Consider the following 203380-nt stretch of genomic DNA (forward strand, 5'->3'; position numbering starts at 1 on the left):
TGCCGTGACCTTCCCCTGCTTAACTCGAACCATCAAAACCTCCTTCAATCCCGAATTTTAGGTCAATGGCTCTCCACTTTTCCAGGGCAAGTCCAGCTCTGAACCAGCTGCAGGAACGGTTGAAAGCGCCGGATAATCAAGCCACCCCGCTTGCCCCGCCACCGTGATCCCCCCAGGCCCAGGCGGCGGGGCCGCTGGCCCTCACCCCAAAATCCCCGGCAAATCCAGCCCCTTGGTCCGCGCGCATTCCCGCGCGATGTCGTAACCGGCATCGGCATGGCGCATCACGCCGGTGGCCGGGTCGTTCCACAGCACCCGTTCCAGGCGCTTGGCGGCCTCGGGCGTGCCGTCGGCCACAATCACCATGCCGCTATGCTGGGAAAAGCCCATGCCCACACCGCCGCCATGGTGCAGCGATACCCAGGTCGCCCCCGATGCCGTGTTCAGCAGCGCGTTCAGCAGCGGCCAGTCGGACACGGCATCCGAACCATCCTGCATCGCCTCTGTCTCCCGGTTGGGCGACGCGACGGAGCCGCTGTCCAGGTGATCGCGACCGATCACCACCGGGGCCTTCAGTTCCCCCCTGGCCACCATCTCATTAAAGGCCAGCCCCAGCCGGTGGCGGTCGCCCAGGCCGACCCAGCAGATGCGGGCGGGCAGGCCCTGGAACTTGATCTTTTCCCGCGCCATGTCCAGCCAGTGATGCAGGTGGGCATTATCGGGCAGCAGTTCCTTCACCTTCTGGTCGGTCTTGTAGATGTCTTCCGGGTCGCCGGACAAGGCCGCCCAGCGGAAGGGGCCGATGCCCCGGCAGAAGAGCGGGCGGATATAGGCCGGCACGAAACCGGGGAAGGCGAAGGCATCCGCCACCCCCTCCTCCAGCGCCATCTGGCGGATGTTATTGCCGTAATCGAGCGTCGGTACGCCGGCTTTCCAGAAATCCAGCATGGCGCGTACCTGGTCGGCCATGCTGGCCCGCGCGGCGCGTTCCACCGACTTCGGGTCGCTTTCGCGGCCCTTGGCCCATTGGTCCAGCGTCCAGCCGCGCGGCAGATAGCCGTTGATGGGGTCGTGGGCGGATGTCTGGTCCGTCACCGCATCGGGCCGCACGCCCCGGCGCACCAGTTCCGGGAAGATATCCGCCGCATTGCCCAGCAGGCCGACGGAGAGGGGCTTTTTGTCGGTGCAGGATTGGGCGATGAGGGACAGCGCCTCATCCGGACTGTCGGTGGCGCGGTCCAGATAGCCCGTGCGCAGCCGCATATCAATGCGCGACGGCTGGCATTCCACTGCCAGACAAGAGGCCCCCGCCATCACGGCGGCCAGCGGCTGCGCCCCGCCCATGCCGCCCAAGCCGCCGGTGAGAATCCAGCGCCCGGCAAGGCTGCCGCCATAATGCCGCCGCCCCACCTCCACAAACGTCTCATAGGTGCCCTGGACGATGCCCTGGGTGCCGATATAGATCCAGCTTCCCGCCGTCATCTGGCCATACATCATCAGGCCCTTGGCATCCAGTTCGTGGAACTTGTCCCAGTTGGCCCAATGGGGGACGAGGTTGGAATTGGCGATCAGCACGCGCGGCGCATCGGCATGGGTGCGGAACACGCCCACCGGCTTGCCGGATTGCACCAGCAGGGTCTGATCATCCTCCAGCTTTGTCAGCGCCGCGACAATGCGGTCGAAGCTCTGCCAGTCGCGCGCCGCCCGGCCGATCCCGCCATAGACAACCAGTTCCTCGGGCCGTTCGGCCACGTCCGGGTCCAGGTTGTTCATCAACATGCGCAGGGCGGCTTCGGTCTGCCAGCTTTTGGCGCTGCGGGTGCTGCCATGGGCGGCCTTGATGCGGCGGGAATTGTCGATACGGTTCATGTCCTGTCCCCTTCAAGCGCCCAGTCGCGGCAGATGGTGAGAATATGGGTCAAGGCCGACACCATCGGTGCGGCATAGGTGGGATCAAAGGCGGGTGGCCAGTTGGTTACATCCAGCGGCCATGCTGGTTCCGCCAAGTAGCCCCGGCAGGCCAGTTCCATCTGCACCCCATGCACGCCATTGGCAGGCTGGCCGTAATGCCGGGTGATGTAGCCACCCTTGAAACGGCCATTGCTGATGCGGCTGAACTGTGTGACGTCGCACGCCCGCTCCACCGCCGCCTGCAGGGCGGGGGCGCAGGATGCGCCGCTGTTGGTGCCGATATTGAAATGCGGCAGGTCGCCGTCGAACAGGCGCGGCACGCGGGAGCGGATGGAATGGCAATCATACAGCACCACGCGGGCGTGGTGTGTGCGCAGGCGGGCGATCTCGGTAGCCAGTGCGGCGTGATAACGCGTGTGGTAGAGGGTGCGGCGGCGGGTCACCTCCGCCGCATCCGGTTCCTGTCCGGGGCGGTATAGCGGTTCCCCGTCAAAGCTGGTCAGCGGGCAAAGGTCCGTCGTCGCCTGTCCGGGATAGAGCGAGGCGCCATCGGGCGGGCGGTTCATGTCGATCACTGTCCGCGAAATGCGGGTGCGGATGATGGTGGCACCCAGATCGACGGCGAAGGCGTAAAGCGCACCCACATGCCAATCCGCATCCTTGCGCGCCAGCCAGGGATCGGCCAGGGCGGGCGCGATATCATCGGGAATGTCGGTGCCAGCATGGGGGATGGACAGGATCAGCGGGGCCGCGCCACGGGTGATGTCCAGCCAGGGATGGGTGTGGGGCATGGGGAGGTTCCTTGGGAGCTGGTTGGCTCTTTCTTTACCGTCACCCCGTCGAAGGCCGGGGTCCAGGGCCACAAGCGCATCGCTCTACGAAACTGGGCCCCGGCTGCAGCATGGGTGACGGTTGGAGGGAATGGAGAGGGTTTCAGAGGGGAAAAGCCCCCTCACCCCACCGAAGGCAACCCTTCGGCCGTCGCCACCAGCGCCCCACCGCGTACCAACCCCAAGGCCGCCTGAATGTCCGCGTGGAAATAGCGATCTTCCGCCAGCGTCGGCACATCCGCCCGCAGCCGGGCACGGGCGGCTTCCAGCACGGCACTGCTGGTCAAGGGCGCGTGGAAATCACAACCCTGCGCCGCCGCCAGCCACTCAATCGCAATCACGGCAAAGCCATTCTTCACCATCGCCATCAACCGCCGCGCCCCGTGGGCCGCCATGGAGACATGGTCTTCCTGGTTGGCGGAGGTGGGGATACTGTCCACGCTGGCCGGATAGGCGCGCTGCTTGTTCTCCGACACGAGCGCCGCCGCCGTCACCTGCGGGATCATGAAGCCGGAATTCAGGCCCGGCTTCGGCGTCAGGAAGGCCGGCAGGCTGGACAAAGCCGGGTCCACCAGCATGGCGACGCGCCGTTCGGACAGGCTGCCAATCTCACAGATCGCCATGGCCACCATGTCGGCGGCAAAGGCCACCGGTTCGGCATGGAAATTCCCGCCCGACAGCACGCTGTCATCCTCGGCAAAGACCAGCGGATTGTCGGAAACGGCATTGGCCTCAATCAACAAGGTGCGCGCCGCCTGCCGCAGCAGGTCGAGCGCTGCCCCCATCACCTGCGGCTGGCAGCGCAGGCAATAGGGGTCTTGCACCCGCACATCATTGTCGCGGTGGCTGTCGCGGATGGCGGAGTTTGCCATCAGACGACGCAGCGTGTCCGCCACGTCAATCTGCCCCTGATGGCCGCGCAGGGCGTGGATGCGCGGGTCAAACGGCGTGTCGGACCCCTTGGCCGCCTCAGTCGACAGGGCACCGGTCACCAAAGCACTTTGCAGCAGCTTTTCCGCCTCAAACAGCCCGGCGAGCGCATAGGCGGTGGAAAATTGTGTGCCGTTCAGCAGTGCCAGGCCTTCCTTCGGGCCCAGAACCAAGGGTGACAGACCCGCGTCGGCCAAGGCGTCGGCAGCCGGTTGGCGCAGGCCCTTCACCATCACCTCGCCATGGCCGATCATGGCGGCGGCCATATGTGACAAGGGGGCCAGATCGCCCGACGCCCCCACGGAACCCTGGGCCGGCACCACCGGCAAAATCCCCCTGGCCAGCATGGATTCCAGCAGGGTCAGCACCGCCACCCGCACGCCCGATGCACCGACGCCCAGGCTGGCCAGTTTCAGCGCCATCATCAGCCGCAGCACATTTTCCGGCATCGGCTCCCCCACGCCGGCGGCGTGGCTCAACACGATATTGCGCTGCAATTCCGCCAGATCAGCGTCGGCAATGCGCACAGAGGCCAGCTTGCCGAAGCCGGTATTCACACCATAGACGGGTTCCCCCTTGGCGATGATGCGGGTGATGGTGTCGGCCCCGCGCTGCACCTGGGCATGGCAGGCCGGGTCCAGCATCGGGACCGCCCCTTGATAAATCGCCCGCCACTGATCCAGGCTGACGGCACCGGGGGTGAGGGTCAGTGTGGTAGGCATCATTGTCCCCTGAAAATGCGGCTGTGCAGCGGGTTGAAACCCATGCGGTAGACCAGCTCCGCCGGTCGTTCGACATCCCAGATGGCAAGGTCGCATTCCTTGCCGGCTTCCAGCGTGCCCACGCTGTCCAAGCGGCCCAGGGCGCGGGCGGCATGGCGGGTGACGCCCAGCAGGCATTCCTCCACCGACAGGCGGAACAGGGTCGCCCCCATATTCATCGCCAGCAGCAGGGAGGTCAGCGGCGCGGTGCCGGGGTTGCAGTCGGTCGCCAGCGCCATCACCACACCATGGCGGCGGAACAGGTCGATGGGCGGCAGCTTGGTGTCACGGGTGAAATAGAAGGCACCGGGCAGCATCACCGCCACCGTGCCGGCCGTGGCCATAGCGCGCACCGCCCCTTCATCCACATGTTCCAGATGGTCGGCGGACAAGGCCCCGAGCGAGGCCGCCAGGGCCGCCCCTTGCAGGTTGGACAATTGTTCAGCGTGTAGCTTGATCGCCAGCCCCTGGCTTTTCGCGGCGTGGAAGACGCGGCGCACCTGCGCCAGCGAAAAGCCAATCCCCTCACAGAACCCATCCACCGCATCAGCCAAGCCTTGCGCAGCCACGGCGGGGATCATCTTGCGGCAGACCAGATCAATATAGGCGTCATGGTCATCAGCAAATTCCGGCGGCACGGCGTGGGCGCCTAAGAAGGTGGTGGTGATGCTGACGGGCCGGGCATCGGCCAGGGCGCGGGCGGCGCGCAGCATTTTCAGCTCATCCCCCAGCGACAGGCCATAGCCGGATTTCACCTCAACCGTCGTCACCCCTTCGGCCAGCAGCGCATCCAGGCGCGGCAGGGTCTGGCGGATCAGTTCAACCTCATCCGCCGCGCGGGTGGCGCGCATGGTGGAGACGATGCCGCCGCCGGCGCGGGCGATTTCCTCATAGGTCGCGCCCTTCAGGCGCAGTTCAAATTCATGTGCACGGTCGCCGGCATGGACCAGATGGGTATGGCAATCAATCAGGCCGGGGGTGATCCAGCGGCCCTGGCAATCCGTCACAGCAACGGGGTTGAAGGCGGGGGCATCGCTGGCCGGGCCGGCATAGAGGATGCGGCCATCGCGGGCGGCGATGATGCCATCCTCCACGATCCCCAACCCACCCAGATCGCCGCGCATAGTAGCCAGACGGGCGCTCTTCCACAGATGATCAGCCGGTGTCATGCGCGCTGGTTGCTCCCTGGTGTTTTACGGGGGGGCAACATCACCCATGTATAGCTGGTCAAAAGACACCAGATCAGGGCGGGCGTGTCCGGCGGCGCGTTGGGTTCCGCCATCTCAAGCGGACGCGGCAACAGCCCCGGCCCTGCCACCGCTGCAATCGTCCCGGAAGACCAACTGGCGACAAGCCGTTCCACTGTCACCTCATGATGGGCCAGAAACCGACCAAACCGAAGCTCGTGTGCATGGCCCCCGCCCATAATCGAGGCAGGCAGACTATACCCAGCGATGTTATTCGGGATAGAAGCAGATCCCCCCTTTTGCAAGGCAGGAATCAATATTCTGACCGAGCACCAGCACGATATATCGCGCGCCGCTTATGCGCCGGCGCCAACATGCCAACGGCTTCAACCGTCCGCGGAATGCAGACCGAAAGGATTCTGGATCATCAGCGTCACCGAACGCCGCGCTGATGATCCAGAAAACCCCATTTTGTAAAAACTGGCCTTCGTGCCCCTTCTAGCCAGCACGAAGCAATCAGCCGGTTACAACCCCGTCGGCAGTGCCTGGCCGCCATTGCGCTCCAGCTCGGCCATTGCGGCCCCGTCTTCGGGACCGACCACCTGGGCGAAGACTTCCAGCATGTGACCATCGGGATCATAGAAATAGATGCCGGTCGATACGCCATGGTCCAGCACCTCGGCGATCTTCACATCATTTTCCAGGAAGAAGGCATGGATGCGGCGCAGCGTCTCCAGATCGCCACCGCAATCCAGCTCCAGGCCGATATGCTCAAACTCCTGCCCCTTGGTCGTACCCGGCTGGGCCGGAAACAGGGCGATATCATGGTCATGGGTGCCGAAGCTGAGGAAATAGCCCCCGGCATAGGGGCCTTCCTTCACCTGCGTCACGATCTTCATGCCCAGGATGCGGCTGTACCATTGGGCCGATGCCGTGGGATCCCGGACATACAGGACGACATGGCCGATCCGTTTGATCTTAGTGTCCATGATTGCTGCTCCCTCCGCCCGCCGGCACGGCGGGAATCCAGGTAGTATCGGTGATTTCGCTGAACTCGCGCCACTCTTTCGCCCAGCTCCGCCCGGCATCATCGCTGCGATAGAGTTCACCATATTTGGTGCCGGCCAGGATCAGGGAAGAATCAGCCGGATTGGCACCAAAGGCCCAGATGCAGGAATTCGGCACCACCGGCAGCGGCATGGTTTCCCAGCTGGCACCAGCATCGGTGGAACGCAGGCAGCGCGAGGTGGTGCCCGGCGTGCCATCGGCAATACCCAGCAGGATTTCCCGGTCGCTGCCCGGCCGCAGCAGGGCGACGCGGGAATAGGGGATGCCCCAGGCTTCCTTGGTCACCGTCTGCTGCCAGGTTTCCCCGCCATCGGTGGAGCGATAGATGCCGCCCACAACAACAACGACAACAACCTTCGGGCTGCCGGGGCAAACGACAATGGAATGCACATCGGAATTGCCGCGCAGTTCCGGCCAGACCGGATCGATGCGGGTCCAGTTGCTGCCGCCATCGCGGGAGCGGAACAGGCCGCCTTCTTCCACCCCAACCCAGACATCGGCCGGATCATCGGGATCGATGCACATGGCCAGCATACGCGGCCGGCTGACGCCCTCGCACTTGGGCGGCATTTCCAGCGAGGTCTTCTCCCAGGTCCGCCCGCCATCGGTGGAACGGAAAAAGGCGGAGCGGGTGGGCGAGCCGGTGCCCGCATACATGATATCGGGGTTCTTGGCGGCCACCGCCATTTTCCAGATCGAATAGCCGTTCAGCGCGCAATCAATCCGGTTCCAGGTGGTGCCGCAATCGGTGCTGTGGAACAGACCGGATTCAGCACCGGCGAAGACGGCATTGGGCTGACGCGGATCGGCCAGCAGGCAGCGCACGCAATCGTCGAATTCCAGATCCTGATCCGGGGTGATGCGGCGCCAGGTCTTGCCATCATCATGGGTGCGCAGAACCGCCTGACCGTCCGTGGCCACAAGGAATGTCTTGCCCGTTGTCATCGAAACAACTCCCGTCGTTATAAAGTGGGTGAAATCATGGGGGCCGCCCGCGCGGGGGCCATGCCGCCGCCGCTTCAGCTCAGATTGACCCAGACGCTTTTGACTTCGCTGTACAGCTCCATCGCCTGCCGGCCATGCTCCCGGCCCCAGCCGGATTGCTTGAAGCCGCCGAACGGGGTGGAGGGGTCGATCATGTTGAAGCAGTTGATCCAGACGGTGCCGGCCTTGATGGCCGCCGCCGTGCGGTGGGCGCGGCGGATATCGTTGGTCCAGATGCCGGCGGACAGGCCGAATTCGGAATCATTGGCCTGACGGACCAGATCTTCTTCCTCGTTCCAGGGCAGCACGCTGAGCACGGGGCCGAAAATCTCCTCCCGCACGATGCGCATGGAGCCGTCTGCATCGGCAAAGATGGTGGGCTCAAAGAAATAGCCCTTGTCATGACCGGCCGGCCGGCCACCACCGGTGACCAGACGCGCCCCCTCCTCCCGGCCGATGCCGATATAGGAATTGACGCGCTGCCATTGTTCATCGCTGACCAGCGGGCCGAAATCGGTGGCCGGGTCCAGCCCGTCGCCAATGCGCAGCCGCTTGGCATGGTCGCTGACCAGCCCCAGCAGCTCATCATAGCGGCTGCGATGCACATAGACGCGGGAACCGGCCGTGCAGGTCTGGCCCTGGTTGAAGAAGATGCCCTGGGCGATGGACTGGGCAGCCGGCCCCAGATCGGCATCGGGGAAGACGATCTGCGGCGACTTGCCGCCCAGTTCCAGCGACACTTTCTTCAGATTGCCGGCAGCCGACGCGACGATGCGCTTGCCCACCTCGGTGGAGCCGGTGAAGGCCACCTTGTCGACACCGGGATGCGCCACCAGGGCCGCCCCGGCGTCACCAAAACCGGTGATGATGTTGAACACGCCATCGGGGAAGCCGGCTTCCTGCGCCAAGGCGGCCAGCCGCAGGGCGGTCAGCGGCGTCTGTTCCGCCGGCTTCAGCACCACGGTACAGCCGGCCGCCAGGGCCGGCGCCACCTTCCAAGCCGCCATCGACAGCGGATAGTTCCACGGGATGATCAGCCCGCAGACCCCCACCGGTTCGCGCGTTGTATAGTTCAGGATGCGCGCACCGCTGCGCGGCGATACCGGCAGCGTCTCCCCGCCAAACTTCGTCGGCCAGCCGGCGAAATAGCGGAAGGTCTTGATGGAGCCATCCACTTCCACCGCGCGGGTCAGCTTGGCCGGCTTGCCATTATCCAGGCATTCCAGCACGGCCAGTTCATCGGCATCGCGTTCAATCAGGTCGGCCAGACGCAGCAGCAGATTGCCCCGGTCCTGCGCCGACATCAGGCGCCAAGCCGGCTGTTCCAGCGCCTGACGGGCCGCCTTCACTGCCAGATCAACATCTGCGGCCTCACCATGCGCAACATGGCCAAGCACCGCACCGGTCGCCGGATTGATGGTTTCAAACGTGCGGCCGGACTGTGCCGCCACCCATTTGCCACCGATCAGAAGCTTGCCCGGCGTGGCGGCCAGTGCCGCCGTCAGGCGGGCGGCGCGTTCCTGCGTGCTGATTTCCTGCATATCCGTCCCCTTGCCGGGCAGCGTTCCCGGCCTTCTCAGTTACCTGATTTTCGGATTATCACAGTTCCATAAAAAAGACAATCTTGCTAAAACAACATTGTTTGTTGTAAGAACGAGACAATCAAAACAGGGAGCAGGGCTGTGGATCAGGGGGCAGCAAGCGGGATTACGGACCGGCTGATAGAGGCGCGGCGGCAGGGCAACGCCGCGGGCGCGGTGGCGCTGGAATGCGCACCGGCGACGGTTGACGATGCGTATCAGGTGCAGGAAATCACCGCCCAACGGCTGGGCGGGCTGGTGGCCGGTTACAAGATCGGCCTGACCGCACCGGGGCCGCGCCAGGCGATGGGAGCCACGGCGCCCATCGCCGGTTTCCTGCCCGCCGACGCCATATTGTCATCCCCCGCGTCGGCGCGGGTGACCGCACGGCATATGCGGGTGGCGGAGGCAGAGCTGGTGGTTGAACTGGCGCGCGACCTGCTGCCCGGTGATGGGCCGGTGACGGTGGCGGATGTGGCGGGCGCCGTGGCCGCACTTTATGCCGGGATCGAGATTTGCGATTGCCGTTTCATCAGCGATGATGTCCCCCTGCCGGCCCTGATCGCCGATAATGGCTTTGCCGACCGGCTGGTCATCGGGGACAGGCTGGACCTGCCGGTTGATCAATTGGACACGATCCCCGTCCGGCTGGACCGCAGCCAGGGCAGCAGCGTGGAAGGTTCCACCGCCCGGATCGATGGCGGGCCGCTGGCTGCCATCGCCTGGCTGGCCAATCATCTGGCCGCACGCGGCCAATTTTTGCGGGCGGGGCAGAAGGTGGCGACCGGCAGTTGCACCGGAATTACCACCCTGGAGGCCGATGAAACTGTCATCGTGGTCTTCCCCGGTCCCGCCACCGCATCATTCACCTTTCAACAGGTTTCCGCAGAGGAGGAGCGTTAATGTCATTTGATCTGCAAGTGGCCGGTCGCGTGGCCATCATCACCGGCGGCAGCGTCGGCATCGGCAAGGCCACGGCGCTGCGTCTGGCCCAGGAAGGGGCCACCGTCGTAATCGCCGCCCGCAGCGCGGACGCGCTGGAAGCCGCCGCGGCGGAAATCCGCAGCAAGACCGGCGGCACCGTGGTCGGCATCACCGCCGACACCTCCCGCAAGGATTCCGTCAACGCCCTGGTGGCGGAAACGGTGCAGCGCTTTGGCGCTGTACATATCCTGGTCAACTGCGCCGCCGCCCCGGGTGGTCTGGTGCGCAACAATATCGAAGAGGCGGAAGAGGAAGCGCTCGCCGCCGACCTGAACACCAAGCTGATCGGCTATTTCCGCACCTGCAAGGCCTGCGTGCCGCATATGCGGGCCGCCGGCTGGGGCCGCATCATCAATGTCGGCGGGCTGACCGCGCGGTCGACCGAGGCGTTGAGCGGCCTGCGCAACACCGCCCTGGTGCATCTGACCAAGACACTGTCCGACCAGTTGGGTCCGTTCGGCATCACGGTGAATATCGTGCATCCCGGCGTCACCTGGACCGAGCATGTGGAATCCTGGTTCCAGGAATTGGCCGACCGCGAAGGCATCAGCCTGGAAGCCTTCACCAAGCGGGAGGCTTCTGATCCCGCCGCCATCCGCCGCCCGCTGCGCACGGAAGAGGTGGCCGACCCCATCGTCTTCCTGGCCTCCGGTCTGGCCAGCGGCATCACGGGCGAGTCCATCGCGGTGGATGGCGGCCTGTCGCGCGCCGTGTTCCTGTAAGGGGGATGGGGCGAGGGGCTCCGGCACGGTGAAGGTTGTTGCCTGCCTCGCAAACTTGTTGAGGCTGCACCGGCGCCCCCTCGTTCCCCATCCACAACAGCAAGCCCTCTTGTGGCCTAATTGTTGTTATTTCGGAACTGTAACTCTTTAAATCAGCGAATTGTTGTGTTATCGATCCAATGGTGATCGTCACAACAGTGACGCACAGCGGTGAGGAGGAAAGACCATGGTATCCCGCCCAGCCAATTTTAACGGGCTTCATATCCGTAAATGGTACAGCTTCGAGGAAGAGACGCTGGCCCTGGAATCCGGCCGTCTGGCCGATGGCGATCCGGTGGTGAAGATCGTCGTCGCCGCTGCGATCCATAACCCCCATGCCGGCACCTGGACGGACTCGTTTGAGACCGTCATCAAGGAATCCGCTGCCCTGGGTGTGGAATTCGGCCGCCGGCTGGTCACCGCCCTGAATGGCCGCAAGGCCGAAAGCTATGGCAAGTCCTGCATTGTCGGCGTCAATGGCGAGTACGAGCACGGCAACGCCTTCCTGACCACGGATTTTGCCAACCCGATCCGCGATGCCCTGGGCGGCGCGCTGGCCTGGGTGCCGTCGACCGGCAAGCGTGGCGGGCCGGGGACGGAGATTGACATTCCGCTGGCGCACAAGGATGCGCTCTATGTCCGCTCCCACTATGACACCATGTCGGTGATCTTCCCGGATGCGCCGGGGCCGGATGAAGTGCTGATCGCCATGGTGGTGGCGACCCGTGGCCGCCTGCACGCCCGCCTGGGCGGCATCAAGGTGGCGGAGATCGAGGGCAAGGACGGGTTGCGCTGAGCCATGACACAGGATCGTGCAGAAGCACCGCCGCCCCTGCCCGCGCGGCTGCCCGGAGAGCGGGAGAGCTTCGCCCTGATCAATGGCCTGCGTCTGCGGGTGCGTGAATGGGGTGATGTGGGTCTGCCGGCGGTCGTGCTTCTGCACGGTCTGCGCGGCTTTTCCGGAACCTGGCGGTATCTGGCGCGGCGGCTTGCCGGCCAATACCGGCTGATCGCCCTGGACCAGCGGGGCCGGGGCGACAGCGACTGGGACCCCGGCCACAATTACTATACCGACGCCTATCTGGCCGATCTGGAAGCGCTGGTGGACCAGTTGAAACTGGACCGCTTCACCCTGCTCGGCCATTCGATGGGCGGTACGACATCCTATGTTTATGCCAGCCGTCATCCGGAACGGCTGCGTGCGCTCGTCATTGAAGATATCGCGCCGGGATCATCGATCCAGGGGGCCGGGGCGGAGCGCATCGTCAATGAAATGGCGAAGCTGCCCGCCAGTTTCACCTCCTGGACCGAAGCGCGGGCCTATTGGCGCGCCGCGCGCCCTTCCCTCAGTGACGCAGCGATTGATGAACGGGTGGCGGAAAGCCTGAAGGCCACACCAACCGGCACCATCACCTGGCGTTATGATGCCGAGGGCATCCGCCAGACCCGCATGAATCCCGACCCGGCCCGGATCGTCGATCTGTGGCCGGTGGTGGACAGCCTGCGCATTCCCACCCTGATTGTGCGCGGGGGGCGGTCGGATTTCTGCCCCCTGGCGACGGTGGAGGCCATGCTGTCCCGCAACCCCCATATCCGTCAGGTGACGGTGCCGGATGCCGGCCACTATGTCCATGACGATGCCCCCGACACATTCGGTGCCCTGATTAACGGGTTCCTTGACGAGACTTTGCAGATAGCCACTCAGGCAGGAGGTTCTCATGGCGATTGATATCCAGCGGGCCGGCGAGATCGACAAGTCGTCGCTGTTCCACGCCTTCACCTGGGTCTCTGACCTGAAGCGCGAAGGCCCGACCATCATGTCGGAAGCCCAGGGGGTGCGCATCCGCGACATCCATGGCAATGAATATATCGACGGCATGGCCGGTCTCTGGTGCGTCAATCTGGGCTATGGCCGGCCGGACATCGTGCAGGCCATTGCCGAACAGAGCGCGCGCCTGTCCTTCTTCCACACCTTCAACGGCATGTCGACCGATGTGGCCGCTGAATGTGCGCAGGCCCTGCTGGCCCGCGCCCCGGTGCCGATGGCGCGCGTCTTCTTTGGTGCGTCGGGCAGCGATGCCAATGAAACCCAGATCAAGCTGATCTGGTATTATAACAACCTGCTGGGCCGCCCGAAGAAGAAGAAGATCATCGCCCGCTGGAACAGCTATCACGGTTCCGGTGTCGTCACCGGCGGCCTGACCGGCCTGCCCAACATGCATGGTCTGTTCGACCTGCCGCTGGGGCCGATCCTGCATGTCTCCAGCCCCAACTATTACCGCTATGCGCCTGAGGGGATGAGCGAGCGTGACTTCTCCCGCCAGCTCGCCGCCGAACTGGAAGCGACGATCCTGAAGGAGGGGCCGGAGACGGTGGCCGCCTTCTTCGCCGAACCGGTGATCGGTGCCGGCGGCCTGATCCCGCCGCCCGAAGGCTATTTCGAAGAGATCGTACCGATCCTGGAAAAGTACGATGTGCTGTTGGTGCTGGACGAGGTCGTCTCCGGCTTTGGCCGCCTGGGCAGCTATTGGGGCAGCCAGATTTACAATCTGAAGCCGGACCTGATCACGGCGGCCAAGGGTGTCACCAGCGGTTACTTCCCCATGTCCGCCTCCTTCGTGTCGGAACGGATCTGGAGCGTGATTGAAAGCGAGGCCGACCGCGCCGGCCTGTTCGCCCATGGCTACACCTATTCCGCCCATCCGGTCGGGGCCGCCGCTGCCCTGGCAACGCTGCGCGCCATCGACGAGGAGCATATCGTCGAGAATGCGGCGGCACGCGGGGCGGAACTGCAGGCCAAGATGCGGGCAGCACTGGGCGACCATCGGCTGGTCGGCAATATCCGTGGCGTCGGCATGATGATCGGTGTGGAACTGGTGCAGGATCGCGCCACCAAGGCCCCCCTGCCCCCGGCCAACCGCACCGGCCGTCAGGTGCTGCAGGCGGCGGCGTCGAAGGGCCTGATCACCCGCGCCCTGGGCGACACGCTGGTCCTGTCCCCGCCGCTGGTGGCGACCGCCGCCGATATCGACGAAATCGTCGGTCGCTTTGCCAGCGCCGTAGAGCAGGTGGCGGAGGGCATTCGATGACAACAGAGACGGATGGCGCCGCCTTCCTGGTGCGCTATGCCCATGCGGCCGGGATTGATATCTGCTTTGCCAATCCCGGCACCACGGAACTGGATCTGGTCGGCGCGCTTCGGGTGGAACCCGGCATACGCGCCGTGCTGGGCCTGTTCGAAGGGGTGTGCACGGGGGCGGCCGATGGCTATGCCCGCGTCAGTGGCCGCCCGGCCCTGACCCTGCTGCATCTGGGCCCCGGCCTCGCCAATGGGTTGGCCAATCTGCACAATGCGCGTCGGGCCGGCTCGCCCATGGTCAATATCATTGGCGACCATGCCACTTGGCACCTGCGTTTCGATGCGCCGCTGACCTCGGACATCGACACGCTGGCCCGGCCCATGTCGGGGGCGGTGGTGCGGCTGGACAGCAAAGCGACCTATGCGGTGGATGTGGAACGCGCCTTCAAGGCCGCCGCCGACCGCAAGATCGTCACCCTGGTGGCCCCCACCGACCTGATGGTGGCCCCGTTCCCCGCACCGGACCTGCAACAGGCTGCGGCCCTGGCGTCGCCGTCGCGTTCCCCGGTGGAGGCGGCACGGGTGGCCGCCAGCCGGGCGCGGCTGGACCGGGGCGGGGATATCGTCCTGCTGCTGGGCGGCAATGCTCTGACAGAACGCGGCGTGCGGGCCGCCGGCCGGGTGGCAGCGGCCACGGGTGCCCGGCTGCTGATGGAAACCTATCCGGCCATCGCCAGCCTGGGCGGCGACCTGCCCCGGCTGGAACGGCTGGCCTATTTCCCCGAAGATATCGTGCGCCAAATCGCCGGCGCCGAGGTTGTTCTGGCCGGCGCCCGCCCGCCCGTCAGCTATTTCGGCTATGAAGGCCGGCCCAGCGAGCCGGTGCCGGCGGAAAGCCAGACCCTGCTGGCCACGCCCGACGAGGATGCGGTGGACGCGCTGGAACGGCTGGCTGAAGCGGTGCAGGGCCTGCCCCATTCCCGCCCTGCGGCCAGCCCGCCGCCCGTGCCCGCTGCCAGCGCCAACCTGTCGCCCGACGGGATTGTGGAAGAGGTGCTGGCCCGGATGCCGGAAGATGCCATCGTTTCCATCGAAGGCTCCACCCTGGGCGGCCCCTATCTGCGCCAAGCCCACCGGGCGCCGCGCCATCGGGTGATGACCAATACCGGTGGCGCCATCGGCCAGGGCCTGCCCTGCGCGTTGGGTGCCGCCCTGGCTGCACCAGGCACGCGGGTGATCGCCCTGCAATCGGACGGCAGCGCCCAATATACGCTGCAGGCTTTGTGGACCATGGCGCGGGAAAAGGTGCCCGTCACCATCGTCATCGCCGCCAATCATCGCTACGCCATCCTGCAAACGGAATTGAAGCGGTCGGGTATCCCGCTTGATGCCGAGGTGGTGGCGGGGCTGACCCGGCTGGACCAGCCGGCCGTCGATTGGGTGGCCCTGGCGACCGGTTACGGCGTGCCGGCGGTCAAGGCGGTGACACCGGAAGAATTCGCCGCCGGGCTGCAAAAAGGTCTGGCAACCGATGGTCCCTTTCTGATCCAGGCTGAACTGGACTGACAGCGACCCCCTTCAAAAAGAACGCTTCGGGAGGCGGCTATGGGAGCAGGGTCAAAAAGTCAGGCACGGGTTATTGTTGCGGCCACCGCCATCGGCATCCAGGGAGCGTTGATCAATTGGATGGTCCCCGGCTTCATGGCGTTGTTCGGCCAGCAGGGGGCACTGGACAACCAGGAGGTCGGCTATGTCGCCGCCTGGGAAATCAATGCCATGGCACTGACCATCGGCCTCAGCACCTTTCTGATCCCGCGCATTAACTGGCGGGTGCTGGTGGGGCTGGGTCTGGGGCTGATGGCGGTGGGGAATATCGGTACCGGGTTCAGCCACACGTTCGACAGTATCCTGATTGCGCGTGTGGTGACCGGGGCCGGTGAAGGGATTGCCATCGGCCTTTCCTTCGCCACGCTGGGGCGGACGGCGCTGCCCGACCGTGCCTTTGCCATCTATCTGTTTATTGGCGCGCTGATCAGCGCGTTTTTATTGCTGGTGCTGCCCTGGTTGCAGCAATCGGCAGGATCGTCGCCGCTGTTCATCGCCAATGGCCTGATCAGCGCCCTGGTCGGGGCCTTCCTGGTCTGGCTGCCCGATGGGCATCAGGGGGGATCGGATCATCCGCAAAGGGCCAGCGCGCCCATCCATTGGCGGCTGGCACTGGGGGGGCTGGCGGGCTCCTTCCTCTACTTCCTGGCCCAGGGTGCCACCTTCAGCTATCTGGAGAAGATCGGCGATGCCAGCACCATCACGGCCGAACAGATCGGTCTGGCGCTGGCCATGGCCAATCTCAGCGGTGCCGGCGGTGCCGGTGTCGCCGGGCTGTTGCCGCCGCGCTGGGGACGGGGCTGGCCGCTGATCATCAGCGGCGCGCTCTCCGTTATCAGCTTCCTGGCCCTGCGCGGTCAGGTTTCGCTGGGGCTTTTCATTGCGGCGGCCGTGGGCATGACCTTCGCCTGGAACCTGTCGCAGCCCCTGCTGTCCGGCCTGTGCAGCGATGCCGATGCCGATGGACGCATTGTCTGCGCCATGGGGTCGATCCAGACAGTGGGCTTCGGTTTTGGCCCGGCGATTGCAGCCTTGTTGCTGACCGGGAATGATTTTTCACCCGTGCTGTGGACCAGCACCCTGACCCTGATTGCAAGCGTTGTCGTGATGCTGGCCGGCATGACACCGGCAGGCCGCAGCCGCTATCCCGCCACCGGAGAGTTGAAGCCATGAGCAACCCCGCCGTCATCATCACCGGCGGCACGGCCGGCATCGGGCTGGCCGTTGCCCAGGTGCTGTCGCGGGAGGGCTGGCGCGTGGCGCTGGCCAGCCGGCAGCTGGAGGGACATGACGCCGCGCGCGACTGGATCGCCGCCGATCCCACCAACCGCGCCTATGTCGCCACCGACACCCGCGATCAGGCCCGCGTCGATCAGATGGTTGCCGCGGTGCTGGAACGGTTCGGCCGGATTGACGGGCTGGTCAATGGTGCGGCCAACCCCAGCCCCATCGCTGGCCCGATTGAGGAGTTGGACCTGTCGCCGCTGCTGGGTGACCTGGATACCAAGGTTGTCGGCTATCTGCGCTGCGCCAAGGCCGTGGTACCGGTGATGAAGCGGCAGGGGGCGGGCAGCATCGTCAATATTGGCGGCCTGACCGGCCGTTCCTCCAACACGCTCAGCGGGTTGCGCAACGCCGCCGTCAGCCATTTCACCAAAACGCTGGCGGACGAGCTGGGGCCGTTCGGCATCCGGGTCAATGCCGTGCATCCCGGTATTGTCGAGACACCGCATCTGCGGGAACTGTTCCAGTCTGAAGCCGAAGCCAGGCACTGTACCCCAGCGCAGGTAGAAGCGGACTTCGTGGCGCAAATCCCCTTGCGCCGCGTTATCCATCCCGAAGAACTGGGCCGCGTCATCGGCTTTCTGCTTTCCCCCACGCCGGTGCCCATCACGGGGGAGTCGATCGCGGTTGATGCCGGCTATTCGCGCGGGATTTACTTGTGAACGGCTTTCCTGTACGGCGCCGTGCAGGATGAATAAGGAAGGCAAGACAGCATCATGCAAACCATAACTGCCAGCGAACGCCCGCGATATCATCTCAGCCTGCGCATCATCCATTGGTGCCGGGCGGCGGTCATCCTGGGGATGATCGCTCTCGGCTGGTGGATGGTGTCGCTTGATGATGTGGATGCGGTGAAATTCGACTGGGGCTATCCCTATCACAAATCATTCGGCATCCTGGCCTTCCTGCTGGCGCTGATCCAGCTGACCCTGCGCGGCCGGCTCGGCACGCCGGCCCCCTCCCCCCGCATGGGCCGGCTGGAAACCAAGGCGGCCCATGTGGCCCATGTGGCGCTTTATGTGTTGATGATCGCCGTGCCGCTGCTGGGCTATGCCCGGTCCAGCACCTTTCCGGAAAGCGACGGCATCTATTTCTTCGGCCTCTATCTGCCGGAACTGCTGGGCAAAAATAACGCCCTGTCGGATATTTTCAGCCAGATCCACGCCGTGGCCGCCTATAGCCTGCTGGGCCTGATCGCCCTGCATGTGGCCGGCGCCATCAAGCACCGGCTGTTCGATAAAGACCCGCAGGATTCCCTGTCACGGATGCTGTAAGGGCATCATTTTAACCGTGCCGGGGGTTTCATCCCCCCCGGCCCTGGTCAGAATTCGTCACAAAATTCTGAGACCGCCTCGCCTTCATTGAGTGATTGCGACATGAAGTCGACAAAGGCCTTTACCTTGGCCAGCACATAATTGCCCTTGGCATAGACCAGATAGAGCGGCAATTTCGTCGTGACATGGCCGTTCAAGACGGCCTCCAGCCGGCCTGCCGCCAAATCCTGCTCAATCAGGAAACGCGGCAGAAAGGCAATGCCCATGCCGGCCAGCAAGGCTTCGCGCGTCACGCGCACGCTGTTGGACACCAGCCGCACACCCTGCAACTGGATCACATGTTCCTGCGACAAGGCCCATTCCCCCGGACGGGAAAGATGGGTTTCCATGATGCAGGCATGGTCCTTGATTTCCGCCGGGGTGCGGGGCACGCCAGCCTTGGCGAAATATTCCCGCGCACCGGCCACCACCATGTCATATTCCCACAGCTTCACCGAATCGAGTGACGAATCGTAAGTATCACCGGTCCAGAAGGCGAGATCAAAATCGCCTTTGATCAGGTCGATCTTGCTGTCCGTCAAATCCAGGTGAAACTTGATCTGCGGGTACATTTCCAGAAATTTCGGGATCATTTCGGTGATCCGGAACAGGGACGCGACAACCGGTGCGCGCACCCGCAAATCACCACGCGGCGTCGCCTGGATGCCGGCCAGCAGGTCGTTGGCTTCCTTCACCTCATCCAGAATGCGAGAACAGCGGCTGTAAATTTCCCGCCCAGCGGGCGTCAGCGCGATGCTGCGCGTCGTGCGTTCCAGCAGGCGCAGGCCGATGCGCGCTTCCAGCTGGGAGATCTGGCGGCTGACCGCCGCCTTGGAATAGCCCAGCGCATCGGCTGCCGCCGAGAAGCTGCCCGTGCTGACCACCGCGGCGAACGACATCATGGAGACGGCGTTGGCAATTTCCAGGCGTTCGTCCATCGGCGCTGCTCTCCCCCAATTGTTGGTAAATCGGCCCAATTGCGCACGTATTGTTGCATTTACGCATCTATGCCGGATGCGGCCGGGCGCTGTCAACCAATCCGGTGCCGAGATGGGCGCCCGAACCACTGTTGCATAAATCTTCCAATCATTCTGCTTCGATATGGATTGTAGCATAAACGAGATTATGATAGCTCTGTGTAAATAAAAAATCAGGGAGAGTTCACTTCAAGTTCTGGGAGAAGGACGGGAGACATGCGTAAGATTTCATCCAAGCCGCCGCAATTGCGCGTGCGGTTGCTGGCAAGTGCTGCCTTGTTGAGCACATTGGCAATTCCGCAGGCACATGCCCAACAGCAGGGCCAGAGCATCGATCTGGAAGAGATTGTGGTCACCGCAGAGAAGCGGAGCTCCACAATTCAACAAACCCCCATCAGCATTACCGCCGTCACCGGCGATCAGTTGCTGAAACAGGGGATCGCCGACGTGGCCCGGCTGGCGACACAGACACCGGGTATTTCCATCGCCTCCTCGGGTCCGGGCCGGACCCAGTTCAATATAAGGGGCCTGTCCGGCAATGGCGGTTCATCGCCAACGGTGGGCTTTTATCTGGATGATGTGCCGGTGACGCCGCCCGCCTCGCAAATCGCGGCGGCCGGCAAGGTGCAGATTGACCCCACACTCTATGATCTGGCGCGTGTGGAGGTGCTGCGCGGGCCGCAGGGCACGCTTTATGGTGCCAGTTCGATGGGCGGCACCATCCGGCTGATCACCAATGGGCCGGTGATGAATAATTTCCATGCCAAGGCCCAGGGGGAACTGTCATCCACCAAAGGCGGCGGCACCAATTATTCCGGTAATGTCATGCTGAACATCCCCCTGGTGGATGACAAGCTGGCTGTCCGGCTGGTTGGCACCGAACGTCATAATGATGGGTTCATCGACCGCGTCATCCTGAACAATTTCCCCCTGCCCCAGGGCAATGACCGGGGCAATGTGCTGGCCGCCCCCGTGGCCAGGGTGATCGAGAATGATAATAGCGACCGGCTGCGCGCTTTCCGGGGCACGCTGCTGTTCACGCCCACGGAAAATCTGACCATCGAGCCGGCGATTTTCCACCAGAAGCTCACCACCAGCGGCCTGTCGGCCATCGACATGCCGCCGGGCCGGATGGCGCATTACCAGCCGACCGACGTGAATGAACTCTCATCGCAGCGCTTCGATGCCTATAGCTTGCGGGTGAAGTACGATATTGGCGGGGTATCGCTGCAATCCATCACCTCGGTGCTGCGGCTGGGTTCCTTCATCAAGGAGGATGATGCCGAAAGCCAGTTCTTCGCCTTCGGCCCCCTGGGCAAGACCGGGCTGGCGGCCGACAATTACACGACGGAACGCCATTCATCGCGGCAGATTAATGAGGAGTTCCGCGTTTCCTCCAACTATGACTCGCCTTTGCAATGGCTGGCGGGGGCCTATTACAGTAAATATCGGGATGATCTTTACATCCGTAATACGGTGGATGATCTGATCCCGGTCTTCGGCACCAACAATGCCTTCACTGATGAAGAGCGCGATACGCTGAAACAGAAGGCCCTGTTCGGGGAAGCCAATTACCAGTTCCTGCCGGAATGGAAACTGACGCTGGGCCTGCGTTACTTCACCTATCGCTTCTCCTACAAGCAGAATGCCACAGGTCTGGCGGCCCAGACCGGGTTGTTCTCCGGCACCGCCCGCGACAGCGGGCTGACGCCCAAGGCCACCCTGACCTATACGCCCGACCGTGACCTGCTGGTCTATGCGACGGCATCGGAGGGCTTCCGGCCAGGCGGCCCCAACCTGCCCATTCCCACCAGCGGGGCCATCGATTGTACCAATTCCTTCAAGGAACTGGGTCTGAAAGGACAGCCCCCCACCTTCGGCCCCGACCGGGTGTGGAATTATGAGCTGGGGCAGAAGGCCAAGCTGTTCGATGGTAAGGTGACCTTCAACAGCGCGCTGTATTACATTGACTGGACCGACATCCAGCAACAGACGACCCTGTCCTGCGGCTATAATTTCACCGCCAATTCCGGCCGCGCCTATTCCAAGGGGGCAGAGGCCGAAATGTCCGCCCGGTTGGGCTGGGGTTTCACCCTGCAACAATCGGTGGGCTACACCCGCTCCGCCCTGACAAGGATCAGCCTGCCGGGCAATTCACCCCTGGACCAGCAATTGCCCGACGTGCCGCGCTGGACCGCCACCACCGCATTGGAATATGCGGATGATATCAGTGATGATTTGTCGCTGAGCGCCCGCATCTCCAACCGCTATATCGGCGGCCAGTATAATTACAGCGCGGTGCCGGCCAGCCTGACCCGCAAACCGTCCTATGACATTCTGGATGCCCGCATTTCCGTGTCGGGCGACAGTTGGACGGCCTCGCTTTTTGTCGACAACATCACCAATCGGCGCGCCATTGTCGGGATCAACCGCTCCCAGGCGCAGAATAATCCCTATTTCGCCCGCGCCTTCATCAACCGGCCGCGAACCTTCGGCCTGTCGATCGAAACTGAGTTTTAAAAAGAAAACCAATCCGGCCCTGCTTCGGGTGGCAGGGCCGGACCTGTGCGAACAGAAAAATATCTGGGAGATGCATCATGTCGGTTTCACAGATGGCCCGTCGGGATCACCCGACGGCAGAAGAGCTGGTGGCGCACGCCGCCGCCATGATCCCCGTCCTGCGCAGCCGGGAGGCGGCGACGCTGAAGGCCGGTCAGGTATCGGCGGAAACAATCCACGAATTGCAGGAGGCGGGCTTTTTCCGCGTGCTGCAGCCCAAACGCTATGGCGGCTATGAAATGTCGCCGCTCACCTATGGTCGCATCGCCCGCACCCTGGCGGAAGGCTGCATGAGCACGGCCTGGGTCTATGCCGTGGTGGCCGTGCATAATTGGGAACTGGCCCTGTTCGATGACCGGGCAGCACAGGAGGTTTGGGGCAGCGACGATAATGTGCGCATCTGTTCCTCCTATATGCCGGTCGGGCGGGTGACGCGGGTAGAAGGCGGCTATCGGCTCAGCGGTCGCTGGGGCTTTTCCAGCGGTTCGGGCCATTGCGACTGGGTGATCCTGGGCGCCAATATCCCGTCCGAAACACCGGGCGCCCCGCCGGAGCCGCGCAATTTCCTGCTGCCACGCGCCGATTATCAGGTGCTGGATAATTGGGATGTGATGGGGCTGCAGGGTACCGGCAGCAATGACATTCTGGTGGAGAACGCCTTCGTGCCGGAATATCGCACGGTGCGGGACCAGGATCTGTTTGACATGCGCTGCCCCGGCCATGCGGTCAATACGGCACCGCTGTACAAAATCCCCTTCGCGCAGATTTTCAACCGCACCGTTTCCAGCACCTCCCTGGGTACGCTGAAACATGCGTTGGAAGCCTTTATCGAGGCCACCCGGTCACGACGGACCACCTATACCGGTGAAAGGCTGGCCCGCGACACCTCTGTACAGTTCACCATTTCCGAGGTGGAGCGCATCCTGGATGAACAGGTGCTGGTGATCGAACGCGATCTGACCGAGCTGCTGGACCGGGCAGTGGCCAATGACTGGCCGCTGGAACGCCGCGCCGCCCTGGCCGCTGCCACCACGGCGACGGTCAGCCGCTGCGTGCGCGGCATTGATCTGCTGATGGAATTCAGCGGGGCCAAGGCGCTGTTCCGGGGCAACCCGATCCGCCAGGCTTTCCTGGATATCCACAGCGCCCGTGCGCATGTCGCCAATAATCCCTACCCCTATGGGCGCAATCGCGGGGCGATGCTGCTGGGCATCGAAAATGACAATCAGGATATCTGAAAGCCAGGGGAGCATCGGCGCATGAGTGAAATCGCCACCCCATCCGCCAGCGCCGGCGCAATGCCAGCGCTGGCGGATGAATTCCGCCTGGCCATGCGGCGGCTGGCCGGCGGGGTCTGCATCATCACCGGGCTGGCCGACGGGGCAAGGCTGGGCATTACCGCCACGGCCGTCTGTTCCCTGTCGGCCGATCCGCCGTCCCTGCTGGTCTGCATCAACCAGCGTTCATCCTTATGCGCGGCCCTGGCGCCCGGCCGGACCTTCTGCATCAATGTGCTGAATGGGGATCAGGCGGACATCGCCAGTACCTTTGGCAGCAGCCGCGTCCAGGCCGAACGTTTCCTGGGTGGTAACTGGCAGTGTTTTGATGATGGCATCCCCTATCTGCCGGATGCGCTCTGCAGCATCCGTTGCAATGTCGATGGCATGATCGATTACGGATCGCACCGGATTTTCATCGGCAAGGCGGGCGCGATCCACCTCACCGATCCGTTCCGCCCGCTGGTTTATGGCAATGGGGCCTATCACCATCTGCACCCGGTGGCGTGATCAGGGGGGACGATGTTTTGCTGTTGAATGTCAGCGCCACGTCGTCCCGCCCCTTTCAAATCTCATCACTATCTCCCTTGATCGTGACCGATCCTGGGAGGTTTTGTGTTCCCTCAGTCGCCGGGCGGGCGCATCCGCGCCCTTGGCTTACGCGGGCATGGGCCCGCGGGCCGGCGGTCGCCAGCCTCCAATCCGCCAAGGGTCAAACCCTCGGCGGATTGGCATCACTTCGCCGCCTTTGGCAAGGTGGCCGGGATCGAATACCAGAAGCTGATATGGCAGGCCTCGCACGCCTCATCCAGGTGCCCACCGGCAACCACCAGACCCTGCACATCCTGCTTGTCGATGGCGGCCAGCGCCTGCAGCGTCGTCTGCCGCACCCCTTCGGTGAAGCCGATGAAGGCCGGCCGGTTTTCCTTGATCATGGCTTCAATCTGCGCCGGCGGATGTTCACCAAAATGCGCTTCGGCCCCCGGCGCTGCCACCCGCCGACCTTCGATCAACAGCAGGTTCATCGCTTCCAACAGCATCATGGCGTGGGCGCGTACCGCCTGCCATTCCTCTGGCGTGCGCGGCTGGCGCTTCTCCACCCCTGCCTCGTTGCTGATGACGGCCACGGCGTCCCACACCCCATCGGCGGCGGGATCAACCATATGTTCCATCAATTCATGGATGGTGGCATGGGCTTGAAAGGCCGGGGCGTCGGCTTTGGGGGCGGCGGCATCCGCTGACTGCCATCGGTCAACCCCGTACAGCACACCACAGCCCATGACCAGCGCCAGTACCGCCCAGAGCGGCCGCTGGCGAAAGCGGCGGGCTGGTGACAGACGGTTCGTGCGGGTTCTCCCCCTGCTTCGCAAGCCGAATTTCATGAGCGCGCACCCCCTCCGGTTAGAAGGCCATCATCAATGCGCCGCACCAGCCGTGCGGCACCCTCTGCTGCTGTCATGTCGGGTTTCTCCACAAGGTCGGCCCGACCTTGCCGATCAATGGCGGGGGCCGACCACGCCATTCTATCCGCTTATCAGGGGCTTCATGGCCGGATAACGGTCATGAAACCGTTGCACAGCCCCGTAACAGAATAAAAAAAGGGGGAAGGCCGCACCCACGCGGCCTCCCCCCTGGTAGCAGCATCAGAACTCCACCTTATACTGCACACCGATCTGCAACGGACGGCTGACAGCGCCCACCGGCAGGTAACGGAAGCCGCCACCCGACAGCATCTCCCGCCGCAGGAACGCGGACGGGTAGAGGTTGCCGAAATTCAGCCGTTTATCCAGCAGGTTCTTGCCATAGAGGGAGAGGGTCGCATTGTCGAAGCGCAGGCCGATACTGGCATTGACCAGATTGAAGGCCGGGCGGTTCAGAAAACCGTTCCCGTCCAGGTTCGGCACCGGCACCGTGCCGGTGTAGCTATAGTCGGCCGACACGAACAGGTCGGTCTCTGTGCTGACCGGCGTTTCGTAATAGCCGGAGACGGTGCCCGTCCAGCGCGGCACCTGCGCCAGCCGGGAATCCGGTGCCAAGGGCACCAGCCCCGGATCCTGCAGCACCGCATCTGTGTACCCAAGCCCCACCTGCAAGGTGAACGGGATACCGGTGAAGGGACGCCCCGACACCTCCAGTTCACCACCCCGGATGCGGGCCTTGCCGGCATTGGTGGTGAAACTGAGGGAGCAGCCCGGCAGCGGCACCGCCTGCTGCACGTCGGTCCAGTCAATCTGGAAGGCAGCAGCCGAGACATTCAGCCGCCCGCCGGCCACCCGATCCTTGGCCCCGACCTCATAGCTCCACACCGTATCGGGGCTGTAGCGCTGGGACTGGGATTGGCTGACGCCGATGGCAGCCAGATCATTGGCGCAGAAGGTGGGCAGCGGCGCCTGCGCCCCGCCAACGCGGAAGCCCTTGGAGGCCGAAGCGTAGACCGTGCCCTCGTCCGTCATCTTGTAGGAGATGACCGCCTTGGGCACGAAGCCGGCCTGGAAATTCTTCAGTTCCGGCACAAAGGCCCCTTCGGGCGGATTGACCATGCCGGTGCTGAGATTTTCTTCCACCCGCTGGGTGATCCAGTAATGCCGCAGCCCCAAGGTCAGCGTCAGTTTTGGTACAATATCGTAGTACAACTCACCAAAGACAGCGACATTGTCTTCATGCTTGGGAATGGTGACTTCGTTCTGATAATCCTGCGGAAAGCCCGCCTTGAGCAGTTCCGGCACCCGGATGGCCGGCTGGCGGAAGGTCTGATCCTTGCGCTGATAGAAAAAGCCGGCCACGCCCGACAGGTTGGGCAACAGTGTGCCATCGTCAAAGGAAATGCGGCTTTCGTGGGTATAGCGCTCTTCCTTGTTGATGCTGATGACGTAAAGGGCGGGGTTGCCCAGATCAGCACCCAGTTCACGCTTGAAATACTGGTTGGTGCCCTCCGTCCCATCCTCCAGCTCCTGCACCTTGCGGGCAAAAATGCTGGTGGAGGAGGTGACGGCAAAGCCCTCCCCCTCATAATTCAACACCACGGAACCAATGCCCCAGCGGTTGCGGGAATATTCCTGCACATCATGGTCACGGTTGAGCGTGTAGGATACCGGTTTGAAGCCCGGCAGCGGCAGATAGGCGGCCGGGAAGCCGTGCAGCTTGGAAAGCTCCCCCATGCCGGTGACGGTGGCTTCCAGCTTCTCCGTCAAGGCGGCGCGCAGGGTGACCGTGCCCGACAGGCTGTCATTGCGCCCCTGCCCGTCCTTGACGAACGGCTGGCCATTGGCGCCGGGGAACGCGCGCTTGATGAAGCCGGATTCCCGCTGGGCGTTCAGCGCGACATTCAGCGCCAGCTTATCGGGCGTCAGCACCACATTGGTCAGCGCATTGATGCCGGCATCGGGCCCGCCGCCATTGGTGCCGCCAACCTGGACCTGGGCGGAAGAATGCTGGTCAGACAAGGACGGCTTCTTGGTGATGAAGCGCACATTGCCGCCCATGGAACTGGCACCGAACAGGGTGCCCTGCGGCCCCTTCAACACCTCAATCCGGTCCAGGCCCAGCGCCTGCGGGCTGACTGTCGAGGGGACGGGCGTGTCATTCATATAGTAGGCGGTGGTCTCAGCGCCGACCACGCCACGGATCGTTGTCTGACGCCCGCCGCTGAAACCGACCGAAGAGACATCCGACCCCTGACCATATTGGAAGGTCAGATTGGGGATCTTCGTCGCATAGTCGGTGAAACTCTGGATATTCTGCTTCTCCAGAAAGTCAGACGAAAAGGCGGTGATGGAAACCGGCACATCCGTCAGTTTTTCATCCCGCCGGCGGGCAGAGACGACGATTTCCTCCAGCATCCCGCCCGTTTCTGCAGATGCCGTGGCGGTGGACGCTTTCTGCTGGGCAGAAGCGGGGTTGCTGCCCAGCCCCGCCAGGGCCAGCCCCACCGCCAGCGCGTAACGGGAGACCTGTTTTCCAGCCATCAGATGATACCCGTTATTGTTCAAGAGCCTGACCATAGCCCCTCCTTATGTGACGTCCCTGTCCGTGGATATTGCGGGCACCTGGCAATACGCAGCGGATACCGCCCCCACCTGCCGCCTGGCAGGATGGTGACGGCCCGGAAGAAGCCGCGATGTCAGTGTGCGCCTGTTCAAACCCGATGCGCCGTGGCGGCGCTGTTGTTTCCACCAACATACTTGCATCTGACGCTGAGGCAAGATATTTTATGCCTATAACAATTTTTCGTGGGAAGGTTTTCCGCCCCGGCTCTGTTGCCGCCCTTTGACGGGCGCCCTGGCCGGGACTGGCCCCCTTCTTTCCGTCGTTCGCCAGGACGGGCATCCCCTTGTGCGGGCTGCCACCACCCCTGAATCCAGGACTGCACCATCGCCATGAGCAATCCCGTTTCCGGTACTGAACCCCCCAACCGGCTGTTGGCCGGAATGCTGGGAACGAACGACATTATTTTCATGATCCTGGCCTGTGCCGCACCGATGGGCGTGCTGGCGGGGATCATTCCGCTGGCCTTCGCCTTCGGCAACGGCGCCGGGATGCCGGGGACGCAGTTGGGCATCTGCGCCGTGATGCTGCTGTTCGCCGTGGGTTATGTGCGGATGATGCCGCATGTGAAAAATGCCGGTGCCTTTTATGCCTATATCGCCGTCAGCCTGAACAAGGAGACGGGGATTGCCGCCGCCTATACGGCGGTGGTGGCCTATATCTGCGCCGGCACCTCCACCCTGGGCGCCATGGCCTTTTTTGCCTCGGACTTTCTGCACAGCATGTTCGGCATCAGCAGCCGCTGGGAAATCTGGGCCGCCATTGCCATGGTGGCCATCGCCTGGCTCGGCTATCGCAAGATCACCATGGCCGCCAAGGTGCTGACGGTGGCGCTGTTGCTGGAAGTGGGGCTGATCCTGCTGATCGACGTGCTGATCCTTTATGACCGGGGCTTTGCCGGGCTGGATTTCAGCAGCTTCACGCCTTCCACCATCTTCGCCCCCGGCCTGGGCATCGGGGTGATCTACGCCATCAACGGCTGTATCGGGTTTGAAGCGACGGCGATCTATCAGGAAGAGGCCAAGAACCGCAAGGTCACCATTCCCCGCGCCACCTATGGCGCGGTGCTGGTGCTGGGCAGCTTCTATGTGCTGTCCTCCTGGTGTCTGGTGCTGGCGGTCACGCCAGAGAAGATACAGGCGGTGGCGGCGGCCGATCCCGGCCGCCTCGTCTCCGGTATCGCGGCCCAGCATCTGGGGGAATTCGGGCGTAATGCGCTGAACCTGCTGACCGTCACCAGCCTGTTCGCCGCTGCCTTGGGCTTTTTCAACAATATCACCCGCTACATGTACGCCCTGTCACGCGACGGGCTGTTGCCGGCCCCGCTGGGCCGGGCGCATCCGGTGCATGGTTCGCCCTATATGGCCTGCATCCTGTTGACCGTGATCTTTTCCGCCATCGTCGGGATGTTTGCCCTGGCAGGGCTGGACCCGCTGCTGAACCTCGCCACCAGCCTTTCTTCCATGGGGGCGGTCGGGCTGGAGATTTTGCTGACGGTGACTTCACTGTCCATCCCGGTCTATTTCGCCCGTCGCCATGAATATTCGCTGGGCAAGACCTTGTCGCCCCTGATCGGCGGCCTGCTGATTGCGGTGGCAACCTATCTGTCGCTGGAAAACTATTCCGCACTGACCGGCACCGATCTGGCGACCGTCAACCGGTTGCCGTTCCTGTTCGTGGCGGTGGCCATCATCGGCCTGGCCCACGGCACCTATTTGCGCAAATTCCGCCCGGCCACCTATCGCCGGGTCGGCTCAACCCAGGTCGAGGAAGGCCGCAGCGCCGACACGGCGGTGGGCGATACGGCCAAGACAGCAACAGCCTGATGCCCACCCCGCCGGCAGGGCCAAAGGGCCAGGGCGGGTGCGGCCAATGAACATTGTGGAGTGAGAGATGACCCAATCCGCCCAAAACCGCGCGCCCGATGACCCTGCGACACCCCATCCCCTGCCGCGGCTGCCCCGTGGCCTGCCGCTGATCGACGGGCAACTGGTGGAACCGCTGCGGCCGGACCGCATGGTCGATACGATCGACCCGTCCACCGGCCGGGTGATCACCCAGCTTCACGCCTGCACCATTGACGATGTCGACCGCGCGGTACAGGCGGCACATCGGTGTTTTGAAAGCCGGGAATGGCGCACCATGCGGCCGCTGGATCGCGGCCGCCTGCTGGAACGGCTGGCCCTGCTGGTGGAGGAACACCGGGAGGAACTGGCCCGGCTGGAGGCGCTGGACAGCGGCAAGCTGCTCAACGTCACCCGCGCCATCGACCTGCAATTCACCATTGACGGGCTGCGTTATTACGCCGGCTGGGCCTCCAAAATCGCCGGGGAATATGTCAGCCATTCGCCGCTGGTGCCGGAGGATGCGGTTTACCGTGCCTATACCCAGCGCCGGCCGGTCGGCGTTGTCGCCGGTATCACGCCCTGGAACTTCCCCATTGGCCAGGCGATCCAGAAAATCGCACCGGCCATCGCCTTTGGCTGCACCGTGGTGCTGAAACCGGCGCTGGAAACCTCGCTGACGGCGCTGCGCCTGGGGGAATTGATCCTGGAAGCCGGGTTCCCCGCCGGTGCCGTGAATATCATCACCGGCCACGGGCCGGAAATTGGCACGGCCCTGGTCAACCACCCGCTGGTGCGCAAGATCGCCTTCACCGGCTCCACCGTCACCGGCCAGAACATCCTGGCCTCGGCCGCCCAGACCATGAAGCGGGTCACGCTGGAACTGGGCGGCAAGTCGCCGGCCATCATTCTGGCCGATGCCGATCTGGACCGGGCCATTCCGGGGGCAGCGGCGGCCATCTTCGCCAATTCCGGGCAGATTTGCACCGCCGGTTCCCGCCTGCTGATCGAAGCCCCGATCTATGACAAGGTGATGGAAGGGGTGTGCGACATCGCCCGCAACCTGAAACTGGGCTCCGCCTTCGATCCCGCCACCCAGATGGGGCCGCTGATTTCCGCCCGCCACCGCAGCCGGGTGGCCGCCATGGTGGAAGCCGGGTTGGCCGAAGGGGCTAGTGCCGTGGCAGGCGGCTGCCCAGGGGAGGGGGATGGCTGGTTCTACAAGCCCACCGTGCTGGCCGGTGTCTCATCCCAGATGTCGGTGATGCAGGAGGAGATTTTTGGACCTGTGGTCTGCGCCGTGCGGGTGGATGATGCGGCCGATATCGTGCGCATGGCCAATGACACGCCCTTTGGGCTGGCCGCCAGCATCTGGACGCGCGACCTGGACCGCGCGCATCTGCTGGCTGAGCGGATCGATGCCGGCACGGTTTGGCTGAACACTCATAATGTGCTGGATCTGGCCATGCCCTTCGGCGGGCACAAGCTGTCGGGCCTGGGGCATGAATTCGGCAACGAGGCGATGAAATCCTTCACCGAGCCGAAGGCCGTCTGTATGCGGCTGGAAGCGCGCGGGCTGGTCTGAAGCATAGATGTTAAGTTAGTTACTTGCCCCTTCCGTGCCTCCCCCGCGAAAGCGGGGGTCCAGGGGCCAAGAGCGCCCACCATTGTTCTTGTGGCCCCTGGGTCCCCGCTTTCGCGGGGAAGGCACGGGAGAAACTCAGCGCATAGGGGCACAGGCGGCGTTGGCAATCGGGGCAGCAGACAGGCCGCCCCTTCCCTGTCAGAACCGGTCCAGCCGATAGTGCGTCGGGTCCAGCGCGGGCGGCGCACCCGTCACCAGATCGGCCGCCAATTGCCCAGCGGCCGGGCCGATGCCGAACCCGTGACCGGAAAAGCCCGATGCCAGCACCAGCCCCGGTATCTTTGCCACCGGGCTGATCACCGGCAGGGAATCCGGCGTCACATCGATCATCCCACCCCAGGCCTGGGCCACCTCCGCCTGCTTGAAGGTTGGCCATGCGGCCACCAGATTGCGCATCGCCTCGTCATTCAGGCCCTGATTAACGGGCGGGTCCATGGTGCGGACCCGTTCAAACGGGGACAGGTCAGAGGCCCCCCAACGCCGGGGCAGTGCCAGATCGTCCCGGAATTCCCGGCCCAGCGCCACCCGCAGATTGCGCCACTGCGCCAGCAGCGTGGACAGATAGCGCGGGCCGATCAGCAGATGATCCAACGTCAGCGGTGCGAACAGGGCGCCCCGCTGGGTGATGGTGTAGCCCCCATCATGGCGCTTGCGGAAGGAGAAATCCGGCGCGCCAACGGCGATGTCGCACGGCCCCTCCATCGGTGCCGTGCGCAGGACGGAGGCCACCAGCGGCAGGGTCAGCAGGCTGACACCGAGATTGCCCAGGAAGCGCCGCGACCAGACGCCGCCGGCCAGAATGACCTGCCCGCAGCGGATTTCCCCCCGCTCCGTCACCACACCGCTGACGGCACCCGCACTCAGCGACAGGGTGCGCACGGCGCAATTTTCAACGATCACCGCCCCTTTCGCCAGGGCCGCCTTGGCAATGGCGCTGGCGGCCAGGGTTGGCTCCGCCCGTCCGTCGGACGGGGTATGGATGCCGCCAACCCAGCTCCCCACCCCGCCCGGCACCAGGGAGGCGATCTGGCGCGGGCTCAACAGGCGGCTGTCCAGCCCGGCCCCCGCAACAGAGGCCAGCCAGGCCTCATGCTTGGTCATTTCGGCATCGGTGCGGGCGATATAAAGGATGCCGGCCTGCCGGAAGCCGCAATCATGGCCGATCCGCGCGGGCATTTCCGCCCATAGCCGATCGGCCATCTGGGCCATTGGCAAATCCGGCACAGAGCGCAGCATCTTGCGGACCCAGCCGAGATTGCGGGACGATTGCTCCCCCGCAATGCGGCCTTTTTCCAGTACCACCACCGGGATGCCGCGCTCCGCCAGGGTCAGGGCGGCGGACAGCCCGATAATGCCGCCCCCGATGATGACGACGCTGGTGGCCGCTGGAAAGCCGGGGGAGGTTTCAACAGGCGTGATGTCAGGTGCCGCCATTTCGGGTGCCATTCTTGTGTTTCTTGAAACCGGAAAACGCCCCCCTTTTCGTGAAAAGGGGGGCGTGCGCCTTACAGGGAAATCAGCAGTTCCTTGACCGCGGCTTTTGAGGCACCGCGCCAGGCGGTGACCTCGATCTCCACCTTGTAATATTGGGCGCCCAACGGCGGGCAGGTCATGGTCAAGGTGGGGTTGATGCCGCGCATCCGCTCGCCATAGGCGGTCATCACCGTTTCAACATCGTCCGGAAACTGCACGAAGACGCGGGCCGCCACCACATCGGCCAGCACCGCCCCCACGGAGGCTAATGCCCCCTCAATATTGTTGAGCGCCTGATGCAATTGCTCCACCGGGTCCGCCGACATTTCCTTGGTTCGGGGATTGCGGCCGGCCGTGTTGGAGACGAAAATCAGATCATTGACGGCGACAAGGCGGGAGTAGCTGCCATGTTCCTCAAACTTGTTGCCGGTCTTTACCTTGATGATATCGGTCATTTTTCTCTCTCAGACGGGTATTGAATATTGGGGAACGACAGCCTCAGCGCAGGGCGGGCACGTCCCACAGGTTCAGCTTCACGCCGATATTGTTGGCCAGGGCGTTGCGATAGACCTGCGTGCCCCAGGCAACGTCTTCCACCGCCATGCCGCCGACCGACAGGATGATGATTTCATCATCATTGCGGCGGCCCGGTGCATCGCCGGCCGCGATGCGGCCCAGATCTTCCAACTGGTTGCGGTCGATCCGGCCTTCATCGACCAGATCGAAGAAGCGCACACCCACGGCCGGAATGATCTTGTGCACCGGCTTGGGATGTTCGGCCTGATAGGTTTCGTAAATGCCCGTGAAATCCAACACCTTGCGGATTTCCGGCGCTTCCATGCCCGCATCGATGTTGCAAGGGGCCGGCATGGCCAGAAAGGTGCCAGGCCGCACCCATTCCCGCTTCACCGTCGGATAGATCGACGGGTCACCGGTGGCGACGGAAGCGCAGAACGTGACGATATCGCAATCGCGCACCACCTGTTCATCCGTCTCCACCACCTGCACGTTGGTGATTTGCGGATAAGTCTGGGCCATCCAGTCGCGGAAGGCATCGACATTCTGCTGTCCCCGCCCCTTCAGCTTCACCGTGTCGATGCCAGGGCAGACGGCCATGAAGGCAGCGAGTGAGGTCCGGGCCATCACGCCCGGCCCCAGAATGCCGACAACCCGGCTGTCCTTGCGCGCCAGATGCCGCGCCCCCACCCCCGGTACTGCGCCGGTGCGATAGGCCGACAGCAGGTTGGCCGACATCAGCGCCAGCGGCGCCCCCGTATCCGCGTCATTCAGGATGAACATCAAGATGGACCGCGGCAGGCCCTTGGTACGGTTTTCAATGTTGGAGCCGTACCATTTCATGCCCGCCGTGTGGAAATTCCCGCCCAGATAGGCCGGCATGGCCATGAAACGCCGGTCGGCCGTCTGCTTGGGCATGTTGGGAAAGGGTGATTCTTCCGGGAAGATCACGATGGCGCCGTGGGAATTGCTGTCCGGCCCCGCCATGCGGTAATCACCGGCGTGCAGCAGGCGGAACATCTCCTCCATCGTGTCGACGCAGGCCGCCATATCGGTCACGCCGGCCCGGATCATGTCCGGCTCGGAAAGGTAGATGAAATCGATCTTGGGCAGGGTGCTCATGGGTCCAACCTGATAGGGAACATGGGTGCAGCGGCGGCCCGGCGCGCGCCGACGGCGCGCAGGCACGGGGGGCAACAATCCTGTGCGGACGAACAGCAGTTTCGTCCGCGCATGGTTGTGTGTAAATTGCAGGTCGGGACCACTGCTTTGCAGAATCGGTCAGGAAAGGTCTTGCGTCGAATGCCGAAAAGCCGAGCGCCATCGGATCAGGAAAGCAGCGCCACCAGCAACCCGCCAACCATCAGGGCACTGTTTCTCACTGCCCTGCTGAATGTGCTGTCCGATATGGATGGGCGGATTGATCCGCTGTTGCGCGAACATGGGTTTTTCCTGTCCCAACTTGATACGCCCTATGAGCGGGTGCCGCTGCACCGCTATGTGGCGCTGCTGGAACATGCGGCCGCCAAGCTGGATCGGCCTGATCTGGGGCTGGAAATGGGCCTGTCCTTCGGGCTGGCCGATCTGGGGCCGTTTTATGCGCTGTTGCGGGCATCGGGGACGGTGCGGGGCGCACTGGATTATCTGGCTACCTTCCAGTCGCGCCTGCAAAGCCGCACCCTGTTCGACAGCCATATCGGCCCCGATTGCACCACCTACAGCTATCGGATTGAGGATGCCGATATCTGGCCCCGGCGCCAGGATGCCGAATTTGCCATTTCCGGCTATGCGCATCTGGTCCGCCAGCTCAGTTCCGCCCGCTGGGCGCCGGTATCGGTGCAGTTCGAACATGCCATCACCGGACGGGAGGAGACGTTGGCCCGCTTCTTCCGTGCCCCGGTGAGCGGCAGCCAGGTGGCCAACGGGCTGACCATCCGCAATGAGGATCTCGACCGGCCCTTCGCCAGCGCCATTCCATCGGAAGACCAGAAGCTGAAGAGCATCCTGGAATGGCATCTGCTGGACCTGATGGGGCCGGACAGCAAACCGGCGGAAGGGCTGGCCGCCTTGACCAAGGATATCATCAGCCGCCGGCTGGGCCGTACCCATGTCGATTGCGCCGCCGCGGCGGCGGAGCTGAAACTCTCCGAACGGTCCCTGCGCCGGCGCCTGATGGAGGAAGGAACCTCCTTCCGGCTGCTGTTGCAGGAGGCGCGGCAGGAGCGGGCCCGGCTGATCCTGGGCAGCCCCGACCTGCCGCTGTCAGTGGCGGCCGAACAGTTGGGTTATTCCGACACCGCCACCTTTTCCCGCGCCTTCAAGGATTGGACCGGGATGCCGCCCGGCCGCTATTCCCGCAATTCACGATAAGCGGATGCCCCGGACGGGCAGCAGAATTTTTCGACCATTCGTTACGTATGCCAAACATTTTCTGAACAAATACAACCCTTCCTGCTAGGTTGGGAGACAAGGGTATTCGGCCCGCCGCCTCTGCTTTTTCAGAGGGCAGCCGCAGCGTCAAAAACCTGCTGCGGACAGCACAGCCCCTTGGGGCGGCCGGACAAAAAAAAGCCGAATGAAGAATAGACGGAGCAGGAAGGCATGAATCCCCCGCAGTCAGACGAGGTGTCCGCGTCGGCGGACAGCTTCGCGGAAGAGGTGATCAAGGTCCGGGCCGAGTTGACAAACGCACGCTCGGCCACGTTGTTGCAACTTTTCAACTTTCTGGTGGAGCGATCCCAGGACGAACGCGCCCCGAAGGAAATTGAAATCGCGCTGGCCGTGTTCGGCCGCGACGGGGCGGGTGATACGGCCGCGTCGCTGGATTCCGGGGTGCGGGTCTATGTGCACCGGCTGCGCAAGCGGTTGGGCGATTTCTATGCCGGGAAGACCGGCGCGAAACTGGAAATCCCCAAGGGCGAATACCGGATCATCCTGGTGACACCGGCCGAGGCGGTGCCGTTTGAACAGCCCACCGAAGAACCGGCACCACCCCCGGTCCCGCAGAGGGCCGCGACCCTTTCCTTTGCCAGCCTGCTCGCCATCCTGCTGGTGCTGATATCCGGCAGCTTCGGGCTCTGGCTGCTCTGGTCCAGCGTGCGGGTGGAACCGCTGGGCCATAAATTGCGGGCCACCGCCTTCTGGCAGCCCTTGGGCACCGGCCCGGCCCATGTGGTTGTCGGCGACACATTTCTGATCGGCGAAACGGAGGATCAGCGCGATATCCAGCGCATGGTGCTGGAACCGGGCATCCGGTCGCGGGAAAATCTGGGCAGCTATCTGCAAACCCATCCAGAGGCATTCTACCGGCTGTATGATCTGGACCTGAATTTTGCACCGGTCGGCACGACGGTGGCCGCCTGGGATGTGCAAAACGCCATTGGGCGTTTCCGCGCCAACAGCAGCGGCCATGTGCCGCTGATCCCCGCCTCCAAACTGGGGGCAGAGATGCTGGACAATGCGAACATCATCTATGTCGGGCGTTTCGCCAACCTGGGCCGTGTGGCCCCGCTGCTGGCGCAGATATCCGGTATCCAGCCGGGGGAGGCCTATAATGTCCTGACGGACCTTCCGTCCGGCAAGCGGTTCGTCGCCACGATTGACCCCGGCCAGCCCGGCGGGCAGGTCGATTATGGCTATATTGCCAGCCTGGTGACGCCGCTGGGCCAGCGCATCTTCATCGTTGCCGGCATTGGCGACACGGCGGTGCGCAACATGGCGGCCCTGGTCGGCAATCCCGAACAATTGCGCAGCCTGGAAGCCGAAGCCGGCATCCATGGCAATTATGAAGCGCTGTTTGAGATCAAGGCCACCGGCGATCTGGCGCTGAGCCGGAACAGCCTGCTGGTCCGGTCGATCCGCTGACGAGAAAAAGCATCGTCGAAAGGGGCTTTTTTGGCGTCGCTGCCGGGTTGACCGGCAGCAAGCCGCTTGGCTATTTTGCCAATTTGCTTTAAACATAAACTATCCACCGGGGAGAGGCCGGACGGATCAACCTGTCTGGTTCCTGGCGCTTGGGCTGGCACCGGATGCTGGTCCATGCCGAACCTTCCCCACGCCACCAGTAACCAACAAGAATACGCATGACAGCCGAAACCGAGATGTTTGATGAACGCCCGCCGGTAGGTGCAGGTTCGATGGAGCTGCGGATGTGGATCCGCCTGCTCACCTGCGCCAAGGTGGGGGAAAAGCGGCTGCGTCGCAATTTTGAGGAGCAGTTTGACACCACCCTGCCCCGCTTCGATGTGATGGCCGCACTCTACCGTGCGCCGGAGGGGCTGAGCATGAGCGCGCTGTCGCGCGCGCTGCTGGTCTCCAACGGCAATGTCACTTCCATCGTGCGGCAGCTTCAGGCCCAGGGCCTGCTGCAATCGGTGACCGACCCGCGGGATGCCCGGTCGGCCATCGTCTCCCTGACCAAGGCCGGCCGGGCCCATTTCGTAACCTTGGCCGAAGCCCACCATCAATGGATTGCGGAGACATTCCGCGATTTTCCCCCTGAACGGATGGAAGTCCTGCTGGAGCTTTTGACGGAGCTTCGGGCGCTGCTGTCCAAAGGAACATGACATGCCCTTTGAAACCACCACCCAGGTCCGCTTCTCCCAGGTGGACCCGGCCGGGATTGTCTTCTACCCGCGCTATTTTGAAATGCTGAATGCCGCCGTGGAGGATTGGTGCGCCCAGGCGCTGGGCCATGATTTCAAAAGCCTGCATATTGACCGCCATATCGGCGTGCCCACGGTAAAGCTGGAAACGGAATTCCTCTCCCCCAGCGAGCTGGGCGATCTGCTGACCATCGCCATTTCGACGCGCGATATCGGCCGCACCAGTTGCCATCTGCATATTGTGTTCAGCGGCGATGACCGGGTGAGATTGCGCGCCAATGTCGTCCTGGTCTGCATGGACCTGCAAACCCGCCGCGCCATCCCCTGGCCGGTGGAAATGCGCGCCCGTATGAATGCCGGGCTGTTGCCGGCGGCGTGATTGCCAACGATAAGGCCCTGGTGATCGGTTTTGATCACCAGGGCCTTTATTGCATGAAAAGACCAGGAGAAGTAATTACGCAGAGTTTCTCTGGGAAATTTACTGTGTTTTCCGAAACCTTGCCACCTCTCCACCGTCATTCCCGCGCAGGCGGGAATCCAAAATCCGCGCTGTCGTATGGATTCCCGCCTGCGCGGGAATGACGGTTAATTGGCTGGAAAACATGAGAGCTTCATGAGCTGACTCTCAGAAGAACGTCTCCAGCGTGAAGCCGATCCAGCGGCCGAGATAGATTACGGTCAGCCACAAGGTGATGGACAGCACGCCGGCGGTGCGGGCGGCGTTGGGTGGCGGGATCGTCACATCCCAATCGGCGATGCGGCGATAAATCGTGGCATGGAAGATCATCATATTGATGCCCGCCGCCGCGATCACCACCATCTTCCACAGGAATTGGGCATTGTTCATATAGGCCGGGGCATTGGCCACGAACATCAGCAGCCCGGTCACCACAGCCAGCGCAAAGGCACCCCAGGTGAAGGGCAGCAATTCGGTGATCAGCTTGTCGATGCTGCGCCGATGCGCGGTAAAGCCGATCAAGCGCAGATCAACAATCAGGATGGTGCCGAACACCAGCGCGATGGCAATCACATGGAAGGATTCAAGGGTTGGGAAAACCGGCGGATTCTGGCGAATCCACAGGGAAAAATCAGATTCATAAAGTGCCAGCAGCATGTTCTGCAAGGACATGTCAGCCCCCCGCTCTTTCTGGATTATGTTGAAAAGTCTTGGTGCGGCGGATCGTCAGGTATAGGCGATGAAGCGTCCGCAGAAGATCACCGCGCCCCAGACAACCAGGGACAGCCAGGCGGCTGGCTTCGCCAGGGCCACGGGTGCGGCCCCCACCGGCTGCAGTGCCAATACCGGCTTCTGAAAGCCCCGCGTCAGGGCAAAGCCGGACAGAACCAGCACCATCTTGACCCAGAATACCGTGTTGCCCAGTGTGCGCCCCGGCTCGGCAATCACCAGCAGGGTGCCGGTTGACAGCAGCACGATCAGGGCCGGCCCCATCCAGGGCAGATAGCGGCGCACCACCGCCGCCGGCGTCTCGTCGGTGGCGATGATACCCGCCAGCCGCAGGTTGGAAACCAGGGCCGCCCCGACCAGAATGGCGATGGCCAGGATATGAATGGTCTGCACCGTCGGGATAAACCAGACCATCTCCCGGAACGCCACAGCAAGTGGCGTGGCATAGAGCCATTGGCTGAATGTTTGAATGGACATCTGTGAAGCTCTCCCCTTATGGGTCGTCGGCCAGCAGCGCCGGATCGCGGGGGCTGGCAGCTGCCCCTCCACTGGCGCACGCTGCCCGACGACGTTTTATGGATACCGGACGTCTGACCCCGCCCGACAGGTTGAAACGGTTTGCTACGGGGTACAGCGGGCGGCTTCCAAGGGGCCTATCGGGGGAGAAAGAAGCGCTCACCGCCGCCGTAACGGTACTGTAACCCCCGTCCTATGCGCATTTCAGTGGCCAGCCACCAGCGCCATCACCCGCAGCGGGCTGCCCGATCCGCCCCTTATTTTCAACGGCATGGCCACGATCACCGACCCGAAGGCCGGCAACTGGTCCAGGTTGGTCAGGCATTGCAGGCCGAACCGGCCATTCCCGTGCAGGATGGAATGGGCCGGCAGCGGTTCGTTGAAATGGGCGGCCTGTCCGGCATCGGTGCCCACCGTTTCCACCCCCAGCCCCACGCAGTCGCGCTCCAGAACCAGGAAGCGCATGGCGCCGGCATCCGGCCCCGGCGAATGGGCGCCATCATCCTTCAGGTTCAGGTAAGACAGTGTGCCCACCCGCTTTGACCAGTCGCTGCGCAGCAAGATCCAATGGCGCGGCGGGATCGGGCCGTGGCTCGCCTCCCACGCCTCCAGAAAGGCGCGGGTGACGATGAAATCCTCGTCCGCTGCGGCCTCATTGCTGATATCGATGACGACGGCCGGATGGATGAAATCCGCCGGGCTGACCGCATCCACGGTGCCGTTGGGCACGTCGCGGCCGGTGATCCAATGGGCCGGCGCGTCGAAATGCGTCCCGGTATGTTCATTCATGGAGATATTGTTCCAGTACCAGGCCGGGCCGTTGCCGTCATAGCGGGACACGGTCTCCATCCGGAACGGCTCGCACTGGCCGAATTCCGCCGGCAGTACGATGACCGGGAAATCCGGCGACAGGATATTGGTCAGGTCCACGGTGCGGATGCGCTGCGTGGCGATGCCGGCAATCAGGCCGGCCAGGGTGGGGTCCAGGGCGGTCACAGGTTCTTCTCCCGTACAAAAAGGGCCGGATCGGCCAGCCAGCGTTCCATCGCGTCACTGGCGACCTCGCCGACGCAGGTTGTTTCCCGTCCCATGTGCAGCGCCTCGACAACCTCGCGCGCCAGCCGGGATGGCGCCACCTTGGGCGGCGGAACAGATTGATGATCCTCGTCATCGCTGGGGCCGCTGAAGATGGACAGCACGCGCACCCCCTGGGCCCGCATGTCATGCCGGAAGCTGTGCAGCAGCGACAGGCGGGCGGCTTCGGCAGCGGCATAGCCGGCAAAACCGGCTTCCCCCGCCAGGGCCTGGATGGAGACAAGATCGACAAAGGCCCCGGCGGGCCGCCCGGCCAGCAGCGGCGCACAGGCCGCCGACAGGCGCATAAAGCCCAAAACGGCGATATCCATCATCCGCTTCTGGTCCACCAGATTGCGGCCGCCGCGCACGAAACGCGCGGTGTTGATGACGATATCCAGCGGCCCGGCAATTTTGCTGATGCCCTCTGCCACCAGCGAACTGTCGGTGATGTCGAACGGCAGCGTCTGCACCCGGTCCAGGCCCGACAGTTCGTCCGTCAGGTCGGCCGCACGGGATGGCGGGGCCATGCCGGCGAAGATCAGGCCGGCACCCGCCGAATGCAGCGCCTTCACCACGGCCCGGCCAATGGCGCTGCGCGCGTCACTGACCAGAACGATCCGGTCCTTCACCGGCACGGTGAATTCACGCCATTGATGGTCATCCATATCGGGCCTCCCCCCGGCCGGCAGGGCGAACAGGGCCGCGTTCCCGCCCTTGTCCAGCATCAGATGCATGTCCGCCCGGTCACCCGGCTTCAGGTCGGCGTGCAGATGGGCCAGCGCCGTGGGGCCGGCATCCAGCGCCAGCTTGCCCATACGCCAGGGCAGATGATCGCGGAAATAAAGGTCGGTGGTGGCGCGGATCGTGGTCTCACACAGCACCAGCGCGCCGCGCGCCTGATCCTGCCAGAGCAGTTCGCCCCAGCACCGGGGGCAGGCATCGCGCGGCGGGTAGGTCACAGCACCACAATCCTGGCAGGCCTGCAGCACAAAGCACCCGGCCGCCGCGCGGGCGGACATGGCGTGCATCGCGGAACTGCGCAGGCCCGGCGGAACGTGGCGATCCTTGCGCCGGGCCAGGGGATCACGCTTGTCGCGGGGGGGATGCTGGCTCATCGGCAGGCCTCGATCACGGCGGCGGCGGTGCAGACGCCACGGTCATAATTCACCAGCCCAAAGCCGGACAGCGCAGCGGTTCTGGCATCCGGCACCTGGGCGCCCAAAGGTTGGTGCAGCACCTGCCGCAACCCCTCGGTCACATTCTGAAAGCCGCCGGCGGCCCCGGCCTGACCGGCCGATAGTTGGCCGCCATTGGTGTTCAGCGGCAGGTCGCCGTCGATTTCAAACCCGGTGCGGGCGATGAAATCGGCCGCCTGCCCCTTGGGGCAGAAGCCCAGATCCTCCAACTGCATGGCGACGATCACCGGATAATCATCATAGGCCTGCAGCATATGCACCTGTTCCGGGCCGATCCCGGCCATGGACCAGAGATCATCCACATCCATAGCCCAGCCACCGCGCAACTGCACCGGATCGTCGGGAAAGGCATTGTGCCGTTCGATGGTGGCCAGGATGCGCGCGGTCTTCAGTCCGCGCGCCGCCGCGATTTCCGGCGTGGTGACGATGAAGGCCTCTGCCCCGGCGCAGGGCATCACGCAGTCGAACAGATGCACCGGATCGGAAATCGGCCGCGCGCGGAGATAATCGTCCAGCGTCAGTTCCGTGCGCATCAGGGCCAGCGGGTTGAACAGGGCATTGCGCCGCTGGGCAACGCACAGCTTGCCAAAATGCTCCCGCCCGATGCCATAGGTGCGCATATAGGCATCGGTGATCAGGGCGAAGGTGGCATTCGGCCCGCCAAAACCATAGGGATAGACGGCATCCTGCGAAAAGCGGGAGAAGCCGGCCAAGGTCTGGCGGAAACTGTCCAGATGGTTGGTATCGGCGGCAACGCAGGCGACAATATCGGCATCGCCACATTGCACCGCCCTGGCGGCCCGCCGCAGCGCCATCACACCGCTGGCCCCGCCGGTGGGCAGATGGTCCAGCCAGCGCGGCGACAGGCCCAGATGCTGCACCATACCGACGGCCGTGTCGGGCGCGGCGGAAAAGCTGGCAAAGCAGAAACCGTCAATGTCACCAGGGCCGAACCCCGTCGCCCCGGTCAGCGCCCGCAAGGCCCGACCTGCCCACCAATGGGCCGTCTGGCTGGAATAGCGTTCATAGGGCACCGTCACCGGTGCGCAGAGAACCACCCCGTCATAGGAAATGCGGGTGCGTGTCATGCCTGTCGCTTCTTCAAGGCGCGGGTATCCAGGAACTGCCCCGCCGCCATCTTTTCAGCGACCAGGGTTTTCAGGGCGGCGCGCAGTATTTTTTCCGTCGGCGTCTTGGGCAGGTCGCGGACAAAGGCGATCCAGCCCGGCACCTTGTAATAGGCCATCTGGCCCAGGCCCCAGCGGGCGATTTCTTCCGCCACAGTCTGATCACCCTCCCCCGCGCCCTGCAGCACGATCAGCGCCGCCACCTCGTCCCCGCGCAGGGCGTCGGGCGTGGCGGCGACGGCGGCCTGCTTGATCAGCGGATGGCGGGCCAGGATGGATTCCACCTCCACCGCTGCGATATTCTCGCCGGAGCGGCGGATGACATTCTTCTTGCGATCAACGAAGTGAAGGTCACCATCCGCATCGCGGGACACAATGTCCCCGGTATGGAACCAGCCGCCGGCCCAGGCCTCCGCCGTGGCCTCCGGGTTCTTCAGATATTCCTTGAAGAAGCCATAGCGCGGGTTGGCCCCGGCGCGGCGCACCAGCAATTCACCCGGCACATCCGTGCCAACCTCGTTGTCCTGATCATCGACAAGGCGGATTTCCACCGCCTCTGTCGGGCGGCCAAAGCAATGGCTGCCGATCTTGCGCGGCTCCCGGCTGGCGCAGATGACGCCGCCGCTGCCCGTCTCCGTCATGGCCCAGGCTTCGATCAGCGGGAAGCCAAAGCGCTCCTCAAACGGGCCATGCAGTTCACGCGGCACCCCAGCCCCAAACCCAAACCGAACGCTATGGGCGCGGTCGGCATCCGCTGGCGGGGCCTTCATCAGGATGGAGGGCATGACCCCCAGATAATGCAGGCAGGTGGCCCGGCTCTGCCGCACCGCATCCCACCATGTGCCGGGATGGAAGCGATCCAGAACGGTCAGACAGCCGCCCAGGGTGACCATGGCCAGCACCGACACCGCCATGGCGTTCATATGGAAGACCGGCAGTGGCGTCAGCATCCGCTCCTGCCCCGGCTGCAAGGAAATCAGCCCGCCGACATCGCGGTACCAATCGCCGGAATGCAGGAAATATTCATTGGTCAGCACACAGCCCTTCGGCGCGCCCGTGGTGCCGGAGGTATAGAGCAGTGCTGCTTCCGTATCGCGGTCGGGCGGTGTTGCCTCCCCCTTGCCGCCAGCCAGTGCCGGTAGCCTGTCCTGTGGCGTCACCGCCATCAGGGCGCTGCCGGCACTGCGCGCGGCGGCCGCCACCTCTTCCAGCCGGTGGGGCAGGATGAAGGCGGCCGCCATTTCCGAATGGCCGATCAGATATTCCAGCTCGCTGCGACGCAGATCGGGATTGATCGGCACAACAGAGGCGCCCAGACCATTGGCAGCAAACCAGATTTCAATAAAATCAGGCCGGTTTTCCAGCAGCAGACCGATGCGCGTGCCCGTGCCGACACCGGCGGCACGCAAGGCCGCCTGCCGCGCCTGCACCCGGTCCAGCATCTGGGCATAGGTGATTTCCCCCGCAGCGATGCCATAGAGCACCGCCGTTTCGGGCAGAACATTCAGGAACGGGTGCCCTGGATAGGCACTGGCCGTTGAGACAAACCGGGAAAAGACTGTTTCGCTGCTCACCACATCCTCGCGCAGATCGTCACAGCGGCCGGCAAGGCGGCCACCGATGCAGAATTGGGGCATTCATTCCTGAGATAGGATATTTTATGCTTAAAATAAATCCAAGATCAATCGCGCTCACGGTCGCTCTCCCGCCTGGAAATCGGCAGGGCTGGCGACCGGCTGCAGCCGTGCTGTATCCTCGGGCAGCAAAAAGCCCTGGCGGACGGCCGCTTCTGTCGCAGCCTGAAACCGGCGTTTATAGCTGGCGAAGTCGCCATAAAGCGCCTTCAGCTTGTCCCGCGCATAGGGGCGCTTGGTGTCGAACACCAGGCCGCAGCCGGTTTCTTGATCGGTCAGATAGGCGGCGGCCGGCACAGTGACCCAGGGCGGCCGCACGCCGCCCACCATGTTCCCGGTGCGCGCATCGCGGGCAATGCCAGCCCCGGCCCGCGTCAGGCGCGGCGCCTTCGGCATGGGCTGGCCCGTGCGCACCCAATGATCCATGGCGTCGAACAGGGCCGATACCACCATCTCCGCCGGTTCATCGTAGAAATGCCGGCAGTTCGGGTCATTTTCCTTGCCCACATCCGCCGGCATATCCTCCACCTCCTGCGTACCCAGATCAGCCAGACGCAGGTGGGACATGCCCGTCACCTCGTAATAGCGTAGCCGGGGCGTATCGCTGTCGGGCGGCAGGGCGATGCCTTCCAGCGCGTCATGCATCGCCTCCGACTGGCTATAGATGGTGACAAACGGGGCCGTGTCCGGCATCTGCCGGGGGATACGGATGGCATCGCCCCCCACCTCGCCAAAGGACATGCGGCCGGTCATATAGGCGTCGATCAGGGGGCCGCCATCGGGCAGGCGCCATTGCTGGTGCCGGCCCTGGTCCAGATAATCCATCCAGACCTGCGCCGTGACGGCCCAACTGTTCACGTAAACCCGCTGCACCTTCAACCCGGTCAGGGGGCCGTCAGTCAGGTTGGATTTCAGCGCCAGGGCCAGTTGCGCCCCGATCCCCTGCGATTGCGGTACAAACGGATCGGCATGATCGCCCCGCCGGAACCGCGCCGGGTCATAATAGCTGCCCAGCGGGGCATAGCGCGCATAATCGAACCGGCGCATGAAATCGAAATTCAGGTTCTGCGGCTCCGGATCGGGCGTCCAGGCCGGGTCGGTCGTTGTCTTGGGATCGGCAGCCGGCTTGTTGATGTTCAGCGTATAGCCAACCCAGGCATAGCCCCGCCGCACCAGATAATCCCGCGTCAATATCCAGCCGGCCCCCCGTTCCCCGATCCAGGTGAAGGGTTCCATGACAACGGTGCCGTTGAACTTTGCCGGGTCGGTGGGCCGGCGCACCAGGATACGGGTGATATAGGGGGCCTGGAACAACACCGCCCCCTGTGCCGTGATGGCGGGGGCGGTGCCGGAGAGATAATATTCAGCCTCCGTATAGCCAACACTTGCAAGGTCCAGATACTCCGTCCCTGGATTGGTTTCCCGCAGCGCCGAAGACAGCGGCGGCTGGTCGCTGGGCGGAACTGGCAGGATCGTCGGCAGCGGCGGTACCTCCGCCAGTGCCGCAGCGGCCCCGCCGACCAGCAAAAACAGGATGGCCAGCCCCGCCCGACGCCAGTTTTGTGTGACCGCACCCATCTTCACCTGCCAGTTCGAGGGGTTTGCCCGGTGGCGAGAGCAGCGCATCTCGGCTCAATCCAACGTGTGCAAGGTGCGGATCAGGCCGTCCAGATCGCCGCCCTCCCCATCCTTGATCGCGGTTTCCCGCAGACGCCGTGCCCAGACCGCCGCATCAAAGCGGGGCGCGATACGGCGGATTTCGGCCAGTACCTTGTCGAATTTCGACAGGCCGCGCGCATGGGTATCGGAATAGCCCTTGATCAGCCGGCGGCATTTCAGCACCTCCACCCCCAGCTCATAATTGCTGCCGACCAGATCATAGGCACAGCGCAACCATTCCTCCCGGTGGGCCACTTCCTCCGCATGGCGCAGCGATCCCCGCCGCAGCCACTGCATCCCCCCCAGCACATAAAGAACCAGGAACCAGCCAGGCGAATAGGTGCGCACCCGCCGCCCCTTATTGACCTTGCGGTCCAGCCAGCCATAAAGCCCCTGCCGGCTTTTCAGCCAGCGGGCGAAGCCCGCCGGCAACATGCCGGCAATTTCCTCCATGCGGGGATGCATGAATTCGGTGGTGCCCAGGATATGCTGCGGCCCGGCGCCAACCTCCCGCGCGATGCGGGCCCGACGGGTGGCCCGCGTCTTCAGGTCGGCCACGCGGATCACGTCATCATAGGTCATGGCATTCGCCAGATATTTGGCGGCATTCTCGGTGAAGGCATAGTGATGCGCCTCCCCGCCGGCCAGCCGGTCAATCGACTGGACATGGCCCAGAATCTCCAGATATTCCCGGCCGTAACGTTCATCCTGGTAATCCACCACCTTGCGCAGGCCTGCTTCCGCCATTGCCCAGGCCGGTTCCGGCAGCGTCTCGCGCAGGCTGGTCAGCAGCCCAGCGAAGCGGGGATCGGCGGCAGCCGGGGCCGCCTGTTTGGCCGGCGCATTCTCCAGCACCACCGGCGGCGGGGGCGGGTTGACCACCCGGTCAAAGGCGGCATCAAAGGTCTTCAGGCTGGCGGTCACGCCCTTGCCATCGCGCTTGATGACGGCGTGATAATCCTCCCGGCTGAAGGGCAAGGCGCCCGATCCGCTCAAGGCACCGAACAGGGCGGACGAAATTACGCTGCCATTGCGGACCGCCAGTTCATCCATATTGAAGATGATCTGCTGGCGGGCCGTTACGCCAATGGCTTCCACCACGGCACCGCTGTCGGCAATGCCTTCACCCGGCGCGCTTTTCTCCGATATCGCCAGCGACCGATGGTTGGAGGCGATTAGCGTCGTGCGGTCGGGCGTGACGATGCCGCGCAGGATCGACCGCCCGGCTTCCATGAATTCCGACGCCAGCACGATATCCACGTCACCCGGCGTGGGCATCTGGGCCAGGATCGGGCGCTGGCCATTGGCCGGCGGCATCATCTCCACATAATAGATCGTCGCCCCGGTGCGCTGGGCCACACCGGGAACGGAGGTTGACTGGGCAACCCAGCCGGCATCTTCCGCCAATTGCACAATCCAGCCGGACAGCACGCCGCCGCCCTGCCCGCCCATGGCCACGATGGCGATGGTGATCGGCCGCTCCGTCGCTGCACCGGCAGCGGCAAGGGGCAACCTGAGTGTCTCGTTGCGCATCAGGCTGCCTCCGCCACAATACGGCGGCGGTCGCGCCGCTGTTGCAGAAAGCCGATCAGCGCCATCGACAGCTTGGCTTTGAACCGGTCCCAGCCGGTCGGGTTATGAACAACCTCAGCCCGGTAGAAGGAGGGGCAGAGGGCCGCCGCCTCCGACACTTCCCCGCAATTGCCGCAGGCGACACAGGAATTGTCGATGGCGGCCACCGGATCGTCGCGCAGCGGATCGTCCAGTTGCTTCACCGACAAGGACGGGCAGCCGGACAACCGGATACAGGCATGGTCACCGGTGCAGACATCCTCATCCACGCCGAACCGTTCCTTGACCACCCGCTGGCCGCCCTTGATCGCCTTGGCGACCAGGGGCTTTTCCCGCCGCTGGCGGTTCAACATGCATTCGGAAGAGGCGATGATGATCTTTGGCCCTTCCTCCTTCGTCGTCAGCGCCTCTTTCAACACCGCCCGCATCCGGCCCACATCATAGGTCCGGTCCACCTCCCGCACCCAGGTGGCGCCGACACCGGCCACCGCCTTGGAAATGGGATTGTTGGTCTTGCGGTTCTTGTTGGGCGCGCGGGATGACAGGATGTCCTGCCCGCCGGTCGCCGAGGAATAGAAATTATCGACGATCAGGAAGACGCCATCATGCTTGTTGAACACGGCATTGCCGATGCCGCTGGTCAACCCATTATGCCAGAAGCCGCCATCCCCCATCACGGCGATGGAGCGTTTGCCCCCGCTCTGGCTGAAGGCGGCGGAAGAGGCAGCGCCCAGGCCAAAGCCCATGGTGGTGGTGCCGATATTGAAGGGCGGCAGGATGGAGAACAGGTGACAGCCAATATCGGCCGACACGTGATGCTCCCCCAATTCCTGCTGCACCAGCTTCATGGCGGCGAAGATCGGGCGTTCCGGGCAGCCGGTGCACAGGCCCGGCGGCCGGGGCGGCACCACCGATTTCAAATGCACCACCTTGGGATCGGCCAGAACCGGCCTGGCATCGGGCACCGGCGGCCGGTTGCCCAGCAGTTGCGGCGCGCGCTTATCCAGGAAGGCCTGCACCCCGTTCATGATGGCCTGGATCGTGTAATCGCCCGCCATGGGCAGCACGTCCTTGCCATGCAGCGGGGTCTGGATGTCGCGCCGCCGCAGCACGGTATTCAGCGCCTGTTCCAGATAATCGGGCTGGCCTTCCTCCACGATCAGCACGGCATCCTTGCCCTGGACGAATTCCGCCACCTCGCTGTCGATCAGTGGATAGGTGACGTTCATCACGTAAAGCGGCACCTGCGTATTGCCATAGGCATCCGACAGGCCAAGATATTGCAGCGCGCGGATGACATTATTGTACATGCCGCCCTGCAGGATGATGCCGACGCAGCCGTCTGCCGGCCCGAACCATTCATTCAGCTTGTTACGGCGGACGAAATCGATGGCGGCCGGCAGCCGCCGGGCGATCTTTTCCTGTTCATGTTCATAGGCGGCGGGCGGCAGCACAATACGGCCCAGATCGCGCTTGGGCGTGTTCAGCGCATCATCCAGGCTGAAGGCCGGGCGGACATTATCCTTGGCGACGAAATGCCCATGCATGTGGCAGGTGCGCACCCGCACCTCCAGCATCACCGGCGTGTTCGATGCCTCCGACAGCTCAAAGCCCTTGGCAATCAGATCGACGATACAGGTATGGTCCGGGCGCGGGTCCAGCAGCCACATCTGCGACTTCATCGCAAAGGCATGGGTGCGTTCCTGCATGATGGAGGAACCTTCGCCATAATCCTCCCCGATGATGACCAGCGTGCCGCCGGTCACCCCGCCGGAGGCCAGATTGGCCAGCGCGTCGGAGGCAACATTGGTGCCCACCGTGGATTTCCAGGCCACCGCCCCGCGCAGCGGATACATGACGCTGGCCGACAGCATCGCCGCCGCCGTCGCCTCATTGGCGGAACTTTGGAAATTCACCCCCAACTCACCCAGAATGTCCTTGGCATCGGCCAGCACATCCATCAGGTGCGAAATGGGCGAGCCCTGATAGCCGCCCACATAGGAAACGCCGGCCTGCAACAGGCCCTTGGTGATCGCCAGGATCGCCTCGCCCCGAAAGACCTCCCCGTCCCCCAGGCGCAGATGTTCCACTTCCTTGGCAAAGGAACGTTCAGCCATGTCCGCCATCCGTGGATATTGTGTGCAAATAGATATTTTAAGCTTAAAGCAAATTACAATCCCTGTCACCAGGGTGATGCGAAACAGATCAGCCTGTGACCAGATCGACGCGCTGGGCGTTGAAGGCAAAACGCGGCGTGTAACGGCGCAGGAAATCCGCCTCAATCCGGGTACGGGACAAGGGATCGGTTACCTTCTCCAGCGCCGCCGCCAGTTGCGCCTGATCGGTGGCAAAGGCGCGGATGCCGTCCAGATCCGACCAGACCAGCCAGAAGGATTTGCCATCCGCCGCCACCCAGCCCGGCGCGATGCGGGGGCCATAGGCCCGGGCCGCCGCATCGCCAGCCGGCTTCCACGCCGTCTCTTCATGGATTTGCCGCCAGGGGCCCCAGGGCGTGTCCGCCACCCACAGGCCCAGATAGCTGGGCTTGCCGAACTCCGTCCCGTCAGGGGCCACGCCGATGCCGGCGGCGGCCATCATGTAAAGGCCCAGCGCCTCATTATAGACAACGCTGGGCAGCCAGGATTCCAGCACCAGATCGCCGGGGAACAGGTTGGTGTAATTGACCCAGCCGCGCGGGAAGACATGCACGGGCACCCGCGCGGCGATATCCCGGCGCCAATTGGCCCCACCATCGGCCCGGTGACCGGCAAAGAATTCATAGGCGTCGCGGTCCAGCAGCCGCGCGATGGGCACGCGGAACATCACCAGTTCATTCATCGTCCCATCGGTATTGCCGTTGGGGCTGTAGACATAGATATAGCCATCGCGGTTGGCCGCATAATCCCGGCCCATCTGCAAGATGGACAACAGGGAGAAGCACCCGTCCGGTTCCTGGAAAAAGCTGAAGCGGCCGCGCGTCTGCTCCGCCCAATCCTCCCAGATCACGGGGGTGGAACCGTCGCGGTTGCGCCAAGTCCGGCCGCCATCGTCGGAGAAGACCAACTTCGCCCCCGTCCAGTGGCGCGGCCGATCCTCTGCCCTATCCAGTGTGCTGATGAACTGATAGAGGCGCCCGCCCGCGGCCAGCAGGCCGGACCCATAATAGACGGTCGCCCCCTCCGGTCGGGTCGACCGGTTGATGACGGGATAGGTTGCCACCTCCGCAAAGCGCGCCTTATCCGGCGCACCGCTGATGGTCCACAGGCGTGTATTATAAAAGGCGGTGGGCGGATCGGCCCAGCCGGAACCGTCATTGACGCCCACCACCTGCGGTCCCTGCCGGGTCCAGGTCATATGGTAACCGTCGCCCAGGCTGGGGGAGCGCAGGATCGTCTCCTCCCGCCGCGTAGCCGAGAGAATGTCAACGCGTCGCGGGGCGGCCAGAACAGCGGGAGGGCCAAGCGCCGGCACGGCCGCGGCCGCCAGCACCTGTTTCAGGAAAGTGCGTCTGTGCGGCATGATGCCTCTGTTCATCTGGGCGATGGCGGGCCGCCAAGCCGGGCGGCCCGCACCCGGTCACTTGATTTCGTCCAGCGACTTCATTTCCACCTTGCCGTCAGGGGTGACCTTGAACAGCGGGTCTTCACGCTCACAATAATATTCCATGATGCGGTAATTGTGATCGCGCTTATAGCCGTAGGTGAAGCGGTACGGCTCCTCCAGCATCTTGGGATCTTCGATGGTGATCTGATTTTCGATCAGGTCCGGCCCGGTCAGGCGGATGCGTTCCGTAATCACCATCTCATTGCTGTGCGGAATTTCGAAAAACTGCACATCTTCCTTCACCCCGCGGGTGGTAATGATCAGCGTGTCCTTTTCCCAATGGCCGACCGACATACCGTAATAGGAGGGGATCAGCTTGTTGGCCGGCGGCATCGGCTCGTTCAGATAGACGCGCCGGACCTGGGCCAGATATTCCCCCAGCACCGTCAGGCGGCCCTTGGTCTGCAAGAATTCCAGCGGGAAGATCGCACCCATCAGCATGGGCATCCCTTCGGGCATACATAGGGTGCTGGGATCAACCAGCGGGGTGCCCGCCTTCAGCATGGCATCGCGCTTGGCGCGCTGCGCCTTCCACTGGCTGGCATAGGGTTCCTTCAGCTTTGGCCCCCCACCCGGCACCGGCAGTTCCAGGAAGGTGTTTTCCTCCCCCGCAAACGGGTCGGGATAGATCTGCCAGACACCGGTGATATCCGGTTCCGCCGCCGGCTTCGCCGCGCGCACGTCGGCACCCACGCCCATCGCCACCAGGGCGACGGCGAGCATCATCGATTTCACTGCCCGCATTACAGGCCTCCCAGCCTTTTGTGCTTATTATCGGTGCCCCAGTGCGGGGGCGCTCCTCACCAGCCGCTCAGTGTACGGCCATCGGGAACCTTGATGGTTTTCAGCATCCCGCCGGGGCGGCCATCGCGCAGGGGATAATAATCAATATCCACCGTGTCACCGGCCTTGATGGTCGTTGCCTCCCAGCCGCCGGCCACCATCATATTCACGCTGCTGCATTCCAGGGCATATTTGGTCTTGCCCGTGGGGCCATCGACGCTGACCACGACAAAGGAATGCGGGTTGGCGAAGCGGAATTCACTGACGGTGGCCTTTTGCAGCTGATCCACCTTCGTCTGATCGAACATTGCGAACGAATGGTGAGCCAAGGCCGGTGCCACAACCAGGCCGGCGACAAGGCTCACGCCGACGATCGCCGATACCGATTTCTTGCTCAGTCTCATCAATCAACTCCTTGTTCATGTTGCCCATCCGCCCCCGCCTTGCGCGCCGGACATCCGGCCGGATGATCTGCTGCCGGCCCGATTTACCCGCGGGCCGGGCGGTATCGCATCCCGTCAGGGACACCCCACCCCCTGCCGGCCGCCGCCGGTCATCAGGGGCGGCCGGCTTGTCGCCAGATACCACCAGAGTATGCAGAATGGTTGACTTAGCGTAACATTTGCCCCGTTCCGGGGGAGTTAATTACAGTTCCGAAACCGTTACAGACCCCGTTCACCGGGACGTTTCGGCAATTGGGGCTGGATTTCCAGGCCCTGTGACAGCGACAGTCGGGCGGGCGATGCTTCACAATGGTGTTGTCACCGCACGATCGGCTACAGTCATTCCTATTGGTCGCGCGATGCTGAAGGTTCACCGCATGAAGCCATGGTCCCCCCCGAACATCCCACCGGCCCAAGCGGCCGCCAGCAGGGCCGAGAGCGAGGGGGATGGGGACGCTTCACGGGAGGAGCTGTTGCGCCAGGCCGCCCAGACCCTGCGGGAGGAGCTGGGCGGCAAACGGTCAGACAAGCTGCTGCGCCTGTTTGATTTCCTGCTGGAACGGACGCTTGAATCGCGCCCGCCGACGGAACTGGAAATCGCCAACGCGGTCTTTGCCAGCGGGGAGCCGCTGGACGCACCCAAGGATTCCACCGTCCGGGTCTATGTCCACCGCCTGCGCAAGATGCTGGAAGAAACCTATCGGGATCAGCCCGGCCCCCGGCTGATGATCCCGGTGGGCGAGTACAGCATCAGCCTGATCGGTGTCGCGGCAGCAACCCCCGCCCCGGCAGCAATGGCGGAACCGGCAGCGGCCGAACCAGCCCCCGCCGCCGCCCCGCCCCGGTATCCGCCGCAGGCCGGTCGGCTGGCGCTGGCCGCCATCGGCCTGCTGGGTCTTTGCGCTTTGCTGTTCTTCATGCTGACCAGCCAGGGGCCCCTGGCGGCCGACACCCCGGCTGCCAGCCTCTGGCAGCCGCTGGCCAGCAGCGACCGGCCGATCACCATCGTGATGGGTGACTATTTCCTGTTCGGGCAGAACGGGGCGGAGAAGCCACCCGCCGGTGCGCCCCCGCGCCTTGTCTGGGAACGTTCCGTGCTGGTGCGGGAGGATCTGGACATCTATCTGATGCATAATCCCACCGCTGGCGAACGTATCACCGGTGCGCGTGAACAATATATCTCCTCCGGCACCCTGCAGGCGCTCGAGAAGATCAACAATACCCTGCGCAATCTGGAAGGCGGGCGGGCGCGATCGGTCCGGCTGATCGCCGCTTCCCAACTGACACCCGACATCTTCAAATCCTCCGACGTGGTCTATGTCGGGCTGCTGAGCGGGTTGAATGTTCTGCTGCGCGACCCGCTGTTCCAGGTTTCCGGCTTTGCGCTGGATGATGGCTTGACCGACCTGATGGACAAGGCCACAGGGACACATTACCAGTCCGACGGGGTGGTGCTGACGGAAGAACGCATCCCGCGCATGGATTATGGCTATATTGCCAGCCTGCCCGGCCCTGCCGATAACCGCATCATGGTGATTGCCGGCATCCGCGATCCCGGCCTGCTGGAAATGGCGGAACTGGCCAGCGACCCGGCGCGGCTGGCCACGGCCAGCGCCTTGCAGGCCGACCAGCCATCACATGGTTTTGAAGCCCTTTATAAGGTGCGCACCATGGGAACGGCCAATCTGGGGGCCACGCTGGTGCTGCGCCGCGACCTGCAAATCCAGGGCATCTGGGACAGGTCGAAGGCGCTGACCGGCCCTGGTGCCGTACCCGCCCCGCCGGAACGGCCAGTTTCGCCAAAGGATTGACCGGTTCGGCAATTGTGCCGAACGGGGGATGGCTGCCAGAAATGGCCCTTATGAAAAAGCTCAGACATCTCCTGGCCGCCCTCCTGCTGACCGGGCTGGCGGCTTCCATAGCGGCAGCGGAACCGGTGGACGATTATATCGCCGCCGCCCTGGCCCGCGATGCCAATCCCGGCCTTGGCCTGACCATTGTGCGCGACGGGCAGTTGCTGCGCGCCCAGGGCTATGGGCTGGCCAATCTGGAACATCAGGTGCCGGTGCATCCGGACACGCTGTTCAAGACCGGCGCTGTCGGGATGCAGCTGACGGCGGTGGCCGTCATGCTGCTGGTGGAAGATGGCAAGCTGCGGCTGGATGATTCTATCCGCCACCATCTGCCAGAGGTGCCCAAAAGCTGGCAGCCCATCACCATCCGCCAGTTGCTGAACCATAGTTCCGGCCTGCCCGCCACGCCCAATGGTGATTTCCGCGCCGATTATACGGAGGCGGAGCTGCTGGGCATCATCGCCAAGCAGGATTTGAATTTTGCGGCCGGCAGCCGCTGGCGCTTCTCCTATGCCGATTATATCGTGCTGGGCTTTCTGGTGAAGCGGGTCAGCGGGCTCTATTACGCGGATTTCCTGCGCCAGCGCGTCTTCACCCCGCTGGGGATGCGCACGGCCAGGGCCATCAGCGACCTGGACGTGATCCCCCACCGTGCCGCAGGGTATGAGACGCGCGAGGGCCAGTTGCACAATGCGGAATGGATCTCGGCCACGGCCAATTCCACCGCTGACGGCTCGCTTTATCTCTCCCCGCTGGATTATGCGGCCTGGGCCATGGGCATGGACGGGCGCCGGGTGCTGACGGCGGAATCCTGGGCGCAGATCGCCGCCCCCGCCCGGCTGGCCAATGGCTGTACCCATCCCTATGGGTTCGGTTGGTATCAGCGCGGGGAGGGTGAAAAGCAGGCCTGGTGGCATTCCGGCAGTTGGCAGGGCTTCCAGACCCATGTGGTGCGCTATCCGGAACGCAAGCTGACCGTTGCCATCTTCGCCAACAGCGACAGGGCTGATGCGGCCACCTTGGCGCGGCATGTCGCCGGGCTGGTGGAGCCCGGCTTGGCCGACACGCCCGTCACCCCGATATCCGACGCCGATCCCAAGGTGACGGCGCGGGTGCGGCAATTGCTGGCGGATATCGCGGCGGGCAAGGTGGCCTATGCGGCCTTTACCGATTATGCCAAGCTGGATTTCAGCGAACTGATGGCGGAATACGGCAAGACGCTTTCCCCCCTCGGCCCCCTGCAGGAGCTGGCCCTGTTCGACCGGCAGGACCAGTGCGGCGAGCTGCGCTATCGCTACCGCGCCCGCTATGAGGGGGGTGTGGTGGAACTGTCCGTCACACTGACCGCCAATGGCCGCATCGGTAATCTGGTACTGACCCCGCTGCCGGCCTGGGACGCGGCGGGTTAAGGGGCTTTAAGGCGGGCCGTTGGACATCGCTTCTGTGCCCAACGTCCCGCCCCTCCAACGTCACACCCCGCGATCCACCCACTCCGCGTAACTGGGCCGGGAGAGCTGGAACAGGTCGGTGCAGCGCGTGTACCAGCCGGCCCCATGCATCCGCGCCACCAGCGCCATGGCCAGCGTATCGACATGCAGGCGCTGGGCATCGACCAGTTCATCGCGGATATGGAAATGCAGCACCTGCCCCAGCACCACGGTGGACAGCCCGGCATCGACCGACTGAAACAGCCGGCATTCCATGGCCACCGGGGCCGAGGCGATGCGCGGCGGCGTGATGGCGGTGGATTGGGTGACGGCGATACCGGCCTGCGCCAGCTCGTCAAAATCCGGCGGGGCGTCGATGCAGGTGAAATTCATCGCCGCCGCGTCCGCCTCCCCGACCAGATTGACCACAAACTCCCCCGTATCCAGGATGTTCCGGGCGCTGTCCTTGTAGCTGCCATCCGGGCGACGCATCAGCCCGATGGCCACCAGCGGCGGCTCCGACCCCATCATGTTGAAAAAGCTGTAAGGGGCGGCATTGCGGATGCCGTCGCTGGAACAGGTGGTCAGCCAGGCAATTGGGCGCGGCGTGATGGCCGCACTCATCAGCTTGTACCGGTCGGCTGCCACCATTTCTGCAAAATCGAAATCCATGATCCTACCTGGCTCCCTGGCGCTTCACAGCCTGCTGGGGCGCCACATTGACATTCAGGGTGAAGATGTCCGGCCGTGCGTAATGGCCGACGACATCAAAATCATATTTGCCGCGCACCCCCTCATCCGGGTCGATATCGGCATAAAGGATGGTTTCCCCGTCAAAGAAGGGACCGGCCAGCACAGCCCCCAGCGGGGCCACGATCATTGATCCACCGCGCAGCAGCACGGTTGCCGGATCATCCCCCAGCGCGCAGTCATAATCGGCCGGATAGGCCCCGCGCGTGATGTATTGGCAGGCGGACAGCACGAAGCAGCGCCCCTCCAGCGCGATATGCCGCATGGTGCTGGCCCAGCTATCACGATCATCGGCCGTGGGGGCGCAATAAAGCGTGATACCCTGGTCATACATCGCCATGCGCAGCATGGGCATGTAGTTTTCCCAGCAGATCACCGCCCCGATACGGCCCAGCGCCGTTTCGATCACCGGCAACGTCGATCCATCGCCAAAGCCCCAGATCAGCCGTTCCGCCCCGGTCGGCATCAGCTTGCGATGTTTGGCAACCAGCCCCTTGGCCCCGTCAAAGAACAAAGCTGTGCAATAGACGGTGCCGCCATCCCGCTCAATAACGCCGATGACGACAAAGGCATCGGTTTCCCGCACCGCCTCGGCCAGCAGTTCCACCTCCGGCCCGTCCAGGGCGATGGCCGCCGCGTGATAGCGGCGGTAATCCTCCCGCCCCTGCGGCTTGCGCATCCCGACCGGGGTACCAAACGACGCCCCCTTGGGATAACCGCCCAGAAAGGCTTCGGGGAAGACGATCAGCCGGGCACCATTGGCCGCCGCCTCGCGCACCAGGGCGGCCGCCTTGCGGGCCGAGGCCAATGCGTCCTGAGGCAAAGCCGCCGCCTGCACGACGGCGGCCCGAAATTGTGGAGCCATCCTTGAAACCTCTCAAACCCGGGGCGCCAAACCGGCGCCAATTATCTGCGCCCAAGATACTTGCATCATCATCCGAGGCAAGATATTTTATGCCTATAATAATTTCCGCGGGAGGGTTTCATGGCGCAGGCCAGCTACGACCAGTATCGCGAGGATGTCATCGGCCGCGCCAATGTCGCCGACACACCCGAACTGGTGGCCTATTACCGGCGGCTATCCGCCTTGGGCACAGGCGCGCTCTGGACCGTCGCCAACAAGATCGAGCCCTGGCAGCCGCATTCATCCTCGGTGCCGATGCTGTGGCGATACCGCGATCTGCGCGAGGATGTGCTGAAGGCGCTGGATCTGGTGACGCCGGAACAGGCGGGCCGGCGCGTGATCTATCTGGAAAACAAGGGCCGGTCCGATGTGGTTGCCGCCGTGGGCTGGCTTTATTCCGGCCTGCAGGTGATGAAGCCGGGCGAATGCGCCTCCAGCCACCGGCACAGCGCATCCGCCCTGCGCTTCATCATGGAAGGCAGCGGGGCCTTCACCAATGTCGATGGTCACAAGATGACCCTGGGCGCCAATGATTTCGTGCTGACGCCCAACGGGACGTGGCACGAACATGGCGTGTCGGCGGACGGGTCGATCTGCATCTGGCAGGACGGCCTGGACATTCCGCTGATGAACGCGCTGGACGCCAATTTCTATGAGGTGCATCCGGACCTGCAGCAGGCCATCGCCTATCCGGTCAATGACAGCCTGGCCATGTGGGCGGGGTCCGGCCTGCGTCCGGCGGGCCAGCACTGGACCAAGCCCTATTCGCCGCTGCTGAAATATGAATGGGCACCGACATACGAGGCGCTGCAGCGCTATGCCCGGGTCACCGATGGCTCGCCCTTTGACGGGATCATCATGGATTATGTGAACCCGAACACGGGTGGGCCGGTGATGCAGACCATCGGCGCCACCATGCAGATGCTGCGTCCGGGGGAGCACACCAAGGCCCACCGCCAGACCGGCAGTTTCGTTTATCAGTGCGCCAAGGGGCGGGGCTGGTCGGTGATCAATGGCCAGCGTTTTGACTGGCAGGAACGCGACATCTTCGTCGTGCCGGCCTGGATGTATCACGAACATGCCAACGCCTCGGCCACAGAGGATGCCTGCCTGTTCAGCTTCCACGACCTGCCGGTGATGCGCGCCCTCGGCCTCTATCGTGAAGAAGCCCTGGCCGACAATGGCGGCCATCAACCTGTAAACAACCCACTTCTCGGATAAAGCCAGATCAGTCGGTCATAGCGTCATCCCTGCGACACGCACAAAGGGGCTCCGACCATGGTTTGGCCTCCATGGTGCCTTCCCCGCGAAAGCGGGGATCCAGGGGCCACAAGAACCATCGCCTGGGTGCAATCGGCCCCTGGACCCCCGCTTTCGCGGGGGAGACAGGGGATAGAAGCAGACTGAAGCGGCGTCACGCCCATCTCCCAACCCCTAAAGAAACCCCAAAGGAAGTTCGATGCGTCTCGTAACCTACCGCGCTGATGTGGAATCGGCGGCGCGCCTGGGCGCCCTGGCCGGCGATCTGGTGATCGATCTGGCCCGTTTCGGCAGCGCCAAGGGTGTGCCGTTCCCCGCCACCATGCTGGAATTCATCGATCTGGGGCCGCAGGCCGTGGCCATTGCCAGCCGGCTGATTGCCGAATGCGGGGAGATTTTCCCGCTGGGCACGGCCGTGCCGCTGGCCAATGTCACGCTGCTCGCCCCCATCCCGCGCCCGCGCAAGAACATCTTCGGCATCGGCTTGAACTATACCGAGCATGTGGCTGAAAGCGCCAAGTCGCTGGACACTTCCCCCGACCTGCCGCGCCAGCCGGTGATCTTCTCCAAGCCGCCGACCAGCGTGATCGGGCCGGGGGAGCCGATCACGCATGACAAGGCCATCACCCAGCAGTTGGACTGGGAGGTCGAACTGGCGGCCATCATCGGCACCCGCGCCAAGGGCGTTTCCCGCGCCGACGCGCTGCGCCATGTCTTCGGCTATACGGTCTGTATCGATATGAGCGCGCGCGATTGCCGCCGCGCCGGCCAGTGGATCTATTCCAAGGGCCAGGACAGCTATTGCCCCATGGGCCCGGTGGTTGTCACCGCCGATGAAATTCCCGATCCGCAGAATCTGGACCTGTGGCTGACCGTCAATGGCGTGGAAAAGCAACGCAGCAACACCGCCTTCATGCTGTTCAAGGTGGATGAGCTGGTGGCCGATATCAGCAAGGGCATCACCCTGGAACCGGGTGACATCATCGCCACCGGCACGCCGGCGGGCGTGGGGGCCGGCCGCTCCCCGCAGGAATGGCTGTGGCCGGGCGATATTGTTGTCGCCACGGTGGAAGGCATCGGCACCCTGCGCCATCCGATCGTAGCGCGGTAAGCGGCCCCAATCCCGGACACATTACCTTTCAGGCTTTGGGGTCTCCCGCCCTGTTTCTCCCGGCTTGAAAGGATTGGCGGGCGGCGATCCAGATGACGCCGCCCGTTTTTTCTATCTGCGTTACGAGGCCGAACGTGAGGCGTCGTCAATGACGTAGCGCCAGCCGCCGTCGCGCTGTTTCTGCATGACCTCGATCCCGCCGCCGGTCAGTTCCACCAGCGTTCCATCCGCCTTTGGCATCCGCAGGGTCCAATGGTTGGTCGTAAGCGCAATATCCTTGTAGAGCAGGTGCTTGCGGACATTCAGGTCAATCTTCGGCTTAAGGGCCAGCAACCCTTTGAAATCGTCCCGCACGCGGGATTGGCCGACCATTTCCGTACCATCGGGATTGACGTAGGTGACATCGGCCACATAAAGATCGACCAGTGCATCCAGATCAGCGGCGTTGAACCGCTCCTGCCAGGCATCATACAGCTTGTCGATATCCGTGACAGGCGCAATGCGGGATACGGAGGTTGCAGCGGCCTCCCCCATCGGGCCGGCGATACCAGCGGAGACCAGGCCCGCGGTCACACCCTTGAGGAAGGTCGAGCGTGTCAGCCCGGCGTCGCCGTCGGCGATACCGGGAACCTTTTCGGCGCTGATTTGCAAGGCCTTGCGGATAGATAGGATCACTCTTTCCTCCTCGAATAGTCACAAATGGCGGGTTGCGATGAACTCTGGGGATGCCAACGCCGCCCGTCCATTTCATCTTCGGTCGTTCTTGCTGCTATTTCGGCCAAAGTGGCTCCGAATTTGTGGCCGATGGCTATGATGGCAATCGCGCCGACGGAGCATCCGGTCACCCCCGTGCAGATCCCTGCGCTACCGCAAAGGCACCGGAGCCAATTTTCCCCCTATGCTGTTGACGGAAAATCATCGCCCCGGAACTCGTCAGGAAAAAGGGATCGGGAAGACAATGACGCAACGGGGGGAACTGGCACGGTGGGTGGGGGCGCAGATTCTGCCCCATGAACGGGACGTGCGCCTGTGGCTGCAACGGCGGCTTGTCGCCGAAGGCGATGTGGAGGACATCGTGCAGGAATGCTATTGCCAGTTCGCCCAGCTCTCCGAATTCAGCCATATTGCCGAACCACGGGCTTATTTCTTCACCACGGCCCGGCACCTGGCCTTCCGCCAATTGCGCCGCGCCGCCGTGGTGCGGATGGAGGCGATTTCCGACACGATCCGCGACGAATTGCAGAATGACCAGCCCTCGCCGGAACAGGCGGCGGTGGCGCGGGAGGAACTGGGCCGGGTGGAAGAAGCCCTGAAAACCCTGTCGGCGCGGGCACGGCGCATTTTCATCATGCGACGCGTCGATGGGTTGAGCCAGAAGGAGATTGCCCGCCAGCTGGGTGTCAGCGAAATGGTGGTGGAGAATGAGGCCAGCCGCAGCCTGCGCGCCGTCCTGAAGCTTTTGACCGATCCGGCAAAGCCGACCATGGCCAGCCCGACCAAGGGGGTATCCCGTGTCGGAAAGCGTTGACGAGAACGCCGCCGCCTGGGCGCTGCGCCACCCGCTGGATGCGGCGGGGCACGCGGAGCTGGAGGCTTGGCTGGCGGTCGATCCCCGGCGCGAAGGCGCCTTGCTGCGCGCCATGGCGGCATTGAGCGTCATTGAGGACGCCGTTGAAGGGGCGCCGCAGACGCAAGCGGGCGAAGAGAATCCCCACGCTCCTGTATCCCCCTCCCCCGGCAGCGATCCGTTTTCCCGTCCGACCCGGCGGCGGATGCTGATTGGGGCGGGCAGCGGCATTGCCGCATCAGCGGCGGGCCTTGTCGTCTGGTCGCAACTGGTCGGGGAGCGGGTGACCACTGCCCAGGGGGAAATCCGGCGTCTGCCCCTGGCCGACGGGTCGGTTGCCACCATCAATACCGACAGCGCACTTCGCGTCGTCTTCGCCAAAAACAGCCGCCAGGTTGCGCTGGATAAGGGCCAAGCCTGGTTCCAGGTGGTAAAGGATATCAAGCGCCCCTTCATCGTTGATGCCGGCATCGCCCAGGTGCGGGCGGTCGGCACCGCCTTTTCCGTGCATCGCGGTGAGGAGGGCGTGCAGGTATCGGTCACCGAGGGCATTGTCGCCGTCTGGCCCAGCCGGGCCACCGGCGCCATGAGCATTCTGGAAGCCGGGCAGTTCGCCCATTTCCGCGCCGACGCCCAACAGCCGGAAACGGGCACGGCCCCGGCGGAAATTGAACGGGCGCTGGCCTGGCGATCTGGGCAGATCGCCCTGGAGAACGAAACACTGGGTTACGCGGTGGCACAGTTCAACCGCTATAACCACCGCAAGCTGGTTGTCAGCGATGCCGATCTGGAGGCCGAACGCCTGATCGGCCTGTTCAATATCGACCGGCCGGAGGATTTTGCCGCAACCCTGGAAGCCTCATTGAATGTTGATGTGAAGGTCTCGCCCTCGGAAATTCGTCTGTCACGAAGAAAATCACGCTCCCATTGACGGAAATCTCCCTGACAAGGGCTCATAGAAGAATGAGCGTACCGGAAAAGTCAGGGCGCCGAAAACAAATGATAAAATAATGGGAGGATTGAATGCTGTTTACACGCGCCCGACTTCTGGCGACCAGTGCGGCCATTGTCTGTGGCTTGGGGGCCACAACAGCCACGGCACAGACCCGTGATTTCAATGTACTCACACAGATGGCCCAGACCGGCATTCCACAATTTGCCCAGCAGGCCGGCGTCCAGATTCTGGTACCGGGCCCGCTGGCAGCCCATGTCCGGGTCAACAGCGTTCAGGGCGCAATGGATGTGGCGGACGGCCTGCAGATGCTGCTGGCGGGCACCAATCTGGTGCCGGTAAAGGTGGCTGGTGCAATTGTTCTGAAGGAACGGACACCGGGCCTTCACCCAGCGGCGCTGCAGGCCGCACCGGACCAGGGGGAAGCTCTGCCGCCCACCCCCGCCATGACGGCACCAACGGGAAGCGAGCTGGAGGAGATTGTTGTTACCGGCATCCGTGCCTCGCTGCAGGAATCCATCAATGTGAAGCGGGCCGCCGGCACGATTGTCGATGTCATCACCGCCCAGGACATCGGCAAGCTGCCCGACCAGAATGTCGCGGAATCGATGAGCCGGATCACCGGCGTGCAGATTTCACGGCGAGAGGGCGACGGGTCCAGCTTCACCGTGCGCGGCATCTCGCAGAACCGGCTGGAAATCAATGGCCGCACCTTCCTGGGTCCGGCGGCGGGCGGCGGGGCGTCGCTGGAATCCATCAGCCCGGAGATTATTTCCAGCATCGTGGTGGCGAAATCGCCCTCTGCCGACATGCCGGAAGGCTCCCTGGGGGCCACGGTAAACCTGAAGACCAAGCGACCGCTTGAATTGGGCGATCTGGTGCTCAGCGGTCGCTTCCAGGGGGCCTATGCCGATCAGGCAGACCATCTGGGCCATCGCGGCTCCGCCCTGATATCCCGCAATTTCAGCGACATGTTCGGCGTGCTGGTCAGTGCCGCCTATTCCAACACCCAGACGCGTGGCCATTCCTTCGATACAGGCGGCTGGACTCGGACCAGTGCCATTGATAGCAATGGCGATGGCGTGAATGATCCCAATCTCTACCGCCCCAACCGTTTCATGGCCCGCATCTTCGACCGGGAGGAGGAACGGCTGACATTGAACAGTTCCGTCCAGTACCGCCCGGCGGAAAATTGGGAATTCATCCTGGATGGCACCTATTCACGTCTGAAGCGGGAGCGGCAGAGCGCCAATTTCCAGGTTCTGTTCAATGATCAGGACATTACGGCGAAGGCTGACGAAAATGGCACAGTGTTGAGCGGCACCTTCAACAATGTCACCATCCGCCCGCTGATCTATGATGAACCGACCGAGTTCAAATCCACCAATCTGGGTCTGTCCGGCAAATATGAAGGGGATATTGTCACCCTGAAACTGGATGGTTCCTACAGCAAGGGGCTGGGCACCGATGGCGGCCCCGGCGCCTCCTTCACCTATGTGGTGGTGCCGCGGGCCGGCAACAGCGCCAGTGCCAGCTATGATTTCTCCAAGGGCGGGGTGGTGCCCGACCTGTCGATCAACAGCAATTTCAATGTCAACGACCCGTCCGCCTATCAACTGGCCTCGATCTTCGAGAATGATTTCCGCACCGACAATGTGGGCTATGACGGGCGTGCCGATCTGGAGTTCCAGACCGATCTCGGCCCGCTCAGTACCGTTGAATTTGGCGGGCGGTATGAACGGATCGAGTTCTATTCCGAGGCGCCGCAGAATATCCCGTCAGCGGCCGGCCTGCTGGCCGCCGGCGACAGGAACGGTGACGGTATCCTGACCGTCGATGAGTTGCCCAGCCTGGATTACAACAGCAGGCAGGGCAGTTTCTTTCCCGGCGTTTCGGGAAATTTTCCCCGCGACATCCTGGGCGGCACGGTGGATAAGGAGGCGGCACGCGACACCTTCCACCTGCCGGTGCCCCGCGCGGAGAATATCCCGCTGGGCCGCATCTCCATCAAGAATGTCGATCAGGACACGTTCGGCTTTTACACCAAGGGTAATTTTGACAGCCAGATCAGTGACATGCCGCTGACCGGCAATGCCGGGCTGCGCTATGTCACCTTCAAGCGCACCTCCTCCGGCTTTCTGTCGGATACACAGCCGACCGCCTCTTCCTCCCGCTTCAATTATTGGCTGCCCAGCGGCAATGCCGCGCTGGCGATCCGGGACGATCTCACCTTCCGGCTGGCAGCGGCCAAGGTGATCGCCCGCCCCAGCCTCAGCGATGTCGGCGTCAGTTTCGTGCCGCTGCTGGTGTCGCGCACCGGATCGCGCGGCAACCCCAATCTGCGGCCCTTTGAGGCGACGCAGGTGGATGGCACGCTGGAATGGTATTTCGCCCCCTCCAGCGCGCTGACCTTCGCCGCCTTCTATAAGGATGTCCAATCGTTCACCATCAACACGACGCGGGAGGAGATTGTCCCCGGTCTGGAGGATATGGGGCCGTTCCAGATCACCCAGCCGATCAATGGCGAGGCCGGCAGCATCAAAGGGTTCGAGGCCGCCTATCAACAGACGCTGCGCTTTCTGCCAGCCCCGTTCGATAATCTGGGGGTGCAGGCCAATTACACCTATGTCGACAGCAAGACGCCGCTGGTGGACGAGGCGACACAGGCCGCCCTGCCCCTGCCCGGCCTGTCCAGGCACAGCTACAACCTGATCGGCTTTTACGAGGATGAAACCTTCTCACTCCGGGTCGCCTATATCTATCGCAGCTCCTACCTGCTGGGGCAGGGATCGGCGGCCAGCGGCGGCAGTTCCTATGCCGAAGGAAGGGGCCAGCTTGACCTGTCCGGCCAGATCAACCTGACCGAAAATATCCGGCTGACGGCGGAAGCCATCAACCTGACCCGCAAGATCGACCGTCAATATCTGCAGACCCCGCTGCGGCTGCTCAACGCCTCGCGTGAGGATCGGCGCTTCTTCTTCGGCGTGGCCGCGACCTATTGAGGGATCAGAGATGACTTACCGGAAGATGCTGGCACGCGGCGCCGGGGTGGCGCTGGCGCTTGCCCTGCCCCTGGCCGCACAGGCCACCCCGGCAGCAGACAAACAGATTTCCGCCGATATCGTGATCTATGGCTGCACGGCCGGGGGCGTGGTGTCGGCGATTGAGGTGCGGCGGCTGAAACGCAGCGTCACACTGGTCTGCCGGGATGATTACATTGGCGGCATGACCACCAATGGTCTTGGCTGGTCGGATACCGGCAATCACCGCGCCATCGGCGGCCTGTCGCGGGAATTTTACCGTAAGGTGAAGCGCCATTACGATGATCCCGCCGCCTGGACCCTGGCCAAACGACCGGAGAAGGCGGAAAATTTCGTCGATGATGATGCCATGTGGCAGTTCGAACCCAAGGTCGCCGAGCGCATTCTGGAAGAATGGGCGGCAAAGGCGGGCGTAATCATCGCCCGCAACCAGCCCATCGACCGCGGCCCGGGCGGGGTGGAAAAGCGGGATGGCCGCGTCATCGCGTTCCGCTCCAGAACGGGGCAGCGCTTTGCCGGCAAGGTTTTCATCGACGCCAGCTATGAAGGGGACCTGATGGCTGGGGCCGGTGTCAGCTTCACCGTAGGCCGCGAAGCCAACGCCACCTATGGCGAAACGCTGAATGGGGTGCAACTTGCCAACAGCATCAAGCACCAGTTCACCCTGGATATTGACCCTTACCGGGTGAAGGGTGACCCGAAAAGCGGGCTGCTGCCCCGCATCAGCCCGGTTCCCCCCGCAGCGGACGGCACAGCGGATGATAAAATCCAGGCCTATACGTTCCGCCTGTGCCTGACCGACATACCCGCCAACCGCACCCCGCTGTCCAGGCCCGCCGGCTATGATGCCGGCCAATATGCCCTGCTGCTGCGCTATATGGAGGCGGGATACCGCAATTTCTTCCAGAAGTTCGACCGTATCCCCAACGGGAAGGCCGACGTCAATAATTTCGGCGGCTTCTCCTTCGACAATATCGGGATGAATTACCGCTATTCCGAAGGCAGCGATGCGGAGCGCGCGGTCATTGTGGCCGAACACACAACCTATCAGCAAGGGCTGCTGTGGTTCATGGCCAATGATCCGCGCGTGCCGGCGGAAACCCGCGCCGAAATGTCCAGATGGGGCCTGTGCAAGGATGAGTTCACCGGTAATGGCAATTGGCCGCGCGAAGTTTATGTGCGGGAAGCGCGGCGCATGATGTCGGATTTCGTGATGACGGAACAGCATCTGCGCGGCACCAAGCCGACCCCCCGCCCCATCGGCATGGGATCGTACAATATGGATTCGCACAATACCCAGCGCATCGTGGATGGGCGCGGTTTCGTCCGCAACGAAGGCAATATCGAGATCAGCCCCGGTCGGGCCTACCCGATCAGCTATGACGCCATCGTTCCCCGGAAGGCGGAAGCGGGCAATCTGCTGGTGCCTGTGGCTTTGTCGGCCTCCCATATCGCCTATGGTTCCATCCGCATGGAGCCGGTCTTCATGATTCTGGGTCAATCCGCCGCCGCTGCCGCCGATCTGGCGATCGCCAAAGGCGTTGCCGTGCAGGATGTGCCCTATGCGGATTTACGCAAACGCCTGCTGGCGGAAGACCAGATCATCACCCTGGAAGAGGCGGGGCCCTGACAAGGCGGTGGTGCATCAACGGGGCCGGGGAGCGGATCAGTATCGACCGGGCCGCCAAGGGCATGGCGTTGGCGAAAGGGTTTGATTGCAAAAAGAATAGAATTCTCCCGTATAAAACTTGACACTTGTACCCGCTCTCCCAAGCGTGACCCACAATGACAAAAACCGTTGATCTCCACGAGAGATCAACGGTTTTTTTTGGCGCCGGAGAGGGGACGGACGATGAAGTGTGGCCCCGGACCGAAGCCGTCAACCAACGGATGCCATCAAAACTGACCCCGGAATGTAACCGTTAACGCTTGACATGCCGCCGCCTTCGGGTAGTTTCAAGAAAAGGTTTACATTCCATGTTCTGAAGGGGTTTCAGCATGGAATCCCCGTCCCTTTCCAATTCCAAGGCTCCCATGTCGCCTCTCGATTTTGGTATCGATCTCATCACTTTTTTTCATCCCGGTTTCTGGAATTTGGAGAGCGAAAGTGATGTGATTGCTTATGGCATGGCCAATCCGCGCCCCTTCTGGGACCGGATGCTGGATACGCTGGATGGGACGGGGATTACCGGTATCGAACTGACCTTTGCTCCCTTCGGCTGGACAGAGATGGTCAGGGCCTATGGATCAGCGGCTGGCGTCCAAGCCGCCCTTGATGGACGTGGCTTGAAAATCGCCTCCGGCTTTTTCGCCGATGTCGCCATTGAAGGCCGGCTGGATGATGCTGAACAACAGGCATCGCTGATCGACCGTGCGGAGAAGTACGCGGCGTTTCTGGCTGAAATGGGCGCTGAATTGCTGGTGATGGGGCTGCCGATGCGCAGCAGTTGGAACCAGAAGCCGCCGGTTTTCGTCGATCTGCCGATGGCGGCGGCTGTGGCCGATTTCTGCAATCGGCTGGGGGCGGCCACCCTGCGGCATGGCGTCCGCCTGGCGCTTCATACCGAAGCCCATTCGATCTTCTCGCTGCCCCGCGATGTCGACCTGATCATGACGCTGACTGACCCGGTCTATGTCGGCTTCTGCCCCGATACCGCCCATCTGCTGTTGGGCGGGGCCGACCCGGTGGCGGTGGTGGAACGGCATATCGACCGTGTCATTCTGGCCCATTGGAAGGACGCAACCGGGTCGATGCCCCTGTACATCTCCATCGACGAGACCATTCATCAGGCGCATCGCCCCTATTTCTGCGCCCTGGGCTCTGGTCGGGTTGATTGGCAACGTTGGGCCCGCCTGATGCGTGACCGTGATGTCAGAGGCTGGGCTGTTCTGGAGATCGATGCCGTGGCCGATCCCGGCCGAGAGATTCGGCGGTCGCTGGATTATGTGAATACCTGTCTGCGACCGATCTTCGGCTGAAAGCCGTTCTGTAAACGGAGTGCCATCCATGTCCACTCGATTGTCCTGGCGGGAAAAGCTGAGTTACGGGATTGGCAATTTCGGCATCAATCTCAGCTTCGGCATGACCGGGGCTTACCTGATGTATTTCTACACCGATATTTATGGTGTGGACCCCGGCACCGTGGCCAGCCTGTTCCTTATCGCCCGTGCGATTGACGGTCTATTTGATCCGTTCATGGGGCTGCTGATTGATCGGACGGATACAAGATGGGGCAAGCATCGCCCCTATCTGCTGGGGCTGGCCCTGCCTTTCGCCCTTTGCGGTGTGGCCGTGTTCTGGACCCCGCCCTTGGGCGATGTTGGCAAAATCGTTTACATTTTCACCAGCTATACCTTGCTGGGAATGCTGTATTCGGGCGTCTCACTCCCCCTCAATTCCATGTTGCCGACGCTGACCCGTGACGCGCGGGAGCGCACGGCAACCAATGCCATCCGTGAAACCCTGGGGTCGGGGGCCACGGTCGGTATCGGTTATGCCGCCCTGCCGCTGGTCCATGCGCTGGGTGGCGACAGCGAGGCCCATGGCTTCCTGCTGGTCGCCGCCCTGCTGGCGCTTGTCACCATCGCCGCCCTGGTTCTGACCTTTGCCAACACGCGGGAACGTGAGGCCCCGACGGAGAGCCCGCAGGTTCTGACAACCCGCCAGTCGGTCCAGGCGACAAAGGGGAATTGGCCCTGGATTGCCACCATGCTGGTGAATTTCTGCTTTTGGATCGGCTTCACGGCGCATCTGCAATCCTTCATCTATTATGCGCGCGACGTGCTGCGGCAGCCTGAATTGGTCTCGTCCCTGATGCTCACCATGCTGGCGGTGCTGGTCGGTACGGCGCTGTCGGCACCCATCGCCAACCGCATCGGCAAACGGGCCACCGGCATTATCGGCGGCGGGTTGGCCATGGCGGCAACGGCGGCCATTGCGCTGTCGGATGCGCCGGCCTGGCTGGTGGCGACCAACATTGCCGCCTATCTGGGCCAGGGGCTGATCGGCGGGCTGCTGTTCGCCCTGATGGCCGATGCCGTGGATTTTGGCGAATGGAAAAGCGGCTTCCGGGCCCAAGGCTTTCTGTTCGCCGCCTCCAGCTTCGGGGTGAAGCTGGGGATGAGCATCGGCGGCGCTGCCGGGGCCTGGATGTTGAGCCGGGCCGGCTATGTTGCCGGGATGGAGGCCACGCCGGCCGTCCAGGCGGCGATCACCGCCGGGCATGTCTGGTTCCCGGCCATCAGCTTTGCTGCCATGGCCGCCAGCCTGAAACTTTTCACCTTCCCGACCGCCTATGCCCAAGGGGCGCGGACCAGCGGAGCTTGATGCCATGCGTTTCGATTACATCATCGTCGGGGCCGGGTCGGCCGGCTGTGTGCTTGCCGACCGGCTGTCGCGTGATGGGCGCAGCAAGGTGCTGCTGCTGGAAGCCGGGTCGGATAACCGTTCCCTGATGGTTTCCATGCCGCGCGGCATGGCCAAGATTTGGGGCAATCTGCGCTATTACTGGCCTTTCCCCGCCGAACCGCAGCCATTTCGCCCACCGGGGGAGACGTGGTTTTACGGCAAGGGTCTGGGCGGCTCCAGCGCTGTCAATGGCACCTGGTATTATCGCGGCCAGCCCAAGGATTATGACGCCTGGGAGGCGATGGGCAATCCGGGCTGGAACTGGCGGGAAATTGAACGCTGTTACAAGGCGATCGAGGATTACCAGGAGCCGGGGGCCGACCCCTGCCGCGGGCGCGGGGGGCCGATGGAAGTGACGGCCATGCGCGATGACGGGCCGGTGACCCGCGCCGTGCTGGCGGCGGGGCGCGAAATGGGCCTGCCTGTGCTGGATGATGTCAACCGCCCCGGCAGCCATGGGCTGGGGCGTTCCCAGATGACGGTGGATCGCGGGGGCCGCCGGGTTTCTGCCTATACCGCCTTCCTGCGCGATGCCAAGCGGCGGTCGAACCTGACCGTGCAGACCCATGTCACCGTGCGGCGGGTATTGTTTGAGGGCAACCGGGCGACCGGCGTCCTGTGCGAGATTGCGGGTCGGGAGGTCAGCTTCCTGGCCGGTGAGGTCATTCTTTCTGCCGGCGTGCTGCAATCGCCCAAGCTGCTGCAATTGTCCGGCATTGGTCCGGCTGCCTTGCTGGAACGCCATGGTATCCCGCTGGTCTATGGCAATGATGCCGTCGGGCGGAACATGGCCGAACATATGATGGTGTCGCTGTCGTTCCGGCTGCGCGGTGCCTTTGGCTTGAACCGGGAATTCCGGGGCTGGCGGCTGTGGCGCAATGCCCTGCAATATATCCTCACGCGCACCGGCTTCATGGCCTCCATTGTGCCGGAGGTCAGCGCCATGATCTCAACCCAGGGCCAGCCGGACTGGCCCGATCTTCAGGTCGGCGTTTCCGCCTTCTCCATGACCGATGCGAACGGCGAAAAATCAGAGGCTGGGCGCGGCAAGACCGACGATCTGCCCGGCATCACGGCGGTCGGCTTCTATCTGCGTCCGCATAGCCGCGGCACGGTGGAAATCCGCTCCCCCCGACCGGAAGATGCACCGATCCTGCATGCCAACTGGCTGGACGATCCGGCGGATCGCGATCATCTGATCACCGCCATCAAGACCATCCGCCAGTTGATGCGCCAGCCGGCGCTTTCCGCCTATGTGGGGGATGAAATCACGCCCGGCCCGCAAGTGGCCAGCGATGAAGAAATATTGAAAGCCGGGCAGTGGATGTTGAGCACCGGCCTGCACGGCACCGGCACCTGCCGCATGGGGCCGGAGGGCAATGCCGTGGTGGATGCACGGCTGCGTGTGCATGGCACCCAGGGGCTGCGCGTCGTGGATTGCTCCGTAATGCCGACGGGCATTTCCGGCAATACCAACGGCCCCGCCATGGCCGTGGCCTGGCGGGCCGCCGAACTGATTCTGGAAGATCGGTCGGTTTGATGGCTTTACCCCTTGGGCGGGCCGTCTGGCCCGCCCAAGGGGGTTAGGTTAGCCTAAGCCCAATATGCTGCGATTGCGCGCGACATCCGTTGAGGCACCGGCAAAATCATCAAAGGCGCGGGCCGTTGTCGGGATGATGTGGCGCTTCACGAATTCCGCCCCTTCACGGGCACCCACCGCCGCGTCTTTCAACGCGCATTCCCATTCCACCACGGCCCAGCCGGGGAAATCATATTGGGCGAGCTTGGCGAAGATGACACTGAAGTCGATCTGACCATCGCCCAGGGAACGGAAACGGCCCGGCCGGTCGACCCAGCCCTGATACCCGCCATAGACCCCGCTGCGCCCATCGGGCCGGAATTCGGCATCCTTCACATGCATCATGCGGATGCGGCTGTGATACAGGTCGATGAAGGCGGCGTAATCCATCTGCTGTAACAGCAAATGGCTGGGATCATAGAGGATATTGGCGCGGGCATGGCCGCCCACCGCATCCAGGAACCGTTCAAAACTGGCCCCGTCATGCAGATCCTCGCCCGGATGGATCTCGTAACAAAGATCAACCCCGGCTTCGTCATAGATATTCAGGATCGGTTCCCAACGCCGGGCCAGTTCGGCAAACCCTTCCTCCACCAGCCCCGCCGGACGTTGCGGCCAGGGATAGACCGTGTGCCACAGCAGGGCACCGGAGAAGGTGACAGAGGCCGTCAGGCCCAGGCGCTGGCTGGCGCGGGCCGCCAGCTTTAACTGGTCAACCGCCCATTCCTGGCGGGCGGCGGGTGGGGCCGTGCGCAGGGCCGCCGGCAGAAACCCTTCAAACAGGGTTTGATATGCCGGATGCACGGCGACCAGCTGGCCCTGGATATGGGTGGAAAGTTCGGTGATTTCCAACCCATGCTGGGCCAGCATGCCCTGCAGATCCTGGCAATAGGCGTCGCTTTCCGCCGCCAGTTTCAGGTCGATGCAGCGGGGATCGTTGGTTGGCAGTTGCACCCCATGATAACCGCAGGCGGCCACCCAGGGGGCAAGCGTTTTCAGATCGTTAAAGGGCGGCTGATCGCCCATGAACTGGGCCAGGAATAGGGCGGGGCCCTTGATGGTCCGCATTTTCAATCCTCCACATCGATCCAGCCGCGGGCGGCACTGCTCGCCACCACGGCCTGGGTGAAAGCAAGGCTGCGCAGCCCCATGAAAGCCGATGGCAACGGCATGGCGGTGCCGTCATCCCGGTTGCGGATGCGATCGACCAAGCCCCGATAGATATTGGCCAGCGCTTCCAGATAGCCCTCCGGGTGGCCACCGGGCAGGCGCAGCAGCCCCTTTGCCACGGGGCAGATCAGCATCGACGGATTGGCCGTGATCAACGTCACCCGCCCGTCGGCATCGGTCTGCCATAGCTCAAAGGGCCGTTCCTGCGCCCATTGCAGGCTGCCGGTTTCCCCGTACAGGGTGATATCCAGACCGTTCTGGCGACCGGTACAGACCTGACTGGCAGTCAGCACGCCGGCCGCACCGCTTTCCAGCCGGAACAGCACCGCACCATCATCATCCAGCGCCCGCCCGGCAACACAGGTGCGGATATCCGCCATCACGCGGGCAATTGGCTGGCCGGTGGTGAATTCCACCAGGCTTTGCGCGTGTACGCCGATATCCCCGAAACAGCCGCTGATGCCGGCGCAGGCCGGATCGGTGCGCCATGCGGCACCGGCCTGTTCCTTTTCCACCGGCTGTGCCAGCCAGCCCTGGATATAGTTGGCGGCAACGCGGCGCACCGGCCCGATGGCACCCGCCGCCACGCGAGCCTTGATCTCATGCACCATCGCGTAGCCCAGATAGGTATAGGCAACGGCGAAGGGCTTTGTCTGGGCCTGCACGGCGGCGGCCACGCGCCGTGCCGCCGCCAGATCATGGGCCAGCGGCTTCTCGCACAGCACGGCGAAGCCTGCCTCCACCGCGGCCAGGGCAATGTCGGCATGGGAGTCGTTTGGGGTCAGGATGGCCACCAGTTCCGCGCGTTCCGTGGCCGGCAACGCTGCCTCTGCGGCAATCAGGGCCATGGCATCGGGATAAACCCGCTCTCCATCCTGACCGGCGGCATGGTTACGGGCCGGATCACGGCTGAAGGCACCCGCCACCACCCGCAAGCCACCATCCAGCGCCGACGCCCGGCGATGAACCGGCCCCATGAAGGAGCCGGGGCCGCCACCGATCATCGCCATTCTTACTGGGTTCACCGGGTTCACTCCTTACAGTAGGTAAAGCACGGCATGTAAAGCTTTACATTCATATGCGAAAGACCGGCGCTGAAAAAGGCCCCTTGCCCCATTCAGCGATTGCAGCAAACCGTCCGTGCCGGTATTTCTTCAACCATGGCTAATATCAAAGACATTGCTGAACTCGCCCAGGTCTCCATCGCCACGGTGTCGCGGGCGCTCAGCACGCCGGGGGCGGTGCGCCCGCCCACGCTGCAGAAGATTGAAGCCGCGATTGCGCAGCTTAATTACCGGCCGAACATGCTGGCCGTCGGCCTGCGGCGGCGGCGCAGCGATAATGTCATCGTCGCCGTGCCCTCCATTTTCAATCCTTTCACCTCGGCCTTCGTGCAGGGGATTGAAAATGTCGCGCGGGAGGCGGGCATCCGGGTGCTGCTGGGCATCACCGATTCCGATCAGGCGCTGCTGGACAGCTATGTCGGCATGATTGCCAGCAAGCAGGCCGATGGCATGATCCTGCTGGATAAGATCCTGCCGACGGCTGTCTTGCAGACACCGCCGGAAAACCCAGCACCGCCCATCGTGCTTGCCTGTGAATATCCGCCGGGGCTTTCCCTGCCGCGGGTGCGCATTGATAATGTTGAAGCCGCTGCCATGCTGGTGAACCATCTGGTGCGCCAGGGCCATACGCGGATCGCCGTTATTACCGGCCCGATCGATCAGAACATGTCCAGGGACCGGCTTTCCGGTTTCCTGCTGGGGCTGAAACGGGCGGGTCTGGCCAGTGACAAGGCACCGATCGTTCATGGGGATTTCACCCTTCAGTCCGGCTATGATGCCGTAAGGCAGCTTTTGGCAGCAAAGGCCGGGTTCACCGGACTTTGCTGTGCCAACGATGAAATGGCCTTAGGCGCCATGGCGGCCCTGCGTGAAGCCGGCATCGCCATTCCCGATGGCGTCTCGGTCGTCGGCTTCGACAATCTGCGTTTCGGCGCCTTCGCCAGCCCCCCCTTGACCACCATGGAGGTCCCGACGGTGGAGACGGGGGAAGCCGCCATGCGGCTGATGCTGGATATGTTGCGCGATCCGTTGGACGCCAACCGGGAAATCATTCTTCCCTACCGGCTGGTTGTCCGCCAATCCAGCGGCCCGGCACCCACTGCCGTCAAGCCCGGCAAGGCCAAAAAGCCCCGCGGCCAGACGTCCTAAGCCACGGATGGGCAGGGGCCTGTAACCGCCCCCTGCCCCGCCCTTATCAGAAATTGTACGATACCCGCACGCCCCAGGTGCGCGGATCGGCGAATTGCACCAGATAGCCGCCGGCATAGGCCGCCTCTTCCGACGTGGTCAGAATGGTGCTGTCTTCGATATTACGCACATAAGCAGAAATGACGACGTTCGACTGATCCGGCTTATAGGTCAGGCTGATGTCGGTTTTGCTGTAGGATTTCTGCTGTTCCGCAGCACTGTTGCGGAAGGAGAAGAAGGATTTCGTCTGATAGCGCGACTGAATGCGCGCGGTCAGTTGTCCCCCTTCAAGCGTCATTTCATGCTGATATCCGCCCGACAGCGACCATGTCGGCGCCTGGGGCAAGGTATTGTCGGCATACTGAACCCCGTTATTCAGGAAATCCTTGTAACGGGCATGAAGATAGGCCACCGAAAAATCGACCCGATCGTCGGGCGTCACCAACCAGTTCCCCTCAACCTCGCTGCCGTAAATCTCAGCCTCACCTGCATTAAAAATCCGCGAGATGGCTGTGACCGGGTCATTCTGCTGCACCTGCAGATCAGAATAATTATAGAGGAAGATATTGGCATTCAGTTCCAGCTTGTTATCAAACAGCCGGTTCTTTGTGCCCGCCTCCCATGCTTTGATCGTCTCGGGTCCGAAGGAATAACCATTCTGGAAGCCGCCGGATTTGAAGCCGGTATCGAACTTGGCATAGACCAGATTGCGCGGCGTCACCTGCCAATCCAGGCCGGCGTGATAGGTGTCCTTGTGTCCGTTATAATGCGCATCAACCGCCGTAAAGGTTCCAGCGATAATGTTATAGCCAAGCTGGCTCTTGTCTTCCTTGGTGTAACGGGCGCCGGCGGACAGTTTCACGGAATCGATGGGCTTGTAATATACCTGCCCGAAAGCCGCTTGTGACTTTGCCTTGGTGTCATAGTCGAAGGTGTAGAAATTGCTGCGGGTACCGCCGCTCAGCACCTGGAAATAGGTCAGCGCGTCCAACTGTTCTTGGAAAGCATAAAGGCCGCCCTGCCAGCCAAACGGACCATCATCATTCGAGGTGATGCGTAATTCATGGTTCTGCGTATCGGTTTGCCCATCCGTCGGGAAAGCATAGCTGTACGCCGTCCCGCCATCCTGGTCATTATCGCGTCGCTGATGCTGATCGCGATAGCCGCCATAATAGGATATGGTCGCGAAATCCAGGTCGTAATTTAACTCCGTGCGGATCGTTTTCACGTCCAGGTCAAATGACGCCTGGTTGTTCAGCGCCCAGCGATCCGTGTCGCCCAGTTTCAGCGTGCCATCGGAACGAATATCGGCATAGGGAATGCCCTTGATCACCGAACCAACGCCACCAACGTGACTGACTTCCCCTGTCACCAGCGCGCTGAAGCGCCCCGGTTGCCACAGCACATGCAAACGGCCGGACTGGCTGACATCATCATTGCCATCCTTGGTGACCGTACCGCCGCTGGTTTGCAGGGAACCATTATCCACATACCCTTTCCGCTGATGCACGGAGAAGGCGCCGCGCACGATCAGCGTATCGGATAGGGGCGCATTGACCATCCCTTCCGTGATCAAGGCATTTTTATAGCCATATTCCGCGGCAATATTGCCCTCCAGCCGGTCGGTGGGGCGGGCCGTGCGGATATTGATCGCGCCGGCCGTCGCGTTACGACCATATAGCGTTCCCTGTGGACCGCGGAGAACTTCAACCCGCTCCAGATCAAACATTCCCGCATTCAAGGAAACGGCGTTCTGGAGATAAAAATTATCAATACTGACCGCGACAGCCGGGTCACCCGTTTCGGTATAGTCACGACTGGACACACCCCGAATGGTGATGATGCTACTCTGATTATTTTGCGCGATGTTGAGCGTCGGCGCGATATTGGCCAACGCATTGACATTGCCGACACCATTTTCAGTCAAGGACTGACCGTCAAAGACAGACATGGCGATTGGCGTTCGCTGCGCCGTGCTCACCACCTTCTGCGCGGTGACGATGATCTCGGTGAGCCCACCGTCATCAACGGCATCGGACTGCTGTGCCATCACCGGCACGACGCCCATCAAGGCGACCAGTGCCGAACCGCCCATACGGGCCATGAGAATGTTCATATATCTCCCTTCCAAGCTGACCGCGAAGCGGCTCCCGCATTTTTTTGGTATCGTTTACATTCTCAGGCTATCATGACCCGATAGCAGGTCAAGGGCCAATTTTGTCGTCTGATCGAGGGGATCAGGCTGGTCAACCTCGATCGAAATCAATAATTTTCATTATTATCAGATGGTTAAATAAATTTCCTATCGGCAATGACGATGGATACGTTGGGGATGAGACGGACAGGACCCATAGGCAGCGGGGCGGAATAGACCGCGCGAACGCGTGAATTACTGGAATGCTTTACATTTACGTTGAGGATGCACCTGCTGACCGGACAGGTCTTGCGCAGAGCGCGTGTTTCCGTCGCCAAGGCTATCCACAGAGGGGATCCTCTCAACCCGCCGAAAGCTTGACCCTTCGGCCGGTTGGAGGGCCACGAATGGGGGAACCTGAAATCTCCCGTGAGGTCTTCCGTTTCGGCCGGCCTCTCCATTTTCCAAAACAAAAGCCGCTGATTCTCTTTGAGAATCAGCGGCTTTTGTCTGAAATCGGCAGCGCGCCCAGTAAAGTGGCTGTCCGCCACCAGCGGGGCCCGATGATCGCATTGCCGATCACCGGGACAGGGCCTCACACTTTGCCGTAACGGGCGCCGAAATCCTTAACCCTGGCATTCAGGTCAGCCGCACATTCCGCGTCTTTCAGGATATCCGCCAGGGCCTGGAGAAGACCGGCTTCGTCCAGGGTGTCATCGCAGAGATGGCGCAGCACGAAGGGCAAAAATTTCAGCTGCATTGGCGTTATCGGGCAATGAGTACTTGCCTCCAACGCGGCAAGATGCGCCCATTCATCCTCCGATACTTCGATTTTCGGCAGGTCGCGGCGCGGCGTGGCGCGGGTGAGCACCCCTTCGAAGGTTGGGGCGTGGTAGACCCGCTCCCCCATGTCCCATTTATCCTTGGGAATCCCTTTCCATTTCAGGATGGTGGCGATCAGGGATGTATGATCATACGGCACATCGGTAGTGGACCGGAACACCGTCGCCTCATCAATCCAGGGCGAAATCAGCAAGGTCGGAACCCGAACCCCGAAGCGGTCAAAGCCAAAATCCTGCTCACATTTATGGGGTGCCGGGCCGGTGCCCCAAGGCGGGATTGCTCCCCAGGGCGGGGGGAAATGGTCATAGGTGCCGCCATGTTCGTCAAAGGTGATGATCAGCAGCGTCTTCTGCCACAGTTTGGTGTTGCGGGTCAGGGCGTCATACAGCTCCTTCAGGAACAGTTCGCCCGGCAGCACATTCGATGGCGGGTGATAGGAATTGCCGTTCTGGTAAGGTGGCAACACGTTGTACCAGTTCGGTTCCAGATATGAAAAAGACGGCAATTCATCCCGTTCAACGGCCCGGAAGAACTCGTCAATATGGGTAACATGCTTGTCCGCATCGGGAATCTTGAATGCATTTCTGGTAAGGCAGAAGCCATTCATTTCCTTCGTCTGATAATAAATCATCCAATCTTTAGTGTCTTTGTGCCCATGTTCATGCAATGTCTCCCAGATCGATTTCGCATGATATTTTCCCGGCACCACGCCAAACAGCAGACCATGATTGTCCACCAACTCCACCAACTCGCCGTTCAGTCTTGCCAGCGACGATCCGCAGATGGAATAGGCCCGGTTCGCCATGGTCTGGGTCGGCACTGAGCTGAACCATTGGTCGGAAACGGCATAGGCCTTGGCCAGCCCATTGATCACCGGTAATTGCTGCGGCGTAAACGCATCCATAATCTCCAATGACAGCTCTGGCGTCATCTTTTTGCTCAAGGCCCTGGCCAAGCTGCCGACCGGGTCGGGCTCGTCACAGGCGGGGGCCAGATGGCCGATATGGGAATAATAATAATCGTTCAGGAACCCGCCCATGGTCGCAGGTTCCCCATGCTTGGGTTGCCCCTGGTAATCATGCGGCAGGTCGAACAATTGAACGGTGACGTGCTGGTGGGGTTCATGGGGATCGGTGCTGGGTGAGTTGTAATGGCTCGCCCCGTACCGGACATAATGCAGGGAAGGAGGATCACCGGGACGCAGATTGAAATATTTATTATGTTCCAGCCCATGAAACGGCTCGTCCTTTTGCTTGGGCGAGGCGATGATGTGCTTGGGACGATCCTCCCCTTCATACAGCCAGCCCAGCAGGTTGTCGAAGGAACGGTTTTCCAGCATCAGAAAAACAACATGTTCGATTTGCGGCAAGACGCGGCTCATTGATGCAAAACTCCTTTGCTGAGTGTTTTGACACGCCTTCGCTGATCCGACCCCAGAAAGGCACCTTTAAATTGATTTTTCCAAATTTATATACACGCTTATGTAGAGTCAAATCATATTACTGTGCGCTGGATCCTCTGATGGCCGTCTCTGCGCATCTGGTTGGCGTCTCAGGCGGATTTCATCTGCCTTGACCGGCGGTGCGGTGGCTGTCGGGGATAGCCCGGCGGGGTCAAAGCATTTCTGTCGGCGGTCGCGCCCCCGCCTATGCACTGTCAGACAACAAGCAGTGACGTGGCACGCAAACTTCCCCTTATACCCAGCCTATGATCGTGAATGTGGCCGCCCGGTGAGCCTTGGCCGCTTTTGCGCCCCGGCTCCGGCAAATGCCGTCGGAATTCATGAAGGAGCTCACATGAGCATTGGCACCCTTTCCCGGCCCGTTGAGGGCGGCCCCCGCGATGGGGCTGACGGCTATCTGCTGCAAAGCGAGGCCGATCTTGCCAAGGCCGTGACCTACGCGGTGGAGCGCAGCACAGCGCTGGGGGCCGGGGGGGCCATTGCGCGTGTCAATGAAGGGGGCGGGATCAGCATCAGCGTCGCCAATGGCGAAGTTGAAAATGCTGTTCGGGATGGCAATCAAAGCCTTCAGATCACCGTGTTTCTGGAGGGGCGCACCGGCATGGCCTCGACAGAGTCGCTGAGCCGCAATGCCATTGACCGCGTGGTTGAACAGGCCATCAGCATGGCCCGCCAGCTTGAACCCGATGAAGAGGCGGGGCTGGCGGATCGTGAGACCCTGGCCTGGGACAGCCCCTCGGTGCCGCTGTTCGCCCCGTCCTGCCATAATGCCGTTGAGCTGACCGAAGCCGCCATGGCCATTGAAGCGGCGGTGAAAGCAACCGCCACTGCCGACATTGTGCGTGTGTCGGAAGCGGGGGCGGCCAGCCAGGACGCCCGCTTTGCCCTGGCCACCAGCCAGGGCTTCTGCCGGACCGGCAGCAGTTCCATGCAGCACCGCTGGTGCCAGACCATCGCCCAGCGCGGCGATGAGATGAAGCAGGGCCACTGGGGATCCAGTGTGCGCCGGATTGAGGAGCTGGAGAGTGGCGAGCTGGTCGGTAAACTCGCCGCCAAGCGGGCCCTGGACATGCTGGGGGCGGAGGGTCTGACGACGCGCCGCGCCCCCGTCCTCATCGATGCCACCGTCGCCGCCAGCCTAGTGCGGGAAATGTGCGGGCAGTTGAGCGGTGGCGCGCAGTATCAGCGCATGACCTTCCTGCCCGACGCGATGGAGCAGGTGCTGACGGCCGCACATCTCAGCGTTACGGAAGACCCGTTCGAGCCGTTCGGTCTGGCCAGTGCCGCCTTTGACAGTGAGGGGGTGGCCGGCACGCGCCGCGATATCATCCGCGACGGCGTGGTGAAGGGGCTGTTTCTCGACACCCGCATGGGGCGCAAACTGGGCCGGGCCTCCACCGGCAATGCCGGCGGGATGCGCAACCTTGCGCTGATCAGCAGCCTGACGGCCCCCACCGACGATCTGACCGCCATGCTGCGCAAGATGGGCACCGGCCTGTGGCTGACCCGCTTCATGGGCGGCGGTTCCAACCCTGCCACCGGGGTCTATTCCCGCGCCGCCGCCGGCTTCTGGGTGGAAAATGGCCAGGTGGTGCAGGCTGTCCAGGGCTTCACCGTCGCCGGCAATCTGCAGGACATGTTCAAGGCGATTGTCGCGGTTGGTGCCGATATTTACCGCGAGGGTGCCATCCGGGCCGGTTCGATCCTGCTTCCCGACATGCAGATCGCCGGCCGGTGATCGTGCGGTCAAGACGAAGGAATTGATGCAAATGTCTCTCACCGCTGCCGATCGTCTGGCGCGCGCGCAAACGCAGCTTCTTGCGGCCAACGATCTTGACATCAACAAGCTGCAAAATGGCCTCGCCAACCTTTGGGGGCGCGGCGCCGATTATGGCGACCTGTATTTTGAGATGACGACGCGCGATACCTGGTCGCTGGAACGCGGCAAGGTGGCCCGTGCCGCGTTTGGCATCTCGCAGGGTATCGGTGCCCGCACCGTCACCGGTGAAAATACCGCATTCGCCTATTCCAGTGACATCAGCGGCAAGGCCATCGATGCCGTGACCGCCGCCGCCCGCGCCATGCAGTCCCATGGTCAGGACGCTGGCGAGACCGGCCGGGGCGTGGAGATCAAGGGCATCCGTCAGGATTCCCAAGCCTATTCGACGCTGGAAGCCGCTGGCGGCATTGATACGATCCAGAAGGTCGCGCTGCTGCGCAAACTGGATGATCTGGCGCGTGCGGTTGACCCGCGTATCACCGAGGTCAATGCCCAACTGGCCGTCGAGGATGCAACGATCCTGGTCGGCGCGACGGATGGCACCCTGGCCGGCGATATCCGCCCGCAGGTGCGCGTTAACATCTCCGTCGTGGCGGAAGGGAATACCCGCCGCGCCTCCGGCTCGGCCGGGGATGGCGGCCGTTTCACCCTGGGCGAATTCAATGAGGCCCGGCTGGAGAAGATGGTCCGCAAGGCCACATCAATCGCGCTGACGAACCTGGAAGCCATTCCCTCGCCCGCCGGTGAAATGACGGTGGTGCTGGGCAATGGCTTCCCCGGCGTACTGCTGCATGAGGCGGTCGGCCACGGGCTGGAAGGCGATTTCCACCGTAAGCGGGAATCCGTGTTTAACGGCATGATGGGGCAGCGCATCGCCGCCCCCGGCGTCAATGTCTATGACGATGCGACCGTGCCGGATGCGCGCGGTTCGCTGAATGTCGATGATGAGGGTGTCGCCGGTCAGCGCACGCTGCTGATCGAGGATGGCCGTCTGGTCGGCCTGATGCAGGACAAGACCAGCGCCCGGATCATGAAGGACAAGATGACGGGCAATGGCCGCCGGCAATCCTATGCCGATCTGCCCATGACCCGCATGACCAACACGTTTCTGGAACGCGGCCCCTACGATCCGGAAGAGATCATCGCCTCGGTCAAGAACGGCATCTATGCCGTGGAATTCAGCGGCGGCACCGTCGATATCACCTCGGGACAGTTCAACTTCTCTGCCGAGAAGGCCTTCCTGATTGAGGATGGCAAGGTGACCGCGCCGATTGAGGGTGCGACGCTGATCGGCGTCGGCAATGAAGCGCTGAAACATATTGCCATGATCGGCAATGACCTGGAGCTGGGGATCGGCTTCTGCGGCAAGGCCGGCCAGACCGTGCCGGTCTGCGTGGGCCAGCCGACGATCCGCATGGACAAGGTTGTTGTCGGTGGTGCGGGAGCCTGATGATGCGTGCCACACAGAACAAGACGGCCCCCCGGCACAGCAAGCTGCTGATCATCGGATCGGGCCCGGCGGGTTACACGGCGGCGATCTATGCCTCCCGCAGCGCCCTGAACCCCGTGCTGATCGAAGGGCCGCAGCCCGGCGGTCAGCTGACCATCACCACCGAGGTCGAGAATTGGCCGGGTGATGCCAGCGTGCAGGGGCCGGAACTGATGTTGCGCATGGGCAACCATGCAAGGCATGTCGGGGCGGAGATCATCGCCGACTATATCGTCGATGTTGATCTGACGCAGCGGCCCTTTGTGGCCACCGGCGATATGGGCGACCGCTATACGGCCGACAGCCTGATCATCGCCACCGGGGCCAATGCGCGCTGGCTGGGCCTGGAAAGCGAAACCCGCTATCGCGGGCAAGGCGTGTCGGCCTGCGCCACCTGCGACGGCTTTTTCTTCCGGGGACGCGTCTGCGCGGTGGTCGGCGGCGGCAACACGGCGGTGGAGGATGCGCTGCATCTGGCCAATTTCGCCAGTGCCGTCTACCTGATCCATCGCCGCGACAGTTTGCGCGCCGACAAGACCAACCAGGCTCGGCTGTTCGCCCACCCCAAGATCAAGGTGATCTGGAATGCCGAGGTGGCGGAGGTGCTGGGCAATGGCAGCAAGGTCACAGGCGTGCAGCTCAACCACCCGCTGACCGGCGAACAATCCACCTTGACCATTGACGGGCTGTTCGTCGCCATCGGTCATGATCCGGCAACCAGCCTGTTCAAGGACCAGCTCGCCATGGACGAGGATGGCTACATCCTGGTCACGCCGGGGTCGACCGCGACCAGCGTGCCCGGCGTCTTCGCCGCCGGCGACGTGCAGGACAAGCATTTCCGCCAAGCCGTGGTCTCGGCCGGCATGGGCTGCATGGCGGCCCTGGAAGCCGAACGCTATCTGATCGATCAGGCCGCCAAGACGGTTCTGGTTGAGACCGTTTCCGCCTGACGGATATCCACAATATCGGCACCGGCCAAACCGGCGCCGCCACAATGGAACGCCCCCATGTCCAAGCTCAAGGATGTCACGACCGAAGCCTTCGCGGCGGAAGTCTTGCAATCGCCCATTCCGGTTCTGGTCGATTTCCACGCCGTCTGGTGTGGCCCCTGCAAGGCGTCGGCCCCGGCGCTGGAAGATGCGGCCCGCGAATTTGACGGGGAGATCGCCTTCGTCAAGGTGGATGTCGATCAGGAGCCGGCTTTGGCCCAGAAATATGACGTCCAAGGCGTGCCGACCTTCATCATCATCAAGGATGGCCAGCCGGTGGAACGTTTTCAGGGCATGGTCTCCCGCGGCAAGCTGGCCACCGTGCTGGAACCCTTTGCGGGGGCCGGGGAATGAGCATCTATCGGGCCTTTGGTGACGCGGCCAAGCGCACCGCCCTGATCGCCGATATTCGCGGCAAAGGGCCTATCTATCAGGCGTGGCTGACCCGCGCATCGGTGGAAGGTGATATCTCCGCCCTGTCCGATGAATATGGCCTGCACCCGGCCATGGCGCGACTGTTGCCCGCACTGGGCGCCTTCGGGGAAGCAGAGGATGCCGCCGGCTTTTATGAAAGCCTGCTCAACGCCATCCCTGTCGGGGCGGAAACCGGGGCGTTGGCGCGGCAGAGCCTGCTGTTGGCCTGGAACGATCCGGTTTATGGCCGTGCCAACATCATCAAGCCGGGGCCGCTGCGGGCCGCGTGCGAAGGGGTCATCGCCCTGGTGACCCGGTCGATTGACCAGCCTGTCGACAAGAAGGCCTGGCGCGCGGCACGCACCGCCCTGGTGACGGCACGCAGTGAAGATACGAGTGCTGACCGGGCGGTCGATCTGGTGATGTCGCTCGCCTGGGATCTGGAACAGGCCCCCGGTGCGGCCCATGATGTGATCACGGCCTGGTCGGCGGCGGTCAATATCGAAGCCGACGCCTCTGACGAGGATTGCTTCTCCGACGCGGAGAATGAAACCTTTCAGACAGAGATGAACAAGATCAACGAAGAGGCGATGGAAGCCCTGTCTGAAAAGCAGTCGCTCGACAGCATCGGCGTTGAGGAATTCCTGGCCGAGGTTGAACGTCTTTGGGCGGCAGACCCGGCGCGCCACGCGCTCAAGCAGCGGTCGATGGCGCGGCGCACCCGTTCAAATGCCAAGATGGCCGCATGGCGCGCCGCCATTCAGCAACAGGTTCTCGACCTCGCCACCGCTGCTTTCCGGTCCCCCAATGCGTCCCTGTCCGGGGTGCAGCCGGTGCACTCTCTCACCTGACAAAGGGTCTGATGGCAACGATCCGCGCACAGATTGCTTCCGTCTTCGCCGCCAATCCGATCCTCGGATTGCGCGGCGGAACGGCTTGGCACGTTGACAGCGTGCAGCGCGACATCGCGACCATCCACCATCTGACCAGCGATGCCTTCGCCTTTTCCCTGGAAGGGGCGACGGCATTCGATGGGCCCGGCTTCTGCGCGCATATCATCTTCCTGCGTGCCGGCCAGCTCAGCGTCGTTCAAACCGGCCACAGCCGCACGCTGACGCCCGGCGATATCTTCACCGTCTGCGCCTGGCGGCCGATGACGCTGGAAGGGACAGACGATCTGGATGCCATGATCGTCACCATGCCCGCCTGGTGGGCCATGCGGCGTTTCCTCGACGGGTTGCTGGTCCTGCCCGATCTCCATATCGGCAAGGACTATTTCGCCACGCCGGTCATGGCGAAACTGGCCCAGGCCCTCTTCGACCTGCCCAACGAGGATACGGCGGCCGCCGCCCAAGGGCTGACGATGACCGCCGACCTGATGCGCACCGCCCTGGCCGCCTGCGTCGATACCCATAAATCACTGCCGCGCTGGCAGGGGCGCATTGGCGGCATCCTTGAATTCATCATCCGCAACCTCGATACGCCCGGCCTATCGGCGCATGACGCGGCCGCCAACCTTAAATGCTCCGTCCGCACGATCTACAAGACCTGTGCCGCCCATGGCACCAGCTTCAACGCCTTTCTGAACGAGATCAGGCTGGTCACGGCGCAATACCAGCTCATGCACACCAATGATCGCGTCTCGGAAATCGCCTATGGCGTTGGTTTTGCGAGCCTGTCCCATTTCGCGCACCTGTTCCGCGCCCGCTTTGGCGTCTCTGCCAAGGCGATGCGGCAGGGGCGCCGTACCTATCTCCCGCATTGAGAGGCGCTGTGACACACGAAACGCGCCGACAATCGAAACAGACGGATGGAATGGCACGGAACCAGGCATTCCCAGCAGCCTGGGCGCGCAAGGCACCTGCTGCCGACCTTTTTCACAATGGCCAACCCAACCGGCTCCCCAGCCGACCGGGGCCATTGTCTACGCTGGGTGATTGAGAGATGGCACGCGTCGGAAACGAACGGGCATTGTGGCTGGCGCAGCATATCCTGCCGCATGAACCCTGTCTGCGGGCCTGGCTGGCCCGTCGTCGTGTCGCAGAACTGGAGATCGACGATATCGTGCAGGAAGCCTATGCGCGGCTTGCCTCCATGGATAGCGTGGAAGGCGTGCGCAACCCGCGCGCCTATTTTCTGCAGACAGCCCATTCCATCATCTGCACGCATCTGCGCCGCGCGCAGGTCGTCTCTATCCGGGCGGTGGACGATACCGAACTTTCGCGCTTCGAATGTGAAGATGCCTCACCGGAGAGCACCGTTTGCGACCGTGACGAACTCCGGCGGATCGGTGACATTGTCGCCGGCTTTCCCAAGCAGGTTGCCGCCGTTTTCATCCTTCGGCGCATTGAGGGGCTGAGCCAGCGCGACACGGCACAACGGCTCAACATTTCTGAAAGCTCGGTGGAAAAAAACATGGCCAAGGGTATCCGCCTGTTTATGGACACAATCGCGCTTTCCGGAATATCGTCACCCTGTGCGTCTAATAGAGGTGATGAAAAAAACATTGGCGCAGATGGAAGACCGCGAAAGCAGTGCCCGGATTGACGATATAGCCGCCCTGTGGGTTGCCCGCATGGAGGCGCGCCCGCTTTCCGCTGAGGAAGACAGCGAGCTGGACGCGTGGCTGGCGGCGGATATTCGCCGCCAAGGGGCCTTTGCCAGGGCCTGGGCCGTATCGCTGCAAATGGCAAAGGCACAGGCGCTCGGCCGGGATTTCTTCACCGATCCGGATCAGGAATAGGCCGTTTATTTGACGGTTCCCGTAATGGTGTGCACCGGGATGGGCGGGTGCTGCCATCGCCCCTTTCCGTATATCCAGCCTATGACAATCGCTGTTGTTTCAGGTGGGCCTGCTTTGGTTCCCCTGAAAACCACGGAATTGGATGGGGAAAGTGCTGCGGCCGCGCGTCTCCCCTCTTAGGGCCTTCGCACCATCGGTTGGAAGGCAATCTGTGTATCCGGTTTCGGGGGGAATGGCTGTTCGCGCGACGCCCCCCGGTGATTTGCGAAGGAGAGGCCGCAGTGTCCCTTAGAGCGTTTCTTGGTGATCCAGCCCTGAAGGCTGAGACGCTGAACCGTGTCCGTCAGGCTTGGGACACGCGGCAGATCATCCCCTTGATCTATCTGAAATGGTCAAACGGTGCCGGGGTCGCTTCGCTGGCCGGCACCATTGCTCAGACGCAAGATCCCGCCCTGTTCGTGGCCCGCACCGGCCTGCCGCTGGAACTGGCCTTGCTGTGTGAGATGCTGGTCAATACCGGCATCACCTTTCAGGATGATGAGACGGCACCGCGCGGCTTCATCATGACCGCCGATGAGCGGATATGGTCATTCGGGTTGGAATGGCTGGAAGCGATTGCCGTCGATGCAGATGTGGGCGATGTCGTCGCCCGCTTTCTGCCCGTTTTTCTGACGCAGATTCTGTCGGATGAATTTCCCCTGGCGGCCAACATCGATCCCGCCGTGAAGTCGGTTGCCCGCGACATCCTCCAGCTTTGGGAATGCGAGCGCCGGGGCGAACCGGTGCCGTCCAGGGCATGGCGCACCATTCGTGCCAATGCCTTGCTTGTGTCGGAAGGGAGCCGCGATCCCGCAGGCTATGCGGCGGCGGACCTTGTTGAATCTCTGGCATGGCCCTGTGCCGGCATTGCGGTGGAAGGGCCTGTCATTTCTCAGAAATTCCTGCAGTCCTGCCTGCAGGTGCTGGCGGCCCCGTTCCTGTCCCCGCAGGATCAGATTGACTGGGCCAAAGGTCTGGCTGCACAGCGGGAACTGCGCCGCATCCGCAGTGAAGCACCCTCTGCTGATCTGTCGGATGAGGCACTGCTGGATCGTCACCCGGAAATCAAACAGGCGATGCTGGCCCCCCAGCAGCCAGCGGCGGCGGCCCGGATGGATGCGGCCAAGCAGAAGGCCCGCTCAGCCCTGTTGCCCTTCTTGCTGCAACAGATGGATGGGCTGCTGAACCTGCTGCGCCAGACGTCCGACAGACCTGTCTCGCCATGATGCGCGCCAGTCACCATAAAGCATTCAAACTCACGCTGAGACGGTACGCCAGATGACCGATAGCTATGTGACCGATCCATCCGCGCAAGATGCCGTGATAACGGAAAAGCCGCCCGAGGTGCCCCCCGGTACGGTCTGGCTGCATGTAAAATACGGCGCCGCCATGATCTGGCGGTACATCAAGGCGGACCCGCTGCTGGGCATCCCGTTGATTGCCTATCAGTTCTTTCAAAGCACCGCCACGGTGACAGTGCTGTTGAAAATGCAGCTGGGATTTTCGGCCATCGTCAATGCGCTGGCTGCCAAGAACGGGGCTGTCATTTCCGGGATTGTCCTGGAAATTCTTCTCTATGGCTTCGGGCTGGCGCTGCTCAACGTCATCGGCGCCTGGACGCGTCTGGCGCTGCGGATGCGGATGCGCAAGGTGCTGACGACCCGCCTGCTGGATGGCTGGATGGCGGGCAATCGCTTTTTCCATCTGGAGCGCCGCACCGAAATCGATTACCCGGAACAGCGTATCCAGGAAGATGTCTACACCTTTGTCGAGAAGGTGACGATCATCGGCGTGTCGGTCGTTGCCTCCATCTTCGGCGTCTTTCTCTATACGTCGGAGCTTTGGCGACTGTCCCCGCCCCTGGTTTTCGACCAGGTGGGTTTGACCGAGCCCATTCCCGGTCTGCTTGTTTACGTGGCCTTTGCCCTGGCCATCGGGATGACGTTTCTTGTCCACTGGGTGGGGCGCTTGCTGACGCGGGCGGAAGTCGTCCGCCAGCGGCTTGAAGCCCAGTTCCGCCTGGAAATGCAGTCGATCCGGGGCAATGGGGAATCCATTGCCTTCGCGCGCGCCGGCGGAATTGAACGCAAGCGTCTGGCCAACACGTTCCAGCTCATCATCCTCAATTGGCGTTCCTACACGCTCGCCAATATGCGGATCACGCTGGTAACCGGGTTGCCCGAGACCTTCATGTTCCTGTTTCCCTATCTGATCTGCATTCCCTTCGTGCTCGAAGATAAGATGCAGATCGGCGATATTCAGATCGTGATGGCGTCGTTCACTGCCGTCTATATGGGCATCAGCGCCATCGTGACGCAGTATAGCGAACTGGCCATTCTGCGGTCTGCAGTCGCCCGTCTGCATCTGTTCGATCAATTGCTGACAATGCCGCTGGATAGCGGCATCCATGTTGAGGAGATCGCCGATGAACGGGTTGGCGTTCAGGGGCTGAAGGTTGCCTATCCCAATGGCGAACCGATGGTTTCCCTGGACAGGCTGGAGATTGCGCCGGGGCAGCGCTTGCTGGTTCAGGGCAAATCCGGGGCGGGGAAGAGCACCTTGCTGCGCAGTATTGCCGGCCTTTGGCCGTATGGTGCCGGCGATGTGCAGGTGCCGACCAAGGCGAAGATCGCCTTCCTGCCGCAGCGCAACTACATGCCCGATGGCACGCTGGCCAGCCTGATGTCCTATCCTGACGCACCGGAGGCGCATGGCGATGACGATTATGTCGCTTTGCTTGGGGAATTCGGGTTGGGACGGCTGGCGCCACAGCTGCACTCTTATCAGCCGTGGAGCCGTATCCTCTCGCCGGGTGAGCAGCAGCGCGTGGCGGCAGCGCGGGCCATCCTGGCCCGGCCAGATTTTCTTTTTGTCGACGAAGCGACCAGCGCGCTCGACGCCCAGTTGGAGGAGAAGCTTTACAAGGTGCTGGTCGAACGGCTGCCGGGGGCGGCGATCATCTCCGTCGCTCACCGGCAAAGTGTGGCCGTTTATCATGACCGCAGCCTGATCATTGAAAATGGCGTGGCGATGGTGAAGCCGCTCCACCACGGTACGGCCTGAACAGGATGCGGGGGCCGCCCCTGGTGGCGGCCCCCGCATCCTGGCGGAAAACATGAAACAAACCGCAATCAGCACCCCGGATGAAGTTTTGTGACATTTCCGATGAGGGAATGGCAGCGATCATGCGTCTACCTTCCATCAGGGAGCGCATTGTCTTGCAGAAAACGGGGAGCTCTATGGGTATCAAGAATGGGTACTGGCGTATGAAACCTTGGTTTGGCGTGAGCGCTTTCGCACTGGGAATGGCCTTTGCGGCACAAACAGCGCACGCTGACGCCAAAGCCGGCAAAGCGTCGGAGGAACAGTTCGAAGGGCTGGCCGAAATTCTGGTGACCGCGCGCCGGACCTTGAACACGGATATCCGCCGCAGTGAAGACGACATTCAGCCCTATGTCGTTTTCGGCTCGGAAGAGTTGGCCCAGAGTGGCGCGCAGAATGTCGAGGATTTTCTGCAATCGCGGCTGCCGATGAATACCGCGCAATCCACCCAGTCGCAGGCGGGTCCGCCTACCTCTGCCGCTGGTCGCCTGGATTTGCGCGGTTTGGGGGCGGATGAAACGCTGGTGCTGGTGGATGGCCGCAGGCTTCCCAGCATCCCGACCGGGGACAGCTTCGGCCAGCCGAACATCAATGGTATCCCGATTTCCCAGATTGAGCGGATCGAGGTGCTGCCCACCACGGCAAGCGGAATTTATGGCGGCGGTGCCACGGGCGGCGTGATCAATGTCATCCTGAAGCGCAATTATTCCGGGCTGGACATCGAAGCCCGTTATAATAACGCGCTGGATTTTGCCGCCGGCCAGAGCTATTTCGCCGTCAATGGCGGCACGACGCTGGAAGATGGCCGCACCCGGATCATGGGCGCGGTTTCCCACTCTCAATCCAGGACTTTGACAGCCAGCGACCGGAGCTTCTTCCGTCGCGGTGCCGAATTGCAGTTTCGCAATGATCCTGTGAATTCCACCGCCCTGGTCGGCGGGCCGAATATCTGCGCCACGCTTGACGGCTTTGACTGCGCGACAGACGCACTGGCGCTGAAAAGCGGTGCCACGCTCAATTCCGCCGTGACCAGCATTCCCGATGGCTATGCCGGCAACCCGGCCGCCCTGGCGGCGCAGGCAGGCAAGCTGATCTATAATCGCGCGGATTTGCCGATCTGGACCGGGCCCGATATCACCACCTACAATCTCAATGTCCGGCGCGAATTCAGCGACAGCGTGGAGATTTTTACCGATTTCTCCCGTGATGAATCCAGCAGCAAGAACATCACGCCGATCCAATATTCGCTGTATATCCCTGAAAGTGCGGCGGTCAATCCCTTCCAGCAGGATGTGCTGGCCTCACTGAATTTCCCCAATGCCCTGACGCAGAGCCAGAAGACAGAGAACACACGCGTCAATGTTGGCGGGATCATCCGCCTGCCCTATCGCTGGAGTGCGGCGGTCGAATATGGCTGGCTGCGGAACACGGGTCGCAGCCTGAGCAATGTGGTGCTGGGGCCCGCGTCGGATGCCGCGGAAGAGCGGCTGCAGGCGGCGGTGTTCAGTGATCTTCGGGCCAATCCGATTGCGGATCCGGCTTCACTCTTCAATATTTTCAGCTCCTCCGGGCGTGACGCAGCAACGCTGCACACCGCTTCGCTGCGTCTGGGCGGCCCCATCATCCGGCTGCCGGGTGGCGATCTGACGGCGACCACCTTGCTGGAACAACGCTGGGAGTCCACCGACGACAAGATCAATTCTTCATCCGTCGGTGGGGCGCCCCGCTATAATTGGTCGCCCGAAGCGCGGCAGAATGTCAAATCGGGCTATCTGGAACTGAATGCGCCGATCGTCAGCCCCTCCAGCGAGGTGCCGTTCGTGCGCGACCTCCAGCTGATGGGCTCGGTGCGTCACGATAATTATCAGACGCGCTATGCCGGCTATTCCATCCCCATCGCCAGCCCGACAGGACCGTTCCCGGACCAGCCGGGGGTCAAGACCGATCTGTCCTCCACCAACTATACGGTAGGCGCCAAATATGCGCCGATCGCCGATATTGCGGTGCGCGCCAGCTGGGGTAACGGTTTCCTGGCGCCAAAGCTGGGCAATATCCGTGCAGAGGCGCCGTCGGTGTTGAGCGGCCCGTTGATTTCTTTCCTCAACCTGCGCGACCCGGCCCGTGGCAATGCGCTTCTTCCGGGACCGTTGACGGTGCTGGGTGGTGGAAACCCGAACCTTCAACCGGAAGAGTCTGAAAGCTTCTCGGCAGGCGTCGTGCTGACGCCGCGTTTTCTATCCGGCTTCCGGGCCTCGGTTGACCTGACCTCCATCCGCAAAACCAACGAGGTGCAGAACCTTCCGATCTCCTTCTTCCTGGCCAATGAGGCGGTGGTGCCGGGGCGGATCATTCGCGGTGCCAATCTGCCGGGTGATGCCCCAGGCACGCCCGGCCCGATCACCGCGGTGGATACATCGGCGATCAACCTCGCCAGCTCCCGCATGAAGGCCATCGATATCAAGGCCGATTACAATTTCAAGGATTCCGACCTGGGTTCCTTCCGCGTTTATGCCGCCGCCACCCACACGTTCGAACTCAGCTCCAGGGCGGCGCCGGGGCAGGCTTCCGTCGACCGGGCCGGCTTCTTTGAAGGGCCGCTGAAATGGCGCGCCAACCTTGGTGTCGATTGGCAGAACGGCCCCTGGGGTGCCGGCTGGAACACGCAGATCTATGGCAGCTATCGCGTCTGCATGTCGGTCCAGACCGCCTTCACCTGTGCGCAGTCGGAAGCCTGGCAGGGTGCCGCCAAGGTGCGCAGCCAGAATTACAGCGATATCTATGTGAACTACGGGTTCGAGGAAGGCTTGCTGGCGGATTCCGAAATCAAGCTGGGCATCCAGAATATCTTCAATCAGCGGCCGCCGACGGTGGCCTCCGGCGTGGACCAGACCGGATATTCCAGCTTCGGCGATCCGCGTATGCAGCGCTTCACGCTAACCCTGCGCAAGCATTTTTAAACCGCAGATGGCGCCCGGTTACCAGCGACCGGGCGTCCGTATCAGCATTGTTCAACATCGCCTCTTTCGGGATGGGAAGCATATGAGCGAGATCATCAAGGCTGTGGACGAGGCCAATTTCCAGGCAGAGGTCGTCGAGAGCACGCTGCCCGTGCTCATCGATTTCTGGGCCCCCTGGTGCGGTCCCTGCCGGGCGCTTCTGCCGGCGCTTGAGGCCTTGGCACCGCTCTATGCGGATAGTTTGAAGGTGGTGAAGATCGATATCGATGAGAACCCGGCCCTGAAGGCCCGGTACGATATCCAGTCGATCCCGCAGCTTTACCTGACAAATGCCGGCAATCCGCTCGCCCGCCTCGCCGGGCGTACCCGCACGCATCTGGCAGCCGAACTTGAGGAGCTTCTTCCATGAGCGGTGCTGACAGAATGCAAGCCTTTGGCGGCGATCCGGCGGTGAAGGCCCGACTGCTGGAACGCGTGCGTGCCCCCTGGGCCGCGCGCACCCTGGTGCCGGATGCCAGCCTGAACTGGCGGCGCGATGGAACCCCGGATTCGTTGAGCGGCACGCTGGGGGAGACCCAGGATCGCGCGGTGTTCACGGAGCGAACCGGCATTCCCGTCGATCTGGCCCTGCTATGCGAGACGCTCCTGGCCCCTGTTTTCAAGACAGTGGCCCCAGAGGATTCTGTCGGCGGGACAGCGCCGGTGCTGTCCTTCGGGATCGAATGGCTGGAGGCCATCCAGCCCGGTGCAGACCTGGGCATGGTGGTGCCCCGATTTGCCCTCCACTGCCTGGAAATGTTACTGCAGCCCGATTTTGCTTTGGCACCCTATATCAGCGCGGAATTCCGCGCGGTGGGATGTCAGATCGCGGCATTGTGGGATCGTGAACTGGCCGGTGAAACGATAGCACCGGCCGAGTGGCGCCGTGTCCGCAAGGCGGCCTTGGCCGCCAACGCCAACGAGGCCCCCGTTTGGGGCTATCGTGTGGCAACCTTATTGGAAGTCGTGGCCTGGCCCCTGCGGTCCATTGCCGGTGAGTTTGTCGCCGTCTTCGCCGCTTTTCTGTTCAACTGGCTGATGTTCCTTGAAACGGCACACATGACCGAGCAGGAGTGCCGTGACCGTGAGCATATGCTCATCGGCTGGCGCGCCCTGGCCATCGCGCCCCGTGATGAGGCGGGGAATATCGACGGTGACCCGCTGGAGCGTCTGCCCGAAGCGCAGCGCGTGATGTCCATGGAACACATCACCAGTACAATGGAACGGATGATGGCGGTGAGAGAGGCCGCCCGCCCTGCGAAAGAACGGGTTGTCCTTGGCCTGACGGACACCCTCCTCGGCCTCATCCAACAGGCGTAACCCGCCCCCCAGCGCCCAAGGGACGCCAGTATGCAAGCCGGCCACCGCACAGAACATCGGTTGGATCACGGCCATTCTCTTTAAAAAAAATGAAGGAATAATCACCATGAGCGCAGAAGTCATTTCAGTATCGGATAATACCTACACGGTGGAGATTGCGCAGAGCGAGCAGCCCGTTCTGATCGATTTCTGGGCGCCATGGTGTGGGCCATGCATGGCCCTGCTTCCCACCATCGAAGCCCTGGCGGCGGTTTATGATGGCGAAATCAAAGTGGTGAAGGTCAATGCGGATGAATGCCCGCAACTGGCCGACAAATTTGGGGTTCAAGGCATTCCCCACCTTGTGCTGGTGAAGGACGATAAAGCCATCACCCTGCGTGAACGCACCCGCACGCGGCTGGTCAGCGAGATCGATGGCGCGCTCGCCCGGATCATGCATCCAGGGGCGTGATTGTACCGGCGGGGTGGCGTTGTTATACCAAGCCGCCTAAAGGTTGACCTTTAGGCGGCTTGGAGGCCGGCGACCGCCGGCCCGCCGCTTGGTAGCGGCGTGAGCCAAGGGCGCGGATGCGCCCGCCCGGCGACTGAGGGAACAAAAAATCTCCCTGGATCGGTCACGATCAAGGGAGATTGGTATTACATCAGCGGCACGAGTGGCCGGCTTAATAAAGTGCAGGGACATTTGCATCAAGGCGCTCCGTCAATACGGGGCTTGTCTTGCTGGTCTTGTGCTCTCCCAAGCCGCCCACGATAATGGATCAGGCGCCCAAGCCACGGGAGATCGATGGGTATATCGAAGGTGAAGTCCCCATCCTTCTGCCCTTCAGCCACCCGACAGCGCGGCGCCAGCCAGGCGGGCATCGACATGCCCAGGAAACAACAGCCCACCACCGTCAGGTACAGGGCATCGGCAGTGGCCTCGATCCGGAAGATATTGGTGATCATGCCCATCTGTTCGATCAACAGACCGGTGTCAGCCCCCGTGCCTGCTGTCAGACGGCTGGCATAATGGCGCTTGCCGAAACGGCGGTGCCAATGTTCGGCGGTGGGTGTGCGATCGAAAATCACCGTAACCGGTACGTTGCGCCCCGCCTTGGGCAACCCCATCAGGGCGCAGATCAACCGGGGCAGCAGGCCCGGCATCACATCGACCTGGGCCAGGCCTGACAGTTCCAGGCGGCCTTCCCCATCATGAACATGGCGCACCGCGTCGGGCAGCCGGTCCATCGCGGGGCCCAGCAGGCGGCGGAAGACGGGCATATGTTGTGTGGTCATGGCTCAGAACTCCGGCTTGGCGACCATCAGATAGAAGATGGCGAGCACGCCGATAAAGGCGGGCCATCCCAGGGCAAACCAAAGGGCGGCATAGCGGTGATAGAGCGGCGGCAGGCCGGTGCCAGCGGCCAGCGCCGCCTCCGCCATGTGCCGCATCCGGATTTGCAGCCAGACCACAGGCAGCCAGCAGCCCCCCACCAGCAGATAGAGCAGGATGGCCATCAGCAGCCAACCGCTATCCATCCTGTATCCTGCGAGAAGAGCCAGCCAGACGCCCGTTATCGGCTGCACGATGACGGCCGGTGTGGTGAACAGCCAGTCGGCCCAGACGACATTGCGGTTCACGACGGCAGCGGCTGACAGGTTGCCGGATCGGTTGGCCATCCAGCCATGGAAAGCGGTGCCCAGGCCGGTGCCGAACAATAAGGTGGAACTAAGGATATGGACATATTTCAACAAGACATAGTCATCCATTGTCCGCCTCCATCGCCATCATGACCAGCGTGGCGCCGGCGACGACCAGATTTTTTGTGACCGCCCCGAACGGGTGTAACCACAAGTCGGGCAGGTAAAGGCTGATCAGGACGGTATAGCCGACCATCAGCACCAGCTGGGCGGCCCCCACCGCCACGGGCCACCAGCGGCAGAGCAGTGCCAGCCCCAGCGTCAGGTCCAGCAAGGCGCCCGTATAGAGAGCCACGCCGGCCGACAGGCCCGTCAACCCCAGCGGGGCCAGCAGCGCCTCGCTGTCAGATACCGGGTAGAGCCCCAGCGAGACGATGCCCGTCCAAATCCAAAGTGCCGCCAGCAACAGGCGCAGCGGCAGGGCCAGCGGCAGCAGCCGTGCCCGCCAGCGGTCCGCAATCATTGCCGGATGCTGGCCCAGCGCCGCCGGCAAGGCGCGTGCCGGGCGGCCCAGCAAATCACGCATCGGCCTGTCATCGCCGACATTGCCGGCCTTCAGCATGATCAGACTGTCCCGCGATGCCGGCCCCAACCCGAAACGGTCGCCCAGCGCCGCACCCAGCATCAGCAAGGCGTGGGGCAGCGGCAGAAAGGGGGCCGGGCGAAGGTCCAGCCAGCTGCGCAGGGCCAGGGTAACCCCGTCCGTCGTCATCACCACCGGCCCGGCAAGGTCCAGCCGGCGGGCAAAGGGCTCCACGCGGTGCAACAGGTGGATGATGACGTCGATGACATCATCGACATGGATCGGTTGCAGCTTCCAGGTACCGGGCCCTAACCGCAGGGGCAGTGGAGCAGCCGCAAGGGCGGCGAACATCTCCGTGCTGGCCCCGCCGCGCCCGATGATCAGTGACGGGCGCAGGATGGCCCAATTCATGCGCTGACCGGTGGGATCCAGGCTGGCCAGATGATCATCGGCCGCCTGTTTGCTGCGGTGATAGCGGCTGATCCCGGTTTCGTCGGCCCCCAGGGCTGAAAGCTGGATGACATGACGGACACCGGCGGCCAGACAGGCATCGAACAGGGCTTTGGCGCCCTGGTCATGCACGGCAGCAAAGCTGCCGGCCCCATCGCGGATAACGCCCGCCAGATTGATCACGGCGTCGATGCCGTTTAACCGGGCCTGCCAATCGGCCGCCTTGTCGCGGGCCAGGTCGCATGACATCGTGGCTGTTTCAGGAAAAAGGCGTTGCAGCCGGGCGGGATTGCGGCCGGCGACGATGACCATATCCTCCCCCTCCATCAGCCGGGCCAGCAGATGCCGGCCGACAAAGCCGCCGGCCCCAATGATCAGAATGCGCATCACACCACCTCCCGCCGCAGCGGCAGGTCGTTGCCGCGCGGCGTGCGCGTCCAGATGGCATAGCCCATTCCCAGCAGTGCCAACATGATGCCGCCCAGGGCATAGAAGACCACATGGCGCAGGACACGCACCGCATCGCCGGTAAGATCGACGGCCGAGACTGCCAGCAGCGGCACCAGAATCACCATTGTCACCGACCAGATGGTCCAGAAGCGCGACCGTTGTTCAGTGCCGCAGAGATCACTCAGCAGCACCAGCAGCGGTCGCCACAAGGCCGCTGCGGCAATCGAGGACAGGGTCAGCGTGATGAACCAGCCCATCAGGGTCAGGGAAAGCGAGCCCATGGCAAATCTCCGTTCCGTCCGTATCGGCACCCCCGAAAGGGGCGCCCCGGCGCTTCTTTGCGATTGGCATGCCATGTGCTGTATCGGCGGTGTGAATGCCGGATTCTGGCGCTTTCAGCCCCGGTCGCGCTGGTGGCACTGTTAACGGTGTGAACAGTTCCTGGTAGGATGCTGTCAATGATGTTTACAGAAACCATGCTCCCCACCCTGTTCTATGTCGGTGCCCTGCTGCTGTCGGCGCTGGCCGGTATCGGGCTGGCTTTGCTGTTGCTGCTGAAGGCAGCCCCGGTGCCGGGGGCGCGTCTGCTTGCCCTGTTCCTGGTTGGTGTGGCGGCCTGGAGCGGCGGGCAGGCCTTGCCGCCCCTGTTCGGGCCGGTCAGCGATGGGGTGGTCGGTCTGCTGTTGGCGCTGGCGCCGCTGCCGTCCGCGGTGTTTGTGCATCTGGTGCTGGCCTTCGTGCGCTGCGGGGCCACGGGGCCGCTGGTGCGCGCCGCCTATGGGCTGGCGGCGGCGGCGACGGTTCTGGGCCTGCTCGCCGATCCGGGTCAGGTGGTGGCATGGCGCGATTTTCGCGGTGTCTTCATCCCCAGCACCGCCGGCTGGGGGGTGATCGGCATCTGCGGGTTATTGTCGGTGGCCGGGCATCTGCGGCTGTTCAAGGGCTGGCTGGACCTGACGGGCCTGCGGCGGCGGCAGGCGGCAGCCATCTGCTGTTCCAGCCTGATCGGGCTGATCAGCCTGATCGGTTTCGCCTTCCCGCCCCTGGGCATCGATGCCTATCCCTGGCCCGTGCTCGGCCTGCCGCTTTATTCGGTGGCGCTGGTCTATGGCATTCTGCGCTATCAGCTGATGGATGTGAACCTGTGGGCGCGCCGGATGCTGGTCTGGCTGCTGCTGATGGGGTTGATGGCGGCGGCTGCCACGCTGGTAATGGCGCTTCCGCTGGCGGCAGACACGCCGTTTGCCGGTGTGGAGACCTGGCTGCTGATGATGGCAATGAGCTTCATCACGCTCGCCATCTGGCGGCCTTTGCGTTTCATCGCCGATCGTCTGGTCTTTCCCGGCGGAGAGGTTTCGGGGGTTGACCTGGAACGGTGGCGGGAGGATTTGGCAGCGCCCGCCGACTGGCCGGCGCTGCTGGATCGGGCCTCGGCGCGGATCGGTGGGCGTCTGGGGCTGCCGGTCGCTGTGCGCCTGAAGGAAGCAGAGGGGCCGGTTCCCGCCCTTATCCTGTCGCGGGATGTGCGGGGCTGGCGTTGCGATCTGGTCGGCTGGCAGGATGCACCGCCCGGCCCCCGCCACGCGGCCGGCCTGTTCGCCGGCTGCCTGGCGGAGGCGGCGGGACGGCTGGACCGGGCGGAAGCGCTGGCCAGGGCGGAGCGGGAACGCCAACGGGAAGCGCGATTGGTCGAGCTTGGTCAATTGGCCGCCACGGTGGCACACGATTTGCGCAATCCGCTGAACATCATCACCATGGCCGCCACCGGCGCCCCGCCGGAGATACGGGCCGACATCGCCGAACAGGTGGGCCGCATGGAAATGCTGGTGCGCGACGTCATGGATTATGCCGGGACCGCCCGGCTGGATCGCCGCACCCTGTCGGTGGCGGATGCCGTGGCGCTGGCCTTGTCGGGGCTGCCGGGGCTGCGGGTGGAAACCAGCATCGACCCGGCATTGTCCGTTCAGGCTGACCCGCGCCGGCTGCGCCAGATGCTGGTCAACCTGCTGGAAAACGCCGCCGCCCATGGTCAGCGTCTGGCTGTGATAGCGGAGCGGGTGGGGAGTGCCGTGCGCATCCATGTGTGCGATGACGGCCCGGGCGTTCCCGCCGACATCCGTGACCGGCTGTTCCAGCCCTTCGTATCGCGCCGGCCCGGCGGCACGGGCCTGGGCCTGGCCATCGTCGCCCGCATCATGGAGGCCCATGGCGGAACGGTGGCGCTGGGCGACCGGTCGGGCTGGTCCACCTGCCTGACCCTGACCTTTCCTGATGACAGGGAGAACCGGATATGAACCCGTCGCGCATCCTGCTGGTTGATGACGAGCCGGCATTCCAGCGCCTGGGCGCCGCCTGGCTGCGCGCTGCCGGCCATGCGGTGGAGGTGGCGGGCGACGGGGCGGCGGCGCAAACTGCCTTCCGTCGGCAGCCGGCCGATCTGGTCCTGCTGGACCTGTCGATGCCGCCGCACCATGACCCCGTGGCGGGACTGGAGCTGATATCCGGTTTCGCGCCGGCCCCCGTGGTGGTGATCACCGGCCATGCCGACCATGCACTGGCGCTGAAGGCGGTGGAGCGCGGCGCCTGGGATTTCCTGGGCAAGCCGCTGGACCCCGACCTGCTGCGCGTTGTGGTCGACCGGGGGTTGGAGCGTGGGCGGCTGGTTGCCGAACTGCGACGCCTGCGTGAAATGGCCGGGGCGGCCGACGATCTGGGGATTGTCGGGACCAGCCCCGCCCTGGCCCGCCTGCGTGATCTGGTGCGCCGCATTGCGCCGACGCAGCTTTCCGTTCTGGTGCTGGGCCCCAGCGGGACCGGCAAGGAGCTGGTGGCCCGCGCCCTGCATGATGGCGGCCCCCGGCGCGATCAGCCCTTCGTCACCGTCCATTGCGGCGCCATTCCCGCCGAATTGCTGGAAAGTGAGCTGTTCGGTCACCTGAAGGGCAGTTTCACCGGTGCCCATGCCGACCGGCCGGGTCTGGTGGAAACCGCCCATCGCGGCACGCTGTTCCTGGATGAGGTGGGGGAGATGCCACCGCCTATGCAGGTGAAGCTGCTGCGCTTTTTACAGGAAGGCACCTATCAGCCGGTCGGTGGACGGGAGCCGCGCCAGGCCGATGTCCGCATCGTTGCCGCCACCCATCGTGATCTGGAAGCGATGGTGAGCGAGGGCACTTTCCGTGAAGATCTCTATTATCGGCTGAAGGGCATGGTGCTGCGCACCCCGTCTCTGTCGGAACGGCCGGAGGATGTGCCCGTGCTGGCCACCCTGTTCCTGCGCCGCGTGTCGGGCGGGGGCGCACGCTTCACCCCCGACGCGCTCGACTGGCTGGGGGCCCGCGACTGGCGGGGCAATGTGCGTGAATTGCGGGCCCTGGTGGAATGCGCCGTTGCCCTGGCGGGGCCGGGAGAGGCCGAGGAGCGCTTGCTTGATGCGGCTGATCTGGCTTTTGCCGCTGGGGAGGAAGCCCGAATGCCGACCGCTGCCGCCACCTCCAACCGCCTTACACTGGATCAGCAGGTGGCGGCGCTGGAACACCGGCTGATCACCCAGGCACTGGAAGAGGTCGGGCATAACCATACCCATGCGGCCCGGCTTCTGGGCCTGTCGCGCGTGGGTCTGTTGAAGAAGATGGACCGGATGGGGTTGCGATGAGCGATACAAACCATGACATGCCCGACCCCGCCATTCTGCCGCGGCTGTTGGCCGGGCCGACCTGCCTGTTCGATGGGGTGTGCAACCTGTGCAACGGATCGGTCCGTTTCATCCTGGCGACGGAAGCTGACCACGAAATCCTTTTCGTGGCCATACAATCGCCGGTGGGCAGGGCGGTGCTGGAAGCTGTTGGTATGCCGCATCTGACCAACAGCTTCGTCTATATTGATGAAAGCGTGGTTTCCTTGCGGTCGATGGCGGCCTTTCATCTGGCCCGACGGTTGCGGGCGCCCTGGTCATGGCTGAGGCTGTTCCGGCTGTTGCCGACAAGGCTCACGGATTGGCTCTATGATCGGCTTGCCGACAATCGCTACCGCCTGTTCGGCAAGCGCGACCTGTGCCTGATACCATCGCCCAGCCAGTCGGAGCGCTTTCTCCATTGAGATCGGGGCGATCCGCTTTAATCACGGGACCGTGCGGCCTTCCGAAGTATGGGCATTTTGCCCTCACCTTGGAAGGCCAGCGACGGGATCGTCACAGACCGAAAAACACCGACTGCGCCAAATGATGTGCATGAGCGATAAGATGAATCTCACCAATCATCACCGCCAGTACCAACAACAACTGTTGGATCAAAAATGTAAACGCGCGTAAATAGCTCTTGAGTTTCAAGATTTTTTTGCTGAACAGACAAATATCCCGACAATTGCCAAACCGCGTCACCATCTACAACATCAAATACTTTCGGATACATAGAAATTGTTGCGACCGCATTATCTTTTTCTTGATTTTCTTTAGATGGCATAATTTTTACATTCGGCTCATCCATAGGCTGCCAGTCGTTTGTAATAATTCCAGCACTTTCCACTTTAAAAAGCGATAACGCGCTCTGCCTTATATTTCCCGCCGGCACGGAAACAAAAACAAGATCTGTTACTGTAAACCCAGGATTAATAACGATGCCTTGGTTTTCTTCAAAATTATTTCGTATAAACTCCCATGAATATGTCGCCTGAATGTTGACATGCATTTTTGAATTTTTTTCTAAGTGATATGTTCCCGCGAATTTGCCAGTTTTCTGAAGTACGGATTCCCTACAATGGGAAATATCATGGCAAGCAGGATCATAAATTGTAATATCATAGCGCAAACATGTACTTTTTTGTTGCAAATCAAATTCAAGATGGAGCACATATTCCTTGATTTGTTCCGTTTCTGACATGATTCTATCCTTGTATCAGGGATTGTTGATATTTCCGGTCCAGGCGTAACTTTGCCAGTTCTGGTTCACTGTTGATTTCATCCTGCGCGTATCCGGCCTTCCGTGCCTGGGCAAGCAGGGTCAGGGCAGCCTCACGCTGCCCCAGGATTTCGTTTGTCACCGCTGCATCGAACAGGATTGCCGCCGTCGGGGCAGCCAGGGCCGTTTCCAGGGCTGCAAGGGCCGGCTTCTGCTCCCCCAATTTCGCGTAATAGAGGGCTGCCTTAATGTTGTAGATGGGGTCCTTTGGGCGGGCCTTCAGCTTTGGTTCCAGATAGCGTAGAGCCAGACGGTAGGCATTGCGCGCCTCCTCCTCCTTGCCGGCGGTCCAGCGGTAGGCATCGCCCAGATTGCCCCACACCAAATATCGCTGGCCATTACCTTCAAGCCGGAGAAGGCTTTCAAACGCTTCAGCAGCCTGGGGGTATTGGCCCAGGAAATAGAGGTAGCTACCCAGGTTGTTGTAGAGCATGGCATCAGGGCGAACGCGCAGGCCCTGTTGGATCGTGCCAATAGCATCACTTGTCCGGCCCTGCATGTGCTGGGCGGCGCTGAGATTGGCGTAGCCGATAGCGCTATCGGGGGCCACGGCAATACTGCGCCGGAACTCTGCCTCCGCCTTGGCATAGTCGGCACGGTCGAAGTAAATCCGACCAATCTCGTCATGGAAGAGGCGGTAATTGGGGTCTATCTCGATGCCCCGGAGGCTGGTTGCAATGGCATCATCCAGCCGCCCGTCGGTCCGGTAGAGCCGCGCCAGACCTTCCAGCCCCAACAGGTTCCCCTTGTCAAGGGACTGGGCTATCTCGAAATGCCGATAGGCGGCGGCAGCGTTGTGGGCGTAACTTTCAGCCCAGGCGACGGCGATATGGGCCAAGGCCAGCTGGCTGTCCAGAGAAAGGGCCAGCCGTGCCGCTGCATCCGCCTGCTTCAGGACGGCAGGGTCAGGCTGCTGCGCCGTATAACGGCGGAAAAGGGCCAAGCTTAATCCGGCCGTGGCGGCTGCATTTTGTGGGTCCCGGGCCAGCACCATTTGAAAGTTGCTGACGGCCGCATCGATGGCCCCCCGATCCTCGAAGCGATAAAGATGCCCCATCGCCTGGGTAACCATGGACTGGATGCTGCGGGGCGGCATTTCCGGCAGCAGGTCCTTATCAGCAGCCAGCCATAAGGCCAGCAACAGCACTCCCCCTGCCCCCGCCGCCGCCGCGGACCGGCGCCACCGCCACGCCCCGGTAAAACGCAGGTGGCCAACCCGTTGCCACCAGGGCGGGGACACAATGACGGCCTCCTTGCCCAGCAGGGCATCAAGCCTGGCGCGCACATCCCCCATGGAGGAAATCCGCCTGGCAGGGTCCGGCTCCATCATGCGGGCAACCAGATCGCAGAGCGCTGAGGGCAAATCCGGACACAGGGTCTGCAGCGGGTCCGGCCGCCCATTGAGAATACGCTGCATCACAGCGGCGGCATTGCTGGCCGCAAAGGCGCGCTGGCCGCTCAACATCTCGAACAGCACGGCACCGAAAGCAAAAATGTCGGAACGGATGTCAGGCTGGGCCCCCATGAACAGTTCAGGAGCCATATAGCTGGTCGTACCCCTGCCGACACTGTCGCCCGGGTCGGCACCAGTGCCCAGCGTACCCTGGGTATCGGCCAGCAGGGACAAGCGCGCCAGACCGAAATCAACCAGCAACGGCCGGAACTGTCGATCCAGGATGATGTTCCCGGGTTTGATATCGGCATGGATCACCCCGGCCCGATGTGCCGCCGCCAGCGCATCCGCCAATTGTCGCGCCATTGCCAGCGCCGTCGGCAATGGCAGCCGCCCATCACGCAGCCTGCTGGCCAAGGCTTCCCCGTCAATATGCTCCATCACCAGGAATGTGTGTTCGCCATCCTGGCCGAGATCAAAAATGGTCACGATATTGGGATGGCTGAGCCGTGCCAGCGCCCGCGCTTCCTGCAGGTGGGTGTTCATATCGGCCACGGCCGCATCGCTTGCACGCAAAAGCTTCAAGGCAACCGTCCGGTTCAGCACACGGTCCCACGCCTCCAGCACGGTGCCGTAGGTGCCGGAACCGATGGTGCGCTCAATCCGGTACTTGCCTATCGTCTGTGCGAGCATAGGTATCTCAAGCAAAAGGATTTTCACCTAGGGCCGCGTCGCCAAGGGCGAACCCAGGACTTTAGATTTCCAATTGGAACCTTTGATCCAGACTAATAAAGTTATATAACTTTGTCTATATATCTGTTACCACATAAAGAGACATTCTCGGCAATGCGGCAAGCAAGCCATCCTCTCTTCACCCCATATATGATTTTATGAAGAAAATTATATTTTATTTTCAACCATATACGTTAGAATGCAAAGTCGCACCGGCCCTGAAGAACCGATGGGGATACAATGTCAGATACATTCCCAAACGATGCGACCGAAATGCCGATGTCCAAGACAAGCACGCATCCCGGTTGGCGTGATGCATCTGTCATGTGTGTGGCCATCGTCTGGCATCCAGAACCTGATCGGATAGGGATGCTTGCGCCGCTGACCGCGGGCAAGGGCGAGGTTTATCGCATCAGTCGCCATGAACCTTCATTTCGAACCGGGAACAATCAGGCACAAACCCCGCTGGCGGATCGGCATGTATCGCGGCAACCGCTGACGATCAGGCGGGTTGCCGCCCGGACCGTGGAAGTCACACGGCCGGACAGCCCGATGGCTGTATCGGTCAATGGCCGGCTGATTGAGCGTGCGACGACCGTCAGCCTTGATGAATTGGGAGAGGACATCATCATTTGCCTCTCCGACCGGATCATCTTGTCCATCTTCGAGACCGTTTTGCCGCTGCAAACCGATGCAGCCCGGCATGGGCTGATCGGCATCAGCAAGGGACTGCAACGGGCATGGGCCACGGTACGGCAGGGGGCGCCCACCCATCTGCCCATGCTATTGACCGGTGCCACCGGCACGGGGAAGGAACTGGTCGCATCCGCGATTCACGCCCTCAGCACCCGATCTGCGCAGAAGTTACATACGGTCAATATGGCGGCGTTATCCCCATCCCTGGCCCATGCAGAGCTGTTCGGGGCAACAGCCGGTGCCTATACCGGTGCCACGGTGGCGCGGATCGGGCTGTTCGCACAGGCCCATGGCGGCACCTTGTTTATGGACGAGATCGGCGACGCTCCGAAAGAGGTGCAGCCGATGCTGCTGCGCGCGCTGGAAAATGGCGAATATCGCCGCCTGGGGGACACCAAGGCGCAGGTTGCCGACGTCCGCATCATTTCGGCAACGGACAGATCTCTGGAGGCGGGTGATTTCAACCAGCCACTGCGGCACCGGCTGCAAGGTGTGGTGGTGCATCTTCCGCCCTTGCGCGATCGTCGTGTCGATATCGGCCTGCTGCTGCGGCACTTCCTGACCCGTCCGGAGACCAACCTTGGGAGCCGTGACCCAGCCACTGTCCCGGCCGGAGAGGTGCTGCCCTTGTTGCTGCATCCATGGCCAGGCAATATCCGTGAACTGGCCGGTGCGGCACGGCAGATGCGGATGGGGATGCCCGTGACCCTGAAACCTGTTGCGGCGCGTGCCGTCAATGAAATGTCGCAAGAGCCTGTCGCGGTGGCACCGTCCCCAACAGCGCGGCGCCACCGGGATCCGGCAACCGTAGACGATGCCGAAATGGTGGGGGCGCTGACAGCCACGGAATGGAACATCAAGGCGGCTGCAATGCTTCTGAATGTTTCCCGCACAAGTCTTTACCGCTTGATGGAAAGATCCCCCAGCCTGAAGGAACCGGGCCTGTTGTCAGCCGACAAGGTAAAAGATGACATGCATCGTCGGACGAATGACGGGCACTCCGCCTGGGCTAGTAAGCTGAAACCGTCGGGAGACAGCCTGCGACGACATCTTCGCCGCAGTGACATGCAATAGATTTTACCCGCAATGTCCGCGCTGCGCCCTTCATGCCCCATGCCCTTTGGTATCAGTTCAGGTGGTGTAGTTTCAGGGGCTGCGTCAGTGTGACCTTCTCCGCACCCAACACCGCCATCCGCGCATCAGCGGATGGCGGCACGATAGGGACCAGCCATCTTTTGCTCCCAAAAAACGAAATCATCTCACCGTGAAGGTCCAGGTGCCGCCGCCAACGATGTGTCGGGCGACACCCTTGGTACCCGACAGCAGACGCGCCCCCTCTGTGGCCACCAACCGCTTGCCATCAGGAACCGGTAGAATGATTTCCGCCTCCGTATTGGCTGGCACGCTTGCTTCCAGCGTCAGGGCACCGCGCGGGTCAAAACGCCATTGTACGCTGATCCGCCCGCGTATGCTGTCATAGTCGACCGAGGCGGACGGGACGCGGGGATCGAACAGCGGCGCGATGCGGAACCGTGCGAACCCCGGCTCCATCTCTTCGATCCCGGCAATACGACGATAAAGGAACCCCACCACAGCCCCCAAGGCATAGTGGTTGAAACTGTTCATGGCGACGTCGCCCGTGTCGCCGTTCCAGCGCTCCCAGATTGTGGTCGCGCCGCGCGCCACCATATAGCCCCAGGACGGGAAATCCGTCCGAAGCAGAAGATCATAGACCAGGGCCCCCTCCCCGACATCCGCCAATGCATCCAGACTGAGGGGAGTGCCCAGAAAACCCGTGGACAGCAAGGTCCCGCGCCGCCGGATATCGGCAGCCAGCAACCGGCCCGCCACTGCCTTTTGCAGATCGGTCAGCAATCCCAGGCGAATGGCCAGAATGTAGGATGTATGGCTGCCATTGCCGACCGTCCCGTCCGCCGCCACGAATTCCCGCCGGAATGCCGCAGCAACATCGGTGGAAAGGCGGCGGAAGCGAGCGGCTTCCTCATTCTTGCCAATCGCTTCCCCCAGATCGGCAATCTGGTCGAGCGAACGTTTCAGCATCGCCGTCGCCACAAGAGCCTTTGGCGTCGTCTCATCCATCGGGTTTTTTGCGTCCAGCGCCAGCCAATCCCCGAAATTAGCCCCCATCACGACGCGCCAGATCAGATCAGGGTTGTCGGCCAGAATACCGTCGATCTGCCGGACCATGCTGTCCCAATGCTCCACCACCAGAGCGGTATCGCCATATCGGCGCCAGCAAATCCAAGGCAACATGATGCCGGCATCCGACCAGCCCGGCGAGGCGCCGGGCGGGGAGTCCACGGTGGGGGCGAAGATGGGATAGGCGCCCTTGAAGGTCTGTGCATCCCGCAGATCGCGCAGCCAGCGCCGGGTAAAGGCCCCAACATCCATGTTGAAGGCCGCCGCATCCCAGAAGACCTGGGCATCGCCCGTCCAGCCCAACCGTTCATCACGCTGGGGACAATCGGTGGGAATGGCCAGGAAATTGGATCGCTGGCTCCACAGCGTGTTCAGCCATAATTGCTGCACCGTCGGGCTGTCGATGCGCAACATCCCGGTTTCCGGCAGGTCGGTGCCGATGACATGGCCCTCCACCGACCATTCAGGACCGGGCAGCCCGGTAATCTCCAGATATCGGAAACCATGAAAGGTGAAGAAAGGCAGATAGGTTTCCCCTGCCGGGTCACCCCGCAGGATATAGGTATCCGTCGCCCGTGCGGCGCGAAGATTGCTTTGGTCCACCATGCCGTCGCTATTCAATATTTCGGCGAAGCGCATGGTCACCGTCGCCCCGCGGGGGCCTTTGACAAACAGCTTGGCTAGGCCGGCAAAGTTCTGACCAAAATCCACCACGGCGCAGCCCGGCCGGGGGGTAGCGATGCTTTTCGGCTTCAGCGTGCGGGTGACCCGGATGGGGGGGCTTACCTGCGACACCAGTTGCCCCAATGGCTTTTCAGCCAGCCAGCATGGCGTCCAGCTTGCGTCATCATAGCCGGGCGCGTCCCAGCCCGGCTGTTCCAGCCGTGCGTCATAAGTCTCGCCATTATAAAGCTCGGACCGCACAATGGGGGACGGTGTCATCCGCCAGCCTGGGCCCGTGGTGACAACCCGAATGGCGCCGTCTGGTTCCTCGATCTCCAACTGTGCCAGCAGGCGGCGGGGTGCCGGGCCAAACGGGTACCGCCCCACTGGCGCCATATAGCTGGCATACCAGCCGTCACCGACCAGCCCGGCAAGCACGTTCGGGCCGGCGCGCAACAGGCCGGTCACATCATAGGTGCGGTAGAGGATGGTCTTGCGGAAATCGGTGCTTTCCGATTGCAGCCTTTCATCGCTGACCGGCCTTCCATTCAGCCGCATATCATGCGCGCCCAGAGCCGCGATATAAAGGCGGGCGCGCCTGGGTGCTGCCGTCAGGTCAAAGCTGTGTCGCAGGGCATGGGCCGCACTGGCCGGCCAGGGGGCATGGGGCTGCGGCTTCTGCAACGCCGGGGCCTCCCATCCCTTGAGCGTCGCCCCGGGCATACGCCAGCCCGGCGTCTCCGCCAGGCTGGTCTGCCACCCCTCAACGATGCGCTTCACGCCACCGCCCGGTTGCGGCAGCCGGAGTTGGGCCGCCACGGAAACCTCCGTGGCGGGGATGAAACTGCGTGGCGGCGTCACACCTGCCGCCAGCACATGCCGCCCTTTGGTAATGGGCAGAATGAAGCGTTCCGCAGGCGGGCCACCGAACGACAGATAGGGATGATCGGAGAGAGTGATCGGCCTGCCATCCAGCGTCACATCATGCAGAAAGCCAGAGCTGAACAATGTCAGCACCATATCGCCATCGGCCGCCGCCTCGAAGGCAAGACGGAAATAACGCTGTTTCCCCTCTGCCGGAACCGGTGCCACAAAGGTGGGCATACCCGCCTCCCGGTCCGCCCGATCCACCGCCGTTTCCACGGCCAGCCAGTCCGCCCGCCAGTCGGCAGGCGCCAGCAGCCCCATCTCCCACCAGGCCGCCTCGCTGGCCGTTGCCTCATTGCCCTGGTCATCCCAGATCGTCACCGTCCACCAGACACGCTGGCGTGAGGACAAGCGGGTCCCGCCGTAGGGGATGCCCGTCGATCGATCAGACGGGACACGGCCGCTGTCCCAACAATCAGCCTGTCCGGCCCGCAACCCCGCCTCTGTGGAGGCGACGCGGATACGATACGCCACCTGGCGGATATTCCGCCGGCTGCCCGATATCTGCCAGGACAAGGCGGGCGTCAGCTCCGCCAAGCCCAAAGGATTGGATAATTGCGCCGCCCGCAGGCCGACGACGGAGAGCCCGCCATGGCGACCGTCGCCGCGGCTGTAACCGCAGCCTGATAGGGTGCCTGCGGTCAGGCCGGCGGCGGATGTGCCCAGGAACAGGCGACGATTGATCAACGGCATCAGCGGCAACTCCGGATCGCGGGGATGGAAATGAAACCGGTCAGCAGCCGGCAGCGGCGGGGGAGAGGGAATTGGCAATGTCCGGCGGCAAGGTAATCAGCATGATCACCCCCGGTTCAGCTGCCGAAGCGGTAACGAAGGGTCAAACCAAGCTCCCGCCCCTTCAGGACACTGCCGACATGGAAGCCCGTGTCCCGACCCACGCTGAACGCCTGCCCGCCTTCTGTATCCTGCTGCTCGTTATCGAACAGGTTCTTGGCATAGGCGGTCAGTTCCCAGCTCTCAGAGGGGGCACGGAAGCCAAGATACAGATCCGCCAATGTCTGGGTCCGCTGCGTCCAGGCCGTCTGGGGGAAGTAGGCTTTGCTTTGGTAGCTGACGAGGCCACGGGCGAAGCCTGTATAGCTGCCCAGCGGGAACTCATAATTACTGCCCAGTGTGGCGGAGAATTTCGGCAACTGGCCTAAGGAGCTGTTGCTCACGCATTGGCTTACATACCGTCCCTGCTGGACGCGTGGCACACCCTCTGCGTCCGGTGTGCCATCGCCATTATAATCGTTACAAGGGAGGGTCGCCTTGTCATAACGGGCGTCGGCATAGGCCAGGGTCAGGTTGACCGACCAGCCATCGGTGATCAGCGCGCGCGCTTCCAGTTCGGCACCCGTGCTGAGCGCATCGCCGTTGAAGGCAGACGACTGGATTGTACAGGCAGCACCCCCCAATGTCCCCTCGTTGGTGGCATAGGCAAGGCCATTGGCGTTGGGGGCGCCCGTACAGGCAGCCAGGAAGAACTGGCCGATATAACCATCAAACTTCTGGTGGAAGACATTGGCATTCAGTTCCAGGCGCCCGTCCAGCCAGTTGCTTTTCAGCCCCAGTTCCGCCGATTGCGATTTCTCGTCATCATAAACGAAATAGTGCGCGGGAACCGGGGCGCCCGTCACATTGTCCGTATAGCCGCCGGGCCGGTAACTGGTGCCATAGCTGGCATAGACCATCAGGTCTGGGCTGAAACGGTGCGTATAGCTGACATTCCCGGTCACGGCGTCATAGCCACGCTGCATGGCACTGGCCTTGATGTCGATATCCGTATAGCGCAGCCCCAGTTCCAGCTTGTCCGCGTCGGAGAGGGCGAAGCGCTGGGTGGTGAACAGGCCGCGGGTCGTGCTGTCGCCAAAGGAAGGCGCGTCAGTGAAGAAGGGCTTCACACTGGTCAGCGTGTCCCGCTGGGAACGCTCATAATAGGCACCGACCATATAGTTCCAGAAGGGGTTGTCCAGGCTTTCAAACCGGACTTCCTGGGTCAGCAGGTCGCTGTCATTCTTGCCGCCGGTGGCGTAGGGGATGGCGACCGGCGCATTGCCCAGATTGATGTTCAGGGCATTGTCGAAACGGCTGTCCTGATAGCCGCCAATGTAGCTGATGGCATGTGAACCCAGATCGTAACGCGCGTTAAGCACCGTCACGGCAAATTCATTTCGCGTACGGTTAGGATTGGGGTCAATGGCCACCCGATCCTTCAGGCGGTAGGTCTGGCCGCCATTCAGGCTGAAGGCACCTGTCCCTTCGGCGGAGCGGTAGAAGCGTTGGTTGCTCTCCAGCCGCTGATGGATCAAGGAAAGTTCCAGCTCCTCCACGGGCCGCCATTCTGCCGTCAGGCGGGCGCTTTTGGTTTCCTGATGCGACCCCTCATCCAGGGTGATGTTTTTCACGCGGTTGCCATCATTCTCATCGTAAACGCCGGCTACCCGCAGCGCGAAAGTCTCCGACACGGGACCGCCCACACCGCCCTGGATATTGGCGACGCCCCCCGTGCCCACGGTTGCCTGAAGGTCGCCTTCCCAGACATCGAAGCCAGGACGGCGCGTGGTGACCAGCACGGAGCCCGATGGCGACGTCCGCCCCCGCAGCGTGCCCTGCGGGCCGCGCAGCACCTCAATCTGTCCCACATCGTAAAGGGAACTGAAGGAGGAGAAAACCGATTGCGGAACCTCATTGAAATAGACATCGACCGTGTTGGTCGCGTTGGAACTGTTGCCATTGGGCATCTTGACGCCGCGCAGGGAAACGGATTGCTCGTCCCCACTGTTACGGCTGAGATTGAGGCCAGGCGTCAGTTGCTTGATATCCTGGAAGGTCAGGATGCTCAGTTCCTGGAGTTGTTCGCCGCCAACCACATTGATCGATTGCGGGACGTCCTGCATACGTTCCTGACGTTTAGTCGCCGTGACAACGATCTCATCCAGCATGGCCGCCTCCTGTGCGACGGCTGTTCCGGCCAGTACCACGCTGCCGGCAACACCAGCCAGCAGACTGCGCTGCAAGAAATTTTTCTTGGACATGTCTCTCTCCCTGTGGCGCTGCCTTTTCCAGGCACGCATTCAGCCTTGACGCAAACCTTGATCGGTCGCGCCGGCTTTGTTCTGGATGTAATATCAAGGGTCATAATTTATGACCCTTGATACGGCGGCGACCGCCGCCGCGCCGCTTGGTAGCGGCGTAGCCAAGCCAGCGGATGCTGGCGCCGGCGATTGAGGGGCACGAAAGCGTGACCATCGGTCAGGATTTCGTGCCGCTGGTACAAGGAACCGATGCGGCTGCGGCTTCACCCCCGCCCGCTCAAAGTCCCTGGTATGTTGGATGTCGAGCCGGTATCAGGAACCGGCGCTTCCTCGTGCCCCGTTGGCCATTCTGTTCTCCCTAAAGGTGCGTCTTACATGTTTATTGCCGGATTTCATTTTCCGGGATACGCATCCACATTTTGGTTTTCCCACAAAATCCGATCCATGGTCAACCCAGAAATGTCCGACGTTGTCATTTATAATTCCTGTTCACGCGACCCGCCCTGTAGGATGGGTCTGACCCCGCCGAAATCCTGGATATAGAGCCCCGAAAAGCAGAATCGCCCGATGAGCAATCCTACCATCCACGATGTTGCGGCCCTGGCGGACGTTTCCATCAAGACAGTGTCCCGCGTCCTGAACGGAGAGGACAAGGTCAAGCCGGCGACCCGCGAGCGGGTGATGGCAGCGGTCCGGCAACTGGGCTATTCGCTGAACCTATCCGCGCGAAGCCTGTCGGGTGCCCGCAACTATATCCTTGGATTGGTTTTCCATGCCGGTGCCGATGAAACGGCCATCGCTCTTCAGCATGAATATGTCAGCGCCATCCAGATCGGTGCCATCAATGCCTGCCGGGCCAACGGCTATCACCTGATGATGGAGCCGCTGGACCTGACCGCGCCGGATTTCGAAACCCGTGCATCGACGCTGCTGAACATGCCGGTCATGGACGGTTTCATCATCATGCCCCCGCTCTGTGACCACCCCGTCATCATCGACATGCTGATCAAGCGTAGCGCCAATTGCGTGCGGATCAGTCCATCGCAGGCGCTGGCGGATCTTCCGCTGCATGTCGGCATTGACGATTACCAGGCCGCATACGACATGACCCGCCATCTACTGGACATGGGGCACCGGCGGATCGGCTTCATTGGCGGGCCTGTGGATCATGCGTCGGCCGCCGACCGCTTTCGTGGATTCAAGAATGTACTGGAGGGGGCGGGCTGCTTTGCAGCGTCCATGGTGCGATATGGCGATTATGGCTGGGATTCCGGCCTTGCGGCCGGCCTGGACCTGCTGACCCTTCCCGAACGCCCGACAGCGATTTTCGCGCTGAACGACATGATGGCCCTGGGTGTCTATAGTGCGGCCCATCGGCTCAATCTCCACATCCCCAACGATGTGTCTGTCGCGGGCATTGACGACACCCCCTCCTCCCGGATCGCCACCCCGCCCCTGACAACGGTTCGACAGCCGATCATGGCCATGGGTTTCGCGGCGACGGAGGCACTGATCAAGGCAAGTGCCGGCGAAACATCATCGATGAAGGTCCTGTTTGCGCATGAACTGATCGAACGGGCTTCCATAGGGAGATGGGTATCATCCTGATATCCGGGATCGACAGTTCCCCTGCCCCTGTATCCGTCAGCGCCTTTGGCTTTACCGCCGGAATTTGTCCGACAGCACCAGGGATGACATGGTGCGCTCCACCCCCGTCACCAGGCCCAGCTGGTCCAGCACCCGGTCGATATCCTGCACCGTGGGGGCGGCCACCACAGCCATCATGTCGTAACTGCCGGAAATGGCGCTGAGCGATTCCACCTCCGCAATGCGCTTCACATCGCCGACGATTCGGGCGATCATTTTCGGGTTGGTGGACAGCAGCACATAGGCGCGGATCAGCCGGGCGGTGGCATAATCGCTGCGCAGCGTATAGCCCTGGATAATGCCCAGCCGTTCCAGCCGGGCAATACGCGCCTGCACGCTGGACCGCGCCAGCCCCAGCTTGCGCGCCAGCGATGCCGTGGGTTCCCGCGCATTGGCGCGCAGCAATTGCAGCAGCGCCAGATCGGTGCTGTCCTGCTCCCCCGTATCGCTCACCAGCGCACCCGCCCCAGCAGCCCGTCGCCATCCAGATGGTTCTGCAGCAACCGGGCCAGCGCCTGCTGGGCCGGGTCGGCATGGATCTGGTGATGGGCCAGATTGACCGGGCCAACCCCATGTTCCCCGCTATAGCTGCCCTCATAGCGGCCCACCAGCAGGTCATAGATGCCGCGCCGCACGCCATCCACCCGGTCGGGTGGATAGTCGGCATCCACCTCTTTGGGGATGACCAAATTGAAATGGTCGCCGCCATCGCCGCGATGGCCGAAACCGCAGATCAGCAGGCCCGGATGGTTGGCCCGCACCCATTCCGTCGCCTCTGCCCGGAATGCGCTCATCTTGCCGCGCGCGAGCGAGATATCCAGCCCGATCACCCGACCAAGGCCGCGCAACCCCTCTGAAATGGCGTGGCGCAGCGCCCATAGCTCCGCCGGCGGGCCGGGAATGGCATCGGCGATCAGGCCGCTTTCATAGCCCTGTTCCAGCACGGCCAGCAGCAGCGCCTCCAGATCCAACTGATCGGCCCCGGTGGTGGACATCAGTTCCACCAGCAAGGTTTCCTCCGGCGGGGGGCCGCCGAACGGGTTGCGCAACTGGGGTCGGTGGTGCAGGGCGGCCTTCAGCGCCGGCCCGCTCATGCTTTCAAAGGCGGAGAGAAACTCCCCCGCCTGCCCATCCAGCAGGGCCTGGATGGGACCGATGGCGTCCAGGTCGCGCGGCACCACCAGGGCCGTCACCGTCTGTTTGGGCAGCGGCTGCAAATCCAGTACGGCGGCGGTGACGATGCCGAAACTGCCGCCCGTGCCGATGAAAAGCTGTTTGAAATCCAGCCCCGTGCTGTTCTTGCGCAGGCCCTTCAGGTCGCCGGCGATGCTGCCATCGGGCAGCACCACCTGCAGCGACAGCACATTGCGCCGTGCATCGCCATAGCGCAGCACCCGCGACCCGCCGGCATTGGTGGAAATCATGCCGCCCACGCTGGGGCTGGCGGAAATATCGATGGGGAACCACAGGCCGTGCGGGGCCAACTTCTCATTCAGCCGGTCCAGATCCCACCCGGCCCCCACGGTGACGGCGCGGTTGGCCACATCCAGATCAAACAGCCCGGTCAGCCGCGACAGTGACAGCACCAATTGTTCGCCCGACCCATCGGGCACCGACGCCCCGACCAGCCCGGTATTGGCCCCCTGCGGCACCAGCCGCACCTTGTGCAGGTGGCACAGGCGCAGGATGGCGGCCACCTGTTCGGCGCTGTCCGGCCGCACCACCGCCAGCGCCCGCCCGCCGCCATAGCGGGCGGCGGTCTGATAGGGGGCCAGATCGCCCGCCTCGCTCAACACATGGCGCGGGCCGACAATGGCGGCCAGGTCGGTGATAAAGGAACCCAGATCCATAAGGCTCAACACTCCGCAGCGGGTCCGGCTTTCTGTGCTGCCGTCATCTTGAAGATGCCCTGCGCGTTGGAACTGTCAAACCGCAAATCCAGGCCGCTGGTACGCGGCCCCGGCGGGGCCACCACGTCGCGGGAAATGAATTCATAGAAGGAACCGGGCACCGTGCGGGTGATGATGGAGCCATCGGCGGCCCGGAAGGGCCGTTCCACCTGGGCCGCCCGGATGGCCGTCTGCCGCACGCTGCCCTGGGCGGAGATTTCCACCTTCTCCTTCATCGGAAACTGGCGCAGCTTCAGCGCTTCGGCATGGGCCAGCACATCGGGCACCCGGTCGGTGGCATGGTTGAACCGGTTGCCCTCCGTGGCGATCCAGCCCATTTCCGCCGAGGCGGCCAGGACGGTTTCATAATCCGCCAGCGCCGGCACCGGATGCTGGCGGTCAAAACAGCCGGCCAGGATGGGCAGCAATTCCACCGCCTCGGCCAGGGCCAGGTTGCGGCGGCTGGCCAGCCGGTCCAGCGCTTGGCGGGCCCAGGGCGTCAGCGGGTCACGGGAATTGCCGAAGATGCGGGATGCCGCCTGTTGCACCGGTTCGGGGAACCGGTCGGGGTGGATTTCACTGACGAAATATTGCGCAATATCTTCGGGGAAATCGCGGTGGGCATAGGCCCGGCCCGTCATGCGCAATTTATCCAGCGGGTAGATGCCGGCGACGGCATAACCCAGCGGTTCCATTATCCGACCGAAGGCGGCGGTGCCGCCGGGCAGGTCGCCCGTTGCCATATCCACCGTGCGCAGCGCGCCATGGTCGAACACCAGCTTGGCGCTTTGTGATTGTTCGGCGACATAACGCGCCCCTTCCGGCACCTCCTCCAGCAGGCGCTGGAACAGCACCATGGATAGGGCCATCGCCAGCACGGCACGCGGTACGTCTGCTCCGTCGCTGGCCAGCAGTTCCGGGCGGATGTCCAACAGCCCCAACAACCGCCCACTGACGGCTTCACCCAGGGCAACGCTGGTCAGGGTGGAAAGGTGGCTCATGGTTGGGGACCTTTCTGGTGGGGGGCTCAGGTGATCAGTTCAGTACTATCTCTACCGTCACCCCGGCGCAGGCCGGGGTCCAGTTTCGTAGATCACAGCGCTTGCGGCCCCTGGACCCCGGCGCAGGCCGGGGTGACGGTAGAGAAAGCAAGAGAGGGAGAGACACCCCCTCACCCAATCTCCGGAAACTCAATCCCCTGTGCCAGGGGCAGCGAGGTGCCGTAATTGATGGCGGAGGTCTGGCGGCGCATATACTGCTTCCAGGCGTCGGAGCCGCTTTCGCGCCCGCCGCCGGTTTCCTTCTCCCCGCCGAAGGCCCCGCCAATTTCCGCCCCGCTGGGCCCCATATTGACATTGGCGATGCCACAGTCAGAGCCATCGGGGGCCAGGAAGCGCTCAGCCTCCAGCAAATCACGGGTGATGATGGAGGAAGACAGGCCCTGCGGCACGTCATTCTGCAACGCCACCGCTTCATCAAAATCGCTGTAGCGCAGAATATAGAGGATGGGGCCGAACGTCTCCTGCTTCACGATCGCCGTCTGGCCCGGCATTTCCACCAATGCCGGATAGGCGTAATATGCATCGGGGAACCTGTCGGCCAGTGCCCGCCCGCCGCCATGCACCACGCCGCCCTGTGCCTTGGCCTGGGCGAGCGCCGCTTCGACCGCGTCAAAGGCGGGTTTGTCGATCAGCGGCCCCATCAGGGTGCCAGCGTCGCGCGGGTCGCCCGGCTGGATGGCGGCAAAGGCGGTTTTCACCGCCGCCACCACCTTGTCATAGCAGTCCGTATGCACGATCAGCCGGCGCAGGCTGGTGCAGCGCTGGCCCGCCGTGCCGACAGCGGCAAACAGGATGGCCCGCACCGCCAGCTTCAGATCAGCCGAGGGGGTGACGATCATGGCATTGTTGCCGCCCAATTCCAGAATCGAGCGACCAAAGCGCCCCGCCACAACGGGAGCGACTTCGCGCCCCATGCGGGTGGAGCCGGTGGCGCTGACCAGCGGGATGCGCGGATCGGCGGCCAATCTTTCCCCCACATCCTTAAAGCCGAACAGCAGTTCCGACAGGCCCGCCGGCGCATCGCCGAAGCGGGCCACGACCTTCTCGAACAATTTCTGGGTGGCCAGGGCGGTCAGCGGCGTCTTTTCCGACGGTTTCCAGATCACCGGATCGCCAGCGACCAGCGCCAGCGCCGCGTTCCAGGCCCAGACGGCGACGGGGAAATTGAACGCCGTGATGATGGCGACCGGCCCCAGCGGCTGCCACGTCTCCACCATCCGGTGACGCGGCCGTTCAGAGGCGATGGTCAGCCCGTGCAGCTGGCGCGACAGGCCGACGGCGAAGTCGCAGATGTCGATCATCTCCTGCACTTCGCCCAGCCCTTCCTGGACGATCTTGCCGGCCTCCAGCGTCACCAGCGCCCCCAGGTCGGGCTTATGTTCCCGCAGCACCTCGCCGAACAGGCGCACCAGCTCACCACGCCTTGGGGCGGGAACGGTGCGCCATGTCTTGAAGGCAGCAGCGGAACGGGCAATGGCGGCTTCCACCTGCTGCGGGCTGTGGGCTTTCACCGCCCCGATGATGGCGCCATCAATAGGGGAGCGGGAGAGGATGTCGCCATCGGTGACAAGGCCGGTAAGGCCAAGCCGGCTCAGCAGGGCGGAAAGGTCGGACATGGGGCAGGCCTCCGGTATGTATATGGATTGTTTTTGGGTGCGTTTTACAAGAATGGGCGTGGTGCGTCAGCGTAAGGCTATGTGCGTATCCAGTATCTCAACAGTGCTTTCCCCGCGAAAGCGGGGGTCCAGGGTCACAGGAACAACGCTTCAGTGCCCTTGGCCCCTGGACCCCCGCTTCCGCGGGGGAGGCAGGGGGTCTGCTACAGCGGACGATTGGATCAAGACTGAACGCAAAGCCTCCCCCCCCCTCACGCATAAACCTTGCCGAACCGGTTAGCCAGGAACCGGTCCAGCTTCATCTCCTCCTGCCGGACGAAGCCCTTGGCCGGCAGGTGGCCTTGGGCCTGCAGGTCCAGCATGGCGCAGATGCCGGCCGCCGTGCTCATCTGGATGGCGGAGAGGAAATGGCCGTCCACCTCCTCGCCATGAATATGGCGCACGATGCTTTCCTGTTCCAGCCGGCCATGGCGCTTGCCGGAAACGGTGCAGAAGACCAGCACCACATCCTGCATGGTGATGGGCAGTGCCTCTTCCAGCACTTCCTTCAACAGGTCGCGCCGGCGGGCCAGCCGCAAATCCTCCACCAGCAGCTTGATCAGGGCGCAATGGCCCGGATAGCGGATGGATTTATAGGTCAGGTTCTCCACCCGCCCCGCCAGGGTTTCCACCAGCGATCCCAGCCCGCCCGAGGTATTGAACGCCTCATAGGTCACCCCTTCCAGGGCGAATTCTTCCAAATCTTCCAGCGGCGGCAGTTCCACCTTATGGCCGTCCTGCACCGCCTCGCACGGGTTCAGATATTCGTTGATCAACCCGTCGGTGGACCAGGTGAGGTTATATTTCAAGGCATTGGTGGGATAGCGCGGCAAGGCGCCGACGCGCAGCTGCACGTCGCGCAAACTGTCAAACCCTTCGGCCAGCCCATGGGCGGCGATGGAGACAAAGCCCGGTGCCAGCCCGCATTGCGGCACAAAGGCGCTGTTGGCCTTGGCCGCCACTTCCTTCACCACGCGGGTGGAGGCGACATCTTCCGTCAGGTCGAAATAATGGATGCCGGCGTCAAAGGCGCCATAGGCAATGGTGGAGGTGGCATGGAACGGCAGGGCATTCAGCACCGCATAGCGGCCCGCCATGGCGCGGCGCAAGGCCGGGCCGTCATGAATGTCCAGTTCCAACGTCTCCACCCCCAGATCGATGAAGCGCTTCAGGGCGGCGGCACTATGGTCGGCCACCGTCACCTTGTAATCGCCGCTGCGGCGTAGCAGCAATGTGATGGCAAGGCCGATCTTACCCGCACCCAGCAACAGGATGTTCTTCATAACGCCCTCACCTATCTGGATTATTTTCATCCATGGTCAGGGCTGGAGCGACCGGCGGGAAGCCGGCGAAGTGACGGAAAGACGGATAAGTATCGGCGGATTGACGGTTTGGCCGGCGAATTGCCAAACCGTCAATCCAACAGATTCCCCATCAGGCGGGCAGGCTGGGGAAACCGGGCTTCGGGGTGAAGCGGCGTTCCAGCCGGCCGCGATGGCCAGTGCGGTAGACCAGCAGATTGCCGGCCTGCGGCTGGCCGGCCAATGCCTCCTCTGACAGATCGACGGAAGCCGTCGTCACCAGCAGCAGGTCCAGATCCTGGCCGCCAAAGGCAACACAGGTGGGCTGAGAGGCCGGCACCGGCAGGATCAGGTCAATTTCCCCATCCGGGCGGAAGCGGACAATGCGGGAAGCACCCCATTGCGCACTCCAGAGATAACCGTCGGCATCCACTGTCGCCCCATCGGGCGAGGCCCCATCAGGCGTGCGGGCAAAGGGGCGACGGTTGGCCGGCAGCCCCGTCGTGGCATCCACATCATAGGCATACATTTCGCCGGGAATGCTGTCGGCGAAATACATGGTGGCGCCATCCGGGCTCCAGCAGGTGCCATTGGAAATGTGGAAGCCGCCTTCATGCCGGGTCACCGTGCCATCACCGGCCAGGGTGAACTGGCTGCCCAAGTTGGCAGCACCGGCCTTGGCCGCATCTTCCACCATGGTACCGGCCCAGAACAGGCCGTTGGGGCCGACGCGCCCGTCATTGAAGCGGATGCCGCAGCCCTGTTCCAGCAACTGGTCGATCCAGTGCAGCCGGCCGCTGGGCGGATCGAACAGGGCAAACCCCTGCTCAAAGGCGCAGACCAGCGCATCCATCCCCTCCACCAGCCCGAAGGAGCCGAGGCGCTGCGGCGTGGGGAAGGTTTCCAGCGCGCCGCCGGGCGTCCAGCGATGCATCCGGCGACCGACAATATCGGTCCACCAGACAACACCCTTACGGTCATCCCACAGCACCCCCTCGCCCAGCGCGTCCCGCGTGGCGACGATGTCAATCGGTTCGGTCGTCATGGTTTCCCCCTGATTCAGAATTTGCTTGAGAGCGGCGCCGGGATGGATGTGGGCGCTCAGTTAACCTCTTGCAACGGCGTGCTTTCCCCGCGGAAGCGGGGATCCAGGGGCCACCTGTACCCACGCTTCAGCGCCCTTGGCCCCTGGACCCCCGCTTACGCGGGGGAGGCAGGGAAGGTGCGAGGCCCTATCCTAGCGCCCTTGCGGGAAAGCCGGGATGACGGAAAGACACAGGACCAGCCCACCGCTCACCCCTTGGCGCAAGCCGCCACCAGGGCGGCGGCGCGGCGGTCGATTTCGGCCAGATCGCGGCCGGGCTGGTAAATCTCCGACCCGATGCCGAAGCCGACGGCACCGGCATTGCGCCAGGACTCCATCTCCGCCGCCCCCACGCCACCGACGGCATAGACACCGACATCGCGCGGCAGCACGGCCTTGATGGCCTTCAGATGGCCCGTCCCCACCGTGGCAGCGGGGAACAGTTTGATATGGCGGGCACCAGCACCGATGGCAGCAAAGGCCTCCGTCGGGGTCATGAAGCCGGGGAAAGGCACCAGCCCCCGTTCCACTGCGCGGCGGATCACCGACACATCGCTGTTGGGGGTAACGATCAGCCGGCCGCTGGCATCGGCCACCCGGTCCACATCCGCCGGGGTCAGCACCGTGCCGGCGCCATGCAGGCACTGGTCGCCCAGCGCTTCGCCCAGGCGGCGGATGCTTTCAAACGGCTCGGGGGAGTTCAGCGGCACCTCAATCACGCGGATGCCATGGCCGATCAGCACGCGGGAAACGTCCAGCACCTCATCCGGCTTCACCCCGCGCAGGATGGCCACCAGCGGCACGGCAGACAGATAATCGTTCAGCAGGTCGGCAGCTTTCTTTTCCATCATCCTCACCATTGGGTCCGTTCCATCACGGCGGCCAGTCCCGCCAACACGCAATCCCCGCCATCCAGCCGCCGGCTGGGCACAGCCAGCAGCGACAGCGCCTCGGCATAGAGCCCCGTCAGGGCCGGTTCACCCACCAGCACGACGGTGGCGGCCCGCTGGCCGCCATAGGCCGGGAACAGGCTGATCGCCTGGGCCACATCGGCGCCGATGATCAGGCCGGACAGGAAGCTGCCGGCCAGGGCCGGATCCAACTGGCCGCGCATCTGGCGGGCGCGGGTTTCAAACAGCCGGTGCAGGATCGCCCCGCCGGAGGCCACACCGCGTTCCGCCCCCTGGCGGAAGGTGGCGGCATCGGTGGGGGCCTTGCGGTGCGGCGGCGGCACCAGCACCGACCCGCCATTCAGCAGGGCGAACAGCTCCCCGGACAGGGCGGTCTGAAAGGTTTCCACCACCCCATCCTTCACCAAAGCCCATTTGGCATGGGTGCCGGGCAGGCAGATCAGGTGCCGGCCCTGGCGCAGTTCCGGGTGAAGCGCCAGCAGGCCGATCAGTTGGGTTTCCTCCCCCCGCATCACATCGGGCGCGCCGGCGGGGTTGACACAGGCCAGCCCTGGCACGATGCGCACGCCGGGCCGCACCTCCAGCAGGGCCGATCCCAGCGCCTCCGCCCCCGCCGGGCATTCCAGATAGGGGGTCTGCACCCAGCCGATGGAGGAACCAACCATGCCGGCCAGCAGCACCGGCAGGCTGCCATGCTGGGTCACCCAGGGGCGGGTCAGCTCATCCAGCAATTCCCCCGCCTTGCCGCCCGCCGTGGCGATACCGGGCCCATCCACCCGCGCCTGCACACCCGCAGGGCCATTCAAGTAAAGGCGCAGGTTGCTGGTACCCCAGTCACCGGCGATGTAAAGCCTTGTCATCTCGCCATTCCCATCCCAGCGCATCCGCCCTTGGCCGGGCGACGCATTATCTCTCATTTATATGATAATTTTCCCCCTGCCAAGGGTGGGGTGGTGTGAGGTTCACAACGTCGCCACCCCATACAAAAGCATAGACCCTATCAAGTTGATATTATTGGAGGCTGCAATTCGCCGCCCCGTCGGCTAGGATGATGAAAACAAGCAAAAGCGGAGGGTCCGCGATGCGGGCGGCCTTTAACCGGCTTCTGGCAGGGGTCTGGCTGATGGCGCTGCTGGCAGGGGTGGCCAGCGCACAGGCACCGGTGGAATACCGGATCGAATATAATGGCTCTGCCGCCGGGCAGAATGTCCGCTCCTATTACCGCGACCTGATCGAACTGGTGCTGGCGCGCACCCAGGCCCGCTTTGGACCGGCGCGCCTTGTGGATGTGCCGGGATCCAGCCCGCAGGGGCGGCTGCTGGCCATGCTGGAACATGGCAAGCTGGATGTGCTGTGGACCGCCACCAGCCGGCAGCGCGAAAGCCAGGCCCTGCCCATCCGCATTCCGCTGGACATGGGCCTGACCGGCCAGCGGGCGCTGGTGATCCGCAAGCAGGATGTCGCCCGCTTTGATGTCATCCGCGATTTAAATGATTTGCGGCGGTTCAAGGCCTGCCAGGGCGCCTATTGGCCGGATAATGACATTCTGCGCGCCGGCGGCCTGCGCGTGGCCGAATACGACTGGATCGATCTGGCCTATCCGGCCATGCGCACGCACGAGTGCGACTATCTGCCCCGCGCGGTGAATGAGATTGATGGGGAGGTGGCGACACTCGGCGGTGATGATTTGGTGGTTTATGACCGGCTGGTCATCGCCTATCCCATGCCGATGTATCTGTTTGTGTCCAGCCGTAACACGGCGCTGGCCGCGCGGCTGCAGGCCGGGCTGGAAGGGCTGGTGGCGGATGGCGGATTGCGCCGCTTCATGGCGGGCCATCCGGCCACAGCCCCGGTTTTCCGGCCCAATCGCTTTCAGGGGGTGCGGGTGCTGCGGCTGGATAACCCGGACCTGCCGGCCGACACACCCCTGGCGGATCACCGGCTCTGGCTGGACCTGACGGCCCTGTCCCCGCCGGCCTGATCAGCCTTGCAGCAGCCGATCCGCCAGCCGGCCCAGCACCGGGGCGGGCGCGGCCCCCGCCGGCTGGCGGGGCAGGTTGAAACAGGGAATGGCGGGGAAATGCCGGGCCACGGCCTGTTCCACCGCACCGAGGGTCACCGTGGCCCCCGGCGTTTCGCTGGCCACCAGCCCCGCCACCCTTTGCCCCCGGTCGGCCAGCACGGTCAGCGCCGTCAGCGTATGGCTGATGCTGCCCAGATAGGAGCCGGCGACCAGCAGCACCGGCAATTCCAGGGCACGCAGCCAGTCCAGCACGGTGCGATCATCATCGACCGGCGCCATCAGGCCGCCCACCCCTTCCACCAGCAGGGGCGCTGTCGGGCTGGCGGCGGCGATGCGGGTGCGGCAGGCGGTGAGCAGCTCGGCATAATCCACCGCCTTGCCCTCCAAAGCTGCCGCCATATTGGGGGCCAGCGGCGCGCGGAATCGCCAGGGGGAAATGGCATCCAGCGTCGCCGGGGTGACATCCTGCCCCATGGCCGCCAGCAGGGCGGCCGGGTCGCTGCCGGCGGGATCCGCATCATCAATGCCGCTGACCAGCGGCTTGAATGCCTGTGCCATCAACCCTTTGGCCCGCCAATGGCGGATCAGCCCGGCGGAAACGAAGGTTTTGCCGATATCGGTGCCGGTGGCGGTAACGAAAAAGGCGGGCATGACCCCATACTCCCGAAGGCATTCTTTGCTTGACCGGATATGCACTTGTCGCCAGTCATGTGGCAATGATTTGACATTCGCCAATGAGGAACAGCAATGCCGGATAATGTCGTGATGGAGGGAACCCTGGCCCAGGCCGCCACAGCCCCCGCCGCCATCCGCAATGACTGGACACGGGAACAGGTGGCCGACCTGTTCGCCATGCCCTTCATGGACCTGCTGTTCAAGGCGCAGAGCCTGCACCGGCAATATTTCGATGCCAATGAGGTGCAGATCTCCACCCTGCTGTCGATCAAGACCGGCGGCTGCCCGGAAGATTGCGGCTATTGCCCGCAGAGCGCCAGCTTCGATACCGGCCTGAAGGCGTCCAAGCTGATGGAAGTGGAGAAGGTGCTGGAAGAAGCCCGCGCCGCCAAGGAGCGTGGGGCCAGCCGTTTCTGCATGGGGGCCGCCTGGCGCTCGCCCAAGGATCGCGACCTGGATACGGTTTGCGCCATGATTGAGGGCGTGAAGTCGCTGGGCATGGAAAGCTGCGTCACCCTGGGCATGTTGCGCCCGGAACAGGCATCGCGGCTGAAGGATGCGGGGTTGGATTATTATAATCACAACCTCGACACCTCGCCGGAGCATTACAACAACATCATCACCACAAGGACATATCAGGAGCGGCTGGATACGCTGGAAAATGTCCGCAATGCCGGCATCAATGTCTGCTGCGGCGGCATTCTGGGCCTGGGCGAGGACCGGGAAGACCGGGTGGGCCTGATCCAGACCCTGGCCAGCCTGCCCAAGCACCCGGAAAGCGTGCCGATCAACCTGCTGGTCAAGGTCAAGGGCACCTCCCTGGACAAGGCCGAGGAAGTCGACCCGATTGAATTCGTGCGCACCATTGCGGTTGCCCGCATCACCATGCCGTCCAGCGCCGTCCGCCTGTCGGCCGGGCGGGAGGATATGAGCGATGAGATGCAGGCGCTCTGCTTCCTGGCCGGTGCCAATTCCATCTTCTATGGCGAGCGGCTGCTGACCACAGTGAACCCGGCGCAGGAACGCGACATGAAGCTGTTCGACCGGCTGGGTCTGCGCCCGATGCAGGTGGAAGTGCGCGAATGAGCGATGCGCCCGGCTGGCTGACGGAAGGGTTGGGGCATATCTGGTTGCCCTATACCCAGATGCGCACAGCCGGCCCACCCCTGCCCGTCACCGCCACCCATGGCACGCGCCTGCGGCTGGCGGACGGGCGGGAACTGGTGGATGGCATTGCCTCCTGGTGGACGGCCTGCCACGGCTATAACCACCCGCATCTGCTGGCGGCGCTTCAGGCCCAGGCCGAGGCCATGCCGCATGTCATGTTCGGCGGGTTGGGGCATGAGCCTGCTTACCGGCTGGCCACACGGCTGGCGGGGCTGCTGCCGGGTGATCTGACGCGGGTGTTCCTGGCGGAATCCGGTTCGGTATCGGTGGAAGTCGCCATGAAAATGGCGGTGCAGTACTGGCTGAACAAGGGGGAGCGGGGGCGCCACAAGATCCTGGCCTTCACCGGCGGCTATCACGGCGACACCATCGCCACCATGGCCGTCTGCGACCCGGAAGAAGGGATGCACGCCAAGTTCCGCGGCCTGCTGCCCGAACATCCCGTACTGCCCCTGCCCCGCGACGCGGAAAGCCTGGAGACGCTGGACCAGTTCCTGGCCCAGCAGGGCCACCGTATCGCCGCCATGCTGGTGGAACCGCTGGTGCAGGGGGCCGGCGGGATGCTGTTCCATGATTCGGCCGTGCTGCGGCGGCTGCGGGAACTGGCCGACCGGCACGGCATCCTGCTGATTTTCGATGAGATTTTTACGGGGTTTGGCCGCACGGGAACGATGTTCGCGTGCGAGGCGGCCGGCGTGGTGCCGGATATTGTCACCCTGTCCAAGGCGCTGACCGGCGGTGTTCTGCCCCTGTCCGCCGCCATTGCCAGCGCGCGGGTGTTCGATGCCTTCTGGTCGGAAGAGCCCAGCGCCGCCCTGATGCATGGCCCCACCTATATGGGCCATGCGCTGGCCTGCGCGGTGGCCAATGCCTCGCTGGACCTGTTCGAGACGGAACCGCGCCTGCAACAGGTGGAAGCCATTTCCACCGCCTTGCGCCGGGGGCTGGAACCCTGCCGTGACATGCCGGCGGTGGCCGATGTGCGCGTGCTGGGCGCCATCGGCGTGGTGGAACTGAAACAGGCCCCGGCGGACCTGCGCGGGTTGAAGGAAAAGCTGGTGGAACAGGGGGTGTGGATAAGGCCTTTTGGCCGCATCCTCTACCTGACGCCTGCCTTCACCATCGGGGAGGATGATCTGGAACGGCTGATGGCCGCCATCCGCACCGTCACGGCAGGTTTGCCGGGATGAAGGGCCTGTTGGATGAACGGGCCGCCAGCGCCCTGGCCGGCCTGTCCGCCGCCAGCCGCCGCCGTACTTTGCGGCCGCTGGTGCGGGACGGGGTGCGGCTGCAATTGCCGAATGGGCGCTGGCTGATTGACGCGGCATCGAATGATTATCTGGGGCTGGCGCACGATCCCCGCGTGGCCGCCCGCACCGCCGATTATGCCGCCCGCTATGGGGCGGGGTCGGCAGCGTCCCGGCTGGTGGCCGGCACGCTGGCCATCCACCGCGATGTGGAGGAAAAGCTGGCGGCTTTTCTGGGCGTGGAGGCGGTGCTGCTGCTGGGCACCGGCTTTCAGGCCAATGCCACGCTGCTGCCGGCGCTGGCGGAACTGCTGGGGCCGGGGACGGAGCTGCTGGTGGACCGGCTGGCCCATGCCAGCCTGATCCAGGGTAGTTTCGCTGCCGGATTGAAAGCCAAGCGTTTCCGCCATAATGACCTGTCGCATCTGGAAAGTTTGTTGCGGGAACGAAACGGGGCAGCCCCGCCGTTGGTGGTGACGGAATCCGTCTTCTCCATGGATGGTGACCGCTGCGACCTGCCGGCCCTGCTGGATTTGTGCGACCGGTTCGGCGCCCCGCTTTACCTGGACGAGGCCCATGCCGTGGGCGTGCTGGGGCCAGGTGGGCGCGGGCTGTCGGCGGGCTTACCGGGCCGGGTCGCCATCACCATGGGCACGTTCGGCAAGGCGTTCGGCGGGTTCGGCGCCTATGTCGCCGGCTCGCGCCACTTGATTGATTACCTGATCAACCGCTGTGGCGGTTTCATCTATACCACCGCTCTGCCGCCCGCCGTGCTGGGGGCACTGGATGCGGCCCTGGACCTGATGCCAACGCTGGAGGGCGCGCGGGTTCGGCTGGCCCGGATGGGCGAACAGGTGCGCGCCGCAGTCCGCGCCGCCGGCTATGATGTGCTGGACAGCAGCACCCAGATCATTCCCCTGGTGGCCGGCGACGATGCGGCGGCACTGGAATTGGCGACAAAGCTGGAACAGGCGGGATATCTGGTGGTGGCCATCCGCCCGCCCACCGTGCCACCCTGCACCGCCCGCCTGCGTATCAGCCTGTCCAGCGCCCTGTCGGATGCCGACATTGCCGGCCTGCTGGCCGCCATCGCCGCCCTGCCCAGGGGACCGCTGGGATGAATAATGGCAAGGGGATGGGGCATGTGGGGCGCAAAGGCTTCCACCTCTCTACCGTCACCCCGGCGCAGGCCGGGGTCCAGATTCGTAGAGCGAGGCGCCTGTGGCCCCTGGACCCCGGCCTGCGCCGGGGTGACGGTCAAGGTGGGGGAGCCCGATGGAAAATGGCAGTGGAGCCGTACCGGTGAGCAACCCCCTTTTCCTGCTGGCCCATGGCTGGGCTGGGGCCCCCGGCATCTGGACGGCTTTGGTGGGCCATCTGCAGGATGCCGGCATTCCGGCAGAGGATATCCGGCACTGGGATCAGGGCTATTTCGGCGCGGCCGATGAACCCGTGCTGCCCCCCGGCCGGCCCGTCATCGGCATCGGTCATTCGCTGGGGGTGGCCCTGTTGCTGGGGCGGGGTGGGTTGGCGGGGTTGCTGGCAATCAATGGCTTCAGCCGCTTCACGGCCCAGGCGGATTTCCCCGCCGGCACCCCGCCCCGCCTGCTGGCGCAGATGCGCCGCCGCTTTGCCGCCGATCCCGCCGCCGTGCTGGCGGATTTCACCGCCCGCGCCGGCCTGCCCCTGCCCAGCGGGGCGGCGGACAACGACCGGCTGGGCCAGGGGCTGCAATGGCTGGCGGAGATCGACCACCGCGCAGCCCCCCTGCCCCCGCTTTTCCATGCGCTGGCCGGGCTGGATGACCCAATTGTCACACAAGCGCATAGCGAAGCTTGCTTCCCCAACCGGGTGGAATGGCTGCCGGGCGGGCACGCCCTGCCCCTGACGGCGGCACGGGCCTGTGCTGCCGCTGCCCTGAATTTCGCCGCTTCATGCTGAGCCCGGCCGACAAGCGCGCCGTGGCGCGGCAGTTTGGCCGCGCCGCCGCCTCCTATGACGCCAATGCCCGTATCCAGGCCCAGGTGGCGGGAGAGCTGGCGGCGCTGTTGCCCGGCCTGGACCTGCCCGCCGGGGCGCGGGTGCTGGAAATTGGCTGCGGTACCGGGCTGCTGACGCGCCGGGCCTTGCCACTGTTGCCCGATATCGGCCAATGGCTGGCCAGCGACCTTTCCCCCGCCATGGCCACCCGTTGCCGCATCGCCTGCGGCGATGATCTGCGCCTGCGCTTCGCCGCCATGGATGGGGAGGCCCCGGCCGTGGCCCCCGGCAGCGTCGATCTGGTCTGTTCCAGCCTGGCTCTGCAATGGTTCGCCGATCCGGCGGCTTCCTTGGCGACCTGGCGCCGGCTGCTGCGCCCCGGCGGGCGGCTGCTGGTGGCCACGCTAGCCGATGGCACCTTCCGGGAATGGCAGGCCGCCCTGACGGCGGCGGGGGCCGGGCCGGTGGGGCTTTCCTATCCGTCATTGTCCGCCATGCGCGGTTGGCTGCCCGGCCTTACCGTCAGCAGCCGGGCGCTGGTGGAAACCCATCCCGATTCGCGGCATTTCCTGCTGGGCTTGCGCGATATCGGCGCCGGTTTTGCTGCCCGCCGGCTGGATGCGGTCCGGTTACGCCGGGCCATGCGGGCGCTGGAAGCGGCGGGACCGGTGCAGATCACCTACCAGCTGGCCATTCTGCGGGCAGCGACGGAATGCCACCCATGAGCGGGGCAGACTAAACAGCCGCTTCGTGTCATGATACTAAGAGTAATTATTAGTGACTCTTGGTTTGGGGGCGGAATAATGGCGGATCAGACGATGGCGGGGTTCTATTTCCCCGACAGTTCGCCAACGCATGGATCGGGGGCTGCCCGGCTGTCGGCCGGGCCGCTTTCCTCGCGGATGTTTTCCGTCGCCTGTGTGGTGGCCCTGCATCTAGCGGTGGGCAGCCTGATCGTCATGCAGCACCGGGAAGTGCCGTTCCTGCCGGAAGAGCCCCTGCATGTCTCCCTGGTGGAGGAGGTGGTTGAGCCGCCCCCCCCCCCCCCCCCGCCGCCACCGCCCACCCTGCAGATGACGCCGCCACCGGCCCCGCAACTGGCCATGCCCGTGATTCCGGTCCCGGTGGTGGTGCCCCCCAATGCCCGCCCCATGGCCGCCACCCCGCAGCCGCCGGTGGAAACGGTACAGGGGCCGCCGGTGCCGCCGCCCCCGCCCGTGAAGACCGTCGCCGGCCCGCCGCCGGATTATGCCGCCACCCTGGTGATGACCTTGCAGCGGGCCAAGCAATATCCGCTGGCCGCCCGCAAGCAGCGTCAGGAAGGGGTGGCCTTTGTCCGTTTCGTGATGAACCGGGCCGGCAATATCCTGAGCGTCAAGCTGGAACGCTCCAGCGGCTTCCCGCTGCTGGATGAGGAGGCGGTGGCCTTGTTCGGCCGCGTCAGTGCCCTGCCGCCCCTGCCGGCGGAATTGCCCGACCCGATGGAAATGGTCATTCCCATCGATTTCAGCATCTCCCAGGGTGGCCGGCACCGCCACTGACCGTCATCAGGGGCGCTGCTGCGCCCGCCACGCCCCCGGCGCCAGCCCGGTCCATTTGCGAAAGGCCCGCTGGAAGGCGCTGGGTTCGGCAAAGCCCAGCATGGCAGCAACCTCGGCGATGGACTGGGCGGGGTCAGCCAGGGCGGCCATGGCCAATTCCTGGCGCAGCTTATCTTTCATATCCTGGAAAGGCCGCCCCTCCTGCCGCAGGCCCCGCCGCAAAGTGGCGGGGGAGCAGCGCAGCTGCTGCGCCACCCTCTCAAAATCCGGCCAGTCCGTCGGCGGGCACTGGCGAAGCAGGCTGCGCACCCGTTGGCTGTAGCTGTCCGGGTTTTTATATTTCACCAGAAAACTGTCCGGCGCCTGGTTGAGGAAGCTGCGGGCCGAGCGTTCATCCTGCTGCACCGGCAGGGAGAGCAGTTTGGCATCAAAGCGCAGCCGGGTCGCTGGCTGGTTGAAGCGCAGGGTGGAGCTGTAGAGCAGGAAATATTCATCCACCTGCGGCGGCTCACCATAGGCGAAATCCGCCGCCAGGATGGGGATACGCTGGCGCACCAGCCAGCAGGCCACGCCATGGATATAAACCAGCAGGGTTTCATAGGCGAAGATCGGCAGCGGCCGCGCCGGGTCCAGCGGCCGCACCTCCAGCCAGGCCGTGCCATCGCCATGGCATAGCGCCACATGCACATCATCGAATAAGGCGCGATAGCCATGGGTCAGCCGCTGCAAGGCGCGGCCCAGATTGCGGGCCCCCACCGCCAGCAAGCAGAGCATACTGAAACTGCCCAGCTTCATCCGGCGGCGATCCATGCCGAAAAACTCATCATCCAGCAGTTGCGCCACCTCCCGCAGCAGGATGCCATAGGCCGATACCGGCACCCGCACGGCTGGATCGGCCAGCCATGCGGGATCAATCCCAGCCTTGCGCAGCAACGGTGCCACCGCCAGCCCCTTGGCGGTGGCACAATCGGCAATGCCCCGCACGAAATGGATGGAGACGCTATCCTTATCCATGGCGGTGGGCTTCCTGCGTGGATGACAAAAACGATCACATTGAATGATCGTTTCGGCTCTACCCGAGCGGTTCGATCATGTCTAGACTTGCCGCCAAAGGGGTGCCGCCTGAACGCGCCCCACATCCGGTAGAGGAAACGCCCCCCATGGCCACCGATCCCATTGTCATTGCCGCCGCCGCCCGTACCGCCATGGGCGGCATGATGGGCGACCTGTCCGCTCTGACCGCCGCCCAGCTGGGGGCGGCCGCCATCAGCGCCGCCCTGGCACGCTCCGGCCTGTCCGGCGATGCGGTGGGAGAGGTGGTCATGGGCAACGTCTTGCAGGCCGGCCAGGGCCAGGCACCGGGCCGCCAAGCCGCCTTGGGTGCCGGCCTGCCGCAATCCGTCCCCTGCACCACACTGAACAAGATGTGCGGCAGCGGCATGAAGGCCACCATGGCCATCCATGATGGCATCCTGGCCGGCAGCATCGATATTGGCATCGCGGCGGGGATGGAGAGCATGTCCAATGCCCCCTATCTGCTGGACCGGGCACGCGGCGGTTATCGTTACGGCCACGCAACCATGTACGATCATATGGCGCTGGACGGGCTGGAAGATGCCTATGACCGGGGCCGCGCCATGGGCACCTTTGCCGAGGATACGGCCAGCCATTACCAGTTCACCCGCCAGATGCAGGATGATTACGCGCTGGAAAGCCTGCGCCGCGCCAAGGCGGCGGTGGATGAGGGCAAGTTCGCTGGCGAAATCACCGGGGTCACGGTGAAAACTCGTTCCGGCGAGGTGCTGGTGGACAAGGATGAACAGCCCGGCAAGGGCCGCCCGGACAAGATCCCCACCCTGAAGCCGGCCTTTCGCAAGGATGGCACGGTGACGGCAGCCCATAGCAGTTCCATCAGCGATGGGGCCGCCGCCCTGGTACTGATGCGGGCGTCGGAGGCGGAAAAGCGCGGCATCACCCCGCTGGCCCGCATTGTCGGCCATGCCAGCCATGCCCAGGCCCCGGCCTGGTTCACCACCGCCCCGGTGGGGGCGATGCAGAAGCTGTTCGCCAAGACCGGCTGGCAGGCCGGCGATGTTGACCTGTTTGAGATCAACGAGGCGTTCGCCGTCGTCGCCATGGCGGCGATGCGCGACCTGGACCTGCCCCATGACAAGGTGAATGTGCATGGCGGGGCCTGCGCCCTGGGGCACCCGATTGGCGCATCGGGTGCCCGCATCCTGGTGACGCTGCTGGCCGCCCTGCAGCGCTACGACCTGCGGCGCGGTGTGGCCTCGCTCTGTATCGGCGGTGGCGAAGCCACGGCCATGGCCGTGGAACGGATGGGCTGATCCGATGATCCTGACGGAAGAACAGGCGATGGTGCGCGAGATGGCGCGCCAGTTCGCCCGCGAACGGCTGGCCCCTGGGGCGGCGGAACGCGACCGTACCGGTGCCTTCCCCGCCGCCGAACTGGCGGAGATGGGGGAACTGGGCCTGCTGGGCATGGTGGTGCCGGAGGAATGGGGCGGGGCCGGGGCGGATGCCATCGCCTATGCCCTGGCGATTGAGGAAATCGCCGCCGGCGATGGCGCCATCTCCACCATCATGAGCGTGCATAATTCAGTCGGCTGTGCGCCGATCCTGAAATTCGGCACCATGGCGCAGAAGGAACGCTTCCTGCGCCCGATGGCGGCGGGTCGGATGCTGGGGGCCTTCTGCCTGACCGAACCGCAGGCGGGCTCCGATGCATCGGCCCTGAAAACCCGCGCGGTGCGCGATGGCGACCATTATGTGCTGAACGGGGCCAAGCAATTCATCACCAATGGCCAGCATGCCGGCGTGGCGCTGGTGTTTGCAGTCACTGACCCGGCGGCGGGCAAGAAGGGGATTTCCGCCTTCCTGGTGCCGACCGATACACCGGGCTATCAGGTGGCGCGGCTGGAGGATAAGCTGGGCCAGCGCTGTTCCGACACGGCGCAGATCGTGCTGGAGGATGTGCGGGTGCCGGCAGACCTGATGCTGGGTGAACCGGGCCAGGGGTACCGCATCGCGCTGGCCAATCTGGAAGGCGGGCGCATCGGCATCGCCGCGCAATCGGTCGGCATGGCCCAGGCCGCGTTTGAGGCGGCGCGCGATTACGCCCGCGACCGGGTTTCCATGGGCGTGCCCATCATCGAACATCAGGCGGTTGCCTTCCGGCTGGCCGACATGGCCACCCGGATTGAGGCGGCGCGCCAACTGGTGCTGCACGCCGCCAGCCTGCGCGGGGCCGGTCAGCCCTGCCTGAAAGAGGCGTCGATGGCCAAGCTGTTCGCCTCTGAAATGGCGGAGCGCGTCTGTTCCGACGCCATCCAGACCTTTGGCGGCTATGGCTATGTCAATGATTTCCCGGTGGAACGCATCTATCGCGATGTCCGCGTCTGCCAGATTTACGAGGGCACCAGCGATATTCAGCGCCTGGTGATTGCCCGCAATCTTTGATGAAAGCCTGAGAGACATCCCCATGAAACTCCTGGTCGCCGTAAAGCGCGTTGTTGATTACAACGTGAAGGTCCGCGTGAAGCCCGACGAGAGCGGTGTCGAGCTTGCGAATGTGAAGATGTCGATGAACCCGTTTGACGAGATCGCGGTTGAAGAGGCGGTTCGTCTGAAGGAAGCTGGCAAGGCGACGGAGATCGTGGTTGTCTCCATCGGCCCGGCGGGCGCGCAGGAGACGATCCGCACCGGTCTGGCCATGGGCGGTGATCGCGGCATCCTGGTACAGACCGACGCAGAGGTGCAGCCGCTGGCCGTCGCCAAGCTGCTGAAGGCCGTGGTGGCCAAGGAAGCGCCCGATCTGGTGATCCTGGGCAAGCAGGCCATCGACGATGACGCCAACCAGACCGGTCAGGCGCTGGCAGCGCTGCTGGGCTGGGGCCAGGGCACGTTTGCCTCCAAGGTCGCCCCGGCGGATGGCAAGGTGGCGGTCACGCGTGAGATTGATGGCGGGCTGGAGACGGTGGAACTGAAGCTGCCGGCGGTGGTGACCACCGACCTGCGCCTGAACGAGCCGCGCTATGCCTCCCTGCCCAACATCATGAAGGCGAAGAAGAAGCCGATCGAGGTGCTGGCGCCGGACGCGCTGGGCGTGGATATCACCCCGCGCCTGACCACGCTGAAAGTGACCGAACCGCCCAAGCGCAAGGGCGGCATCAAGGTCGCCAGCGTGGACGAGCTGGTTGCCAAACTGCGCGACGAAGCGCGCGTGATCTGAGCCTGCTGTAACGCCTGACGGCTTTGTGGGCGGTTGTTTTCTGGCTGGCTACAAGGTTTGCCACCACGTTTGCCAAAATCTCTCCCGTCACCCCGGCGCAGGCCGGGGTCCAGGTTCGTAGAGCACAGCGCCTGTGGCCCCTGGACCCCGGCCTGCGCCGGGGTGACGGTTGAGAGAGATGAAAGCGTGGTGACAGACCTCAGCCGTTGCTGTCAGCCCCCCGCAAAGCCGCTCCCCCGATTGAGGAGACACCCATCATGAGCATTCTGGTAATCGCCGAACCCACGAGCGGCGCTGTGAAGAAGCCGACGCTGACCAGCCTGGGGGCGGCGGCGAAGATTGGCGGGGAAACCCATGTGCTGGTGGCCGGCCAGGGCGTGGCCGATGCCGGTGCGGCCGCCGCCCAGGCCGCCGGTGTGGCCAAGGCGCTGGTCGCCGACAGTGCCGAATATGCCCAGCCGCTGGCCGAGAATTTCGCCCCGCTGGTGGTGGCGGCCGTGAAGGCCGGTGGTTACGGCCATGTGCTGTTCCCGGCCACCACCTTTGGCAAGAATCTGGCCCCGCGCGTGGCGGCCCTGCTGGATGTGCAGCAGATCAGCGAGATCAGCGGCGTGGTGTCGCCCGACACGTTCGAACGCCCGATCTATGCCGGCAATGCCATTGCCACGGTGAAGTCGGCCGACGCCATCAAGGTGATCACCGTGCGCGGCACGGCGTTTGAGGCAGCCGCCGAAACGGGCGGTGCCGGTGCGGTGGAGGCCCTGGCCGCCACGGGCGATGCCGGCCTGTCCAGCTTTGTCGGGGCCGAACTGACCAAGTCGGAACGGCCGGAACTGACGGCAGCGCGGGTGATTGTCTCGGGCGGTCGTGGGATGCAGTCGGGCGAGAATTTCCCGCTGCTGGACGCGCTGGCCGACAAGCTGGGGGCGGCCGTGGGGGCCAGCCGTGCGGCGGTGGATGCCGGTTTCGTGCCCAACGATTATCAGGTCGGCCAGACCGGCAAGATCGTGGCGCCGGAACTGTATATCGCCGTCGGTATCTCCGGCGCCATCCAGCATCTGGCCGGCATGAAGGACAGCAAGGTCATCGTTGCCATCAACAAGGATGAAGAAGCGCCGATGTTCCAGGTGGCCGATTACGGTCTGGTCGGCGATCTGTTCAAGATCGTTCCGGAACTGACCGCTGCTCTGGCAAAGTAATACCAATCTCCCTTGATCGTGACCGATCCAGGGAGATTTCGTGTTCCCTCAGACGCCGGGCGGGCGCATAAGGCACCCTTGGCTTACGCCGCACGTGCGGCGGGCCGGCGGTCGCCGGCCTCCAACCCGCCTAAAGGTTGACCTTTAGGCGGGTTTGTATGAATCAGACTTTCATCCACAGGGCGGCCATCACCCCCCGCTCATTGCCATCATTATGGCCGGCCACGGCCTGATTGACGCCGACCTGCAGCGAGAGGTCGTCCGTTAACTGGTAAACGGCGGAAACCTGCAGCTTATGCCGACGGAACTCCCCATAGCCGGGGCCGGCATCGCCGGTGCTCACTGTATTGAAGGATTGCAGCAGCACCTGCAGATCGCTATCGGCGCGCAGGCCCAGGGTCAGGTCCAAACTGACCTCATTGGCCGGCGGGCCGGTTCGTTCCCGCCAGGCCACCTGCCCATCGAAAAAGGCCGGCAGCCCCGCCACCGTCAGGTTGGTGCCATAGAGGGCGCGGATTTCCAGATCCAGGTGGCCGGAGCCCAGCGCCGGGTTCCGGTCCGGGTTATAGAAGAAGGGCAGCCGCGCCATCGGCTGCAGGGAAATGATGCTGTCCTTTCCACGCCAGACGGCAAAGGTGCCGCCTACCTCGGTATCGGTCACGCCAAAGGTGTGATCGGCACCGCCGCCGCTGCGATCCGCCGACAGGCGCTGCAAGGTGGGTTTGACAAACAGGCTGGCATCCCTCACCACGCCCCAGCTGGCCAGCGAGGAAAACTCCCATTTGCTGAACTCCAGGCTGCGGCCATTATTGCGGCCGTCGAAGCCGGTATCGGACGTGGAGGTGGCCAGGCTGGTGATGATCTGGCCGGTCCCTTCCGCCTGGGGCCAGGCCCCCGCCAGCCCCTGCTGCGGAAACAGGACAAGGCCCAGCAGCAGCACGGACAAAAGGACAAGACGCTTCATCACACCGGTCACCCGCATATCCTCACATCATCCCGGCGGACGGAACATCATCCGCCACGGCGCGGTTCCCGCCATCCAGCTTTGCTTGTTCCCGCGCCGCCTGGGCGCGCGCCTCCAGCCCATCCCCACGGGCACAGCCGATGCTGAGCGTGATGCAGGGCCAGCCGGAAGAGCGCGGGTGCGGGATCGTCGCATCATAGATGGCGCGGCACAGCGTATCGGCCAGCAGCAGCGCTTCCTTCGCCGTCGGCCGGCGAGCCAGCAGGGCAAAGGCCCCGTCGGGCAGCACCAGCATCTGGTCACCCACCCGGCCGGGCACCGCGCCCAGCAGGGTCAACACCTGGCGTTTGACCAGGGCCGCCCCCGTCTCCCCCGCCGCCACCGACAGGTTGGTCCAGCCATCAATCTCCCCGCTGAACAGCCAGAGATCGGCGGCCAGCCGCCCGGAGAGCAGGGCCGGCAGGGCGGACAGGTCGGGCAGGCCGGTGCCGGGATCGATCCCGGTCAGGCTTGGCTTGTCCCGGCGCAGGGCGGCATTGGCCTCCGCCAGTGCCGCCTCCCGCTCCCGCCGGCGTTCTGATTCCAGGGCCAGCCGCAGCGCCCCGCGCACCCGGGTCAGCAATTGTACCTGGGTCACCGGCTTGGTGACATAATCAATGGCCCCGGCCATGAAGGCATTGACCAGACAGGCCTCATCCTCACGCCCCGAGACAACGATGACGGGGATTTCGGCCAGACGCGGGTTGGATTTGATCCGGCAGACCGCTTCAATCCCATCCTGACCCGGCAATTCCACATCCATCAGGATGGCGCTTACCAGGGGGGGAGGACCGTTACGGCGTTCCACATCCAGGATGCGGTAGGCTTCTTCGGCCGAGGCCGCCTCCAGCACCGACAGATTGCCGGCGCGCAGCATATGGCCCAGCAGCATCCGCACTTCGGGCACATCGTCGATGATCAAAATCATGGCACCTGCCCCCGCCCGCTCTCACCGTTTCTGCCGGCTTGTGATTGATCCGGCATCCGCCACAGACGCCAATTCCCCTGCGTGATCACCAGGGTACCGCCAGCCGGCCCATCCCGCCACAAGGTGGGAAAGGCCCGGCTGATCCGATCCCGCATCCCACGTGGGCTGGCAGGATCCTGCAGCGCCACATAGGCTGTTGAAATATATCCGGCAATCATGTCGGCTTTAAGCCGGTCTGTGCTGGTCAGCACCAGACCATCCGCCCCACCCCGCGCCGGCACCAGCATACCCGAAACATCTGCATCAAGCGCGATATCATGGGTATCCCGCAGCAGGCGGCCAAAGGCGGCATCATCCATCGTCTGCGCTTCTGCCACCGGCTGCCCCGCCAGGGCCAGCCGCCAGGCGGTGGCGACCGGTGCCGGCTGATAGCCCTGCACCAGCCAGCCACCGGCCAGGCTGATCAGCGCCAGCAGCAACGCCACCGGCGCTGACAGCCGGGCCGGCCGCGCGGCCACCAGCGCCATGACACCAAGCGGCACCAGATAGGCCAGCAGGCGGGACGGATGGTCCAGATAGCGGGTCAGGGAGCCGATAGCGATCGCCGCCAGCACCGCCAGCGCCAGCATCAGCAAGGTGAAGCGGGCCTGCCGGTCCACCACCCGGCCCAGCGCCGCCGGCAGCAGCGGCAAGCCCAGCAGCGCCATCAAGGCGCCTACCAGCAGGGAGCCCGGCAGCGTATGCCCCCCGCCCAGCAGCCAGGGATGTGCCCCCATATTGGCCGCCGCCCCCCGGATCACCGCATCCACCCCGGCGGCGAAGGCCAGGGCCGAGCCGCCAAATATCCAATTGACATAGAGATAGCCGAGCAGGGTGAAACAGCCCGGAAACAGCAGCACCAGCAGCACCCCGACCGGCGACCGGGAAATCAGACCCGGCGGGGCCAGCACCACCATGAAGGGCAATAAGGCCAGCACCAGATACGCCCCGGAGGCCGAGGAGAACAGCATCAGCGCCAGCGCCACGCCCACCAGGGCCATGGCGTTGACATCCCCGCTATGGCGCATCCGGATGGCCGCCGGCACCAGCAGGCTGAAAGCCAACACCCCCAGCGGCCCCCCGCTGCCCCCGGCAATGGCCTGCTGCAAGGACGGCTGGGCCAGCAGGATGAGCGCGAGCAGGCCGGCAGGAAACCGGCCGTAACCCGCCCCCTGCAGCAGCCCGGCCCACAGTGCCGCCATGGCCGCCCCCACCAGCACATTGACCAGCAAGGGCAAGGGCACCCCCGCCGTTCCCGGCAGCAGGCCAGCCAGCAGATCGGTGGACAGGGCCAGCGGCGGAAAGCTGATGGCAAACAGCTCCCGGAAGGCGCTGGCATCAGAGGCGGCCACCAGGGCGGTGCGCCAGCGGTCAATGCCGATATCCGCCAGATAGCCATTATCCAGCACGCGCATCGTCAGCAGGCCGCAGAGCAGCAGCCCGGCCACAAACCAGAGGAGATAGAAGGACAGGGTGGAGGCCGGGTGGCGGACCGCTGCCGCCTCTCCCCCCACGCGCCGCGGGCGCGCTTGCGCATCCATGGCCGTCACTGGTTCATGCTGGCCATCGCCTTGGCCACCTCCTGCTTGGTCACAGCGGAGAGGCCGTGCTGGGTCTTTTCCCAATAGAAGGGGTTGCGCACCAGCTGCCACAGCGCCTTATAGGCCGCCACCGACATCAGCGCCCAATAGCCCGCCACCGTCAGCCCCCAGGGCGCCAGATTCATCCAGCCCCGCTTCACCGGGGCGATGATCGACAGATAGGTGAACAGACCATTGCCGGCCAGCAGGTTGAACAGCGACAGGTATAACAGCGCCGTCGGGAACAGCTGATCCAGGAAGGCGCCGCCAAACAGCAGCCAGAACAGGTAGAAGCCCCAGAAGATCGGGTTGAGGATGCCCGACAGCATGGTGCCGCCGACAAAGAACTGAAAGCCCCAGAACCCCCCCGCCCCCACCGAGCGGTAGAGGCGCCAGGGATGGCGCATATGCACCAGATAGGTCTGCATATAGCCCTTGATCCAGCGCGAACGCTGCCGGATCCAGTTGGGGATGGAGACGTTGGCTTCCTCAAACGTGGTGGAGTTGCAGACGGCCACCCGATAGCCCTTCTGCGTCAGCCGCACGCCCAGATCGGCATCCTCCGTCACATTGAACGGATCCCAGGAATGGAGCTTGCGCAGCACATCCATCCGGAAATGGTTCGACGTACCGCCCAGCGGAATGGGAATACGCAGCCGTTCCAGCCCCGGCAGCATGTAATCAAACCAGAGCGAGTAATCGAGCGTGAACATCCGGGTCAGCCAGTTCTCCTCCGCATTGAAATAATTCAGGCGGCACTGGATGCAGGCAACCTGCGGCCCGGCCTTTTCAAAGGCGATGACCACTTTCTTCAGCTGATCCGGTTCCGGCTGATCTTCGGCATCGAAGATCACCAGATAATCGCCCCGGGCAAAATTGATGGCATAGTTGCAGGCCTTGGGCTTGGTCTGCGGCTTGGAGGCCGGGACGCGGATAATCTCGAAGGAGCCTTCCAGACCCAGGGCCTTGGCCGCATCAATGGTTTCGCGGTCTCCCGCCTCCAGCACCAGCTTGATATCCAGCTTGGCCATCGGATAATCCAGCCGCCGCAGCGCGGCGGCAAGGATGGGCAGTACCTCCGGTTCCTTATACATCGGCACCAGCACGGTGAAGACCGGCAGGTCATCATCCTTCAGCGCCTTTACCTCCGCGTCGGTCACCTTGCGGTCCACGACGCGGGCATTGGCCCCAAAGGCCACCAGCACCGATTTCAGCACGAAATTGCCCAGATAGAAGACCGCCATCACCAGATTGAAGGCGATCAGCGTGCCCACCGGGGCAAAGGCAAAGCCGGCCAGCAGCACGGTAAGGCAGAGATATAAAAACAGTCCCTGCTGCGGCGTCACCACCTGCTTGGCGGAGCTTTCCGGGTCCATGTCGGCCAGCCCGAACACGGCCTTGTGGCTATATTCCTTTTCAAAGGTGCGCTGCAGGGTCCAGAGGATGTCGAACTTGGAGGTGACGACCATCCAGACATCCGGCCCAAAATGCCGGCGCGCGAACAGCAGCGCCTCCGGCCCCGGATCAGCGGTGGCGACAATCACCTGCCCACCCTGCCGCCGCCAGGGCAGCAGCAGCAGGCGGGCATAATCATCCATATGTTCTGCCCGCGCCAGAGTCGGGTCAGGCCGCGCCTCCATCAGATCCATGAAGGCCAGCCCGAACCGGTCGGCCAGGGTGCGGTAAAAATCGCGTGGCTTCACCATGCCCTGGGAAATGACGATATCGCCGAAGCGCACGTTCCATTGCCGCTGCAGTTCCAGCGCACGCTCCAGCTGATCCAGCCGGAGCAGGCCGTTGGCAATCAGCAATTCACCGATGGGTGGGGAGGAGAAGCTGTTCATCCCATCAACCCCGCTCAGGCCTTGGGCTTGGAACGGCTGCGATACCAGCGGGCGGCGATGCCGGCCACGGCGGCGGTCAGCGCCACCCAGACGCCAGCCACCAGCAGGATGCGGAAACGGTCCACCCAGTCGGCCCAGGCCGATGCCTCGCCCACCTCCACCCGCACCGCGCGTTCGCGCAGCGTATCCAGGCTCATCAGCAGGCCGCTGGCATCGGCGAAGGCGACATTGCCCTTATCCAGCGCCAGGGCGGCCGGCACCGGGATCGGCCCGCTGCCACCCGATTGCAGCACCAGGCCCGGCTGCCCGCCGGCCGTGGCCAGCTGGGCCACCAGCAGGCCGGGCGTGCCGGAGACATCCAGCAACAGGCGCTTCTGCCGGTCCACCACCTTGACGAACCCTTCCTCCATCGCCACCGGCAGATCAATGCCGGCGGGCAGTTTGCTGCCGGGCAGCAGCAGGAAGGGCCGCGTCGGCGCCTTGCCCTCATCCAGGACCACCTGCAGACCCTGGCTGCTGGGGGACAGGCCGTTCAGCGCCTTCACCGCCAGGGCCAGGGAATTGGCGGGGTCGGCCAGGGCCGCCTGTGGTACCACCACCATCAGCCCCTCGGCAAAGGCGGAACCCAGGGCGTAGAAATCAGCCGGGTCTGCCTTGTCGGCCACCAGTTCCACGGCACTGCCCGGCAGCAGCTGCGCCGGGGAGGCCAGGGGCGCATCCTTGCAATTGCCGGCGACCGGCTGGCGCTGCAGCACCACACGGATGGCATTGCTGCGGCCCAGCAGCCCGTCGGGCAGCGGCACCGTCAGGGCGCGGGCCTGGGCGCCGCCATCCAGCGTCACCGAGCGCAGCAGCAGGTCATTGACGAAAATATGGGCCAGCTGCGGCTGGCTGGTCATGGCAGCACCGGGCGCCAGCTCAACCCGCAGGGCGGCCGGGCGCTTGCCCTTGGGCACCATGGCATAATCCAGCCGCAGCTGCCATTCGCCCCGGTCGACCACCTCCTGCACGCCCTGGCCCAGCCCCAGCCGGGTAAAGGCGATGGCGTCGGGATCGGGTTTCACCGCCGGCTGGCTGGCACGCGGTGTGACCTGCGCGCCCCCCGCCAAAGCCCGCCAGTCGGACGCCAGATACAGCGCCGTCTGCGCATTGGCCCCGTCGGTCAGTACCACCAGGGGGAAGCGGCCATTGCGCAGCAGGCGGGCCGTCCCGCTGCCGTCCCCCTTCAGCGCCGCCAGTTCGGCGGCGGGCGCGATGATGATTTCTGCCGGGGCCTGTTCCGGTTCCGCCGGCAGGCTGGCGGGCAGCCGCAGGAAGCTGACCTTGTGGCCCTGACGGCCCAGTTCTGCGGCCAGCACCAGGGCCGCTTCGTAATGGTCCCGGCTCAGCGGTGCCGCCGACAGGGCGATGCGGACATGGCGGGGCAACACCGCCATGGCGGCGCGCAGGCTGGTGATGGAAGCCGGATCGTAGCTGTAATGCAGCGCCGTTTCCGGCGCCAGGGTGACATAGCCGCCGGGCAGACGCTGATCGGCGCAACGATCATCGGTCCAGGCCGCACCATAGGTGAAGCCGACCCGGACATAATCCTGACCCTGCCCCGTCCGCGCCACGTCCAGCGCCAGCGGCACAGCGGCGGTGCCCAGCACCCCGCTCCAGCGCGGGCGGCCATCAATGGCGATCTGGGCCGCCGCGCGGATCGGGCCGGGAATGGCGCTGTCCAGCACCCCTTCCAGCCGCAGCCCGCTGACCGGTACACCGTCCGGCACGGGGAAGAACAGGTCGCGCTGACCGGAAAAGCCGTTGAAGCTCAGCCCCTCGGTAAAGCCCAGTTCCGCCAGCGTCACCTGCCGGTCCAGCAGGCGCGGTGCCTTGGCCAAAGCCGCAGGGGCGGGGGTAGGCGGCGCCACGGGTGCGGCCGGGGCCGCCTCCGTCTTGGGCTTTGCCACCGCTGCCGGTTTCTTAGCCGCCGCATCGGCAGCCAGGGGGAAGGCCATGGCGACAGTGGCCAGAAGGACAGTCTGCAACATGGTCTTCATGGAAAAGTTCCTGTAAAGGGCGGGGACAGTCGGCATGATTGAGGAAAAGGAGAAGGGTTGATGATCGTGCGGCGGCATTTCCTGGCCCTGCCCCTGATGCTGGCCCTGCCGGGCTGCTGGCCGGCGGGTGCTGCCCGGCAGGCGGGGCCCTGGCGCGGCGTCAACCTGACGCGCACACCGGAAGCGCCCTTGGGCAGTGCCGCCTGTGGCCAGTCGCTGGCGATGCTGAAGGCGCTGGGGGCCGATGCCGTGGCGCTGGTCTGTTTCTTCTGGCAGGCCAAGCCAGAAAGCGCCGACATTGCGCTGGGCAGCGACATCCCGCTGGAAGAGCTGCGCGCCGGCATCCGCCAGGCGCGCGGGCTGGGGTTGAAAGTGCTGCTGAAACCCCATGTCTGGGTGCCGCAGACCTGGGCCGGCGCCGTCAATCCCACCGGTGAGGGCGCCTGGGAGCGCTGGTTCAGCGGCTATGGCAGCGGGCTGGAGACCCTGGCGCAGCTGGCCGCCGCCGAGGGGGCGGAGGGCTTCGCCATCGGCACCGAACTGCGCGGCACCAGCCACCGGCCGGAATGGCGGGAGATGATCGCCCGCGTCCGCCGGCATTATCAGGGGCTGCTGACCTATGTCGCCCATTGGGATGGGGAGGTGCTGCGCGTCCCCTTCTGGGATCTGCTGGATGTGGCCGCCGTCAGCCTGTACGCCCCCCTGGGGGAAAACCCGGCCAATATCAGCGAAGCCGTGACCGGTAACGCCGATGAACTGGTCAAATGGCGTGACCGGATCGGCAAACCGCTGTGGATTGCTGAGCTGGGCCTGCGTTCTGCCACCGGTGCCCAGGCCAAACCCTGGGAGAGTGCGGAGGAGCGGGAGGCCCAGCCGGATGAGCAGGTGCAGGCCGAGGCGCTGGCGCACTGGCTGGCCGCCCTGGATCAGCGCGGCTTTCGCGACGTGTTGATCTGGCGCTGGTTCAGCACCCCCGATATCGGTGGCCCGACGGACACCGATTTCACTATCCAGGGCAAGCGTGCGGCGACGGTTCTGCATGATTGGCTCAGCAGCTCCGGCACAACACGATAGAGGGTTGGCGCTCACTCGCGGCCATAATCATCCTCCAGCCGGACGATATCGTCTTCACCCAGATAGGAGCCGGCGGCGACCTCAATCAGGTTCAGCGGGATGCAGCCGGGGTTTTCCAGCCGATGGACCGACCCTATGGGCAGATAGACGGATTCATTCTCCCGCACCATGAACTGTTCCCCGTCCCGCGTGACCAGGGCGGTGCCATTGACGACGATCCAATGTTCGGAGCGGTGGAAATGGCGTTGCAGCGAGAGCTTCTCCCCCGGCTTCACCATCAACCGCTTCACCTGAAACCGGTGGCCGGATTGCAGCGGCTGAAAGTACCCCCAGGGGCGGTACTGGCGCGGCCGGCTTTCCGCCTCCGACCGCCCCGCCTTCTTCAGCCGCTGCACGATGGTCTTGACATTCTGCACCTCTGCCTTGTCCGCCACCAGGATGGCGTCAGAGGTGGCCACCACCACCAGATCGCGGGCCCCCAGCACCGCCGTCAACACGCCGTCGGTGCGCACATAGCAGCCTTCCGACCGCTCGATCACCGCATCGCCGAGCGCGACATTGCCATGCTCGTCCCGCTCCACAATGTCATGCAGCGCTGCCCAGGAGCCGATATCGTTCCAGCCAATGGAACAGGGCATCACCCCGGCCAGCTTTGTACGGGCAAAGACGGCATCATCAATGGAAATGGACCGCGCCGCGCCAAAGGGCTCCGCCGCCAGTCGCACAAAATCGGTATCCTTGCGGCGCCCGGCCACGGCGGCCCGGACATGGGCCACCAGATCGGGTTCAAACCGCTCCATCTCCGCCACCAGCTGGGAGGGCTTGAACAGGAACATGCCGCTATTCCAGACATGGCGGCCCCCCGCCAGCATGGCCTCAGCCACAGCGCGTTCCGGCTTTTCCACGAATTCGGCAATGTGGAAAGCGCCCGGCAGATCGTCCAGCGGCTGCCCTTCGGCGATCCAGCCGAAGCCCGTTTCGGCCCGTTCCGGGCGGATACCGAAGGTCATCAGCAAGCCAGCGGCAGCGGCCGGCGCCGCCGCCCGCACCGCCTCGGCCCAGGCATCGCCATCGGTAATGACATGGTCAGCCGGCAGCACCAGCATCAACCGGTCAGGATCGGTTTCCGCCAGCAGCAGGGCCGCAGCACAGATGGCCGGCCCCGTATTGCGGGCCACCGGCTCCAGCAGCAGGGCCTGGGGTTCCACGCCCTGTTCCAACAGCTGTTCCGCAACGACAAAGCGATGCCCCTCGCTGGCCACCAGCATCGGGGCGGCGAAACCAGCCTCCTGGCAACGCACGACCGTTTCCTGCAGCAAGGAGCGATCAGACATCAGGCGCAGGAATTGCTTGGGATAATTCTCCCGCGAGAGCGGCCATAACCGGGTGCCCGAGCCGCCGGACAAGATCACCGGGACCAGCCGCGCCCCCCAGCCTTCTACCATTGCCTTCACCTGATGATCCCCATTGCAATGACAAGGGGAAAACATAAGTACATCTTATGTCTTCCCCAGCTTGCCTTATTGGGCATCAAACACGGTTCAGGTCAATGGATACAGTGCTGGAAACCTATACCGGGGGATAGGGGCTGTGCATCAATATTATCAACAAGTTAACGGGACAATAACAGAAATGGCCATCCATTCTCTTGCGTCATGGCAGAAATTTCGATTTTCATCTTAAAATTGATCCATTTGAAAGAACATTTGTTTCCCAAGAAGAGAATATCAATAACCTATTAACCAATTTTACTGCCGGCGCTGATCGCCAGCGATTGGGCGGCACGAAAGCTTGACCATCGGTCATGAATTCGCGCGCTGGTATAAAAAAAGCGCCGCACCCGCCAGGGTACGGCGCTGACAAAATGACCGGTCAGGCCGGATCAAGCTGCGTTCTGACTGTGCCCAAGACGGCGGAAGCGAGTAGCATCCAGGACAACCTCCAACGCCAGGGACAGCCGGTCGCTGGAGCGGCCCTCCACCAGGAATTCGACATGAACCGGGCGCGTTGCATGTTGGTGGACAGCGTGAACAAGAAGGCGCCGACGCGGCACCTTCAATTCCTCCAGCCATTCTCCCGCCTTCGGGGGCTCGGCGACCCGCCTGGACAATACCATCGCACTCTCCTACCAAACCGCCCTGACCATAGGGGGAACATACCGCGCACAAACGGGGGTACCGCCGTGCAACCGGACTTCCCCACTGTTCTGAACCCCATGATAGCCGAAAATTCCCCTAAAGGAATAGAGCATCAAAGGGACAGCATCATCGTCCGCGACAAACGTCGCATAATTCGACTCCCCCCTCCTCGGCCATGCCATCGCCCGGCCGGTTGCGGCGTTTACCCATGACAGGCGGAATTGCCTGGGTTACAGCACGGCACCTGCGCGTATCAGAAAGCGCGGGCAATCGAAAAAACAGAATGGCAGCAGGATCATGTTCGAACAATTGTTGGGTCTGGTGGAGCAGATGGGATATTGGGGCCTGCTGGCCCTGATGTTTTTGGAAAATCTTTTTCCCCCCATCCCGTCAGAACTGATCATGCCGCTGGGCGGTTTTCTGGCTGCACAGGGCAAGATGGACCCGGTGCTGGCCGTGCTGTTCGGTACCGCTGGATCGGTTCTGGGGGCGCTGCCCTGGTATTGGCTGGGCCGCGCCTTCGGGCGCGAGCGCCTGTTCCGCATGGCCGACCGATTCGGTTTCATCATGACAATGGACCCGCCCGATGTGCTGAAGGCCTTTAACTGGTTCGACCGTCATGGGCGCAAGGCCGTGCTCTATGGCCGGCTTATCCCGGCCATCCGCACGCTGATTTCCGTGCCGGCCGGGCTGGCCGCCATGTCACTGCCGGGTTTCCTGGCGCTGACCACCCTGGGTTCTCTGGTATGGACCAGTGTGCTGACAGCAGCAGGGTATCTGCTGCAAAGCCAGTATGAGCAGGTGCAGGATTATGTCGATCCGATTTCCAAGATCGTGGTCTTCGGCGTGATCGCTATCTATCTGTGGCGGCTGGGACGGCGGCTTCTCACCGGCCGCCGCAACTGACCACCCAGTACTTCCGGCAAAGCATACATCAAGGGGCGTCGAAAGGGCGCCCCGTCAACGCAGGCGGCGGAAACGGTTGGCGTCTGACAGGGCGAAGATCGACAGGCTCAACCGGTCCACCACATTGCCGGCAATCGCCAGTTCCACATTGGCTGCCTTGATGCCCGGACGGGCATGGATGGCCATAACCTGCAGGCGCCGGCGCGGGGGCTGCAGCTCCTCAACCCATTCACCGGGGGCGAAATCAGTGAAGTCACGAGCCATGATGAGAGCGCACCGGAAAAGCTTGTTGTTGATCGGCCGCCAGGCCAGTTATCCGCACATTATGCCAGCTTGGCTGCTGATTGCACCAATGATTGCAGGCGGGTGAAAGAAAATCATGCGCTTGGATCATCCAGCGCCGCATCATGGAGCAGGTTCCCGGCGGCGAATCATCCCGACGGAGATAGTGGTCATCACCACCTCATCCTTCTGGTTCAGCACCTCTGTGCGTTGACGCACGGTACCCATTTCCGGCCGGGAGCGGGATACCCGTGTCTCCAGCACTTCCAGCCGGACCCGCAGACGGTCGCCCGGCCGCACCGGGCGCAGCCAGCGCAATTCGTCCAGGCCGGGGGAACCCAGCGAGGTTTCCGGACAGAGATAATGATCCACCATCAACCGCATCATGATCCCGCAAGTCTGCCAGCCGCTGGCCACCAGCCCGCCAAAATGCGTCTGCCGGCCCGCCGCCTCATCCAGATGGAACGGCTGGGGATCATAATCACGGGCAAAGGCCACAATCTCCTCCGCCGTGATCAGGCGGTCACCGAATTCCAGCACCAGACCGGGGGCCAGATCCTCAAAATATCGCAGCTGACGCGCCATTCCCGCTTTCTCTCCCCTATATCGCCAGCAGCATCGGCATCGGCGTTCCAGGTAGAGTAACCCGGAACGTCGAGAACGACAATCATCAGCATTATTGAACTATAGATTCCGGCAGAACGACAATGAAACCAGTTATCAACTGCATTATGCTTCAGTTGCAAGACGTTATCACGCGACAGATGGCAGAAGATGTGCCAGTATTGCCAAGACATGATTTCTTGACCACATCAGCGCCCTTTACCAAGGCGACAAGCCGGCCGTTGATGTGATAGCCATTCCCACCACCACCATCCGCATGAAGGTTCCCATGAAGGGCGATCCCACCGTCATCCGTCATCTCAACACGATCCTCACGAACGAGCTGACGGCCATCAACCAGTATTTCCTGCACGCGCGCATCATCAAGAACTGGGGTTTCCTGCGGCTGGCCAAGAAGGTCTACGAGGAATCCATCGGGGAGATGAAGCACGCCGATCAGCTGATCGAGCGGATTCTGTTCCTGGAGGGGCTGCCCAACCTGCAGGATCTGCACAAGCTGATGATCGGCGAGGAAGTGCCGGAATGCTTCCAGGGCGATCTGGCGATTGAAACCCGCAACCGCACCGAACTGATCGAAGCGATGCAATATTGCGAGGGCATCCGCGATTACCAGTCCAAGGAAATCTTCCGCCGCATTCTGGAGGATACCGAGGAACATATTGACTGGCTGGAAACCCAGCTGGGCCTGATCGATCGGGTCGGCATCCAGAATTACCTGCAGGAGCAGATGGGCGCGGAATCGTAATCCAGCCCTGCCGGTCGCAGCCACGGGCGATCCCGCCGGGGTCGCCCGTTTTGCTGTCTTCTATTGATCCGCCGACCGATCAGGCCGCCTCACCGGCGGCCATCTCCTCATAGCGGGCATAGAGGATCGCCTCCTCCTTATGCAGGCGGGATTGCAGCTGGGCGCTGATCCGGCCGAAATCGATGGCGAAGGCCATCCCCTCGCCCCCATCCTTATATTTGTCAAAGAAGGCGAGGATGGCTGCGCCCAGCTGGTGCATCTCCTCGGCAAACCGGTCTGCCGTCGCGGCCCGCAATGGGTCGCGACGGGCCAGACGACGATAATCGGGATAGAAGGCTTCATCCTCCCGCTGGATATGGCGGATGAACCGATCCCGCGCCGCCAGAAGCGTTTGCCGCCCGGCTTGGGTGCCGATTCCCTGGCGGCGCACCTCCTCCAGAATATGCTTCAGTTCAAGATGATCGTGTTTCAGCTCGGGAACGATCCTGGCCATGGCCGCCTCTCCATAATATGCATTTCATATGCATATTATTCCTCCCCCGTTGCCGCGGCGATGCGGCACCCGGTCGCATCATCCGGAAGGCTGCAAAGATGCTGCGTCAATCAAGCTGGTAGAAGGCCCGATACCAGGCGATGAAGCGTGCAACCCCTTCGGCCATGCTGGTCTGGGGCAGATAAGCCAGATCGGCCGTGCTGGCGGCAATATCGGCATAGGTTGCAGGAACATCGCCGGGCTGCATCGGCTCCATGATCATTTCAGCCTTACGGCCCAGGGCGGCCTCTATGGCAGCGATAAAGTCCAGCAGCCGTTCGGGACGGTTATTTCCCAGATTATACAGGCGATGGGGAACCAGATCGCCGCCCGGCTGCTCCGGCGCCGGCTGGGCCGGGCGGTCCAGCGCGGCCAGCACGCCGGCAACAATGTCATCAATATAGGTAAAGTCGCGCCACATCTGTCCGTGATTGAAAACACGGATCGGCCGCCCTGCCGCCACAGCGCCGGCAAACAGAAACGGCGCCATATCCGGCCGGCCCCAGGGACCGTAAACGGTAAAGAACCGCAAGCCCGTGGCCGGCAAACCATAAAGATGGCTGTAGGTCCGGGTCATCAACTCATCAGCCCGCTTGGTGGCGGCATAAAGCGAGACCGGCCGATCCACCGCATCCCCCACCGCAAAGGGCTGCTTTTCGTTACCACCATAGACGGAGGACGAACTGGCATAAACGAAATGCCGCAGAGCGGTCAGGTGACGCGCCCCTTCCAGCATCACCACCTGCCCCATCAGGTTGGACTGGACATAGGCATAAGGATTTTCCAGCGAATAGCGGACACCGGCCTGGGCCGCCAGATGGACAATCCCGGTAATGTCGGAATGGCGGGCGAAAAATTCCTCCATGCCCGTGCGGTCGGCGATGTCCAGTCGCGTCAGGCTGAACCGCGGATTCCCTGCCAGCAATGCCGCCCGCGCCTCTTTCAGCCGGACATCATAATAGTCGTTGAAATTATCGATCCCGACCACCCGATCGCCCCGCGCCAACAGCGCCTGGGTGACATGCAGACCGATGAAGCCGGCCGCACCGGTGACAAGGACGGTCATGATGAAACCTCATCTCATTCTCTTCAGGAATAGAGACTTATAAGCCGGAAGGAGAGGACCGGATACGTCTGTTGCAATGCCAAATTACAATTTTACAGATCTTGCTGAAAGTGGGTACAAACAGGGCCGAGTTCCGCCCATTCACCGACCTGTGAATTGGCGGCAGGGTCCAGGCAATGCGGGTTCAAATGGCAACAGTTCATTCAATCCTGGTGACCGGCGGGGCCGGTTATGTTGGCAGCCACGCGGTGGCGGCTTTATGCCGCGCCGGGTATCTGGTGACGGTGGTGGATGATCTGAGCCAAGGCCACCGGCCGGCCGTCCCGGTGGCAGCCGATTTTGTGGTCGGCAATGCGGGCGACCGCCCGTTGCTGGACCGGTTGCTGGCGGCCCGCCCCTATCACGCCGTGATGCATTTCGCCGCCCGTTCCCTGGTGGGGGAATCCATGCGGGATCCCGGCCCTTATCTGGCGGGTAATGTACAGGTGGCCCAGACCGTGATCGATGCGGCGATCGCCCATAAGGTGCCCAAACTGGTGCTGTCATCCACCGCCAATATCTTCGCATCAAGCGATGGCCGCCCCATTACAGAGGACAGCCCCATCGACCCCGGAAGCCCGTATGGCGAGGGTAAATATATGGTGGAACGGCTGCTGCACTGGGCTGATCGCTGCCACGGGCTGCGCTCAGCGGCGCTGCGCTATTTCAACGCCGCTGGCGCCCACCCGGACGGCCATCTGGGCGAAGATCACCAGCCAGAAACGCACCTGATCCCGATTGTGCTGCAGGTTGCCCTGGGCCAGCGGACCCATCTGGATATCTACGGCGACGATTACGACACTCCGGATGGCACCTGCATCCGTGACTATGTCCATGTCTGTGACATTGCCGCTGCTCATATCAAGGTGCTGACTGTGCTGGATGAACGGTCCGTGCGCTATAATGTTGGAACTGGCCGCGGCTATTCTGTGCGCCAGGTCGTGGAGGCTGCGGAAAAGGTGATCGGCAAACCCATCCCGGTCCGCATAGCCCCGCGCCGCGCCGGCGACCCGGCTGTGCTGGTGGCCGATGGCAGCCGCCTGCAACGGGAAACTGGATGGACCGCAGCACTGCCTGACCTGGAAACCATGGTCAGCACAGCCTGGGAATGGCGCCGCCGTCATCCGAATGGCTATAAGGGGTAAGGCGTCCGCGGCGCTCTGCCATGGCAGTCGCGCCCATAACCCGCCCTTGCAATCCGCCCTTGACCGACGGTAACAGTAATCCCGCCCACCTCACGCTGCGGTGCGCGGGATTTTTTGAGGGATAAAGATGAATTTCGACGGTTTTGACCTTATCGTAGTGGGCAGCGGCTTTTTCGGCGCCACCATTGCCGAACGCGCCGCCCGCGAACTTGGCCTGACCGTCGCCGTGCTGGATAAGCGCACCCATTTCGGCGGCAATTCCTATTCTGAGATCAATGCCGAAACCGGCATTGAGGTGCACCCCTACGGCACCCATATTTTCCATACCAATTCGGAAGAGGTATGGACCTACATCAACCGTTTCACGCAATTTTCCGAATATCGCCATCGGGTATTCACCGTGCATGGTGACCGGGTCTTCTCCATGCCGATCAATCTCGGCACCATTTGCTCCTTTTTCGGTAAGCATTTCACACCGGATGAAGCCCGCGCCCTGGTGGCAAAGGAAATGGCAGCCGAAAATATCGGCGAGCCCGCCAATCTGGAAGAGAAGGCTGTCAAATCGATCGGTCGCTCCCTCTATGACGCCTTCATTCGCGGCTATACGATGAAGCAGTGGCAGACCGATCCGCGTCAGCTGCCGGCCTCGATCATTGGCCGGCTGCCGGTGCGCTTCACCTTTGATGATCGCTATTTCGCCGACCGGTTCGAAGGCATGCCGCTGGGCGGCTATGGCGCCATCTTCCGCAACATGCTGAACCAGCCGAAGATTCAGCTGTTCCTGGGGGTCGATTTCTTCGATATCCGGCATCACATTCCGGCCGGCAAGCCCATCATCTATACCGGTGCCATCGACCGCTATTATGATTACCAGTTCGGGGAACTCGGCTGGCGCACCGTCGATCTGGAATGGGAAGTGGCACAGACGCCCGATTTCCAGGGCACCTCGGTGATGAATTATGCCGACAGCAATGTCCCCTTCACCCGCATCCATGAATTCCGGCATCTGCACCCCGAACGGCCGTTTGATGGTGACAAGACCATCATCGCGCGGGAATTCTCCCGCTTCGCCGGCAAAGGTGACGAGCCCTATTACCCGATCGCCACACCGGCCGACCGTGACCTGTATGAGCGTTATGTCGCCTTGACCGTGCAGGAGCCGAATGTAATCTTCGGTGGCCGTTTGGGCACTTACCGCTATCTTGACATGCATCAGGCCATCGGTGCGGCGCTTAAATGCTTCGATACACAGGTGGTTCCGCTGGTTACGGCCAACAAGCCCCTGTGTGTTTGAACCGAATTTTGTACCTCTTCAGGCAAGGCGCCAAATGGCTGCGAATTCGCTGCGTGTGAACATTGTCGTCCCTCCCCTGCATCGGGAGAAGTTCACCGGCGGCATCCTCTGTATCCTGGAACATGCCCACCAGCTTCATAAGCGTGGGCATCAGGTGACGATCATCCCGACCCGCCCCTGCGATGCGCCGGCATGGTTCAAGAAAGAATTCGGCACCCTGCTGCATTGGGCGCCGCAATCGGCCGGCGGCGCCCTCGGTCGGCTGATCGGAACAGTGGCCGGCTGGCTGCCCCGCCGCGACGCGGCGGGCAAGGATGCTATCCGCCGCGATTTCATGGGCTTGGTGCGCAACCTGCCCCAGCTCTGGACGGCGGAGCTGGAGCAGGCGGTACAGCATCATGAGTTACGGCGCATGATTCCGCCGGCCGATATCACCATTGCCACCCAATATAGTACCGCCTTGCCGGTCTATCTGTTTGGTACTGGCAAGCTCGGCTACTTCATGCAGCATTACGAAGTCATTTTTGCCAATGACACGCCGGACCCGACGCTGACCCGCAAGGTTGCGGCCATGTCATACCGGCTGGGGCTGGCGATGATGGCCAATTCGCCCTGGCTCTATGATCAGGTGGACAAGGCGGTGCCCGGTGCGTCGTTGCGCCTGTCACCCAATGCGCTGGATCATAATATCTTCAACGGCAGTCCCAAGCCGCTCGCAGCGCCAGATGATCGCAAGGTGACGCTGATTTCCTATGGCGGGCGGCATGTCGCCTGGAAAGGCTTCAAGGAGATGGCGGAGGCGACCGCCATCGTGCGGCGCAGATTGCCGCATTACCAGATCGACTGGCATGTCTATGGCGGGGCCGCCCTGCCGCCGGACAATCCGATCGCCCCTTACAAGGATTTGGGCTTCCTGCAGCCGCTGGCTCTGGCAGAGGCTTATCGTCAGGCCGACATCCTGCTGTCCGCCTCCTGGTATGAAAGCTTCCCGCTGTTCCCGGCGGAGGCCATGGCCTGCGGCTTGGCCACAGTAACCACGCAGCCGGGGACGGAGCAATATGCCATCCCCGGTCAGACGGCTGAAGTGGTGGAGGCGCAGTCCCCGGAATCGGTGGCAGCCGGTCTGGAACGGTTGATCATTGACCATGCCCATCGCCAGCGCATTGCCCAGGCAGGCTGGGAAATGGCCCGCACCCTGACCTGGGAGGCGGCGGGCGATGCGATGGAAGCCAATATCAGGTCGATCGTCGCGGAGCAGACCCCCTGAGGGGAGGTTGAGCCATGATCGACCGCAAGATATTGCACAATATCTCCTATCTGGGGGTCACCAACGTCGCCAACCTGATCATCCCGCTGGTGGTGTTGCCCTTCATTACCCGGGTGCTGGGACCGGCGCAGTTCGGTCAATATGCCTGGGCCGTCTCGGCCGGCACCTTGCTGGGCCTGATATGCGATTTCGGCTTTAACTGGAGCGCGGCACGGGAAGTGGCGATCCATAAGGAGGATCGCCAGCGTACCGCCGCCATCGTGGCCGAAGCCTATATGGTGCGGGGACTGTTATTCAGCCTGGCCTTGCTGGTCATTATCGCCCTCTGGTCACAGCTGCCGCACAGTACGGGTGTCGGCGCGGTGCTGAGCTTTGTGCCGCTGATCGCCTTCTGCAACCTGCTGACGCCCCCCTGGCTGTTCCAGGGGCTGGAGCAGTTCCGCATCGTCGTCTTTTCCTCGATGTTCGGCCGGCTGGCCGGGGTGATCGGCATCTTCGCGCTGGTGCGCCAGCCCGAAGATGTCGGGTTGGCCATCGGCCTGACCGCAGCGGGTGCCATGTTGCCGGGGCTGGTCACCTTCCGTTTTCTGGCCCGTCATTATGGGGATGTGTTGCGCCTGCCCACCATCGCCGCGGTGAAGGCCCGGCTGGCATCGGCTTGGCGAATCTTTGCCGCCGATCTGGTGATCCAGATCTATACGATGGCGCAGACCTTTCTGGTGGGTCTGCTGGGCGGGCCAGTAGCGGCCGCCCAATATAATATCGGGGATCGTTGCCTGAATGCCGGCAAAGGGTTCCTGGCCGCCATCACCCAGGCCGCCATGCCGCGCGTGGCCAACCTGGCCGTGACCGATCCCGCCGCCGGTATGCGGTTGATCCGCCGGGTGATGCTGATGGCCGGCAGCGTCGGGCTGGCGGGTGGTCTGGTGATGGCCTTTGGCGCCGACCTGTTGGTGATGTGGGTTTTCGGGCCCGATTTCATGGAATCGGCCCGCGTGCTCCGCATCCTCTCCCCCGTTCCCATTCTGGTCGGGGTCGGTTCCTGCTTCTCCTCGCTCTATATGTTTAATTATGGCGAGAACCGGCTTTGGGCATTGATGCTGAAAATCGCAGCAGCCACCAATTTCGGGACGATGCTGGCTTTACATCTGCTGGGCATTTCCATGCATATATCGGCGGCCCTCGCCGTGGTTGCAGCCGAATCATTTGTCTTCTTCCTTGCCGGGTACCGCTTCCTGCACGCTCAGCGCCGGTTTCGCTGACCAAATCATGGGACATCGGCAGCGCCGAGGCTGCATTCGCCTATTTTTTGGGCAGAAAACTGTGACATTCTGATCAAGCAATGGGACTTTTTCGGCGGTAACGCCGTGCGGGCCACAAGTGAAGTGGTATTCTGTTATAAAGTCGCTTATGTTGGCCTTGAGGAATCGAGCTCAAGGATATCGTATGTACACCCACCCCCAACATGGCGGCGGTGAAGAGGTCAAGGAGCTGCGCCGACGCGCAGGGGCTTGGCTGAAGAACCGCCGCACGGAAGTCGGGCTGACACAGCGAGCCCTGGCCGAGGCCGTCGGTCTTGAATATTATACTATGGTTTCAATGATCGAGGCCGGGCGTGGCCGCATTCCGCCGGACAGCTATCTTGCCTGGGCCAATGCTCTGCAAATGGCCCCGGCTGAGTTTGTGCGCACCCTGATGCAATATTATGATCCGATAACCCACGCCATTCTGTTTGGGGAGATCAGTGAGGCCGGTACTGCGGCCACGGACAGCGGAACATCATCCGCCAAGACCGCTAAGTTCCGGGTCGTCTGAGTCCGGGAGCGGCGATGGGCGACATCATCCCCCTGCGTTCTGATCCGTTGGAAGCCCCGCGCGGCGACGTGCAGGAGTTGTTTCAACGTGACAGGATCACTATGGCGCGGGAACGTCGCGCCGCCTGGGGGCGGGTGATTCGTCAGCAACGTCTGGCCAACGGTTTAAGTACACGCAACTTGGCGAGCCGTATCGGGATCGCCAGTCCGGGCATTATCAGCGCTGTGGAGGCTGGTCGGGGCCGGGTGCCGGAAGGCAGTCTGGTTGGCTGGGCCGCGGCACTGGGAATGGAACCTGCCTTGTTCGCCGCTGGGTATTTGGCCGCCTTTGAACCGGATGCTGCCGCCCTGCTGCTGGCTGCCGGTACGGCGACGGAAGGAGAGGCGTCATGAGCGTCTCTGCCGAGATTTTCACCTTTCCCGGCCGCAATGGCGGGGGCAATGGCGGTGCCTGGGGCAACCAGGATTTAGCCGATATTTATCGCTGCATCGACCTGTTCGCCCGCCATGGCGTTGTGCTGGAAGGGGCCTGCGGCCTGACGGACGAGGGGGATCCCTGGTTCGCCCTGGAGGATGTGGCGAGCGGTGAAACGCTGGTGCATATCGCCAGGATCGACGGATTTTTTATCGTCCATGTTCTGGACGGGGAAACCTGGCAGGGGGACACGTTGCGTGCCGCCCTGGCCAACCTGGATTTGAACGCATTGGTTCTTGGCGATCCCCATGTGCCGGCCGACCACGGCCATGATGGCACGGATAACAAGACCGACCCAGACGGGTCACATGCGTTCCTGCGGATCGTCAGTGCCGTCATCGCGGTACTGACGGCGGATGTGATCGCCAGCACGGTGGCGCATGACGCGATGGCGTCGCCCCTGCCGGACGTCAGCGAAACTGTTGCTGGCGATCACGCCTTTAAGGATAACAGCCATACGTTTGCATTGCCAGAATTGCATGAGGCGGAAAAGGTTAATCACCATCCCGGCAAAGAGCCGGCGCCGGATGCTGCCCTGGTGGAACCCATGATCGGGACGCCCCAGGTTGCCGAACCGGCAAAAGCAGGGGCGTTGCTTGCTGCGGAAGAAGCGCCGGCGGCGCATCCCAGCAGCGCCACCCCAATCGACCTTGGTGACATATTGATGCTTGCCGAGGCTGCGCCCACGGTCAAAGTGGATGTGGCGGCACCTCAGCATCTGATCGCCCTGGAGAGCCTGTTGCCACAGGCGGGCGATCACCCGGAAATACTGCACCTGATCAGGAGCGACAAGGTCGTGCTGTCGGCGACGGAAAAGGATGATCTTTTCCTGGTGGTCCTCACACCGCAGCAGGAACGGCTGCAGGTGGCCGCAGAAAGTTTCCAAAGCAACCATGACAGTCTGGTCGTTGAAAAATCGACACCGACCAGCACATCCAGCGGCATCATTCTGGATCTGTCACAACTGCCCGCACAGACCGGGGGATTGACGATGATCGGGCAACTACCGGCCGGTGACGTGCCGCTTTCAGGGGGTTGAGATAATGTCCTTTGCCGCTCAAACACTTCTGATGGCTGGTAGCAATGTCATGACGCTTGATGAGCTGAGCCTCTATCATGCGATCAATGATCAACGGGTGGCCCAGGGCCTTCCCAGCCTGCGGCCGGTTGTGGATCTCACCGTTCTGGCGGGCCAGCATGCCGCCGATTTCAGCAGCAATATCGGCTATGCCAGCTGGTCAACGAAGACGATAGAGACCCGGCCTGTTCCCACCCTGCATCATTGGAGCGACGGCAGTTCCTTCCTGAACGGGGTTTTGAGTGTGGCCAGCGGTCTGCATCTGACCCTGCCTGCCGGCTTGGCGGAGAATGCCGAAGGCACCCTGGTCGGGCAGACCAGTGAAAGCCTGCTGCAAAGCTGGCTGAGCAATCCCGGTACCAGTGCCAATCTGCTGCTGGCCAGCTGGGATACAATCGGCATCGGCATTTCCGGTGACATGACCTATGTCATGTTCGGCAATTATGACGATACGGTACAGACGAGCACGCCGGTCATTCAGGGTACCGACAAGGCCGATGTCATCCGGACCACCGGCTGGGCCGAAGTGGTGCTGGGCGGTGGCGGGAATGACGTCTTCGTCGGCGCCAGCTATGGCGACCGGCTGGATGGCGGTGCCGGTGCAGACCGGCTGGTATTGAACGGGCCCGCCAGTGCTTATCAGGTTGCACTCGTAACCGAAAATGGCGAGCGCTGGGCCTTGGTTACCGGCAAGGACGGGCTGCAACTGCGTATCCGCGATGTCGAATATATCTCCTTCAGTGACCGGGTGGTGGATAGCAGCAGCTGGGGTGAACGGGTCAGCGCCGTCCATTTCGATGCCGATTATTATCTGGCAACCAATCGCGATGTTGCAGCGGCCCTGACGACCGCCTATCCAGGCGCCAGCAAAGAGGTGCTGGCCGCCGCCGCCGCCGATCATTTCTGGACCTATGGTCAGAAGGAAGGCCGCAATCCAGCCGCGTTTTTCGACACCAGCTATTACCTGTCACATAATCCCGATGTGGCGGCCGCGGTGGCGGCTGGCTCCTTCACGGCTTTCTCGCATTACATGTTGATCGGGCAGTTCGAAAATCGCAGCCCGAATGCCACGTTCGATGCGCTTGATTATCTGGCTTTGAACCCAGATATCGGCAGCGCGATCACCAAGGGGGTGATCAGTTCGGCAATTGACCATTACCTGCTCTATGGTCAAAATGAGGGTCGGCAAGCGCTCTTCGATGAAGATTATTATCTCGCCACCTATCCGGACGTTGCCGCTGCCGTCCATGCTGGCAGCTTTGCCAGTGGTCTCACCCATTATCTGCTCTATGGTGCGACAGAGGGGCGTCACGCTTACGCGGACCTGATTTGATACCAATCCGCCGAAAGGTTGACCTTTCGGCGGATTGGAGGCCGACGACCGCCGCCGCGCCGCTCGTGCGGCGGGAGCCAAGGCGGCGGATGCCACCGCCCGGCAATTGAGGGGCATGAAAGCGTGACCATCGGTCATGATTTCGCGCCGCAGGTATAAAGCTGGGCGAAGCCAAAGCGCGACAAGCCAACGCCCCTGCTATTATGTCGGCTTCCCAGGCGGTAACGCCAGTTGCCCCAGGAACAATTCCAGCCGACGACAAAGATCATCAATCTGGTCCGCCGCCAGCCGGTCGAACCTGCGCAACAGGCTTATCGTCGTTTCGTCCAGCCGCGGATAAGCCAGGAGCAGCCCCTCGGATTCACCCTCCGGTGAGCGGACGAACAGTCGGAACCCGTGACCATTCACCACGAAATAGGCCAAGAGGGCGACGAACCCCACCTTGTCCTGCAAAAAGAAGGTCGGGCATTCAACATAGGCACTGTCTGGCACCAAGCCGGTCCAGGCCGCTTCCGTCAGGACCAGACTATTGGCGGGAAGCTCACAGTAAGCAACTGCACGGGCCAGTTCACGCGGGGCCGCCTGTAAACGCCAGACCGGCCCCGTCTCACGGATTGTCAACATGCGCCCTCCTGGCGCTGGCTCAAACCTCCTTGAACGCGCGGAAGAAGCTGTCGGTCAAGGGCTTGGTCAGATATTCAAGCAAAGTACGTTCGCCGGCCTTTACCAAGACTTCAGTCGGCATACCGGGAACGATCTTCTGGCCGCCCAACTTGGACAGCTGGTCTTCCGGTACAATTACACGGGCCAGATAGTACCGGTTGCCGCGCTGATCGGTGGTAACATCGGCATCGACCTGCATGACTGTCCCGGTCAAAATCGGAACCATGCGGGTGGACAGGGCAGAGAACCGAACCTCCGCCTCCAGGCCCACGGCCATATTGTCGATATCATTCGGGCTGACCATCGCTTCAACAATCAACCTCTCATGGCTGGGCACCAAATCCATGATGGTTTCGCCCCCCCGCACAACACCGCCCAACGTATGAACACGCAGGCCGACAATAATACCATCACCCGGCGCCTTCACCTCGCGCCGCTGTAACACGTCATTGGCGCTGGTCAAGCGATCCTCAAGATCGAAGATCTGCTGTTGCGCCTCACGCAGCTTATCGGCCACATCCTCCTCAAAAGATTTACGGACCTGAAGGATCTGCAGCCGCGCCTCCCCGATCTGCATCCGGGACCGGGCAATCTCGCCCTCATAATTACCGCGCGCACCATCCAGTTCCGCCCGTTCGCGCTGGAGCTGCAACAGCCGTGTTTTGGAGGCATATCCCTTGTCGAAAAGCTGCTGGAGACCTTCCAGCTCGTCGTCGATCAAACGGATCTGATCGGTATTAGCGATAACCTGCGCCTCATAGCCCTTAATCTGCTCTTCCAGCTGCTTCACCCGCTGTTCATAGATGGAAAGCTGCCCGGCCAATGTCAGTCGGCGGCTGTCGAACAACTGTTCCTCATTGCTGCGAATGCTGGTTTTACGGGCATTATCATCGGTGCCCGGGGTCAGCTCAGCGGGCCAGCTGATCTTCTCGTTGCGCTCACGTTCCGCGATCAAACGCGCTTCCTTGGCCTTGGCGGCCAGGAACTGGCCGTAGAGCACATCGCGTTGCGCCTGCGATGAAACTTCATCCAGGCGCATCAGCACCTGACCGGCCTTCACCGCATCGCCATCACGCACCAGGATTTCAGAGACGATGCCCCCTTCCAGATGCTGAATGCTCTTGCGGTTGCTATCCACCACCAGCGTACCGGACGCCACAACCCCCTTGGCCAGCGGGGCGAAGGTGGACCAGGCAAGAAGGCCGCCAAAGGCGATCAGGATGATTGCCATCCCGAACCGGACAACGGGGAGCTCATCGGTGGGAACTGTCGATGCCAGTTCCTTCCCCAGACCGGGAACCGGCAGGGCGGGCTTCTTGCTGGTGACAAGGTCGGTCATGCTTGCGCACTTTCAAAAAGATCGGCACCCGTCAGGTACCGGAAGTAAATATCACGAAACAGGCCTGAAAACCTGACATCAGCCGCCTGTCGTCCCTGTCACCTGCCCAGGCGCGGCGCCGCCCTGTGGCGGCACGGCGGCCTGCTGCGCGACCGGACGGGTCAAGCGGGCAATCACATCCTGCTTGGGCCCGAACATCTCCACCATGCCTTCCCGCAGCAGCAGCACCTTATCCACATGGTTCAGAATGCTGGGGCGATGGGAAATCAGGATGACGGTGGCGTTCATCTGCTTCAGGCGCTGCAGACCATTGACCAGCGCTACCTCCCCGTCAGAGTCCAGATTGGAGTTTGGCTCATCCAGAACAATGAAGGACGGGTTGCCATAGACGGCGCGTGCCAGCCCCAGACGTTGACGCTGCCCGCCTGACAGCGCGATACCGCCCGGCCCGATCAGCGTATCATACCCCGATGGCAGCCGCAGGATCAGCTCATGCACGCCCGCCAGCTGGGCCGCTTCCACCACCTTGGTGGCGTCGACCTCTCCAAAGCGGGCGATATTTTCCTTGATCGTACCGTCGAAAATTTCGACATCCTGCGGCAGATAGCCGATATGCGGTCCCAACTGCTCGTGGTTCCAGCTATAGACATCAGCGCCATCCAGGCGGACCGAACCGGAATGCGGGGCCCAGATGCCCACCAGCAGGCGTGCCAGGGTGGATTTGCCAGCCGCACTGGGCCCGATGATCGCCAATGCCTCACCAGCCGTCAGGGCAAAGCTGATCCCCTTGATCGTCGGGGTGTTGGCGCCGGGGGGCATGGCCACCACGCGATCAACCGCGACATGGCCCACCGGTGCCGGCAGTTCCATCGTGTCGGTCTGCTGATTGAAGGTGCGGAGCAGATCATCCAACCGCTGATAAGCGCCCCGCGCCGAGACGAAGGATTTCCAGGACCCGATGGCCTGTTCGACGGGGGCCAGACCGCGCCCCATGATGATGGAGGCCGCAATCATCACGCCGGCGGTGATCTGCCCTTCCAGCGCCAGATAGGCGCCAAAGCCCAACATGGAGGATTGCAGCAGCAACCGGATGAACTTGGTCAGGGCGCTGATGCCGCCAGCCGCGTCGCTGGCCTGGGCCTGCAGCATCAGCGCCTTGTCCTGGCTGACACGCCAGCGACGGCGGATACCGGGCAACATGCCCATGGCGGCCAGCACTTCACTGTTTTTCAGGCTGGCTTCGGCAAAGGAAGCCGCCTTGATGGCGTGCACATTGGCTTCATTCAGCGGCTTCTTGGTAGTCACCTCAGTGACATAGGCCAGTGCGAACAGGATTACGGCACCAATGGTTGCCACCAGCCCCAGTAGCGGATGCATCATGAAGACGATGCCGATGAAGATAGGCGCCCATGGCGCATCAAACAGAGCGAAAGGCCCCTGCGAGGTGATGAACTGGCGCAGCATGTCCAGATCACGCAGAGACTGGCTGCGGTTGGCCGCCGGGCTGCGCAGATTAAGGGCGAAAATGGCGTCGAACACCTTACCGCTCAACATCTGGTCCATCTTGCCGCTGACGCGCACCAGCACACGGGAGCGCACCATCTCCAGCATAGCCATCACCAGCATCATCGCAGCGATGATCAGGCTCAGATAGATCAGTGTGGATTCACTGCGCGCTGTCAGCACGCGATCATAGACCTGCAACATGTAGATGGGTGAGGTCAGCATCAGCAGGTTAATGAAGAAGCTGAATATCGCCACGAAGAAGAACGCTCGACCGGAGCTCTTCAACGCCTGGCGCAACTGTGAGGGGGCGCCTGCCTGGCGGTTGACGGGAACAATCTTCATTGGCTTCGCCTGCTTCCAGAAGCTGGTCACACAAATAACCCGGCTACGCCGCTGTAGCCGGGATGCTATTCTAACGTCTCAAACACCGGGCCTGCAACAAGACGGAACGGGTGGCTGATGCAACCATTCCCCCCGGCACACGTGGAATGTAACAACATGATTGGGGCGTTTCAGCGGCAAACCATGGCCATGGATGTTATGCCGCAGGGCCACCCGCCACCGCTTCCATCCTGCTGATGTCAACAAAGGCGCGACCCTTCCGGAACGACGATCTGCCCTGCCCGGTCGATCCAGGCCAGCTCATCCAGGTTCCAGCCGGCCTCCCGGCATTTGATCAGCAGCATATTGATCAGCTGATGCACCATCGGCCGCGTCAGGTTCATCCAGGCCAGTTCGCAAGCCTCATCCCAAAAGGACAAGAGCAAGCCACCGGGATTGATGGTGAGGTCGATCCGGTGAACCAGCCGGGGCCGCTGCGCCTGAATTTCCGCCGCCAGCGCTGGCGGCGCCCCCTGCGGGGGCTCTTCACCGGCACCCAGGGGGGTGACGGCCTCCAGATGCTCGAACAGAAGCACGTCACTGCGATGGGAAACCCCACTGCGTGCCACCAGATCGCTGGTTTGCATCAGCAATTCCAGCAACCCCGCCAGCAGCGCGCGCGTCAGGCGCCGCGTCAGGAACAGGTCCAGACCCGACGACGCCGTGCGTGCGGTCAGCACAAGCCTGTCCTCGCGCAGCTCGTAGCGCAAATCCAGGCTGGTGGCAGCGACAGGAAGTTTCATGATGCCAGTCAGATAATGCCCGCACGCCGCAGCAGGGGCAGCGCGCCCGATTGAAATGCCATGAATTTTTCGCGCAGTTCCGCCAGATTATCAGCGTCCTCCAGCAATGCCTTGCCATCGCGCAGCAGACGCTGACCATTCCGGGACAAGACGTCCCAGGCAAAAGCCGGCGCATCCGCAGCACCTTCCGCCCGCGCCAGCAGGAACAATTGTGACACCTGATCCATCACCATGGCCGAACCATAGATGGGCGAGATCAAATATTGCAGTTCGGAAGACCAGAGCGACCGCCGGATGACGGCGTCATTGAAGGCGCGGCAGCGGCGATGGCGGACGTCGGCCCCGGCTTCGGGGAGAACAAGCTGGGCATAGCCGGCACCCACCAGTACCATCAGCGCCTGCTGCAGGCGCTGCACACCCAAAGCAGCCAGCGCAGGCTGCGCCATCAACTCGGCGAAGCTGGGCGTGCCAAGCTCCAGCGCTTCCATCAGCGGGACATAAACCTCCTCCTGCAGGCTGGCTTCACCCAGCGCACCAGAGACCGTCATTGCCGCCTTGGTCCGATCGACCGACAGCATGAAGCGTTGCGCATCCCACAGCACCCGCAAGGCGCCGGTCGGCAACCGCACCGCCCCTTTGACAAAGATATCGCGCCGGAACTGTTGATTAACCATGAAATCGCGCAGGGTTTCCTGCCGGGTGACATCCCCGATCTGCGCCAGAATCTGCTGCTGCTCCGGCGACAGATTGATCGCATCCAGCCGATCCAGCAGATGCGCCGAGCTGATCCAGTTCAGCTTGGCCTTGGCCATCTCCGCGGCGACATCGCCATGGTAGAAAGGTGTCCAATGCTGGTTGAAATATTCATGCGCCACATAGGCACGCGGCTGCCCCTTGATCCGTTCCAGCCGGTCCACCATGCCGGGGCTGGTGCTGAAGAAACGGCCATTCACCGCCGACACCGACTCCGCCAGCGACAGGGCCTGGTCGATACGGCCCATGATGGACTGGCCCGCAGCCATGCCCGCACCCTCCACCATCAGACGGCGCAAGGGCATGGCGGCGGCCCAACCGGGCAGCGTATTGTAGGAAATATAAACCAGACCGCCGGGACGCAGGCGGCGGCGGATGAACTCCACGATCTCCGCCCGGTGCTGATCGCTGACCCAGCTGTAAATGCCGTGCAGCGAGATAATATCAAAATCCGGCAGATCGGTACGCGCCAGAAACTCCGCAAAACTATCTTCATAGAACGTAATATTATCGCTGCCGGCTTCGGCGGCCAGATCGCGCGCGCCGACCACCTGGGCCGGATTGAAATCGGTCGCGTGGAACTGGATTTCCGGATAGGCAGCCGCAAGCAAATTGCTGGAATAGCCCTGACCGCAGCCCAATTCACAATAGGTCAGCGGCGTCGGCGCACGATGCCCGGACAACAGGGCGGCAAAATTCAGGATAGACGGCGTCAGTTCACGGTAAAAACCATGCGTATAAGAAATCTCCGCCATATAGCCAGCGGACCAGTCCGTCGTCATTACCTGCCACCTTTGATGCGTTATCCTCCTAAGGCTCATACCCGACCAGCCTGCGGCGTGCAACCGGTGCCTTCGGTTCATAGGGCTGACATGATGGTGACGTCGGGGCGCCGGGCTTCAGCTGGGCCGGCCCGCCACCTTGTGGATCAGGGCCTGCTGACGGGGCAGGCAGATGCGGGTGAGGTCAAAGCGGTCCGCCACCGTCTGGCGTGCGGCCTGTCGCATTCCCTGATAACGCTCGCCATGCTCTACGACCTCGGCAACTGCCTGGGCAAGACCGTCATAATCAAAAAAATCCACCAGCAAACCGTTGAACCCATGCTCGATCACTTCCTGCACCGGCGGTGTCGCGCTGCCAATAATCGGGGCCCCGCAGGCCATCGCCTCCAGCATCGACCAGGACAGCACGAACGGGTAGGTCAGATAGATATGGGCAGCGGAAATCTGCATCAGGGCGATGAAGCTGGGATAGGAAATATGCCCGGCAAAGATCACCCGCGACTGGTCGATGCGCTCCGCCACCTCCGCCAGGAAAATTTCTTTCCAGGTCTGGCCTTCCGGTGCCTTGGCACCATAGGAGACGCCATCGCGGCCCACCACCACAAAAAGGGCATCGGGTATCAACCGCTGCATCTGCGGCAGCGCCCGCATGAAACTGTGATAGCCGCGATAGGGCTCCAGGTTGCGATTGACGAAGGTGATCACTTTCATGCCCGGACGGAGCAGCATATTCCGGTTCGCCAGCGTGATACTGGCCTGCGGGTTGGGCTTCAGCAGGTCGGTATTGACCCCGTCATGCACCACCTCGACGCGGGAATGAACAAAGGACGGATAGGAAGAACGCTGCCATTCTGTCGGGCTATAGCCGGCATCCATCTGTTCCAGCGACACAAGGCCACTGGAGTTTTTTACCCGTACCCGGGCGCCGTTTTGCCATTGCGCGCGAGAAAATTCCGGATCGAAATTCACGTCGCTGCCGCGTGCGGCGTAATAAAATTCCAGAAAATGCAGCTGCGGAACGCCGGGCCAGATGTCACGCAGGAACAGCATCTCGCCCCAGCCGGGATGGCCGACAATGATATCTGGCTGATAGCCTGAGGCACGCAACTCGGCTGCCGCCGTCGCACAAGCCTCCCCCCGTATCACCTTGGTTTCGAAATCACTGACCCAGGCATGGATATTGGGCGAGGTTCCCCGCGTTAAACGATAGCGGATGAAGCGGGTGCCGGGTAACTCGGCCCCCTCAATGGCCAGCGCCGTAATCTGATGCCCTGCCGCAAGCAAGGCCGGGACCAGCGATTTGAACTGGCCGGGAAAATTCTGATGCACAAACAGGATCTGCATGGAACGCCGCCAACTCCTCCGGGACCGTCGCCTATTGCTAACGTCTCAGAACGACTTTCCAAAGAAAAAAGACCCCGGATTTCTCCGGGGTCTTCAGTCCGCTCCCGAAGGAGCAAATCAGTCTTTTCAGCGCGCCAATTAGATGGCGTGGGGCTGCAGAACTTCACCGGTGATGGACACACCGGACAGGTCGATCAGGCCGGTCAGCTTGACAACCTGATCACCGGTGGTCGGGCTGCTGACGAACACGTTGTCGTTGTTGTTGTCAACCACGAGGTAGGTGTCACCAGCGAACTGGAACCAAGTCACCACGGCGTTGGTCGCCGCAGCGGCATGGTCGGAAGCAGCCGCGTTCAGGTAGTCGGCGAAGGCCGCCGTACCAGCCAGGGAAACCTTGTCGCCCAGGGTGGTGTTGGTGACTGCACCGCCGATAGACAGCGCCGACAGGTTGATCGAGTCACCGGGAACCAGCGACGCGCCGGAACCGGAGTCCTTGGCGAAGTCGGTGATCGTGGCGTAGATGTTGCCGTTGGCGTTCGGCGCATTCAGCACGAAAGTATCGGAACCAGCGCCACCGGTGACAACGGCCAGGCCGGTGCCGATGGTGATGGTGTCGGTACCAGCGCCGCCATCGATGGTGTGGGCACCATTGCCAGCGGTGATGGTGTCGTTACCCTCGCCACCGGAAATGCTGTAATTGCCATTGCCAGCGGTGATGGTGTCGTTACCAGCGCCACCGACGATGGTGGAGTTGCCGTTACCAGCGGTGATGACGTCGTTGCCGGCGCCACCATCCAGGCTATCGTTACCGCCACCACCGATGATGGTGTCGTTGCCGTCGTTGCCGGTGATGACGTCGTTCTTGGTGTTGCCGGTCAGCACGTCGTTGCCGATACCGCCCTTGATGGTAACCGTGCTGCTGCCGGTATAGGCAGAGGTGTAGGTCACGCCCAGGGCGGCAGCGTCAGCGGCCTTGCCGGTGACACCAGAGGCGTCGAAGTTGGTGACAGCAACAGCCGTGGTGTTGGTCAGCACCAGACCCGCATTGCCCGTCACGGTGATGGAGGTCGCGTCAGCGGCCGTCAGCGCGATGGTGTTGGTGTGGGCGGTGGCGTTGGTATCGGTGTTGGTGATGGCAATCGTTTCGATACCGGACGCCGTGATATTGCCAGCAGCGAGAGCATTGTCAGAGGTCAGGGTCAGCGCCAGGCTGTCCGACTTGCCGCTGGCGTCCTTCAGGACGTAGGAGGTGTTGAAGCCCGGCGACGCCGTCAGGGTCAGACCCACACCAGCGGCAACGTTGGAGTAGGTCACCGCACCGGTCACCGCACCCTGGCGCAGGGAGGTGAAGCCGGTGGCGTTGTAGGAACCACCGCCGGCAGAGGTGCCGAGGCTCAGCACTTCGAAGCCGGTGACATTGGTGTTGGCAGCGGCGTCAAAGTTGCCCGCAAAGTTGACAACCAGAACGTCGGACGTGCCAGCGCCACCGTCAATGGCCTTGGTCGGGGCAGCCGCGATGGTCACGGTGTCGACACCCGAACCACCCTTGTAGGTGGCCTTGGTGGCGTCGACCGTGACAGTGTTGGCGCCCGAGGAAGCGGAAGCGTCAACGGCGGTCACGGTCTTGCCGCTGAAGTCAGCCTTCACGCCACCGGAACCGGAGACGGTCACGGTGTCCAGAGAGGTCAGGCCAGCGGTGGAAGCCAGTTCCAGAGCGGCGCTGCCAGAAACCGTCAGAGTCTTGACGTTGGCAGCCGCCACGTTGGTCAGCTTGGCCGCCGCGGTTGCGGTGGACAGGTTCAGCTTGGTGTAAGCGCCAGCCGTGTCGGTCAGCGTACCGCCGATGACACCGTTCAGCGCCACGTTCAGCGTGGTCACGGTCGGGGTGGTCAGGGCGTTGGTGACGTCCACGGCCGCATTGCCACCCTTCAGGGACAGGTTGGCCAGCGCGTTGGAGCTGATGAGCGTGCCGCCGTAATTTTCCAGCGTCACGGAGGTGATGGTGCCGGCCTTGGTGGTATCGCCAGCGTTCGCGTCCTGGACGGACACGGCGCCATTGGCAACACCGGCAACAGAGGCGGAAGCCGTGGCGGCCGCGCTCTGCTTCACGGTCACCGAGGTGGTAGCCGACGTACCGGTCACCGTGGTGGTGCCCAGGACGGTAGTGGTGTTGACGTCGTTGGAAGCCAGGTTGCTGACCGTAACGGTGGTACCACCGGTCACATTGACCGCACCGGCAGCGTCTTTACCACTGGCGCTGGAGGTGTTGGTAACCGTCACGGTGGAGGTCGCACCGGTGATGGTGATGTCACCCGTGGAAGCACCCGTGCTGTTCACGGTAACAGCACCAGCGGCGTCAGCAACCTTGATCGTGCCAGTGGTACGAGCCGCCGCCGTGGCGGTGACAGCCTTACCGCCGGTAACGGACAGATTGTTGGCACCAGCCGCCGTGGAGGTGGCGCTGACGTTAACAGTGGTATCGGCAACGACGCTGACACCCTTGCCACCGGTGGCGGTGACAGCGGTCAGGCCCGTCCAGCCCTTCACGTCGGCAGCAACGGCACCGGTGGTGGTGATCGTCGCGGTTTCGACATTCAGAACCTTGGCGCCAGCGGTGACGGAGACGTCATCGGTGGTCACGAAGGTGATGATGTCGTTGCCGGCGCCGCCGTCAACGGAGTCCAGGGAGATCAGGCTGCTGCCATTGCCACCGACGATGGTGTCATTGCCAGCGCCACCCACCAGGGTGTCGATGCCGCCGGTCAGGGTCAGGGTCTGGCCGACCGGATCGGTACGGTCGGAAACGGCGAAGACAGTGGAGCCGGTCAGGGTGACGGCCTTCAGGGCAGCGTCGAACAGGCTGATCTTGAAGCCTTCCAGACCTTCGGCGACCTGATCGTTCACCGCGGTGATCTTGAAGGTACCGGTGGTGGAACCAGCGGCGATGGTCACGGTGCCGGTCAGGCCCGTGAAGTCGGCGGCCGAAGCAGCAGCGATGGTGCCACCATTGGTGTCGCCAACGATGTTGAAGGTCAGCGTGGTGTCCGCAGTCGCAATCACCGAGGAGGTGACAGTGAAGGTGGTCTCGTTACCTTCGGTCAGCGTCGTCGACGCGGCCGAAATGGCGTAGCTCGGGTTGGCGGTCGGGAAGGGGCGGCCTTCGGCGATGCCGTTATGGTAGTAATGATAACGGGCAGCGGCCACGCCGGTATAGCCACCGAAGGTGTTGCCGGCGGCCAAGTAGTCGGCCAGATCCTTGTTCGCGGCCAAGTAAGCAGCACCGTCGAAGCCAGAGGCAACGCGGTTCTCGTCAATGCCGTACGTGACAAAGTGCTGGTACAGAGCGGCGGGATCGGTGATGCCGTTGTTACCCAGGTCCGGGTTCTGCGACGCATAGATGCTCGCATCGAACTGGGCGGAGGTGAAAATGCTACGGCCCTCAAAGATGCCGTACTGAACATAGTGCAGGGTCAGCTGCGCCGGGGTGGTCAGGCCAGCGGTAGCCAAGTCAGGATTGTTGGCGGCATAGACCGTCGGGTTGAAAGCCGCAGAGAACGGCCGACCCTCGAACTTACCGTACTGCTCCCAGTGAGCCTGCCCGGAGGAGAAGATGCCCGCCTTGACGGCATTGGCAACGTCCGTGTTCTGGGACAGGTAGTAGGCCTCATTAAAGAGGGAGCTCAACGTGACAGCCATCTAGATTCTCCGTAGGTTGGCTAACTTGCCTGACCGAAATGCTGAAAAACGGGTGGAGTTGAGCAAGCCAAAGGGCAATTTACAACCGAAATCCCGGCTGCATATGACGGAACAAGATACTCAGCGGCCGGCTGACCGACCGCGAAATGCGGAGGCAACGACCAGAGGAAGTCATTTTGCTCACTGAAAACACGCCCGTTAGACCCTTATTCGTTCAAGCGTAGTAGGTTCTTTAAGCGAGGAGGCCGCCATACGCAAGAGCCAAATGAGCGCGGGATTCCGCGAAAACCCGACTTTGTTAAGCAACTCGCTAACATGACGTCGCTGTGCAAGGGGCAAAAGGGGCGGATCAATGCCATCCCCTTGTTAATAAAGTTTTTTTTTGGTGAGAGCCTGACAATGCAAATTTGCCACAGGGGAGCATGAAAAAATCAGCTCTTTAAGCCAATTCATGCGGTCCCCCTGTTTTATCCACTGCGAATCCGTCTGGCGGTCGCCAAGGGCAAAGGCGCCAACCCACTCAGGCGCGCAAGTAGAAGCCGATGGTCCGAATCACACCTGACAGCCGAAAGCCGTAGCGAATCATTCGGATGCGGCGCGCAAGGAAACCAAGCCGGGGCAACGACCGGAAGGCTGCCAGGGTTCTGGCGGGCCCCTGCGGCAGGTCCGGTCCGTGCAGGCGCTGCAGCGCGTCGGCCTGGGCGTAGAGCCGATCCATCCAGGCCAGGAAACGCTGTTGATTGGCCCGGAACCGGCGGCTGCGGATTTTTTCCACAATGGCGTCAGCGGCCGACCAGGGTTTGGCCCCGACCGCGTTGTTGGCATGTTGGCGATAATCGATGAGGCATTGCGGCATCGTAATGATCCTGCCGCTGGCAGCACAGACCAGAGCCAGCCACCAATCATGCATCAGCGATTCCGGCGGAACATTACAACCGATTCGACAGGCCGCACGGTTGATGCCCATGGCGCAGCCGGTGACGACATTCTCCGTCAGCAGGCGGTGGAAAGCCGCCCCGCCGACCGCATCCATGCCCTGAAAACGGCGGAAACTGGGATTGAGCACCCTGCCTGCCTCATCCACCACGGCCAGGTCGCAGAAAGCGAGCAAGGGGGTATCGGCCCCCGACACTGCCTCTGCCCCCATCAGCGCCGCAACCGTCGCCCCCACCTTTTCCGGATGCCAGATATCATCCTGGTCAGCGAACAGGATATAGGGAGCCTCCGCCACCGCCATAAGGCGGGCGAAATTGCCAGCGGCCCCCCCCGCCGGCTGGTCGGTCGGCACCACAGACACCCGTGCCGGATCGCGCGCCTGCCAGGCAAGGATCAGCGCCATCGTGCCGTCGCGCGATCCGTCATCGCGCACCAGCACGCGGTAATCCCCATCCTGCTGCCCCTCGATCGATGCGATCAGTTCGGGCAGGTAGGTCGCGCCATTATATGTGGCCAGAAGAATGTCGGTGCGGGCCATGATGTTCAGCCAAAACAGGGACAAGGACGAGACGGCCAAGCCGCGGGGCCAGACTGTTGCGCAAAATCCGACCCAAGCGGAAGTGTTACTTGTCATTGTCTTCCGAATGTCTGCCCCCCATACCCGCTTAACCGCAAGCGTCATTGACCATCGCGCCCCTCGGGCCTAGACAAGGTTCACCGTGGAATCCGTGGAGATCGAACCGGAAATGACAGTAACGCCCGAAAGGGTCGCAGCAGATGCCGCGACGTGCTGGATCGTGCTGCTGAACTGGAACGGTCACGCCGACACACTCGCCTGTATCGACAGTGTGATGGCACTGACCGGGGTTCGCTGGCGTCTGGTTGTTTGCGATAACGCATCGACCGACGGCTCCCCCTCCATCCTGTGGCAGGCGATGAGCCAGCGCTTTGGCGACCGCTTTCAGGTATTGAGCGAGGCTGCTTCACTGGCCACGGCCCCGGCCGCAACAATTGATGCGTTCCTGATCCAGAACGCAGCCAATCACGGCTATGCCGGTGGCAATAATGTCGGCGTACGCCTGGCGTTGCGCGATCCGGCCATGGCCGCCGTATGGATTTTGAACAATGATACCGAGGTCGATCCCGGCGCCTTGGCCGCCCTTTGGCGCCATGCAGAAGCCCATCCCCGGCAAGGGATCATTGGGTCCACCCTGCTCTACCATGACCGGCCAGATGTGATTCAGGCCGCCGGTGGCGGCACCTATCATCGCTGGACCGGGCTTTGCGACCATCATGGCTATGGGGAACCCCGGGAGGCGGCGCAGCGGCACGCCGACCGGCCACTGGATTATGTGTTCGGTGCCGCCATGTTCATCCGTCGCCCCTGGCTGGAACAGGTGGGGTTGATGGATGAAAGCTTCTTTCTTTATTTCGAGGAAATCGATTATTGCCGGGCCGGCCGGGGCCGGTTCGATATCGGCTATTGCCCGGAGGCCATCGTGTTCCACAAGGAAGGCGGAAGTACCGGCGGCAAGCGGGAAGCCGTCAGCCTGCTGGCCGATTTCTACAATTTGCGTAACCGGTTACGCATCACCTGGCGCCACTTCCCCTATGCGCTGCCGACCGTCTGGGCCGGTCTGGCCGTGACCATGCTAAACCGCTGGCGGCGCGGACAGACTGACCGGGTGGCTATGGTGGCCCGTATCGCACTGCGTTTTCGCCATATCGAGTTCAAGGATCTGCAGCGGTAGCCCCGACGGCGAAGGGCCGACCTCCCTCATCCGAACAAGCCGGCGGGCCCGCCATGTCGCGGGTTGCAGCGCCGATGCGCCTGAGGCATAAGGGTGGTGGGGCGATATCACACATGAGGGGCCGGCGCCCATGCCCGCCCCAATATGGAATCAAACATGGACGTCAGAGAATTCGCAATCGCCGGGCCAAAGCTTCTGGTGCCTGCCCGTCATGGCGATCATCGCGGCTATTTCAGTGAGACTTTCAATCGCCGCCGCTTTGCCGAAGCGACCGGCAGCGATCCCGATTTTGTGCAGGACAACCACTCGCTGTCGGCCGATGTGGGGACACTGCGCGGGCTGCATTTCCAGCGGAACCCAAGCGCGCAGGGCAAGCTGGTGCGCGTTGTTCGGGGTGCCGTGCTGGATGTGATCGTCGATATCCGCACCGGCTCTCCCACCTTTGGCCAGCATGTCAAGGTTGAGCTGTCGGCCGAAAACGGCGCCCAGCTGTGGGTGCCGGTTGGCTTCGCCCATGGCTTCTGTACCCTGCTGCCCGACACGGAATTTCTGTACAAGGTCACCAACTATTACAGCCCGGCCGATGATGGCGGCATCCTGTGGAACGATCCCGACCTGGGCATCGACTGGCCCTTCAGCGCCGATCAGGTAAAGCTGTCCGCCAAGGACACAAAGCTGCCCCTGCTTAAAGACCTTCCCGCCCTTTTTAATTGGTGAGACATGACGTTCCGTAATCCCAAGCTGGTGTTGGTCACCGGCGGCGCCGGCTTTATCGGGTCGGCACTGGTGCGCCACCTGATTCTGGATCGCGGCATCGCGGTCGTGAATGTCGATTGCCTCACCTATGCCGCCAATCCGGACAATTTGAAGCCAGTGGCCGACAGCCCGCTTTACCGGTTCGAGAAGGTGGATATCCGCGACCGGGCGGCCATTGATAAGGTACTGGCCACTCATAAGCCGGATACCATCATTCATCTGGCGGCCGAGTCCCATGTCGACCGTTCCATCGATGGACCGGACGCCTTCATCCAGACCAATATCGTGGGTACGTCGGTGCTGCTGGCCGCCGCCAGGGCTTATTGGTCAGCGATGGAGAAGGAGGCCGCGGCGCATTTCCGCTTCCATCATGTTTCTACCGACGAAGTGTTCGGCAGCCTGGGCGCAGAGGGTTTCTTCACCGAAGAAACCGCCTATGCGCCGCGTTCGCCCTATTCTGCCTCCAAGGCGGCGTCGGATCATCTGGTCGATGCCTGGCACCATACCTATGGCCTGCCGGTGGTGCTGACCAACTGTTCCAATAATTACGGCCCCTATCATTTCCCCGAGAAGCTGATCCCGCTGATCATCCTCAACGCGCTGGAATGGAAGAAACTACCCGTCTATGGGGATGGCCAGAATGTGCGCGACTGGTTGCATGTGGAAGACCATGCCCGGGCGCTTGCCGAGGTGATGATTAAGGCGGAAAATGGCGGTCGCTATAATATCGGCGGCAATAATGAAAAGACCAACCTTGAGGTTGTGGAGCGCATCTGCGATCTGGTGGACAAATATCGGCCGGAGCCGGGCCGTTCCCGCCGGGAGCTGATCAGCTTCGTCACCGACCGGCCCGGCCATGACCACCGCTATGCCATTGATGCCTCCAAGATCCGCCGTGATCTGGGCTGGACGCCGCAAGAGACCTTCGACAGCGGTATTGAGAAGACCGTGCAATGGTATCTGGAAAATGAATGGTGGTGGGGCCGGCTGCGTGCCGTTGCCGGCCAGCGTCTGGGAAAGGTGTAAGGGCCATGAAGAAGCGTAAAGGCATTATTCTGGCTGGTGGTTCCGGCACTCGGCTCTATCCCATCACCCGTGGCGTCTCCAAGCAGCTGCTGCCGGTCTATGACAAACCGATGATCTATTATCCGTTGTCTGTGCTGATGATGGCCGGCATCACGGATATCATGATCATTGCCACACCGAAGGATATGCCGCAGTTCCAGGAACTGCTGGGCGATGGCAGTCAGTGGGGTGTCTCCTTCGTCTATGCTGTGCAGCCCAGCCCCGATGGGCTGGCCCAGGCCTTCATCATCGGGCGCGGCTTCGTCGGTAATGACGACAGCGCCCTGATTCTGGGCGATAATATCTTCTACGGCCATGGTATGGACAAGCTGCTGGCTAATGCTGATCAGCGGGTCGGCGGGGCCAGCGTCTTCGCCTATCACGTGAATGACCCGGAACGGTACGGCGTTGTCAGCTTCGATGGCGAAGGCCGCGCGCTGACCATTGAAGAAAAGCCCAAGCAACCCAAGTCAAACTACGCTGTTACGGGCCTGTATTTCTACGATAACGATGTGCTGGACATTGCCGCCACAATCAAACCCAGCCCGCGGGGTGAACTGGAGATAACTGACGTCAACAATGTCTATCTCCAGCAGGGACGGTTGAATGTGGAGCGGATGGGCCGGGGCTATGCCTGGCTGGATACCGGTACCCATGACAGTCTGGTGGACGCCACCCATTTCGTGCAGACGGTGGAACGCCGCCAAGGCCTGAAAATCGCCTGCCCTGAAGAAATCGCCTATCGCAAGCGGCTGATCGACGACGCCCAGCTGGAAATGCTGGCCCAGCCCTTAATGAAGAATGATTACGGTCATTACCTGCTGAAGGTTCTCAACGAAGGACGTGACTGAGATGACGGTTCTGGTTTTTGGCCGGACCGGCCAGCTTGCCAATGCCCTTCTGCGCCATCCCTGGGCGCCCAATGCCGATGGCAGCGCGCGGGCCGTGATTGCACTTGGCTCTGCGGAGGCGGATATCCGTGACGCGGCGGCGGTGGCAAATGCCATCGCCACCCATCGGCCCAATCTGGTGGTCAATGCCGCTGCCTATACGGCCGTGGACAAGGCAGAGAGCGAGCCGGAAGCCGCCTATGCAGTGAACGAGGCCGGGCCGGCCGCCATCGCACAGGCGGCCTCAGCGGCCGGCATCCCGCTGATCCATGTCTCCACCGACTATGTGTTCGACGGTACGGGCAGCAGCCCCTATCGGGAGGATCAGGCCACGGCACCGCTGGGTGTCTATGGCGCCTCCAAGCTGGCCGGGGAACAGGCGGTGGCTGCCGCCGGTGGACGGTCTGTCAGCCTGCGCACCTCCTGGGTGTTCAGTGCCGATGGCAATAATTTCGTCAAGACCATGCTGCGGCTGGGGGCCGACCGCCCGGCCCTGCGTGTCGTGGCCGATCAGGTGGGCCGCCCCACCGCCGCCGCCGATATTGCCGCAGCCATCGCCTTTCTGGAGCCGTTTGTGGCCAATAGACAGGCATCCGGCATCCTGCATTTCGGCGGGGCGGAACCGATCAGCTGGCATGGGTTTGCCGAGGCGATTTTCGACGAAGCAGCCAACCTTGGTCGCCCCCGCCCCAGCGTCGCCCCGATCAGCACAGCCGAGTACCCCACCCCTGCCAAGCGGCCCGCCTATTCTGTTCTGGCCTGCGACCGGTTCCTGGCACTGCCAGGTGCCAGCTTGCCGGATTGGCGCGCCTCCCTGCGGCAGGTGGTAGCCAATCTGGTGCGCTGATCGTTTATGCTTGACTGAAAGCCGCCGGCATCATGGGCCGGCGGCTTTTTTTATGCTCACCGCACCGCCCAGCAATATCCGGCGGGGCAGGAGAAGCAGCGCACAGAACAGCCAGAATATCGCCGCCTGGGTCGGTTGATAAACCAGACCATTGGCGAAAGGCAGATTGACAACATAACAGATATAAACCACCAGCAGGCCGATAAAGAGACGCCGTGGTTCTTCCAGACGCTGGCGCCAACAAATATTGATCAAGAACAACAGGCGGCCCGCGACGGCCGCCATGATGGCCAGAAATATCAGCAGAAAGAAAACACCCCCCAGCGCCCAGAATTCAATCAGCTGGTTATGGGCCATGGTGGATAATTCATCATCCGCCGGCACCAAGGCGGTGGAGGACATGCCAAACCCGGCACCGGTAAGCAGCCCGAACGGCCCATTCACCTTGTCAAGATTGGTGAACATGATGGTCGGGTGATAGAGGAGCCGTTCTTGGAAAGACTTCCCGATAGCCACGTCATCCGTGCGCGCATCCGCGGAAGTCACGCCAAAGCTGGCCAGACTGACCAGAATACGCCCCTGCACAGCCGGCACCGACAAGGCAATGCCGATGACGGCAGCGACCATGACGAAGAAGCCGATCACCGCACCTACCGGCAGGCGACGCACAATGCGAAACCGCGGCAATGCCGAGAGGGCGATGATCAACACCACCGGAATGGCGAGGTTGAAAATAGCCGCTTTGGACAGGCTGGCGATGGCGGATACGGCAATCGCCAGACAAATCAGCAGTTTCCATAAGCCGCGCCGCATCACCAGCAAAATGATGGCGAAGTAGAAACCGGCGGAAATACCAATGGCCGTGACATTGCCGAGAATACTGGCATAGCGGTCAAACCCGCCGCGTTTATAGTCAGACCCCAGCCATTCCAACTTGCCAAAGGCCATCTGCCAGGGCACCGAGAGGTTGCCGAGCGCCACAACAAGGGCAATGCCGACCAAGGCCAGCCGTAAGGTGGAGAAGTCCCGCACATACAGCATCAGGGCCAGCAACAGTGGAATGGCGAAGAGGAAACGCCCCATCCCCATCACCGCACCCACCATGGAAATATTGCTGGCTGAATTCACCAGCGCGATGAAGACAAATGTCAGATAGGCCAGTACAAGGGCAAGGCCGGTCAAATTTTCCCGCTCCAGCCGCATCGGCCGGCGGAACAGGTCCAGCAGCAGGATCGCCATTGCCGGCGCCAGCAGAGCCAGATAGAGGGCAGACGAGAGCTTGCTGACCGCATTCAAGGCAATGGCGGCGAAGATGAACACGATCTTCGCCGCATCCCAATCGATAGAACGGGTACGGGACGAACCGACTGTCCCCATGGCCAGATCACTCATAGGCCCCTCCCCAACGGCGGGACAGACCGGTCCAGCCCGAACAGACCAGACACAAAGGCCCGCAGCCGCCGTAAACCCGTGGAACGCGAGGCCCCGCCGAGCAGCATGGCCAGGCTGTTACCGGCAAACAGCAGCGCCCGCAGCAGGAAATAGCCGAGGCCGGAGAGACCGCCAACAGGATGTACCAGATATTGGCCGACCAGATAGCCCTGGCCGAAACTATAGCGGGCCACCTTCGCCGCCAGATCACCCCGCGGCAGCCGTGCCACCGGCAATCCCGCCAGGAAGGGCAATGACCGGAGATGGTGGCGGCGGACAATGGCATAGAGCAAGCGGGAATCCTCGCCCGCCTGATGCTGGCTTGGCGTGCCGGGACCGATATCTGCCAAAAACCGCAGATCGCCCAACGCATCCATCCGGATCAGGCTGGACCAGATAAAGCCGCGAAAAACCAGGAAAGCGGCGGAAACGCGCGATGCCGTAGCCGCCCCCACCGGGCTTTCCGCCGCAAAGGCCACGGGGGCCGAGACAAGCGGGGCATCGGCCAGCAAGGCCAGTGCCTCACGCAGAAAGGCCGACGAGGGGCGCACGGCCACATCAACGAACATCACTGCATCGACACGCCCGCGCAGATGGTCCAAAGCGGCATTGCGAGCACGGGAGACGCCGGCCTGCGCCTGTGGCAGCCATTCGATCGAAAGGTCCGACGGCGGCTGCGGCAGCACAGCGCAGCCGGCAGGTTGCGGCACCACCACAACCACCAGATCGGCGTCGCCTGTCAGTTCCGTCCGCATCCGCGCAATATTGGCCAGACACGCCTCCAGCAAGACGGCTTCACTGGCCAGAACCGGGATGATGAGACCGACGCGCCGCAAGGCAGCCTCCGACCGAACGGCCATCAGGCCGCACCCATGTTCCGGCGCAGGATACGGATGAAGCCCAGCAGCCCCAGTAACAGGATGCCGCCCACCACGGCCAGAATGAAGCTGATGATCAGGGCGAACAGCGGGCGGGGCGTGACCGGTTGCGGATTGACACTGAGCGGATCCAGAACCCGGAAAGCGAAGAATTCCGCGCTTTCGGCTTCGACGATCTTGTTCTCGTTCTCCGAAATCCAGCGCAGCATGTAATCCCGCACGCTGCTGTTCTGCTCCACATTGAAGCGGGCGCGCAGGGCGTCATTTTCCTGGCCGATCTGGGCCAGCTTCTGGGTGCGCAGGATCGTGTCCAGTTCCCGCACCACCCGGCCCAGGAACAGCTTGGCAAAGGCCGGATCGGTATGTTGATAGGCGAGGCGGGAGGCGCGGCTGTCCGTCACCTTGGTCACCTTGACGGCGCCCTTGATATAATCACGCATCTCAAAAGCCGTCGGTGGCGCCCAGGGCTCCAGGCCGAACAGGCTGCGCAGCCCGCGGCCGACCATGGAACGCAGGCCGCCTGCCGGCTTCCATTGCTTTTTCTCGGCATCCCAACGATCGGCGAAAATCTTGGTGGCAATGGCCGGATCGGCCATCAGCTTCTCTCCCAGCTGCACCGCCCCCAGCGAGGTGAGGAAATTGCCGAAATCAGGGCTATTGCCACTCTCCCCCATCAGGGCCTGGGCCAGACCACCGGCCACACCCTGGCTCTGCTGCCGCGTGTCCGGCGGCAGCACATCCATGCCGGCTTCATATTGTTTAGCGGAGGTCAGGAACATGAAGAAGGCGGCGGCAAAGATCACCACAAACGCCACTAGCAGCAACCGGACATGGCCGGCATAGAACCGGATAATGTCGAAGATGGTAAACTCCATCGCGCCTTTTTCCTGGAAATCCGCTTCCTGAACCATCTTATGCTCCCCGGCCCCTCGGCCGCGACCATCCGCAGGACAGCCGCCATTTCACGAAACCTGTCACCAGCCCATGCCACAGGGCCGGTGCCTTAATCCAGCAATGTGTTCCAGTTCCGCCGCAGACGCGACCCGTCCGCCGACTCCACCTGCCCGATCAGCGCGCGCCGGCTGCCCAGCATCTGACCGCCGTCGCGGGTGAGCGGACGCCACAGCCAACCGAGCGACCCGCGGCTGGATTTTACATAGATATTGTCCAGCGGAATGACGAAATAGATGCCCTTGTCAAACCGCCCCTCACCGAACTGTTCGGCCGAAACGTCAGTGAAGGTGGCAAAGGCGCCCACGGTGATGCCACTGTCGAACGTGCGCGACAGTTCAAAGGTCGCCCCCTTGTCACCCGCCAGATAGCGGCCGACGCTCAACCGGGCATCCACCCCCAGCGGTTCATAATGATAATAACCGCTCAAGTGACCGGTCACGACATCATAGTCACGGAAGCCGAACCATTGCTGGAAATCGCGCTGTTTGACCCAGGCGACATCCAGCCCGATGGCCCATTCCTGACCGAAGGGCTTATAGAGCACCTCGCCACCGGCCCCGCCGAACATTTCCTCCAGATAGCCACCATAGAGCCGGCCATAGGTATCCTTCATGAATTTGAAGGAATAATCGGCCTGCAAGTGGGTCATCGATGTCGTGCCCTGCTGCAGGTAGTTTTTGATGTCGGAGCGAACATGGGGCAGCAGACTGTCCGACGGGACGCGCATCCGGTCGAAATTATTATAGATATCAATGCCGATACCACCGGCAATATTGACACCCGGTGCAACCGACACCGTGCCGGAAATGCGCATCAGCGCCTGCCAGAGAATGAAGGCCTCCGGCCGCCCCAGGGTTTGGCGCAGGGCCGGGCGCAGCGACCAGCCGAACCCTGGATAGGGGTCGGGCTGGGGCGTATTGGCCTCCGACAGCTTCATCTCCGGGCGTTCCATGCGGGTACGCATCCACGCCTCTTCCATGGAACCGCCCGTGGCGGAGAGGGATCGCTCCAGATCGGCCCGGTACATGGTGGCGGCCAGCATCTCCATGCCGTTTTCCATGAAGACCAGCTGGATCTCGCCATATTCAGGGGGCAGCACAGAGGCAGCAGCGCGCACAGCGCGACCGATGGCCCGCGGCATCTGCCGATACCGGCTGTTAGCAATGAACAAGCTTGCCTTGCCAGGCTTGTAATCAGCGCCGAACAGGAAGAAGCCCTGCTTGCTCAGCACCTCCTGCAGCTGCTTGCGGACAGGTTCCGGGGGTGGCGCGCCCGTCAGCTGTACCTTGTCAGCGGGTGTGACCGGTGACGGTTGTGCCAGCTTCAGCTCGTCCCGGAGCAGCTTGGTGTCAAAATCCATCACCAGCCAGGGCAGGCTGTTTTCCACCTGCACAATGCGAATCTTGCCCTGGAAATCGGGTGCCAGTTCGATAACCCGCTGTGCCAGCGCATAGGCCACCGTGACCCCATCCCGGTTGGGCGAGCCGGTCACGGTAACGTGAATTTCCTTGCCCATGCGGGCAAATGCCTCCAGATGCAAACCATCCAAGGCCGCCTGCCGCCCAAGACCGGTGCGCATCTCTTCCGCATTGTCCGGCGCGACCGGTGCCGGGGCCAACGGCGGCGCGGCCAATGCCGCTGCCTGCTGGCCCGCCGGCGTGACGGGGAGCAGCGGCGGTGGTGGCGCATCCAGCTTGGGCGGACCCTTGGCGCTGTTGAAATTGGTGGTGGTGGCAAAACGCAGCATGGCGCGGTTCCCGCGCTCCAGCGCCACGCCCAGCTGCAGCCAATCCCATGGTTTATAATCGATCCCGATATTGATCGGCAGGCTCTGCTTCAACGGGTTGTTGAGCGGCTCCAGCTTATAATCATTGGGATCATATTCCAGCTTCAGATTAAGCCCCTCGACGAAGGGCGGACGCCAGTTGACCCCGCCAAACAGCGAAACCCGGCGCCCCTGGAAGAAGTCGGTGGAAATGGCCCCGCCGCCACTGGCAAAGGTGGAGTCACGCGTATCGAACCGTTTGGAGATGAGGGAGAACGGATTACGCAGCGTGCCCTGGGTGCCCATATTGCCCCAGCCCATGCCCAGCGAAATGTCGAAATCCCCAAAGCTCTGATCGGCCACGACATATTCGGAGCCAAACAACCCGGTTCCGGCAATATCACGCAGGCCCACCGACAGGCTGGGCCAGTTGGCATCACCCTTCACCAGACGAACCTTCACGTCGATACCGCGATCCTTATAGCTCTGATCGCCAGAGAAATCCTGCGGCCCATAAAAGCGGTTGGCAACACTGGTGTAACGCAGGGTCGCTTCCAGCCAGGGCAACCCCTGGACCGTCAGGAAATAGCGCGTATAGGGCCAGACATAGGAAAAGCCGGCATAGGCCTGCCCGTCGGGCGCCATGCGCCCCATCGGGGTTTGGATCAAACCCACGCCGCCATAATCGTTCACCGTCGCTGATGGTGGCCGGGGCAGGAACGGATTCTCCAGTTCCTGCCCCAGGGCCACACCCCCATTGGACATAGCCAGCAAAGCAACGATGGCTGTGGCCATCCGGCGGAGGCGTGACATGATCACCAGATTATCCACCCGTCGGTTAGTTTCTGGAGATCACAGCCAGCGAGGCCGCCGAGATGGCCAAGCTGCTGACCAGCGACATCACCGTGCGGGTGGTGGCCAGGAAGCTGAACGGCTCCGGATCGCGCGGCACCACGATGGTGGAACCCGGCGGAATCGGGATATTGCCATTGCTGAAACGCCCCATGCCCAAGGGCTCGGATTCCCCGTTGGGGTAGATGACAAAGGCGTCGGAAAGTTCGGCCGACGCCGTAACCCCACCCGCCTTCTTGATATAATCACGCGCACCGCTGCCACTGGTGAACATGACGGAGCTGGGGTTCAGCACTTCGCCCGTCACCGTTACATGGGACGGTCGCTTGGGAATCAGCAGCTTGTCACCCGGCTCCAATGCGAAATCCAGTTCCGGACGGGAAGCCAGCACGGTGGGATCGGCCTCGATCACCACACGGCCAACCGCCTGGGTGCTCTTCAAGCTGTTGATCAAGCCCTGCAGGAAGGGGAGCGCGCTCTGTGCGGCCTGGGCATTCTCGGCATTGCCGCTGGCCAGCACGCCGGGCAGCGCCTGCTCCAACTCGCGAGCGGCACGACGATAGCCCTCCTCTTCCGCAATACGGACCTGTTCGCGTTGGAAAACAGCCCCGTAAGGATAGGCGCCCGCTGTCAGACCATCAACACGACGCAGCAGTTCCGAAAGTTTCTCGCCCCGGCGGATATCATACCGTCCCGGCCGCAAGACCTCGCCAGCAACCTCAACAACACCATTCTCACGTTGCTGTACACGGGCGCTGATCCGGATCACATCGCCCGGATTGACGGTCGCCTGATTAAGCTCCGCAACATTCAGGCCGGTGCGACGCCCGCCCCCCGTGCTGCTCATTTCAATGGCATTCGCGTCGGCATCAAGCGTCAGGCCGCCGACGGCCGACAGCATCGTTTGCGAGCGTGTGCCAGGAACCACGGGGTAGATCCCCGGTGAACGGACTTCCCCCTCCATCACTGCCGCAAATTCCAGCAGGAATGGCAGCAGATCCGGGTGGCGATCATAGATCACCGGACAAGGGCGAATATCGATGAGACCGGAATTGCCGTAACTCATGATGCGATGAGCGACGTTGAAGCGCTGCTGCACCCCTTCCGAGACGATGACCGCCAGCGACCGCAGCCCCGCACAGGCAACATCGGTTTCGATCAGCCGCGTCGTTCCCGCCGCCTTGTCGGTGTAGGCGCCGACCAAGCCCTTCACGACGGGCTCGTTATCATCCTTTTTACGCGTGGATGTCGGTGGCACGCCGCCCAGAGCCAGTTTTTCCTGCGCAATCCGGGTGTCGACGGAAAGCTGCAGGCTGGGCGGGGATTCCTTTCGCAGCACAGCCTGAACATCCGCCGATCCCAGATAGCGCACATCATCCTTAGTCAGGATAATGACCTTGTCCCGTTCCCGCAGCGTCACATTGATACTGCCCTCCAGGACGCGCTGGAGGTCGACAGGAACATAGCGACGCTGGCGATTAACCGGATCTTCCGTCTCAATGACGGCGAACGGCAGATAAGGGTTGGATTGCAGCACATAAGGGTCGCGCAGAAGATCGCCCAGGGTCTTGGCCTGTCCCAGGCCGCGATCGCCCGGCAGCTCCGCACCGCCCTCCAGGGCGATCGCTTCGCGCGGCAGCTGGACGGAAATCACATCGCCGGCTGCAATGGCCGCCGTACCGGCAGCATTGCGGATGATCTGATTGCGCCCACTGGGGTCCAGGCGCAGAATCTCCAAACGGTTTCCGCGCGCGCGCTGCGGTCCCCCGGCCAGTTCCAGGGCAGCGTTCAGCGAAACCTTGCCGCCATCCGCCCGCAATTCATAAATACCCGGACGGACAACATCGCCAGCGATGGCAATGGTCGTACCAATGCCCGGAACGATGATCTGGTCGCCATCTCTCAGCCTGAGATCATGCAGCGAGCGGCGCCCCAGCAGCACATCATAAAGATCAACCGGAATTGTTTCACCGGCCCGAACGATCTTGAGATTGCGCAAGCTACCGGTCTTGTTCACCCCCTCCGCAAGCAGCAGGGCATCGACAAGGCTGGACAGGCTGGTCAGCGTGAAACGACCGGGCGAGCGGACTTCACCCGTGACCAGAACGCCGATCGACCGGATTGAGCCGACCGATACATAGACATTGGTCTGCAGAAAGGTCGCCTGGGCCTGGGCTGTCAAATCATCGCGGAACTCTCCGAAATGCCGCCCGGCCGCCGCCACGGGCGGCATGTTGGGCAGGACAATCCGGCCTTCGCGGTCCACCCGAACCTGGGTGGTATTGTTCACCTGACCGCGCAGCGTGATGACCAGCTCATCACCAACGCCCAAGACATAATCATCGGGCACTGAACCGGACAAAAGGCCCGTCGTCTGCGTGGTTCCCGTCGCGGTGCGCAGATCGTATCCAAACTGGACAAGATCCTGCGACACGCGCCGCTGATATTGGGCCTCCAGGGTGGAAGGGGCCTCTTGCTTCTGTTCATCCCGGCCGAAAGGCAGCGCCATACCCTGCTGCTGCTGTTGCTGCTGCTGGCGGGCCCGATCCAGCACATTGGGTACCGGTCCCGCCTGCTGGCCTTGGCTATATTGCTGCTGCAGGTCACGCAAGTTGACGCTGCCGGTGGGCAACTCGATCATCTGTGCCGACGCTGGCATGGCGGCACTGACAAGCAGCCCCACCCATGCTAGACCGGATCGCAGGTGCCGCCCCTGGACGGCAGCCTTGAACACATGACGCATCGAGTTCTCCATGATTCATCCCACACGCGATCCCAAGGCGATCACGGTCATCCTCAGCCGGCGCCGCTGTCTGGGCCTGCTGGCAGCCGGCGTCCTGCCGGCGACCACCTTGCCGGGATGTGCCCTGGTTAGCACTGAATCTCCGTATTGGGCAACAGTGGCCGCTGTGGCCGGCGTCACACAGCCCTCACCCGTCACCCGCCAGCAGGCCGATGACCTGCCCTATGCCTCGATTCTGGCATGGTATGATGATGGGGCCGTGGCCTTTATGGTGCTGGGGGAAATCGGCCCGCAACGGGAACTGGTCTATTACAGCCAGAGCCGACAGGTCCTGGTGACGCGGGGGCCGTTCATCGTGCGCAGTGTGGGCATGGCTGGCGATCTGACGCGAACAGTCTTTCCACCGGACTGGCCGATGGCAGACAATGGGGAACCGGCCGATCTTCGGACACTGGCGGGCCGCACCCTGGTACGGCGCATCGATATCCAGTCGGCCGCCCTGTTCGATGTGCCGCTCAGCAGCCACTTCACCCTGGACGGCACAGCCCGGATCGACATTCTGGGGCGGCCGCAGGAAACCGTTCTGCTGCGGGAGGATGTGAAGATGCCGGGGGAAAAGCCCTATTCGAATCGCTACTGGCTTGATCCGGCAACAGGATTTTGCTGGAAATCACACCAGCACATCCATGCACGGGCCGACGCGATGAATATTGAGATCACCAAGCCGGCTGGCTGAAAGGACGGCAACATCCTCGCTGTATCACCACAAGGTCCAACCGGGGTCCACCAACCCGAAACCGTTGACATGCCCAAGCAAAAGGGCCCCCGATTGGGGGCCCTTCCGAGAACAGTCCACATCCTGCGGGTGCGAACAGCGCCCGTTATCAGCGCCGCGTGCTGGTCGCCGTGCTGGTGCTGGTCGACGTGCTGGTCGGGGTCGTGGTCGGCGGAGTCGGCGTGGTACCGCCGCCATTGTCCGGCGCATCATCATTCCCGCCGGAGGCAGCGGCAGCCACCACACCAGCGACAGCAACAGCACCGACAACGGCCACGGTGGTCAGCGACCCAACGGCAACGCCGCTAGCACCGGCGCCCGCAGCGCTGCCTGCGCCAGTCGAAGCGGTGGCGGTAGAGCTTGCCTGCTGAGCGTTGGCAACGGCCGGCATCAGCCCAAGTGCGATAGCAGCAGCCGCGACCAGAAGATCCTTTTTCATTTGGACTAATTCCCCAGAGGTTGGACCGATGTGCCTTATACCACTTCTTTTCCGCGTTGCGAGAGGTCTTCTGCCTCTAAAGGCTTAAAAATCCCGCGGGGCGGATGGCTGTGGCATCGCTGCCGCATCGCAGCATGAACGTAGATGGGTCTCGAATCGCTGGGCATAGCTTTTGGCGATGCTGAAAGCCAAGACCAGTGGGTACAAGCGGAAGAATTTCCATTGCGCAGCCGCTACCGATTCGGGTTATGTCTTTTCGGTGGGGAGAAAAGACACCGTGAAAGGCCTGCCAGCACCTCATGCGCGCATGGAGCATCAGTTGAACCAGCTGCGTGACGATCTTGCGCAACTGGAGAAACGCTGCTCGGCCTTATTACCCCCAGCAAATGTTACCGGTGCCCTGCGTCAGTTCAAGGAACTGACGCCTCTGTTTGAGACGGTGGATTCGTTTGTGGCGGTCGCCAACTCTCAGGCGCAGCGGCTGGAGCTGGAAAAGGTCCAGCCGGTGATCGACCAGTTGACCCGGCTGCAAACTTCCCTTTGGCAGCTGCGTTTGACGGTGACGGCCCCAATTCTGGAGCGCATGGCCCAGGATATCAGGCAGATGCCGCTCGGCAGCCGTTTCGTGCTGGAACGCTGGCAAAACAGGCTGAGTGATCTGCGTCAGCAGGCAACCGTGCAGCAGCCGGGCTTCCCTTTGCCGTTGCTGACGCATATTGAAGGACTGACATCGGGCCTGATCGCGAACACGCCCGATCTGACCGCCTTTGATTGACCGTGCGCGAAACCACGCATGGCGCTGGTGAATCGCGTCGCCTTCTGTATTATCGCTGTCCCGAACCCATCTGCCACGCAGGGATCAAAAAAGCGGATGAACAAGATTCTCGAGATCCTGAAGCCCTATGGTCGCCCAACACCCAAGGAAGAGGCCGTGTTGGATGCCGTACTTGAACGGGTGGGGCGCAAGCTGCTGACGCCAGAAGACGCCATTGACGAGATCATTGAGCGGCTGGACTGGCCGCTGGAACGTGCTGCGGCCGAAGTGGACGGGTATCTGGAATAACCAGCATCATTGCTGAACTTCATCTGAAAACCTACACTTCTGGATAGGATGGTCGCAGGAGTATGGCGACCGCAGTATGAATCGTTCATCGTCGTACTCGTACCGACGGTGGCACACGCCACCGTCTGCGAACCATACGTTGAAGGTCAATGCGGCTTCGCTACCTTATCCCCCTCCTGATCTTGGCGCTGGCCCTGGGCTTTCTCGCCATGGCCGTGGTGGATATTTTCCAGAGCTGGCGCGAGAAGCGGAGCGCTGAGGACTTCATGCGCTCCGATGCAGCCCGGGGAACCTTGCTGCTGGCCTCGGCAGATTGGGCTTTGGAACGGGGCCTGGGCTATTTGCTGCTGTTCAATGAAGCGCCCGTGCCACCGGAAAAGCGCGCAGAACTTGCCGCTATCGCCGCCAGGGCCGACGGATACTGGCGACAGGCCGTGGCGGCCTTGGAGGAACCCGGCGGTGCCGCGCCGATTTCCCCGCATACGCTGTTGGAGATGAAGCAGACAATCGTCATCGCTGAGGATATGCGAGCAAGGGTGGCGGAGGCCCTTCGCCAGCCCCGGGCACAGCGCCCAGCCGATTTGCATGAACGCTGGTTTGCCGCCATGACCGGGGTTATCGATCAGAGCGGGGTGCTGCGATTTCAGGCCCTTGTCGCAATTCCGATTGATGATATGCGTATCGCTTCCCAGTCATGGTTGAAGCAATATTCCTGGATCGCCGCGGAATATGCCGGGCGCGAACGGGCCTTGATCGCAGGAGCGATTGCCGGCGGCCCACCCTTGGCATCCGTGCAACCGTCGCTGATCGATGCCAATGCCCGCCATACCTGGGCCTGGAATGGTATCGAGAACATGGCACGCGCCGGCATCGGCGATGTCGAGGGGCTGGTGGCGGAGGCACGCCGGGTGATGACCACCGATGTCGCGCCGGCCCGCCATGATGCCATGCAATGGCTGAACAGCCCTGATTTCCAACCTGCTATGACAAAGGCGGAGGCATGGTTCGCGGCCGCGACCCGCGGCATTGACAGTCTGCTGGCGATTCAGCGCGCTGCCAGCATTGCTTCCGCCAACCGCGCGACTGATCTGGCCCGCATAGCGGCGCGCGACCTGCTGGCCAGCATCCTGCTGCTGCTGTTTGGCATGGGCCTGACGATGTTGGCCTTGTTGCTGGCCCATTATCGTCTGCTGCGGCCATTGGCCGAACTTACTGACCTGTTCGAGAAAATAGCCCGTGGCCGCACCGATCTGACCGTGCCCGACACGCGTCGCCATGATGAGGTGGGGGAACTGGCACGCGCCGCCGCCGCCTTCCGGGAGACCCATCTGGATGGGCGGCGCATGGCCGATGAACTGCGCCGGCGGGAGCATCTGCTGGGCCTGTTCATCAGTCACACCCCCACCGCCATCGCCATGCTGGACCATGACATGCGCTATCTGGCCGTCAGCCGGCGTTGGTTGTCGGAATATGGTCTGGAGGGTCGCAATGTCATCGGCCTATCCTATTATGACCTGTTCCCGGAAACCGACGAACGCTGGCGCGCCATCCACCGCGCTTGCCTGGGGGGTAAGACCGCCGCTTCCCAGGAGGACAGGCTGGTCGGTGGCGATGGCACCGTCAACTGGCTGCGCTGGGAAATCCACCCGTGGCACGACATTGATGGCCGGGTCGGCGGGATCATCATTTTCACCGAATTCATCACCGAACGCAAAGAAGCGGAAAGCGAAATCCGCCATCTGGCCACCCATCTTCAGGTGATGCTGGACAGCGCCGATGCCGCCTTCATCTCCACCGATGTCGATGGCACGATCCAGATTTTCAACCGGGGCGCCGAACGGATGCTGGGCTATGAGGCCCATGAGCTGATCGGCCGGCAGACGCCAGTGCTGTTCCATGATCCGGCGGAACTGGCGGGTGTGCTGAACCGGCTGCGGCAGGAAGGCATTGCCATCAACAGCCCCTTTGAGGCACTGGTTCATGATGCCCGCCAGGGCCGCCCCAGCCAGCGCGAATGGACCATGGTGGACAGGGATGGCAACCGCTTCCCGGCCTTGCTGTCCGTCAATGCGCTGCGCTCCGCCGATGGTCAGATTCAGGGCTTCCTGGGCATCGCCAACAATATTTCGCAATTGCGCGAAGCAGACCGGCTGAAGGCGGAATTCATCTCCACCGTCAGCCATGAACTGCGCACCCCGCTGACGGCCATCCGCGCCTCCCTGGGCATGGTCAATAGCGGCCTGTTCGGCGACCTGCCGGAAGAGGCGCGGCAATTGACCGACATTGCCCAGCAGAGCACGGAGCGCTTGATCCGCCTGATCAATGATCTGCTGGATATCGAGAAAATTGCCTCTGGCAAGATGCGCTTTGAGATGAAGCCGCATCAACTGCGCACTCTGCTGCGCCAGACCGTGCAGGATAATGAAGCCCTGGCCGGCCGCGCCGGGGTGACATTGCAACTGGAGGAAGGGTTGTCGGAGGCCACCGTGCAGGGTGACGCCGACCGGCTGGTGCAGACCTTCACCAACCTGGTCAGCAATGCGGTGAAATTCTCCCCCGCCGGCAGCAGCGTGCGGATCAGCGTCACCGGCCTGCGGCCCAACTGGGTGCGGGTCAGCATCATCGACCAGGGCTGCGGCATCCCGGAGGAGTTCCGCCCCCGCATCTTCCAGCGTTTCGCCCAGGCCGACAGTTCCGACAGCCGGGCCAAGGGCGGTACCGGCTTAGGCCTGGCCATCACCCGCGAGATCGTCGAACGCCATGGCGGGCAAGTTTCTTTTGAAACCACGGTCGGCAATGGCACACGCTTCCATGTCGATCTGCCGGTGCTGGACGATCTGCCGGTCACCGCCCTGCTGGCGGATGATGAGGCAGAAGCGGGGGCGGCGATGCCCGCCGCCCAGGTTCTGGTCTGTGAAGATGACCCCGATATAGCCCGCCTGCTGGGCTTGATGCTCTCTCAGGCGGGGTTTGAAGCCGTGCTGGCCACGGATGGGGAAGAGGCGCTGCGCCTGCTGCGGGAACGGCGATTCGATGCCATGACGCTGGACCTGCTGTTGCCCGACGTTTCCGGACTGACCTTGTTCGATAAAATCAGGGCCTTGCCCGCCGGCCGTGATCTGCCGATCATCATTGTCTCCGCCATCGCCGATCAGGGGCGCGAAACCCTGAACGGCGAGGCGGTGGGCATTATCGACTGGCTGGCCAAGCCGATTGATCCGGATCGGCTGATCCGCGCCATTGGTCGCGCCATCGCCCGCCCCGGCAACCAGAAGCCCCTGTTGCTGCATGTCGAGGATGATGCGGATATGCGGCTGGTGGTGCAGCGTGTGCTGTCACGGCTGGCTGACATCGTTCCCGCCGCTTCCATGGCGGAGGCCCGGAAGGCGGCAGCGGCACAGCATTTCGATCTGGCCATCATCGATATCGACATGCCGGACGGATCGGGGCTGGATGTCATTCCCCTGCTGCGCGACCGGGCCGGGGGCCCGGTGCCGGTGGTGGTCTTCACTGGGGCCGACATTGATCTGGTCGCCCTGCGCCAGGTGGCGGCGACCCTGGTGAAATCACGCGCACGCAGTGACGATCTGGTCGAAACCATCCAAGGGCTGATACAAAGGCTGCGCCAAACCGGACAGGGGCCGGCCGGCGCATCCCAGCGTGCCATCCCCCCCGAACCGTCTCATCATCTGGAGCCTTCATCATGATCCCGGACCTCAGCCGTATTCTCTATGTCGAGGATGAGGAGATGCTGCGCACGGTCACCAACCTGGCGCTGACCCGGATCGGCAAATTCACGGTGGAACTCTGTGACAGCGGTACGCGGGCGGTGGCCACTGCCAAAACATTCAAGCCCGACCTGATCCTGCTGGATGTGATGATGCCGGGCATGGACGGGCCGGCCACGCTGCGCGCCCTGCAGGGCGACCCGGAGACGGCCGCCATCCCGGTGATCTTCATCACCGCCAAGGTACAGCCGCGTGAAGTTGAAGCCTTTTTGGCTCTGGGCGTCATTGATGTGGTGCCAAAACCATTCGAGCCGATGACCCTGGCGCGGGACATCCGCGCCATCTGGGACCGGCATCACGGTGGTTGATCCGACCCGCCTATGTCTTCCGCCCATGCCCGACAGCGTGGGTGCCTAGGCAGACCGTCCGATCACACCAGACCTTTTGCGGGCGGGACTTTTCCCGCCCGTTGCCGTTCAATCCCAGGCGTCAGCAATAACCGGCCGGCCATCGAACCCTGGGGGGAATAAGGCATGAATGTCCTGATCGTGGAAGACGAACCCTTGATCGCCGCCAGCGTCGAGGATGCCCTGAGCGGGGCCGGCATCAATACGCGGTCGGCAGCCAATGCTGCCGAGGCCCTGGCCCTGGCTGAACGCACCCGCTTCGATCTGGCTTTGCTGGATGTGCGGCTGGGCTATGGCGAGAGCGGGTTGATGCTGGCGGAAATGCTGTTGGAAAGCCATGCCGTCCCCACCTTGCTGCTGACCGGGCTCAGCGAGTTGCCAGACCATGTCGGCAGCTTCGTGCTGGGCGTATTGCACAAGCCCTTCAGCGGTGCGGATGTGGTGGCCGCCGTTCACGCCGTGCGCCGGGTCGTCGCCGGACAGGCGGTGGAACAGCAGCCGCTCAATCTCACCTTTTATGGTGGACGCCGTCGTGATCAGCAGGATGTACCAGCCTTTATGGCGCTGGCGTAACTGTCCGCCGCCCGACCAGGGGAGGCCGGGGGCGTGAGTGCCATGTTCACGAACCCTCTGGGAATAGGCGGCGGCTTATCGCATATTGTGCGCCTGCTAAATCGTTCTCTTTGCCCGGTGCCCAATGGAAGTGTCGTCCCCGGAACAGTCTGTTCTGGACCCGGATCTGGTTTTCTCTGTCGCCCGCCATCACCCTGAAATCACCACCGCTGGCCGGCTGGGGCTGGACCGGGTGGAGCAGGCGCTGGCCTATGGCATGGTGCCGCTGGGCCTGCCGCTGCCAGAGGGCAAGCGCGATCTGGTGGTGCTGGAGGACCGGCGCGAGGCGGTGGCGCTGGAGATTGAGGGCCAGGTGGCCCGGCTGATCCGCCGGCGGGAATTGCTGGAACAGGGCCGCCGCGCGCTGGACGGCGCCCCAGTCGCTCTCGTTGCGGCGGAGGCGAAGACGCGGGTGCGCGCCCGCACAGCCGATGAGCTGAACTTCCCCGACCTGCCCGGCCCGATCAAGCTGGAGGTCAGCCGCAGCCTGGATATTGACGAGCTGACCGGGCTGGAAGATGCGGAACTGCGCGAGCGGCTGGTCAATGACCCGCAGCTGGCCCAGGCGCTGGAACAGGCGCTGACCGACGTGGCCCAGCGCCTGTGGCAGCTGCGGGAGCTGGTGGGCGAGGCGGACGACAGCTGGACGTTTGAAAATCTGGGCGAACGTCTCTATCGCATCTGCCGCACCAACCATCAGCCCAACGATATTCTGCGCCGTTGGGAAGAGGTGGCGGATACCTGGCTGCGGGAACGCGCCGTGGCGCGCGGTCGCAATTTTGTGAACAGCGAGTTCGACTTCGCCAAGTTCGAACGGCTGTTCCCGCGCGCCCGCACCATGGGGCGCAAGCTGGTGCTGGTGATCGGCCCCACCAATTCCGGCAAGACTCACCGGGCCATGACGGCCTTGAAGCAAGCCGAAACCGGATTCTATCTGGCCCCGCTGCGCCTGCTGGCGCTGGAGGTGATGGACCGGCTGAACCGCGATGGCACCCCCACCACCCTGCTGACGGGGGAAGAGGAAATCCGTGTGCCAGATGCCCGGCACACGGCATCCACCATCGAAATGCTGGACCCGGAAATCCCCGTCGATGTGGCGGTGATCGACGAAATCCAGATGCTGGCCGACAAGGATCGCGGCTGGGCCTGGACGGCGGCCCTGATGGGGGTGGCGGCGCGCACCGTTTATCTGCTGGGCGCGCCGGAGGTGCTGCCGCTGATCAAGCGGATGGCGCACCATCTGAATGAGCCGTTGGAAGTGGTGTCGCTGGAGCGCAAATCGCCCCTGCACATGATCGAACAACGGCTGGAATATGAGGATGTGCGCAAGGGCGACGCGCTGATCGCCTTTTCCCGGCGTAACGTGCATCTGGTGCGCGACATGGTGCAGGCCAAGGGCCTGACCGCCGCCGTGATCTATGGCGCGCTGGCGCCAGAGGTGCGTCGGCGCGAAGCGGAGCGCTTCACCAGCGGCGAGGCGCAGGTGGTGGTGGCAACCGACGCCATCGGCATGGGCCTGAACCTGCCCATCCGCCGGGTGCTGTTCACCACCCTGGAAAAATATGACGGGGTAGAGCAGCGGGAGCTGCTGCCGACGGAATTGAAACAGATTGCCGGCCGTGCCGGTCGTTATGGCCATCACGAGGCGGGCGAGTTCGGCATTGTCGGCAAGGGCACGGCAGTCCGCCTGCAGGCGTTATGGAACCGGCCGGACAATGCCTTCGGGCCGAAAACCATGCTGACCGTGCGGCCGACCCGCGCCATGGTGGCGCGGCTGGCCGGCCGCATCGGCACCCATAACATGCAGCTGCTGGTGGATTGCTTTGCCGCCGCCAAGACGGCGGGCAGCCCCTACCGCGTCTCCGACCTGTCCTCCCTGCGCCGGCTGGCGCAGGAGCTGGATGAGCGGGATATCGGCTTTGAAGAAAAGCTGTCCCTGCTGTTCATGCCCTGCGATCTGGAAAAGGAAGTGGATGCCCGCTTCTTCCACCAAATGCTGCGCGCCGTGGAAAGCGGGGAGCCGGTGCCGCTGGGGCTGGTGGTGCCGCCGCGCATGGACCGGCTGGATGATTATGCGCTGGAGGAGCTGTCGCGCTCCTGCGACCTGTATTATTGGGCCAGCCGCAAATTTGCCCGCCTGTTCCCGGACCGGAAAGCCGTGGAGGAACGTCGGGGCCAGGTGGCCGGGCGGCTGTCGGAACTGCTGGCCAGCACAGCGCGGCGACGCCAGGGCAAGCCGCATGGTGGCCCGCGTCCTGGCGGGCCCGGCCCCAGTGGGGGACCGGGCGGCAAACCCGCACCGGGCTTCCGGGGAGCGCCGCGCAAACGCTATGGCCCCAAACGGGGGTAAGTTTAATGGATTTTTAACGGTAACCGGCGTGTCCGTCACCAAACCGTCATCGGCCTGTCACCACTCATCGCCATGATCGCGCCACCACGGAAACGGGCCTGGTGGAGCGATCATGACGGATAAGCGGTTCAAGGTGCTGTTCATCTGCCGCAAGAACGCGGCACGCAGCCTGATGGCAGAGGCGCTGTTGCGCCGCTGGGGCATGGGCCGGTTCGAGGTCTATTCCGCCGGGCCGGAACCGCTGGACCAGCCCAACCCACAGGCGATGGAGCTGCTGCGCAAGGTCGGGATCGATACCGACGCGCTGCGCCCGAAAAGCTGGGATCTCTATGCGGGTGCCGACGCCCCCGAAATGGATTTCATCTTCTTTGCCTGCGAAGATACCGCCAAGCTGCACCCGCCGCACTGGCCCGGCCAGCCGATGGTGGCACAGTGGAACTTCCCCGATCCGCTGAGCCTGCAGGGGTCGGAGATTGAGCGTCATGCGCTGTTGAATCTGGTGTTCGGCATGATCGAGCGCCGGGTGAAAATCTTCTGCGCCCTGCCCGATCACCGGCTGGCCAAACTGACGGCCGCCGACATGTCGGACATTGCCACGGGCGAACACGCGGCCTGACACCCTGTTGCCTTTATCAGAACCGATCGCTCTGCCATCTTGGCCCCGTCCCACTGCCGCGCTAGAGCCACCTGCGTTTAGTCGAACGCAGGTGGCTCTAGCTGAGTCTGCCTGCGAGCGGATTCACGCCAAAAGGTGATTTCACCTTTTGGCGATCCGCTCTAAACAGGGGCGGCAGTGATGGGAAGGGCCGGTGATGAGCAAAGCCTGGGTGAATGAAAATGCGCGCGACGCGGCGGCCGATGATGACGGCGCCGATGATCCCCGCCCCTTGCCGCCCGGCACCAAGAACCATATCACACCGGCCGGTTTCGACCGGATGCAGCGGGAGCTGCAGCAATTGCTGCGGGTCGAAAGGCCCAAGGTGGTAGAAATCGTACATTGGGCGGCCGGCAATGGCGACCGGTCGGAAAATGGCGATTATATCTACGGCAAGAAGCGCCTGCGGGAGATTGACCGCCGGATGCGCTTCCTGTCCAAGCGGCTGGAAATCGCCAATGTGGTCGATCCGGCCCAGCAGAAGCAGAAGGACCGGGTGTTCTTCGGCGCCACCGTCACCTATGTCCGCGAGGATGACAGCGAAAATACCGTCACCATCGTCGGGGTGGATGAAACCGACATGGGGCCCGGCTTGATCAGCTGGGTCTCCCCCATCGCCCGCGCGCTGCTGAAGGCGCAGGTCGGCGATCTGGTGGCTGTGCGCACGCCTGCCGGGCTGGAGGAGATTGAAGTATTGTCCATCCATTATCCCACGGCCAGTACCTGATACTCAGCTGGCTTGGCTTCACGCGGCACAAGCGGCGCCCGCCATAACAAGTTGCGGACGTGGCGGGTAACGATGCTCTCCCCTGCACCTTGGAAGGGAAATATGCTATCCAGGGTGCTGTGATGCAGGGGTGGCCCGATGACAAGGCTGAGAACAGCCGGCCGCCCCCTTGAAAGGGGGATGATGCAGGGCGCTTCGGGTAAATCGCTGCTGGCCTTGTTCGCGGCGCTGGCCCTTTTATGGGGCGCGATCATCGGCTTCCTGCATCTGGAGCGCGGCACCCTGCTGCGGGCGGCGGAGCGGGATGTCACCAACCTGTCGCTGGCCTTTGAAGAACAATCCTTCTGGCTGCTCTCGACCGTGGATCAGCTGCTGCGCGCCGTGAAGGCCGATCTGGAAGCGGATGCCCAGCATTTCGATCTGGCGCGGGTGATCCGGCGGCAGAATTCGCCGGCCGGGGCCAGTGTGGAGGTCTCGGTCATTGACGCGGCCGGGTATCTGCTGGCCTCCACCCGGGGGCTGGGACCGGATGCGCGCATCACCAATTATCTGGACCGGGCCCATGTGCTGGCCCATCTGGACCGGGACAGCGGCGGCATTTTCATTGGCCCCCCCATAATCGGCCGGCTGTCCGGTCGCCATTCCGTGCCGGTTTCGCTGCGCATCAACCGGCCTGACGGCAGTTTCGGCGGCGTGGCGGTGGCCGCCATTAATCCCGCCGATCTGGCCAATTATTACCGCCGGCTGGATCTGGGCAAAAGCGGCGTTGTCTCCATCGTCGGGATGGATGGCATGGTGCGCGCCCGTTCCGGGGAGGAGGATGGCGATAAGACGGGCAAGGCCGTGGGACAGCAAAGCATGTTGTCCACCCCGCTGATGTCCCGCTTCCGCCAGGCGCCATCCGGCACCTTCACCACGGTCAGCGCCATTGACGGGGTGGAGCGCATCGTCGCCTACCGGGCCATCCATGATTATCCGCTGATCGCCACTGTCGGCCTGTCGCTGGCGGAGGTGCTGGCCCCCTGGCACACGCTGCTGGTCTGGACCGTGGCCGCCGGCATTCTGGCCAGCCTGGCCTTTTATGGCTTTTTTCACATGCTGCTGGTGGAAGAAAAACGCCGCCAGCGCCAAGCCCGCAATACGGAAGAGGCCAACCGCCTGCTGCGGCTGGCCGAACAGGTGGCCATGGTGGGCCATTGGCAGATCGAACTGGCCAGCGGTCGCGTCATCTGGTCGGACGAGGTCTATCGCATTCATGGGCTGGACCAGAACAGCTTCCAACCCTCTCTGGAAGCAGCGCGAGCACTGCTTGAGCCGGAAGATCACGACCTGCTGTCCGCCCTGGTGCGGGAGGCGATTGATGGCGCGGGCAATTTTGAAACAAGGATGCGCATCCGCCGCCCGGACGGAACACAGCGCCATGTGGTGTTGCGCGGCATCGTAGTACGTGACGAAGCTGGCGAGGCCCAGTCCCTGTTCGGCGCCATGAGTGATGTGACCGAGCGCACCCGCCAGGAAGAGGCCTTGCGGCAGGCCCGGCGGGAAGCGGAGGAGGCGGCGAAGGCCAAGGCCGACTTCCTGGCCACGGTCAGCCACGAGCTGCGCACGCCGCTGAATGCCGTCATCGGCTTTGCCGACCTGCTGTTGACCGCCAATCCGCCGGAAGCGGAGCGCCGGCACTATATCCGCCTGCAGGCGGAAGCCGGGCGCACCTTGCTGGCCGTCATCAATGACGTGCTGGATTTTTCCAAGATCGATGCCGGCCGGCTGGAACTGGAGGAGATGGCGTCGGAGACGGTGGGGCTGCTGCAAACCTGCGTCGATCTGGTGCGCCCGATGGCGGAGGAAAAGGGGCTGCGGGTCATTCTGGATATCGCGCCCGACCTGCCGCCCTGGCTGATGCTGGACCCGACGCGGGTGCGCCAGATCGTGCTGAACCTGCTGAACAATGCGGTGAAATTCACCCAGGCCGGCCATGTCGGGCTGCGGGCACGGGTGGAGATGGTGGAGGGAAAGCCCTTCCTGCGGCTGGCGGTGGAGGATACCGGGATCGGCATTCCCCCCGCCCGCCAGGGCAAGCTGTTCGAGCCATTTCATCAGGCCGATGCCTCCACCGCGCGCCGCTATGGCGGCACCGGCCTGGGGCTGGCCATCTGCAAGCGGCTGGTCAGCCTGATGGAAGGAAGAATCGGCGTCAGTTCCGATGCAGGGCGGGGCAGCACCTTCTGGGTGGAGGTACCGTTACGGCCGACAGAGGCGCCCAACCACGCCCCAGCATTGCCCACCCCCGGCGCCACCGGGGCCGGGGCGGTGCCGGCCCGGCCGCTGCGAATCCTGGTGGCGGAAGATTTGCCGGTCAACCAGCTGCTGATCCGCGCCATCCTGGAACGCGCCGGCCATCAGGTGGAGATGGTGGCCGATGGGGCAGCGGCGGTGGAGGCGGTGCAGCACCATAATGTCGATCTGGTGCTGATGGATGTGCAGATGCCCGGCATGGATGGGCTGGAAGCAACCCGCGCCATCCGCGCCCTGCCCAGCATGGCCGGGCGCATCCCCATTGTGGCGCTGACCGCCAATGCCCTGCCGGCGGAGGTGGAACGCTGCCGCCGGGCCGGCATGAATGACCATCTGGCCAAGCCGATTGAGGCCGAACATCTGGTCGCCGCCCTGGTACGCTGGTCGCAGCGCATCGGCCCGGCGCAGGCCCTCCCGCCGGCGGAAACCGCACCAGCCGCGACGCCGGCACCCGCACCGACCCCAGTGGAAGAGCAGGTGCCGGTGCTGCAGGAGGAAATGCTGAACCAGCTGGAAACCCTGATGGGTGCCGCCACGCTGCACAGCATGTTGTCAGAGGTGGACAATACGCTGCGCCAGCGGCTTTCCGTCCTGCAGGCGGATGACACCCCGCGCGACACGGTGCGCACCAACGCCCATGCGATGATCTCGCTCGCCGGCAATTTCGGCCTGATGGAAATGTCGACCCGCGCCCGCCAGCTTGAGCATCTGTGCGAGGATGAAGCCGCCGGTCCAGCAGAGCTGACGGCCGGCATCCAGGCGCTGGCCCAGGCGGCCGCACGCGCACAAGCCGCCCTGGCCGAACGTCTGCCCCAACTGGCCGCCGCCGAAGGATGACGCCGTGGGGAAGCGTGGCAGCGACGCATGGCGGCAACGCAACGCTATCCAGAAAAACCAGCCCCTTAACGCTGCTCACCCTTGATATTCGACGGCATAAGCCCCAAGAAAGATGCCGTACCGTCCTGGAGAAGCCGTTCCATAATGTTGACCCAGCGGGCGAAATACGCCCTTCGTGCCTGTATCCATCTCGCCGATCATTATGGGGATGCCACCACCGTGCAGATCGCGGAGATCGCGGCGGCGGAGAATATCCCTGGCAAGTTCCTGGAGGCGATCCTGCTGGACCTGCGCAAGGCCGGGCTGCTGCACAGCCAGCGCGGCCGCAATGGCGGCTATCGCCTGGCCCGGGCGCCGGAGAATCTGTCGGTCGGTGACATCATCCGCGTCATTGACGGCACGCTGGCCCCCATCCGTTGCGCCAGCCGGCTGAAGTTTGAGCCGTGTGCCGATTGCGATGATGCGGCCACCTGCGTCATCCGCTGGGCCATGCTGAAGGCACGCGACGCCATGGCCACGGTGCTGGACCGCTGCACCCTGGCAGAGGCCTCGCGCCGCCGCGCCTCAACCTCCCAACCGCTTGATTTCGTGATCTGATACCATGAGCCATGGATCATGGCTCATGGTATTCGTATGCTCCCTCAGGCGCCGGGCGCCCGCATCCGCGGGCTTGGCTCACGCCGCACGAGCGGCGCAGCGGCAGTCGCCGCCGTATCAACGGTCATGAACTTATGACCGTTGATCTAACACCGGCCAACAAGGGTGGAAGGGATGGATAAGAAGCCGGTCGCCAAGGTTCCCTCCCATCTGGAGGCACCGCGCACCAACCTGCTGATGCGCTCGGGCCGCTGGGTCAATCTCTATGATCCGTCCCCGGCCGATATCATGCTGGAGGATTGGGTGACCGGCGCCTCCCGCGTGGCCCGCTGGGGTGGGCAGACGCGGGGCGATGTCGCCTATAATGTGCTGCAGCATTCGGTGCTGCTGGAACAGGTGCTGCTGACCGTGCTGGCGCCCGATGCCTCCCCGACCCTGCGGCTGGCCGCCTTGATGCATGATCTGCATGAAGGCGGTGGGCTGGGGGATGTGGTCACCCCCTATGGCAAGCTGTTCGCCACGGCCGGGTTGAAAGAGGTGAAGGCCCGGCTGGACCGCGCCCTGTTCCTGGCCACCGGCCTGCCCTGGCCCCTGCCCGCCCCCATGCTGGACCTGATCAAGAAGGCCGACAAGGTGACAGCGATTTCCGAAGCGGTGCAGCTGATGGGCTGGCCGGAAAAGCTTGCCCGGCGCGATATTGGCGGCAATTACCGGGGTAAGCTTTGGCAGGAACCGATCGAGGTCATGGATGAAGCGGCGGCGCGCGCCGCCTGGTGGGCCCGCTATCACGCCGTCACCGCCCTGATGGGACCGGTTGGCTGACGCCCCCTGCATTGGCTGGAACACCCTTGTTCCAACCAATGCAGAGAGAACCAGGAAGCGGTTTTAGAAACGCGAGGTGATTTCGATGCCGTAGAACGGCGCCTCCGTCACAAAGCCGGTCAGGTTGTTGAAGTCGATTGCCCCTTCCAGCTCCTTGGCATTGGTGATGTTGCGGCCGAATACGGCCACGCCGAACCGCTCATCATCCGACTGATAGCCGATCTTCAGGCCGCCTTCGAGCTTGGGATCGCTCTGGAATTCCAGCGACTGGTACAGGAAGAAATTCACCTTGGAGCGATAGTTCCAGTCGGTGAAGATATAGAATTCCCCCGATTCCACCGGAATGCCATAGCGCGCGGTGGCGGTCAGCATCCATTTCGGCGCGTTGGGGAACGGGTTGCCATCGATATTGGCCAGACCGCCGACTACCTTGTCTGTCACCGTACAGCCACCGCCGCACGGGGCGATGCGCAGGTTGGGGTCGTCAATTTCCGTGTGGTTATAGCTGCCACCGGCCGTGAGCTTGAGATTGTCGGTGGGCAGCAGTTCGGCCTCCACCTCCAGCCCATAGCCCTTGCCGGCCGCGGCATTGACCAGCGTGTTATTGTTGCTGGCCCCGCCGACGGCGGTGAACTGCTGATCTTCGATATCGGTGTAATAGGCGGTGACGTTCAGGCGGGCGCGGCGGTCCCACAGGTCGGACTTCACGCCCGCCTCATAGGACATCAGGGTCTCCGCCTTGGCGACGGACAGGGCGTCGCGGTTGATATTATTGCCGAAATAGAACAGCGGCCGGCTCTGGATCGACGGCGCGCGGTAGCCATTGGCCACACGGGTAAAGAGATTGACGTCCGGCGTGGCCTTATAGGTCAGGCTGACATCCCAGGTGATCTGATCGTCCGACAGGTTGGTGCCGCCCTTGGTGAAGGCACCGGAAATGCCCTTGGCATAGCGGATGACGCTGAAATCCTTGTCTTCATCATTATAGCGCACGCCGCCGGTCAGGGTCAGCTGCTCGGTCAGATCGTAATTGGCCTGGCCGAACACGGCCCAGGTCTTTGTATCCTGGTCAGTGTCGGTGGAAAAGGCGATGCCGCGCGGCTCCGTCGGGTCGCCATAGGAATAGCCGATGGCTGACAGCTTTTCCTTGAAATAGAACAGGCCGGTCTGCCAGCGGAAGCGGCTTTCGCCGGTGCTGGAAAGGCGCACTTCCTGTGTCCATTGCGAATGGCCGTTCAGCTCATCCGCTGTTTCGCTGTCGAACGGGATGAAGCCGGGGCCGACACCGGCCACGCCGCCATCAATATCGCCGCGCGTATAGACATGCACCGTTTCATAGCCGGTGATGGAGGTCAGCAACATGCTGTCCAGATCATATTCCAGCTTCAGGCTGCCGCCCTTGCTGGTGACATCCAGGGCGTTCTGGCCGTTATGGAAGACCTTGTTGCGGGAGAAACCCGGCACAAGATCATTACTGCCCTTGACGATGGCATTGGCATGGTTGACGCGTGCCGTGCCGTTCAGATCCCGCACATGGCCATTCAGCAGCGCTGTCAGCGGCCCGCCATTATCGAACAGCAATTGCAGGCGGGCCGCCGTTTCCTCATGCCCGCCCAATGCGTCCTTCTCGCCGGTATAGGTATTGTCGATATAATCGTCCTTGCGGTCGTGATAGAGCGACAGGCGGCCGGACAGCACGCCATCGATCAAGGCACCGCCCATCGCCCCTTCGGCGGTGATGGTATTCTTGCTGCCATAGGAGGCAGTGAAATAGCCGCCCGTCTCCTGCTTGGGTTTCACGGAGACGAAGCTGATGGTGCCGGCCGGCGTGTTGCGGCCGAACAGGGTGCCCTGTGGCCCGCGCAGCACCTCCACCCGTTCCATGTCGAAGACGGGGAAGCCGCGCAGCAGCGGGTTTTCCTGCACCACCTCATCATAGATGATGCCGACCGGCTGGGTGGAGGTCAGGTCGAAATCGCTGTTGCCCAGGCCACGGATATAGAAGCGCGGGAAGGTGCGGGCAAAGGTGCTTTCGGCATAAAGGCTGGGCACCTGGCCGGATAAGGCCAGCAGATCGACGCCACCGGACATCACCGCTTCCAGCTTGTCACCCGTGACGGTGCCGACGGAGACCGGCACCTGCTGCTGGTTTTCCGCCCGCTTGGTGGCAGTGACGATGATTTCATCCAGCACCATCGTGCCGGAATCCCCCGCCGATTGTGCCAGGGCCGGCATGGCCGATGCCATCAAGGCCAGCATACTGGCAGCGCCCGCCAGTACATGCCGCATGGTCCGATTGCTTGCACCCATTCTGTCCCGCTCCTGTCGGTAATTCGATCCCAAGGCCCTGGCGGTACGCTCCCCAAAAGGGTTGGCCCATCTGGTGGGGCCATTCCTGATTGCGCAGGGAGGATGTGAGCGGCCGGGATGGCTGGCAAGTGACGGGAGAGGACAATCGTAACAATATCTCGCTATGATGCAGCAGGAACACAGGGCCGGCCGATCACCGTCCCCGCCCGGCACCAAGCCCTATGCTGCTTTAGTATCAGAGTTCCCGGTTCTTGCGTTGGATCAAGGCACCCCTGACACCGGCGTCCTATGGTTCGCCTGCCTGTTTGCGAAACGGAAAGGACAGAGCCACCATGTTGCCGCAGAAGATGAAGGCCGCCGTCGTCCATGCCTATGGCAAGCCCCTGTCGCTGGAAGAGGTGGCGGTGCCCCGGCCCGGCCGGGGGCAGATTCTGGTGAAGATCGCCGCTTCCGGCGTCTGCCACACCGACCTGCACGCCGCGGATGGCGACTGGCCGGTGAAGCCGCCCCTGCCCTTCATCCCCGGCCATGAGGGCGTGGGCACCGTGGTTGCCATCGGCGATGGCGTCACCCAGGTGCGTGAGGGCGACCGGGTGGGCGTGCCCTGGCTTTATACCGCCTGCGGCCATTGTGAGCATTGCATGACCGGTTGGGAAACCCTGTGCGAATCGCAGCAGAATACCGGTTATTCCGTCAATGGCGGCTACGCTGAATATGTGCTGGCCGATCCCAACTATGTCGGCCATCTGCCCAAAGATGTTTCCTTCACCGATATTGCCCCCATCCTGTGTGCCGGTGTCACCGTCTACAAAGGACTGAAGGAAACAGAGGCCCGACCCGGTCAGTGGGTGGCCATCACCGGGATTGGCGGGCTGGGCCATGTGGCCGTGCAATATGCCAAGGCCATGGGCCTGCATGTTGCCGCCATTGATGTGGCCGACAGCAAGCTGGCCCTGGCCCGCAGCCTGGGTGCCGACCTGACCATCAACGCCACCCAGGTCAATCCGGTAGAAGAAATCCGCCGCACCATCGGCGGCGCCCATGGTGTGCTGGTCACGGCGGTCAGCCAATCCGCCTTCGGTCAGGCCATCGGCATGGCGCGGCGCCACGGCACCGTCGCCCTGGTGGGCCTGCCGCCGGGCAATTTCCCCGTCCCGATCTTCGACGTGGTGTTGAACCGCATCACCATCCGCGGTTCCATCGTCGGCACCCGTGCTGATCTGGCTGAGGCCCTGATGTTTGCCGGTGAAGGCAAGGTGAAGGCCACCGTCTCGGTGGAAGCCATGGATGATATCAATGGCGTGCTGGGCCGCCTGCGCGACGGCCATATTGATGGCCGCGTGGTGGTGACGCCGTAAATGAAAAACGGGAGGTGACTTGGTTGCCTCACGTTTTCTGTTGGGAAGGAGCTGCGGGGAGCAGACGCGCACCCGCAGCTCCTTCCCCATAACCTAGTACTACAGTTGCGGTTATTGATTTATCGTGATTCCCTGTGCCTTCGGGATATGGAGGTTGAGGCATGGGAGTATCGGATTGGTCTGGGACGTTGT

165 protein-coding genes are annotated in these 203380 nt (G+C 63.0%); 89 read left to right on the forward strand and 76 right to left on the reverse strand.

The window, feature by feature from the left end:
• Positions 1–201 precede the first annotated feature (201 nt).
• The 7 genes from hutU to CHB97_RS15395 all read right to left on the reverse strand — a co-directional run bounded on the left by hutU (position 202) and on the right by CHB97_RS15395 (position 9212).
• A complete protein-coding gene (gene hutU, locus CHB97_RS15365; RefSeq protein ID WP_089288874.1) occupies positions 202–1869 on the reverse strand; it encodes a urocanate hydratase in 1668 nt (555 codons plus the stop codon).
• Complete coding sequence (hutG, locus tag CHB97_RS15370) at positions 1866–2702, reverse strand: N-formylglutamate deformylase (protein WP_089288875.1); 837 nt, start codon at positions 2700–2702, stop codon at positions 1866–1868. The genes hutU and hutG overlap by 4 nt, the downstream gene beginning before the upstream one ends.
• 161 nt (positions 2703–2863) lie before the next feature.
• The gene (gene hutH, locus CHB97_RS15375) at positions 2864–4396 is read right to left on the reverse strand and encodes a histidine ammonia-lyase (RefSeq protein WP_200819967.1); all 1533 of its coding nucleotides are present in this window, start codon (positions 4394–4396) and stop codon (positions 2864–2866) included.
• Complete coding sequence (gene hutI / locus CHB97_RS15380; RefSeq protein ID WP_089288877.1) at positions 4393–5601, reverse strand: imidazolonepropionase; 1209 nt, start codon at positions 5599–5601, stop codon at positions 4393–4395. Before hutI ends, hutH begins: the two co-directional genes overlap by 4 nt.
• A gap of 542 nt (positions 5602–6143) precedes the next feature.
• Positions 6144–6608, reverse strand: coding sequence for a VOC family protein (locus CHB97_RS15385; protein WP_089288878.1), 465 nt, complete (start codon positions 6606–6608; stop codon positions 6144–6146).
• Positions 6598–7632 (reverse strand): YCF48-related protein, encoded by a 1035-nt coding sequence (locus tag CHB97_RS15390; RefSeq protein WP_089288879.1) that lies wholly within the window; start codon positions 7630–7632, stop codon positions 6598–6600. The genes CHB97_RS15385 and CHB97_RS15390 overlap by 11 nt, the downstream gene beginning before the upstream one ends.
• Positions 7633–7706: 74 nt before the next feature.
• Positions 7707–9212, reverse strand: a complete 1506-nt coding sequence (locus CHB97_RS15395) for an aldehyde dehydrogenase family protein (RefSeq protein WP_089288880.1) — start codon at positions 9210–9212, stop codon at positions 7707–7709.
• A gap of 141 nt (positions 9213–9353) precedes the next feature.
• On the opposite strand from CHB97_RS15395, the gene CHB97_RS15400 reads away from it, so the two are divergent.
• From CHB97_RS15400 to CHB97_RS15440, 9 genes are all read left to right on the forward strand, one after another.
• Positions 9354–10154, forward strand: a complete 801-nt coding sequence (locus CHB97_RS15400; RefSeq protein WP_089288881.1) for a 2-keto-4-pentenoate hydratase — start codon at positions 9354–9356, stop codon at positions 10152–10154.
• On the forward strand, positions 10154–10957 hold the full coding sequence (locus tag CHB97_RS15405) for an SDR family NAD(P)-dependent oxidoreductase (protein ID WP_089288882.1): 804 nt from the start codon (positions 10154–10156) through the stop codon (positions 10955–10957). The genes CHB97_RS15400 and CHB97_RS15405 overlap by 1 nt, the downstream gene beginning before the upstream one ends.
• Positions 10958–11183: 226 nt before the next feature.
• Positions 11184–11792, forward strand: a complete 609-nt coding sequence (locus CHB97_RS15410) for an amino acid synthesis family protein (protein ID WP_089288883.1) — start codon at positions 11184–11186, stop codon at positions 11790–11792.
• Between the two features lie 3 nt (positions 11793–11795).
• Positions 11796–12725, forward strand: a complete 930-nt coding sequence (locus tag CHB97_RS15415) for an alpha/beta fold hydrolase (protein WP_089288884.1) — start codon at positions 11796–11798, stop codon at positions 12723–12725.
• Positions 12715–14085 carry an aminotransferase gene (locus tag CHB97_RS15420; RefSeq protein ID WP_089288885.1) on the forward strand — a complete coding sequence of 457 codons (1371 nt, stop codon included), beginning with the start codon at positions 12715–12717 and terminating at the stop codon, positions 14083–14085. The genes CHB97_RS15415 and CHB97_RS15420 overlap by 11 nt, the downstream gene beginning before the upstream one ends.
• Positions 14082–15641: an acetolactate synthase large subunit gene (locus tag CHB97_RS15425; RefSeq protein ID WP_089288886.1), complete on the forward strand. Its 1560-nt coding sequence runs from the start codon at positions 14082–14084 to the stop codon at positions 15639–15641. Before CHB97_RS15420 ends, CHB97_RS15425 begins: the two co-directional genes overlap by 4 nt.
• Before the next feature lie 39 nt (positions 15642–15680).
• Positions 15681–16853: an MFS transporter gene (locus CHB97_RS15430; protein WP_143270941.1), complete on the forward strand. Its 1173-nt coding sequence runs from the start codon at positions 15681–15683 to the stop codon at positions 16851–16853.
• Positions 16850–17626 carry an SDR family NAD(P)-dependent oxidoreductase gene (locus CHB97_RS15435; protein ID WP_089288888.1) on the forward strand — a complete coding sequence of 259 codons (777 nt, stop codon included), beginning with the start codon at positions 16850–16852 and terminating at the stop codon, positions 17624–17626. The genes CHB97_RS15430 and CHB97_RS15435 overlap by 4 nt, the downstream gene beginning before the upstream one ends.
• A 54-nt stretch (positions 17627–17680) precedes the next feature.
• Positions 17681–18238: a cytochrome b gene (locus CHB97_RS15440; protein ID WP_089288889.1), complete on the forward strand. Its 558-nt coding sequence runs from the start codon at positions 17681–17683 to the stop codon at positions 18236–18238.
• Positions 18239–18285: 47 nt separating this feature from the next.
• On the opposite strand, the gene CHB97_RS15445 is transcribed toward CHB97_RS15440, so the two are convergent.
• Positions 18286–19215, reverse strand: coding sequence for a LysR family transcriptional regulator (locus CHB97_RS15445; RefSeq protein WP_089288890.1), 930 nt, complete (start codon positions 19213–19215; stop codon positions 18286–18288).
• A gap of 255 nt (positions 19216–19470) precedes the next feature.
• Between CHB97_RS15445 and CHB97_RS15450 the strand changes: the two genes are divergently transcribed.
• The 3 genes from CHB97_RS15450 to CHB97_RS15460 all read left to right on the forward strand — a co-directional run bounded on the left by CHB97_RS15450 (position 19471) and on the right by CHB97_RS15460 (position 23600).
• Positions 19471–21774, forward strand: coding sequence for a TonB-dependent receptor (locus CHB97_RS15450; RefSeq protein WP_089288891.1), 2304 nt, complete (start codon positions 19471–19473; stop codon positions 21772–21774).
• Positions 21775–21851: 77 nt separating this feature from the next.
• On the forward strand, positions 21852–23051 hold the full coding sequence (locus tag CHB97_RS15455; protein WP_200819968.1) for an acyl-CoA dehydrogenase family protein: 1200 nt from the start codon (positions 21852–21854) through the stop codon (positions 23049–23051).
• A 21-nt stretch (positions 23052–23072) separates the two neighbouring features.
• On the forward strand, positions 23073–23600 hold the full coding sequence (locus CHB97_RS15460) for a flavin reductase family protein (RefSeq protein ID WP_089288892.1): 528 nt from the start codon (positions 23073–23075) through the stop codon (positions 23598–23600).
• Positions 23601–23824: 224 nt separating this feature from the next.
• Here CHB97_RS15460 and CHB97_RS15465 read toward each other — a convergent pair whose 3' ends face one another.
• Both CHB97_RS15465 and CHB97_RS15470 read right to left on the reverse strand, forming a co-directional pair.
• The gene (locus CHB97_RS15465; protein WP_143271321.1) at positions 23825–24460 is read right to left on the reverse strand and encodes a hypothetical protein; all 636 of its coding nucleotides are present in this window, start codon (positions 24458–24460) and stop codon (positions 23825–23827) included.
• Positions 24461–24733: 273 nt separating this feature from the next.
• Positions 24734–27055 carry a TonB-dependent receptor gene (locus tag CHB97_RS15470; protein WP_089289020.1) on the reverse strand — a complete coding sequence of 774 codons (2322 nt, stop codon included), beginning with the start codon at positions 27053–27055 and terminating at the stop codon, positions 24734–24736.
• A gap of 411 nt (positions 27056–27466) precedes the next feature.
• Here CHB97_RS15470 and CHB97_RS15475 point away from each other — a divergent pair, with 411 nt between their 5' ends.
• On the forward strand, positions 27467–28960 hold the full coding sequence (locus CHB97_RS15475; protein WP_089288894.1) for an APC family permease: 1494 nt from the start codon (positions 27467–27469) through the stop codon (positions 28958–28960).
• 67 nt (positions 28961–29027) lie between these two features.
• Positions 29028–30563, forward strand: coding sequence for an aldehyde dehydrogenase (locus CHB97_RS15480; RefSeq protein WP_089288895.1), 1536 nt, complete (start codon positions 29028–29030; stop codon positions 30561–30563).
• A 198-nt stretch (positions 30564–30761) separates the two neighbouring features.
• Here CHB97_RS15480 and CHB97_RS15485 read toward each other — a convergent pair whose 3' ends face one another.
• From CHB97_RS15485 to CHB97_RS15495, 3 genes are read right to left on the reverse strand one after another with little or no spacing between them, the layout of a single operon-like run.
• Positions 30762–32069 (reverse strand): FAD-binding oxidoreductase, encoded by a 1308-nt coding sequence (locus CHB97_RS15485; RefSeq protein WP_244559563.1) that lies wholly within the window; start codon positions 32067–32069, stop codon positions 30762–30764.
• Positions 32070–32128: 59 nt separating this feature from the next.
• Complete coding sequence (locus CHB97_RS15490; protein WP_089288896.1) at positions 32129–32551, reverse strand: Rid family hydrolase; 423 nt, start codon at positions 32549–32551, stop codon at positions 32129–32131.
• Between the two features lie 43 nt (positions 32552–32594).
• The gene (locus CHB97_RS15495; RefSeq protein WP_089288897.1) at positions 32595–33734 is read right to left on the reverse strand and encodes a tyramine oxidase subunit B; all 1140 of its coding nucleotides are present in this window, start codon (positions 33732–33734) and stop codon (positions 32595–32597) included.
• A 180-nt stretch (positions 33735–33914) separates the two neighbouring features.
• On the opposite strand from CHB97_RS15495, the gene CHB97_RS15500 reads away from it, so the two are divergent.
• The 4 genes from CHB97_RS15500 (at position 33915) to CHB97_RS15515 (ending at position 37595) form a co-directional block, all read left to right on the forward strand.
• Positions 33915–34982, forward strand: coding sequence for an AraC family transcriptional regulator (locus CHB97_RS15500; RefSeq protein ID WP_089288898.1), 1068 nt, complete (start codon positions 33915–33917; stop codon positions 34980–34982).
• A gap of 231 nt (positions 34983–35213) precedes the next feature.
• The gene (locus CHB97_RS15505) at positions 35214–36476 is read left to right on the forward strand and encodes a hypothetical protein (RefSeq protein WP_089288899.1); all 1263 of its coding nucleotides are present in this window, start codon (positions 35214–35216) and stop codon (positions 36474–36476) included.
• Positions 36477–36694: 218 nt separating this feature from the next.
• The gene (locus tag CHB97_RS15510) at positions 36695–37177 is read left to right on the forward strand and encodes a MarR family winged helix-turn-helix transcriptional regulator (protein WP_244559564.1); all 483 of its coding nucleotides are present in this window, start codon (positions 36695–36697) and stop codon (positions 37175–37177) included.
• Between the two features lies 1 nt (position 37178).
• Positions 37179–37595: a thioesterase family protein gene (locus CHB97_RS15515; protein ID WP_089288900.1), complete on the forward strand. Its 417-nt coding sequence runs from the start codon at positions 37179–37181 to the stop codon at positions 37593–37595.
• A 246-nt stretch (positions 37596–37841) separates the two neighbouring features.
• Here CHB97_RS15515 and CHB97_RS15520 read toward each other — a convergent pair whose 3' ends face one another.
• The 12 genes from CHB97_RS15520 to CHB97_RS15575 all read right to left on the reverse strand — a co-directional run bounded on the left by CHB97_RS15520 (position 37842) and on the right by CHB97_RS15575 (position 51973).
• Complete coding sequence (locus tag CHB97_RS15520; protein WP_089288901.1) at positions 37842–38345, reverse strand: DUF6644 family protein; 504 nt, start codon at positions 38343–38345, stop codon at positions 37842–37844.
• Between the two features lie 54 nt (positions 38346–38399).
• Complete coding sequence (locus CHB97_RS15525) at positions 38400–38879, reverse strand: DUF6644 family protein (RefSeq protein WP_089288902.1); 480 nt, start codon at positions 38877–38879, stop codon at positions 38400–38402.
• 243 nt (positions 38880–39122) lie between these two features.
• Positions 39123–39914: a cyclase family protein gene (locus CHB97_RS15530; protein ID WP_089288903.1), complete on the reverse strand. Its 792-nt coding sequence runs from the start codon at positions 39912–39914 to the stop codon at positions 39123–39125.
• Positions 39911–41110 carry an SDR family NAD(P)-dependent oxidoreductase gene (locus CHB97_RS15535; protein ID WP_089288904.1) on the reverse strand — a complete coding sequence of 400 codons (1200 nt, stop codon included), beginning with the start codon at positions 41108–41110 and terminating at the stop codon, positions 39911–39913. Before CHB97_RS15535 ends, CHB97_RS15530 begins: the two co-directional genes overlap by 4 nt.
• On the reverse strand, positions 41107–42279 hold the full coding sequence (locus CHB97_RS15540; protein WP_089288905.1) for a thiolase family protein: 1173 nt from the start codon (positions 42277–42279) through the stop codon (positions 41107–41109). The genes CHB97_RS15535 and CHB97_RS15540 overlap by 4 nt, the downstream gene beginning before the upstream one ends.
• Entirely contained in the window at positions 42276–43955 is a 1680-nt protein-coding gene (locus CHB97_RS15545) for an AMP-binding protein (protein WP_089288906.1), read from the reverse strand. Before CHB97_RS15545 ends, CHB97_RS15540 begins: the two co-directional genes overlap by 4 nt.
• A 54-nt stretch (positions 43956–44009) precedes the next feature.
• Positions 44010–45530: an alpha/beta hydrolase domain-containing protein gene (locus CHB97_RS15550; RefSeq protein WP_200819970.1), complete on the reverse strand. Its 1521-nt coding sequence runs from the start codon at positions 45528–45530 to the stop codon at positions 44010–44012.
• 54 nt (positions 45531–45584) lie between these two features.
• Positions 45585–47144, reverse strand: coding sequence for an indolepyruvate oxidoreductase subunit beta family protein (locus CHB97_RS15555; protein WP_089288907.1), 1560 nt, complete (start codon positions 47142–47144; stop codon positions 45585–45587).
• Positions 47144–49300, reverse strand: coding sequence for an indolepyruvate ferredoxin oxidoreductase subunit alpha (locus CHB97_RS15560; protein WP_089288908.1), 2157 nt, complete (start codon positions 49298–49300; stop codon positions 47144–47146). The genes CHB97_RS15555 and CHB97_RS15560 overlap by 1 nt, the downstream gene beginning before the upstream one ends.
• Positions 49301–49388: 88 nt before the next feature.
• Positions 49389–50702 (reverse strand): DUF4185 domain-containing protein, encoded by a 1314-nt coding sequence (locus tag CHB97_RS15565; protein WP_244559565.1) that lies wholly within the window; start codon positions 50700–50702, stop codon positions 49389–49391.
• 57 nt (positions 50703–50759) lie between these two features.
• Positions 50760–51530: a hypothetical protein gene (locus tag CHB97_RS15570; protein ID WP_089288909.1), complete on the reverse strand. Its 771-nt coding sequence runs from the start codon at positions 51528–51530 to the stop codon at positions 50760–50762.
• Positions 51531–51586: 56 nt separating this feature from the next.
• Positions 51587–51973, reverse strand: a complete 387-nt coding sequence (locus CHB97_RS15575) for a DUF6152 family protein (protein ID WP_089288910.1) — start codon at positions 51971–51973, stop codon at positions 51587–51589.
• Between the two features lie 416 nt (positions 51974–52389).
• Here CHB97_RS15575 and CHB97_RS15580 point away from each other — a divergent pair, with 416 nt between their 5' ends.
• Complete coding sequence (locus CHB97_RS15580; protein WP_089288911.1) at positions 52390–53823, forward strand: hypothetical protein; 1434 nt, start codon at positions 52390–52392, stop codon at positions 53821–53823.
• Positions 53824–53873: 50 nt separating this feature from the next.
• On the forward strand, positions 53874–55274 hold the full coding sequence (locus CHB97_RS15585; RefSeq protein ID WP_089288912.1) for a serine hydrolase: 1401 nt from the start codon (positions 53874–53876) through the stop codon (positions 55272–55274).
• Positions 55275–55334: 60 nt separating this feature from the next.
• On the opposite strand, the gene CHB97_RS15590 is transcribed toward CHB97_RS15585, so the two are convergent.
• Positions 55335–55964 (reverse strand): flavin reductase family protein, encoded by a 630-nt coding sequence (locus tag CHB97_RS15590; protein ID WP_089288913.1) that lies wholly within the window; start codon positions 55962–55964, stop codon positions 55335–55337.
• Positions 55965–55968: 4 nt separating this feature from the next.
• The gene (locus CHB97_RS15595) at positions 55969–56907 is read right to left on the reverse strand and encodes a carbon-nitrogen hydrolase family protein (RefSeq protein ID WP_089288914.1); all 939 of its coding nucleotides are present in this window, start codon (positions 56905–56907) and stop codon (positions 55969–55971) included.
• 120 nt (positions 56908–57027) lie between these two features.
• Between CHB97_RS15595 and CHB97_RS15600 the strand changes: the two genes are divergently transcribed.
• Together CHB97_RS15600 and CHB97_RS15605 are read left to right on the forward strand one after the other, a co-directional pair.
• The gene (locus CHB97_RS15600; protein ID WP_089288915.1) at positions 57028–58167 is read left to right on the forward strand and encodes a cupin domain-containing protein; all 1140 of its coding nucleotides are present in this window, start codon (positions 57028–57030) and stop codon (positions 58165–58167) included.
• Positions 58168–58405: 238 nt separating this feature from the next.
• A complete protein-coding gene (locus CHB97_RS15605) occupies positions 58406–59317 on the forward strand; it encodes a fumarylacetoacetate hydrolase family protein (RefSeq protein WP_089288916.1) in 912 nt (303 codons plus the stop codon).
• Between the two features lie 120 nt (positions 59318–59437).
• On the opposite strand, the gene CHB97_RS15610 is transcribed toward CHB97_RS15605, so the two are convergent.
• Complete coding sequence (locus CHB97_RS15610; protein ID WP_200819971.1) at positions 59438–59992, reverse strand: nuclear transport factor 2 family protein; 555 nt, start codon at positions 59990–59992, stop codon at positions 59438–59440.
• Between the two features lie 283 nt (positions 59993–60275).
• Here CHB97_RS15610 and CHB97_RS15615 point away from each other — a divergent pair, with 283 nt between their 5' ends.
• The 7 genes from CHB97_RS15615 to CHB97_RS15645 all read left to right on the forward strand — a co-directional run bounded on the left by CHB97_RS15615 (position 60276) and on the right by CHB97_RS15645 (position 70825).
• The gene (locus CHB97_RS15615) at positions 60276–60845 is read left to right on the forward strand and encodes an RNA polymerase sigma factor (protein WP_200819972.1); all 570 of its coding nucleotides are present in this window, start codon (positions 60276–60278) and stop codon (positions 60843–60845) included.
• Positions 60829–61815 (forward strand): FecR family protein, encoded by a 987-nt coding sequence (locus CHB97_RS15620; RefSeq protein WP_089288917.1) that lies wholly within the window; start codon positions 60829–60831, stop codon positions 61813–61815. Before CHB97_RS15615 ends, CHB97_RS15620 begins: the two co-directional genes overlap by 17 nt.
• A 92-nt stretch (positions 61816–61907) precedes the next feature.
• Positions 61908–64838 (forward strand): TonB-dependent receptor, encoded by a 2931-nt coding sequence (locus CHB97_RS15625; RefSeq protein ID WP_089288918.1) that lies wholly within the window; start codon positions 61908–61910, stop codon positions 64836–64838.
• A 10-nt stretch (positions 64839–64848) separates the two neighbouring features.
• Positions 64849–66507 carry an FAD-dependent oxidoreductase gene (locus CHB97_RS15630; RefSeq protein ID WP_200819973.1) on the forward strand — a complete coding sequence of 553 codons (1659 nt, stop codon included), beginning with the start codon at positions 64849–64851 and terminating at the stop codon, positions 66505–66507.
• Between the two features lie 497 nt (positions 66508–67004).
• Positions 67005–67856, forward strand: coding sequence for a sugar phosphate isomerase/epimerase (locus tag CHB97_RS15635; protein ID WP_200819974.1), 852 nt, complete (start codon positions 67005–67007; stop codon positions 67854–67856).
• A gap of 28 nt (positions 67857–67884) precedes the next feature.
• Positions 67885–69204 (forward strand): MFS transporter, encoded by a 1320-nt coding sequence (locus CHB97_RS15640; protein WP_089288919.1) that lies wholly within the window; start codon positions 67885–67887, stop codon positions 69202–69204.
• A 4-nt stretch (positions 69205–69208) separates the two neighbouring features.
• A complete protein-coding gene (locus tag CHB97_RS15645; protein WP_089289029.1) occupies positions 69209–70825 on the forward strand; it encodes a GMC family oxidoreductase in 1617 nt (538 codons plus the stop codon).
• A gap of 48 nt (positions 70826–70873) precedes the next feature.
• On the opposite strand, the gene CHB97_RS15650 is transcribed toward CHB97_RS15645, so the two are convergent.
• On the reverse strand, positions 70874–71932 hold the full coding sequence (locus CHB97_RS15650; RefSeq protein WP_089288920.1) for a sugar phosphate isomerase/epimerase: 1059 nt from the start codon (positions 71930–71932) through the stop codon (positions 70874–70876).
• A gap of 2 nt (positions 71933–71934) precedes the next feature.
• Complete coding sequence (locus CHB97_RS15655) at positions 71935–73059, reverse strand: Gfo/Idh/MocA family protein (RefSeq protein ID WP_089288921.1); 1125 nt, start codon at positions 73057–73059, stop codon at positions 71935–71937.
• A 135-nt stretch (positions 73060–73194) separates the two neighbouring features.
• Here CHB97_RS15655 and CHB97_RS15660 point away from each other — a divergent pair, with 135 nt between their 5' ends.
• A complete protein-coding gene (locus CHB97_RS15660; RefSeq protein WP_089289030.1) occupies positions 73195–74247 on the forward strand; it encodes a LacI family DNA-binding transcriptional regulator in 1053 nt (350 codons plus the stop codon).
• A 46-nt stretch (positions 74248–74293) separates the two neighbouring features.
• On the opposite strand, the gene CHB97_RS15665 is transcribed toward CHB97_RS15660, so the two are convergent.
• Positions 74294–76402 carry a TonB-dependent receptor gene (locus CHB97_RS15665; protein WP_089288922.1) on the reverse strand — a complete coding sequence of 703 codons (2109 nt, stop codon included), beginning with the start codon at positions 76400–76402 and terminating at the stop codon, positions 74294–74296.
• Between the two features lie 613 nt (positions 76403–77015).
• Positions 77016–78644: an alkaline phosphatase family protein gene (locus CHB97_RS15670; protein ID WP_089288923.1), complete on the reverse strand. Its 1629-nt coding sequence runs from the start codon at positions 78642–78644 to the stop codon at positions 77016–77018.
• A gap of 415 nt (positions 78645–79059) precedes the next feature.
• Between CHB97_RS15670 and CHB97_RS15675 the strand changes: the two genes are divergently transcribed.
• The 14 genes from CHB97_RS15675 (at position 79060) to CHB97_RS15740 (ending at position 94048) form a co-directional block, all read left to right on the forward strand.
• Positions 79060–80463, forward strand: a complete 1404-nt coding sequence (locus tag CHB97_RS15675) for a TldD/PmbA family protein (RefSeq protein WP_089288924.1) — start codon at positions 79060–79062, stop codon at positions 80461–80463.
• Positions 80464–80494: 31 nt separating this feature from the next.
• Positions 80495–81955: a metallopeptidase TldD-related protein gene (locus CHB97_RS15680; RefSeq protein WP_244559566.1), complete on the forward strand. Its 1461-nt coding sequence runs from the start codon at positions 80495–80497 to the stop codon at positions 81953–81955.
• On the forward strand, positions 81955–82944 hold the full coding sequence (gene trxB / locus CHB97_RS15685) for a thioredoxin-disulfide reductase (protein ID WP_244559567.1): 990 nt from the start codon (positions 81955–81957) through the stop codon (positions 82942–82944). The genes CHB97_RS15680 and trxB overlap by 1 nt, the downstream gene beginning before the upstream one ends.
• Positions 82945–83001: 57 nt before the next feature.
• Positions 83002–83337, forward strand: a complete 336-nt coding sequence (gene trxA / locus CHB97_RS15690; RefSeq protein ID WP_089288927.1) for a thioredoxin — start codon at positions 83002–83004, stop codon at positions 83335–83337.
• Positions 83334–84248, forward strand: a complete 915-nt coding sequence (locus CHB97_RS15695) for a hypothetical protein (RefSeq protein ID WP_089288928.1) — start codon at positions 83334–83336, stop codon at positions 84246–84248. Before trxA ends, CHB97_RS15695 begins: the two co-directional genes overlap by 4 nt.
• A gap of 11 nt (positions 84249–84259) precedes the next feature.
• Positions 84260–85162, forward strand: a complete 903-nt coding sequence (locus CHB97_RS15700; protein ID WP_160105903.1) for an AraC family transcriptional regulator — start codon at positions 84260–84262, stop codon at positions 85160–85162.
• Positions 85163–85341: 179 nt separating this feature from the next.
• A complete protein-coding gene (locus CHB97_RS15705; RefSeq protein WP_089288930.1) occupies positions 85342–85944 on the forward strand; it encodes an RNA polymerase sigma factor in 603 nt (200 codons plus the stop codon).
• Positions 85913–86140 carry a DUF4880 domain-containing protein gene (locus tag CHB97_RS15710; protein ID WP_089288931.1) on the forward strand — a complete coding sequence of 76 codons (228 nt, stop codon included), beginning with the start codon at positions 85913–85915 and terminating at the stop codon, positions 86138–86140. The genes CHB97_RS15705 and CHB97_RS15710 overlap by 32 nt, the downstream gene beginning before the upstream one ends.
• A 281-nt stretch (positions 86141–86421) precedes the next feature.
• Positions 86422–87405, forward strand: a complete 984-nt coding sequence (locus CHB97_RS15715; protein WP_143270948.1) for a hypothetical protein — start codon at positions 86422–86424, stop codon at positions 87403–87405.
• Positions 87406–87457: 52 nt separating this feature from the next.
• Positions 87458–89242, forward strand: a complete 1785-nt coding sequence (locus CHB97_RS15720) for an ABC transporter ATP-binding protein/permease (protein ID WP_089288933.1) — start codon at positions 87458–87460, stop codon at positions 89240–89242.
• Positions 89243–89463: 221 nt separating this feature from the next.
• Complete coding sequence (locus CHB97_RS15725) at positions 89464–92238, forward strand: TonB-dependent receptor domain-containing protein (protein ID WP_160105906.1); 2775 nt, start codon at positions 89464–89466, stop codon at positions 92236–92238.
• Positions 92239–92320: 82 nt separating this feature from the next.
• Positions 92321–92647, forward strand: coding sequence for a co-chaperone YbbN (locus tag CHB97_RS15730; RefSeq protein ID WP_089288935.1), 327 nt, complete (start codon positions 92321–92323; stop codon positions 92645–92647).
• Positions 92644–93597 (forward strand): hypothetical protein, encoded by a 954-nt coding sequence (locus tag CHB97_RS15735; protein ID WP_143270950.1) that lies wholly within the window; start codon positions 92644–92646, stop codon positions 93595–93597. The genes CHB97_RS15730 and CHB97_RS15735 overlap by 4 nt, the downstream gene beginning before the upstream one ends.
• 106 nt (positions 93598–93703) lie before the next feature.
• Positions 93704–94048, forward strand: a complete 345-nt coding sequence (locus CHB97_RS15740) for a co-chaperone YbbN (RefSeq protein WP_089288937.1) — start codon at positions 93704–93706, stop codon at positions 94046–94048.
• Between the two features lie 236 nt (positions 94049–94284).
• Here the strand turns inward: CHB97_RS15740 and CHB97_RS15745 are convergent, their stop codons facing one another.
• Genes CHB97_RS15745 through CHB97_RS15760 form a run of 4 tightly spaced genes read right to left on the reverse strand, consistent with a single transcriptional unit; the run spans position 94285 to position 96981 of the window.
• A complete protein-coding gene (locus tag CHB97_RS15745; protein WP_089288938.1) occupies positions 94285–94872 on the reverse strand; it encodes a DUF4166 domain-containing protein in 588 nt (195 codons plus the stop codon).
• Positions 94873–94875: 3 nt separating this feature from the next.
• Positions 94876–95346 carry a DUF2269 domain-containing protein gene (locus CHB97_RS15750; RefSeq protein ID WP_089288939.1) on the reverse strand — a complete coding sequence of 157 codons (471 nt, stop codon included), beginning with the start codon at positions 95344–95346 and terminating at the stop codon, positions 94876–94878.
• Positions 95339–96637, reverse strand: a complete 1299-nt coding sequence (locus CHB97_RS15755; RefSeq protein ID WP_089288940.1) for an SDR family oxidoreductase — start codon at positions 96635–96637, stop codon at positions 95339–95341. Before CHB97_RS15755 ends, CHB97_RS15750 begins: the two co-directional genes overlap by 8 nt.
• Positions 96637–96981 (reverse strand): hypothetical protein, encoded by a 345-nt coding sequence (locus CHB97_RS15760; protein ID WP_089288941.1) that lies wholly within the window; start codon positions 96979–96981, stop codon positions 96637–96639. The genes CHB97_RS15755 and CHB97_RS15760 overlap by 1 nt, the downstream gene beginning before the upstream one ends.
• Positions 96982–97158: 177 nt before the next feature.
• Between CHB97_RS15760 and CHB97_RS15765 the strand changes: the two genes are divergently transcribed.
• From CHB97_RS15765 to CHB97_RS15775, 3 genes are read left to right on the forward strand one after another with little or no spacing between them, the layout of a single operon-like run.
• A complete protein-coding gene (locus CHB97_RS15765; protein ID WP_200819975.1) occupies positions 97159–98994 on the forward strand; it encodes a sensor histidine kinase in 1836 nt (611 codons plus the stop codon).
• A complete protein-coding gene (locus CHB97_RS15770) occupies positions 98991–100355 on the forward strand; it encodes a sigma-54 dependent transcriptional regulator (RefSeq protein ID WP_089288942.1) in 1365 nt (454 codons plus the stop codon). The genes CHB97_RS15765 and CHB97_RS15770 overlap by 4 nt, the downstream gene beginning before the upstream one ends.
• A complete protein-coding gene (locus CHB97_RS15775) occupies positions 100352–100798 on the forward strand; it encodes a thiol-disulfide oxidoreductase DCC family protein (RefSeq protein ID WP_200819976.1) in 447 nt (148 codons plus the stop codon). The genes CHB97_RS15770 and CHB97_RS15775 overlap by 4 nt, the downstream gene beginning before the upstream one ends.
• A gap of 149 nt (positions 100799–100947) precedes the next feature.
• On the opposite strand, the gene CHB97_RS25985 is transcribed toward CHB97_RS15775, so the two are convergent.
• Together CHB97_RS25985 and CHB97_RS15785 are read right to left on the reverse strand one after the other, a co-directional pair.
• A complete protein-coding gene (locus CHB97_RS25985; RefSeq protein WP_143270952.1) occupies positions 100948–101577 on the reverse strand; it encodes a hypothetical protein in 630 nt (209 codons plus the stop codon).
• A 4-nt stretch (positions 101578–101581) separates the two neighbouring features.
• Positions 101582–103741: a serine/threonine-protein kinase gene (locus CHB97_RS15785; protein ID WP_089288944.1), complete on the reverse strand. Its 2160-nt coding sequence runs from the start codon at positions 103739–103741 to the stop codon at positions 101582–101584.
• A 279-nt stretch (positions 103742–104020) separates the two neighbouring features.
• On the opposite strand from CHB97_RS15785, the gene CHB97_RS15790 reads away from it, so the two are divergent.
• Entirely contained in the window at positions 104021–105550 is a 1530-nt protein-coding gene (locus tag CHB97_RS15790) for a sigma 54-interacting transcriptional regulator (protein ID WP_089288945.1), read from the forward strand.
• Between the two features lie 180 nt (positions 105551–105730).
• Here CHB97_RS15790 and CHB97_RS15795 read toward each other — a convergent pair whose 3' ends face one another.
• Entirely contained in the window at positions 105731–108919 is a 3189-nt protein-coding gene (locus tag CHB97_RS15795; RefSeq protein ID WP_089288946.1) for an alpha-L-rhamnosidase, read from the reverse strand.
• A 116-nt stretch (positions 108920–109035) separates the two neighbouring features.
• The gene (locus tag CHB97_RS15800; protein ID WP_160105908.1) at positions 109036–111261 is read right to left on the reverse strand and encodes a TonB-dependent receptor; all 2226 of its coding nucleotides are present in this window, start codon (positions 111259–111261) and stop codon (positions 109036–109038) included.
• A 567-nt stretch (positions 111262–111828) separates the two neighbouring features.
• Here CHB97_RS15800 and CHB97_RS15805 point away from each other — a divergent pair.
• A complete protein-coding gene (locus tag CHB97_RS15805) occupies positions 111829–112869 on the forward strand; it encodes a LacI family DNA-binding transcriptional regulator (RefSeq protein WP_089288948.1) in 1041 nt (346 codons plus the stop codon).
• A gap of 51 nt (positions 112870–112920) precedes the next feature.
• On the opposite strand, the gene CHB97_RS15810 is transcribed toward CHB97_RS15805, so the two are convergent.
• The 8 genes from CHB97_RS15810 to CHB97_RS15845 form a co-directional block, all read right to left on the reverse strand.
• Positions 112921–113361 carry an Lrp/AsnC family transcriptional regulator gene (locus tag CHB97_RS15810; RefSeq protein WP_089288949.1) on the reverse strand — a complete coding sequence of 147 codons (441 nt, stop codon included), beginning with the start codon at positions 113359–113361 and terminating at the stop codon, positions 112921–112923.
• Positions 113358–114758 carry an FAD-binding oxidoreductase gene (locus CHB97_RS15815; protein WP_089288950.1) on the reverse strand — a complete coding sequence of 467 codons (1401 nt, stop codon included), beginning with the start codon at positions 114756–114758 and terminating at the stop codon, positions 113358–113360. The genes CHB97_RS15810 and CHB97_RS15815 overlap by 4 nt, the downstream gene beginning before the upstream one ends.
• A 5-nt stretch (positions 114759–114763) precedes the next feature.
• Positions 114764–115798: a 2-oxoadipate dioxygenase/decarboxylase family protein gene (locus CHB97_RS15820; RefSeq protein ID WP_089288951.1), complete on the reverse strand. Its 1035-nt coding sequence runs from the start codon at positions 115796–115798 to the stop codon at positions 114764–114766.
• Positions 115799–115968: 170 nt separating this feature from the next.
• Entirely contained in the window at positions 115969–117474 is a 1506-nt protein-coding gene (locus CHB97_RS15825; RefSeq protein WP_089288952.1) for an aldehyde dehydrogenase family protein, read from the reverse strand.
• 251 nt (positions 117475–117725) lie between these two features.
• Entirely contained in the window at positions 117726–118796 is a 1071-nt protein-coding gene (locus CHB97_RS15830) for a saccharopine dehydrogenase family protein (RefSeq protein ID WP_089288953.1), read from the reverse strand.
• 151 nt (positions 118797–118947) lie between these two features.
• The gene (locus CHB97_RS15835) at positions 118948–119859 is read right to left on the reverse strand and encodes an SMP-30/gluconolactonase/LRE family protein (RefSeq protein WP_089288954.1); all 912 of its coding nucleotides are present in this window, start codon (positions 119857–119859) and stop codon (positions 118948–118950) included.
• A 248-nt stretch (positions 119860–120107) separates the two neighbouring features.
• Positions 120108–120749 carry a 2-dehydro-3-deoxy-6-phosphogalactonate aldolase gene (locus tag CHB97_RS15840; RefSeq protein ID WP_244559568.1) on the reverse strand — a complete coding sequence of 214 codons (642 nt, stop codon included), beginning with the start codon at positions 120747–120749 and terminating at the stop codon, positions 120108–120110.
• A gap of 2 nt (positions 120750–120751) precedes the next feature.
• Positions 120752–121726: a 2-dehydro-3-deoxygalactonokinase gene (locus CHB97_RS15845; protein WP_089288955.1), complete on the reverse strand. Its 975-nt coding sequence runs from the start codon at positions 121724–121726 to the stop codon at positions 120752–120754.
• Positions 121727–121890: 164 nt separating this feature from the next.
• Here CHB97_RS15845 and CHB97_RS15850 point away from each other — a divergent pair, with 164 nt between their 5' ends.
• On the forward strand, positions 121891–122790 hold the full coding sequence (locus CHB97_RS15850; protein WP_160105911.1) for a transporter substrate-binding domain-containing protein: 900 nt from the start codon (positions 121891–121893) through the stop codon (positions 122788–122790).
• On the opposite strand, the gene bioD is transcribed toward CHB97_RS15850, so the two are convergent.
• Positions 122791–123483 (reverse strand): dethiobiotin synthase, encoded by a 693-nt coding sequence (gene bioD, locus CHB97_RS15855; protein ID WP_089288957.1) that lies wholly within the window; start codon positions 123481–123483, stop codon positions 122791–122793.
• Between the two features lie 96 nt (positions 123484–123579).
• Between bioD and bioB the strand changes: the two genes are divergently transcribed.
• The 6 genes from bioB (at position 123580) to CHB97_RS27045 (ending at position 129442) form a co-directional block, all read left to right on the forward strand.
• On the forward strand, positions 123580–124593 hold the full coding sequence (gene bioB / locus CHB97_RS15860; RefSeq protein WP_089288958.1) for a biotin synthase BioB: 1014 nt from the start codon (positions 123580–123582) through the stop codon (positions 124591–124593).
• On the forward strand, positions 124590–125864 hold the full coding sequence (locus CHB97_RS15865) for an adenosylmethionine--8-amino-7-oxononanoate transaminase (protein ID WP_089288959.1): 1275 nt from the start codon (positions 124590–124592) through the stop codon (positions 125862–125864). Before bioB ends, CHB97_RS15865 begins: the two co-directional genes overlap by 4 nt.
• Positions 125861–127042, forward strand: coding sequence for an 8-amino-7-oxononanoate synthase (locus CHB97_RS15870; protein WP_089288960.1), 1182 nt, complete (start codon positions 125861–125863; stop codon positions 127040–127042). The genes CHB97_RS15865 and CHB97_RS15870 overlap by 4 nt, the downstream gene beginning before the upstream one ends.
• 181 nt (positions 127043–127223) lie before the next feature.
• On the forward strand, positions 127224–127862 hold the full coding sequence (locus tag CHB97_RS25990; protein WP_143270954.1) for a hypothetical protein: 639 nt from the start codon (positions 127224–127226) through the stop codon (positions 127860–127862).
• Positions 127856–128626 carry a methyltransferase domain-containing protein gene (locus CHB97_RS15880; RefSeq protein WP_160105913.1) on the forward strand — a complete coding sequence of 257 codons (771 nt, stop codon included), beginning with the start codon at positions 127856–127858 and terminating at the stop codon, positions 128624–128626. Before CHB97_RS25990 ends, CHB97_RS15880 begins: the two co-directional genes overlap by 7 nt.
• A 78-nt stretch (positions 128627–128704) precedes the next feature.
• Positions 128705–129442 carry an energy transducer TonB gene (locus CHB97_RS27045; RefSeq protein WP_089288963.1) on the forward strand — a complete coding sequence of 246 codons (738 nt, stop codon included), beginning with the start codon at positions 128705–128707 and terminating at the stop codon, positions 129440–129442.
• A gap of 6 nt (positions 129443–129448) precedes the next feature.
• Here CHB97_RS27045 and CHB97_RS15890 read toward each other — a convergent pair whose 3' ends face one another.
• Complete coding sequence (locus CHB97_RS15890; protein WP_089288964.1) at positions 129449–130456, reverse strand: AraC family transcriptional regulator; 1008 nt, start codon at positions 130454–130456, stop codon at positions 129449–129451.
• Positions 130457–130602: 146 nt separating this feature from the next.
• On the opposite strand from CHB97_RS15890, the gene CHB97_RS15895 reads away from it, so the two are divergent.
• The 4 genes from CHB97_RS15895 (at position 130603) to CHB97_RS15910 (ending at position 134893) form a co-directional block, all read left to right on the forward strand.
• Positions 130603–131790, forward strand: a complete 1188-nt coding sequence (locus CHB97_RS15895; RefSeq protein ID WP_089288965.1) for an acetyl-CoA C-acyltransferase — start codon at positions 130603–130605, stop codon at positions 131788–131790.
• A 4-nt stretch (positions 131791–131794) separates the two neighbouring features.
• Positions 131795–132922, forward strand: coding sequence for an acyl-CoA dehydrogenase family protein (locus CHB97_RS15900; protein ID WP_089288966.1), 1128 nt, complete (start codon positions 131795–131797; stop codon positions 132920–132922).
• Positions 132923–132944: 22 nt separating this feature from the next.
• Complete coding sequence (locus CHB97_RS15905; RefSeq protein ID WP_089285958.1) at positions 132945–133694, forward strand: electron transfer flavoprotein subunit beta/FixA family protein; 750 nt, start codon at positions 132945–132947, stop codon at positions 133692–133694.
• Positions 133695–133951: 257 nt separating this feature from the next.
• Positions 133952–134893: an electron transfer flavoprotein subunit alpha/FixB family protein gene (locus tag CHB97_RS15910; RefSeq protein WP_089288967.1), complete on the forward strand. Its 942-nt coding sequence runs from the start codon at positions 133952–133954 to the stop codon at positions 134891–134893.
• Positions 134894–135056: 163 nt separating this feature from the next.
• On the opposite strand, the gene CHB97_RS15915 is transcribed toward CHB97_RS15910, so the two are convergent.
• From CHB97_RS15915 to CHB97_RS15935, 5 genes are read right to left on the reverse strand one after another with little or no spacing between them, the layout of a single operon-like run.
• A complete protein-coding gene (locus tag CHB97_RS15915) occupies positions 135057–135857 on the reverse strand; it encodes a hypothetical protein (protein ID WP_143270955.1) in 801 nt (266 codons plus the stop codon).
• Between the two features lie 22 nt (positions 135858–135879).
• A complete protein-coding gene (locus CHB97_RS15920; RefSeq protein WP_089288969.1) occupies positions 135880–136824 on the reverse strand; it encodes a PleD family two-component system response regulator in 945 nt (314 codons plus the stop codon).
• On the reverse strand, positions 136821–138404 hold the full coding sequence (locus CHB97_RS15925) for a hypothetical protein (RefSeq protein ID WP_089288970.1): 1584 nt from the start codon (positions 138402–138404) through the stop codon (positions 136821–136823). Before CHB97_RS15925 ends, CHB97_RS15920 begins: the two co-directional genes overlap by 4 nt.
• Before the next feature lie 5 nt (positions 138405–138409).
• The gene (locus CHB97_RS15930) at positions 138410–140287 is read right to left on the reverse strand and encodes a glycosyltransferase family 2 protein (protein ID WP_089288971.1); all 1878 of its coding nucleotides are present in this window, start codon (positions 140285–140287) and stop codon (positions 138410–138412) included.
• Between the two features lie 14 nt (positions 140288–140301).
• Complete coding sequence (locus tag CHB97_RS15935) at positions 140302–142326, reverse strand: hypothetical protein (protein WP_089288972.1); 2025 nt, start codon at positions 142324–142326, stop codon at positions 140302–140304.
• A 60-nt stretch (positions 142327–142386) separates the two neighbouring features.
• On the opposite strand from CHB97_RS15935, the gene CHB97_RS15940 reads away from it, so the two are divergent.
• Positions 142387–143400 carry a hypothetical protein gene (locus CHB97_RS15940; RefSeq protein ID WP_089288973.1) on the forward strand — a complete coding sequence of 338 codons (1014 nt, stop codon included), beginning with the start codon at positions 142387–142389 and terminating at the stop codon, positions 143398–143400.
• An 11-nt stretch (positions 143401–143411) separates the two neighbouring features.
• Here CHB97_RS15940 and CHB97_RS15945 read toward each other — a convergent pair whose 3' ends face one another.
• The gene (locus CHB97_RS15945) at positions 143412–144845 is read right to left on the reverse strand and encodes a mannose-1-phosphate guanylyltransferase/mannose-6-phosphate isomerase (protein ID WP_089289034.1); all 1434 of its coding nucleotides are present in this window, start codon (positions 144843–144845) and stop codon (positions 143412–143414) included.
• A gap of 990 nt (positions 144846–145835) precedes the next feature.
• Between CHB97_RS15945 and CHB97_RS15955 the strand changes: the two genes are divergently transcribed.
• Positions 145836–146444 carry a DedA family protein gene (locus CHB97_RS15955; protein WP_089288975.1) on the forward strand — a complete coding sequence of 203 codons (609 nt, stop codon included), beginning with the start codon at positions 145836–145838 and terminating at the stop codon, positions 146442–146444.
• 54 nt (positions 146445–146498) lie between these two features.
• On the opposite strand, the gene CHB97_RS15960 is transcribed toward CHB97_RS15955, so the two are convergent.
• From CHB97_RS15960 to CHB97_RS15965, 3 genes are read right to left on the reverse strand one after another with little or no spacing between them, the layout of a single operon-like run.
• The gene (locus CHB97_RS15960) at positions 146499–146708 is read right to left on the reverse strand and encodes a hypothetical protein (protein ID WP_089288976.1); all 210 of its coding nucleotides are present in this window, start codon (positions 146706–146708) and stop codon (positions 146499–146501) included.
• Positions 146698–146853 (reverse strand): hypothetical protein, encoded by a 156-nt coding sequence (locus CHB97_RS26435; RefSeq protein ID WP_160105916.1) that lies wholly within the window; start codon positions 146851–146853, stop codon positions 146698–146700. Before CHB97_RS26435 ends, CHB97_RS15960 begins: the two co-directional genes overlap by 11 nt.
• The gene (locus tag CHB97_RS15965) at positions 146850–147311 is read right to left on the reverse strand and encodes a MaoC family dehydratase (protein ID WP_200819977.1); all 462 of its coding nucleotides are present in this window, start codon (positions 147309–147311) and stop codon (positions 146850–146852) included. Before CHB97_RS15965 ends, CHB97_RS26435 begins: the two co-directional genes overlap by 4 nt.
• 307 nt (positions 147312–147618) lie before the next feature.
• On the opposite strand from CHB97_RS15965, the gene bfr reads away from it, so the two are divergent.
• Positions 147619–148095, forward strand: coding sequence for a bacterioferritin (gene bfr, locus CHB97_RS15970; RefSeq protein WP_089288977.1), 477 nt, complete (start codon positions 147619–147621; stop codon positions 148093–148095).
• A 79-nt stretch (positions 148096–148174) separates the two neighbouring features.
• On the opposite strand, the gene CHB97_RS15975 is transcribed toward bfr, so the two are convergent.
• Together CHB97_RS15975 and CHB97_RS15980 are read right to left on the reverse strand one after the other, a co-directional pair.
• Complete coding sequence (locus tag CHB97_RS15975) at positions 148175–148588, reverse strand: hemerythrin domain-containing protein (RefSeq protein ID WP_089288978.1); 414 nt, start codon at positions 148586–148588, stop codon at positions 148175–148177.
• A gap of 106 nt (positions 148589–148694) precedes the next feature.
• Positions 148695–149693 carry an SDR family NAD(P)-dependent oxidoreductase gene (locus CHB97_RS15980; RefSeq protein WP_089288979.1) on the reverse strand — a complete coding sequence of 333 codons (999 nt, stop codon included), beginning with the start codon at positions 149691–149693 and terminating at the stop codon, positions 148695–148697.
• A 188-nt stretch (positions 149694–149881) separates the two neighbouring features.
• Between CHB97_RS15980 and galE the strand changes: the two genes are divergently transcribed.
• From galE to CHB97_RS16020, 8 genes are all read left to right on the forward strand, one after another.
• Positions 149882–150877, forward strand: a complete 996-nt coding sequence (gene galE, locus CHB97_RS15985; protein WP_089288980.1) for a UDP-glucose 4-epimerase GalE — start codon at positions 149882–149884, stop codon at positions 150875–150877.
• A gap of 127 nt (positions 150878–151004) precedes the next feature.
• The gene (glf, locus tag CHB97_RS15990) at positions 151005–152171 is read left to right on the forward strand and encodes a UDP-galactopyranose mutase (RefSeq protein ID WP_089288981.1); all 1167 of its coding nucleotides are present in this window, start codon (positions 151005–151007) and stop codon (positions 152169–152171) included.
• Positions 152172–152205: 34 nt separating this feature from the next.
• On the forward strand, positions 152206–153438 hold the full coding sequence (locus tag CHB97_RS15995) for a glycosyltransferase family 4 protein (RefSeq protein WP_089288982.1): 1233 nt from the start codon (positions 152206–152208) through the stop codon (positions 153436–153438).
• A 14-nt stretch (positions 153439–153452) separates the two neighbouring features.
• A complete protein-coding gene (locus CHB97_RS16000; protein ID WP_089288983.1) occupies positions 153453–154700 on the forward strand; it encodes an oligosaccharide flippase family protein in 1248 nt (415 codons plus the stop codon).
• Positions 154701–154884: 184 nt separating this feature from the next.
• Positions 154885–155253: a helix-turn-helix domain-containing protein gene (locus CHB97_RS16005; RefSeq protein ID WP_089288984.1), complete on the forward strand. Its 369-nt coding sequence runs from the start codon at positions 154885–154887 to the stop codon at positions 155251–155253.
• A 14-nt stretch (positions 155254–155267) separates the two neighbouring features.
• Positions 155268–155645, forward strand: coding sequence for a helix-turn-helix domain-containing protein (locus CHB97_RS16010; RefSeq protein ID WP_089288985.1), 378 nt, complete (start codon positions 155268–155270; stop codon positions 155643–155645).
• Entirely contained in the window at positions 155642–156766 is a 1125-nt protein-coding gene (locus CHB97_RS16015; protein ID WP_089288986.1) for a hypothetical protein, read from the forward strand. The genes CHB97_RS16010 and CHB97_RS16015 overlap by 4 nt, the downstream gene beginning before the upstream one ends.
• 49 nt (positions 156767–156815) lie before the next feature.
• Positions 156816–158138, forward strand: coding sequence for a hypothetical protein (locus CHB97_RS16020; RefSeq protein ID WP_089288987.1), 1323 nt, complete (start codon positions 156816–156818; stop codon positions 158136–158138).
• A 201-nt stretch (positions 158139–158339) separates the two neighbouring features.
• On the opposite strand, the gene CHB97_RS16025 is transcribed toward CHB97_RS16020, so the two are convergent.
• The 8 genes from CHB97_RS16025 to CHB97_RS16060 form a co-directional block, all read right to left on the reverse strand.
• Positions 158340–158762, reverse strand: coding sequence for a hypothetical protein (locus tag CHB97_RS16025; RefSeq protein ID WP_089288988.1), 423 nt, complete (start codon positions 158760–158762; stop codon positions 158340–158342).
• A 19-nt stretch (positions 158763–158781) separates the two neighbouring features.
• Positions 158782–160140 (reverse strand): HlyD family type I secretion periplasmic adaptor subunit, encoded by a 1359-nt coding sequence (locus CHB97_RS16030; RefSeq protein ID WP_089288989.1) that lies wholly within the window; start codon positions 160138–160140, stop codon positions 158782–158784.
• 78 nt (positions 160141–160218) lie between these two features.
• On the reverse strand, positions 160219–161988 hold the full coding sequence (locus tag CHB97_RS16035; RefSeq protein WP_089288990.1) for a type I secretion system permease/ATPase: 1770 nt from the start codon (positions 161986–161988) through the stop codon (positions 160219–160221).
• Between the two features lie 239 nt (positions 161989–162227).
• Positions 162228–162770 (reverse strand): hypothetical protein, encoded by a 543-nt coding sequence (locus tag CHB97_RS16040; RefSeq protein WP_089288991.1) that lies wholly within the window; start codon positions 162768–162770, stop codon positions 162228–162230.
• Between the two features lie 8 nt (positions 162771–162778).
• Positions 162779–164305 carry a class I SAM-dependent methyltransferase gene (locus tag CHB97_RS16045; protein ID WP_160105918.1) on the reverse strand — a complete coding sequence of 509 codons (1527 nt, stop codon included), beginning with the start codon at positions 164303–164305 and terminating at the stop codon, positions 162779–162781.
• A 117-nt stretch (positions 164306–164422) separates the two neighbouring features.
• Positions 164423–165649, reverse strand: coding sequence for a glycosyltransferase family 4 protein (locus CHB97_RS16050; RefSeq protein WP_089288993.1), 1227 nt, complete (start codon positions 165647–165649; stop codon positions 164423–164425).
• 138 nt (positions 165650–165787) lie between these two features.
• Positions 165788–169345, reverse strand: coding sequence for an S-layer family protein (locus tag CHB97_RS16055; RefSeq protein ID WP_089288994.1), 3558 nt, complete (start codon positions 169343–169345; stop codon positions 165788–165790).
• Positions 169346–169865: 520 nt separating this feature from the next.
• A complete protein-coding gene (locus CHB97_RS16060) occupies positions 169866–170819 on the reverse strand; it encodes a glycosyltransferase family 2 protein (protein WP_160105920.1) in 954 nt (317 codons plus the stop codon).
• Between the two features lie 208 nt (positions 170820–171027).
• Between CHB97_RS16060 and CHB97_RS16065 the strand changes: the two genes are divergently transcribed.
• From CHB97_RS16065 to rfbD, 5 genes are all read left to right on the forward strand, one after another.
• Positions 171028–172032 (forward strand): glycosyltransferase family 2 protein, encoded by a 1005-nt coding sequence (locus CHB97_RS16065; protein ID WP_089289036.1) that lies wholly within the window; start codon positions 171028–171030, stop codon positions 172030–172032.
• Positions 172033–172188: 156 nt separating this feature from the next.
• The gene (gene rfbC, locus CHB97_RS16070) at positions 172189–172749 is read left to right on the forward strand and encodes a dTDP-4-dehydrorhamnose 3,5-epimerase (RefSeq protein WP_089288996.1); all 561 of its coding nucleotides are present in this window, start codon (positions 172189–172191) and stop codon (positions 172747–172749) included.
• 3 nt (positions 172750–172752) lie between these two features.
• The gene (rfbB, locus tag CHB97_RS16075) at positions 172753–173814 is read left to right on the forward strand and encodes a dTDP-glucose 4,6-dehydratase (RefSeq protein WP_089288997.1); all 1062 of its coding nucleotides are present in this window, start codon (positions 172753–172755) and stop codon (positions 173812–173814) included.
• A 5-nt stretch (positions 173815–173819) separates the two neighbouring features.
• A complete protein-coding gene (gene rfbA / locus CHB97_RS16080; protein WP_089288998.1) occupies positions 173820–174704 on the forward strand; it encodes a glucose-1-phosphate thymidylyltransferase RfbA in 885 nt (294 codons plus the stop codon).
• 1 nt (position 174705) lies between these two features.
• Positions 174706–175590: a dTDP-4-dehydrorhamnose reductase gene (gene rfbD, locus CHB97_RS16085; RefSeq protein ID WP_089288999.1), complete on the forward strand. Its 885-nt coding sequence runs from the start codon at positions 174706–174708 to the stop codon at positions 175588–175590.
• 30 nt (positions 175591–175620) lie between these two features.
• Here rfbD and CHB97_RS16090 read toward each other — a convergent pair whose 3' ends face one another.
• From CHB97_RS16090 to CHB97_RS16110, 5 genes are all read right to left on the reverse strand, one after another.
• On the reverse strand, positions 175621–176982 hold the full coding sequence (locus tag CHB97_RS16090; protein ID WP_089289000.1) for a hypothetical protein: 1362 nt from the start codon (positions 176980–176982) through the stop codon (positions 175621–175623).
• Positions 176979–177881 carry a hypothetical protein gene (locus CHB97_RS16095; protein ID WP_089289001.1) on the reverse strand — a complete coding sequence of 301 codons (903 nt, stop codon included), beginning with the start codon at positions 177879–177881 and terminating at the stop codon, positions 176979–176981. Before CHB97_RS16095 ends, CHB97_RS16090 begins: the two co-directional genes overlap by 4 nt.
• Positions 177881–178810: a hypothetical protein gene (locus CHB97_RS16100; RefSeq protein ID WP_089289002.1), complete on the reverse strand. Its 930-nt coding sequence runs from the start codon at positions 178808–178810 to the stop codon at positions 177881–177883. The genes CHB97_RS16095 and CHB97_RS16100 overlap by 1 nt, the downstream gene beginning before the upstream one ends.
• Positions 178811–178902: 92 nt before the next feature.
• Positions 178903–181431, reverse strand: a complete 2529-nt coding sequence (locus CHB97_RS16105) for a YjbH domain-containing protein (RefSeq protein ID WP_143270957.1) — start codon at positions 181429–181431, stop codon at positions 178903–178905.
• A 25-nt stretch (positions 181432–181456) separates the two neighbouring features.
• A complete protein-coding gene (locus CHB97_RS16110; protein WP_160105922.1) occupies positions 181457–184213 on the reverse strand; it encodes an SLBB domain-containing protein in 2757 nt (918 codons plus the stop codon).
• A gap of 10 nt (positions 184214–184223) precedes the next feature.
• Between CHB97_RS16110 and CHB97_RS16115 the strand changes: the two genes are divergently transcribed.
• Positions 184224–184949, forward strand: a complete 726-nt coding sequence (locus CHB97_RS16115; RefSeq protein ID WP_089289005.1) for a YjbF family lipoprotein — start codon at positions 184224–184226, stop codon at positions 184947–184949.
• Positions 184950–185097: 148 nt separating this feature from the next.
• Here CHB97_RS16115 and CHB97_RS16120 read toward each other — a convergent pair whose 3' ends face one another.
• Positions 185098–185427: a hypothetical protein gene (locus tag CHB97_RS16120; protein WP_089289006.1), complete on the reverse strand. Its 330-nt coding sequence runs from the start codon at positions 185425–185427 to the stop codon at positions 185098–185100.
• 178 nt (positions 185428–185605) lie between these two features.
• Between CHB97_RS16120 and CHB97_RS16125 the strand changes: the two genes are divergently transcribed.
• The 11 genes from CHB97_RS16125 to CHB97_RS16175 all read left to right on the forward strand — a co-directional run bounded on the left by CHB97_RS16125 (position 185606) and on the right by CHB97_RS16175 (position 199520).
• Complete coding sequence (locus tag CHB97_RS16125) at positions 185606–186202, forward strand: hypothetical protein (protein WP_143270959.1); 597 nt, start codon at positions 185606–185608, stop codon at positions 186200–186202.
• A gap of 96 nt (positions 186203–186298) precedes the next feature.
• On the forward strand, positions 186299–186490 hold the full coding sequence (locus CHB97_RS16130) for a hypothetical protein (protein ID WP_089289008.1): 192 nt from the start codon (positions 186299–186301) through the stop codon (positions 186488–186490).
• 149 nt (positions 186491–186639) lie between these two features.
• Positions 186640–190197, forward strand: coding sequence for a response regulator (locus CHB97_RS16135; protein ID WP_089289009.1), 3558 nt, complete (start codon positions 186640–186642; stop codon positions 190195–190197).
• Positions 190194–190586, forward strand: a complete 393-nt coding sequence (locus CHB97_RS16140) for a response regulator (protein WP_200819978.1) — start codon at positions 190194–190196, stop codon at positions 190584–190586. Before CHB97_RS16135 ends, CHB97_RS16140 begins: the two co-directional genes overlap by 4 nt.
• Before the next feature lie 165 nt (positions 190587–190751).
• Entirely contained in the window at positions 190752–191198 is a 447-nt protein-coding gene (locus CHB97_RS16145; RefSeq protein WP_089289010.1) for a response regulator, read from the forward strand.
• Positions 191199–191322: 124 nt separating this feature from the next.
• Positions 191323–193587, forward strand: coding sequence for a helicase-related protein (locus tag CHB97_RS27050; RefSeq protein ID WP_089289011.1), 2265 nt, complete (start codon positions 191323–191325; stop codon positions 193585–193587).
• Between the two features lie 112 nt (positions 193588–193699).
• Positions 193700–194203 (forward strand): arsenate reductase ArsC, encoded by a 504-nt coding sequence (locus tag CHB97_RS16155; protein WP_089289012.1) that lies wholly within the window; start codon positions 193700–193702, stop codon positions 194201–194203.
• Positions 194204–194399: 196 nt separating this feature from the next.
• Entirely contained in the window at positions 194400–194969 is a 570-nt protein-coding gene (gene greB / locus CHB97_RS16160; RefSeq protein ID WP_089289013.1) for a transcription elongation factor GreB, read from the forward strand.
• A 180-nt stretch (positions 194970–195149) separates the two neighbouring features.
• On the forward strand, positions 195150–198101 hold the full coding sequence (locus CHB97_RS16165) for a hybrid sensor histidine kinase/response regulator (RefSeq protein ID WP_160105924.1): 2952 nt from the start codon (positions 195150–195152) through the stop codon (positions 198099–198101).
• Positions 198102–198245: 144 nt separating this feature from the next.
• On the forward strand, positions 198246–198698 hold the full coding sequence (locus tag CHB97_RS16170) for an Rrf2 family transcriptional regulator (RefSeq protein WP_089289015.1): 453 nt from the start codon (positions 198246–198248) through the stop codon (positions 198696–198698).
• Positions 198699–198872: 174 nt separating this feature from the next.
• Positions 198873–199520 carry a hypothetical protein gene (locus CHB97_RS16175; protein WP_089289016.1) on the forward strand — a complete coding sequence of 216 codons (648 nt, stop codon included), beginning with the start codon at positions 198873–198875 and terminating at the stop codon, positions 199518–199520.
• A gap of 63 nt (positions 199521–199583) precedes the next feature.
• Here CHB97_RS16175 and CHB97_RS16180 read toward each other — a convergent pair whose 3' ends face one another.
• Complete coding sequence (locus CHB97_RS16180; protein WP_089289017.1) at positions 199584–201830, reverse strand: TonB-dependent receptor; 2247 nt, start codon at positions 201828–201830, stop codon at positions 199584–199586.
• Between the two features lie 335 nt (positions 201831–202165).
• Between CHB97_RS16180 and adhP the strand changes: the two genes are divergently transcribed.
• Complete coding sequence (adhP, locus tag CHB97_RS16185; protein ID WP_200819983.1) at positions 202166–203188, forward strand: alcohol dehydrogenase AdhP; 1023 nt, start codon at positions 202166–202168, stop codon at positions 203186–203188.
• Positions 203189–203380: the final 192 nt, after the last annotated feature.

Origin of the sequence: Azospirillum sp. RU38E, assembly GCF_900188385.1 — a bacterium.
Taxonomy (GTDB): Bacteria; Pseudomonadota; Alphaproteobacteria; order Azospirillales; family Azospirillaceae; genus Niveispirillum.

Excerpts from the sequence above, each read along its gene's own strand:
- CHB97_RS16100 (WP_089289002.1), bottom strand. The coding sequence starts at position 178,810 with ATGGTTCAGGAAGCGGATTTCCAGGAAAAAGGCGCGATGGAGTTTACC.
- galE (WP_089288980.1), top strand. The coding sequence starts at position 149,882 with ATGGCAACAGTTCATTCAATCCTGGTGACCGGCGGGGCCGGTTATGTT.
- CHB97_RS15785 (WP_089288944.1), bottom strand. The coding sequence starts at position 103,741 with ATGCTCGCACAGACGATAGGCAAGTACCGGATTGAGCGCACCATCGGT.
- CHB97_RS16010 (WP_089288985.1), top strand. The coding sequence starts at position 155,268 with ATGGGCGACATCATCCCCCTGCGTTCTGATCCGTTGGAAGCCCCGCGC.
- CHB97_RS15660 (WP_089289030.1), top strand. The coding sequence starts at position 73,195 with ATGGCTAATATCAAAGACATTGCTGAACTCGCCCAGGTCTCCATCGCC.
- CHB97_RS16120 (WP_089289006.1), bottom strand. The coding sequence starts at position 185,427 with ATGAAAAAGGATCTTCTGGTCGCGGCTGCTGCTATCGCACTTGGGCTG.
- CHB97_RS15675 (WP_089288924.1), top strand. The coding sequence starts at position 79,060 with ATGAGCATTGGCACCCTTTCCCGGCCCGTTGAGGGCGGCCCCCGCGAT.
- CHB97_RS15910 (WP_089288967.1), top strand. The coding sequence starts at position 133,952 with ATGAGCATTCTGGTAATCGCCGAACCCACGAGCGGCGCTGTGAAGAAG.
- CHB97_RS16135 (WP_089289009.1), top strand. The coding sequence starts at position 186,640 with ATGCGGCTTCGCTACCTTATCCCCCTCCTGATCTTGGCGCTGGCCCTG.
- CHB97_RS15600 (WP_089288915.1), top strand. The coding sequence starts at position 57,028 with ATGGCGCAGGCCAGCTACGACCAGTATCGCGAGGATGTCATCGGCCGC.
- CHB97_RS15445 (WP_089288890.1), bottom strand. The coding sequence starts at position 19,215 with ATGGACGAACGCCTGGAAATTGCCAACGCCGTCTCCATGATGTCGTTC.
- CHB97_RS15915 (WP_143270955.1), bottom strand. The coding sequence starts at position 135,857 with ATGAAGCGTCTTGTCCTTTTGTCCGTGCTGCTGCTGGGCCTTGTCCTG.
- CHB97_RS16095 (WP_089289001.1), bottom strand. The coding sequence starts at position 177,881 with ATGGCCGTTCGGTCGGAGGCTGCCTTGCGGCGCGTCGGTCTCATCATC.
- CHB97_RS15405 (WP_089288882.1), top strand. The coding sequence starts at position 10,154 with ATGTCATTTGATCTGCAAGTGGCCGGTCGCGTGGCCATCATCACCGGC.
- CHB97_RS16065 (WP_089289036.1), top strand. The coding sequence starts at position 171,028 with ATGACAGTAACGCCCGAAAGGGTCGCAGCAGATGCCGCGACGTGCTGG.
- CHB97_RS15490 (WP_089288896.1), bottom strand. The coding sequence starts at position 32,551 with ATGACCGATATCATCAAGGTAAAGACCGGCAACAAGTTTGAGGAACAT.
- CHB97_RS15975 (WP_089288978.1), bottom strand. The coding sequence starts at position 148,588 with ATGGCCAGGATCGTTCCCGAGCTGAAACACGATCATCTTGAACTGAAG.
- CHB97_RS15605 (WP_089288916.1), top strand. The coding sequence starts at position 58,406 with ATGCGTCTCGTAACCTACCGCGCTGATGTGGAATCGGCGGCGCGCCTG.
- CHB97_RS15850 (WP_160105911.1), top strand. The coding sequence starts at position 121,891 with ATGCGGGCGGCCTTTAACCGGCTTCTGGCAGGGGTCTGGCTGATGGCG.
- hutG (WP_089288875.1), bottom strand. The coding sequence starts at position 2,702 with ATGCCCCACACCCATCCCTGGCTGGACATCACCCGTGGCGCGGCCCCG.
- CHB97_RS16115 (WP_089289005.1), top strand. The coding sequence starts at position 184,224 with ATGATTCATCCCACACGCGATCCCAAGGCGATCACGGTCATCCTCAGC.
- CHB97_RS15460 (WP_089288892.1), top strand. The coding sequence starts at position 23,073 with ATGAGTGAAATCGCCACCCCATCCGCCAGCGCCGGCGCAATGCCAGCG.
- CHB97_RS16175 (WP_089289016.1), top strand. The coding sequence starts at position 198,873 with ATGGATAAGAAGCCGGTCGCCAAGGTTCCCTCCCATCTGGAGGCACCG.
- glf (WP_089288981.1), top strand. The coding sequence starts at position 151,005 with ATGAATTTCGACGGTTTTGACCTTATCGTAGTGGGCAGCGGCTTTTTC.
- CHB97_RS15745 (WP_089288938.1), bottom strand. The coding sequence starts at position 94,872 with ATGACCACACAACATATGCCCGTCTTCCGCCGCCTGCTGGGCCCCGCG.
- CHB97_RS15525 (WP_089288902.1), bottom strand. The coding sequence starts at position 38,879 with ATGTCCATTCAAACATTCAGCCAATGGCTCTATGCCACGCCACTTGCT.
- bioD (WP_089288957.1), bottom strand. The coding sequence starts at position 123,483 with ATGCCCGCCTTTTTCGTTACCGCCACCGGCACCGATATCGGCAAAACC.
- CHB97_RS15395 (WP_089288880.1), bottom strand. The coding sequence starts at position 9,212 with ATGCAGGAAATCAGCACGCAGGAACGCGCCGCCCGCCTGACGGCGGCA.
- CHB97_RS15755 (WP_089288940.1), bottom strand. The coding sequence starts at position 96,637 with ATGCGCATTCTGATCATTGGGGCCGGCGGCTTTGTCGGCCGGCATCTG.
- CHB97_RS15420 (WP_089288885.1), top strand. The coding sequence starts at position 12,715 with ATGGCGATTGATATCCAGCGGGCCGGCGAGATCGACAAGTCGTCGCTG.
- CHB97_RS15550 (WP_200819970.1), bottom strand. The coding sequence starts at position 45,530 with ATGGGTGCGGTCACACAAAACTGGCGTCGGGCGGGGCTGGCCATCCTG.
- CHB97_RS15555 (WP_089288907.1), bottom strand. The coding sequence starts at position 47,144 with ATGCGCAACGAGACACTCAGGTTGCCCCTTGCCGCTGCCGGTGCAGCG.
- CHB97_RS26435 (WP_160105916.1), bottom strand. The coding sequence starts at position 146,853 with ATGATGCGGCGCTGGATGATCCAAGCGCATGATTTTCTTTCACCCGCC.
- CHB97_RS15890 (WP_089288964.1), bottom strand. The coding sequence starts at position 130,456 with ATGGATAAGGATAGCGTCTCCATCCATTTCGTGCGGGGCATTGCCGAT.
- CHB97_RS16110 (WP_160105922.1), bottom strand. The coding sequence starts at position 184,213 with ATGCGTCATGTGTTCAAGGCTGCCGTCCAGGGGCGGCACCTGCGATCC.
- greB (WP_089289013.1), top strand. The coding sequence starts at position 194,400 with ATGAGCAAAGCCTGGGTGAATGAAAATGCGCGCGACGCGGCGGCCGAT.
- CHB97_RS27045 (WP_089288963.1), top strand. The coding sequence starts at position 128,705 with ATGGCGGATCAGACGATGGCGGGGTTCTATTTCCCCGACAGTTCGCCA.
- CHB97_RS15650 (WP_089288920.1), bottom strand. The coding sequence starts at position 71,932 with ATGCGGACCATCAAGGGCCCCGCCCTATTCCTGGCCCAGTTCATGGGC.
- CHB97_RS16035 (WP_089288990.1), bottom strand. The coding sequence starts at position 161,988 with ATGAAGATTGTTCCCGTCAACCGCCAGGCAGGCGCCCCCTCACAGTTG.
- CHB97_RS15560 (WP_089288908.1), bottom strand. The coding sequence starts at position 49,300 with ATGGCTGAACGTTCCTTTGCCAAGGAAGTGGAACATCTGCGCCTGGGG.
- CHB97_RS15815 (WP_089288950.1), bottom strand. The coding sequence starts at position 114,758 with ATGGATCTGGGTTCCTTTATCACCGACCTGGCCGCCATTGTCGGCCCG.
- CHB97_RS15935 (WP_089288972.1), bottom strand. The coding sequence starts at position 142,326 with ATGAAGACCATGTTGCAGACTGTCCTTCTGGCCACTGTCGCCATGGCC.
- CHB97_RS15470 (WP_089289020.1), bottom strand. The coding sequence starts at position 27,055 with ATGGCTGGAAAACAGGTCTCCCGTTACGCGCTGGCGGTGGGGCTGGCC.
- CHB97_RS15840 (WP_244559568.1), bottom strand. The coding sequence starts at position 120,749 with ATGATGGAAAAGAAAGCTGCCGACCTGCTGAACGATTATCTGTCTGCC.
- CHB97_RS15770 (WP_089288942.1), top strand. The coding sequence starts at position 98,991 with ATGAACCCGTCGCGCATCCTGCTGGTTGATGACGAGCCGGCATTCCAG.
- CHB97_RS15510 (WP_244559564.1), top strand. The coding sequence starts at position 36,695 with ATGACAGCCGAAACCGAGATGTTTGATGAACGCCCGCCGGTAGGTGCA.
- CHB97_RS15565 (WP_244559565.1), bottom strand. The coding sequence starts at position 50,702 with ATGCCGCACAGACGCACTTTCCTGAAACAGGTGCTGGCGGCCGCGGCC.
- CHB97_RS15455 (WP_200819968.1), top strand. The coding sequence starts at position 21,852 with ATGTCGGTTTCACAGATGGCCCGTCGGGATCACCCGACGGCAGAAGAG.
- CHB97_RS15485 (WP_244559563.1), bottom strand. The coding sequence starts at position 32,069 with ATGGCACCCGAAATGGCGGCACCTGACATCACGCCTGTTGAAACCTCC.
- CHB97_RS15895 (WP_089288965.1), top strand. The coding sequence starts at position 130,603 with ATGGCCACCGATCCCATTGTCATTGCCGCCGCCGCCCGTACCGCCATG.
- CHB97_RS15515 (WP_089288900.1), top strand. The coding sequence starts at position 37,179 with ATGCCCTTTGAAACCACCACCCAGGTCCGCTTCTCCCAGGTGGACCCG.
- CHB97_RS15740 (WP_089288937.1), top strand. The coding sequence starts at position 93,704 with ATGAGCGCAGAAGTCATTTCAGTATCGGATAATACCTACACGGTGGAG.
- CHB97_RS15700 (WP_160105903.1), top strand. The coding sequence starts at position 84,260 with ATGGCAACGATCCGCGCACAGATTGCTTCCGTCTTCGCCGCCAATCCG.
- hutU (WP_089288874.1), bottom strand. The coding sequence starts at position 1,869 with ATGAACCGTATCGACAATTCCCGCCGCATCAAGGCCGCCCATGGCAGC.
- CHB97_RS15880 (WP_160105913.1), top strand. The coding sequence starts at position 127,856 with ATGCTGAGCCCGGCCGACAAGCGCGCCGTGGCGCGGCAGTTTGGCCGC.
- CHB97_RS15900 (WP_089288966.1), top strand. The coding sequence starts at position 131,795 with ATGATCCTGACGGAAGAACAGGCGATGGTGCGCGAGATGGCGCGCCAG.
- CHB97_RS15835 (WP_089288954.1), bottom strand. The coding sequence starts at position 119,859 with ATGACGACCGAACCGATTGACATCGTCGCCACGCGGGACGCGCTGGGC.
- rfbC (WP_089288996.1), top strand. The coding sequence starts at position 172,189 with ATGGACGTCAGAGAATTCGCAATCGCCGGGCCAAAGCTTCTGGTGCCT.
- CHB97_RS25985 (WP_143270952.1), bottom strand. The coding sequence starts at position 101,577 with ATGTCAGAAACGGAACAAATCAAGGAATATGTGCTCCATCTTGAATTT.
- CHB97_RS15670 (WP_089288923.1), bottom strand. The coding sequence starts at position 78,644 with ATGAGCCGCGTCTTGCCGCAAATCGAACATGTTGTTTTTCTGATGCTG.
- CHB97_RS16015 (WP_089288986.1), top strand. The coding sequence starts at position 155,642 with ATGAGCGTCTCTGCCGAGATTTTCACCTTTCCCGGCCGCAATGGCGGG.
- CHB97_RS15425 (WP_089288886.1), top strand. The coding sequence starts at position 14,082 with ATGACAACAGAGACGGATGGCGCCGCCTTCCTGGTGCGCTATGCCCAT.
- CHB97_RS16145 (WP_089289010.1), top strand. The coding sequence starts at position 190,752 with ATGAATGTCCTGATCGTGGAAGACGAACCCTTGATCGCCGCCAGCGTC.
- CHB97_RS27050 (WP_089289011.1), top strand. The coding sequence starts at position 191,323 with ATGGAAGTGTCGTCCCCGGAACAGTCTGTTCTGGACCCGGATCTGGTT.
- CHB97_RS16180 (WP_089289017.1), bottom strand. The coding sequence starts at position 201,830 with ATGGGTGCAAGCAATCGGACCATGCGGCATGTACTGGCGGGCGCTGCC.
- CHB97_RS15500 (WP_089288898.1), top strand. The coding sequence starts at position 33,915 with ATGCCGAAAAGCCGAGCGCCATCGGATCAGGAAAGCAGCGCCACCAGC.
- CHB97_RS15775 (WP_200819976.1), top strand. The coding sequence starts at position 100,352 with ATGAGCGATACAAACCATGACATGCCCGACCCCGCCATTCTGCCGCGG.
- CHB97_RS15390 (WP_089288879.1), bottom strand. The coding sequence starts at position 7,632 with ATGACAACGGGCAAGACATTCCTTGTGGCCACGGACGGTCAGGCGGTT.
- CHB97_RS15535 (WP_089288904.1), bottom strand. The coding sequence starts at position 41,110 with ATGAGCCAGCATCCCCCCCGCGACAAGCGTGATCCCCTGGCCCGGCGC.
- CHB97_RS15415 (WP_089288884.1), top strand. The coding sequence starts at position 11,796 with ATGACACAGGATCGTGCAGAAGCACCGCCGCCCCTGCCCGCGCGGCTG.
- CHB97_RS15665 (WP_089288922.1), bottom strand. The coding sequence starts at position 76,402 with ATGAACATTCTCATGGCCCGTATGGGCGGTTCGGCACTGGTCGCCTTG.
- CHB97_RS16050 (WP_089288993.1), bottom strand. The coding sequence starts at position 165,649 with ATGCAGATCCTGTTTGTGCATCAGAATTTTCCCGGCCAGTTCAAATCG.
- CHB97_RS15805 (WP_089288948.1), top strand. The coding sequence starts at position 111,829 with ATGAGCAATCCTACCATCCACGATGTTGCGGCCCTGGCGGACGTTTCC.
- hutI (WP_089288877.1), bottom strand. The coding sequence starts at position 5,601 with ATGACACCGGCTGATCATCTGTGGAAGAGCGCCCGTCTGGCTACTATG.
- CHB97_RS16170 (WP_089289015.1), top strand. The coding sequence starts at position 198,246 with ATGTTGACCCAGCGGGCGAAATACGCCCTTCGTGCCTGTATCCATCTC.
- CHB97_RS15435 (WP_089288888.1), top strand. The coding sequence starts at position 16,850 with ATGAGCAACCCCGCCGTCATCATCACCGGCGGCACGGCCGGCATCGGG.
- CHB97_RS15430 (WP_143270941.1), top strand. The coding sequence starts at position 15,681 with ATGGGAGCAGGGTCAAAAAGTCAGGCACGGGTTATTGTTGCGGCCACC.
- CHB97_RS15720 (WP_089288933.1), top strand. The coding sequence starts at position 87,458 with ATGACCGATAGCTATGTGACCGATCCATCCGCGCAAGATGCCGTGATA.
- CHB97_RS15920 (WP_089288969.1), bottom strand. The coding sequence starts at position 136,824 with ATGATTTTGATCATCGACGATGTGCCCGAAGTGCGGATGCTGCTGGGC.
- hutH (WP_200819967.1), bottom strand. The coding sequence starts at position 4,396 with ATGATGCCTACCACACTGACCCTCACCCCCGGTGCCGTCAGCCTGGAT.
- CHB97_RS15735 (WP_143270950.1), top strand. The coding sequence starts at position 92,644 with ATGAGCGGTGCTGACAGAATGCAAGCCTTTGGCGGCGATCCGGCGGTG.
- CHB97_RS16125 (WP_143270959.1), top strand. The coding sequence starts at position 185,606 with ATGCTGAAAGCCAAGACCAGTGGGTACAAGCGGAAGAATTTCCATTGC.
- rfbA (WP_089288998.1), top strand. The coding sequence starts at position 173,820 with ATGAAGAAGCGTAAAGGCATTATTCTGGCTGGTGGTTCCGGCACTCGG.
- CHB97_RS16045 (WP_160105918.1), bottom strand. The coding sequence starts at position 164,305 with ATGACGACGGACTGGTCCGCTGGCTATATGGCGGAGATTTCTTATACG.
- CHB97_RS15870 (WP_089288960.1), top strand. The coding sequence starts at position 125,861 with ATGAAGGGCCTGTTGGATGAACGGGCCGCCAGCGCCCTGGCCGGCCTG.
- CHB97_RS15795 (WP_089288946.1), bottom strand. The coding sequence starts at position 108,919 with ATGCCGTTGATCAATCGTCGCCTGTTCCTGGGCACATCCGCCGCCGGC.
- CHB97_RS15385 (WP_089288878.1), bottom strand. The coding sequence starts at position 6,608 with ATGGACACTAAGATCAAACGGATCGGCCATGTCGTCCTGTATGTCCGG.
- bfr (WP_089288977.1), top strand. The coding sequence starts at position 147,619 with ATGAAGGGCGATCCCACCGTCATCCGTCATCTCAACACGATCCTCACG.
- CHB97_RS16155 (WP_089289012.1), top strand. The coding sequence starts at position 193,700 with ATGACGGATAAGCGGTTCAAGGTGCTGTTCATCTGCCGCAAGAACGCG.
- CHB97_RS15730 (WP_089288935.1), top strand. The coding sequence starts at position 92,321 with ATGAGCGAGATCATCAAGGCTGTGGACGAGGCCAATTTCCAGGCAGAG.
- CHB97_RS15695 (WP_089288928.1), top strand. The coding sequence starts at position 83,334 with ATGAGCATCTATCGGGCCTTTGGTGACGCGGCCAAGCGCACCGCCCTG.
- CHB97_RS15760 (WP_089288941.1), bottom strand. The coding sequence starts at position 96,981 with ATGGGCTCGCTTTCCCTGACCCTGATGGGCTGGTTCATCACGCTGACC.
- CHB97_RS15440 (WP_089288889.1), top strand. The coding sequence starts at position 17,681 with ATGCAAACCATAACTGCCAGCGAACGCCCGCGATATCATCTCAGCCTG.
- CHB97_RS15965 (WP_200819977.1), bottom strand. The coding sequence starts at position 147,311 with ATGGCGCGTCAGCTGCGATATTTTGAGGATCTGGCCCCCGGTCTGGTG.
- CHB97_RS15865 (WP_089288959.1), top strand. The coding sequence starts at position 124,590 with ATGAGCGATGCGCCCGGCTGGCTGACGGAAGGGTTGGGGCATATCTGG.
- CHB97_RS15825 (WP_089288952.1), bottom strand. The coding sequence starts at position 117,474 with ATGTCCGACCTTTCCGCCCTGCTGAGCCGGCTTGGCCTTACCGGCCTT.
- CHB97_RS16130 (WP_089289008.1), top strand. The coding sequence starts at position 186,299 with ATGAACAAGATTCTCGAGATCCTGAAGCCCTATGGTCGCCCAACACCC.
- CHB97_RS15680 (WP_244559566.1), top strand. The coding sequence starts at position 80,495 with ATGTCTCTCACCGCTGCCGATCGTCTGGCGCGCGCGCAAACGCAGCTT.
- CHB97_RS15640 (WP_089288919.1), top strand. The coding sequence starts at position 67,885 with ATGTCCACTCGATTGTCCTGGCGGGAAAAGCTGAGTTACGGGATTGGC.
- CHB97_RS15625 (WP_089288918.1), top strand. The coding sequence starts at position 61,908 with ATGCTGTTTACACGCGCCCGACTTCTGGCGACCAGTGCGGCCATTGTC.
- CHB97_RS15475 (WP_089288894.1), top strand. The coding sequence starts at position 27,467 with ATGAGCAATCCCGTTTCCGGTACTGAACCCCCCAACCGGCTGTTGGCC.
- CHB97_RS15585 (WP_089288912.1), top strand. The coding sequence starts at position 53,874 with ATGAAAAAGCTCAGACATCTCCTGGCCGCCCTCCTGCTGACCGGGCTG.
- CHB97_RS15540 (WP_089288905.1), bottom strand. The coding sequence starts at position 42,279 with ATGACACGCACCCGCATTTCCTATGACGGGGTGGTTCTCTGCGCACCG.
- CHB97_RS16140 (WP_200819978.1), top strand. The coding sequence starts at position 190,194 with ATGATCCCGGACCTCAGCCGTATTCTCTATGTCGAGGATGAGGAGATG.
- CHB97_RS16005 (WP_089288984.1), top strand. The coding sequence starts at position 154,885 with ATGTACACCCACCCCCAACATGGCGGCGGTGAAGAGGTCAAGGAGCTG.
- CHB97_RS15905 (WP_089285958.1), top strand. The coding sequence starts at position 132,945 with ATGAAACTCCTGGTCGCCGTAAAGCGCGTTGTTGATTACAACGTGAAG.
- CHB97_RS16030 (WP_089288989.1), bottom strand. The coding sequence starts at position 160,140 with ATGACCGACCTTGTCACCAGCAAGAAGCCCGCCCTGCCGGTTCCCGGT.
- CHB97_RS15980 (WP_089288979.1), bottom strand. The coding sequence starts at position 149,693 with ATGACCGTCCTTGTCACCGGTGCGGCCGGCTTCATCGGTCTGCATGTC.
- CHB97_RS15930 (WP_089288971.1), bottom strand. The coding sequence starts at position 140,287 with ATGAACAGCTTCTCCTCCCCACCCATCGGTGAATTGCTGATTGCCAAC.
- CHB97_RS15705 (WP_089288930.1), top strand. The coding sequence starts at position 85,342 with ATGGCACGCGTCGGAAACGAACGGGCATTGTGGCTGGCGCAGCATATC.
- rfbB (WP_089288997.1), top strand. The coding sequence starts at position 172,753 with ATGACGTTCCGTAATCCCAAGCTGGTGTTGGTCACCGGCGGCGCCGGC.
- CHB97_RS16090 (WP_089289000.1), bottom strand. The coding sequence starts at position 176,982 with ATGAGTGATCTGGCCATGGGGACAGTCGGTTCGTCCCGTACCCGTTCT.
- CHB97_RS15495 (WP_089288897.1), bottom strand. The coding sequence starts at position 33,734 with ATGAGCACCCTGCCCAAGATCGATTTCATCTACCTTTCCGAGCCGGAC.
- CHB97_RS15995 (WP_089288982.1), top strand. The coding sequence starts at position 152,206 with ATGGCTGCGAATTCGCTGCGTGTGAACATTGTCGTCCCTCCCCTGCAT.
- CHB97_RS15450 (WP_089288891.1), top strand. The coding sequence starts at position 19,471 with ATGCGTAAGATTTCATCCAAGCCGCCGCAATTGCGCGTGCGGTTGCTG.
- CHB97_RS16055 (WP_089288994.1), bottom strand. The coding sequence starts at position 169,345 with ATGGCTGTCACGTTGAGCTCCCTCTTTAATGAGGCCTACTACCTGTCC.
- CHB97_RS15645 (WP_089289029.1), top strand. The coding sequence starts at position 69,209 with ATGCGTTTCGATTACATCATCGTCGGGGCCGGGTCGGCCGGCTGTGTG.
- CHB97_RS15635 (WP_200819974.1), top strand. The coding sequence starts at position 67,005 with ATGGCCAATCCGCGCCCCTTCTGGGACCGGATGCTGGATACGCTGGAT.
- CHB97_RS15520 (WP_089288901.1), bottom strand. The coding sequence starts at position 38,345 with ATGTCCTTGCAGAACATGCTGCTGGCACTTTATGAATCTGATTTTTCC.
- CHB97_RS15615 (WP_200819972.1), top strand. The coding sequence starts at position 60,276 with ATGACGCAACGGGGGGAACTGGCACGGTGGGTGGGGGCGCAGATTCTG.
- CHB97_RS15955 (WP_089288975.1), top strand. The coding sequence starts at position 145,836 with ATGTTCGAACAATTGTTGGGTCTGGTGGAGCAGATGGGATATTGGGGC.
- CHB97_RS15575 (WP_089288910.1), bottom strand. The coding sequence starts at position 51,973 with ATGAGACTGAGCAAGAAATCGGTATCGGCGATCGTCGGCGTGAGCCTT.
- CHB97_RS15945 (WP_089289034.1), bottom strand. The coding sequence starts at position 144,845 with ATGGTAGAAGGCTGGGGGGCGCGGCTGGTCCCGGTGATCTTGTCCGGC.
- CHB97_RS15580 (WP_089288911.1), top strand. The coding sequence starts at position 52,390 with ATGAAGCCATGGTCCCCCCCGAACATCCCACCGGCCCAAGCGGCCGCC.
- CHB97_RS16040 (WP_089288991.1), bottom strand. The coding sequence starts at position 162,770 with ATGAAACTTCCTGTCGCTGCCACCAGCCTGGATTTGCGCTACGAGCTG.
- trxB (WP_244559567.1), top strand. The coding sequence starts at position 81,955 with ATGATGCGTGCCACACAGAACAAGACGGCCCCCCGGCACAGCAAGCTG.
- CHB97_RS15830 (WP_089288953.1), bottom strand. The coding sequence starts at position 118,796 with ATGAAGAACATCCTGTTGCTGGGTGCGGGTAAGATCGGCCTTGCCATC.
- CHB97_RS15790 (WP_089288945.1), top strand. The coding sequence starts at position 104,021 with ATGTCAGATACATTCCCAAACGATGCGACCGAAATGCCGATGTCCAAG.
- CHB97_RS16020 (WP_089288987.1), top strand. The coding sequence starts at position 156,816 with ATGACGCTTGATGAGCTGAGCCTCTATCATGCGATCAATGATCAACGG.
- CHB97_RS15570 (WP_089288909.1), bottom strand. The coding sequence starts at position 51,530 with ATGCGGGCAGTGAAATCGATGATGCTCGCCGTCGCCCTGGTGGCGATG.
- CHB97_RS15410 (WP_089288883.1), top strand. The coding sequence starts at position 11,184 with ATGGTATCCCGCCCAGCCAATTTTAACGGGCTTCATATCCGTAAATGG.
- CHB97_RS15750 (WP_089288939.1), bottom strand. The coding sequence starts at position 95,346 with ATGGATGACTATGTCTTGTTGAAATATGTCCATATCCTTAGTTCCACC.
- trxA (WP_089288927.1), top strand. The coding sequence starts at position 83,002 with ATGTCCAAGCTCAAGGATGTCACGACCGAAGCCTTCGCGGCGGAAGTC.
- CHB97_RS16025 (WP_089288988.1), bottom strand. The coding sequence starts at position 158,762 with ATGTTGACAATCCGTGAGACGGGGCCGGTCTGGCGTTTACAGGCGGCC.
- CHB97_RS15630 (WP_200819973.1), top strand. The coding sequence starts at position 64,849 with ATGACTTACCGGAAGATGCTGGCACGCGGCGCCGGGGTGGCGCTGGCG.
- CHB97_RS15545 (WP_089288906.1), bottom strand. The coding sequence starts at position 43,955 with ATGCCCCAATTCTGCATCGGTGGCCGCCTTGCCGGCCGCTGTGACGAT.
- bioB (WP_089288958.1), top strand. The coding sequence starts at position 123,580 with ATGCCGGATAATGTCGTGATGGAGGGAACCCTGGCCCAGGCCGCCACA.
- CHB97_RS15940 (WP_089288973.1), top strand. The coding sequence starts at position 142,387 with ATGATCGTGCGGCGGCATTTCCTGGCCCTGCCCCTGATGCTGGCCCTG.
- CHB97_RS15960 (WP_089288976.1), bottom strand. The coding sequence starts at position 146,708 with ATGGCTCGTGACTTCACTGATTTCGCCCCCGGTGAATGGGTTGAGGAG.
- CHB97_RS15765 (WP_200819975.1), top strand. The coding sequence starts at position 97,159 with ATGATGTTTACAGAAACCATGCTCCCCACCCTGTTCTATGTCGGTGCC.
- CHB97_RS16105 (WP_143270957.1), bottom strand. The coding sequence starts at position 181,431 with ATGTCACGCCTCCGCCGGATGGCCACAGCCATCGTTGCTTTGCTGGCT.
- CHB97_RS16060 (WP_160105920.1), bottom strand. The coding sequence starts at position 170,819 with ATGGCCCGCACCGACATTCTTCTGGCCACATATAATGGCGCGACCTAC.
- CHB97_RS15595 (WP_089288914.1), bottom strand. The coding sequence starts at position 56,907 with ATGGCTCCACAATTTCGGGCCGCCGTCGTGCAGGCGGCGGCTTTGCCT.
- CHB97_RS15710 (WP_089288931.1), top strand. The coding sequence starts at position 85,913 with ATGGAAGACCGCGAAAGCAGTGCCCGGATTGACGATATAGCCGCCCTG.
- CHB97_RS15505 (WP_089288899.1), top strand. The coding sequence starts at position 35,214 with ATGAATCCCCCGCAGTCAGACGAGGTGTCCGCGTCGGCGGACAGCTTC.
- CHB97_RS15800 (WP_160105908.1), bottom strand. The coding sequence starts at position 111,261 with ATGTCCAAGAAAAATTTCTTGCAGCGCAGTCTGCTGGCTGGTGTTGCC.
- CHB97_RS16000 (WP_089288983.1), top strand. The coding sequence starts at position 153,453 with ATGATCGACCGCAAGATATTGCACAATATCTCCTATCTGGGGGTCACC.
- CHB97_RS16165 (WP_160105924.1), top strand. The coding sequence starts at position 195,150 with ATGATGCAGGGCGCTTCGGGTAAATCGCTGCTGGCCTTGTTCGCGGCG.
- CHB97_RS15925 (WP_089288970.1), bottom strand. The coding sequence starts at position 138,404 with ATGGATGCGCAAGCGCGCCCGCGGCGCGTGGGGGGAGAGGCGGCAGCG.
- CHB97_RS15820 (WP_089288951.1), bottom strand. The coding sequence starts at position 115,798 with ATGAGCCACCTTTCCACCCTGACCAGCGTTGCCCTGGGTGAAGCCGTC.
- CHB97_RS15845 (WP_089288955.1), bottom strand. The coding sequence starts at position 121,726 with ATGAGAGATAATGCGTCGCCCGGCCAAGGGCGGATGCGCTGGGATGGG.
- CHB97_RS15480 (WP_089288895.1), top strand. The coding sequence starts at position 29,028 with ATGACCCAATCCGCCCAAAACCGCGCGCCCGATGACCCTGCGACACCC.
- CHB97_RS15590 (WP_089288913.1), bottom strand. The coding sequence starts at position 55,964 with ATGGATTTCGATTTTGCAGAAATGGTGGCAGCCGACCGGTACAAGCTG.
- rfbD (WP_089288999.1), top strand. The coding sequence starts at position 174,706 with ATGACGGTTCTGGTTTTTGGCCGGACCGGCCAGCTTGCCAATGCCCTT.